Raw genomic sequence first — 218,401 nt, 5'->3', positions numbered from 1 at the left:
CAGGCCTGCGCGGTGATCCAGGAGCTGGGCTTCGACCCGGCCAAGGTCAATCCCAACGGCTCGGGCATCTCGCTGGGTCATCCGGTGGGCGCCACGGGCGCGATCATCGCGGTGAAGGCGATCGCCGAGCTGCACCGCGTGCAGGGCCGCTATGCGCTGGTCACGATGTGCATCGGCGGCGGCCAGGGCATCGCCGCGGTGTTCGAGCGCGTCTGATCGCGGGGCGAGGAACAGAAGCCGGTGTGTGGCGGCATCCTCCACAAGGAGGAGGACCCGACGCCGGGCCGCCGCTAATCTTCTGCCTGCCTGGAGAGGAGGAGCGAGCGATTCGAGGAGAGGACTCCGGGTGTGTGCAGCGCGTCGGGCGGGGTGGTCTGCCCGACGCGACATGCCTCCTTCCAGACCGATCTCCCCGGCTTCCCGCTTCGCCGCACCGCGCACAATGCAGCCCGTGCAGCGCCATCCCCCCATCCTCGTCGACGAATCCGAGATCGATTTCAGCGCGATCCGAGCCCAGGGCGCGGGCGGGCAGAACGTCAACAAGGTCTCGAGCGCGGTCCATCTGCGCTACGACATCCGCGCGAGCTCGCTGCCCGAGGACCTGAAGGAGCGGCTGCTCGCGCTGCGCGACAGCCGAATCACGCAGGAGGGCGTGCTGGTGCTCAAGGCCCAGCAGCACCGCAGCCAGGAGATGAACCGCGCCGATGCCGTCGCGCGCCTGCAGGCGCTGGTCGACAGCGTGGCGACGGTGCCGCGCGTGCGGCGCGCCACCAAGCCCACCTACGGTTCGAAGCAGCGCCGGCTCGAGGGCAAGAGCCAGCGCTCGCAGGTCAAGAGCCTGCGCGGGCCGGTCCGGGGGACTGAAAGGGGCGGGAAAGCCGCTTAAGTCCCGCTTAAACCTGCGGTCACGCGGCGCTTGCACAATCCTGTCGATGAGTTTTCCGACGAAGCCTTTCGCTCCGGCGCGTGCCGCCGCCCTCGCGCTGGCCCTGGCCGCGGGCCTGCTGGCCGGCTGCGGACCCGAGCGAGCGGCCCCGGCCACCGCGGCGGCCGGCGTGGCGCCCGAGCTCAAGTGGGAGGAACTGATCCCCAAGAGCTGGGACCCGACCCAGCGCTACCGCAACATCAGCCTCGAATCGCTGCGCGACAACGACCCGCGCGCGATCCAGATGCTCGACGAGATGCGCGCGGTCTGGGACAACGCGCCGGTGAACGTGGCGCTCGACGGTGTCGACGGCCGCCTGACCGGCTTCGTGGTGCCGCTGGACGCCTCGCCCGACGGCATCCGCGAGTTCCTGCTGGTGCCGTACTTCGGCGCCTGCATCCACACGCCGCCGCCGCCGGCCAACCAGATCGTGCGCGTGATCGCCCACGAGACGGTGAAGGGCCTGCACGCGATGGACACGGTGCATGTGCGCGGCACCCTGCGCGCGGCGCGCTATGCCTCGGCCGACATGGGCGTGAGCGGCTACGAGATCCGCTCGGCGGCGGTCGAGCCCTTCGTCGCCAAGGCACAGTAGCCTGCGCCACGCGGCTCAGTCCGCGAGCCGCTCGGCCAGGAAATCCAGGAACGAGGTGATGCGCGCCGACAGCTGCGTGTTGCGGTAGTAGACCGCGTTGACCGGCTGGCGCACGTCGACCGTGTCCTTCGCCAGCACCTGCACCAGCGCGCCGCTCGCGCGGTCGGCCGCGGTCATGAAGTCCGACAGGCACACCATGCCCACGCCGGCCAGCGCGAGCTGGCGCAGGGTCTCGCCGCTCGAGGCCGCGAGACTGGGCGCGATCTGCCATTCGTCGCCGTGCGGGCCGCGCAGCGGCCAGCGGTTGAGCGATTCGGGCTGGGTGAAGCCCAGCAGCGTGTGCGTCGCGAGCTCCTCCACCTTGCGCGGCCGGCCATGGGCCTCGAGGTAGGCCGGGCTCGCGAGCACGCGCAGCCGGTGCGTGCCCAGCGGCCGCGCATGCAGCGTGGAGTCGCGCAGCGGGCCGATGCGGATCGCGATGTCGGTGCGGCGCTCGAGCAGGTCGATCGGCAGGTCGTCGGTGTCGAGCTCGAGCTCGATCTGCGGAAAGCGGCGGCGGAACTCGGCCACCAGCGGCACCACCGCATGCAGCATGTAGGGCGAGGCGGCATTCACGCGCAGCCGGCCCGCGGGCTGCCCGCGGCGCGCGGCCATCTGCTCCTCGGCCTCGTCGATGGCGTCGAGGATGCCGCGGGTGCGCTGCAGGAAGGCCGCGCCTTCCTCGGTCAGCTCGAGACGCCGGGTGGTGCGGCGCAGCAGCGTGGTGTCGAGCTTCTGCTCGAGCCGGCTCAGCGCGCGGCTCACGCCCGAGACCGTCTGCGAAAGCTGCTCGGCCGCGGCCGTGATCGAGCCGGTGTCGACCACGGTGCGGAAGGCCAGCAGTTCCTCGATCGTGGTCTTCATGGGCGCTCGCTCAGTGCGCGGCCTGGACCTCGGCCTCGGCCGGCAGCGGCACCTCGATGCGCGGCACCAGCGCGGCCAGCGCCTCGCCGTCGGTGCGGTAGCTGAACAGCATCGGCCCGGGCGCCAGCAGGCCGGCGCGCTCCAGCACCTGCATCGCGGGCAGCTTGAGGCCGCTCAGGTGCAGCCGCACGCCGCGCGACTCGAGCATGCGGCGGATCGAGCCGAACACCTCGGCGCCCGTGATGTCGATGCGGTTGATCGGCTGGGCGAACAGGCACACGTCGGTGAGGTCGGGCCGGTCGGCCAGCGCCACCGTGAGCGCGCGCTCGAGCGTGGAGGCCGAGGCGAAGTCGAGCTCGGCGTCCATGCGCAGCGCATGCAGGTGCGGCGCGAGCGGCGGCAGCTTCCACAAGTGGCGGTCGCGCAGGCTGCCGTCGGGATGCAGGCCGACCTCGATGATGCGCGGATGCAGGTGGCGGTACATGTAGTTCGCGAGGCTCGCGAGCAGGCCGCCGAGCACGCCCCAGTAGATGCTGGGCGCGGTCGCGATGGTGAGCACGAAGGTGCCGATGGCGATGCCGGCCTCGAGCCGCGAGATGCGCCACAGCGCCTTGAAGCTCGAGGGCTTGACCAGCCCGAGGATGGCCGTCACCACCACCGAGGCCAGCACCGCCTGCGGCACGTGGTAGAGCAGCGGCATCAGCCACAGCAGCGCGCCGGCCACCACCACCACGCTGAACAGCGTGGCCCAGCCGGTCTGCGCGCCGGCATAGAGCGTGATCGCCGAGCGCGAGAACGAGGAGCTGGTGGGAAAGGCGCCCGTGAAGCCCGAGGCCAGCTTGGCCAGGCCCTGGCCGATCAGGTCCTGGTTCTCGTTCCACAGCGTGCCGGCGCGCGCGTTGTCGACCTTGGCGCTGGAGGCGGTCTCGAGGAAGCTCACCAGCGTGATCATCAGCGCCGGCAGCACCAGCGCGCCGAAGGTGTGGGCCGGCAGCAGGCCGGGCCAGTAGAAATCGGGCAGGCCCGAGGGCAGGCTGCCGACCACCGCGCCGCCGCGCAGCGCATAGCTGATGCCCCAGCTCAGCGCGGCCGCGCCGCCCACCAGCGCCATGGTGGTGGGAAAGCGCGGCACGAAGCGCTTGCCCAGCCACAGCACGGCGATGCCGCCGAGGCCGAAGGCGATGGCCGTGAGGTCGGGCAGGGGGCCGTCGCCGCTGAGCACCTGCGGGATGGTGCGGCCGGTGAAGCCCAGCAGCGCCGGCAGCTGAGAGATCGCGATCAGCACCGCCGCGCCCTGCGTGAAGCCGATCAGCACCGGCGAGTTCACCAGCCGCAGCATCCAGCCGAAGCCGCCCGCGCCCAGCACGATCTGGATCGCGCCCGACATCAGCGTGAGCCACACCGCCATCGCCACCCATTCGGGGCTGCCGGCCACCGCCAGCGGCGCGAGCGAGGCGCCCACGAGCAGGCTGGTGAGCGCGGTCGGCCCGACCGACAGCCGCTGCGAGGAGCTGAACATCACGGCGATCAGCGCCGGGAACAGCGCCGCGTAGACGCCGGTGACCAGCGGCATGCCCGCGAGCGCGGCATAGGCCACGCCTTGCGGGATGACCATCAGCGCGACCGTGATGCCGGCCAGCGCCTCGCCGCGCAGCAGCGCGGCGGAGGGGCGCGGCCAGCCCAGGCAGGGAATCCAGCGCGCCAGGCGCTGGCGCAGGGAGGGAGAGGAAGCGGAAGGAGCGGGTGGCGGCGTCATGGAAGGCGGTCTGTCGCGCACGCGGGGCGTGGGCGGACGCGGCAGGGGAACGAAGGGAGGGGAAATGCCGCGACCGCCCGATGTTAGTGCGCCGCCACGCCGCGGGCAGCGCGGTTTACCCCGGGCGCGGCGCCCGGCTCGCCCTCACAGCAGCCTGGTGGCGTTCTTCAGAACGTAGTCGCAGCCCTTTTCCTTGACCTTCGAGCTCAGCAGCTTGAAGTTGAGCGTCTGGCCGTCGCCGCCCTTGAGCAGGCCCTTGGCGCCGCTCGCGAAGCCGCTCTGCTGCTGCTTCTGGCCGGTGATCTTGGCCATCAGCTTGTCCTTGACCGAGGCCGCGTCGCCGCCGCCCAGGTAGTTGTTCTTGATGCAGTACTGCAGCACGCCGGCGGCGTTGCCCATGGTGTTGTTGCCGATCGCGGGCATGGCGAAGCCGAGGTTCTCGGCCAGACCGCCGGCGCCGCCGCTGCTGTTGCCGGCGCTGCTCGCCGCGCCGCCGCCCATCTGGTTCTTGAGCTGGTCGAGCAGCTTCGATTCGGCGTTGGCCGAGGCGCCGGCCGCGAGCAGGGCGAGCGCGATCAGGGTGGAACGGAACTTCTTCATGGCGACCTCCTTGGTGCGAATGGATATGCGGGCACAGCATACGCCGCCCCGGTGGCGCGAGGAGGTCGCCTCGGACCGGCTCAGCGCGTGCGCGCCGGGCGCTTGGGCAGCAGCGGCTCGCTCACGCCGGCCACGCCGACCAGCCCGAGCACCGTCACGAGCGAGTTCTGCGCGCCCTTCCAGCCGTCGGTCACGTCGATCCATTCGCTGAGCGCGTGGAAGCCGCCGGTCTTGCCGCCGCCGCCGATGATGATCGCCGGGATGCCCAGCGCCATCGGCACGTTGGCGTCGGTGCTGGCGCCGGTCAAGAGCGTCTTGTGGCCGAAAGCCGCGTTGGCGCGCGTGGCGGCCTCGACGATCACCGAATCGGGCGGCGTGCGGCCACCCGGCCGGTCGCCGATCAGTTTGGTGCTCACGCTCAGCGTGTTGACGTTCCAGCGCTTGTTCTCCTCGGCCACTGCTTCGTCGAGGGTGGCGAGGATCTTCTTCTCGGCCTCGAGCAGCGAGCCCATGTCGTCCGAGCGGATGTCGATCGCCATGCGGGCATCGGGCGCGATGGTGTTGACCGAGGTGCCGCCGCCGACCGTGCCTACCGTGAAGGTGGTCTTGGGGAAGCTCGGCGTGCGTACCTCGGCGATCTTGGCGATGGCGCGGCCCATGCCGTGGATCGCGCTCGGCACCTGGCCGAAGGCGCCGTAGCTGTGGCCGCCCGGGCCCTTGAAGCTGACCTCGTAGCGGTGGCTGCCGGTGCCGAGGATCAGCACCGTGCCGTCGGCCGCCGGCTCGAGGCCGACCATGCCGTCGATGTCGAGGTGGTCGCGGAAGATCGCCTTCATGCCGCGCAGGTTGCCGAGTTCCTCCTCGCCGACATTGCCGACGAACAGCAGGTCGCCCTGCGTCTGCACCTTGTTGTCGTTGAGCACCTTGAGCCAGGACAGCAGCACCGACAGGCCGCGCGTGTCGTCGGAGATGCCCGGGGCGTAGAGCTTGCCGTCGCGTTCCTTGACCTTCACGTCGGTGCCGGCCGGGAACACGGTGTCTAGATGCGCCGAGACCAGCAGCTTCGGGCCGTGGCCCGTGCCCTTGCGCAGGCCGACCACGTTGCCTTCGGCGTCGATCTTCGCGTCCGCCAGGCCCAGCGCCTTCATGCGTGCGAGGAAGGCCTCGGCGCGCTTCTGTTCCTTGAAGGGCGGCGCCTCGATCTCGGTCAGCAGCTTCAGGTCCTCGACCGAGCGCTCGTGGTCGGCCTTCACCGCCTCGAGCAGCTTCTGGACCGCGGGCGCTGCCATCAGCTGCGTGTAGGCCTTGTCGACCTCGGGCCGCACCTGCGGCGGGTTGGCGATGGCGCTGCCCTGGGCGAGGGCCGCGCCGGCGGCGCAGAGCAGGGCGAGGGCGATGGGGGCGAGGCGAAACGAGGAGCGGGGCATGCGGGAGATCCGGGCGGTGGAGGTCTGGGTTGAAAGAAAAACCGTCGCGCCATGGATTCGCCGCGACGGGCCGCCGGCGATTCTTATCGGGGGATGAGCATCGCGCTCGGGTTTAATCTTCGTTGCTGTCAGTTTTTCTAACGATGACGATGAAACGCCACATCCCGAGCACGCGCGCGCTGCTGGTCTTCGACGCGGTCGCGCGCCACCACGGCGTGAGCCGCGCCGCCGAGGAGCTGTGCCTCACGCACAGCGCCGTGAGCCAGCAGCTGCGGCTGCTCGAGACCCAGATCGGCGTGCGGCTGGTGCAGCGTTCGGCGCGCGGCACCACGCTGACCGAGGCCGGCCGCCGCTACCACGGCCAGATCGCGGGCGACCTGCTGCGGCTGCAGGACCACACGCTCGAGGCCATGGCCCGGCGCACCGACGGCCTGCGGCTGATCGTGGGCGCGGTGCCGGTGCTGGCCGAGGGCTGGCTGCTGCCGCGGCTGCCGGGCTTCACCGCGCGCCAGCCGGGCTGCAGCCTGCACCTGCAGGTGTTCCCGACGCTGCTCTACATGGAGGACATGCCCTTCGACGTCGGCGTGCAGTACGACGACGCCGTGTGGCCGGGCGCCGAGGCGCGGCCGCTGATGCCCGAGGCCTGCGTGGCGGTCTGCGCGCCCGGCGCGGCCGGCCGGGACCGGATGGCGCGCGGCGATTTCCGCGACGCGCGCCTGCTTCATCTGCGCACGCGGCTCGGCGCCTGGGAGGAGTGGTTCGCGCAGGCGCCGGTTGCGACGCAGGCGCCCGACAACCTCGTCGCCGGCCATCGCTTCGACCTGTTCTCCATGCTGCTCGAGGCGGTGCGCGCCGACCTCGGCGTGGGCCTGGTGCCGCGCTATTTCGTGGAGCGTGCGCTGCGTTCGGGCGAACTGGCGCTGGCCTGCGCGCACGAGGCGCCCTCGCGCCGCGGCTACAGCGTGTTCGTGCCGCCGAACCGGGCGGCCGATCCGCTGGTGACGGCCTTCGTCGAATGGATCTGCGAGCTGCCCACCGCCTGAGTGGGGCAGGGCCTCAGGCGCGGCGGAACAGCAGCACGGAGTTGGTGCCGCCGAAGGCGAAGGAATTGCTGATCGCCGCCTCGAGCGCGGGCGCCTCGGCGTCGCCGGGCGCCACCAGGTTCAGCGCGCAGTCGGGATCGATTTGGCCGCCGTTCACGTTGGGCGGCAGCCGGCGTTCGCGCAGCGCGAGGATGGTGATGACCGCCTCGAGCGCGCCGGCGCCGCCGAGCAGGTGGCCGTGCAGCGCTTTGGTCGAGCTGGTGCGCAGGCCGTCGAGATCGTCGCCCCAGACCGCGGCCAGCGCATTGCGTTCCACCACGTCGCCGATGCGGGTGGCGGTGCCGTGCGCGTTGCAGTAGCCCACGTCGCGCGGCGCCAGATCCGCCTGGCGCAGGGCCGAGCGCAATGCGCGCGCCTGGCCGGGCGCGTCGGGCTTGGTGAGATGGGTGGCGTCGCTGCTCAGGCCCCAGCCGGCGACCAGCGCATGGATGCGCGCGCCGCGCCGGCGCGCGCGCTCGGCCGACTCGAGCACCACGAAGGCCGCGCCCTCGCCGAGCGCGAAGCCGCTGCGGTCGGCCGCGAAGGGCCTGACCGCCTGCGCCGCCTCGCCGCTCTGGAAGCCGGCCAGCGTCATCATGGCCTGCCAGGCCAGCACCACGCCGGGCACGATCAGCGCTTCGCTGCCGCCCGCGATGGCGAGATCGACCTCGCCGCGCTGGATCGCCTTGGCGGCCTCGGCGATCGCCACCGACGACGAGGCGCAGGCCACCGAGTAGGTGAGCACCGGGCCCTGCACGCCCTGGCGCATCGACACGTGGGCCGCCGGCGCATTGGGCATGAAGGCCGGAATGGTCAGCGGCGACACGCGACCGTTGCCGCGGTAGGCGGCCTCGAGCGCGGCCGCGCCGCCCATGCCGCAGCCGCCATAGACGCCCACGCGCTCGGCGTCGAGGCCGCTGTCGGCGAGGGCGGGAATGCCGGCATCGCGCATCGCGAGGTCGGCGGCAGCCACCGCAAGCTGGCTCACGCGGTCGACGCCCGCGAGCTGCAGCTTGGTGAACCAGCGGCTCTCGTCGAAGGCGACGGTGGCGGCGGCGGCCGGCTTGGGGAGTTCGGGGAACACCGGCGCGATGGCCGAGCGGCCCTGCAGCAGGGCCTCGAACAGGGTGTCGGGATGGTCGCCGTGCGGGGCGACGACGCCCAGCCCGGTGACGGCGACCTCCGAGGGCGTGTTCACGCTGGCTTGGCGGCGCGGACCTTGTCGACCAGCACGGCCAGTTCGGCCAGCGTGTCGATGTTGGCGTCCTCGTCGGGCATGGTGATGCCGAAGTGGTCTTCGATGGCGAACAGGAATTCGGCCAGCGCCAGCGAATCGAGCCCGCCTTTCTCCCGCATGGAGGCATGGGGGTCGAGCGTCGACGGTTCGATGCCGTACTTCTCTTGGATCAGGTCCTGCAATTCCTTCAGCGAACTCATCGTGCGATGCCTGTGGTCTCTCTTGCCAGCCGCTGATCGATTGCAATCGATCCCTTCCTCGCTCGGCGTATGTCTAGGGTCGGTGAGCGCCAATGATATCCGCTCCCACCGCAGGGACATGCCGGCCGTAAGGGGGAGTCAGCGTGCTCGATAACCCGGACGCCAGCGCAGCGAGGGCAGCGCGAAGGCCAGTCCGAGCAACGCGCCGGCCAGCGCGTCGAGCGCCACGTGCTGCTTGACCGCCAGCGTCGACCACGCGATGGCCGCGAACCAGAGCCAGTTCAAGAGCCGCGGCCACAGCGGCGTGCGGGCTTCGCGCAGCACGTGCTCGAGCCGCACCGCGGTGAAGATCGCCACCGCCACGTGCATCGAGGGGCAGGCATTGCCGGCGGCGTCCACGCCTTGCAGCATCTCGAAGCCCGCATAGCCCGAAACGTCGATGGCCAGAGGAGGTATCTGCGTCGGCCACAGGTAGAACAGGCCCAGCCCCGTGAGGCACAGCCCGCCGACCCAGAAGCCGTAGACCAGCAGCTCGCGGAAGTTCGGCTGCAGCCCGGGCGCCACGCCCACGTAGAGCCACAGCGACAGGTAGGCGCCCAGGAAGTGGGGCTGGAACGGGATCAGCGCGTCGAGCGCAGTCAGCGGCATCACCGTGACCGGGAAGGCCGGGTTGCGCAGCAGGTGGAAGTAGCCGATGAAGAACAGCCAGGTGAAGACCGTGGTGCCGACCGCCTTCAGCAGGAACAGGCAGCGCACGCGGCGCCCGATCTCGGCGCCCCAGGTGGGCGTGGCCGGCGCGGCGGGCAGGGGCAGGGGGAGCGGTCGGTTCATGGCGGGGTGGCGGCCGATCTTGCCAGAGCCCCGTGACCGCCCCCGAAAAGCACCTCAGGCGTGGGCGGACGAGGGACCGCGCTTGCGGTGCTGGAACGAGGTCGGCGAGCGCCCGGTGGCGGCCTTGAACATGGCACAGAAGGCGCTGTCGGTGGCGTAGCCGCTGGCGGCCGCCACCTGGCTCACGGCCATGCCGCGCGCCAGCAGCGGCAGCGCGTGCGCCATCACCGCCTGCTGACGCCACTGCTGCCAGCTCATGCCGAGCTGGTCGCGGAACATGCGCGCCACCGTGCGCTCGCTCGCGCCGATGCTGGCGGCGCGCTCGGCCAGGGTGGCGCGGTCGGCCGGGTTGCGCAGCAGCGCCTCGCAGAGCTGGCGCAGCCGCTTGTCGGCGGGCAGCGGCACGTCGATGCGGATCTGCGTGGCGCGCTCGAGTTCGTCGACCAGGAGCGGCGCGATCATGCGTTCGCGCTGCGGCGCATGCGCGTCGGTGGGCGGCAGGCCGTCGGGCGTGGTGTCCAGCGCCAGCATCAGCGCGCGCAGCAGCGGGCTGATCTCGAGCACCTCGCATTTCTCCCAGGCCGGGCCCAGCCAGGCATGCAGGTAGATGGTGCGCAGCTCCGCGTCCTCGATCAGCATGATGCTGTGCGGCATGTCGGCCGGCACCCAGACCGCGCGCGAGGGCGGCACGATGTAGCTGCCGTCCTGGGTGTTGAGGCGGATCACGCCGCGGGTGGAGAAGGTCAGCTGCGGCCACGGATGCTGGTGCAGCTCGACGAAGGTGTCGGCGCTCAGGAAGTGCTCCTTGGCGCGCAGCGGCCGCACCGCGTCGGGCGCGTACAGGTGCGGCGTGAGCGAGGCCACGCTGGTGACCGGCGCGGGCACCGGGGCCGCGCGCGGCTTGTCGGGGCGCGGAACGCCGTCCGCGGGAGTGGGGAGCTCGCTTGGCATAGTTTCGACAAATGTTGTCGCGGTATCGCCATTCTGCCGCCGAGCCCGGACATAGCATCGGGGCTTGCCCCGGTTTTTTGTAGCAATCCATGTCTTCCTCCGCCTCGACCCCTCCCAACGCCACCTCCCCGACCACCCTGCGCAGCGACGCCCAACTGATCGGCCTGGTCGGGCTGGCGCATGCGATCAGCCACTTCAGCCAGCTGATCCTGGCGCCGCTGTTCCCGTGGCTCAAGGACGCTTTCGGCGTGAGCTACACCGAGCTGGGCGCGGTGCTGACGGTGTTCTTCGTGGTCTCGTGCATCGTGCAGGCGGCCTCGGGCTTCATCGTCGACAAGCTGGGCCCGCGGCCGGTGCTGTTCGTGGGCCTGGGCGCGCTGGGGCTGGCGGCCTTCGGCTACGCGGCGGCGCAGAGCTACTGGATGCTGCTGCTGTGCGCCGTGGTCGGCGGCATCGGCAACGGCGTGTTCCACCCGGTCGACTACACGCTGTTCAACCGCAAGGTCGCGCCCACGCGCCTGGGCCATGCCTACAGCGTGCACGGCATCACCGGCAGCCTGGGCTGGGCGCTGGCGCCGGCCTTCGTGGTGCCGATCGCCATCGCCACCTCGTGGCGCGTGGCGCTGGCCTCGGCCGGCGCGCTCGCGATCGTGGTGCTGCTGGTGCTGTGGGCCTACCGCCGCGTGCTCGACCTCGACGTGAAGGCGGTGCACAAGGCCACCGGCCAGGGCGAGGCCGCGGTGGGCGGGCAGTTCGACTTCCTGCGCATCCCGGCGGTGTGGATGTGCTTCGGTTTCTTCTTCTTCTATGCGGCCGTGATCAGCGTGGTCCAGACCTTCGCGCCGGTCGCGGCCGGCCACCTGCACGCGGTGCCGGTCGGTATCGTGGCGGTGTGCCTCACGGTCTACATGGTGGCGAGCTCGGCCGGCATGGTGGCGGGCGGCTTCCTGGCCTCCGATCCCTCGCGCTGCGAGCGCATCGTGGGCCTGGGCTTCGGCATCGCCGCCGCGCTGGCGCTGGTGCTGGCCTTCGCCGACTTCCCGCCGCTGGTGGTGCCGGTGCTGTTCGGCGCCATGGGTTTCGTCTCGGGCGTGGCCGGTCCCTCGCGCGACCTGCTGGTCAAGCGCTCGACGCCGCCCAATGCCACCGGCCGCGTCTACGGCGTGGTCTACGCCGGCCTCGACATCGGGCAGGCCGTGGCGCCGCTGATCTTCGGCCGCCTCATGGACCATGGCCAGTACGTGGCCGTGATCGTGGGCCTGGCGCTCGTGCAGGGCGTGCTGATCGCGAGCGCCTTCAACGTGACGCGCGTGCGCCGCACGGCACTGGTGCCGGCCTCGGCCTGATCCCTGCAGCGCCGCGCGGCCGCCGATATCATCGGCCGCCATGCAGGCCCTGTATCTCTATGTGATCGTCGGCGCGGTGCTGGCGGGATTCGTGCAGGGCCTGTCCGGCTTTGCGTTCAGCATGGTGTCGATGTCGGTCTGGGCCTGGACGCTCGACCCGCAGCTCGCGGCCATCCTCGCGCTGTTCGGCGGCATGACCGGGCAGCTGATCACCGCCTTCAGCGTACGCCGCCGCTTCGACCGCCAGCTGCTCTGGCCCTTCGTCGCCGGCGGCCTCGCGGGCATTCCCTTCGGCGTCTGGCTGCTGCCGCACCTGGACGTCGAGCTGTTCAAGGTCTGCCTCGGCGCGGTGCTGGTGCTGTGGTGCCCCGCGATGCTGATGTCACAGCGGCTGCCGCGCGTGCGCTTCGGCGGCCGGGTGGCCGACGGCGTGGCCGGTGCCATCGGCGGCGCGATGGCCGGCATCGGCGGCTTCTCGGGCGTGGTGCCCACGCTGTGGTGCACCCTGCGCGGCTTCGAGCGCGACACCCAGCGCGCGGTGATCCAGAACTTCAACCTCACGATGCTGGTGGTGGCCTTCTCGCTGCACGTGGCGCGCGGCGGCGTCGCCATATCGACCATCCCGCTGCTGGGCCTGGTCGCGGTGGCCGTGTTCGTGCCGGTGCGGCTCGGCGCGCGGCTGTACATCGGCATCAGCGAGGCCACCTTCCGCAAGATCGTGCTGGGCCTGCTGACGGCCTCGGGCGTGGCGATGCTGGCCTCGGCGCTGCCGGTGCTGCTGCGGCGCTGAAGAAGAGAGAGGAAAAGTCGCGGAACCTTCGCGCGAGGCCCGCCTCCAAAACGGCCCGGGGCCTTTCGCGGCCCTTCGTTTTTTCCGGAGCGTCCCCCCGAAATGCGCCTTTGAGCCTTCCTTGATCGCCGCGATGCATGACCACCGTGCATCGCCTTGCCAACGATTCATCGGAGGGCCGGCATGGCTCATCGCACGCACGCACCGCGCCCGGGTTCAGGGCCGGACGCTTCCTTTTCTCTTTCTTCCACCGCCGGCTTCGAGCTGCGCCACGCCAGCCTCGCGCTGCCGGGCGGGCATCTGTTGTTCGACGATCTCTGCGCGACCTTCCAGCCCGGGCGCATCGGGCTGGTCGGGCGCAATGGCGCCGGCAAGTCGATGCTGCTCGACCTGCTCGCGGGCCGGCGCGAACCCACGGCAGGCGCGATCGTGCGGCCCTCGCGCCGCGTGCACGTGGCGCAGAACGCCGGCGCCGCGCCGGATGCGGACCTGGCCGCGCTCGCGGGCCTCGCGCGTCCCTTCGCCGCGCTCGCGCGCATCGAGGCCGGTCATGCCACGCCCGCCGATTTCGATGACGCCGAAGGCTGCTGGGACCTGCCCGCGCGCTTCGCGGCCGCGCTCGCCGACGCGGGCCTGCCCTGCGCCATCGACCGCCGCGCCGACAGCCTGAGCGGCGGCGAGCGCACCCGCGTCGCGCTGGCCGGCGCCTTCCTCTCGGGCGCCGATGCGCTGCTGCTCGACGAGCCCAGCAACCATCTCGATGCCGATGCACGGCGCTGGCTGCGCGAGCGGCTCGCGGCCTGGCGCGGCGTGGTGGTGGTCGCGAGCCACGACCGCGAACTGCTCGAGGGCATGGACCGCATCGTCGAGATCACGCCGGCCGGCGACCTGCGCGGCTGCAGCGGCGGCTGGCAGGCCTACAGCGACTGGCGCGAGCGCGAGGTCGATGCCGCGCAGGCCCGGCTTGCGCACGCGCGCCACGAGCGCGACGCCGCCTTGCGCGAACTGCGCCGGCAGCACGACGCGCAGCAGCGGCGCAGCGCACGCGGCGCGGCCTGGGCGCGCGATGCCAATCTAGGCGGGCTCTACCTGGGCCGCCTCAAGGGCAATGCCGAGGCCCACGCGGGACGCGAGCACGAGCGGCAGCGCGAGAGTCGCGCGGCGCTCGATGCCGCCGTGCGCGAGGCAGCGGCCGGCGTGGCGCCTGCGTCCGCGGTCGCACTCGCGCTGCCGGGCTCGGTGGTTCCCGCCGGGCGCCGCGTCCTGTGGCTCGAGGGCGCGGTGCCCGCACGGCCGGCCGGCGCGAAACCGCTGGACCTGTGCCTGCATGGCCCCGTGCGCATCGGCATCGGCGGCCCCAATGGCTGCGGCAAGACCAGCCTGCTGCGCATGCTCGCGGGACAGCAGGCGCCGATCGCCGGGCGTTGCGAAGCACCGCTGCGCTCGGCATGGCTCGATCAGGACGGCGGCGCCGCGATGCCGCTCGATAGGTCATTGCTGCGGCAGCTCGATGCGCTGTATTCGCCGCTGCCAGAAGGCGAGTTGCGCACCCGGCTCGCGCTGCTGGGGCTCGGTGCGGCCGAAGTGCTGCGGCCGCTCGCGCAACTGAGCGGCGGCGAACGGCTCAAGGCCGCGCTGGCCTGCGCGCTGTGGAGCGGCGAGCCGGCCGAGATGCTGCTGCTCGACGAGCCCACGAACCACCTCGACATCGCCTCGGTGCTCGCGCTCGAGCAGGCGCTGCAAAGCTTCCCGGGCGTGCTCGTCGTGGCCTCGCACGATGCGCGCTTTCTCGACGCGCTCGCGCTGACCCATCGGCTGGCGTCCCGCGACAACGGCTGGACACTGCGCGAATCGGACAGCCCTTAGGCGGCAGGCAGGATCTCGCGCACCCGCTCCCAGGGCCGGCACATCAGCGTGCCGCGCGGCGACACCACGATCGGGCGCTGCAGCAGGATCGGATGCTCGACGATGAAGCCGAGGATCTGGTCGTCGCTCCACTTCGGGTCTTCGAGCTTCAGCGCGGCGTACGGTTCTTCCTTGGTGCGCAGCAGCTCGCGCGCCTTCAGGCCCATCGCGTCGGCGAGCTCGCGCAGCTTCTTCTTCGACGGCGGCGTCTTCAGGTATTCGACGATCTCGGGCTCCACGCCGCTTTCGCGGATCAACGACAGCACGTTGCGCGAGGTGCTGCAGTTGGGCTTGTGGTAGATCGTCATCGGGTAGTCGGTGGTGGCTTCTTTGCGGGTCATGACGCGATTATCGGAAGCCGCGGCCCGACGCGCGTCACTCGCCGCGTTCCCAGCCCGGCGTGAACGGAAAGCGCTCGGCCCAGAACGCGGCCAGCCGCGGCTCGGCGTCGACGCGCTTCACCACCTCGGCCATGCGCGGCGCCTCGCGGTAGAAGCGCTCGCGGCAGGGCGTCCAGCGCGACATCACGGCCACGTAGAGGTCGAGCATGCCGATGCGCTCGCCGAGCAGGTAGGGCGAGGGCGCGGCGATCTGCGTGTCCATCAGGCGCCAGCAATGGGCCACGCGCTCGGCTGAGCGCTCGAGCATCGCGGGCTGCGCCGCCTTGTCGGGCACCAGGCGCGCGGGATCGTCGCGCACCCAGAACATCGAATAGATGGCGGCCGGCAGATAGACCATCCAGCGCAGGTACTGCGCGCGCAGCGCATCGCCGGGCGCGGGGCAGAGGCCGGCCTCGGGATGGCGGTCGCCGAGCCAGAGCAGGATCGCCGCGCTCTCGGTCATCAGCTCGCCCGAAGGCAGCACCAGCGCCGGCACCTGGCGCATCGGGTTGAGGCCGGCGATGCGGTCGCGCTCGGCATCGCCTTCCCAGGTCGCGATGTCGACCGTGTCGACCTGCTCGCCGAGGCCGATCAGCGTGAGCGCCGCATGCACGGGCGTCGCGCCCGAGCCGGGCGCGCCGTAGAGCGTGTAGCGACCGGGCGCGGCGGAAGGTGGGGTGGTGGGGGATGACGGGGAAGCCATCCACCCAGACTAGCGCGCCCGCGTTCAGGCCGCCAGCAGCGTTTCGACCTCTTGCAGACCTTTCAGCGTCTTGACGCAGGCCTCGGCCACCTCGGTGCCCTTGACCGCGAAATGGCGGTGGAAGTACTTGCGGTGCTCCACGTGCTCGTGGAAGTGATGCGGCGTGAGCACGGCCGAGAAGATCGGCACATTGGTCTCGAGCTGCAGCGACATCAGCGTGCTGACCACCGTGCTGGCCACGAACTCGTGGCGGTAGATGCCGCCGTCCACCACCAGCGCGCAGGCCACGATGCCGGCGTAGCGGCCCGACAGCGCGAGCCGCTTGGCATGCAGCGGGATCTCGAAGGCACCGGGCACGTCGAAGACGTCGATGCGATCGCGCGGCACGCCCAGGCGCTCCATCTCCTCGAGGAAGGCGTCGCGTGCCTGGTGGACGATGTCGGAATGCCACTGCGCCTCGACGAAGGCGATGCGCTGGCCGCGCGGTGCGTCCGTCGCGGCGATGGCGGAAAGGGGAAGGTCGTTGATCTGACTCATGGTGTGCCTCTTCGAAAGCAGGTTTCCTGAATCAGGGCGCACGAAACCACGGAGCAGACCGCACGCTCCATGGCAGAAGCGCGCGGGCCGGCCCGCATTTCGCGCTCTCTTTCATCCGGACTGTGACCGTCGGCCCCGGGATCGCACCGGGTCTGCTGACCCCGCGGCTCGTTGCAAGCCACGGGCGCTCGCGGGCTCATGCAGTACCTTCCTTCGAAGAACACCGCCATCACCGCCGGTGGGGAATTGCACCCCGCCCTGAGAACGCTTGCCCCGGCTCGCACCGGGGCGAGGGCGATTCTAGGCAGGCGCCGCGCCCGGCCCTGTCGCGCACGGGCCAAGACCCCAGGCCGCCGGGGGTGGCCCGCGGCCGGCTCAGCGCGCCGCGAGGAACTCGGCCATGCGCCCGAGCTCGTCGTCGAGCGCCGCGCGGAAGGCCGCGCCGTGCGGCTTGCGGCCCTCGACGTAGCCGAAGGCGGGCTGGGGCCGTCCCTCGGGCGCGCTCACGTTGGCCCAGCCGATCACGCGGTCGTGCCACAGCAGCGGCAACGCGTAGTAGCCGAACTGGCGCTGCGGCGCGGGCGTGTAGGCCTCGAACTTGTAGGTCCAGCCCCAGAGCAGCTCGAAGCGGCGGCGGTCCCACACCACGGGGTCGAAGGGCGCGAGCAGGCGCACCGCGTCGTCGGGCGCATGGCGGCGCGAGGCCGGGTTCTCGTCGGCCGGCCAGTACCAGGTGGTGCCGTCGATGCGCAGGCTCGCGAGCTCCTCGCGCGCGAGGCGCAGCGCGGCCTGCGTCTGGGCCGCCAGGTGCGGCGCGCCGTAGCCGAGCAGCCGCACCAGGTAGGTCAGGCTGCCGGCCGGCAGCGGCGCGTACTTGCGCACGATCAGTTCGATCAGCGCGGCCGCGCGGCGCGCGCGGCCGGCCGGGCTCTCGTCGGCCGGCGCATGCTCGACCGCCTCGTAGATGCGCGTGCCGCTGTCGCGCCGCACGACGCGCAGCAGACCGCGGTAGTGCATGCCGTCGAGCAGGTGCGTCGACGCGTTGCCCGAGCCGCCCCAGTAGTTGCGCATGCGGCCGTGCGCGAAGTGCTGCTCGACCTCGCGCGGATGCACGCGCCCGCGCTCGCGCACGAAGGCCAGCACCTCAGCCGCCTTGCGCCGCGTCTCGGCGTCCCAGGGCTTGGCGGCCTCGCGCGGATGCATCAGCGCCAGGTGCTCGCGCGGCAGGAAGCCGTAGTTGACCAGGCAGTCTTCCTCGATCGCGAGCCGCGTGTAGCGCCGCTCGAGGTCGCCCGCGCGGTAGTCGTTGACGCGGTGGCGCAGCGTCAGGTCCTGGGCGCGCGCCGGGGCGCGGATCGGATCGGCCTGCACGAAGCCGAGCTTCCTGATCGCGCCGGGGAGCGTGGTGGGCTTGAACAGGGTGCGCGCCACGGCGTAGCGGCGCAGGTCGTCGAGGCTGGGGGCGGGCATGGGCGCATTGCAGCACAGGCCGCCATGGCCTGCTTGCCCCCGCGCCGGGGTCAGACCGCGCTGCGATGCCGCTCGATGCAGACGTCGAGCGTCTCGGCCCCCGGCCGCTGCCACCAGTCGAGGTTCGAGAAGATCTCGACCTCGCTGAAGCCCGCGAAGCCGGCTTCTTCGACCCAGCCGCGGATCTTCTTGAGCTCGACCACGCCGTCGCCCATCATCCCGCGGTCGGACAGCAGGTCGCGCGTGGGCGTGAGCCAGTCGCAGACGTGGTAGGCCAGCAGGCGCTCGCGGCCCGCGCGCGCGATCTGCTGCTGCAGCTTCGGGTCCCACCACACGTGGTAGATGTCGAGCGCCACGCCGAGCATGCCGCTCCTGCCGGCATCGAGCTCGTCGCAGAGGTCGAGCGCGTGCTCCAGCGTGTTGATGCAGGCGCGGTCGGCCGCCTGCATGGGGTGCAGGGGCTCGATGGCCAGCGGCATGCCGACCTCGCGCGCGTACTCGAGCGAGGCCGCGATGCCGTCGCGCACTTCGCCACGTGCGCGGGCGATGTCACGGTAGGCCGCCTTGCCGTCGAGCGCGCCGGGCAGCGCGCCGACCACCAGCACGAGGCAGGGCGCATCGAGCGTCTTCGCCTCGTCGATGGCGCGGCGGTTGTCGTCGAGCGCGGCCTTCAGGCCCGCGGCATCGGGTGCCGGGAAGAAGCCGCCGCGGCAGTAGCCCGAGAGGCCGATGCCGTGCGCCTTCAACTGCCGCGCGATCTTGTCGATGCCGACGGCCGCGACCTGGTCGCGCCAGGGGCTGATGGCGCGGATGCCGCGCTCGGCGCACTGGTCGACGATGCGGTCGAGCGGCACTTCGGCGCCCGACTGCTTGCGCACCGTGGCGGTGTTGATCGAGAGCCAGTCGTGGTTCTGCGAGAAGTCGCGCATGGACGGGCTCACTCCACGCCGTGCAGCGACAGCAGCGTCTTCATGCGCCGCACCGCGAGCTCGGGCTGCTCGAACAGGTGGGCCGCGTCGGCCAGCCGGAACAGCTCGGCGAAGTGCTGCAGCGAGCGCGTGCTCTGCTGGCCGCCGACCATGGTGAAGTGCTTCTGGTGGCCGTTGAGCCAGGCCATGAACACCACGCCGGTCTTGTAGAAGCGCGTGGGCGCGGCAAAGATGTGGCGCGACAGCGGCACGGTGGGGCCGAGGATCTCGTGGAAGCGCTCGACGCGGCCCGCGGCCAGTTCGCCGAGGGCGGCGCTGGCGGCCGGCGCGATGGCGTCGAAGATGCCCAGCAGCGCATCGCTCTTGCCGTGCGTGGGGTGGCTGCCGTGGCCGTCGCCCGCGATCAGCTCGGCGTAGTTGAAGTCGTCGCCGGTGTACATGCGCACGCCCTGGCCGTCGGGGCCGCCGGTGGCCGGCAGGCGGCGGCGCATCGCGATCTCCTTGTCCTTGTCGAGCAGCGAGATCTTGATGCCGTCGACCTTGTCGGGATGGGCCGCGATCACGCCGAGCGCGGTTTCCATCGCGGCATCGACGTCGGTCGTGCCCCAGTAGCCGGCCAGCGCGGGGTCGAACATCTCGCCGAGCCAGTGCAGCACCACGGGCTGCTTCGCCTGGCTCAGGATGCGGTCGTACACGCGCTCGTAGTCGGCCGGGCCCTTCGCCACGCGCACCAGCGCGCGGCTGCACATCACGATCAGCTTGCCGCCGAGCTTCTCGATGGCGGCCATCTGTTCCTCGTAGCCGCGGATCACGTCGTCCACGCTCTTCACCGCATCGAGGTCGAGGTGGTCGGTGCCGCAGCCCGAGGCCACGAGTGCGCCGGGAATGTCGCTGGCGGCATCGATCGAGCGGCGGATCAGCTCGAGCGAAGTCGGCCAGTCCAGGCCCATGCCGCGCTGCGCGGTGTCCATGGCCTCGGCCACGCCCAGCCCGAGCGCGTAGAGGTGGCGCCGGTAGGCGAGGGTGGCGTCCCAGTCGACCGCGCATTGCAGCCAGGGATCGATGGCGGCCAGCGGGTCGGCCACGACGTGCGCGGCCGAGTAGGCGATGCGGTCGAAGCGCACGCCCGCGGGCGGCTTCGGCGGCGTGCTGCCGCGCAGCGCGTAGTCGGCGAGCGCGCCGCCGGCGGTGGGGAGCTTGAGCGAGAGGGCCATGCGGTCGAGTCTCCGGGTCTCAGACCTTCAGCGCGGGCACGTCGACCCAGCGGCGGTCCTGCCACGATTCGAGCGCGGCCTCGACCAGCTGCACGCCCTTGGCGCCTTCGGGCAGGGTCCACTTGTAGGGCGCGTCCTCCACCACGTGGCGGATGAAGTGCTCCCACTGGATCTTGAAGCCGTTGTCGTAGACCTGCGAGTCCGGGATCTCCTGCCACTGGTCGAAGAAGTTCATGGTCTGCTTCTCGTCGGGGTTCCACACCGGGCGCGGCGTGGCCACGCGCGACTGGGCGCGGCAGCTCGACAGGCCGGCCACGGCCGAGCCGTCGGTGCCGTCGACGTGGAAGGTCACGAGGTCGTCGCGGCGCACGCGCGTGACCCAGCTCATGTTGATCTGCGCGATCACCGGCTCGCCGTTGTGGCCGGTGAGTTCGCAGGTGGCGTAGGCGGCGTCGTCGGCCGTGGCTTCGTAGGGCTGGCCGGCCTCGTCCCAGCGCTTCGGGATGTGGGTGGTGCCCAGGCAGCTCACCGACTTCACCTCGCCGAACAGGTTGTCGAGCACATAGCGCCAGTGGCACATCATGTCGAGGATCATCCCGCCGCCGTCTTCCTTGCGGTAGTTCCAGCTCGGGCGCTGGATCGGCTGCAGGTCGCCCTCGAACACCCAGTAGCCGAACTCCAGGCGCACGCTGAGCATGCGGCCGAAGAAGCCGGCGCGGCGCAGCATGTCGAGCTTGCGCAGGCCGGGCAGGAACAGCTTGTCCTGCACCGCGCCGTGCTTGAGGCCGTGCTTCTCCTTGGCCTCCTCGGCCAGGCGCGCGATCTCCACCGCCTCGTTGAGGTTGGTGGCGATGGGCTTCTCGCAGTAGACGTGCTTGCCGGCGCGGATCGCCTTGGCCAGCAGAGTGGGGCGCATCTGCGTGGTGCCGGCGTCGAAGAAGACGGTGTCGTCCTTGTTCTCGAGCGCCTTGTCGAGGTCGGTGCCCCAGCGCTGGATGCCGTGGGCCTTGGCCAGCGCTTCGATCTTCTCGGCGTTGCGGCCGATCAGGATCGGGTCGGGCATCACCTTGTCGCCGTTCGACAGCGTCACGCCGCCCTGGGCGCGAATGGCGCAGATCGAGCGGATCAGGTGCTGGTTCATGCCCATGCGGCCTGTGACGCCGTGCATGATGATTCCTAGACGTTGGGTGGGCATGTTCTTTCCTTGAGTGAGAGAGGGGACGGAGAAGCGCTGCTTCAGTAGACGGAACGCATGGCGTCCCACGAGATGCCCGCGCCGGGCTGGCCGGTGGCGAAGCCGGGCGCGGAAGCGAGCGAGGACAGGGCGAGCTGTCCGCCGCGGATCGCGAGGCGCACCGCGCCATCGCTGGATTCGTAGAGGTCGGGGTGGGCGCGCAGCAGCGCCTGCTGCTCGGCCACGGGCACGGCCGCGAGGCCGTTGACGTAGTGGTGGCCGTTGCGCTCGACGTGCGAGAGGCCGAGCCAGCTCACCAGCGCCAGGTCCTGCTGCACGCCGAGGCCGGCCTGCATGGTCAGGTCCTCGCCCGAGAGGAAGTGGCGCGTGCCGTCGTCGGCCGCGTTCCAGCGCGCGCAGCGCGCCGCGTTGACGACCGACTTGTAGAAGCCCTTGCAGCTCTTGCTCGACACGCCGGTGTAGCCGAGTTCGCGCGCCCGCACGAAGGCATCGAGCGTGGCGTCGGATTCGTCGATGAGCAGCGGGATGCGCCGGCCGAGCGCGCGCACGTCGCGCTCGAGCGCGGCGTCGCGCCGGATCGGCTGCTCGACGAACACCGTCTTCTTCGCGAGCGCCCACAGCGCGGGCGTGGACAGCAGGCGGTCGAGGAAGGCGCCGAAGGCATCGGCGTCGGCGTACTGCTCGTTGCCGTCGAGCGTGACCAGCTGCGCATGGCCGTCGATGGCGCGCGCGATGCGCTCGAGCCGGTCGATGTCGCGCGCGGTGTCGCCGCAGAGCTTGAGCTTGAAATGCGTGAGGCCGTAGCGGCGCACGGCGGCCACGAGCGTGGTGGGCAGGCCGTCGTCGGGTGCGTCGGGCAGGGCATCGCCGTCGTCGATCGCGTCGGCCAGGCCCACGGTGTGGCGCGCGGCGATGCGGTCCGAGGGGCGCTGCCGAGCGAGGAAGCCGGGCATGTCGAAGCCGGCGAGGTCGTCGGCCAGGCCGCTGCCCGCGATGTCGATGCCGCCGAGGTTGGCGCTCATCGCGGCGGCGAAGCCGGTGCCGGCGTGCAGGCACAGCGCATCGAAGATCGCGCGGTCGACCAGGGCCGGCCCATAGCCCGCCACCAGCGGCTGCAGACCCTTGGCGCGGGCGCGCGCCATCAGCGCGGCGTAGTTGGCGGCGAAATGGGTCCACGCGGTCTGGGCATCGGCCTCGCCGGTGTAGGCCTCGCGCGCGTCGCGCAGCGCGAAGCGCAACTGCTCGAAGTTCTGTTCGTTGGTGAGCGCCGGGTTCTTGTCGAACCACTTGGGCACCATCATCTCGGCCGCGCAGCCGCTGGCCGTGCGGCCGTCCTCGAAGCGGATGCGCGCGCGCACGTAGACCTGCGGGCAGGCGGTGACGGTGGCGGCGCCGAAGCGGAACGGCAGCCGCAGCGCGACGTCGCGCTCGGCGAAGCGGATCTCCTCGACGTGGAAACGGGGCGCGTCCATGGCTTGGCTCTCAGTGGTCCAGGATGCCCTGCGAGAAGAAATGCGCGCGCACCAGCTTCGTGTAGTGGCCGAACTCGCTCGAGGCCATCATGTCGAGCGTGCGGGCGCGCGGCAGCTCGATGTCGTAGACGGCCGCGATCGAGCCGGGGCGCTCGCTCATCACGATCACGCGGTCCGACAGGAAGATGGCCTCGGGGATGCTGTGGGTGATCAGCATCACGGTCTTCTTCGAGGCCATCCAGATGCGCTGCAGTTCGAGGTTCATCTTCTCGCGCGTCATCGCGTCGAGCGCGCCGAAGGGCTCGTCCATCAGCAGCACCGACGGGTCGTGCAGCAGCGCGCGGCAGATCGAGGCGCGCTGCTGCATGCCGCCCGAGAGCTGCCAGGGGTACTTCTTCTCGAAACCCGTGAGGCCAGCCATCTGCATCAGCTCGCGCGCCTTGGTGCGTGCGGCCTCGAGCGGCAGGTGGCGCATCTCGGCCTGCAGCAGGATGTTGTCCTCCACGCTGCGCCAGGGCAGCAGCACCGCGCTCTGGAACACGATGCCCACGTCCTTCTGCGGCCCCTGGATCGGCTTGCCCGCCAGCGTGAGGCTGCCGCCGCTGATCGGCAGCAGGCCCGCCACCATCTTGAGCAGGGTGCTCTTGCCGCAGCCCGAGGGGCCGACGACCGAGACGAACTCGCCCTCGCGGATCGCGAAGTCGAGCGGCTTCAGCGATTCGACCGGGCCGTCCTTGCTCTGGTAGGTTTTCGAGACGCCGCGCGCTTCGATCAGGTTGACTTGGGACATGGGTGCGTGAGGGAGGTCGGGATGCGGGCGCGCGGGCGAAGGGAGATCAGTTCGGCAGGAAATCGAGCGTCACGTAGTCCTCGGGCTTGCCGCGCGTCGAGGCGTCCATGCCGCCGTACTGCACCAGCAGGTCCAGCGAGTCGTTGACGTTCTTCATCGCCACGCGGAAGGGGCGCTGGTTCGCCGTGTCCTTGGTGTGATAGAGCGCCACGCTCTGCTTCATGCCCACGATCAGCGTGTCGCGCACGCCGGCCTTGGGGTTGGCCTTGAGCATCGCGTCGACCGCGGCTTCGGGGCTCTTCTCGGCGGCTTCGGCGGCCTTGGTCGAGGCGCGCATGAAGCGCTTCACCAGGTCGGGGTTCTCGGTCAGCAGGTTCTTGTTGGCGATGATCCCCGAGCTGATCTGATTCACGCCCGAGTCGGCGAAGCGGATCGGCGACACCGGCTTGCCGGTGGCGTCCTGCAGCTTGATGGCCTGGTCCATCACGTAGCCCAGCAGCATGTCGGCCTGGCCGTTGATCACCGCATTGAGCTTGGTCTGGCCGTCGCCCGAGACGATCTTCACCTGGTCGGCCTTGATGTCGTTGACCTTGAGGAACAGCGGCCACATCTGCGACATCGAGTCGCCCGGCGTCACGGCCACGGTCTTGCCGATGATGTCCTTCGGCGTCTTGATGTTCTTCTCGCTGAAGCCCATGACCGACATCGGGCTGACCTGGAACAGCACGCCGGTGGACTTCAGCGGTGCGCCCTTGGCGGCGGCCTTGATCATGGTCGTGACGTCGATGTAGCCGAAGGTCGCCGACTTGGCGGCCACCGCCTGCGCGGTGACGGCGGAGCCGCGGCCTTCCTGGATGTCGAGGTCGATGCCTTCCTCGGCGTAGAAGCCCTTTTCCTTGCCGAGGAAGAAGGGCGCGTGCTCGCTGTAGAGGTACCAGTTGAGCATCAGCGTGACCTTGTCCTTGGGCTTGTCGCCCTGCGCATGCGCGGGGGCGATGGCGAAGGTGGCGAGCGCGGCGGCGGCGAGCAGCGAGGGAAGCAGTTTCTTCATGTCTTGTCTCCGGGAGAGTTGTTGGCTTGGGGCGAAGGAACCAGGAAGGGGGAACTCAGTTGGCGTGGCGCTGCGAGGCGTGCCAGGGAATCATCACGCGCTCGACCAGGTCGACCGCCACGAACAGGACCACGCCGATGCTCGAGAGCACGACCAGCGCGGCGAACATCAGCGGCAGGTCGAAGTTGCCGTTGGCCACCTGCAGCACGTAGCCGATGCCCGAGTTGGAGCCGACGAACTCGCCGACCACCGCGCCGACCACGGCCAGCGTGACCGAGACCTTGAGGCCGCTGAAGATTTGCGGCAGCGCCTGCGGCAGGCTGATCTTGAAAAAGGTCTGCAGACGGCTCGCGCCCATCGAGCGCGCGAGGTCGAGCATGTCGGGCTCGACCGACTTGAAGCCCATCACGGTGGAGACCACCACCGGGAAGAAGCCCAGCAGGAAGGCCGAGATCACCTTGGGGAAGATGCCGAAGCCGAACCACACCACGAACAGCGGCGCGATCGCGACCTTGGGAATGCTCTGCGAGAACACCAGCAGCGGATAGACGTAGGACTCGACCAGCCGCGAGTAGGCGATGACCATCGCGATCGGAATGCCGATCACGATCGTGAGGCCGAAGCCGCCGAGCGTGGCGAGCGTGGTCTTCCAGCTCTCGGCCAGCAGGCGCGGCCATTCGTTGACCAGCTGCTTGACCACCTCCCAGGGCGGCGGGATCAGGTAGGCCGGGATCTTGAACAGGCGGATCGCGAGGTCCCACAGCACCAGCAGCAGCAGGATCAGCAGGAAGGGGCGCAGCGCCGGGGAGAGCAGGAGTTTGCGGATCATGGAGAGCGCGCCGGTGGCGGCGCGGGGCGTTCGGTCGGAAGTCGGTGGGCTGCGGGAGAGACGGGTGCTGGCGGAAGAGGCGTTACTGCTGGACCGCGAGGCCGGCGGCCTTCACGAGCTCGGCGTTGCTCGCGATCTCCTGCTTGATGTAGGCATCGAACTGCGCGGGCTTGAGCGTCCAGGCATCGGCGCCGAGCTTGAGGAAGCGCTCCTTCACCTCGGGCGTGGCGAGGGCCTTCGCCACCTCGTCGTGCAGGCGGTCGACCACGGCGCGCGGCGTCTTCGCGGGCGCCATCATCCCGATCCAGAAGTTGAATTCGGAGCCGGGCACGCCGGCCTCGGCGGTGGTGGGCACGTCGGGCAGGGCGGCCGCGCGCTTGGGCGAACCCACGGCGAGCGCCAGCAGCTGGCCTTCCTTGATCTGGCCGATGACCGGCGCGATCGGCGAGAAGTAGTAGTCGACGCGGCCCGAGAGCACCTCGGTGACGGCCTCTCCCGATCCCTTGAACGGGATGTTGGTCGCGTCGATCTTGGCGGCCATCTTGAACTTCTCGGCGTTCAGGTGCGTGGCGCTGCCCTGGCCGGCCGAGGCGAAGTTCATGCTGCCGGGCTTGGCGCGTGCGGCAGCCAGCAGCTGGGGCAGCGTCTTGATGTTCTTCGAGGGCGCGATCACCAGCGCGTTGGGCAGCGAGGAGATCGGCGTGACGCCCGCGAAGTCGTTCACCGTGTCGAAGGGCAGCTTGGCGAAGGTGGAGGGGCTGACCGTGTGCGACGACGAATGGATCATCACCGTGTAGCCGTCGGCCGCCGCGGTGGCCACCGCCTGCTGGCCGATGGTGCCGCTGGCGCCGCCGCGGTTCTCGATCACCAGCGGCTGGCCCATGCTCGCGCCCATCTTGTCGGCGATGGCGCGCGCAATGATGTCGGTGGTGCTGCCGGCGGCGAAGGGCACGATCACGCGGATCGGCTTGCTGGGGTAGGCGACTTCGGCGCCGGCGAGGGCGGGGAGCAGGGCGCCCAGGCCGACGATCGCGGCCAGCGTGGCGGTGCGTGCGAGTTGCTTCATGGGTCTTTGTCTCCGCGCGGCGGGGCCGCTGGTGTCGTTGCGAGCTCAATTCACCAATAAGTGAATTACCGATTCTAGGAACGCGGGCGCGGCAGCGTCAACGGGTGGACCCTGGTGGATACCCGTAGATCTGGAAAGCGATGGGGGCCGTCTCGCGCGGCGATGGCGCGCGGCCCTGCCGCCGAGACGGGGGGGGCGGCAGGAAGCGGCGGAAGTGCGGGTCAGTGCAGCACGTAGCCGAGCACGAGGTCGGTCATGTGCGAGAGGCGCTGCGCCATCGCCTTGGGCGCGCGCAGGTCACGGCCGAAGATGGCCGAGAGCGTGTGGTTGTTCGAGAGGTAGAAGTAGCACAGCGAGGCGATCGAGATGTAGAGCTGCACCGGATCGACGCCCGCGCGGAACAGGTTGTCGCGCCGGCCGCGCTCGAGCACCGTGTCGAGCAGCTGCACCAGCGGCGAGTTCATCTCCTGGATGCGTTCCGAGCGCTTGAGGTGCGAGGCCTGGTGCAGGTTCTCGCTGTTGAGCAGGGTGATGAACTCGGGATGCTCGAGGTAGTAGTGCCAGGTGAAGGACACCAGCTGGCGGATCGCCTCGACCGGATCGATCTCGTCGAGGTGCAGCCGCTGCTCGGCTTCGCGGATGTCGGCGTAGGTGCGCTCGAGCACCGCGAGGAACAGGTCGTCCTTGCTGCCGAAGTAGTAGTAGATGAGCCGCTTGTTGAGGCCCGCGCGCTCGGCGATGCTGTCCATGCGCGCACCCGCGAGGCCGCGCGCCGAGAACTCGTCGCGCGCCGAGGCGAGGATCGCGAGTTGCGAACGGTCGGCATCGCGCGAGCGGGGTTCCAGCGTGTCGGGGGCGGTGGCCTTCATGGCGCGAATTTAACCATTTGGGGAATTAAAACAAGGGAGGCGGGGCGGGCGCACATAATCGCCGCGGACAAAGTGTTGGAGTTCTACTGCTCATGAGTACATCACAACCCGCAGGCCACCTGATCGTCGAGTGCCTGCTCGAACAGGGCATGGAGATCGCGTTCGGCGTGCCCGGCGAGAGCTTCCTCGCGGTGCTCGACGGCTTCCATGCCTACGGCGATCGCGCGCGCTTCATCGTCAACCGGCAGGAGGGCGGCGCGGCCTTCATGGCCGAGGCGCACGGCAAGCTCACGGGCCGCCCCGGCATCTGCTTCGTGACGCGCGGCCCGGGTGCTACCAATGCCTCCATCGGCGTGCACAACGCCTTCCAGGATTCCACGCCGATGGTGCTGTTCGTCGGCGACGTGGGCAGCGACTTCCGCGACCGCGAGGCCTTCCAGGAGGTCGACTACGGCAGCTTCTTCGGACCCAGCACCAAGGGCTTCGCCAAGCGCGTGGAGCGCATCGACGATGCCAACCGCATCCCCGAGTACATCGCGCGCGCCTTCTCGACCGCGATGAACGGCCGCCCCGGCCCGGTGGTGCTGGTGCTGCCCGAGGACATGCTGCGCAGCGAGACCGCGGCGCGGCCGCTGCCGCGGGTGGAGGCGGTCGAGCCCTGGAGCGACCCGGGCGCGCTGCGCACCCTGCGCGAACTGCTGCTGAAGTCGCGCCAGCCGCTGGTGATCGCGGGCGGCGGCGGCTGGACCGCGCAGGCCGCGCAGGCGCTGCAGCGCTTCGCCGAGAACTGGCGCCTGCCGGTGGCCAATGCCTTCCGGTTCCAGGACACCTTCGACAACCACCATCCGCTCTATGCGGGCGACATCGGCATCGCGATCAATCCGAAGCTGGCACAGCGCGTGAAGGACGCCGACCTGATCCTCGCCATGGGCCCGCGCCTGGGCGAGATGACGACCGGGGGCTATACGCTGCTCGAAGCGCCGAAGGCGAAGCAGACGCTGGTCCACATCCATGCGAGCGCCGAGGAGCTCAACCGCGTCTACCAGGCCGACCTCGCGATCAACGCCGGCATGAGCGCCGCGGCGCGCAGCCTCGAGGTGCTGAGCGCGCCGCCCACGCTGCCCTGGGAGGACTGGGCGCTGCAGGCGCATGCCGACTACCAGGCCTGGCTCGAGCCGCAGCCGCTGGCCGGCATGCCCGCGGAAACGCCGCGCGGCGCGGTCGACATGGCGGCGGTGGTGGCGACGCTGCAGAAGCATCTGCCGGCCGATGCCACGATCACCAACGGCGCGGGCAACTTCGCGAGCTGGGTGCACCGCTACTTCCGCTACCACGGCCTCGCCAAGGGCCACAAGACGCAGCTGGCGCCCACCAGCGGCGCCATGGGCTATGGCGTGCCGGCCGGCATCGCCACCAGCCTCGCGACCGGCCGGGTGGCCTTCACGATCGCGGGCGACGGCGATTTCCTGATGACGGGCCAGGAGCTGGCCACGGCCGCGCAGCATGGCGGCAAGAGCATCGTCGTGCTGCTGAACAACGGCATGTTCGGCACCATCCGCATGCACCAGGAGCGCGAGTACCCCGAGCGCACCAGCGGCACCGCGCTGCGCAATCCCGACTTCTGCGGGCTGGCGCGCGCCTACGGCTACGCGGCCGAGCGCGTGACCGAGACCGCGCAGTTCGAGGCCGCGCTGCTGCGCGCGCTGGCGGCCGATACGGGCACGCTGATCGAGATTCCGCTCGACCCCGAGGTCATCACCACGCGCGGCACGCTGTCGTCGATCAGGCGCGCGGCGCAGCAGCAGGCGCGGGGCTGAGCGCGGCGCGATGCCTCGCGACCTCCGTGCGCAGGGCTGCGGAGCGCAGTTCGAACACCTCGAACAGGCCGAGCGCCTCGAGCGCGGGGATCAGCGCGACGAGGTCCTCGCGCGCGGCCTGGCGCTGCGCCTCGCCGGCCTGGGTGTCCTCGAGCACGCGCACGTTGGCGAGGAAGGCACCGACCGAGCCCTTGCGCACGGGCTGGCCGTTGAGGACGGCGAAATTCTGGTCATCGGGCAGGACATCCTGGGCTTTCATGGCGGCTCCTTGAAGAAGAGAGGGAAGGGTGGATCGAAGGCTTCGATGCTAGGCAGGCGCCGCGTTGCGGGCTTGCGGCGCGGTGCCAATCGGTATCGCCGTCGGGCCATGCCGCATCCGGAGCGGCGCGATGGCTGAGCCCGCATTGCGGCTCGACCTCAACGCCTACGAGGCGCCGCGCAGCACGGGCGCGCATGCGCACGAGGAAGGCCAGCTGTTCGCGCTGCGCGCCGGCCTGCAGCTGATCGAGACCAGCGCGGGGCGCTGGGTGCTGCCGCCCGGATGGATCGGCTGGATCGCGCCGCGCTGCGCGCACGCGGCGCAAAGCCACGGCGCGACGGCCGGGTGGAGCCTCTATCTCGATCCGGCGCTGACGACGGCCTTGCCCGCGCAGCCGCATGTGTTCGCGTCGACGCCGCTGATCCGCGAGCTGGTGGGGCGGCTGGTGTCGCTCGGCGAAGAGGGGGAGACGGCGCGCCGCCTGCGGCTGGTGGCGGTGCTGGTCGACGAACTGGCGGCGGGCGCGCGGACCTCGCTGCATCTCGCATTGCCGCAGGAGCGGCGCCTGCTCGCGCTGGCCACCGCGCTGGCCGACGATCCCGCGCGCGACGACACGCTCGAGCAATGGGCCGATCGCATCGGCATGGCGCGCCGCACGCTCACGCGCCGCTTCGCCGCCGAGACTGGCCTGAGCTTCGCGCAGTGGCGCCAGCAGGCGCGGCTGCTCAAGGCGGTGCAGTTGCTGGGCCTGGGCGAGCCCGTGACGGCGGTGGCGCTGACGGTGGGCTACAGCTCGGTGAGTGCCTTCATCGAGACCTTCCGGCGCCATTTCGGCTGCACGCCCTCGCGCTTCTTCGCGCAGGGTGCCGAGGCATCGCGCTGAGGCGATCGAAAAAGCACGGACGAAAAAAAGCCGGCTGTCGCCGGCTTTCCTGATCGACCCGGAGGTCGCTCGGATGGTGCGCTTACTTGACGTGCTTGCCGATCAGCGCGGCCAGTTCGAACATCGACACCTGGGCCTTGCCGAAGATTTCCTTCAGCTTGGCGTCGGCGTTGATGTTGCGCTTGTTGGCCTTGTCTTGCAGGTTGTTCTTCTTGATGTAGTCCCACAGCTTGCTCACGACGGCGGTGCGCGGCAGCGGCGTCGAACCGACCACGGCAGCCAGTGCGGGGCTGGGGGTCAGGGCCTTCATGAAGGCGGCGTTCGGGGTGCGCTTCTTGGCGGGAGCCTTTGCAGCAGCCTTCTTCGCGGGAGCAGCCTTCTTGGCGGGAGCGGCCTTCTTTGCCGGTGCAGCCTTCTTCGCGGGAGCAGCAGCCTTCTTCGCCGGTGCTGCGGCCTTCTTCGCGGGAGCAGCCTTCTTCGCGGGAGCAGCGGCCTTCTTAGCCGGAGCTTTCTTGGCCGGAGCCTTCTTTGCAGTTGCCATGGTTGATTTCCTTTTTTGGTTGAACGTCACCAATGAAAAACAGGGTCTCCACTGGCATCGCGGATGCTAAATGAGAAAAAACGCGTTTCCAAGGGAAAAAGCGGTTTTTTCATTGGAGGCTGTTGTTTTTTCAGAGGGGAGAGCGCCCGTTTTGCCTGCGGCGCGCGGGCCAGGTCGCCAGGAAGACGCCTGCGAGAGCGAGCGCGAACGCGAACAGCTGCACCAGGGAGAGGCTTTCCCCGAGCACGAGCACGCCCACGAGGGCCGCGCTCACGGGCAGCATCACGGCGAAAACACCGGCCTGCGCGGCGGGGATGTGGCGCAGTCCGGTCATCCAGAGCCACACGGTCCAGATGCTCGCTGCGAGGGCGTAGGCCACGAGCAGCAGCCAGAGGCCGAGGCGCACCGCGGCGAAGTCGAACTGCAGCGCGAACCAGATGCCCAGCGGCGTGCTGAGCACGAAGCCCCAGAGGTTGATCAGCGAGGAGATCCGCTTGGGGCCGAGCCGACCGGTGAGCGACTTGCCGATCACCGCATAGGCGGCCTCGCAGAGCACCGCGCAGAACACCAGCAGGTTGCCGAGCCACGGCATCGACGAGGACGCGCCCGTGCCCGGGTGCGCGCTCGCATGCGCCGGCGCGAGCGCGAGCAGCCCGATGCCGATCGCCGCGCAGAGGATCGCGAGGCCGATGCGCAGCGTGATGCGCTCGCGCAGGAACAGCCAGCTCGCGACCGCGACCGCGGCAGGGATCGACGCCATGATCACGCCCGCCGAGACCGCGCTCGTGAGGCTCACGCCGAACAGCATGCAGATCGAAAACAGGAAGTTGCCGAGGAAGGACTCGAGGAACACCAGCCAGCGCGTGCGCGCCGTCATCGGCGGTTCGTCGGGCGCGCGGCGCAGCCAGTGCGGCATGGCGAGCGCGGCGATGCCGAAGCGCAGCCAGGCCAGCAGCAGCACCGGGAAGGCCGCGACCAGCGGCTTGGAGAGGGCGACGTAGCAGCCCACGAGCGACATGCTCAGCGCGAGGCAGCCGTAGGCCATGAGCCGGCCTGGGGCGGGTGCGGCGGGGTTCAATAGACTGGGGTGATTTGGGGAAAGGAGGCATCGATGATGCCGCAATCGACGTCCGTGCCGGGCGAGCGCCACGTCTTCGTCTACGGCACCTTGCGCGCGGGCGGGCGCAACGACATCGCGCGCTTCGCACCGCCGCCGCGACGCGTGGCCGATGCCGAGGTCGCGGGCACGCTCTACGACCTCGGTGCCTATCCGGGCATGGCGCTTGGCGGCGAAGGGCGCGTGACGGGCGAGGTCTACGCGATCGATGCGCAGGTGGAGGCCGCGCTCGACCGTCTCGAGGAAGTGGCCGACGACGACTCGGGCGAGTACGTCAAGCGCTGGTTGCGCGTGCAGTCCTTCGGTGGCCGCACGTTCGATTGCCTGGTCTACGAGATCCATCCGTCCCGCATCGAGGGTTGCGCGGTGATCGCGGGCGGCGACTGGATCGCGCATTCGCGGCGTTGACGGCGCGCGTTCCGGCTCGCGTTTTTCACAGACGAAAGAGTGATTGCGTATCGTGAAAATCGCCACTGCTGCACCGCAGTATTTTTTCTCGATATGAGAAAGTTGTTTTCTCATTGAGAAATATCTCCGTAAGTTATTGATTTTGTTGATGCAAAAATATGTCTTCTATAAGACATAAGAGTGGATGGCGCGATTACAGTAAGCCCATGGCCGCAGCGCCGAAACGCTCGAAACCAACCCTTCAATCAACTCACGGAGTGACCATGCCCCAGACCCTCACCGAACAACTCAGCCGCGAACAGCAGATTGCCGCCCTCGAGAAAGAATGGGCCACGGATCCCCGCTGGAAGGGTGTGCAGCGCGGCTACAGCGCCGCCGACGTGGTGCGCCTGCGCGGCTCGTTCCCGATCGACTACACGCTCGCCAAGCGCGGCGCCGAGAAGCTCTGGGACAAGATCAACGGCGGCTCGAAGAAGGGCTACGTGAACGCCTTCGGCGCGATCTCCGCCGGCCAGGCCATGCAGCAGGCCAAGGCCGGCCTCGAAGCCGTGTACCTGTCGGGCTGGCAAGTGGCCGCCGACGGTAACAGCTCGGAAACCATGTACCCCGACCAGTCGCTCTACGCGTACGACTCGGTGCCCACCATGGTCCGCCGCATCAACAATACCTTCCGCCGCGCCGATGAAATCCAGTGGGGCCGTGGCGTGAACCCGGGCGACAAGGAGTTCATCGACTACTTCCTGCCGATCGTGGCCGACGCGGAAGCCGGTTTCGGCGGCGTGCTCAACGCCTTCGAACTGATGAAGAACATGATCGCCGCGGGCGCCGCCGGCGTGCACTTCGAAGACCAGCTCGCCGCCGTCAAGAAGTGCGGCCACATGGGCGGCAAGGTGCTGGTGCCGACGCGCGAAGCCTGCGAGAAGCTGATCGCCGCGCGCTTCGCCGCCGACGTGCTGGGCGTGCCCACCATCGTGCTGGCCCGCACCGACGCCGAAGCCGCGAACCTGATCACCTCCGACCACGACGCCAACGACAGGCCCTTCCTGACCGGCGAGCGCACCTCGGAAGGCTTCTACCGCGTGAAGAACGGCCTTGAGCAGGCCATCAGCCGCGGCGTCGCCTACGCGCCCTATGCCGACCTGGTGTGGTGCGAAACCGGCGTGCCCGACATCGGCTTCGCCCGCGAGTTCGCGCAGGCCGTGCATGCCGCCTGCCCGGGCAAGCTGCTGTCGTACAACTGCTCGCCGTCGTTCAACTGGAAGAAGAACCTCGACGACAAGCAGATCGCCACCTTCCAGGAAGACCTCTCGGACCTGGGCTACAAGTACCAGTTCATCACGCTGGCCGGCATCCACGTCAACTGGTACAACACCTTCAAGTTCGCGCACGCCTATGCACGCGGCGAGGGCATGAAGCACTACGTGAACATGGTGCAGGAGCCGGAATTCGCGGCGCGCGAGCAGGGCTACACCTTCGTGTCGCACCAGCAGGAAGTCGGCGCGGGCTACTTCGACGACGTGACCACCGTGATCCAGGGCGGCCAGTCGAGCGTGAAGGCACTGACCGGCTCGACGGAAGAAGAGCAGTTCCACTGAGCAACTGACTCGACATTCGCTGTCACCTTGAAGCCCGGCCGCGCGCCGGGCTTTTTTTCGTGCGTGCCGATGCCCGCTCGCCCAGGCGGACTTCGTGCGCCGCGGCACGGCCGGCGCGCCGAGCGGCTAGAATCGTAGGCTCCACTGTCAGTCAACAAGGGCGAGAAAGGCACTTTGGTTATGACACCGCGAACTACCCCGCAAGCCATCTGCGGTGTTTTCTTCTTCGAAGGAAGCGCCCGCTAAACCGCGCGCGCTGGTTCGAGCCAGCTTCCCTGCCACAGCAAAGCGCGGTCATCCACCGCGCTTTTTTGTTTTTCGCCCGAGGTTTTTCATGATCCACATCACGCTTCCCGACAACTCGCAGCGCGAGTATCCCGGCCCGGTCTCGGTGGCCGACGTCGCCAAGTCCATCGGCCCCGGCCTCGCCAAGATGACGGTGGCCGGCAAGGTTGACGGTCGCCTGGTCGATGCCAGCGACGTCATCGACCACGATGCCAAGCTCCAGATCATCACGCCCAAGGACGACGAGGGCCTGGAGATCATCCGCCACTCGACGGCCCACCTGGTCGGCCACGCGGTCAAGCAGCTCTACCCGACGGCCCGGATGGTGATCGGCCCGGTGATCGAGGAGGGCTTCTACTACGACATCGCGTTCGAGCGTCCCTTCACGCCCGAGGACATGGCTGCGATCGAGGCGCGCATGCGCGAGCTGATTGCGCAGGACTACGACGTGATCAAGAAGATGACGCCGCGCGCCGAGGTGATCGAGGTCTTCAAGGCGCGCGGCGAGGATTACAAGCTGCGTCTGGTCGAGGACATGCCCGACGAGCAGGCCATGGGCCTGTACTACCACCAGGAATATGTCGACATGTGCCGTGGCCCGCACGTGCCGAACACGCGTTTCCTCAAGGTCTTCAAGCTCACGAAGCTGGCCGGCGCCTACTGGCGCGGCGATGCCAAGAACGAGCAGCTGCAGCGCATCTACGGCACGGCCTGGGCCGACAAGAAGCAGCTCGACCAGTACATCCAGCGCATCGAGGAGGCCGAGAAGCGCGACCACCGCCGCCTCGGCAAGGAACTCGACCTGTTCCACATCGACGAAGTGGCGCCGGGCGTGGTGTTCTGGCATCCCAAGGGCTGGGCGGTCTGGCAGCAGGTCGAGCAGTACATGCGCGGCATCTACCGCGACACGGGCTACTGGGAAGTGAAGGGCCCGCAGATCCTCGACAAGAGCCTGTGGGAGAAGACGGGCCACTGGCAGAACTACCGCGACAACATGTTCACGACGGAGTCGGAGAAGCGCGAGTACGCGCTCAAGCCGATGAACTGCCCGGGCCACGTGCTGATCTTCAAGAGCGACCTGCGCAGCTACCGCGACCTGCCGCTGCGCTACGGCGAGTTCGGCCAGTGCCACCGCAACGAGCCCAGCGGCGCGCTGCACGGCATCATGCGCGTGCGTGGCTTCACGCAGGACGACGGCCACATCTTCTGCACGGAGGACCAGATCCTCGACGAATGCATCGCCTACACGGCGCAGTTGCAGAAGGTGTACGCGGACTTCGGCTTCACGGACATTCTCTACAAGGTCGCGACGCGGCCCGAGAGCCGCGTGGGCTCGGACGAGCTCTGGGACAAGGCCGAGCATGCGGTGATGGAATCGCTGCGCCGCTCGGGCGTGGAGTTCGTGATCGCGCCCGGCGACGGCGCCTTCTACGGCCCGAAGATCGAGTACACGCTGCGCGATGCGATCGGCCGCCAGTGGCAGTGCGGCACGATGCAGGTCGACTTCAACACGGCCGAGCGCCTGGGCGGCGAGTACGTCACGGAGTCGAGCGGCCGCGCGCACCCCGTGATGCTGCACCGCGCGATCGTCGGCAGCCTCGAGCGATTCATCGGCATGCTGATCGAACACCATGCCGGCGCGATGCCCGCCTGGCTCGCGCCGGTGCAGGTGGCGGTGCTCAATATCAGCGAAGGACAGGCCGACTACGCTGCGCAAGTTGCGAAAACGCTGCAAAATCAAGGGCTTAGGGTCCAGCTCGACCTGCACAACGAGAAGATTACGTATAAAATACGCAAGCATTCGTTGCAAAAGCTCCCTTACATCGTTGTCGTGGGCGACAAGGAAAAGGAAGCCGGCGCCGTCGCAGTGCGCGCCCGGGGCAACCAAGACCTCGGTGCAATGTCCCTCGAATCGTTCGCGCAACGGCTCGTCCAGGATGTTGCTGACAAGCGTTGATTTGTCGTCGAAACACCCCACATGTTTCTGCCAAATGTACCGCTTGCCCGCGAGGACTGAGCGGCTTTCGCTACTTTTTTTGTAGCAAAACTTAGAGGATACCAACCATCGCTACTGCATTTCGCGACCGCCGCCACCGCGAGGAACGCCAACATCGCCTGAACCGGGAAATCATGGCCCCGGAAGTCCGCCTGATCGGCCCGGATAACGAGCAATTGGGTGTTGTGAGTCTTGCGGAGGCCCTGCGCCTCGCCGGTGAGCAGGACGTGGATCTGGTGGAGGTCGTCGCGGCGGCCAATCCACCGGTGTGCCGCCTGATCGAGTACGGCAAGTTCAAGTACCACGAGCAGAAGAAGGCGGCCGAGGCGAAGTCCAAGCAGAAGGTCATCGAGGTCAAGGAAATCAAGTTCCGGCCCGGTACCGACGATGGCGACTACAACATCAAGATGCGCAACATCCGGCGCTTTCTTGAGGATGGCGACAAGTGCAAGATCACGCTGCGCTTCCGGGGCCGTGAGATCACGCACCAGGAACTCGGTCTGGCCTTGCTGCAGCGCATCCGCGACGAGCTCGGCGACACGATCCTTGTCGAGCAGTTTCCGAAGCTCGAGGGCCGGCAGATGATCATGATGATCGCGCCGGGCCGCAAGAAGCCCGGTGGGGCTCCGGCGAAGCCGGCGACGGAAAACGCGGCGGCACCGGCTCCGGCCGGCGCCTGAGCGAAGAAAAACCCGGTCGAACCCGGTGGCGCGAGCCGCCGACTTGATCGGGGATGAGAATCTGAAGGGATTTCGCCGATCGCCGGCGCGTGCCGAAAGGCCAGCGCGGGCGGTGGCGGGATGAAGAAGTGTCTCGGGGCCAACAAGTCCATGGAGTTCATCCAAGGCGCCTCACGAGCACAAATTAAAGGAGCATTCACATGCCCAAAATGAAGACCAAGAGCAGCGCGAAGAAACGTTTCCGCGTTCGTCCCGGTGGCACCGTCAAGCGCGGTCAAGCCTTCAAGCGTCACATCCTGACCAAGAAGACCACCAAGAACAAGCGTCACCTGCGTGGTGCGGTGTCGGTGCACGAAACCAACATGGTTTCGATGGCCGCGATGCTGCCCGGCATGGGCATTTGATCAACTGACGAACAAGGAGTAATCACATGCCTCGCGTCAAACGTGGTGTAACGGCTCGCGCCCGCCACAAGAAAGTTCTCGCACTCGCCAAGGGTTTCCGCGGTCGCCGCGGCAATGTCTTCCGCATCGCCAAACAGGCGGTGATGAAGGCAGGCCAATACGCCTACCGTGACCGCCGCACCAAGAAGCGCGTGTTCCGTCAACTGTGGATCGCGCGTATCAACGCCGCCTCGCGTGAACTGGGCCTGACCTACAGCCAGTTCGCCAACGGCATCCGCAAGGCCGGGATCGAGATCGACCGCAAGATGCTTGCGGACATCGCCGTGCACGACAAGGCCGCTTTTGCGGGCATCGTGGAGCAGGTCAAGGCCAAGCTGGCTGCTTGATTCTGCACAGCGGGAAACCGTCCCCGGACAGTTTCCTGCGCCCACGGCACAAGGGCTGGCGCTTGAAAGAGCACCAGCCCTTTTTTATTTTTCCCCCGAAGAAAATCTGTTGTTGCTATGAACGAGTTGGACTCCCTGGTCGACACCGCACGTGCCGCCTTCGCGCAGGCGAAGACCCCCGCTGAGCTCGAGAACGCCAAGGCCCAGTTCCTGGGCAAGTCGGGCCGCATCACCGAGCTAATGAAGGGCATGGCCGCGCTGAGCGTCGACGAGAAGAAGTCGCGCGGTGCCGCCATCAACGTGGCCAAGCAGGCGATCGAGTCCGCCCTCAACGAACGCCGCCAGCAACTGGCCGACGAGGAGCTCTCGCAGCAGCTGCGTGCCGAGGCGCTCGACGTGAGCCTGCCCGGCCGCCGCCGCATCCCGGGCGGCCTGCACCCCGTGAGCCGCACCCTCGAGCGGATCGAGGAGATCTTCTCGAGCATGGGCTTCGACGTGGCCGACGGCCCCGAGATCGAGAGCGACTGGCACAGCTTCACCTCGCTCAACAACCCGCCGAACCATCCGGCGCGTTCGATGCAGGACACCTTCTACGTCGACCTGAACGGCGAGGACGGCATCCCCTACAACCTGCGCCCGCACACCAGCCCGATGCAGGTGCGCTACGCCCACCAGCACATCAAGAAGCACGCGGCCGAGTTCGCGGCCGCGGCCGCCGATACCACCGGCACGGTCAAGGCGCCCGAGATCCGCGTGATCGCGCCGGGTCGCACCTACCGTGTCGACAGCGACGCCACCCACTCGCCGATGTTCCACCAGTGCGAAGGCCTGTGGCTCGGCGAGAACGTGAGCTTCAAGGACCTCAAGGTCGTCTTCACCGACTTCTGCCGCACCTTCTTCGAGCGCGACGACCTCGTGCTGCGTTTCCGGCCGAGCTTCTTCCCGTTCACCGAGCCCAGCGCCGAGATCGACATCCAGTTCCAGAGCGGCCCGCTGGCCGGCCGCTGGCTCGAGGTGTCGGGCTCGGGCCAGGTGCATCCGAACGTGGTGCGCAACATGGGCCTCGACCCCGAGCGCTACATCGGCTTCGCCTTCGGCATGGGCCCCGACCGCCTCACGATGCTGCGCTACGGCGTGAACGACCTTCGCCTGTTCTTCGACGGCGACCTGCGCTTCCTCTCGCAATTCCAGTGACCCGCTGACGCGCGAGACGAAACGAGACCTTCCACACCAGAAAAACAGATCGAGATCGAAGAGATGCAATTCCCGGAATCCTGGCTGCGCGAGTTCTGCAACCCGCCCATCGACAGCGCCGAACTGGCCGAGACCCTCACCATGGGCGGCTTCGAGGTCGAGGAGCGCCGGCCGGCGGCGCCGCCCTTCACGCGCATCGTGGTGGGCGAGATCAAGGAAGCCGTCCAGCACCCGAATGCCGACCGCCTGCGTGTCTGCCAGGTCGACGCGGGGCAGGGCGCCTTGCTCAACATCGTGTGCGGCGCGCCCAACGCGCGCGTCGGCATCAAGGTGCCGTGCGCGCTGGTGGGCGCCGAACTGCCGCCCGGCGAGGACGGCAAGCCCTTCCTCATCAAGCTCGGCAAGTTGCGCGGCGTCGAGAGCCAGGGCATGCTGTGCTCGGCGCGCGAGCTGCAGCTGAGCGAAGACCACGGCGGCCTGCTCGAACTCGCGGCCGACGCGCCCATCGGCGTCGACGTGCGTGAAGTGCTCAAGCTCGACGACACGCTGCTCACGCTCAAGCTCACGCCCAATCTCGCGCACGGCCTCAGCGTGTACGGCGTGGCGCGCGAACTCGCCGCGCTGACGGGCGCGCCGCTCAAGCCGCGCACCGTGGCGCCGGTCGAGGTGGCCTTCGGCGACAAGCTGCCGGTGAAGGTCGAGGCGCCCGAGCTCTGCGGCCGTTTCTCGGGCCGCATCGTGCGCGGCGTCGACACCAAGGTCAGCACCCCGGCATGGATGGTCGAGCGCCTCGCGCGCTGCGGCCAGCGCAGCGTCACGCCGCTGGTCGACATCTCGAACTACGTGATGTTCGAGTACGGCCAGCCCAGCCACATTTTCGACCTCGACAAGATCCACGGCGGCCTCCACGTGCGCTGGGGCAAGGCCGGCGAACAGCTCAAGCTGCTCAATGGCACCACGATCACGGTCGACGACAAGGTGGGCGTGATCGCCGACGACCGCGAGGTCGAATCGCTCGCGGGCATCATGGGCGGCGACGCCACCGCGGTCTCGGACGACACGCGCAACATCTACGTCGAGGCCGCGTTCTGGTGGCCCGAGGCGGTGCAGGGCCGTTCGCGCCGCTTCAACTTCTCGACCGACGCCGGCCATCGCTACGAGCGCGGCGTCGACCCGAGCCGCACCGTCGAGATCATCGAGCGCATCACGCAGCTGATCGTCGAGATCTGCGGTGGCCAGGCCGGCGCCATGGACGACCAGATCCTGCGTGTGCCCGAGGCGATGCCCGTGACGCTGCGCGTGGCGCGCGCAGCGCGCGTGATCGGCATGCCGCTGACGCAGGCCCAGTGCGCCGATGCGCTGCGCCGGCTGGGCTTCGCGCTGACCGAAGGCGACGGCACGCTGACCATCGTGCCGCCGCCGCACCGCTTCGATCTGCTGATCGAGGAAGACCTGATCGAGGAGGTCGCGCGCCTGATCGGCTTCAACAACCTGCCGACCACCGCGCCGCTCGCGCCGATCACCGCGCGCGTGCGCCCCGAGGCACAGCGCAGCCGTTTCGCGGTGCGCCGCGGCCTGGCCGCGCTGGGCTACCAGGAAACCATCAACTTCAGCTTCGTCGAAGCCGACTGGGAGAAGGAGCTCGCGGGCAACGACAACCCGGTCAAGCTCCTGAACCCGATCGCGAGTCAGATGAGCGTGATGCGTTCGTCGCTGCTCGGTTCGCTGCTGCAGGTGCTCAAGTTCAACCTCGACCGCAAGGCGCCGCGCGTGCGCGTGTTCGAGGTGGGCCGCGTGTTCCTGCGCGACGACAGCGTGGTCACCACCGACAGCACGGTGCGCGGCGTGCATCAGCCGATGCGCGTGGCCGGCCTCGCCTGGGGCGATGCCGACGAGGCGCGCTGGGACGGCAAGTCGCAGCGCGTCGACTTCTACGACGTGAAGGGCGACGTCGAGGCGCTGCTCGCGCCGCTGGTGCCGCGTTTCGAAGCCGCCGAGCATCCGGCGCTGCATCCGGGCCGCTCGGCGCGCGTGATCGTCGAGGGCAAGGCCGTCGGCTTCGTTGGCGAGCTGCATCCGCGCTGGCGCCAGAAATGGGACTTCGCGCAGCCCGCCGTGCTGTTCGAGCTCGACCTCGATGCCGTCACCGCGCGTCCCGTGCCGGTGGCGCAAGCCGTGCCCAAGCACCAGGCGGTCGAACGCGACATCGCGGTGGTGGTGGCGGAAGCCGTCACGCACGATGCGCTGATCGACGCCATCCGTTCGACCGGTGCCGCGCAAGGCCTGCTGCGCGACGCGGTGCTGTTCGACATCTACCGTCCGCAGCCCGCGCGCGACGGCACGGTGGCCGCGGCCGGCGGCCTGCAACCCGGCGAGAAGAGCATGGCGGTGCGCCTGCGCTTCCAGGACGACAACGCCACCCTGACCGACGAGCAGGTCGAGCCGGCCGTGCGCGCCATCGTCGATCAACTGGCCGCGAAGGTGGGCGGACGCCTGAGAGGATGACCCGAATGAATGCCGTCGAATTCACGCTCGAAGCACTCGAGACGCCCGCGCTCACCAAGGCGCATCTGGCCGACCTGCTGTTCGAGCAGATCGGCCTGAACAAGCGCGAGTCCAAGGACATGGTCGAGGCTTTCTTCGACCTGGTGGCCAACAGCCTGATCGAAGGCACGGACGTGAAGATCTCGGGCTTCGGCAACTTCCAGATCCGCGTGAAGGCGCCGCGCCCCGGCCGCAACCCGCGTACCGGCGAAGCCATTCCGATCGGCGAGCGCCGCGTTGCGACCTTCCATGCGAGCGCGAAGCTCAAGGAACAGATTCACGGAAACATCGATCCGAACGCCTCCCCCGAGGTCGAGTGGAGCCTGGGTTCCGAATAGGGCTTGTTCGCGCGCGCTCCCGTGGAGTAACCTCTGAGGTTTGCCGCGCGCAGACTTGATTTCAATGGAGAACATGGCCGACAAGGCGCTCCCGCCCATCCCCGTCAAACGCTACTTCACCATCGGTGAGGTCGGCGAACTCTGTGGGGTGAAACCGCATGTGCTGCGCTACTGGGAGCAGGAGTTCACGCAGTTGCGCCCGATGAAGCGGCGCGGCAACCGGCGCTACTACCAGCACCACGAGGTGCTGATGATCCGCCGCATCCGCGACCTGCTGTACGACCAGGGCTTCACGATCAGCGGCGCACGCAACAAGCTGCAGGAACTGGTGCAGCACGAACGCGACCGCCGCAAGGCCGGCGAGGTTCCGCTCGAAGGCATGGAGGCCGTCGAGATCGATCACGAGGAGTTCGAGGCCGCGCTGCACGACGAGGAAGCAGTGCCGAACGCGGCCCGCAGTGTCGACCTGTCGCAGTTGTTGCAGCTTCGCCGCGAGCTTTTTGAAATTCGTGAGTTGCTGACCGTCGGACGCTGAAAAGAGAAGGCTATAATCGAGAGCTTCGGTGTGTGGCGCAGCCTGGTAGCGCACTTGCATGGGGTGCAAGGGGTCGAAGGTTCGAATCCTTTCACACCGACCAACAATCATCGCGAGATGGAACAACGGGTCAGGGCCACAAGCTCTGACCCGTTTTTTTTTTGTCTGCGCCCGAGGTGTGCGTGGCGTCGCGCCGGAATCAGGCCTGCGATGAATCCGGTGCGCTCAGCTCGCCGTTCCACGAATTGAACAGGTAGCCGCCCGTTGCATCCTGCAGCGTTGCCTGGACCTCGATCAGCGTGTTGATCTCGTCCAGCGTTTCGTCGAGGTCCTCGATGTCGATCTCGAAGCGTGCATCGCATTCGCGCATGGCCGTGGCGTGCATGGTGTCCTTGGCGATGTCGATGGCTTCCGCGCTCACATGCGGCGCGGCGGACAGCCTGATCCGAAGGGCGGGCCCGTCCTCCTCCCACTGGACGACGAGTGCATCGCCATCGGCCGCGACATCCAGGCCTTGAGCGATCAGCAGGCGCGATGCGGCGTCCAGATCGGGGCTGTCGGCATTCAATGCAAAGAAGACCATGGAGACATCGTCGGCCATGCGTGAGATTCCTCGTGTGCTGGGTCGGTGGCCATTGTGCCGGGCCGACCGGTCCCGTCCCCTTTTAGGCTAGGCTGTCGCCCGAACCTCGAAGAAGGCCTCGTCGGTATCGCCCAGATCCCGGAAGCCCGCGGTCCTGGCCGTGTCGTAGGCCTTGGCCCAGCGGCGCGCGAGCGCGATGTCGGCCTTCGAGAGTTCGTTCTCGCTCGATTCGCTCGCGTTCTGGAAGGCGCGCAGCGCCGGCAGCACGTCGCTGCCCAGTTGCCGCTCGAGTTCGCGTTGGAAACGCCGCTGCGCCAGGCGGATGGCTTCGTCGCTGGCGTGCGCATAGTCGGCCAGGAGCACCTCGTAGGCGGCGGGAGGCTCGGTCTCCCGTTCCGGGGAAGACAGCGCGGGCCCGGCTTTCTGCCGCACTGGCGGTGCTTCTTCGAAGGGCTCTGGAAGGGCGCCATCGACGATGGCCGGTTGATGGAACAGCTCAACTTGGGTCATGGGAAGAATGGGCGTGGAAATACTGTTTGAATATACAGTTATTTTTCGAACAACAGGTGACACTTCGACCCCTGCCGCCCGCGGCAGGCCCGCTGCCCGCGATCGCCGCCAGCCCTTTACCGGCCGTCACAACTCCGCCGCGTCATGACATGTTCCTGAGACCTTGTCGCGAGAATAATCCCGCACTCAAGAAAAAAATGGACATCCGATGCCGATGCAGCACATCGAAATCCTCAAGAAAGGCGGCTTCGTTGCACGCCGCCACATCCAGGACCGAGAGAACGGCGAATGGCCCGCATGGGTGACCTTCGAGAAGGAAGGCGAGGCTTCGCGGCGCATCCGCCACGGGATCGGCACCTTCAGGTCCGAGGAAGAATTGCTATCGAACTGCGTCGCTTTCGCTCATCGCATGATCGACGAGGGAAAGACGGGTTTTCGCGCTTGAATCGCGGGGCCTCGACGCGGGGCCCTCGTGTCTTCGGGCGAGGCGCACGCTCGGCGCGCCGCGCCTGACGCCCCGGCGCTTGCCAGGCCTCTCAGAGGCTGCCGAACCCGGTCTGGCCGATGACGATGTGTTCGCGTTCGACCCGGGGCTTCGGCTGTCGTCGCGGCCTTTCCGCCCGCAGGATGGCCAGCATGGCCATCAGGGCGGCGCCCGCGGCAATGCCGGCAAGGAAGACGAAAGCGATAAAGAAAGGGTCGGATGCTCGCATGCGGTCCTAACGTAGTTTTGTGCCCCACGGTTTACAGGGGGTTACACCTACGTGTTGTACCGCAAGCCAGCAGGGATCGGAAGAGCAGTGCTCCGACCCGTGACGGGCTTGCTACAGCGCCCGTGCCCGCTTGGCGCCGCCTCTGCGTGGCGACTTCCTGTTGCCCAGGCTGGCCAAGGCCCGTTCCACGGCCCGTTGCGGCAGAAGCTGCGACTTGCCGCAGTTCCTGCAACGGTAGGGTTTCAACCACGGGAAGAAGCGCATCCAGGCCTGCTGCGGGCTGCGGTCCAGATGCTCGATGCTGCAAGGGCAGGGCGAAAACGGGTTGGCCATGAAACTCCCGGCGAGGGCTCGGTGTCGTGCGGTCCCTGGCGGGCTCTCCGGCCATCGTTCGAGAATTGTTGCAGTGCATTGTTAAACCTCTCTTAGGGGGACGCCGGCATCTCAGGCCTGCTTCTCGCGCTTCCAGCGCGTCGGCGCCAGGCTCTGCCAGGCCCATTCCAGCGGGCCGAGCCTGTAGCGGCGCAGCCACCAGCAGCTCGCGGCCGCTTGCAGTGCCAGGATCGCCATGCAGGCCACGGCGAGGCCCGCCACGCCGAACTTCGGGCACAGGCCCGGGCCGACGCCGTAGAACAGGCTCAGGCCCGCCAGCGCCTGCACGAGGCCGTTGCTCCACGCCATGCGCCCGAGCGGCGCCAGCTTGCGCAACCGGCCCCGCCAGGCGGCGCGCTGGAACAGCAGCACGAAGGCCGCCACGCAGAAAAGCAACTGGGCCAGCACCGCCATCGCACGCAGCGGGCCGGGCGCGGATTGGCCTGCCGGATCGCTCAGCGCGAGCAGCAAGCCCGTCGCGAGGCTCGCCAGCAGCAGCCGGCGCCAGAAGCGCCGATGGGCCACCGACTGCCTCAGCACCTGCGCACGGCCCAGCGCCATGCCGGCCAGCAGTCCGCCGAGCACGAAGAGCGGCCACCAGGCGGCGACGCCCGGGAACTCGATCGGCGCGAAGCCACGCCAGCCCACGAGCGGCATGCCGAACAGCGCGAAGCCGCGCAAGGCATCGACGAGTTCGCGCCGGCGCGGTCGTGCGTCGTCCGCGATGGCGACAGGGCGTGCGAGGAGCCGTGCAGGCGACAGGGAAAGAGGCGGCGTGGCGAGTCCGAGGGTCATCGATGTACGGCAGCGTCTGCGAAGCGATGGAGGGAACCCGGCGTGATGCGGAAGGCGGGCCAGGTGCGGGACGCGGCCACCGCGGGCGAGATGCGCGTCGGCCACCGATGCTAGGGATGCGCATTGCCTCAACATTACGAGCGCCGCATGCGGCGGCCGGCTCGTGGTAGAAACCGCCGCCCGCATCGCCTTCCGGTGCGCCCACTCCCGTGCCCCACCGCTCCGTTTCGCCAGTCATGCCCTCCGCAGCCGGCCGTGCATGGCCGGCGCTCGTCCGCTGGCTCACGCTGGCCTGCGCGCTGCTGCTGGCCGGCTGCGCGGGCCTGCCGAGCGACGTCGTTCGCCGGTCGTCGACGACGATCCCGAACGGCGCCGACACCACGCTCGGCCGCCTCGTGGCCGCGACCGCACCGCGCGGCGAAGACGAGCCGCTCAGCGGCTTCCGCCTGCTGCCGATGGCGCAGTTCTCGCTGCATGCGCGCATCGAACTGATCCGCCGCGCCGAGCGTTCGATCGACGTGCAGTACTACCTGGTGCAGAACGACGAGACCGGCCGCTACCTGCTGCGCCACCTGCGCGACGCGGCCGAACGCGGCGTGCGCGTGCGGCTGCTGGTCGACGATCTCTACACGGCCGGCGCCGATCCGCTGTTCCGGGGCCTGGCCGCGTATCCGAACGTCGAAGTGCGGATGTTCAACCCGTTCCCCGCCGGGCGCGAACGCTTCGGCACGCGCTGGACCGCCTCGCTGCTCGACTTCAACCGCGTGCACCGCCGCATGCACAACAAGCTGTTCGTGGTCGACGACACGATGGCGGTCATGGGCGGGCGCAACATCGCCAACGAGTACTTCCTGCGCGACGGCGGCTCGAACTTCATCGACATCGACACGCTGGTGGCCGGGCCCGTGGTCCACAAGCTCTCGTCGCTGTTCGACAGCTACTGGAACAGCCCCTACGTCTACCCGATCGAGTCGCTGGTATCGGCCGACGGCGCCTCGCCGCAATCGCTGCGCTCGCGCTTCGACGAACTCACGAGCGGGCCGGGCACGCCCGAGCCCGAGCAGCCCGGCGCCACCGACCTGCTGGGTCACCATCCGCTGGCCGCCGACCTCGACGCGGGCCAGCTGCAACTGGCCTGGGCGCGCGCCGAGGCCTATGCGGACGCGCCCGCCAAGGCGCTGGCGCCCGAGGAAAGCCGCGGCGCGCCGGCCGATGTCTCGCCCGACAGCGTGCAGTTCAACCTGCAACGCCATCTGCGCGGCGCGCGCACCGAGATCATGCAGACCACGCCCTACCTGATCCCGGGCCGCGGCGGCATGGAGACCATCCGGCATGTGCGCGGCAACGGCGTGGGCTACATCATGGTCACCAACTCGCTGGCGGCCACCGACGAGTCGCTGGTGCACATCGGCTATCGCCGCTACCGCGCCGAGATGCTGCGCCTGGGCGTGGCGCTCTACGAGCTCAGCCCCAAGCGGGTCGAGCAGAGCCGGCGCTTCGGCATGTACGAGACCTCGAGCGGCCGGCTGCACGGCAAGTCGGCGGTGATCGACGGGCGCACGGTCTTCATCGGCTCGATGAACTTCGACCCGCGTTCGGTGCTGCACAACACCGAGATCGGGCTCTTCATCTTCAGCCCGCAGATCGCGCAGCAGCTCAACAGCCTGATCGGCTTCATCCGGCTCGACGGCGCCTACCAGCTGCAGCTCGGGCCGCGCGGTGGCATCGAATGGGTGAGCCCGGCCGCGGGCGATGGTGCCGACACCATCCTGCACACCGAGCCCGAGACGAATTTCTGGGCCCGCTGGCGGCTCGAGCTGCTCGCGCCGCTGGTGCCCGAGAGCCTGCTGTGAGGCCCGCTTACTGCTGCAGCCGGCCGCTCAGGTAGGGCTCGGGATCGACGGCCACGCCGTTCTTGCGGATCTCGAAGCGCAGCTTCACGCGGTTGGCATCGCCGCCCGATCCCATCTCGGCGATCTTCTCGCCCTGGCGCACCACCGCGCCTTCCTTGACGAGGATGGTGCTCGCGTGGGCATAGGCGGTGAGGAAGGTCTCGTTGTGCTTGATGATGACCATGTTGCCGTAGGCGGCCAGTTCGTTGCCCACGTACACCACGCGGCCGTCGGCCGAGGCCACGATCGGGTCGCCGAGGTTGCCGGCGATGTCCACGCCCTTGTTGCGCACGCCGTCGAAGCGGCCGATGGTGGTGCCGGCGGCGGGCCGGATGAACAAGGCCTGGCGCTGCGGCGGCGGGGTCGCGGTGCGGCCGGGCTGTTGCATCGGCGGCAGCGGCGTGGTCGTGCAGGCGGCGATGCCGGCGGCGAGCAGCGCCGCGGCGCCGATTCGGAAAACAAAAGTCTGAAGGTGCATGGCGCTCGGTTGGAACGGGGACGTTCTGAAGGGTTCCCTCGGATCTCGGGGCCGTGCGGCCCGGCCGGTCGATGCTAGCAAAGTCCCCGGCGCGTTCCCTGCGGGCCGGCTGGGACTTGGCGCGCGGGCGGCCGCGCGCCATCGGGCGATCACTTCAGCGGGATCGGCGTGCCGCGGTCGATCGGCACCGCGGTGACGCTGTTCTTCGGCGAGCCGTCGATCAGCAGGTCGGAGTAGGTGAGGTAGACCAGCGTGTTGCGCCGCGCGTCGACCATGCGCACCACGCGCAGCCGCTTGAACAGCACCGACAGCCGCTCGCTGTAGACCTCCTCGCGCTTGGGCAGCGGCTGCGTCACGTTCACCGGGCCGACCTGGCGGCAGGCGATCGAGGCCTCGGCCTTGTCCTCGGCCACGCCGAAGGCGCCCGCGATGCCGCCGGTCTTGGCGCGCGAGACATAGCAGGTCACGCCGCTGACCTTGGGGTCGTCGTAGGCCTCGATCACGATCTTGTGGTCGGGGCCGATCAGCTTGAAGGCGGTGTCGACCTCGCCCACGGTCTCGGCGCGCGCCGCGGTGGCGGCCAGCAGGGCGGCGGCGAACGCGAGCGCCGCGCCGCGTCGAAGGGAGATGGCGTGCTTCATCGGGTCAGACGATGTCGATCGTGTGGACGCGGTCGAAGCTGCCGCGGCGCCGGTCCTCGAAGTAGTGCTGCAGCGCCTCGCGCACCGTGCGGAAGGCGATCTCGTCCCAGGGAATCTCCTCCTCGGCGAAGAGCTTCGCCTCGATGGTCTCGTGGCCCGGATCGAAGCGGTCGTCGAGCAGGCGCGCGCGGTAGAACAGGTGCACCTGTCCCACGCGCGGCACGCTCATCACCGCGAACAGGCCCTCGATCTCGAAATTGGCACCGGCTTCCTCGTCGGTCTCGCGCGCCGCGCCCTGGGCCGTGGTCTCCTCGAGCTCCATGAAGCCCGCCGGCAGCGTCCACTTGCCCCAGCGCGGCTCGATGTTGCGCTTGCACAGCAGCACCTTGTCGCCGAGCACGGGGATGGTCCCCACCACGTTGAGCGGGTTCTCGTAGTGGATCGTGTTGCAGGCCGGGCAGACGGCGCGTTCCTTGGTGTCGCCGTCGTCCGGCACGCGGTAGACCACCGCGGTGCCGCAGTTCTTGCAATGCTTGATGGGGATGCGCAGCAGCATGGGGCGGGCGTGCTCGCGGCCTCAGACGATCTTGACGGTCAGCACGGGCAGGCCGGCGACCTCGCCCACCAGCGTGTCGCCCGCGACCACCGCCGCCACGCCTTCGGGCGTGCCGCTGTAGATCAGGTCGCCGGGCTGCAGCTCCCAGGCGGCCGACAGGTGCTCGATGGTCTCGGCCACGTTCCAGATCAGCTTGCTCACGTTGCTGCGCTGGCGATCGCTGCCGTTCACCTGCAGCGAGATCTCGGCCTTCTCGGCGTCGCCGGCCTGCGCCGCCGGCACGATCGGGCCGATCGGCGCGCTCTGCTCGAAGCCCTTGCCGATGTCCCAGGGGCGGCCCTGCTTCTTCATCTCGTTCTGCAGGTCGCGGCGGGTCATGTCCAGGCCCACGGCGTAGCCGAAGATGTGCTTGTGCGCGTCGGCGGCCGAGATGTTCTTGCCGCCGGTGCCGATCGCCACCACGAGCTCGATCTCGTGATGCAGGTTCTTGGTCAGCGTGGGGTAGTCCACGGTGCCGGTCTGGCCGGCCTCGACCACCACGGCGGCGTCGGCCGGCTTCATGAAGAAGAACGGCGGTTCGCGGCCGGTGAAGCCCATTTCCTTGGCGTGATCCTCGTAGTTGCGGCCCACGCAGTAGATGCGGTGCACCGGGAAGCGGGCGGTCTGTCCGACGACGGGAACGGAAACGGTCGCGGGCGGGGCGAAGACGAACTCGGAGGCCATGGAAAACGATCCTTTGGGGGCGAAGCGGGAGAGGGGGAAGCCGGCAGTGTGCCAGAGGCGCCGCCCGGGCGCCGGGCGCCGGGGCCGGCCATCGGGGTATGCGAGGGGGCCGTCATGCCAGGGCGCAGAATACGGCCCGTTCCCGTCCCGCCATCGCTTCGCTCCTCCCCATGCCCCTTCGATTCGGAAAAGCCGGCAAGGCCCAGGCCTGCAACGAGCTCGGCAACACGCGCCAGGACGACGGCGACGAGGAGGGCGCGCTGCGGGCCTATGCCGAGGCCAGCACACACCGTCCCGACTGGGCCGTGCCCTGGTACAACGCCGGCCTGATCCACAAGTACCGCGGCGACTGGGCCGCCTCGCTCGAGGCCAATGCGCGCGCCGTACAGTGCGACCCGGGCAACGAGGGCGCGGTCTGGAACCTCGGCATCGCCGCCACCGCGCTCGGCGACTGGGCCACGGCGCGGCGCGCCTGGCGCCTCTACGGCATTCCGCTGGCCGAGGGCGAGGGCCCGGTCGACCATTTCGCCGGCCTGACGCCGATCCGCGTGCATGGCGACGAGGCCAGCGAGGTGCTGTGGGCCGACCGCATCGATCCCGCGCGCGCCATCCTGCGCAACGTTCCCTTGCCGGGCTCGGGCCACCGCTACGGCGACCTCGTGCTGCACGACGGCGCGCCCAACGGCTACCGGCTGCACCAGGGGCGCGAGGTGGCGGTGTTCGACGCGCTCGCGCTGATCGCGCCTTCCGATTACGCCACCTTCGAACTCTGGATCGAGGGCGTGTCGCAGGAAGAGATCGACCGCCTGATCGCGCGCTTCCATGCAGCGGGAGACGGCGCCGAGAACTGGAGCCTGGGCATCCGCATGCTGTGCGCGGCCTGCTCCGAGGGCCGGCCCTATGGCGAGGGCGAAGGCCACGACCACCCGGCCGACCAGACCGTGGGCCCGCGCGGGCCCTGGCGCCTGGGCCTGGCCGCGCGCGGGGAGGCTGCCGCCCGCGCCCCGCTCGACGCCTGGCAGCGGGAACATCCCGCGGCCACCCTGCGCGAGCTGCGCTGCGTGCTTGCCGCAGCGCCGCGCTCCTGAACCGCATCGACGCTATCCTCGAAGCCATGACCATGAAGCTGCACAACTACTTCCGCTCCTCCGCCTCGTTCCGCGTTCGCATCGCGCTCAACCTCAAGGGGCTCGACTACGAATACATCCCCGTGCACATCGCGCGCGGCGAGCACCGCACCGGCCCGTACTCGGCGATCTCGGCCGACATGCTGGTGCCGCTGCTCGAGGACGACGGCGAGCGCTTCTCGCAGTCGATGGCGATCATCGAGTACCTCGACGAGGTGCATCCCGAGCCGGCGCTGCTGCCCAGCGACCCCGCGGGCCGCGCCCATGTGCGCGCGCTGGCGCAGTCGATCGCCTGCGAGATCCATCCGCTGAACAACCTGCGCGTGCTCAAGTACCTGGTGAAGGACCTGAAGCTCGACGAGGAGGCCAAGAACGCCTGGTACCGCCACTGGGTGCGCGAGGGCATGCTGGCCTTCGAGCGCCAGCTCGCGCAGCAGCCCGCCAGCACCTTCTGCTGGGGCGACAAGCCCACCCTGGCCGACTGCTGCCTGGTGCCGCAGATCTTCAACGGCCGCCGCTTCGACTGCGACTTCAGCGGCCTGCCGCGCACCATGGCGGCCTTCGACGCCTGCATGCAGCTCGACGCCTTCCAGCGCGCGCAGCCCTCGCAGTCGCCCGACGCGGAGGCCTGATGGCGCTGCCCTGGCTGGTGCCCGACTGGCCGGCGCCGGCCCATGTGCGCGCGGTCTGCACCACGCGCGAGGGCGGCGTCTCGCAGGGGCCTCAAGGGCGTTACGCCAGCTTGAACCTCGGCGACCACGTCGGCGACGACCCGGCCCATGTCGCGGCCAACCGCGCGCGGCTGCGCGAGGCGATCGGCGCGCGGCCGGTGTTCCTGCAGCAGGTGCACGGCACGGGGCTGGTGTCGCTCGACGCGCCGGACGTGGCCGACGGCACCGCGGCCGATGCCTGCACCGCCACCGAGCCGGGCACGGCCTGCACGATCATGGTCGCCGACTGCCTGCCGGTGCTGTTCTGCGACACCGCGGGCCACCGCGTGGCGGCCGCGCACGCGGGCTGGCGCGGGCTCGCGGGCGGGGTGCTGGAGCAGGCCTTCCGGTCCTTCGAGGACGAGGCACGGACCGGTGGCGACGTCATCGCGTGGCTCGGCCCCTGCATCGGCCCCTCGGCCTTCGAGGTCGGCGCCGAGGTCAAGGTCGCCTTCGAGGCCCATGCGCCCGAGGCCGCCGGCTGCTTCCGGCCCGGCGCCGCGCCGGGCAAGTGGCTGGCCGACCTGCCCGCGCTCGCGCGCCAGCGGCTGCGCGCGCTCGGCATCGAGCGGATCCACGGCAACGACGGCGGCGATGCTTGGTGCACCGTGCGCAATGCCTCAGGGTTCTTTTCGCACCGGCGCGACGGGGTCAGCGGGCGCTTCGCCGCGCTGGTCTGGAAGGTCTGAATGCCCGGCCTTCGCCGCCAGTTCCTCGGCGGCCGCGCGCCGCGCCGCCTCCTGCGCGGCCAGTTCCTTTTCCTTCAGCGCCCGGCGCCGCGCGGGCGTGCTCATCAGGTAAACCACCAGTGTCACGGGGGCGAGCCCGTACAGTAGAAAGGTGATGATGGCGCCGAGCACGGTGCCGGTGGTGTTGGTGGCCTCGGCCACCGCCATCATCAGCACCACGTAGAGCCAGCCGATCACGACGAGATGAATGAACATTGGAAAAGGAGAGCGGGGCGAACGAAAGAGGAAGTAAAGCGTGTTTCCACACCGGCCGTGCGATGACGGCCACCGGGGTCCGGACCGCGCCGGCGCGGCGTTGTGAGCGTCTTGCGAATGCAGCATACTCAAACGACGCAAAGCCATCCGGATCGATTTCAGGCGAGGAGCAGGAGACACCATGACGAAAGCAACGGGGGCCGACGCGTTCGAACCCTTTCAACAGGCGCTCACCCAGGGGTGGCGCAAGGCGCTGGAGTCCTTCCAGCAGTCGGCCGGGCAGGGCGCCTGGACCGGCAATGGCAAGCCCCTGTGGCAGATGCCGCAAATGCCCGAAATGCCCGGCATGCCTTCCCTGGGCACCATGCCGGAATTGCCCAAGCTCTCGATCGATCCCGCGGCGCTGCGGGCCATCCAGCAGCAGTACATCGCCGAGGCCACCGCGCTCTGGGGCCAGGGCTTCGGCGCCAAGCCCGAGGGCGACCGGCGCTTCGCCGGCGAGGCCTGGAGCGGCAACCCGCTGTCGGCCTTCTCGGCCGCGATCTACCTGCTCAACGGCCGCACCCTGCTGAAGATGGCCGAGGCCATCGATGCCGACGAGAAGACCAAGGCACGGCTGCGCTTCGCGGTCGAGCAGTGGATGGCGGCCTCGTCGCCGAGCAACTCGCTGGCCTTCAATGCCGAGGCGCAGAAGAAGGCCATCGAGACCCAGGGCGAGAGCATCGCCAAGGGCATCCAGAACCTGCTGCACGACGTGCGCCAGGGCCACCTGAGCATGACCGACGAGAGCGCCTTCGAAGTGGGGCGCAACGTCGCCACCACCGAGGGCGCGGTGGTGTTCGAGAACGCGCTCTTCCAGTTGCTCGAGTACAAGCCGCTGACCGCCAAGGTCTACGAGCGCCCGTTCCTGCTGGTGCCGCCGTGCATCAACAAGTTCTACATCCTCGACCTGCAGCCCGAGAACTCGCTGATCCGCTATGCCAACGAGCAGGGCCACCGCGTGTTCGTGGTGAGCTGGCGCAATCCCGACGAGTCGCTCGCGCAGGCCACCTGGGACGACTACATCGAGCAGGCCGCGATCGAGGCCATCCACCGCGTGCAGGAGATCAGCGGCAGCCCGCAGATCAACACGCTGGGCTTCTGCGTCGGCGGCACCATCCTGTCGACCGCGCTCGCGGTGCTGGCCGCTCGCGGCGAGAAGCCGGCCGCCTCGGTCACGCTGCTGACCACCTTCCTCGACTTCAGCGACACCGGCATCCTCGACATCTTCGTCGACGAGCCCATGGTGCAGTACCGCGAGATGCAGCTCGGCAAGGGCGGCCTGCTGCCCGGCGGCGACCTGGCCTCCACCTTCAGCTTCCTGCGTCCCAACGACCTGGTCTGGAACTACGTGGTGGGCAACTACCTCAAGGGCGAGACCCCGCCGCCCTTCGACCTGCTCTACTGGAACAGCGACGCCACCAACCTGCCGGGCCCGTTCTACGCCTGGTACCTGCGCAACACCTATCACGAGAACAAGCTGGCCGAGCCCGACGCGCTCACGGTCTGCGGCGAGAAGATCGACCTGCGCCGCATCGACATCCCGGCCTACATCTACGGCTCGCGCGAGGACCACATCGTGCCGATCGGCGGCGCCTACGCCTCGACCCAGATCCTGCCGGGCAAGAAGCGTTTCGTGATGGGCGCCTCGGGCCACATCGCGGGCGTGATCAACCCGCCGGCCAAGAATAAGCGCAGCCACTGGATCCGCGCCGACGGCAAGCTGCCGAAGACGCAGGCCGAATGGCTGGCCGGCGCGCAGGAGCATCCGGGCAGCTGGTGGACCGACTGGTCCCAGTGGCTCAAGGGCCACGCGGGCAAGCAGATCCCCGCGCCCAAGACCTACGGCAAGGGCAAGGCCTACCAGGCCATCGAGCCCGCCCCGGGTCGCTACGTCAAGGCCCGCGCCTGACACCCGCATTACCGAATTTCAAATCACCTCAACGGAGAACCTCATGGAAGACATCGTCATCGTTTCGGCCGCGCGCACCGCCGTCGGCAAGTTCGGCGGCTCGCTCGCCGGCATCGCGGCCACCGAACTGGGCGCCATCGTCATCAAGGAAGTGATCGCGCGTGCCAACCTCACGCCCGAGCAGGTCGGCGAAGCCATCATGGGCCAGGTGCTCGCGGCCGGTGCCGGCCAGAATCCCGCGCGCCAGGCGTGGCTCAAGAGCGGCGGCGCCAAGGAGACGCCCGCGCTCACGATCAACGCCGTCTGCGGCTCGGGCCTGAAGGCCGTGATGCTCGCGGCCCAGGCCGTGGCCACGGGTGACAGCGACATCGTCGTGGCCGGCGGCCAGGAGAGCATGAGCCTCGCGCCGCACGTGCTGCCGAACTCGCGCAGCGGCCAGCGCATGGGCGACTGGAAGCTGGTCGACACCATGATCGTCGACGGCCTGTGGGACGTCTACAACCAGTACCACATGGGCATCACGGCCGAGAACGTGGCCAAGAAGTACGGCATCGACCGCGCCGCGCAGGACGAACTGGCGCTCGCCAGCCAGACCAAGGCCGCCGCCGCGCAGGACGCCGGCAAGTTCAAGGACGAGATCGTCCCCGTCACCATCCCGCAGAAGAAGGGCGACCCGGTCGTCTTCGACAAGGACGAGTTCATCAACCGCAAGACCAGCGCCGAAGGCCTGGCCGGCCTGCGCCCCGCCTTCGACAAGGCCGGCGGCGTGACCGCGGGCAATGCCTCGGGCCTGAACGATGGCGCCGCCGCCGTGCTCGTGATGACCGCCAAGAAGGCGGCCGCCCTCGGCCTCAAGCCGCTGGGCCGCATCGCCAGCTACGCCACCGCCGGCCTCGACCCCGCGATCATGGGCATGGGCCCGGTGCCCGCCTCGACCAAGGCGCTGCAGCGCGCCGGCTGGAAGGCCGCCGACCTCGACCTGCTCGAGATCAACGAAGCCTTCGCCGCGCAGGCCTGCGCCGTGAACAAGGAAATGGGCTGGGACATCAACAAGGTCAACGTCAACGGCGGCGCCATCGCCATCGGCCATCCGATCGGCGCGTCGGGCTGCCGCATCCTGGTGACGCTGCTGCACGAGATGCAGCGCCAGAACGCCAAGAAGGGCATCGCCTCGCTGTGCATCGGCGGCGGCATGGGCGTCGCGCTCACCATCGAGCGTTGATCCCCCGGCAGCCGTCGTCGTCGCTCAGAGCGACATCGACGGCCGCTGCGCCATCGCCGCGCGCCAGCGCACCAGCTCGGGGTGTTGTTCCCCGGGCTTCACGCGCACGATGCGCGCGAAATCCACCGCCACCACGGCGGTGATGTCGGCCAGGCTGAAGCGGTCGGTCGCGATGAACTCGCGGCCGGCCAGCCGGTCGTTCAGCGTCTCGAAGAAATGCTGCACCCGCGCCAGCCCGCGCTGCGCGAGCTCGGGGATCTGCGCGTAGTTCACCGGGCCCGGCAGCGCGCGGTCGGCCATGGCCGGCGAGCCGTTGCGCAGGGTCTCGGCGATCGCCAGCAGGCCCTCGAATTCCACGCGCCAGTGCCAGCTCGCGATCTCGGCCTTCTCGGCCGGCGTGCGGCCCATCAGGGGCGGCTCGGGATGGCGCGCCTCGGCCCAGGCCGCGATGGCGGCGTTGTCGGTCAGCAGGCCGTCTTCGGCGGTGCGCAGCGCGGGCACCGTGCACTGCGGATTGATCGCGCGGTAGGCCGCGCCCATTTGCTCACCACGAACCAGGTCGACCTGCACCGTCTCGTGGGCAATGCCCTTTTCGGCCAGCAGGATGCGCGCGCGGCGCGGACTCGGCGCTGTGGCGCAGTCATAGAGAATGATCATCGTCTGTCCAACTCCTGGAACTCATTGCATGAATGGCACGACCGCCTACACGCCGCCCACCGTCTGGTCCTGGAACAAGGAAAGCGGCGGCCGCTTCGCGAACATCAATCGCCCGATCGCGGGTGCCACCCATGAGAAGGACCTGCCGGTGGGGCGGCATCCGCTGCAACTCTATTCGCTCGCGACGCCCAATGGCGTGAAAGTGACGGTGATGCTCGAGGAACTGCTGGCGCTGGGCCACGCGGGCGCCGAGTACGACGCCTGGCTGATCCGCATCAGCGAGGGCGACCAGTTCGGCAGCGGCTTCGTGGCCGTCAATCCCAACTCCAAGATCCCCGCGCTGCTGGACCGCAGTGGCGCCACGCCGATCCGCGTGTTCGAGTCGGGCGCGATCCTGCAATACCTGGCCGAGAAGTTCGGCAATGCCTTCCTGCCGACCGAGCGCGCGGCGCGCGCCGAATGCCTGTCGTGGCTGTTCTGGCAGATGGGCAGCGCGCCCTACCTGGGCGGCGGCTTCGGCCATTTCTATGCCTACGCGCCGACCAAGATCGAGTACGCGATCGACCGCTTCGCGATGGAGGTCAAGCGCCAGCTCGACGTGCTCGACCGCCGGCTGGCCGAGAGCCGCTACCTGGCCGGCGACGACTACACCATCGCCGACATCGCGGTCTGGCCCTGGTACGGCGCGCTCGCCAAGGGGCAGCTCTACGAATCGGGCGAGTTCCTGCAGGTGAGCGAATACAGGAACGTGCTGCGCTGGAACGACGAGATCGCGCAGCGCCCCGCGGCGCAGCGCGGCCGCATGGTCAACCGCGCCTGGGGCCAGCCCGGGAGCCAGCTGCACGAGCGCCACGACGCGGCCGACTTCCAGACCCGCACGCAGGACAAGCTCCAGGCGCAGGGCTGAGGCGGCCGATCTTGTTCACCGCCCGTTTTTTGAGCAAAGTGTGGAATCCCTTTATAAAACAACGACTTAAATTTGTTTTACAAGGCTCCACATGAGTTGCCCCCAAAGTTATGCACAGAAAGTGGGGATGAAGGGGCGGAACTCAGGATTCGCGCGCAAGTAGGCGCAGTCCCACGGAAAAATCCGCTCAGCCACCGGCTGCGTCGATGGCATCGGCCGCGTAGTGGCGGCACAGCGTGTCGACCAGCGCCTGCGCATACACCGGCAGCGCCGCGCGTTCGCGCACCAGCAGATAGCGCTCGCGCACGCACCAGGCGTCGCTGAGCTCGATCAGCGCGAGCTTCATGCCCTCCTGGTTGCGGCGCGCGGCCGACTCGGGCACGACGCCGATGCCCACGCCGCTGCCGATCATCCGGCACATGGCGTCGAAGCTGCCGAGCTGGATGCGCAGCTTCTGGCGCTTGCCGATGCGGTCCGTGACCTGTCCGAGGAAGGCCTGCAGCGTGCTGCCCTGCTGCATGCCGATGGCGTCCTCGTCGAGCGTCTCGGCGAAGGCGATGGTGCGCAGCTGCGCGAAGCGGTGCTGGCGCGAGGTCACGAGCACCAGCCGGTCGGTGCTGAAGTGGATCGATTCCAGGCCCAGGGTGTCGACGCTGCCCGCGACGATGCCGATGTCGGCGCGCCCGTCGCGCACGCCGCGCGGGATCTGAGCGTTCGGTTTTTCCTGAAGGTCGACGTTGATGCGCGGATTGGCGGCGAGGAAGGCCGGCAGGATCTCGGGCAGGAAGTCGGTCACGGCCGTGGTGTTGGCGAACACGCGCAGGTGGCCGCGCAGGCCGCCGCCGTACTCGAGCAGGTCGCTGCGCAACTGGTCGGTCTGGTTCAGCAGCAGCCGCGCATGGTGCAGGAAGGCCTCGCCCGGCGGCAGCAGGCGTACGCCGCGCGCCTCGCGCTGCAGCAGCTGCAGGCCGGCCTGGTTCTCGAGCGCCTTGATGCGCGCGCTCGCCGCGGCCAGCGACAGGTGCTGCCGGTCGGCCGCGCGCGTGAGGCTGCCGAGCTCGGCCGTGGCCACGAACAGGCGCAGGTCGGTGAGGTCGAAGAGCATGGCCCGATGGTAGCCGTCGACCGCGAGGCTTCGGTGAAACCGAAGGCTGGGTTCCGAAATCGGAGATTGCGCCGAGGCGGCGGCGCGGCGCACCATGCCGCCATGGCCGGGGAGCACCGCGGCCTTCACATCACATCGGAGACAGGCATGGGTTCTCGCGCAACGGCGCTTTCTTCTTCTCTTTTCTCGTGGTTCGCCGCGGCGTCGATCGCCGTGCTGGCGGCCGGCGCCTCGGCGCAGCCGGCGGCCAGCACCTATCCCACGCGGCCCGTCGCCCTGATCGTGCCGCAGGCCGCGGGCGGCACCAACGACATCGTCGGCCGGCTGGTCGGCCAGAAGCTCGGCGAACTGCTCGGCGTCGGCGTGGTGATCGACAACCGCCCCGGCGCGGGCGGCAACATCGGCACGCAGCTCGCGGCCAAGGCGCCGAAGGACGGCCAGACCCTGCTGATGACCATCAGCAGCAGCCAGGCGATCAACCCCGCGCTCTACCGCAACCCCGGCTTCGATCCCGAGAAGGACTTCAAGCCCGTGGGCCTGATCGGCGCCGTGCCCAACGTGCTGCTGGTCAACCCCGGCTTCCCCGCCAAGACCCTGCCCGAACTGCTGGCGCTCGCGCGGCAGAAGGGCGCGCACTACCAGTACGCCTCGGCCGGCAACGGCACGCTCAACCACCTGCTCGGCGAGATGCTCAACAGCATGGCCGGCATCTCGCTCGAGCACGTGCCCTACAAGGGCGTGGCGCCGGCCATCAACGACGTGCTCGGCGGCCAATTGCCGATCGTGTTCGCGAGCCTGCCCTCGGCGCTGCCGCACATCAAGGCCGGCAAGCTGCGCGCGCTGGCCGTCAGCGGCGCGAAGCGCTCGCCGGCGCTGCCCGACGTGCCCGCCATCGCCGAGGCGGTGCCGGGCTACGACGGCACCCTGTGGATCGGCCTGTTCGCGCCCGCCGGCGTGCCGGGCGAGGTGCTCACTAAGCTGCAGGACACCATGCACAAGGCGCTGGCCGCGAAGGACCTGCGCGAGAAGCTCGAGCAGCAGGGCGTGGAGGTCGCGCCGCCGACCTCGCCCGAGCAGTTCTCGGCGCTGCTGCACGACGACCTCGGCAAGTGGGCGCGCATCGTCAAGCAATCGGGCGCCTCGGTCGATTGACCCGGATTCAGGAGAACGGATGACCCCACACGACACCCCCGCCATCGACGCCGCCGCGCTCGCCGGCCTGCGGGCCTGGCAGGGCCGCAGCGAAAGCCTGCACGACCAGATCGTCGCGAGCCCGGTGCGCGCGCTGTCGGCCACGCTCGACCGCGACGATCCCGCGCCGGCCGCCGGCACGCCGCTGCCCGCGCTGTGGCACTGGCTCTATTTCCTGCCGCACCACCGGCAGTCCGAGATCGGCCCCGATGGCCATGCGAAGCGCGGCGGCTTCCTGCCGCCGGTGCCGCTGCCGCGCCGCATGTGGGCCGGCGGCCGGCTGCGCTGGGAGGCCGGCAATCCGCTGGTGGTGGGCGACGAGGTGGAGCGGCGCTCGACCATCGTCTCGGTCGAGCACAAGACCGGCCGCAGCGGCGAACTGGTGTTCGTGCTGGTGCGCCATGAGGTGCACAACGCGCGCGGCCTCGCGCTGACCGAGGAACACGACATCGTCTACCGCGCCGCGCCGCAACCCGGCGAGGCCGCGCCGGCGCCCAAGGCCGCGCCGAAGGACGCCGCCTTCAGCCGCGACATCGTGCCCGACGACGTGCTGCTGTTCCGCTACTCGGCGCTCACCTTCAACGGCCACCGCATCCACTACGACCGGCGCTACGTCACCGAGGTCGAGGGCTATCCGGGCCTGATCGTGCACGGTCCGCTGATCGCGACCCTGCTGGTCGACCTGCTGCGCCGGCACACGGGCGACGCACCGCTCGCGCGCTTCGAGTTCCGCGCCGTGCGGCCCACCTTCGACATCGCGCCGTTCCGCGTGCATGGCAAGCCCGGCGCCGATGGCGGGAGCTTCGCGCTCTGGGGCAAGGACGCCGAGGGCTGGCTCACGATGCAGGCCACCGCGGTGCTGGCCTGAGGACTCTCTTCTTCCAGGAAATCACGCAATGACAAGACCCCTCGACGGGATCACGGTGGTGTCGCTCGAACATGCGATCGCGGCGCCTTTCTGCACCCGCCAGCTCGCCGACCTCGGCGCGCGCGTCATCAAGGTGGAGCGCCCGGGCGTGGGCGACTTCGCGCGTGCCTACGACCAGCGCGTGGCCGGCGAGGCCTCGCACTTCGTCTGGGTCAACCGCTCGAAGGAAAGCATCTCGCTCGACCTCAAGCAGCCCGCCGCGCTCGAGGTGCTGCAGGAACTGGTGGCCGGCGCCGACGTGCTGGTGCAGAACCTCGCGCCGGGTGCCGCGGCGCGCATGGGGCTGGGCGCGCAGGCGCTGCAGGCCAAGTACCCGCGGCTGGTCGTCTGCGACATCTCGGGCTATGGCGAGGACGGCCCGTACCGCGACAAGAAGGCCTACGACCTGCTGATCCAGAGCGAGGCCGGCTTCCTCTCGGTCACCGGCACGCCCGAGGAGCCCTGCAAGTCGGGCAACTCGATCGCCGACATCGCCGCGGGCATGTATGCCTACACCGGCATCCTGGCCGCGCTGCTCCAGCGCGGCAAGACCGGCAAGGGCTCGCACATCGACGTCTCGATGCTCGAGTCGCTGGCCGAGTGGATGGGCTTTCCGATGTACTACGCCTACCAGGGCGCGACGCCGCCGCCGCGCAGCGCCGCCTCGCACGCCACCATCTATCCCTATGGCCCGTTCCCCGCGGGCGACGGCGGCACGGTGATGCTGGGGCTGCAGAACGAGCGCGAGTGGAAGCTGTTCTGCGAGAAGGTGCTGCTGCAGCCCGCGCTCGCCACCGACGCGCGCTTCGACAGCAATGCGCGGCGCAACGAACACCGCGAGGAACTGCGCGCCATCATCGTCGGCCTGTTCGGCGCGCTGAGCACCGCCCAGGTGCTCGAGCGCCTCGACGCCGCCCAGATCGCCAATGCGCGCATGAACGACATGACCGGGCTCTGGGCGCATCCGCAGTTGCAGGCGCGCGAGCGCTGGCGCCAGGTGGACTCGCCGGCCGGGCCCATTCCCGCGCTGCTGCCGGCCGGGCGCCAGAGCGCCTTCGACTACCGCATGGATGCCATCCCCGCCGTGGGCGAGCACACCGACGCGATCCTGCGCGCGCTGGGCCGCAGCGAGGAACAGATCGCGGTGCTGCGCGAGGCCAAGGCGGTATGAGCGCCCAGGCCCTGGGGCTCGCGCGCACCTTCCTGTTCGTGCCGGCCGACCGGCCCGAGCGCCATGCGCGCGCGCTGGCCAGCGGTGCCGGCGCGGTGATCGTCGACCTCGAGGACGCGGTCGCGCCCGAGCGCAAGGCCGCCGCGCGCGAGGCCTTGCCCGGGGGCTTCGCCGCGCTGCCCGCGGCCGACCGCGCGCGCCTGCTGCTGCGCATCAACGCGCCGGGCACGCCCTGGCATGCCGACGACCTCGCGCTGGTCGCGCGGCTCGCGGCGGCGCGCGCCATCGCGGGCGTGGTGCTGCCCAAGACCGAGAGCGCCGACCAGCTGGCGCGGCTGGCCGAGGCCGCCGGCCCCGAAGCCGTGCTGGTGCCGCTGATCGAATCGGCCGCGGGCCTCGCGGCCCTCGATGCGATCGCCGCCGCGCCCCAGGTGCTGCGGCTCGCCTTCGGGCACCTCGATTTCCAGGCCGACCTCGGCATGGCCTGCGACGCGCAGGAGGCCGAGCTGGTGCCGGTGCGGCTCGCGCTGGTGCTGGCCTCGCGCCGCGCCAACCTGGCCGCGCCCATCGACGGCATCGCGACGGACTGGCGCGACGCCGAGCGGTTCGCGGCCGAGGCGGCGCGCGCGCGGCGCGGCGGCTTCGGCGCCAAGCTCTGCATCCATCCCGCGCAGGTCGCCCCGGTGCATGCGGCGCTCGGGCCCGGCGCCGAGGAACTGGCGTGGGCGCGGCGCGTGGTCGAGGCCGTGGCGCTCGCCGGCGGCGGCGTCGTGAACCTCGACGGCCGCATGGTCGACGCGCCGGTGGTCAGGCTCGCGCAGCGCCTGCTCGCGCTCGATGCGCAGGCGCCGCCGGGCTGAACCTTCCCAGGACATTCATTCGTTCATCAACCCAAGGCAAGAAGAAGGAGACAAGAGACATGAATGCATCGAACCCCGCGCGCCAGCGCCGCCCCCTGCGCCTCGCCGCGGCCGCCGCCCTGGCCATCGGCCTCGCGGCCGCGCCCTGGAGCGCCTCGGCCCAGGGCGCCTGGCCCGACAAGCCGATCGTGATGGTGGTGCCGTACTCGGCCGGCGGCCCGACCGACGTGGTGGCGCGCATGCTCGCGGTGCCCATGGGCAAGTCGCTGGGCCAGACGGTGGTGGTCGAGAACACCGTGGGCGCGGGCGGCACCATCGCGCCCACGCGCGTGGCCAAGGCCGCGCCCAACGGCAACACCATCCTGATCCACCACATGGGCATGGCGACCGCGCCCGCGCTCTACAAGAAGCTCAACTACGACCCGCTCAAGGACTTCGAGTACATCGGCCAGGTGATGGACGTGCCGATGACCCTGCTGTCGCGCAAGGACTTCCCGGCGAACAACTTCCAGGAGCTGCTGACCTACGTGAAGGCCAACCGCGACAAGGTCTCGCTCGCCAATGCCGGCGTCGGTGCGGTCTCGCAGCTGTGCGGCATGCTGTTCGCGCACCAGATCGGCGTGCAGCTCACGACCGTGCCCTACAAGGGCGCCGGCCCCGCGCTCAACGACCTGATGGGCGGGCAGGTCGACCTGCTGTGCGACCAGACCACGCAGACCGCGCCGGTGATCAAGGACGGCACGCGCGTGAAGGTGTTCGGCGTGACCACGCCCAAGCGGCTGTCGAGCATGCCCAACCTGCCCACGCTCGACGAGCAGGGCCTCAAGGGCTTCGACGTGAAGGTCTGGCACGGTATCTACGCGCCCAAGGGCACGCCGCCGGCGGTGCTCGAGAAGCTCAACGTCGCCTTGCGCGCCGCCCTGCAGGACGACATGGTGAAGCAGCGGCTGGCCGAGCTGAGCTCGGAGATCGTGCCGCTCGACAAGCAGACGCCCGAGGGGATGCGCACCCATCTGGTGGCCGAGATCGACAAGTGGGGCAAGGTGATCAAGGCGGCCGGCGTGCAGGCCGACTAAGGCATGAGGTAGTCAGTCCGCGCGCAGCACCTGCTCGAACAGCGCGAGCAGGTGGCGCGCGAACAGGTCCATGTTCGCGGGCCGGTCGTTGCCGCCGGTCTCGATGGTGCGGCTTTGGGACACCGCGTCCGGCCCGCCGACCACCGCGAGGCAGACCCGCCCCGGCGGATCGCCATAGGGGCTGCCCGAGGGACCGGCCGCGCCGCTCTCGGCGATGCCCCAGCCCGAGTGGTGGTTGTCGCGCACGCGCTGCGCCACCAGCAAGGCATAGGGCTCGGTCTCGCCGCGCAGGCCGGTCATGTCCTCGGCCGTGAGCCCGAGCAGCGCGCGGCCCGCACGCCGCGAATAGACCACGGCGCCGCCACGGAAGTAGGCCGAGGCACCGGGGATCGCGAGCAGCGCGGCCGACACCAGTCCGCCGGCCGAGGACTCGACCACCGCCACCGTCTGGCCGCGCTCGCGCAGCAGCGCGCCGACGCGCTCGGCGATCGCGCCGAGCGGCTCAGGGTTTGCCGCCTTGGGACTTACGCTGACACTCGCAGTCATACTTTGGAACTCCTTCGAAACGAAGCGAACGCAAGAGCGTATTCGCCCCGCATGGAGAATGATGGAACGCCGCTGCGCGAATACATCGTGACACCCGAGAAACACCCCAGGTCAGTGTTTTTCCCGAGACGGGGGGTGGTCCGAAACTCGCTAGAGTGAAGGCGGCCGTTCAAGGCTTTCGACAAGTACACACAAGGAATTTCTCATGAGCAAGAAAGTTGCATATGTCACTGGAGGCATGGGTGGCATCGGAACAGCCATCTGCCAGCGTCTCTACAAGGACGGTTTCCGCGTCGTCGCCGGTTGCGGTCCCACCCGCGACTATTCGAAGTGGCTGGCCGAACAGAAAGCCCTGGGTTTCGAGTTCCACGCCTCGGTCGGCAACGTCGGCGACTGGCAGTCCACGGTCGAGGCCTTCTCGGCCGCGAAGGCAGCCCACGGCGCCATCGACGTGCTGGTCAACAACGCCGGCATCACGCGCGACCGCATGTTCCTCAAGATGACGCCCGAGGACTGGAGCGCGGTCATCGAGACCAACCTCAACAGCATGTTCAACGTCACCAAGCAGGTGGTGGGCGACATGGTCGAAAAGGGCTGGGGCCGCATCATCAACATCAGCTCGGTCAACGGCGCCAAGGGCCAGGCGGGCCAGACCAACTACTCGGCGGCCAAGGCCGGCATGCACGGCTTCACGATGGCGCTGGCCCAGGAGCTCGCGGGCAAGGGCGTGACGGTCAACACCGTGAGCCCCGGCTACATCGGCACCGACATGGTCAAGGCCATCCGCCAGGAAGTGCTCGACAAGATCGTCGCCACGATCCCGGTCAAGCGCCTGGGCGAGCCGAGCGAGATCGCGTCCATCATCGCGTGGCTGGCCACCGACGAGGGCGGCTACTCGACCGGTGCCGACTTCTCGGTCAACGGCGGCCTGCACATGCACTGAGCCGCGGCTGCGCTCGGAAAGGAAACCCGCTTCGGCGGGTTTTTTCATGTCCGGCCCGAACGGACAAGCCCCGGGAAATGCAACCGTCTTGCATACGTGTAATGAACGATCCCCCCACGTTCCTGCAAAATCGGCCGATGCCCCACAGCGTCTCACTCATCAACACCATCGCCGCCGGCCTCGGCCTGGCCCTGGTGCTCGGCTTCCTCGCCGCGCGCCTGCGCCTGCCGGCTCTCGTCGGCTACCTGCTGGCCGGCGTCATCATCGGTCCCTTCACGCCCGGCTTCGTGGCCGATGCCGGCATCGCCGCGCAACTGGCCGAGATCGGCGTGATGCTGCTGATGTTCGGCGTGGGGCTGCATTTCTCGCTCGACGACCTGCTGGCCGTGCGCAAGATCGCGCTGCCTGGCGCGCTGCTGCAGATCAGCGTGGCCACGCTGCTCGGCGGCGCGCTCGCGCTGTGGTGGGGCTGGAACCTCGGCGCCGCGCTGGTGTTCGGCCTGGCGCTCTCGGTCGCCAGCACGGTCGTGCTGCTGCGCGCGCTCGAGAGCCTGGGCATCCTCGACTCCTTCACCGGCCGCATCGCCGTCGGCTGGCTGGTGGTGGAAGACCTCGCCATGGTGCTGGTGCTCGTGCTGCTGCCCCCGCTCGCCGAGACCCTCGGCGGCCGCGCCGCCGGCACCGACGCCTCGCCGCTGTGGCAGACCCTGGGTCTCACCCTGCTGCAGGTCGGCGGCTTCGTCGCCCTCATGCTGATCGTCGGGCGCCGCGTCTTCCCCTGGATCCTCTGGCAGGTCGCGCGCACCGGCTCGCGCGAGCTCTTCACCCTGTGCGTGGTGGCCGCCGCCGTCAGCATCGCCTTCGCCTCGGCGGCGCTGTTCGGCGTCTCCTTCGCGCTCGGCGCCTTCTTCGCCGGCATGGTCATGCGCGAGTCGCAGTTCAGCCACCGCGCCGCCCAGGAATCGCTGCCGCTGCGCGACGCCTTCGCCGTGCTGTTCTTCGTCTCGGTCGGCATGCTGTTCGATCCCTCCGTGCTGCTCGAGCGCCCGCTGCAGGTGCTGGCCGTCGTGCTGGTCATCGTGCTGGGCAAGTCGCTCGCCGCCTGCGGCCTCGTGCTGGTGCTGCGCTATCCGCTGGCCACGGCACTCACCGTCAGCGCCAGCCTGGCGCAGATCGGCGAGTTCTCGTTCATCCTGGTCGGCCTGGGGGTCTCGCTCGGCCTCATGCCCACCGAGGGGCAGAGCCTGATCCTGGCCGGCGCCCTGATCTCCATCGCCACCAACCCGCTGTGGTTCAGCCTGATCGCGCCGCTGCAGAAATGGCTGCATGCCCATTCCTCGTTCGCGCGCCGCCTCGAGGCGCGCGACGACCCGCTGGCCGAGCTGCCGATGAGCACCGAGGCGCGCTACCTCTCGCGCCAGGTGGTGCTGGTCGGCTACGGCCGGGTCGGGCGCCGCATCGCGGCCGAGCTCAAGGCGCACGACATCCCCTACGTCGTGGCCGAACAGAACCGCGAGCTGGTCGAGAAGCTGCGCGAGGAGGGCGGTGCCGCCGTCTATGGCGACGCGGCCGATCCCGCCGTGCTGATCCAGGCCCACATCGCGCGTGCCCGCGTGCTGGTGGTGGCCACGCCGGCCGCGCTCAACGTGCGGCAGATGATCGAGACCGCGCGCACCCTCAATCCCACGATCGAGACGGTGATCCGCAGCCACAACGAGGCGGAAGCGGAGCTGCTCACGCGCGAGGTCTCGGCCAATGTCTTCCTCGGCGAGCACGAGCTGGCCCAGGCGATGGCGCGCGACGCGGTGCGCCGCGCCGTGGCGCCGCCCGCGGCGCATGGCGCCAACGGCGCGCCCACCGTGCCGGGCGCGCCGGCCTGAGCGCTTTTTCTAGAGGTCCTCGATCACCAGCATGCGATAGCGCTGGGCGATCGAGTACGGCACCGTGCGCACCACGTCCATCAGGCGTTCGGCGTCTTCCTGTTCCTCGGTGCGTACCAGCAGCGCCGTGTGGCCCTCGCGCGCGAGCTTGGTGTAGGCGCGCACGGTCGCGCCATCGGTGCCGGCCGAGGGCAGGGGGTTGTCGGCCTCCTTCACGGTCGGGGTGATCTCGGCCAGCACGGTGGCGGGCGGCAGCAGGTAGACGTCGTCGCCGCTCACGCCCTGTTCGATGAGCTGGCGGCCGATCCGGTCGGCGTCCTCCGCGCTCGGGAACATCACCATCGAGTAGCCGGTGGGATAGAACGCGCCGCCGATGCTCGATGTCATCCGCGATTCCAGGCTGAACTGCTTCATGGGGGCCTCCTGTGTGTCTTGGCTGGCTGCTGATCCGCTTCGAAACTAGGCCGCGCACCGGCGCTCGCATGTAGGAGAAGCCCGGGAGCTGGGAACGGTGGGCGCCAACGCCCGTCGCAGGAAGCCCACAGGGTTTTCGCCGGCGGTGAACGTGATCGAGTACACGCGCGTTGTGACAGGGCGTGTCCACGATCCCGGCGGCGCGCCCCCATCATCGCCAACGCCCACCTTCCAGAGCTTCGCGTGAACACCATCCCCGCCACCCTGTCGCCGTCGCCCCGCAACCTCGCGCTGACCGTCCACGAACTGGAGCCCGGCGAGTTCTACTGGGTGCTGATGGAGGCGGTCGACGATGCCGCGGGCGAGGGCGCGGTGCATTCCTACCTGCCGCTCGAGGCGGCCATCGAGCCGCACACCAGCTATTCGAACGCGCTGGTGGCCGGCGTCAGCGTGCTGCGCCGGCTGTTCGGCACCGAAGGCCCCGGCCGGGCGCAGGACACCCGCACGCCCGACGAGCCCGCGCGCACCCGCTCCCTATAATTCTCGCCGTTCGGTGCGGCCATTCTTCCGAGGAAGGAAGGACGCACCGGCACCACGGTTCGAAGGTGCCCCGCCAGCCATGCATGCCATGGCCAAGGGGTTAAACGGGAAGCAGGTGCGACGCGTCGGTTCACGGATCGACGCCTCCATTCCTGCGCTGCCCCCGCAACGGTCAGCGGATCTGGACGTCCTCACTCCATGCCCCCAGGGCATCGGCAGCCACTGCGCCCCCAAGGCGTGGGAAGGCGAGGGCTTCCGCAACGGCGCTGCAGTATCGACTGCGCGCCGCTGCGCTCCGCGAGCCCGGATACCGGCCTTCGTCACCGCCTCGGACGCTGCGGGAGTGCGTGTCCGGGCCGCCGGCCGGCGAAGCGCTCGCTTTACCCGCCGCCGGTCCCGGCCATCGATCGACCTCCCGCCGCGTCCACGTTCGGTCAGAGAGCCTGCGGGGACGCGGGCCGGAGGAGAAGTCACATGGATCACGCATCGCTGCCAGGCGATCGCAGGGGTGCGGCCGGCCGCCGCCCGCACCGCCACCGGGGTCGCCCGGCCACCCGCCGCCTCGGCGGCGTTTCCGCCGCCATCGGCCTCGCCTTCAGTGCCGGCAGCGGCTTCGCGCAGCAGGCCGCCACCAGCCTGCCGCCGGTGCAGGTCGAGGCCGGCGCCCAGGGCGCGCTGTCGCTCGCCGAGCCCACGCAGACCGGCAGCCGCCTCGGCCTCACGCCGCTCGAGACGCCCGCCAGCATCGAGGTGCTGACCGGCGAGACCATCCGCGCGCGCGGCGACGTCTCCGTCATCGAGGCCGCCACCCGCGCCACCGGCATCACCGGCGCGCCCTCGCCGGGCAACGGCAGCACCTCGATGGCCGCGCGCGGCTTCTCGGGCCATGGCTCGGTGATGCAGCTGTTCGACGGCACGCGGCTGTTCGCGGGCGCGGGCACCGTCACCTTCCCGTTCGACACCTGGTCGGTCGACCGCATCGAGGTGCTGCGCGGCGCGGCCTCGGTCATGTATGGCGAAGGCGCGATCGGCGGCGCGATCAACGTGGTGCCCAAGAAGCCCACGCGCGGACCGATCCACAACGAGGCGCTGCTGAGCTACGGCTCCGACGCCACGCGCCAGGCCGCCTTCGGCAGCGGCGGCGCGATCAACGACAAGCTTTCGTACCGCTTCGACATCAGCCACCGCGCCACCAACGGCTTCATGGCGCGCGGCGAGGGCGAGAGCCTGGCCGTCGGTGGTGCGCTGCGGCTGGACGTCTCGCCCGAGCTGCAGTTCACCCTGTCGCACGACGAGGGCCGCCAGTCGCCGCAACGCTACCAGGGCGTGCCGCTGATCGACGGGCGCCTCGACGGCCGGACCCTGCGCCAGAACTACAACGTCGACGACGCCGAGCTCAAGTACGACGACAAGTGGACCCGCCTCGACGCGCTCTGGACGCCCAGCGATGCCGTCACCGTGCACAACCAGCTCTACCGGCTCGCGAGCCAGCGCCACTGGCGCAACAGCGAGACCTACACCTTCAATGCCGCCACGCGCCGCGTGACGCGCGGCGACTACCTCGAGATCGGCCACGACCAGGAGCAGGTCGGCAACCGCACCGACGCCACCTTCCGGCACGAACTGTTCGGCATGAAGAACCAGGTGCTGGTGGGCTTCGACGTGAACCGCATCGACTTCCTGAACTCGAGCGACTCGCCCTACGGCGGCCGCTCGGTGGTCGACCCCTTCGTCTTCCTGCCCGGCTACTACCAGTCGCCGTCGCCCTACCTGCCGCGCTACCGGACCCGCACCAGCACCTATGCCGTGTTCGCCGAGGACAAGCTGGCCTTCGACGAGCGCTGGTCGCTGGTCACCAGCCTGCGCTGGGACCATGCCAAGGTGGCGCGCACCGACCTGTCCAACGCGGCCAACAGCCTCACGAAGACCTTCGAGTACGCCACCGGCCGCATCGGCGCGGTGTATGCGCCCGATGCCTCGCAGTCCTTCTATGCGCAGCTGGCGCACGCGGCCGATCCGCTGACCTCGCTGATCAGCACCTCGACCACGCAGGCGCCGTTCGACATCAGCACCGGCAACCAGGTCGAGGTCGGCTACAAGCGCCAGCTGGCCGACAACCGCGGCGCCTGGACCGTGGCCGCCTACCGCATCGAGAAGAAGAAGCTGCTGTCGCGCGACCAGAACAATCCCACCGTCTCGCAGCAGGTCGGCAAGCAGTCGTCCGAGGGCATCGAGGCCACGCTCGACCTCGCGCTGACCCCGACGCTGCGGCTCGAGGCCAATGCGGCCAAGCTGCGCGCGCGCTACGACGACTTCAACGAGGTCGTGAGCGGCCGGCTGGTCTCGCGCGCCGGCAACACGCCGTTCGGCGTGCCCGAGGAAGCGGCCAACCTGTTCCTGCACTGGCATTTCCTGCCGCAGTGGGAGGCCGAGTTCGGCCTGCGCTACGTCGGCTCGCGCCAGGTCGACGCGGCCAACTCGCGCAAGATCGGCTCCTACACCGTGGCCGACGCCTCGGTGAGCTGGCAGGCCAACAAGTCGCTCAAGCTCGCGCTGCGCGGCTACAACCTCGGCGACCGCCGCTATCCGCTGTCGTTCTCGAACAGCGGCAACCAGTGGCTGTTGGGCCGTCCGCGCTCCTTCGAGCTGTCGGCGCTGGTGAACTTCTGAGATGACGCACGCCGCGCGCCGCGCCCGCGCCGATCGCACTGCCTGGCAGCGTGCGTGCCCGCTCGTGCGCCACTGGCTCTACTGGACCCACCGCTGGCTCGGCATCGGCGGCTGCCTGCTGTTCGTCATGTGGTTCGTCTCGGGCGTGGTGATGATGTACGTGGGCTATCCCACGCTCACCGAGGGCGAGCGGCTCGCGGGCCTGCGCGCGCTCGACGTCGGCCAGGCCCGGGTCTCGCCCGTGGCCGCGCTCGAGGCCCTGCCCGAAGCAGCGCGCCAGCAGCCGCCGCGCCGCGTCGCGCTCGAGATGCAGGGCGGCGCGCAGCCGCAGCCGGTGTGGCGCATCGTCGATGCGCGCGGCGGCCGCCATGCGGTGTCGGCGCGCGACGGCCGGCTGCTGGCCGGCACCGACGCCGCGCAGGCCGAGGCCGTGGCGCGCGACTTCTCGGGCCAGCCCGGCGCGCGCTGGGCCGAGACGCTCGAGCGCGACCAGTGGACCGTGCCGCAGGGCCTGAATCCGTTGCGCCCGCTGCACCGCATCGAACTCAACGACGCGGCCGGCACCGAGCTCTACGTGTCGGCGCGCACCGGCGAGGTGGTGCGCGACACCACGCGCTCCGAGCGCTTCTGGAACTGGCTCGGCTCGGTGCCGCACTGGATCTACTTCACGCCGCTGCGCGCCGATCCGCCGCTGTGGCACGACGTGGTGGTGTGGCTCTCGGCCGCCTGCATCGTCTCGGCCGTGACCGGCATCGCGATCGGCATCCTGCGCGTCCGGCTGCGCCGGCGCTTTCGCAACGGGTCCGTCACGCCCTACACCGGCTGGATGGCCTGGCACCACATCGCGGGCCTGGTCGGCGGCTTCTTCGTGCTGACCTGGATCGTGAGCGGCTGGCTTTCGATGAACCCGAACCGCTGGTTCGAGCGCAACCCGGTCGACGCGGCCGCGATGGCGCGCTACACCGGCGGCGAGATATCGACCTTTCCGTGGCCGCCCGCCATGCCGCCGGCGGGCGAGGGCGCAGCGGCGCCGCGCGAGGCACTGCTGCAATGGTTCGACGGCCGGCCTCTGCTGCAGCTGCGCGATCCGCAGGCACGCGTGCGCGTGCTCGATGCCGCGAGCGGTGCGCCGGCTTCGATCGCGCGCGAGGACATCGTGCGCGCGGCCGCCCGGCTGCGCCCCGGCGCCACGGTGAGCCAGGCCGTGCTGCAGACCGCCTACGACTTCCACTGGTACGGCCACCACCGCGAGCGCGTGCTGCCGGTCTGGCGCCTCGAGTTCGACGACCCCGCGCGCACCCGGCTCTACATCGACCCGGCCAACGGCCAGCTGGCCGGCAGCAGCGACCGCAATGCGCGGCTGCGGCGCTGGCTCTTCAATGCCGCCCACAGCCTCGACTTCCCCTGGCTGATCCAGTACCGGCCGGCCTGGGACCTGGTGATGTGGCTGCTGTCGATCGTCGGCGCCGTGGCCTCGGCCAGCGGCGTGGTGATCGGCTGGCGCCGGCTCCGGCCGCGCTCGTGTTCTCCCACCGTGGCGCTCGCGCGTCCATGATCCAATCCACTTTCGCACTGCGGTGCCCTCCAGGAGCTGTTCCATGCACATCGAACCCGGTCTCGTCGACACGACCAAGATCTTTCTCAGCTATGCCACCGGCGCCGCGGCGCTCGCCTGCACGGGCAAGGTCGCTTTCGACACCCTGCTGAAGGACGGCCTGGTCGCCTTGGCATTGCGCTCGGCGATCGCCGTGGCGCTGGTGTTCTGTTTCTTCGAGGTGCTGCCGCACCACCCGGTGGGTGTATCGGAAGTGCACCTGATCCTCGGCACCACCTTGCTGCTGGTGTTCGGGCTCGCGCCCGCGGCCATCGGCCTGGCGGGCGGGCTGCTGGTGCAGGGCCTGTTCTTCGAGCCGCAGGACCTGCCGCAGTACGGCATGAACGTCACGACCCTGCTGGTGCCGCTGTTCGCCACCGCGGTGCTCGCGCGTCGCATCATTCCCGAGAAGCTGGCCTATGTGGACATCGGCTACCGCGAGGCCTTCAAGCTGTCGGTCGCCTACCAGGGCGGCATCGTGGTGTGGGTCGGCTTCTGGGCGCTCTACGGCCGCGGCACCGGGCTCGCGAACCTCGGCGAGATCGCCAGCTTCGGCGCCGCCTACATGACGGTGGTGCTGGTCGAGCCGCTGGTCGACCTCGGCGTGCTCGCCGGTGCCAAGGCCTGGCGCCGGCTGCAGGGCTCGGCCTTCGTCGAACGTCGCCTCTACACCGGCGCCTGAAAGAACCCTCGGAACCCTCCATGACCACCAGCAACGCAAAAATCCCCGTCACCATCGTCACGGGCTTCCTCGGCAGCGGCAAGACCACCTTGATGCGCCACATCCTCGGCAATGCCGAGGGCCGCCGCATCGCGGTGATCGTCAACGAGTTCGGCGAGCTCGGCATCGATGGCGAGATCCTGCGCGGTTGCGGCATCGGCTGCGACGACGAGGGCAACGAGCGCGAGGGCGCGCTCTACGAACTCGCCAACGGCTGCGTCTGCTGCACCGTGCAGGAGGAATTCCTGCCCGTGATGCTGCAGCTCGCCGAGCGCCGCGACCAGCTCGATGCCGTGCTGATCGAGACCTCGGGCCTGGCGCTGCCCAAGCCGCTGGTGCAGGCCTTCCAGTGGCCCGACATCGCCAACGTCTTCACCGTCGATTCGGTCGTGACCGTGGTCGACGGCCCGGCCGCCGCGGCGGGCCAGTTCGCCGAGAACCCGGTGGCGGTCGACGCGCAGCGCCGCGCCGATCCCAACCTCGACCACGAGTCGCCGCTGCACGAGCTGTTCGAGGACCAGCTCTCGGCCGCCGACCTGGTGGTGCTCAACAAGGCCGACCTGCTCGACGAGGCCGCGCGCGCGCGCGTCGAGGCGCTGGTGCGCGAGGAGCTGCCGCCCGAGGTCAAGATCGTGACGGCCACCGAGGGCAAGCTGCCGCTCGCGCTGCTGCTGGGCCAGGGCCGCGCCGCCGAAACCACCATCCACCTGCGCGAGAGCCACCACGACCACGAGGAAGACCACGACCACGACGAGTTCGACTCGCTGGTGATCGACCTGCCCGCGATGGACCGCGAGCGGCTGCTGGCCGCGCTGGCCGCGCTGGTCGAGCGCCACACCATCTACCGCGTCAAGGGCTTCGTCGCCGTGCCGGGCAAGCCGATGCGGCTGCTGGTGCAGGGCGTGGGCCGGCGCTTCGACCACCACTTCGACCGCCGCTGGCGCGACGGCGAGGCGCCGCGCACGCAGCTGGTCTTCATCGGCGAGGACCTCGAGGAAGCCGCGCTGCGCGAGGTGCTCGAGGGCGCGGCGCTGCCGGCCTGAGCGCGCTCGCTTCGTGCACCTGCTGAGCACCCAGCCCGGACGCTTCGTCGAGGACGACCCGGGCGTCGTCACCCGGCTCGACCAGACGCCGGGCGAGATCGTGGTGCTCAGCTCGGCCGACACCACGCTGGCCCTGCTGTCGGCCGCGCGCGGCGCGCTCGCGGCCAGCGATCCCGGCTATCCCTCGCTGCGGCTGGCCAACCTCATGTACCTGCGCCAGCCGGCCTCGTTCGACCTCTATGCCGACGAGGTGCTGCGGCATGCGCGCGTGGTGGTGGTCGACCACCTGGGCGCGGCCTCGGCCTGGCCCTACGGCCTGCAGCAGCTCGAGCAGCTCGCGCGCCGGCACGGCCAGCAGCTCGCGATCTTCTCGGGCGACCTGCAGGAGGACGAGGACCTGCTCGCGCGCAGCACCGCGCCGCGCGCCGTCTGCCACCGGCTGTGGCAGTACCTGCGCGCGGGCGGCCCGGCCAATGCGCTGCAGTTCCTGCGCGCGGTGGCCTTCCATGGCCTGCGCCATGGCGACGAGCCGCTGCCGCCGCGCAGCCTGCCGCAGGTGGCGCTGCACGTGCCGGGGCTGCCCGCCACCTCGGCCGTGCCCGGCATCGACGACCTGCGCGCGCGCTGGCGGCCCGGCGCGCCGGTGGTGGCGCTGGTGTTCTACCGCTCGCACCTGCTGTCGGGCAACACGGCCGCCTTCGACGCGCTGGCCGAGGCGCTGTCGGCCGAGGGACTGAACCCGCTGCCGCTGGCGCTCGATTCGTTCAAGGACCCGCTGTGCCTGTCGGCGCTGCGCGAACTCTGCGCCACGCACGCGGTGCAGCTGGTGCTCAACACCACCGCCTTCGCGGCACTGGGGCACGACGGCGGCGAGGGCGGCGAACTCGCGCTGGCCGGCGACGCGCCCGTGCTGCAGGTGATCGTGAGCGGCGGCAACCGCGAGGACTGGCTGGCCGACAGCCAGGGCCTGCGGCCGCGCGACATCGCGATGCAGGTCGCGCTGCCCGAGATGGACGGCCGCATCGTGACGCGCGCCGTGAGCTTCAAGGGCCTGCTGCATCGCTGCGAGCTGACGCAGACCGAGGTGGTCGGCTACCGCGCCGAGCCCGACCGCGTCGCCTTCGTGGCCGAGCTCGCGCGCCGCTGGTGCCGCCTGCGCAGCCTGCCGGCGGCCGACAAGCGGCTCGCGCTGGTGCTCGCCAACTACCCGGGCAGCGAAGGTCGCATCGGCAGCGGCGTGGGGCTCGACACGCCGGCCTCGGTGATCGCGATCCTCGGAACGCTGCGCGCCGAAGGCTATGCGCTCGGCGATCCGAAGGCGTTGCCGGCCGATGGCGACAGCCTGATGCAGACCCTGCAGCAGGGCATCGCCAACGACCCGCGCGAATGGCCCGCGCGGCCCGCCTGGCAGAGCTACGCGCTGGCCGACTACCGCGCGCGGCTGGCCGCGCTGCCCGAAGGCATGGCCGCGGCCATCGACGAACGCTGGGGCCCGCCCGAGCAGGATCCGATGCTGCGCCAGGGCCGCTTCATGATCGCGGGCCTGCGGCTGGGCCGGGTCTTCGTCGGCATCCAGCCCGCGCGCGCGCTGAACCTCTCGGGCTCGCAGGACTATGCGAGCTACCACGACGCCGAGGCCGTGCCGCCGCACGGCTACCTGGCCTTCTATTTCTGGCTGCGCGACGTGTTCGGCATCGACGCGGTGGTGCACGTCGGCAAGCACGGCAACCTCGAATGGCTGCCGGGCAAGAGCATCGCGCTGACGCAGGCCTGCTGGCCCGACGCGGTGCTCGGGCCGCTGCCCAACGTCTATCCCTTCATCGTCAACGACCCGGGCGAGGGCGCGCAGGCCAAGCGCCGCACCCAGGCCGTGATCGTCGACCACCTGATGCCGCCGCTCACGCGCGCCGAGAACCACGGCCCGATGCAGGACCTCGAGCGCCAGGTCGACGAGTACTACGACGCGCTGCTGGTCGATGCACGCCGCGCGCGCGTGCTGCGCGCCCAGATCCTCGCGGCCGTGCGCGCCCAGCACCTGGTCGACGAGCTCGATGCGGCGGGCGCCGAGGACGATGCCGTGCTCGCGCGCGTCGATGCCTACCTCTGCGAGCTCAAGGAGACCCAGATCCGCGACGGCCTGCACGTGTTCGGCGCCTCGCCCGAGGGCCGGCTGCGGCGCGACACGCTGCTGGCACTGGCGCGCTATCCGGCGGGCGACGGCAGCGGTGCGGACGCGGGGTTGCTGGGTGCGCTGTCGCACGACCTGCTGCCCGGCGAGCACTTCGATCCGCTGGACATCGAGCCCGCGAAACCCTGGCAGGGCGCGCGGCCCGCGCTGCTGCAGGCGGTGAGCGACGACCCCTGGCGCCACCAGGGCGACACGCGCGAGCGGCTCGAGCTGCTGGCGACGCGGCTCGTCGAAGCGGGCGAATGCCCGGCCGGCATGCCGCGCGCCGCCGCCGTGCTGGGGCGCATCGCCGAGCAGCTCGCGCCCGCGCTCGATGCCTGCGGCGCGCAGGAGCTGCTGCAGCTGTCGCGCGCGCTGCGGGGCCGCTTCGTGCCGCCCGGGCCCAGCGGCTCGCCCTCGCGTGGCCGGCCCGACGTGCTGCCGACCGGGCGCAACTTCTACGCGGTCGACACGCGCGCCATTCCCACCCCCACCGCCTGGATGCTGGGCCTCAAGTCGGCCGCCCAGCTGGTCGAGCGCCACCTGCAGGAGCATGGCGACTATCCCGCGGGCATCGGCCTGTCGGTCTGGGGCACGGCCACCATGCGCACCGGCGGCGACGACCTCGCGCAGGCCTTCGCGCTGATCGGCGTGCGGCCGAAGTGGGCCGCGGGCAGCCAGCGCGTGGTCGACTTCGAGGTGCTGCCCACGGTCGGCCTCGGGCGGCCGCGCATCGACGTCACGCTGCGCATCTCGGGCTTCTTCCGCGATGCCTTCCCGGCCGCGGTGCAGATGTTCGACGCGGCCGTGCAGGCCGTGGCCGCGCAGGAGGACGAGGATGCCGAGCGCAACCCGATCCGCGCGCGCATCCTGCGCGAGGCCGCGGCGCTCGAGGCCGGGGGCCTGCCGGCCGAGGTCGCGCGCACCCAGGCCGGCTGGCGCGTGTTCGGTTCGGCGCCCGGCCACTACGGCTCGGGCCTGCAGCCGCTGTTCGACAGCGGCGACTGGCAGAGCGACGACGACCTCGCCGGCGCCTATGTCGGCGGCAGCGCCCATGCCTACGGTCAGGACAGCGACGGCGTGCCCGCCACCCAGGCGCTGGTGCGGCGCTTGCGCGCGACCGACGTGGTGCTGCAGAACCAGGACAGCCGCGAGCACGACCTGCTCGACTCCAACGACTACTACCAGTTCCAGGGCGGCATGGCCGCCGCCGTGCGCCACCTGAGCGGCAGCCAGCCGGCCATGTACCACGGCGACCATGGCAATCCGCAGGCGCCGCGCGTGCGCACGCTCAAGGAGGAGATCGGCCGCGTGGTGCGCGCGCGCGTGGTCAATCCCAAGTGGATCGCGGGCGCGCGCCGCCACGGCTACAAGGGCGCCTTCGAGATGGCGGCCACGGTCGACTACCTGTTCGGCTTCGACGCCACCGCGCGCGTGGTCGGCGACCACCAGTACGCGATGGTGGCCGACGCCTACGTGCTCGATCCCGACAACCGCGATTTCGTCGACACGCACAATCCGCGCGCGCTGCACGACATGCTGAGCCGCTTGCTCGAGGCCATGCAGCGCGGCCTGTGGCAGTCGCCCGGCGACTACCGAGAACGCATCGAGAACCTGCTGCTCGCGCACGAGCAGCGGATGGAAGGACATACGCGATGACCGCCCACCCGAATGCCGAGGCCGCGCCGCTGCCGGCGTCGTTTCCCTTTTCCGCCATCGCCGGCCAGCCGCGGCTGCGCGAGGCGCTGCTGCTCGCCGCGGCCGATCCCGCGCTCGGCGGCGTGCTGATCGAGGGCCCGCGCGGCACCGCCAAGACCACGGCCGCGCGCGCGCTGGCCGAGCTGCTGCCCGGCGCGCCCTTCGTCACTCTGCCGCTGGGCGCCAGCCTCGAGCACCTGGTCGGCACGCTCGACCTCGGCCAGGCGCTGGCCGGCCATGCGCTGAAGTTCGCGCCGGGCCTGCTCGCGCGCGCCCATGGCGGCGTGCTCTATGTCGACGAGATCAACCTGCTGCCCGATGCGCTGATCGATTCGCTGCTCGACGCGGCCGCCAGCGGCGTCAACGCGGTCGAGCGCGACGGCATCTCGCACCGCCATGCCGCGCGCTTCGTGCTCGTGGGCACCATGAACCCGGAGGAGGGGAGCCTGCGCCCGCAACTGCTCGACCGCTTCGGCCTGTGCGTGCAGCTGCGCAACCTCGAGGACCCGGCCGAGCGCCAGGCCGTGGTGCGCGCGCGGCTGGCCTTCGACAGCGATCCCGAGGGCTTTCGCGCGCGGCATGCGGCGGCCGAGGCCGAGCTCGCCGCGTCGCTGCGGCGCTCGCGCGCGACGCTGGCCGATGCCAGCGCGCTGCCGTATGGCGATGCGGTGCACGAGGCCGTGGGCGCGCTGTGCATCGCCGCGCAGGTCGATGGCCTGCGCGCCGACCTCGTGATGCTGCGCGCGGCGCGCGCGCTGGCCGCGCTCGAAGGGGCCGAGGCCATCAGCGAGGAGCATGTGCGGCGCGTGGCCGAGGCCGTGCTGCTGCACCGGCGCAAGCCGGGCGTGGAGGCGACGCCGCCCGCGCAGGCGCCGAGCGCGCCACCGCCATCGGCCGCCGAGGGCGAGAGCGCCATCGACGACGGCGCCGATACCGGCGACGGCGACTGGGGCGCGCTGCCTGCCGAGCCCGTCGGCGTCGCCCGCGTCAAGCCGCTGCGACCGCTGATCCCGGCCGCCTCGCTCGCAAAAAAAGCCTGAGCCTCCGGGACACCGCACCCGCTGGCGCGCGCCAGGGTGACCGGAGGCAGGCGTCATCGGGACCGGGCCGCGAGGCCTGGCACGGCATCGCCGCCACCGACGCGGCGCTCGACTGGCCGCGCACGCTCGTCGCGCGCGGTGCCGGTCCGCTGCGCCGCGAGCACCTGCGCCGCCGCCCGCGCGAGACGCGCGAGGGCGCGCTGCACTGCTTCCTGCTCGATGCCTCGGCCTCGATGCGCAACGACGGCGGCCTCGCGCGCGCCAAGGGCCTGCTGCTCGCGCTCATGGACGAGGCCTACCGCCGCCGCGACCATGTCGCGCTGCTGTGCTTCGCGGGCTCGGTGGTCGAGCTGCGGCTGCCGCCGCGCCGCGCCAGTGCCTGGAACGACGACTGGATCGCGCCCATCGGCGCCGGCGGCGGCACGCCATTGGCGCTGGGCGTGCGGCGCGCCGACGAGCTGCTCGAGCGCCATGCCGATCGCCGGCGCTGGCTCTGGCTGCTGACCGATGGCCGCAGCGCCGAATCGCCCGCGCGGCCCGGGTCGGCCGACGTGGCCTGCGTGGTCGGCTTCGAGACCGCGCGCGTGCCGCTGCATCGCGCGCAGTCGCTGGCCGCGGCGTGGGACGCGCGCTACCTCGACGCGGCCGCGTTTGACCCGCGGCAGGCCTAGCGGCTAGGATGCCGGCCATGTCCACCCGTCCTTCGCTCCACCTCGCCGGCACCTGCTGTCGCGCTCTGCCATGGGGAGATGGCGGCTAGAGCGACTTCACGCGAACCCGCATGCCCATGGCCACCCGTTGCAAGACTGGTGGCCTTTTTGTTTTTTGCAACGACCTCGAGAGTCCACACGCATGTCCCTCGTCCTCCACGACACCTGGTCGCGCTCCCTGCGCCCCTTCGTTCCGCTGCGCCCCGGCCCGGTGGGGCTCTACTGCTGCGGTCCCACCGTCTACGACCATGCCCACATCGGCAACCTGCGCACCTACGTGTTCGAGGACCTGCTGCGCCGCGTGCTGGAGTTCGGCGGCCACGAGGTACGGCACGTGGTCAACATCACCGACGTCGGCCACCTGGTCTCGGACGCCGACGAGGGCGAGGACAAGATGGAAAAGGGCAGCCGGCGCGCGGGCGAATCGGCCTGGGCCATCGCCGAGCGCTTCACCGCGGCCTTTCGCGCCGACTGGCGCGCGCTGAACCTGCGCGAGCCCGCCGAATGGCCGCGCGCCACCGACCACATCCCCGAGCAGCTCGCCTTCATCGCCGAGCTCGAGCGCAAGGGTTTCACCTACCGCACCGCCGACGGCATCTACTTCGACACCTCGAAGCAGGACGACTACGGCCACCTCGCGCGGCTGGACAAGGCCGGCCTGCGCGCGGGCCAGCGCGTGGCGATGGGCGACAAGCGCGAGGCCACCGACTTCGCGCTCTGGAAGTTCAGCCCGCCCGGCGCCCAGCGGCAGATGGAATGGGACAGCCCCTGGGGCCGCGGCTTCCCGGGCTGGCACATCGAGTGCTCGGCCATGTCGGCCCGCTACCTCGGCCCCTGGTTCGACATCCACTGCGGCGGCGAGGACCACATCGGCGTGCACCACAGCAACGAGATCGCGCAGACCCAGGCCTGCCACGGCACGCGGCTCGCCAACTTCTGGCTGCACGGCCATTTCCTCACGCTCGACGACGACCTGAAGATGTCGAAGTCCGACGGCGACTTCGTGCGGCTGCAGACCCTGGTCGACCGCGGCATCGATCCGCTGGCCTACCGCTACCTGTGCCTGGGTGCGCACTACCGCAGCAGCCTGCGCTTCAACGAGGCCGCGATCGCGGGCGCGCAGTCGGCGCTGGACCGCCTGCGCCGTGCCTATGCGGGCTGGCCGGAGGGCGGCGCGGCCGACGCGAGCTTCGTCGCGCGCTTTCGCGCCGAGGTCGAGCAGGACCTGAACCTGCCGCGCGGCCTGGCCGTGCTGTGGGAGCTGGTGCGCAGCGACCTGCCGGCGCCGACGCGGCGCGCCACGGCCGATGTGTTCGAGGCGGTGCTGGGGTTGGGGCTGGCCGAATGGCGCGAGGAGGGCGACGCGGTGCCCGAGGCGATCGCGGCCCTGGCGCAGGAGCGGCTGGAGGCCCGCTCCGCCGGCGACTGGGCCCGGGCCGACCGGCTGCGCGAGGACTTGCGCGCGCAGGGCTGGCAGGTCGAGGACGGCGCGGCCGGGCCCCGGCTCAGCCGTGGACGCTGGTGACAGCAGGCCGGCGGCCGCGGACCGACAATCGCTCCCCATGAACGCCACGCCGCCCAAGCCACGCCCGATCCGCACCGCCGCCTCGCTGATCCTGCTGCGCGACGGGCTCGGCGGCCTCGAGGTGCTGATGCTGCGCCGGGCCGACAAGCCCGACGACCAGAACAGCGGTGCCAGCGTGTTCCCGGGCGGCGTGGTCGACGCGCACGACCGCGAGCTGCACACGCGCTGCGTGGGGCTCGACGACGCGGCCGCGAGCGCGCGGCTCGCGCTGCCCGCGGGCGGCCTCGACTACTACGCCGCCGCGGTGCGCGAATGCTTCGAGGAGGCCGGCGTGCTGTTCGCGAGCGACGCCGACGGCGCGCTGGTCGCGCTCGATCGCATCGATCCGGAGCGGCTGGCCGCGATGCGCGCCGCCGTGGCCGACAGCACCGAGGCGCTGCTCGCGCTGTGCGACGCCCAGGGTTGGCGCCTCGCGGTCGACCAGTTTGCTTATTTCAGCCACTGGCTCACGCCGCCCGGCATGCCGCGGCGCTTCGACACGCGCTTCTTCGTCGCGGCCATGCCCGCGGGGCAGGAGGTGCAGGTCGACGGCTTCGAGATCGTCGAGCACCGCTGGCTGCCGCCGGCCGAGGCCGCGAGTCCGGCACTCGGGCTCAAGCTGATGAACGTGACGCGGCGCGTGCTGCTGGAGCTCGCGGGCTTCGCCTCGGTGGCCGATTGCCTCGCGCAGGCGCGCGCTCGTGCGCGCGTGCGTCTCAACATGCCGCGGCTGGCCGACGGTCCCGAGGGCCGGCGGCCGGTGAACGTGGACGAGGCGCCCTACGACGAGGTGGCGCTGGTCGATCCCGACGGGCAGGGCGGCGGGCGCTATGCGCACGAGGCGGGGCTGTCGATGCGGCTGTCGGCGCGCGTGTGGCGCGTGACGGGCGCCGATGGAACGCACAGCCATTTCGTGGGGGGCGACGAAGGCTGGGCGCTGATCGATCCGGTGCCGGGCGAGGCGCTACGCGCCGCGGCGCCGGGGCCGGTGCGCTGGGTGCTGGCCACGCGCGGCGAGGCATCGGCCACCGGCTGGCCCGAGGCACGTGCGGTCGCGCCGAAGACCGGGGAATCGCTGGACCTCGGCGGCGCGACGCTGCGGGTGCTGGACGGCGACGAGGCCGCAGCACGGCGCTTCCTGCTGGTCGAGGAGCGCATGCTGTTCTCGGGCAACGCGCAGGGCGCGGCCGTGGCGTGGCCCGACGATGCGGCGGTCGAATGGATCGCGCCTGCGCGCGGCTTCGTCGTGCGCCACGCGCCCGACTGAGCGCGGCCCGCCGTCCTCAGGAGCGTGGATCGCCGAGCCGCACCAGGCAGTCGACGATCGCATCGGCCGCCTCGTCCAGCCGCGGACCGGGCCGCATCATCAGGTCGAAGCGCGCCGCCGCGAAGCTGCAGACGCGGCCGCGCTTGATCGCGTTCATCGCCGACCAGCCGGGCCGCGCGGCCATTGCCGACAGCTCGCCGAGCGCCGACACCATCAGCACGTCGGGGTCGGCGCGCACCACGAACTCGGGGCTCATCTTCGGGAACGGCCCCAGCGTGCCGGGCACCGCGTTCGCGAGGCCCAGGCGCGCGAGCGTCTCGCCGATGAAGGAGCTCTCGCTCGCGGCCGCCATGCCGCCATGCACCTCGAAGTAGACGCGCCGGCCCTGCCAGCCAGCGGGCACGCGTGCGCGTGCCGCGTCGAGGCCGGCATCGAGCCGGCGCCAGTAGGCCTCGCCCTTGCCGGGCTGGCCGGTGGCGCGCGCCACGGTCTCCATCACGCGGCGCATGTCGGCATGGGTCTTGGCATCGAGCGCCAGCACGCGGATGCCGAGCCGCTCGAGCGGTTCGGCGGCACGGCTGCGCGGGCGCAGCAGCACCAGGTCGGGCTTGAGCGCGACGATGCGCTCGATGTTCGCGTCGTCGATGCCGCCCACCTGCGGCAGCCGCTGCACCGCCACCGGCCAGTTGGCATGGCGGTCGATGCCCACCAGCCGGTCGCAGGCATCGAGCGCGCAGACGGTCTCGGTCAGCGAGGGCATCAGCGAGACGATGCGCCGCGCGGGCGCCGGCAGCTCGAGCACGCTGCCGCGGTCGTCGTCGAGCCGCACGCCCGCATGGACCAGCGCCGGTCCGCCGAGCGCGAAGGCCGCGGCCAGCGAGAGCGCCGAGGCGAAGTGGCGCGCGGGACGCGGGGAGGGCGCGAGGTCGGGGGACTGGAACATCGGGGCGGAAGGAAGGCGGGACTGCGCCGATTGTCGCCGCCGGGCTCAGGGCTCGCCCCGGTTCGCCAGCCGCTCGCGCCGGCGCGCCTCCTCGGCGCGCGCATCGTTTACTGCGCGCAGCACCTCGCCGAGGTCGACCGGCCCGGCGTCGCGCGGCGGCGCGCCGCTCAACGGGGTTTCGGGCCGCAGCAGGCCACGCTCATAGAGATGCCAGATCTCCTCGCCATGGCGCGTCTCGTGCAGCTCGGGCGCGAAGCGGCCGAAGAACTCGCGCAGGTTCGCCACGTCGCGCAGCAGCATGCGCTGCGCATGGTTGTTGCCCGCGGCATCGACGGCCTGCGGCAGGTCGATGATCACCGGGCCGCCGGCGCCGAGCAGCACGTTGAACTCCGAGAGGTCGCCGTGCACGATGCCCGCGCACAGCATGCGCATCACCTCGCGCACCAGCGTGGCGTGATGGCGCCGCGCGTCCTCGGGCGTGAACTCGACATCGTTGAGCCGCGGCGCGGCCGCGCCCTCGGCATCGGTCACGAGCTCCATCAGCAGCACGCCTTCCCAGAAGCCGAAGGGCTCGGGCACGCGCACGCCCGCGTCGGCCAGCCGGTAGAGCGCATCGACCTCGGCGCTCTGCCAGTGGCTCTCGGTCATGCGGCGGCCGAAGCGCGTGCCCTTGGCGATGGCGCGGCGCTCGCGCGAGTTGCGGATCTTGCGGTTCTCGGTGTAGTCCACCGCTTGTCGGAAGGCCCGTTTGTCGGCCTCCTTGTAGACCTTGGCGCAACGGGCTTCGTCGCCGCTGTGCACGACGTAGACCATCGCCTCCTTGCCGCTCATGAGCTGGCGGCTGACGCTGTCGATCAGGCCTTCGTCGACCAGGGGTTGGAGTCGGGGCGGGATCTTCACTGCGCGGCCTCCTTCTTCGTGAAGGAAGCGAGCGCGGCGAAGCGCAGGGTGAAAGAGAAAACGAAACGATGCCGCGCGTGCGCGGCTGCTGTATCGAGCATGGGTGTGGGCACCTTGATTCGGAAACGAAAGACCGGGCGCCGCACGCGATGGCGCGCGCGGCGGGCTTGGCGAATCTCGGGCGGGGCGGCGTCGCGTGCAGCGCGGGGGCTGCGACGCTCAGCGAGGCGAAGGCATCAGCGGCGTGCGCGCAATGCGGTCGAGCGGCCGGGCACCGAGACGGTGGTGGGGGCAAGGACTGGCTTGTTCATTGCGTACCTCCTGTGGTGCGTGGTTGTCGAGGGTTGCGAATGTAGTCGCATGCGCGGCAACTGTGAAGCAGGTTGTTGGCACGAGGCCGGCGCTGTGTTCGGCGCGCGACAGCGCCACCTATCGCACATGGCTTCAGGATTCGACAAGGAATGCGTGGCGCGGACGCCCGAAACCATCGTCTTCGCAGCATGCAATTGCTAAACTGGTTGCCACAAGAAGATGCATGAGAACGCACCCTCGCGTGCCGCTTCTCTCGATCCGATCCGCACCGCTTTCGAGATCTTTTCAAATGACGCCTGAACAACGACTGGACCTGTGGCTTGCCGAGGAACGCGAGGTAGTCGAATTGCTTAATTCGGGTCCCGGTGTCGGCGTGGCACGGCCCGCGCAGCTCGTCGGCAAGAGCGGCCTCGAAGTCATGCACGCGATGATGAACGGGCAGCTTCCCTATGCGGAGTTCGCCAAGCACCTGAGCTTCTATGCCATCGCGGCACGCCCGGGCTCGGCCGTGTTCCAGGGCACGCCGCAACGCGAATACCTCAATCCCATGGGCACCATCCATGGCGGCTGGATGACTTCGATCCTCGATTCGGCGCTGGGCTGCGCGGTGCTCGCATCGCTGCCGCCGGGGCAGGTCTACACCACCGCCAGCCTCGAGACCCGCTACGTGAAGGGCCTCACGCTCGACGTGCGGCGCGTGCGCGCCGAGGCCACCGTCACGCGCATCGAAGGCCGCATGGCGCTGGCCGAAGCCAGCCTGGTGGGGCCGGACGGTACGCTGTATGCCAAGGCCACCACCGAGTGCCGGCTGTTCGACATGCGCGCGCCGGCGCCCGCCGCCGTGTCGAGGCCGTCGACATCGGCCACGTCCTCGAAGCCAATCGCCCTTCGGGGCTATTCGCTTTTGGGGCCGGCCTTTTCAGGCCAGCATCTTGCGCAGCACCGCCGAGAGTCCCGAGCCGGCGATCAGCGCGATGAAGAAGCGCATCCAGCCGGCCTTGCGCTGGTAGATGTTGGCGACCCAGATCGCGCCCGTCACGAGGCCGATCAGCCAGGCATCGCGCAGCGACAGCAGGAAGCCCAGCACGTAGGTGCCCTGTATCGCGATGCTGACCCACAGGCCCAGCAGCGACAGCGCGCCGCGCGGCTTCGCGGGTTGCGCGGCCGCGGCGGGTTCGGCCGGGCGCGTGTCGTTGCGTGGCGGTGCCTGTTCGACTCGCCGTGCCTCGTCCTGCGCGCGCTGGCGTTCGCGCTCGGCCTCGCGCTTCGCCTTCTTCTCGGCCGCGATCTGCTCGGGCGTCTTCTCGAGCACCGGCTCGGGCGCGCGCGCGGGCTGCCACCACGTGGGCAGGGGCGCGAGGCCGGCGGCCGACTGCTGGCGGAAGTGGCCCGCGGGCAGCGGCGCGCGGGCCGGCGCCGGCGCGACGGCGGGCGCCGACGCATGCTTCGCGGCCAATGCCTTCACGCGCCGCAGGTAGGGCTCGGCGCGCGCGGGATCGGCCATCGCGATGAAGTTCGCATAGCCGCGCAGCGCGGCGACCACGTCGTGCTGGCCGTTCCAGTGCAGCCCCTGCGGACCGTGGCGCTCGGCCTGGTGCAGCACGGCGCGAAAGCGCCGCAGGGTGTCGCGGTCGGTCGAGAGCTTGTCGTTGACCACGATGCCGGTCACGTGCTGCTGCTGGTGGCGGCGCATCACCTGCTGTTTCTCGGGATGCACCATGAGGCCCTCGCTGGCCACGATCTGCTTGGCGCGCCACAGCAGCTTGCCGACATCGCTGCCATGCTCGGCATCGGCCGAGAAGCTCAGGTCGTCGGCATAGCGCGTGTAGCGAAAGCCCAGCTTGGCGGCGCAGGCGGCCAGCCGCGCGTCGAGCCGGCGGCACAGCAGGTTGGTGAGCATCGGGCTGGTGGGCGCGCCCTGCGGCAGCACGCGCTCGCCGCGCGCGACGAAGTAGCGCTCGCCGTCGAGCTCGACCTCGTCGGTCGGCGCCTCGGTCGCGAGCAGCGCGAACAGGGTCGCGACCTGCGGCGAGTAGCCGAGCTGGCGGAACACGCCGCGCACGCGGCGCAGGCCGATCGAGGGAAAGAAGTCCTGGAGGTCGAGGTTGACCACCACCGCCTGCCCCACGTGCGGCGCGGCATTGCTGAGGATCGAGCGGCCCGGCAGGAAGCCGTGCACCGCTTCGTGCACCGGCACCTTGGCCAGCACGTTGTCGAGCATCCAGTACTGCGCGCGCTTGAGCCGCGGCATCGGCGCCGAGATCCGGCGTTCGCCGCCGGTCTTCTTGGGCACGGTGAAGCGCTGGTAGTGGCTCACGCGCGCGACTTCGCGGTGCCAGGCCAAAAAGCGCAGTTCCCCGAGTTCCAGGCCCATGGCGCGCGCGAGGTCGGTGGCGTCGTGCAGCGCCGGCAGCGCATGGCGCGCGAGCGACTGTTCGTCGCTGCGTGCCTCGTTGAGCCCGCCCGAGACGCCTTCGCCCAGGTACAGCAGCTCGCGCTGGCGCCGGCCGTGCCAGTCGAGCGCGCGCGCATGGCGCTGCTGCGCGAGCCGCTGGCGCGTTTCCTCGCGGCGTTCGCGCGCCCGCGCCATGCGTTCCTTGCGCATGGCCTTGAGCGCGGTCTCGCGGTCCTCGATGCCACGCAGCTCGATGCCGAGTTCGCTCAGCGCTGTCTGCAGCTCGCCCTCGCGGCGGATCAGTTGCGCCTCGACCGTGGGCTGCGCCGTGTCGCGCGGCCAGAAGCCCAGGCGCTGCATCTCCTCGAGCACGACCTCCTGCTTGGAGCTCGCGCGGATGCGCGCATAGAGCTGCTCGCGCGTGAGCGCCGAATCGGGTACGGAGGAGGGAGGGGTGGGTCATGGGCGGTGTGCGCCGCATGGACCGATGCACTGGAAGAAAAAAGATGCGAACGGGACGGGAATCTCGTCGAAGAGCCTGAGGACTGGACAGCTCCACTCGACGCCGTACGCGCATGGTGGCGCGATGAGCTTCGAAGAAGCCGCACCGTCATCGCGCCACCATGCGCGTACGGCACAGTGAAGAGATGTCCAGTGAAGCCTGGGAAGTGCTGAGATCGAGGATGGCGATGCGCCATCCGGATTGCAAGAGCCTTCCCGCCCCGCTCGCAAAACCAGTGTATCAGCCGATGCTTGCAGTCCTTTCTTCCGAGTCGGTCGCGGGCGTCGGTGCGCCCGCGGTGGTGCCAAGGGCCAGCGCGGCCGAGGCCGTGGCAAGGCGCAGCGCGAGCATGTGTTCGCACGGCCCCTTCGTCATGCGCAGGCGGATGAAGTGGTCGCACTGGCATTCGCCGGTGGCCACGCGCTGGTCGGCATCGAGCTGCAGCCGCACCTGGTACTGGCGCGAGGACTTGGTGCCGCACAGGCCGCTGAGCAGCAGACCGCCGTCGGCACGAGCCTCGACCTTCGCGTCCTTCAGGCGCCCGGCCTGCACCAGTTCGGCCGCGGCCGCTTCCTCGGGGCTGGCATGGCGCAGCCGCTCCATCGGCAGCGGCTCGCGGCTCAGTTCGCGCAGGCGCCACACGCTGTGCGCGATGTCGTACACCACGCGCCCGGCCTGCACATAGCCGCCGAGCGCCGACTCGACCGTGAGCGGCGAGAGCCCGGTGGCCGCGGCCAGCTCGGCGGTGGTGGCGCGCCAGCGTTCGCCCAGCGCCGCGAACACGCGCAGCAGGCTGTCCTGGTCAACGTCGTGGCGCGGCTGCAGCAGCTCGAAGTGGCCGTTGCGCGACCAGTCGTTGGCGGTCCAGCCCGACAGGCCCAGCGTGAACTCCATGTCGGGCAGCCGCGCGACCCAGAAGCTCGGCATGCCGGTGCCCAGCAGGTGCACCGTGAAGCCCTGCGCCACCGGCACCAGCCGTTCGAGCTGCAGCAGCCGGCGCCGGCCCCAGACGCGGATGTCGATGTCGGCGGGCGCATCGTGCGAGGAACGCGGGCACACCAGTTCGTGGCCCCAGGGCTCGAACAGGATGCGCACCGGCTGCCCGGGCCGCAGGATGAAGCGCAGCGAGCGCGGGCCCGCGCGTTCCTTGCGCCGCCGCAGCACCAGGCAGATGTTGTGCACGTCCATCGGGTGCAGCTGCAGCCGGTGCGCGGGCAGCAGCATCGCGCTGCTGACCTGCAGGAAGCCGCGCACCCAGCTGTCGGGCACCTCGATCTTCGGTTCGTGGAAGGCCGGGTCGTTGCCGCTCTGCACCTGGAAGCCGCCGGGATCGATCGCCAGCCGCGTGGCCTTGTAGTCGCGGATCTTCTGGAACTCGTCGTAGAGCGACTCGGAGTAGTCGACGTTGGTGGTGCCGAAGGCATGGTCGCTCACGCGGTCGAAGACCTCGTGGCCGCAGGAGAACATGCCGTAGCTCGACTCGTCCTGGCTGAAGCACTCGAAGAACACGCGGTCGGGATGCACCGTGATCACCGGGTCGAGCACGAACCAGGCTTCGCGGTTGACCTTGTAGAGGTGGTCGAAGTAGCGCTCCTGCGCCTTGTAGAAGGGCTGAAGCATGGCCGACTTGCGCTGGCGCAGCACGTCGAGCTCCTCGCGCAGCGGCGCCATGCGGGCCTTGAGCTCGTCGCTGCGCGCCATGTACTGCGCGAGCAGCTCGCCTTCCTGGCTCGCGAGCCATTCGAGGTAGGCGCTCTTGTCGCGCGGCTGGAAGCGCAGGTCGCCCACCACCACGTCGTGCAGCGCCGACATGCCTTCGCGAAACGGCAGGTGGCGGTTGACCTCGCCGATGAAGTGCACGGGCGCGCGCAGGGTGTCGGGCGCGAACTGCAGCGCGGTGCTGGTGGGCGTCTGCTGCGCGCCCGAGTGGCCGAAATAGCGGTACTGGAACTTCATGCGGCGGGACCTCCGGCGACGGCGGCCCGGCGCGGCGCGACGGCGCGCACGGGCGCGGCCTGCAGCGGGTTCTCGAGCGCCGGATAGCGTTGCTGGATGCTGCGCAGGCCGGCCACGTAGCGGGCGCGCTCGGTGATGGCGCCGCTCACGGCCTGGCGCGCGAACACGCGCGCGACGATGCGCGCGGCCTCTTCGGACTGTTCGGCCTGCGCCGCGAGGAACTCGCTCACGCGCGCCTTCGCGAGCCGGCCGCGGTTGGCCTGCGAAAGCACGGTGAGGAAGTAGGGCTCGAGCCGCGCCAGCACCTCGGGCTTGCCGCCCGCGGCGGCCGCCAGCCAGTTGGTCACGAACAGCTGCATGCCGCTCGAGGGATGCTGGCTCAGCTGCAGCATGTAGGTGGTGACGTCGGTGAGTTCGAAATGCGCCGTCAGCAGTTCGCGGCCCAGGCGCTGAGCGCCGGGATCCTTGTGGTCGCACAAGCGCACCAGCAGCGCGGGCGTCCATTGCGGCGACTGGCCCTGCGCCGCGAACCACTGGCGCGCCCAGGCGAGCGCGTCGTCCCAGCGGCTGTCGAAGATGCGCAGCGCGTCGTCGAGCTGCGCGAGCGTGCGCTCGGGTTGTGCGGCGAGCTGCTCGCAGGCCCATTGCCGCGCGGCGGCGGCATCGACCAGCCCCAGGCTCGCGGTCTGCAGCACGTCGAAGGCTTCGGCCGGCTGCTGCGGCAGCAGCCAGGCGCCCAGCCGTTGCGCGCCCTTGCTGCGCGCCTCGAGCAGCCGCACGGTGGTGGCGCTGTCGCCCGCGCGCGTGTGCGCGGCCAGCGGCCCGCACAGCCACTGCAGCAGCGAATCGAACACGCCCTCGGCCGCCTCGGTGCGGAACAGCTCGTCGCGCAGCATCGGCATCAACGCCGCGCCGAAGTCCGGGTGATCGGGCAGCAGCTGCGCGAGCTTGGGCGCGACCGCGCTGCGCACGCGCGGCATCGGGCTGGCGCAGAACACGGCGAACAGCGCGGGCTGCGCGAGCAGCGTGTCGTCGGGCAGCGCGGTGAACAGGCGCACGCCGGCACCGCGCAGCCGTTCGTCGTCCGACTGCAGCAATCGCGTCAGCACCTCGATCGGCAGGCCCTGCACGGACGCCGGATGCAGCAGCAGCCACTCGGCCGCGAGCGCGACCATGTCGGGGCTCGCGTGGTCGAACAAGGCCAGCAGTTCGGCCAGCGGCGCTTTCGAGCCGGCTTCGCGCAGCGGGTTCTGCAGCGCCCATTGCAGGTTCTCGCAGATGGCTGCGAGTTCGGGCGCCTGCGCATCGCAGCGCGCGAGCCAGTCGAGCAGCGCGGTGCACAGCGCGTCGAAGCTGTCCGCGGCCTCGGGCTGGCCGGCCGCGGCCTGCAGCAGCAGGCGCGAGGCACGGCGCACCTCGGCGTCGGCCGAGACCAGCAGGCGCAGCAGCAGTTCGACGTCGCGGCTGTAGCGCGCCGGGTCCTCGGCGATCAGGTCGAGGGCATGGCGGCGTGCTTCGTCGAGTGGCGAATCGATCAGCGGCACGAGCCAGGGGCCGGCGGGCTCACCGGCCTCGATGCGCTCGCGCACCAGCGCCAGGGCGAAACGCGCCGTGTCGCTCCAGGTGCTCGCGAGCAGCTCGCGCAGCTGGGCGCCATCGAGTGCCTGGCAGAAGCTGCGGTTGTCCTGCAGCGCGCGCGCCGCGAAGGCATGCACGCCGGCACAGCGCGACTGCTGCATCAGCTGCAGCAGCGCCTCGGGATGGCGGTCCCAGCGCTCGGGCCAGGCCTCGCCGCGTTGCGCGCGGCGCTCGGCCGGTGGCGTCTCGCGGCGCCAGTAGAGGCCGCCGGCCAGCGCGGTCCATTCGGGATCGTGGCGGTGCAGCAGCTGCATCACGACCAGCCAGCGGCTGTAGGGGCCGCTGTGCCAGACGCGCGTCTCGCGGTTCCAGCCCGCATCCTCATGGCGCGCCGCGACGGCCGCCTGCGCATCGTCGGCCGCGAGCAGCACGCCCATCGCGAGCCGCAGCCAGTCGCGCTCGTCGGCCGCGCCGCGCAGCGAGAGCCGGCGCAGGGTGCGCCAGGTGCGGCGGCGCAGGTAGTCGTGCGTGCGCTGGCTCAGCGCGAGCCGGCTGTCGGGGCGCACGATCTCCTTCGCGATGTCGACGTAGCGGCCGCCGAGCATCGCCCATTGGCTGGTGCCGCGAAAACCCGCGCGCTGCGTTTCGATGCGCTGGTTCAGCAGGCCCAGCAGGCGGTAGTCGCCCGCGAACTCGGCGCCCTTGTAGAGCCGGCGCCAGGCGCGGAAGCTGCCCGCGGCCAGCGAGAGCTGCTGCGCCACGTCGTGCAGCGCGCTGCGCGCCAGCCCGGCGGGCTGGTTCTCGTCGAGGCCTTCGAGCAGCGCCAGTTCGAACAGCTGCTGTGTCCAGTCGGTGTGCGCGAGGCTTTGCCAGTGCGCGGGGTCGGCGAGCCGTTCGCGCAGCAGCGCGGCGCCATCGGCCACCGGCATCACCTGCGCCTCGGTCCAGGCGCGGCGCAGCGAGCCGGGCCAGTCGTCGACGACGCGCTCGGCCTCCGCGCCACGCCGTTCCGCGGGCCACAGCGCGAGCGCGGCCCAGCGCGCGATGCGCGTCACCTTCGGGTCGGTCGCGCGGCGCGAGAGTTCGACCATCGCCTCGAAGGCGCCCGCGTCGCCGCAGCGGCCGATGGCCCAGGCGATGCAGTAGTCGAGCATCGCGTCGCCGGTCTCGATCAGTTCGACCAGGCGCGGCACCGCCTGAGCGAGCCGGCGTTCGCCGAGGCGCCACACGGTGCGGCCGCGGCGCAGCGGCGGCAGCAGGCGCCAGGCATCGGGCGCGATGCGGTTCAGAAGAAGAGTGTCGGCCGCAGAAGAGGAGACGGTGGCTGGTGTCGCGGGTGCCGATGCAACGAGCGGCGCGCCTTCGAGCGCGAGGCCACGCGCGAGTTGCGCGGCGAGCGCATCGCCGAACACCGCCATCGCCTTGTCGAGCGCGAGCGGCGCGGGCGTCAGCACGGTCTCGCGCCACTGCAGTCCGTCGCGGCTGCTGCTCAGGTGCACCACCTGCCCGGCATCGGCGGGCAACTCGAACAGTTCGATGGTGACGTGTTCCGTGACCGTCGATGTCCCCGGTCTCGTTCGTGTGAGTTTCTCGGATCGAATGCGCTTCACGCGGAGGCCTCCCTGCCTTCGGTTGAATGCCCTCGATCGCGCGGTGTGGCCGATCGGGGCATCCGCCTATCTTAGGCCCTGTGCCCGCATGCTTCGATGACGCGCGAATGAGCGCCGGCTCACCACGCCATCTGCCGCCAAGGGCTGTGCTCGTGCGAGAGCAGGTGGGCGGTGGCGCGCTGGAAGGTGTCGGTGTCCTCGGCGATGCGGTCGAGGTCGTGGGTGGCGAGCCAGAACGCGCGTCCGACCACGAAGCTGTCGCCGAAGTCGCGCCACGACTGGTAGGAGGGCTGTGCCATGCGCGCCGCGCTCGCGATCGCGTTCCACGACTCCTCGGCGCGCAGCAGTTGCGCGTCCTGGATCAGCCGGTGCAGCTGCACCAGCCGGCCCATGTCCCAGGCCATGATGCTCGCGGGCAGCGGCCGCGGCAGCTTGTCGAACAGGCCTTCCTCGGCCGCTTCGTACCAACTTTCGTAGTAATCGCGCGTGCTCTCGAGATCGAGGCCGCGCGCCACCGCCTCGCCGCGCAGCGCCGCGAGATTGGCCTGCGCCACCGCGGCCGCGTCGCTTCGGCTGCCGCGATGCAGGCGCTCGACCCGCGGGTTCACCACCGCGTAGTGGGCGCGGTGGCCCTGCGAGAGCAGCGACTCCGTGACCTCGCGCGCGCTGCTGGCGTTGGTGACGCCCCAGGCCGAGGCCAGCAGCGCCACGGCGGTGGCGCGGTCGGATTCGGTGGTGAGCGCGTTGATCGGCAGATAGGACTCGGCCGCGTACACCGCGCCGAGCGCGAGGCCGCGATGCTGCGCGGGCGTCAGCGGCGTGCCGTTCTCGAGCCGATTGAAACTGAATGAAAAAAGCTTGCGGACCTTGTCCAGGAATCCCATGGCGCCGCCCCCTTGTGTTCGCCTGTGCGGGCGTAGGCTAGGTGCGCCGGGCGCGCTTCGCCAGTGCCTAAAGTCATTCGGCGTCGTGGCGCGTGCTGTGTAGCATCGCAGCGTCGTGCAATGCCACGGCGCCGTTCGTTCCATCGCATCCGCCGCCATGTCCAGCACCGAACCTCTCGCGCAATCCAGCTTCCTCTACTTCACGGGCCAGGGCTCCGACAAGGTCTACCAGGTCCACCTGCGGCCGAAGGACGAGGGCTGGGTGGTCGACTACGGCAACGGCCGGCGCGGCGGCACGCTGGCCACCGGCACCAAGACCAGCAGCCCGGTCGGCTACGAGGCCGCGCTCAAGATCTACCAGAAGGTGGTGAAGGAGAAGACCGGCAAGGGCTACACCACCGATGCCTCGGGCGCGCTCTACACCGCTTCCGAGTTCGCGGGCCGCATGAGTGGCGAGCTGCCGCAGCTGCCGACCCTCATCGCCGAGACGCAGCTCACGCGCTACCTCGACGACCCCGGCTGGGGCCTGCAGGAAAAGGCCGATGGCGAGAACCGCATGCTGGTGATCGAGGAGGACGCGGTGCGCGGCACCAACCGTCGCGGCCTGTTCGTCGACATCCCGCAGGCCTGGGTCGCGACCGCCGCGCTGCCGGCCGGCCGCGCGGTGATCGCGGGCGAGCACGTGGGCGACGGCTTCCTGGCCTTCGACCTGCTCGAGGCGGCCGGCGAGGACCTGCGCGCGCAGGCCTTCGTCGAACGCTTCCGGCGGCTCGAGGCCTTCGCGATCGCATTGCCATGGATGGCCGTGCTGCCGCTCGAGACCGAGGCCTCGGCCAAGCACCGGCGCGCGGCCGAGCTGCGTGCCGCGCATGGCGAGGGCTTCGTGCTCAAGGCGCTGGCCGCGCCCTTCGCCGCGGGGCGCAGCAACGCAAGCCTCAAGTTCAAGTTCCAGCAGAGCGCGACCTGCGAGGTGCTGCGCGTCAATGCGCAGCGCTCGGTGGCCGTGGGCCTGCGCGACGAGGCCGGCGTGCTGGTCGATCTCGGCAACGTGACCGTGCCGCCGAACGAGGCGCTGCCCGCGCCCGGCACGCTGGTCGAGGTGCGCTATCTCTATCGCTATGCGGGCGGCAGCTTCGAGCAGCCGGTGTATCGCGGGCAGCGGCCCGACATGGCGGCCGAAGATGCACTGCTGTCGCAGGTCACGCGCATCAAGGACCGCAGTGCGGTCGCGGAAGAAGAGCGCGACGATGGGAGCGACGTCGCGTGAGGGGCCTGCACCGCATCGCCTGCGGCCTGGCCATGATCGTCGCGCTCGCGGGCTGCGAGCGGCCGGAGCCGCCGCCACCGCTGAGCAAGGAGGCGCAGATCACGCGCGATGCGCCGCCCGAACTGATGTTCCGCGGCACCTTCGCCGGGCGGCCGATCCACCTGGTCGTGAACGACTGCGAGGTCTACAGCGTGCGCAGCCTCGAGGGCGGCGAGGTCGAATGGACCTCGGTGCTCAAGCCCGAGTTCTATCCCTTCTTCAGCGTCTGCCAGCGCCAGTCGCTGCAGGTCGAGGGCAGCGTGATGACGGCCCGACTGGGCCGCATGGCGGTCGGTGCCGGCGGTTGCTGCGCCACCGGCGGCACCTACCGCTCCACCGACGGCATCGCCTGGAAGCGGACCGGGTACTGACACCCGGCAGCCGCGACGCGGCTCAGGCCACGACGATGCGGCCGGGATCCGCCGAGCGCAGGATCTCGGCGCGGTCGCCGATGGGCGGATAGATCCACTCGGTGTTGATCTGGTGCTTGAGCGCTTTCGCCTCGGCACCTTCCATCTTCACTTCGCGCGACCAACCCTCGGTGTACACGGCGCCCCAGGGACCGAGGTCCAGGCAGGTCACGTACTTGGGCTGCGAATAGGCGATCTTGGGCAGCCCCAGCAGGTCGGCCGCGACGTTGTGGCCGGCCGAGCGTCCGAGCGCCATCGCGTGCTGGCACGACATCATCGCGACATTGCCATCGTCGTCGGTGGCGGCGCGCGCGGCATCGCCCGTGACGAAGACGTTCGGAACGCCCGGTACCTGCAGGTTGCGGTCGACGAGGATCCGGCCCGCGGCATCGCGCTCGGCGGGGATCTGCTGCGTCAATGCGGTCGCGCGCATGCCGGCGGTCCAGATCACCGTCGCTGCCTCGATGCGTTCGCCGCCCGAGGTGGTGATTCCTTCGGCGTCGATGCTCTCGACCTCCACGCCCAGCCGCCAGCTGACGCCCTGCGACTTCAGCGCCTTCTCGATCACCGGCCGCGGACCCGGTCCGAGGTCGGGACCGATCGCATCGGCGCGCTCGACGACGATCACGCGCGGTTCGATGTCGCCGCCCATGATCTCGCGCAGCCGCGCGGGCATCTCGGCCGCGGTCTCGATGCCGGTGAAGCCGCCGCCGACCACCACGATGGTGTTGCGCGCGAGCGAGGAGGGCTGCTCCGCGAGCTTGCGCAGGTGCGCGTCGAGCGCCACGGCGTCCTCGTACTGGTCGACGCTCAGCGCGTGCGCATGCAGGCCGGGCACCGGCGGGCGGAAGAGCTTGCTGCCCGCGGCGAGCACCAGCCGGTCGTAGGCGAGCGTCTGGCGCGCGCCCGCGGCGTCGACCACGTCGACCTCCTGCGCATCGGTGCGGATGTGGTCCACGCGTGCCGCGAGGAAGCGCACGCCGACGGTATCGAACACGGACTGCAGCGGCGCCTTCATCGCCTCCTGCGGCACTTCGTAGAGGCGAGGGCGCACATGCAGCGTGGGCTCGGGCGCGACCAGCAGGATCTCCACGCCGTCGTTCGCATGGCCTGCCATGTCGAGTGCGCGCGCGGCGCTCAAGGCGCTCCACATGCCGGCAAAGCCGGCGCCTACAACCAGGATTCGTTGGGTCATTTTGGATGTTTCGGTTCTTCGAGGTTCAGGTCCCGCGGCGCGTCGCGAAGGGTGCGGCGCGCGCGGGGTCTTCAAGACGATCCGGTGTGGATCGCTTAACTACGACTATACTGGTCGTAGTAAAAATTTCAATCGCCGATTTCATGAACCGACCCCTCGCCATGCTGGGCGCGTACACGAACATCCTTCGATGCGAGTCCGCGATCGCGGCGGGCGACGAGACGTGGCGCTCGGTCGCCGCGCTGATGCTGCCGTGCTATCGCAACGCGCTGAAGGTGTTGGCCCAGGGCCTGAGCGCCGATGAGCAGCGGGCGTTCGAGCGGCTGGTGGTCGACGTTCATGCCGACGGCGAATCCATGCGGGTCGCCGCCAACGACCCTCGTTAGACGCACGGCATCCGCCCGTGCACATCCGCAACGCCAACCCAAGGAAGACCTTCCATGAAAACCGCATCGCTCGCACTCGCGCTCCTCGCCTTCATCACCGGGGGCTCCGCTGTCGCGGCACCGCCGGAGCCGCAACGCGAAGTCATCGTTCCGGCCTTCGCCCATGCGATCGCCAACGTGCCCGGCAAGACGCTCACGGCGCTGGTCGTCAGTTACGCCCCCGGCGCGAAGACGCCCGCGCATCGCCACGGCCAGGCCTTCGTCGTGGGCTATGTGCTGGAAGGCGCGATCCGCAGCAAGCTCGACAACGGCCAGGAGGTCGTCTATCGCGCGGGCGAGAGCTGGACCGAGCAGCCCGGTGCTCATCACGCGGTGAGCGACAACGCGAGCGCCACCGAACCCGCGAAGCTGCTCGCGATCTTCGTGGCCGATTCGAAGGAGAAGAACCTGGTCACGCTCGACAAGAAGTGAGCGCCGCCGCGCGTCGCGCAGCGCGAGAGGTGGCTCAGTTACGATCCGCCCCTCCATTCCCACGGGAGCCAGCTTGAGCCACATCAGTGCCGGTGTCGAATACGGACTGCATTGCCTTCTTTATTTGTCGGGGCCTCCCACCGGAGTCACCGAAGCCAGCGTGCGCGACCTCGCCGAGCTCCAGGGCCTGTCGGTGGAGTTCGTGGCCAAGCTCTTCACCAAGCTGCGCAAGGCCGGCCTGACCGAGGCGACCGAGGGAAAGAACGGCGGCTTTCGCCTGGCCAAGCCCGCCGACCGGATCAGCGTGCTCGAGGTGGTGGAAGCCATCGACGGACCGAAGGCGCTGTTCGAGTGCCGCGAGATCCGCGGCCGCTGCGCGGTCTTCGACGGCGAGGCGCCGCGCTGGGCGATGGACGGCGTCTGCTCGATCCACGCCGTGATGCTCGAGGCCGAGGAACGGATGCGGCAGGTGCTCTCCTCCCAGACGCTGGCCGACCTGGCCCGACGTGTCGGCGCCAAGGCGCCGGACAGCCATTCGGGCAAGGTCGTGCATTGGATCGAGACGCGCAAGGCGCAGGGTTGATGCATATCCGCTGAGGCCCGGGAGGATCCGGCGACCGGGCCGAGGCCCCCGCGAAAACGCGCTCCCCGCGCGCCGCACCGTGCCGCACAATGCGGGCCGACACGCCCCCAAGATCTAGGAGACACCCCGTGGGAGAACTTCTCTCGCTCCTGCGCTTCAGCGCCGGCTCGGGCCATATCTGGCTGGACGAGCAGCGCATGCTGCTCCTGCACGCGCGCGCCTTCGCCGAGCTGCGCAAGGAACTGCTCGACTCGCTCGGCATCGAGCGTGCGCGCGGCCTGCTGGTGCGCATGGGCTTCGCGTCGGGACTGCGCGACGGCGAGGTGGCGGTGCGCGAGCGCCGCGCCGGCATGCGCGCCGAAGACGCCTTCATGCTCGGCCCGCGCCTGCATTCCATCGAGGGCATCGTCTCGGTGCAGAAGACGCAGCTCGAGTTCGACATCGCGACCAGGCAGTTCTACGGCGAGTTCCTCTGGGAGAACTCGTGGGAGTGCGAGGCCCACGTGGCCGACTTCGGCTATGGCGAGGACCCGCAGTGCTGGTCGCAGATCGGCTATGCCTCGGGCTACACCACGGCCTTCATGGGGCGCATGGTGGTGTTCAAGGAGGTCGAGTGCACGAGCATGGGCGACAGCCGCTGCCGCATCGTCGGCCAGCCGGCCGAGGACTGGCACGACGACCACTACCTCGACTACTTCCGCCAGCACCACGTGGCCGAGAACCTGATCGAGTTCAACCTCGGGCTGCAACACATCCGCCGGCTGCAGCCGCGGCGCGAATACGACCAGAAGCTGGTGGGCGTGTCGCCGGGCTTCCGCGCCGCCTTCGAGCTGATGCGCAGCGCGGTCGACAGCGCGATCACGGTGCTGCTGCTCGGCGAGACCGGCGTGGGCAAGGAGGTGTTCGCGCGCTGGCTGCACGACAACGGCCCGCGCGCGCGCCAGCCCTTCATCGCGGTGAACTGCGCCGCGATCCCGGCCGATCTGATGGAGGCCGAGCTGTTTGGCGTGGAGAAGGGCGCCTACACCGGCGCCCACCATGCGCGCGCCGGCCGCTTCGAGCGCGCGCATGGCGGCACGCTGTTCCTCGACGAGGTCGGCGACCTGCCGCTGGCCGCGCAGGTCAAGCTGCTGCGCGTGCTGCAGACCGGCGAGGTCGAGCGCCTGGGCGCCGAGCAGCCGATCAAGGTCGACGTGCGCATCGTCGCCGCCACCAACGTCAACCTGCAGCAGGCGATGCAGGCCGGGCGCTTCCGCACCGACCTGTTCTATCGGCTCAACACCTTCCCGATCTCGATCCCGCCGCTGCGCGAGCGTACGGCCGACATCCCGGCGCTGGTCGCGCGCTTCGTCGAGAAATACAGCGCGCTCTACGGCAAGAAGCTGCGCGGCCTGACCGACAAGGCCGCGCGCGACGTGCAGAAGCACGCCTGGCCCGGCAACATCCGCGAGCTCGAGAACGTGATCGAGCGCGCCGTGCTGCTGGCACCCGACCATGGCGACATCGAGGCCAGCCACCTGTGGATGTCGCCGCCCGGCACGCCCGATGGCAGCGGGCTCGATGCCAAGGGCCAGGTCGGCGCGCCGGCCGAGGCCGCGGGCGAGGGCAGCGAGCTCGACGCGCTGTGCCAGCGCGTGCTCGAGCAGAACATCGACATCGCCTCGCTCGAACGACGCCTGATGCAGACCGCGATGCAGCGCGCCAAGGGCAATCTCTCGCAGGCCGCGCGCCTGTTGGGCATCACGCGGCCGCAGCTGGCCTACCGCCTCAAGAAGGAAGGCCTGCCGGCCTCCTGAGCCGATCGCGGCGTTTTCACCATTTGATCAAGCTGCACCGCAGCAAATGATCAAACGAGCATCCGGGACTACCCGGTGCTCGCGGCCCGCCGGCATCACGGGCCTTTGCAAATCAATCACTTAGCCGCGCTGGCACGCCCGTTGCCCTTACAGGCATGGGCGGCGCCGTTGTCGTCCACCAAGTGATGGATTGAACAAGTGATGCCTTCGATGCCTGCGAGCCACCCCAGCGACAGCGCGGCCCGGATGACCGGCCAGCCCTGTTTCGTGCGCGTGACCGGTACCCGCGACGCCCGCTTCGTCGAGTTCGAGTTCGCCATCGGCGACCCCGAGCTCGCGGTCGAGCTGGTGCTGCTGTTCGACCAGTTCCGCGAGTTCTGCACCCGCCACGAGGTGCGCCACCTGACGACCGAGGAGGGCGCGCGCCTGGACTTCGAGCGCATGAAGTGGCGCTTCGGCGCGCCCGGCATCGAGCACTGACACGCCCACCCACCGTTTTTTCCAAAGAGACAACCCAAGGAGACCCCACCGTGCAAGTCGACATCAAGACCTCGGACATCCGGCCGATCCGCCAGACCTTCTCGCACGTGGCGCGGCGGCTCGGCGACAAGCCGGCCTCGCGCTACCAGGAAGCCACGTTGGACATGCAGCCCACGGCCAACTTCCACTACCGGCCGTTGTGGGATCCGCAGCACGAGCTCTACGACAAGCGCCGCACCGCGATCGTCATGGCCGACTGGTATGCGTTCAAGGATCCGCGTCATTTCTATTACGGCGTCTACACGATGACGCGTGCGCGCCAGCAGGAGGGCGCCGACCGGCAGTTCGAGTTCGCCGACAAGCGCCAGCTGCTGGCGCAGGCCGATGCCGGCGTGCGCGAGTCGCTGCAGCAGGTGCTGGTGCCGCTGCGCCACTACGAGTGGGGCGCGAACATGAACCACAGCTACTGCTGCGGCTACGGCTACGGCACGGCGATCACGCAGCCCTTCGTCTTCGCGGCCATGGACCGGCTCGGCATTGCGCAATACCTCTCGCGCATCGGCCTGCAGCTCGACGGCAACTCGGGCCAGGCGCTCGACGCCGGCAAGGAGGCCTGGATGTCGCATCCGGCCTGGCAGGGCGTGCGCCGCACGATGGAGAACCTGTTCGTCACCAGGGACTGGTTCGAGCTGTTCGTGGCGCAGAACCTGGTGTTCGACGGCCTGCTGTACCCGCTGGTCTACCGCCACTACGTGAACGCGCAAGGCGCGGCCACCGGCCATGCGCTGGCGATGCTGACCGAGTTCATGAACGAGTGGTTCGAAGAGAACGCGCGCTGGGTCGATGCCACGCTGAAGACCGCGGCCGACGAGTCGCCGGCCAATGCCCGGAAGCTCGCGGCCTGGTACGCCGACTGGCGCGCGCAGATCGCCGAGGCGCTCGCGCCGCTGGCCGCGCTGGCGCTCGGCGCCCAGGGCGCACCCGCGCTGCAGGAACTCGCCACGGCGCTCGACGCCCGCTTCGCACGCTCGGTGCGCACCGCCTGAATCACCACCGCAAGGAGACCCATCCCCATGACCACCGCCACCGCAGAACTCTCCCGCACGCCGGTCTTCATCGCGCTGCAGATCAGCGAGAGCGCCCGCGCCATCGTCGAGGCCATCGTGGCCGACAACCCCGAGGCCAGCGTCAGCGAGTACCCCGCCATGGTCAAGATCGACGCGCCCGGCCGGCTCACGCTGCGCCGCGCCACGGTCGAGTCGCTGCTCGGCCGCCGCTGGGACCTGCAGGAGCTGCACCTGAGCCTGATCTCGCTGTCGGGAAGCATCGAGGAAACCGACGACGAGTTCACGCTGCATTGGGGCGCCTGAGCGCGCACCCCGAAAACCACCGCACCCACAACGACAACGCACAGGACGACAACGCCATGACGACCCCCAACAGCAGCACCGGCAAGCGCCTCGGCCTCAAGGAACGCTACGCCATGATGACTCGCGGCCTCGGCTGGGAGACCAGCTACCAGTCGATGGACGACGTGTTCCCCTTCGACCGGTTCGAGGGCATCAAGATCCACGACTGGGACCAGTGGGAGGACCCGTTCCGCCTCACGATGGACGCCTACTGGAAGTTCCAGGGCGAGAAGGAGAAGAAGCTCTACGCGATCATCGACGCGTTCCAGCAGAACAACGGCCAGTTCAACATCAGCGACCCGCGCTACCTGAACACGCTGAAGCTGTTCCTCACGGGTGTGTCGCCGCTCGAGTACGCGGCGCACCGCGGCTACGCGATGGCCGGGCGGTCGTTCCGCGGCGTGGGCGCGCGCGTGGCCTGCCAGATGCAGTCGATCGACGAGCTGCGCCATGCGCAGACGCAGTTCCACACCATCAGCCACTTCAACAAGTACTTCAACGGCCTGCACGATCCGCAGCACATGCACGACCGCGTGTGGTACCTGTCGGTGCCCAAGAGCTACTTCGAGGACGCGATGAGCGCGGGGCCCTTCGAGTTCGTGACCGCGATCTCGTTCTCGTTCGAGTACGTGCTGACCAACCTGCTGTTCATGCCCTTCATGAGCGGCGCGGCCTACAACGGCGACATGGCCACCGTGACCTTCGGCTTCTCGGCCCAGAGCGACGAGTCGCGCCACATGACGCTGGGCCTGGAGGTGGTGAAGTTCATCCTCGAGCAGGACCCGGGCAACGTGCCGATCGTGCAGAAGTGGGTCGACAAGTGGTTCTGGCGCGGCTACCGGCTGCTGACGCTGGTGTCGATGATGATGGACTACATGCTGCCCAAGCGGGTGATGAGCTGGTCCGAGGCCTGGGAGATGTATTTCGAGAAGAACGGCGGTGCGCTGTTCCAGGACCTTTCGCGCTACGGCATCCGCATGCCCAAGTACCACGAGGTGGCGAGCAAGGAGAAGGGCCGCCTCTCGCACGAGGCCTGGGCCATCTTCAACAACTACGGCCACGCGGCCAACATCAACGTGTGGGCACCGCGCCCCGACGAGATGGAGTGGCTGTCGGCCAAGTACCCCGACACCTTCGATGCGCTGTACCGCCCGCGCTTCGAATGGCTGGCCGCGCAGGAGCAGCAGGGCAAGCGCTGGTTCAACAACACGCTGCCGATGCTGTGCCAGACCTGCCAGATCCCGATGGCCTTCACCGAGCCCGACGACCCGACCAAGATCTGCTATCGCGAGAGCAGCTACCACGGCATGAAGTACCACTTCTGCTCCGACGGCTGCAAGGACGTGTTCGACGGCGAGCCCGAGAAGTACGTGCAGGCCTGGCTGCCGGTGCACCAGATCTACCAGGGCAACTGCTTCCCCGAGGGCACCGACCCGACGGTCGAGGGCTTCAACCCGCTCGCGGCGGTGCTCGACTACTACCACATCAACGTGGGCTCGGACAACGGCGAGTTCAACGGCTCGCCGGACCAGGCGAACTGGGATCGGTGGACGGGACAGGACACCTCGACAGAGCGCCGCGCCCCGCCCGAGCAAGAGGCGATCGTCGCTTGAGCCACAACGCGAAGCCGTCACTCATCCAGGAGAAAAAACATGTCCGTCATTGCACTCGCCCCGGGCTACACCGGCACCGTCGCCGATGCCGAGGAGCGCTTCCACGGCAACCGCCTGCTCTACATCGGCTGGGAAGACCACCTGCTGTTCTGTTCGCCCGTGTGCCTGCCGCTGCCCCCGGCCATGCCCTTCGGCGCGCTGCTGTCGGAGGTGCTGCCCGGCGTCTACGGCAGCCATCCCGATTTCGAAAGGATCGACTGGGCCACGGCCGAGTGGTTCGACTCGGGCAAGCCCTTCGTGCCCGACGCCGCGAAGTCGCTGGCCGACAACGGGCTGGTCCACAAGTCGGCGATCCGCTTCCGCACGCCGGGCCTGCGCGGCATCGAGGGTTCGTGCAGCTGAGGCTGCCCACCGAGCAAGGAGCGATGCCATGAGCTTCCAGATCATGATCGAGCCGCTGGGCCAGGGCGTGGCGGCGCGCGACGGCCAGACGGTGCTCGATGCCTGCCTGCGCGCGGGCGTGTGGCTGCCGCACGCCTGCGGCCACGGAGTGTGCGGCACCTGCAAGGTGCAGGTGCTCGAGGGCGAATGCGACCACGGCGATGCCTCGAACTTCGCGCTGATGGATTTCGAGCGCGACGAGGGCAAGATCCTGGCGTGCTGCGCGATGGCGCAGGCCGACCTGGTGATCGAGGCCGAGATCGACGAGGACCCCGACGCGCGCTTCCTGCCGCTCGAGGACTTCGATGCCGAGGTGGTGGAGGCGCGCATGCTGACGCCGACGATCCGCGGGCTGTGGCTGCGCACGGAACGCGCGACCTCGTTCCAGGCCGGGCAGTACGTGATGCTGCAGGTGCCGGGCGTGGAAGGGGCGCGCGCCTTCTCGATCGCGAATGCACCGGGCGAGGACCTGATCGAGCTGCACATCCGCCGCGTGCCCGGCGGCCGCGCCACGGGCTGGCTGCACGACGAGTTGCAGCCGGGCCAGCGGCTGCGCTTCACGGCCCCCAACGGCCGCTTCTTCGTGCGCAAGTCGGCGCGGCTGCCGATGATCTTCGTGGCCGGAGGCTCGGGGCTGTCGAGCCCGAAGTCGATGGTGCTCGACCTGCTGGCCGAGGGCTGCACCTTGCCGATCACGCTGATCCAGGGTGCGCGCAATGCCGAGGAGCTGTACTACCGCGAGCTGTTCGAGCAGCTGGCCGATGCGCATCCGAACTTCACCTATGTGCCGGTGTTGTCGGACCTGCCCGAAGGCTCGGACTGGGCCGGTGCGCGGGGCTATGCGCACGAAGCGCTGAAGGCGCATTTCGCGAACGACTTCCGGGGGCACAAGGCCTACCTGTGCGGTCCGCCGCCGATGACCGAGGCCTGTATCGCAACGCTGATGCAGGGGCGGCTGTTCGAGCGCGATATCTATACCGAGAAGTTCTTTACGGCGGCGGATGCGGCTTCTGCCGCGCCTCGCAGTCCCTTGTTCAAGGCGCTCTAGCGATGACTCGTCTTTTTTTGGATGCATCGGGGCGGGCGCACGCCGACGGGGTACTCCCCTCCGCGAATGTCCCCCGCCTTCGGCTCCTCCTTTATTTCGCTGCGGGGAGTACCCCATCGACGTGCGCCTGGACGCAACGGTTGTCGAACCGCCCGCACCACCGCTGCGCCCACGTGCACAGGGCAGTGGGTGCTTCCCGCAGCGAAATCAAGGAGGAGCCCGAAGGGCGGGGGACATTCGCGGAGGGAAGTACCCGCTGTCCTGTGCACGCGCCCCCGATCAACCAAGAAAAAAACATGCCCTTCTCAATAGCCATCGCCAACACCAGTGAGCAATACGACTGCCAACCCGACCAGACCCTGCTCGGCGGCATGGAAAAGCTGGGTCGCAAAGGCATTCCCGTCGGCTGCCGAGGCGGCGGCTGCGGCGTCTGCAAGGTCCGCATCGAATCGGGCCATGTGCGCCACGACCGCATGAGCCGCTGCCACGTCAGTGCCGCGGAAGAAGCCCAGGGCTACGTGCTCGCCTGCAGGGCCTATCCGCAAAGCGACCTCGCACTGCGCGCCGTCGACAAGCTGGCCCGCTGCATCGAAAGGCATGCGGCAACGGCTTCCAGAAATTCCAGTTCCCCCACCTGAAATCTTTTCAACCACCAAGGAGACTCTCATGGCAATCACCGGCGTCATCCGTCCCGGACACGTGCAACTGCGCGTGCTCGACATCGAGGCCGCGCTCAAGCACTACCGCGACGTGCTAGGCCTGATCGAAACCGCGCGCGACCCGCAGGGCCGCATCTACCTCAAGGCCTGGGACGAGCACGATCACCACAGCGTGGTGCTGCGCGAGGCCGACGAGGCCGGCATGGACTTCATGGGCTTTCGCGTCGATTCGCCCGCCACGCTCGAGAAGCTCGCGGCCGACGTCAAGGCCAGCGGCCTCGCGACCGATCTGCAGTGGATCGAGGCCGGCGAGCATCTGCGCACCGGCCGGCGCTTCCGCTTCACCGTGCCCACCGGCCATTCGATCGAACTGTTCGCCGAGAAGGAAAAGGTCGGCAACGGCATGTCCTACGAGAACCCCGAGGTCTATCCCGACGACCTCAAGGGCATGGCGCCCTCGCGTTTCGACCATTGCCTGCTGTACGGCGACGACCTCGACGGCACCATGAAGCTGTTCATCGACGTGCTGGGCTTCCAGCTCGCCGAGAGCGTGGTGGCCGGTCCCGAGCGCATGTACATCGCGGCCTTCCTGACCTGTTCGACCAAGCCGCACGACATCGCCTTCATCCGCCATGCCGAGAAGAACAAGTTCCACCATGCGTCGTTCCTGCTCGACAACTGGGGCGAGGTGCTGAAGGCGGCCGACATCATCTCGAAGAAGCGCGTGTCGCTCGACATCGGTCCCACGCGCCACGGCATCACGCGCGGCGAGACCATCTACTTCTTCGACCCGAGCGGCAACCGCAACGAGGTGTTCTCGGGCGGCTACATCTACTACCCGGACAAGCCGCCGCTGGTGTGGACCGACGACGAGCTCGGGCGCGCGATCTTCTATCACGACCGCAAGCTCAACGAGAACTTCCTGAGCGTGCTGACCTGAGGAGCGCTCGATGAAGCAGTTCATGAACTTCATCGGCGGCGAGTTCGTCGCCGGCGCGAAGACCTTCGAGAACCGGGCGCCGGTCGACAACCGCCTGATCGGCCTGGTGCACGAGGCCGGCGCGGCCGAGGTCGATGCCGCCGTGCGCGCGGCCCGCGCCGCGCTCGACGGCGAATGGGGCCGCATGAGCGTCGCGCGCCGCGTCGAGCTGCTGCATGCGGTGGCCGACGAGATCAACCGGCGCTTCGACGACTTCCTCGCCGCCGAGATGGCCGACACCGGCAAGCCGCATGCGCTGGCCTCGCATGTCGACATCCCGCGCGGCGCGGCCAACTTCAAGGTGTTCGCCGACATCGTGAAGAACGTGCCCACCGAGAGCTTCGAGATGGCCACACCCGACGGCGGCCAGGCGCTCAACTACGCCGTGCGCTCGCCGCTGGGCGTGATCGGTGTCGTCTGCCCCTGGAACCTGCCGCTGCTCCTGATGACCTGGAAGGTCGGCCCCGCGCTGGCCTGCGGCAACACCGTCGTCGTCAAGCCGTCGGAGGAAACGCCCGCCACCGCCACCCTGCTCGGTGAGGTGATGAATGCCGTCGGCATTCCGGCGGGCGTCTACAACGTCGTGCACGGCTTCGGGCCCGACTCGGCCGGCGAGTTCCTGACCCGGCATCCGGGCGTGAACGGCATCACCTTCACGGGCGAGACCCGCACCGGCGAGGCCATCATGGCCGCGGCCGCCAAGGGCGTGCGGCCCGTGTCCTTCGAGCTCGGCGGCAAGAACGCCGGCATCGTGTTCGCCGATGCCGACTTCGACAAGGCCGTGGCCGGCATCACGCGCTCGGCCTTCGAGAACTGCGGCCAGGTCTGCCTGGGCACCGAGCGGGTCTATGTGCAGCGGCCGATCTTCGACAGGTTCGTCGCGGCGCTCAAGATCAAGGCCGAGGCGTTGAAGCCAGGTCCTTCGGAAGAACCCGGCGTCGGCCTCGGCCCGCTGATCTCGCGCGAGCACCAGCGCAAGGTGCTCTCGTACTACGAGAAGGCCGTGCAGGCGGGTGCCACTGTCGTCACGGGCGGCGGCGTGCCGGCCATGAAGGGGGCGTTGGCCGAAGGCAACTGGGTGCAGCCCACCATCTGGACCGGCCTGCCCGAGACGGCCGCCGTGATCCGCGAGGAGATCTTCGGCCCCTGCTGCCACATCGCGCCCTTCGACACCGAGGAGGAAGCGATCGCGCTCGCCAACGCCACCGACTACGGCCTCGCCACCACCGTGTGGACCGAGAACCTCGGCCGCGCGCACCGCGTCGCCAAGCGCGTCGAAGTCGGCATCTGCTGGGTCAACAGCTGGTTCCTGCGCGACCTGCGCACCGCCTTCGGCGGCGCCAAGGCCTCGGGCATCGGCCGCGAGGGCGGCGTGCATTCGCTGGAGTTCTACACCGAGCTCCGCAACGTCTGCATCAAGCTCTGAGGACACGGCAGTGACCAATCCCGAGATCGCCCACAGCGTGCGCACCGGCGGCTTCGCCACCAACGTGCACGACCTGGGGCAGGGCGCGCCCGTGCTGCTGATCCACGGCTCGGGCCCGGGCGTCAGCGCCTGGGCCAACTGGCGGCTCGTGCTGCCGGTGCTGGCCGCGAGCCGGCGCACGATCGCGCCCGACATGGCCGGCTTCGGCTTCACCGAGCGCGTGCCGGGCGCGGCCTACGACATGGACGGCTGGGTGCGCCAGGCGCTCGACCTGCTCGATGCGCTCGACATCGAACGCACCGACCTGATCGGCAACTCCTTCGGCGGCGCGCTCGCGCTGGCGCTGGCCATCCGCGCGCCGCAGCGCGTGCGCCGGCTGGTGCTGATGGGCAGCGTGGGCGTGCCCTTCGCGATCACGCCGGGCCTCGATGCCGTCTGGGGCTACACACCCTCGTTCGAGAACATGCGCCGCATCATGGACGTGTTCGCCTTCGACCGCACGCTGGTCAGCGATGAGCTCGCGCAGCTGCGCTACGAGGCCAGCATCCGGCCCGGCTTCCAGGAGTCGTTCGGCGCCATGTTCCCGGCGCCGCGCCAGCGCTGGGTCGATGCGCTGGCCAGTCCCGAGGCCGACATCCGCGCGCTGCCGCATCGCACGTTGCTGATCCACGGCCGAGAGGACCGCGTGATCCCGCTCGCCACCTCGCTGACGCTGTCCGAGTGGATCGCCGACAGCCAGCTGCATGTGTTCGGCCGCTGCGGCCACTGGACCCAGATCGAGCATGCCGCGCGCTTCGCGCGGCTGGTCGGCGACTTCCTGGCCGAGGCCGACTGATTTCTTCCATCCCAACGCAAAGAGAGACCATGGACCCCACACTGATCCAGCAGCTCGGCGACGAGCTCTACGAGGCGCTGCGCGCGCGCGGCGTCGTCGATCCGCTCACCAGCCGCCACGAGGGCATCACCGTGGCCGATGCCTACGGCGTGCAGCAGCGCATGATCGCGCGCCGCCTCGAGGCCGGCGAGCGCATCGTCGGCAAGAAGATCGGCGTGACCTCGCGCGCCGTGATGAACATGCTCGGCGTGTTCCAGCCCGACTTCGGCTACCTGCTCGACGGCATGATCGTCGGCGAGGGCGAGTCGATCGACAGCGCCACGCTGATCCAGCCCAAGGCCGAGGGCGAGATCGCCTTCATCCTCAAGCGCGACCTGATGGGCCCGGGTATCGGCAATGCCGACGTGCTGGCCGCCACCGAATGCGTGATGCCCTGCTTCGAGATCGTCGACTCGCGCATCCGCGACTGGAAGATCAGGATCGCCGACACCGTGGCCGACAACGCCTCCTGCGGCGTGTTCGTGCTCGGCGACAGCGCGGTCGATCCGCGCCGCGTCGACCTCTCGACCTGCGGCATGGTGCTCGAGAAGAACGGCGAGATCATCGCCACCGGCGCGGGCGCCGCCGCGCTCGGCTCGCCGGTCAACGCGGTCGCGTGGCTGGCCAACACCCTCGGCGCGCTCGGCATCGGCCTCAAGGCCGGCGAGGTGATCCTCTCGGGCGCGCTCGCCGCCATGTTCCCGGCCCAGGCCGGCGACAACTTCCGCGTCTCCATCGGCGGCCTCGGCGGCTGCTCGGTGCGCTTCCATTGACGGAGAAAAACCCATGACGAAAAAGATCAAGTGCGCGCTGATCGGCCCGGGCAACATCGGCACCGACCTGCTCGCGAAGCTGCAGCGCAGCCCGGTGCTCGAGCCCGTGTGGATGGTGGGCATCGACCCCGAGTCCGACGGCCTGAAGCGCGCCCGCGAGATGGGCCTGAAGACCACGGCCGAGGGCGTGGATGGCCTGCTGCCGCACGTGAAGGCCGACGGCGTGCGCATCGCCTTCGATGCCACCAGCGCCTACGTGCATGCCGAGAACAGCGCGAAGCTCAATGCGCTCGGCGTGCTGATGATCGACCTCACGCCCGCGGCCATCGGCCCGTTCTGCGTGCCGCCGGTGAATCTGCAGGCGCTGATGGCCGAGGCCGGCGAGCGGCCCGCCAACGTCAACATGGTCACCTGCGGCGGCCAGGCCACCATCCCGATGGTGGCGGCCGTGTCGCGCGTGCAGCCCGTGGCCTACGGCGAGATCGTGGCCACCGTGTCGAGCCGCTCGGTCGGCCCGGGCACGCGCAAGAACATCGACGAGTTCACCCGCACCACGGCCGGCGCGGTCGAGCGCGTGGGCGGCGCCGCGAAGGGCAAGGCGATCATCATCGTCAACCCCGCCGAGCCGCCGCTGATCATGCGCGACACGGTGCACTGCCTGACCGAGGACACGCCCGACGAGGCGCGCATCACGGCCTCGGTGCACGCCATGATCGCCGAGGTGCGGCGCTACGTGCCGGGCTACAAGCTGGTCAACGGGCCGGTGTTCGACGGCAAGCGCGTGTCGATCTACCTCGAGGTCGAGGGCCTGGGCGACTACCTGCCCAAGTACGCCGGCAATCTCGACATCATGACCGCCGCCGCGGCGCGCACGGCGGAGATGTTCGCCGAGGCGATGCTCGCCGGCGCCCCGCAACCCGAAGCCGTCGCGGCATAGGAGCACCCACCCCATGAACACCACCACCCTCAAGGGCCGCCGCGTCACCGTGCACGACATGACCCTGCGCGACGGCATGCATCCCAAGCGCCACCTGATGACGCTCGAACAGATGAAGCACATCGCCACCGGCCTCGACGAGGCGGGCGTGCCGCTGATCGAGGTCACGCATGGCGACGGCCTGGGCGGCAGCTCGGTCAACTACGGCTTTCCGGCCCATTCCGACGAGCAGTACCTCGGCACCGTGATCCCGTTGATGAAGCGCGCCAAGGTCTCGGCGTTGCTGATCCCGGGCATCGGCACCGTCGACCACCTGCGCATGGCGCACGACCTGGGCGTGCACACGGTGCGCGTGGCCACGCACTGCACCGAAGCCGATGTGTCGGAGCAGCACATCGCGATGGCGCGCAAGCTCGACCTCGACACGGTCGGCTTCCTCATGATGGCCCACATGGCCTCGCCAGAACTGCTGGTGCGCCAGGCGCTGCTGATGGAAGGCTATGGCGCCAACTGCATCTACGTGACCGACTCGGCCGGCCATATGCTGCCCGAGGACGTGAAGGTGCGGCTGGGCGCGGTGCGCGCGGCACTGAAGCCCGACACCGAGCTGGGCTTCCACGGCCACCACAACCTCGCGATGGGCATCGCGAACTCGATCGCCGCGGTGGAGGCGGGCGCGAACCGCATCGACGCCGCCGCCGCGGGGCTGGGCGCGGGCGCGGGCAACACGCCGATGGAGGTGTTCGTCGCGGTCTGCGACCGCATGGGCATCGAGACCGGCGTCGACGTGTTCGGCATCCAGGACGTGGCAGAGGACCGCGTGGTGCCGATCATGGACCACGCGATCCGCGTCGACCGCGACTCGCTCACGCTGGGTTACGCGGGCGTGTACTCGAGCTTCCTGCTGTTCGCCAAGCGCGCCGAGAAGAAGTACGGCGTGCCGGCGCGCGAGATCCTGGTCGAGCTGGGCCGGCGCGGCATGGTCGGCGGGCAGGAGGACATGATCGAGGACACGGCGATCACGCTGGCGCGCTCGCGCCAGGAGGTGGCGGCATGAAGCTCGATGCGAAGACCATCGCCGCGCTCGCCGAGCACCTCGAGACCTGCGAGCTCGAGGCGCGCGACACGCCCAAGATCACCGACGAATACCCGCAGATGGACTGGGACGACGCCTATGCGATCCAGGACGAGATCCGCCGCCGCAAGACCGCGCGCGGCCTGCGCATCGTCGGCCTCAAGGCCGGCCTGACCTCGCACGCCAAGATGAAGCAGATGGGCGTGACCACGCCGGTCTTCGGCTTCATGGCCGAGAACTACGCCGTGCCCGAGGGCGGCGAGTGCAGGGTGAGCGAGCTGATCCATCCGAAGGTCGAGCCCGAGATCGCCTTCGTGACGAAGCGCGCGCTCAGCGGCCCGGGCTGCCACATCGGCGCGGTGCTCGCGGCCACCGACTTCGTGCTGCCGGGCATCGAGGTGATCGACAGCCGCTACCGCGACTTCAAGTTCGACCTCAAGAGCGTGGTGGCCGACAACACTTCGGCCTCGCGCTTCGTGGTCGGCGGCCGGGCCGTGCCCGCGAGCGAGGTCGACCTGCGCACCACGGGCATCGTGCTCGAGAAGAACGGCCAGTCCGTGGCCTTCGGCGCCGGCGCGGCGGTGCTCGGCCATCCGGCCGCGGCCATCGCGATGCTGGCCAACCACCTGGGCGCGCGCGGCGAGGAGATTCCCGCCGGCACGCTGATCCTCTCGGGCGGCATCACCGAGGCGGTGGCCGTGCAGGCGGGCGACGCGGTCACGCTCAAGGTGCAGGGCATGGGCAGCGTCGGGCTGCGCTTCGTCTGAACATGGAAGGAGCAAGACCATGCCGTTTGCACAGATCTACCTGATCGAAGGCCGCACCGAGGACCAGAAGCGCGCGCTGATCGAGAAGGTCACGGCCGCCATCGTCGAGGCCGTCAACGCGCCGAAGGAGAATGTGCGCGTGTGGCTGCACGACGTGCCGAAGGAGAACTGGGGGATTGCCGGGGTGTCGGCGAAGGACCTGGGGCGCTAGCAGCCTCGCCATTGCCGGCGAGCGCACGGCGCAGCGCCGGCGCCTCGGCCTCGATGTGGGCCCAGAGCCGGCTCGCGACCGGCCCCGGCGAGCGGTCGCGCCGGCGCGCCGCCACCAGCTCCTCGACGCTGCCGGGCAGGTGGCGGCCCGCGATCGAGCGCAGCCGGCCGTCGCGCAGCTCCTCCTCGATCAGGAAACGCGGCATGTGGCCCCAGCCCAGGCCCAGCAGGATCACTTCCTTCTTCATGAGCTGGTCGGCCACGGTGCACTGGCGCGCGCCCTCGATCAGGAAGTGGTCCTGGGGCGGCGTGTGGCGCGCCGTGTCGCGCATCACGCACTGGGTGTAGGCGCGCATGCGCTCGGGCCCCGGCGCGCGCGGCAGCGGCTCGGCCAGCAGCGCCGGTGCTACCACCGGCACGAAGGGCACCTTGCACAGGTCGATCCATTCGAGCCGCGGATCGCGCTTGTCGATGCCGTGCAGGATCAGGTCGGCCTCGCCGTCGAACAGCCGCTCGGCCGGACCGGCCACCGCCTCGAAATAGAGCGCGAGCCGCGTGCCCGGGCACTGCGCGAAGAAGCGCGCCAGCATCGCCAGCACCTGCGGCCGCGGGCACAGGTCGCCGATCACCACGCGCAGTTCGCTTTCCTCGCCCACCGCGAGCTGGCGCGCATGGCCACGCAGGCCCTCGAGCTCGCGCAGCAGCGACTGCGCACGCGCATGGAAGGAGCGGCCGGCCTCGGTGGGCTGTACGCGGTAGCCGCCACGGTCGAGCAGCACCAGGCCGAGCTGCCGCTCGAGCTTGGCCACGGCCGCGAACACCGCCGGATGCGAGCGATGCAACTGCGTGGCGGCGGCCTGGAAGCCGCCCGCGCGCACCACCGCGTCGAAGCATTGGAGGTCGTGCAGGGTGAATTCGCTCATGTTCGATTTGCTGACAAGGATTGATCGAACTTTGTAATTTCTTTCGCCAAGCGGCGCAACTACGATTTGTGCCACGGTGATCGCCGTTGCAGGGGCCCGAGGCTCCGAAGCCATGCCAAGGAAAGCACGCCATGAGCCACTTCACCCACACCACCACCGCCGGCGACGGCGCCCGCATCGCCTACCGCTTCGATGGCGATGCCGGCAAGCCCGTGCTGCTGCTGTCGAACTCCATCGGCACCACGCTCTCGATGTGGGACGGCGAGGTCGAGGCGCTGGGCCGGCATTTCCACGTGCTGCGCTACGACACGCGCGGCCATGGCGGCTCGGGCGTCACGCCGGGCGCCTATTCGATGGACCGGCTCGGCCGCGACGCGATCGAACTGCTCGACGCGCTGAAGATCGAGCGCGCGCATTTCCTCGGCCTCTCGCTCGGCGGCTTCATCGGCCAGTGGTTGGGCGTGCACGCGCCCGAACGCATCGACCGGCTGGTGCTGGCCAACACCTCCTCGTGGCTCGGCCCGGCCCGTGTGTTCGACGAGCGCATCGTCGGCGTGCTGGCCGCCCCCGACATGAAGGAGACGGCCGAGGGCTTCCTGCGCAACTGGTTCCCCGAGCGGCTGCTGACCGAGAACGGCCCCGTGGTGCAGGCCTTCCGCCAGGTGCTGCTCGAGATCGACCCGCAGGGCCTGGCCGGCGCGCTCGCCGCCGTGCGCGACGCCGACCTGCGCCGGCCCATCGCGCTGATCGAGCGGCCCACGCTGGTGATCGCGGGCGAGTTCGACCCGGTCACGGCCGCGAGCCATGGCGAACTGATCGCGGCCACCGTGCCGGGCGCGCGGCTCTTGACCTTGCCCGCGGTGCACCTGTCGAACGTGGAGTTTCCGAAGGAGTTCGTGGGCGCGGTGGTCGATTTCCTCGAGGGCCGCTGAAGAGGACAGGCGGGGCGCGGGCGATCGATTGTTTCCTTCCCGTGAACGCCGCGGTTCCATTTGCCTAGGGTTTTTACCTAGATTCAAGGCGCACAATTCGTCTCACGGACCAGCCGCCGACTCCAAGACAAGCAGAAGGCAGCGACTGATCTGGGTGAACAGGCACTGACGAGGTGGCCGCCCCCGAAGGGACGGCGCCCCACCAAGACCGGTTCGAATCATCCAAAGTCAAGTCACAAGAATTGAAGGAATACTCAAAATGAACGCCTCGAAGCTCCTCTCCGCCGTTGCCCTCTCCCTGCTCGCCGCTGCCGGTGCAGCCCACGCAGAAACCTATGAGGGCGTGCATCCTCTGACCTCGGCCGCCAGCCGCGCCGAAGTCGCCGGCCAGGCCGTCATCGCCGCTCGCAGCGCCGACCCCTATGCCGAAGGCGCCAACGCCGGCCCGGCCCAAGTGATCGTGTCGCAGACCAGCCGTGCTGCCGTGCGTGCCGAAGCGGTCGCCGCGGCACACAGCGACAACCCCTACGCCGATGGCGCTTCGTCGGGCGTGGCGCCGCTGGTCGCCAGCACCGTGGACCGCAACGCGGTTCGCGCACAAGCCCGCGCCGCTGCTCGCGGCGACTCGCTGCCGCTGTAATCGGCACCCGGAACTCGGTCGCATCGTGCGGGTCGGCCCCGCGATGAGGCCAGCGGTTCAGCCAAAGAAGAAGCCGGCCCTTGCGAAAGCAGGGGCCGGCTTCTTCTTTGGCTCTGCGCCATCGCGCCGATCGACGGCGAAGGAGGTCCGACCGTCAGCCCGCCCGCTCCTCGACCCCATCCACCCGATCCACATAGAACGCCACATGGTCCTTGATCCCCGCCACCGCGTCATACGGCGACTCGTAGGTCCACACCGCATTGACCGAGCGCTCCCCGCCGGCCGGGATGCTGAAGTAGTTGCACTCGCCCTTGTACGGGCAGTAGGTCGTGTGCGTGCTGCGCTCGAGCAGCGACATGTCGACGTCGGCGCGCGGGATGTATTGAACCGCCGGGTACGAGGCCTCGCGCAAGGTGAGGGCGGCGCGGGTGTCGGCGATGGTGCGGCCGCCGAGCGTCACGACCACGCGCGCGGGGTTGGGCGCGACGGTGATCGGATGGTCGGGGCCGGGGATCTTGATGCTTCGGGGGCTGTTCATGGGGCGGGCTCCTGAGGATGGCCGGCCATCTTGCCGCCGGGCGGGTGGGGCCGCGCCGCCCGCGCGAATCCACCTGTCCGCGCCAAGGTCAAGGCGCGGGCCGCGAGCGCGCGCCGCTCAGGCTGCTGTTGCTGTTGCTGTTGCTGTTGCTGTTGCTGTCGCCGCGTTCGCGTAGCGCGCCGCCGGCACGCTGCGCGACAGGTTCGGGCCGAGCGCCTGGCGCGCGGCGTCGAAGCGCTTCCAGTCTTCCACGTCGGGCAGCGAGGGGATGGTGATCAGCTCGCCCGCGTCGAAGCCGGCCAGGGCGCTGTCGACCAGGTCCTCGGCCGACATCACGATCTCCTGCGGCAGGTGCTCGACCGGCACGCCCGCGATGCCCCAGAAATCGGTGCGCGTCGCGCCCGGCAGCACGGCCTGCACCTTCACGCCCTTGGCGCCGAGCTCGTGGTGCAGCGACTGGCTCAGGTTGACCACATAGGCCTTGCTGCCGCTGTAGCTGCCGTTGAGCAGCTCGGGCGAGAGCGCGACGATCGAGGCGATGTTGATCAGCGCGCCGCCGCCGCGCGCGACGAAGCCGGGGGCCACCGCACGCGTGAGGCGCGTGAGCGCGACCACGTTGAGCTGGATCATGGTGTCGATCTGGTCGGGGTCGGAATCGAGCAGGGTCGCGGTGGCGCCGAGGCCGGCGTTGTTGAGCAGCAGGGTGATGCGTTCGTCGCTGCGCAGCCGCTCCTCGACCCGGCGCAGGTCGGCGGTGGCCGTGAGGTCGGCCGCGAGCACCTCGACGCGGCGGCCGGTCTCCCTGACGAGCCGTTCGGCCAGGGCTTCGAGGCGCTCCTTGTTGCGCGCCACCAGCACGAGGTCGTAGCCGCGGCGCGCGAGGCGCTCGGCGTAGACGGCGCCGATGCCGGTGGAAGCGCCGGTGATCAGCGCGGTGCCCTTGCCGGGGGCGGAGATGGCGATGTCTTGCGAGCTCATGGGAAAGGTCCTTGGATGTCGAAGGGGATGAGGAAAGGTGGTTTGACAGCCAGGAGTTTGGGTCGGACACTGATGTCTCAAATGACATGTTTCCCTCCTTTAAAGACATCATGACCCAGCGCATCGGCCTCGTCGTCTTTCCCGGTTTCCAGATCCTCGACCTGGTGGCCCTCTCGGTCTTCGAGCTCGCGAACGCCGAGGCGGGGCGCACGGTCTACGAGCTCGAGGTGCTGTCGGAGCACGGCGGCCCGGTGGCCAGCACGGCCGGCGTCACGGTCGATTCGCGCGCCTTCGACCGGCGCCGCTTCGACACGCTGCTGGTCGCGGGCTCGACCACGGTGCCGCCGAGTTCGGGCGGCCTGCTCGATTTCCTGCGCCGCGCGCTGCCGCGCACGCGGCGCCTGGGCAGCATCTGCACTGGCGCCTTCGTGCTGGCCGAGGCCGGCCTGCTCGACGGTCGCCGCGCCACCACGCACTGGCACTTCGCGCGCGAACTGCAGCGCGGCTTTCCGGCGATCAAGGTGGAGGAGGACGGCATCTTCATCCAGGACGGCCCGGTCTGGACCTCCGCCGGCATGACCGCCTGCATCGACCTCGCGCTCGCGCTGGTCGAGGGCGACCTGGGCCTCGAGCTGTCGCGCTCGGTGGCGCGCAAGCTGGTGATCTACCACCGGCGCGCGGGCGGGCAGTCGCAGTTCTCGGCGCTGCTCGAGCTCGAGCCGCGCACCGACCGCATCCAGCAGGCGCTCGACTATGCGAAGAAGAACCTGCACAAGAACCTCTCGGTCGACCAGCTCGCCGAGGTGGCGCACCTGAGCCCGCGCCAGTTCAGCCGCGCCTTCCTGGCCGAAACCGGCCAGTCGCCGGCGCGCGCAATCGAGAAGCTGCGCGTGGAGACCGCGCGCATCCTGATCGAGGAGGGCGGCCAGTCGGTCGACCGCATCGCGGCGCAGACCGGCTTCTCCGATCCCGAGCGCATGCGGCGCGCCTTCCACCGCGCTTTCGGCCAGCCGCCGCAGAGCCTGCGCCGCGCGGCGGCGCGCACGCACGTACCCGCGATGTAGATCGCGGCATCCGGATCGCCGCGGCGCGCGTACCTGTTGCCATGACCGCCGTTCGGATCGCCAATTTCGTCGTGTTCCAGCTCGCCTGGTTCGCGGCCGTGCTCGGCGCGGCGCATGGCCATCCGCTGTGGGGCACGGCGTGCATCGCGGCGGCGATCGCCTGGCACCTGTGGGTGTCGGCCCGGCCCGCGCAGGAGGCCCGGCTGGTGGCCATCGTCTGCGCGCTGGGCGTGGTGATCGAGACCGGCCATGCGCTCGGCGGGCTGGTGCGCTATCCCTCGGGGCAGCCGGTCGCGCAGCTCGCGCCGTACTGGATGGTCGCGCTATGGGGCCTGTTCGCGATCGCGCTCAACGTCACCCTGCGCTGGCTGCGCCGGCGCTACCTGCTCGCGGCCGTGCTGGGCGCGGTCTGCGGGCCGGCGTCGTTCGTCGCGGGCGTGAAGCTGGGCGCGGCCCAGTTCGTCGACCGGGTGCCGGCGCTCGCGGTGCTGGCCCTCGTCTGGGCCGTGGCGATGCCGCTGCTGGTGTGGCTCGCGCAGCGCTTCGATGGCGTGGGCGACCCGCCGCGCTAGAAGTCGCGCGCGAGTTCGTCGGCTCGTGCCCTGGCGCGCGCGAGGTTCGCGGCCACCGCCTCGGGCGGTGCCAGCGTCGGTGCCACGGCCAGTTCCACCACGTCGACGATGCCGAGGAACTCGAGCCAGGTGCGCATGTACGGCTTCTGGAAATCGCGCGCATGCGCGGGCAGGCCCACCGGGTAGTCGCTCGCGCTCGAATAGACCAGCGCCGCGCGCTTGCCGTGCAGCAGGCCGGTGTAGCCCTCCTGCGCCGACCAGCGCCAGTTCTCGCCCGGCAGGGTCACGACGTCGATGTAGTGCTTCAGCCGGTAGGGCAGGCCGAAGTTCCACATCGGCAGGCTGAACACGTACTTGTCGGCCGCGTCGAACTCCTGCGCGAGGCGCACGGCGCGCTGCCAGTGCCGCCGCTGCTCGTCGGTGGCGGCTTGCGCGCGCAGCACCGCGAACTTGGCGTCGATCATGGCGGCGTCGAAGGGCGGCAGGTCGAGCGCCCAGATGTCGAGGGTGCGGATCTCGGCCGTGGGGTCGCGCTCGCGCAGCCGCTGCAGGAAATGCTGCGCGGTGTCGATCGAGCGCGAACGCGTGCCCGAGGGCGAGGCCTGGATGTGGAGGATCGTCGAGCCCATGCCGCTCAGCCCTCCAGCGTGCGCAGGCCGACGGTGCCCGCCACCACCAGCGCGATGCAGGCCATGCGCGGACCCGACAGCGTCTCGCCGAAGGCGAGCACGCCCATCAGCACCACGCCGACCGAGCCGATGCCGGTCCACACCGCATAGGCCAGGCCCAACGGCAGATAGCGCAGCGACCTGGCGAGCAGGAAGATGCTCAGCAGCGCGCTCGCCACGCCGACGACCGAGGGCCAGAGCCGGGTCCAGTCCTCCGAGCGCTTGAGCGCCGCGGCCATCGCGATCTCGACCACGCCGGCCGCCAGCAGTAACAACCATCCCATGATCCGTTCCTCCGTTGTGTGCAGGGTTGATGTGGAAACGGATAATTCCGGCCCAGGCACCGAGCCACAAGTACGCACCTTCTGGTAACCATGGGAATCGCCATGCCCGCATCGAAGAATTCCGCCGCCGTGGCAGAGGCCGCGCCCGCCGACGTCTGGAGCGCCGGCTGCCCCTCGCGCCGCGTGCTCGAGCTCGTCGCCAACAAGTGGGCGCTGCTGATCATTCCGCTGCTGCGCGACGAGCCGCTGCGCAACAACGAACTGCTGCGCCGGGTCGGCGGCATCTCGCAGAAGATGCTCACGCAGACCCTGCGCGATCTCGAGATCAATGGCCTGGTGCTGCGCGAGGACCACCAGACCGTGCCGCCGCACGTCGAGTACCGGCTGAGCCCGCTCGGTCTGTCGCTGAGCCGCACGCTGATCGCGGTCGACCGCTGGGCCGAGGCCAACCATGCGGAGATCGACCGCGCGCGGCAGGCCGCGATCGCCGCGCTCTGAAGTCGCTGTTCAGTCGAGCGTGATGCCCACGCGCTTGATCACGCCGCCCCATTTCTCCGATTCGCTGCGCATCAGCCGCGCGAAGTCCTCGGGCGTGCCGGGCAGCACGTCGCCGCCCGCGCCGGCCAGGCGCTGCGCCACGTCGGGCGCGGCCAGCACCTTCTGCAGCGAGGCATTGAGCCGCTGCACCACAGGCTGCGGCGTGCCCTTGGGCGCGAGGATGCCGAACCAGCCGATGGCCTCGAAGCCCGGGTAGCCCGACTCGGCCACGGTCGGCAGCTCGGGCGCGATCGGCGAGCGAGTGGCGCTCGTGACCGCCAGCGCATGCAATCGGCCGGCCTTCACCAGCGGCATCGAGGTCACCATGGTGTCGAAGGCGAAGCTGACCTGGCCGCCCATGAGGTCGGTGAGCATCGGGCCCGCGCCCTGGTAGGGAATGTTCGAGACCTCGATGCCGGCCTGCGCCTTGAAGGCTTCCACCGCCAGGTGCGTGGTGCTCGCGCGCACGCCCGAGCCGTAATTGATCTTGCCGGGCGCGGCCTTGGCGGCGGCCACCAGCTCCTTCATGTTCTTCGCCGCGAAGCGCGGATTGGCCACCACCATCAGCGGCGTGCGCGCGGCCGTGCCCACGGGCACCAGGTCGTTGAACACGTCGAAGCGCATGTCCTTGTAGAGGAAGTGGTTCACCACCACCGCGGTGCTGCCCATCAGCAGCGTGTAGCCGTCGGCCGTGCTCTTGGCCACGTAGTCGGCCGCGATGTTCTGCGAGGCGCCGGGCCGGTTCTCGACCAGCACCGGCTGGCGCAGGTCCTGCGCGAGCTTCTCGCCGACGATGCGCGCCGCGAGGTCGGCCGGCCCGCCGGGCGGGAAGCCCACCACCAGATGGATCGGCTTCGAGGGATAGGCACCTTGCGCGATGGCGTGCAGGGGCGCGGCCAGCGCGAGACCGGCGGCGAGCAGCAGCGCGCGGCGCGGCGAGGAAGGGCGATGGCGGAAAGTCATGGCATGTCTCCAGCAAGAGGGCGTGCGGATGCGCCCTCGGGTTCGTGTTCAGGGGATGTGGCTTGGATGCGCGGCACTCGGCGAGGGCCAGTGCGCGCGCAGGAAGGGCAGCAGCTCGGCGAGCACCGCCTCGGGCGCTTCTTCCATCATCAGGTGGCCGCAGTCGATCTCGCCGCCGCTCACGGGCGTGCCTTCGGCGGCCGCGTCGCGCCAGATGTGGACCGGCGTGCGTTCGGCCGGGAAGCGCCCGCGCTCCCATAGCACATGCACCGGGCAGCGCACGCGCTCGCCGGTTGCACGGCCGTGTTCGTCGTGTTCGAGGTCGATCGACGCGGCGGCGCGGTAGTCCTCGATCATCGCGTGGCGCACGCTCTCGCGCGAGAAGGCGCGCAGGTACTCGGCATGGGCCTCGGGCGTCACCGCGTCGAAGCGCCGCACCATGTTGCGCAGCGTCCAGTCGAGGAAGAAGGTCGGGTCGGCCGCGAGCAGGCGCTCGGGCAGGTCGAAGGGCTGGGCCAGCATGAACCAGTGCCAGCTCTTGAGGCCGAAGTCCTTGTTCGCGCGCGCCCACATCTCGACGGTGGGAATCACGGTGATCGAGCCGAAGGCCGCGACGCGTTCCGGATGATCGAGGCACAGCCGGTGCGCCACGCGCGCGCCGCGGTCGTGGCCGATCACCGCGAAGCGCTCGAAGCCCAGCGCGCGCATCAGCGCCGCCTGGTCGGCCGCCACCGCGCGCTTGCTGTGCGCCGCGTGCAGCGGATCGCCGGGCGGGCCGAGGCTGTCGCCGTAGCCGCGCAGGTCGGCCGCCACCACCGTGTAGTGGCGCGCGAGCGCCGGCGCCATGCGGTGCCAGGCCGCATGCGTCTGCGGGTAGCCGTGGAGCAGCAGCAGGGGCGGGCCCGAGCCGCCGATCTCGGCGAAGATCCGCGCCTCGCCCACGTCGACGAGGCGCGGCTCGAAGCCGTCGATGAAGGCGCGCGTCATGCCGCCACCTCCAGCCGCTCGGGCGCCATCGCGAGGATCGCGGGCTCGAAGAAGTCGGCCATCAGCCCGAGCTGCCGCTCCATCATGTGGCGGCCCTCGTGCGCGATGCAGCCGCGCTCGCGTGCCAGTTGCAACAGCGGCGTGACGGCCGGCGCCATGATGACCTCGGCCACCCAGAGGCCGGTGCGCAGCGCGCTGGCGGGCACGGGCAGTGGATCGTCCGCGCGCATGCCGACCGGCGTGGCGTTCACCAGCAGTTCGGCCTCGCCGGGCTCGCGGCCGTTCCAGGTGCTGGCCTCGACGCCATGCAATTGCAACTGCCGTGCGAGTGCTTCGGCTTTCGCCGCGTCGATGTCGCACACGCGCACCGAGCGCGCGCCGGCATCGGCGAGTGCGAAGGCAATGGCCGAGGCCGCGCCGCCCGCGCCCGCGATGCAGGCCGCGCGTCCGCGCGGATCGAAGCCAGCGGCGCGCAGTCCCGCCACGAAGCCGCTGCCATCGAGCAGCTCGCCCTGCCAGCCGCCCTGCGCGGTGCGGCGCACCACGTTGGCGGCGTTGGCACGCTCGGCACCGGGCAGCAGGCCATCGCCGAGCAGGTCCGCCACGCGCTGCTTGTGCGGCACGGTGACGATGAAGCCCGCGAGGTTGCGCAGCGTGAGCAGCGCGGGCAGCAAGGTGGCCACGTCGTCGGCGCGCACATGCATCGGCACCAGCACGGCATTGAGGCCCGCCTGCTGCAGCCGTGCCGTGAGCGGCGCGGGCGCCTTCACCTGCGCGACCGGATCGCCGAGGATGCCGAGCACCGCGGTGCGGCCGTCGAGCTGCAGCACGGGTTGAAGAGAGACCTTCGTGTCAGTGGAGGGCATGGGCGTGTTCCTGCTGCGGTCGTGCGACGGCATCGAGCCAGCGCCTGGCCGTGGTGTACGCCAGTTCGGCGCGCCTTGCCATGCCGAGGTGATGGCGGCGCACGGTCGAGGGTGCCTCGATCGACAGCATGGCATCGGCCGCCACCGCATCGAGCACATCCGCCAGCGGCAGCGCGCCTTCGCCCGGCAGCAGGCGGTGCGGGCGTGCCTCCTCGCCGGGCGACAGGGCCGGATGGCGCCGCGCGGGCGCATCGCTGAACTGCGCCCAGCCGCGCGCGATTCCCGGCGTGCGCGCGATGCGATCGGCCGCCGCGCCGCTGCGAAAGAAATGCAGCGTATCGACCAGCACATGCACGTTCGATCGCCCGGTCTCGCGCACCAGCCGCAGCGCGGCATCGAGCGTGGGCACGGCCGTGTAGACCATGAACTCGAGCCCGAGCGAGATGCCATGCGCGCCCGCGATCTCGCCGAGCGCCGCGAGGTGGGCGGCGGCCCGCGCGTGATCGTCGTCGTCGCCATTCACCACCAGCCAGCGCGCCCCCAGCGACGCCGCCACCGCCAGCATCGGCTCGAAGCGCAGCGCCTCGAAGCCGGCCGACAGCCGCACCACCTCGACGTCGTGCACCGCCACGTCCAGCGCGCTCATCAGCGCGCGCGTCTCGGCCAGCATCGGCGAGCCCTCGTGCATCGGGTGCGGCGCCTCGCCCGGCCGCGCCGGATGCAGGCGCAGGCCGACCGAGCGGAAGCCCGCCTCGCCGGCCGCGCGCACCAGCTCGGGCGGCGTGGCGTCGAGCAGGCTCAGGTGCGCGAGCGACAGCGTGCGGCCCACTACAGCGTCCCCTCGAGCACGGCGCCGTCGGCGATCAGGGTGCGGCGCAGTCGCGCGCGGTCCACGTCGCGCACATCGCCGCTCCAGCCGTCGTCGAGCGCGCACAGCGCCGCCGCGGTGCCGGCGGCCTGGCCCATCGCCATGCAGGTGCCCATCACGCGCACCGAGCTCTGCGCCTCGCGCGTGCTCGAGATGCAGCGCCCCGCCACCAGCAGCCGGCGCTGGCCGCGCGGCACCAGGCACTCGTAGGGGATGTCGTAGGAGCCGCCCTCGGCGATGGTCTCGTGCCGGTGGCCGTCGACCGCGAGGATGTCGAGCTCGTGGCCGCCCTTGGCGATGCCGTCGGCGCGCTTGCGGCCCTGCATGATGTCGGCCTCGTCGAGCACGTGCTCGCCGAGGATGCGCCGCGTCTCGCGCACGCCGATCTTCGGCGCCACCGCGGCCAGCGCCGCCTGCTCGAAGCCCGGCACGCGCCGGCGCAGGAAGGCCAGCCCCTGCGACACCTGCGTCATCAGCTGCGGCAGCGCCTCGCTCAGCGAGGCCGCGCGCGTGCCGTCCACGCCCGCGAGCTGGGTCGAGTTGATGCTGACCTCCTTGCGCGCGGTCGAGGTCGGCACGATCGCGAGCACCGAGGTCGGGTACATCTCGCCGGCATCGATCGCCTCCTTGAGCAGGCCCTGCGTGCCGCGCAGCAGCACCTTGGGCTGGCCCTGAGCGTACAGCGCCTCGGCGCACTGGCGCGCATCCATGCCCAGGCCCGGGTAGTCGCCGAGGCCGAAGTGCGCCGGGTTGTCGCGCACGAAGCGCAGCAGCGGTTCGGTCTCGACGCCGCATACGCGGTAGACCAGGCTCGGCGGCTGCAGCGCGCCGCTGCCGGGCGCGCCTTTCTCGCTCGGTGCGCCCGCGGCCACCGCCACATCGCCGTCGCCCGAGCAGTCGATCACCACGCGCGCCGCGTACCAGGCCTCGCCGCCCTTGTGCATCAGCCGCACGCGGGTTTCATCGCCACCGGTCTCGATGCCGCAGAAGAAGGCCTGCACGCGCAGGTGCACGCCGGCCTCGGCCACGGCCTGCATCACGGCGATCTTCATGAGCTCGGTGTCGAAGCACACCAGGTGCAGCGCGCGGTAGTCGAACACCGGGCCGATGTAGCCGCCCAGCGGCTTGAGCCGGTCGAGCAGCTCGGTGACCACGCCGCCCACGATCCAGTCGCCACGCGTCGAGAGGCAGCCGAGCATCGAGATGCCGCTGATCAGCTCGCCGCCGATCATCGGCGCCGATTCGACCAGCAGGGTGCGCGCGCCGCCGCGCGCGGCCGAGATCGCGGCCGCCACGCCGGCGCTGCCGCCGCCGATCACGATCACGTCGAAGCGGTTCTCGCCGGGGATGTCTTGTCTTTGCGTCATGCCTTCTTTCATTGCTTGGGAGCCGGCAGCGCCGGGAAGATCGTTTCCATGCCCATTGCGATCGCGAGCAGCGCGCGGTCGCTGTTCCACAGGCCGTCGATGGCCAGGCCGATCGGCAGGCCTTCGTCGGACAGCGCGATCGGCACCGTCACGCCCGGCAGCACGGCCGTGCTGGTGGGGCCGGTGTTCGCGATGTAGGCGGCCAGCGTGCTGGTGGTGCGGCCATTGATCGTCACGCTCATCTCGGTGCCGCGGATCGGCAGCGCCGGCGCCAGCGTCACGGGGTAGAGCAGGGCGTCGAGCCGGTTGCTCTCGAACGCGCCGCGCAGCAGCGCCTGCAGCTTCGGCCGCTCGACCTTGAGCGCGGTCTCGTAGGCCTCGCGCGTCGGCGCGCTGGCCGACACGATGCGGTTGCGAAAACCCGCCGCCACGTCGGGGCTCGCGATGTCGGCCACCAGCCGGTCGAGGCTCACGCCGGTCTTGTACTTCGCGAGAAAGGCGGCGATGCCCACGCGCGCCTCGTAGTCGGTGACCGGCGCGACCCTGGCCGCGACCTCGCGCAGCTGCGGGATCTCGATCTCGACGATCTGCGCGCCCGCGCCCTTGAGCTTGTCGAGCGCGGCATCGAAGGCGCGGCGCGTGGCCTCGTCCGCGTTGTCGTAGAAGGCCGCGCGCGCTACGCCCAGGCGCAGGCCCGCGGGCGGCCTGGGCTGCACCTCGCCGCGGCTGCCCGAAAGGATCTCGTCGAGCAGTGCCAGGTCGGCCACGCTGCGCGCCAGCGGGCCGATGGTGTCGCGCGCGGTCGAGACCGGCAGCACGCCTTCGCCCGAATAGCGCCCCGCGGTCGGCCGCAGCCCCACGATGCCGTTGAGCGCGGCCGGGATGCGCACCGAGCCGCCGGTGTCGGTGCCGAGCGCGGCCGGCACGATGCGCGCGCCCACGGCCGCGCCCGAGCCGCCGCTGGAGCCGCCCGCGAAGCGGCTCGGGTCGTAGGCATTGCCCACCGCGCCATAGGCGAAGTTGTTGCCGGTGGCGCCGAAGGCCAGTTCGTGCAGGTTGAGCTTGCCGATCACGATCGCGCCCTCGGCGCGCAGCCGCGCCACGGCCGGCGCGTCCTGCGCCGCCACATAGCCCTGCAGCGCGCGCGTGCCGCCGGTGAAGGGCAGGCCCTTGACGAGGATGTTGTCCTTGATCGCGATCGGCACGCCATGCAGCCGCCCGAGCTTGCGGCCGTGCGCCACGGCGCGGTCGGCCTCGGCGCAGGCGCGGCGCGCGCCGATGCGGTCGATGGTGATGAAGGCATGCAGGTCCTGGTGCAAGTCGGCCGCGCGCAACGAGCGCTCGACCAGTTCGCAGCTGGTGGTGGTGTGCTCGCGGATCGCGGTGGCGGCCTCGAGCAGCGTGGGCATGGGCGCGGGCTGCGCGTGCGCGACGCCGGCCAGCGCCAGGCATGCGATCGCGGCGGCGGGTTGGAGGATGAGCTTCATGGGAGCAAGAGGAGGTGGGATGAATCAGGCATGCGCATCGAGCAGCCGCGCGATCGTGTCGGCGTGGTCGACCATCGCGTCGTGGCCGCCCTGCACCTCGACGAAGGTCCAGGCCGGGTCGTTGCGCAGCCGTGCCTTGTGCGCGTCGAACACCGGCATGGCGGGCGCCGAGGCCGCGATGTAGAGCCGCTTGCGCGCGGCCGCGCCGGGCGCGGCGCGCAGCGAGATCGGCTGCAGGTAGGTGCCGTTCGGGTGGTCGGTCAGGCGCGCGTCGACCCAGGCGATGTCGGCCGGATTGCCGAGACCGAAGGCCTTGGCCGGCAGCTTGGGCCAGCGCGGATTGCCCGCGCGGTGCGCGGCCTGCAGCTCGGCCTTGCCGGTGGCGTCGAGGTAGTCGAGCATGCGTTCGCCGTCGTGCGGTGCGAAGGCATCGAGGTACACCACCGTGTCGATGCGGCGCTCGGCGGCGAGCCGGTCGAGCGCGCCCGTGATCGGGTAGCCGCCATAGCTGTGGCCCACCAGCACCACCTGGCGCAGGTCCTGGCTGCGGATGAAGCCGGTCACGTCGGCGATGTGGGTCTCGAGGTCGATCGCGGTCGAGATCTCGCCGATGCGTTCGCCGACGCCCGCGAGCGTGAGCACGCGCACCTCGTGGCCCCGGGCGCGCAGCAGCGGGGTCAGCCGCTCCCACGACCAGGCGCCATGCCAGGCACCGTGCACCAGCACGAAGGTCTTGCCCGAGGGGCGCGGTGCCGGCGCGGCGCTGCTGCAGCCGGGCAGGGCGGTCGCGGCCGCCGAGGCGACCGTGGCTGCCGCCGCGGCACCGAGCGCGCCGCCGCTTTCGAGGAATCGTCTGCGTTCCATTGGGTTGTCTCCAGGTTCGAAGGTCATGAAAAAAGGGATTCAGCGCAGCGGCGACCAGTCGGCCGGCCGCAGCACCAGTCCGGTGTGCGTGCGTTCGTGCTGCCGCGCGGCGCGGGCCCAGTCGGCCCAGCCGGGCACCGAGTCGGGCCGCGCCTGCAAGGCGGAGAGCGCGGCGAAGTCGTCGAAGGCCCACAGCACCAGCGCCTCGCTGCCGTTGCGCAGCGCGGTCTCGTAGGCGCCGAACAGGCGCGGCGCGCCCGGGCCCTCGATGCGCGCGGCGGCCTCGCCGAGCCGCGCGAGGTAGTCGGGTGCGCCGCCGGCCTCGAGGCCGATGGTCTGCTGCAGCACGACCGGCGCGCGCACGCCCCCGGCCAGCAGCCGCGCGCGGTCGATGCTGTAGTCGGCCGCCAGCAGCACGCGGTCGAAGCCGCCCGTGCGCTCGCCGTAGAAGCGCTCGAGCGGTTCGTGGAACAGGTCGGGCGTGGCGTCGAAGTGGCGCCCGAAGCCCTCCCAGCCGCCCTGCATCTCCCAGAAGGTCACGATCTCGGGCCAGCGGCCCGTGAGGAACACCGGCACCCAGGCCGCCATGCAGCCGTTGCTGGCCGAACCGCGCGCATTGCCCTCGGTGCGCACCAGGCGGCCCAGGGTCTCGAGATAGCGGGTGTGGGCGCCGGGCTGGCGCACGGGGTCGAGGATCTCGTGGAAATAGAGACGCTGCATAAGACGGCGAGGTGTTTCGATGCTTGAACGCGAGGTGGTCTGGAATCGGTGTTTGTTCATGTATATGAACTGTTCCAGAATATAAACACGCAAACCGCGACTGTCAAACACCCGGCGCGTCGATCGGTGGGACGCGGGCCGCGCGCTTCCTAGAATCGGCGCACCTCACAGCACAGGCACCCATGGACGCAGCAGACAGCAAGCCCCCCGAATCGGCCGCCGTGAAGTCGGCGGACCGGGTGCTCGACATCCTCCAGCTCCTCGCGCGCCAGGGCGGGGCGCTGACCCATCACGAGATCGGCATCGCGCTCGGCATCCCCAAGAGCAGCCTCACGCACCTGCTGCGCAACCTGGTGGCGCGCGAGTTCCTCGGCTTCGACGGCGCGCAGAGCACCTATGCGCTGGGCCCGGCCGTGTTCGAGCTGGTGCGCGGCAGCGGCCTGCGCGAACGGCTGATGGCGCAGGCGCGGCCCATCGTCGACTGGCTCGCGCGCACCGCGGGCGAGGCCACCTCGTTCTCGGTGCTGCGCGGCGACGAGGTCGAGCGCGCCTGCGTGGCCGAGTCGCGCGCGCCGCTGTCCTACCGCATGGCGGTGGGCGACAGCTTCCCGCTCTACTCGACCTCGGCCGGCAAGGCGATCCTCGCGGCCATGCCCGCGGCGCGGCGCCAGGCCTATCTCAAGAACGTGCGGCTGCAGGCCCAGACGCCCGCCACCGCCACCACGCTCGCGGTGCTCAAGCGCCAGCTCGAGGAGGTCGGCGAAAGCGGCATCGCCTATTCGCGCGGCGAGCACACGCCGGGCGTGGTGGGCATCGCCATCGCCATCGATTCGGGCGACCCGGCCGCGCCCGCGGCCTTCAACATCGTGGTGCCCGATGTGCGCTACACACCGGAGTTCGATGCGCGCTGCGTCGAGCTGCTGGGGCAGGCGCGCGAGCGCTTCCACGCGGCGTCGCCCGCGCGCTGACGCACGTCGAGATGGTCATGACCCGTCTTCTCCACCGCATCGCCGCGCTGCTGTGCGCCTGCACCCTGTCGCTGGGTACGCAGGCGCAGGACTGGCCCGTGAAGCCCGTGCGCATCGTCGTGCCCGCGCCCGCGGGCAGCTCGCTCGACCTGATCGCGCGCACCCTGGCCGACCGCCTGCGCACCGCGTGGAAGCAGCCGGTGGTGGTCGAGACCAAGGCCGGCGCCGGCGGGCTGATCGGCATGGACGCGGTGGCGAAGGCGCCGCCCGACGGCCATGTGCTGGGCATCGGCTTCAACGGCCCGATCGCCTTCGGCCCCTACATGTACGCGCGCATGCCGTACGCACCGGCGCGCGACCTGCTGCCGATCGTGCTGACCACCTCTCAGCCCAACGTGCTCGCGGTGCAGGCGAGCAACCCGGCGAACACGCTGCCCGAGTTCATCGCCTGGGTGAAGGGGCAGCGCGACCGCTTCAGCTATGCCTCGGTGGGCGCGGGCAGTTCCTCGCACCTCACGATGGAGCTGCTGCGCAGCGTCACGCACATCGAGGCGGTGCACGTGCCCTACGCGGGCTCGCCGCCGGCCGGGCTCTCGCTGGCCTCGGGCGACACGCAGGCGCTGTTCACCGTGGCGCCCGCGCTGCTGCCGCTGATCCAGGGCCAGCGCGTGAAACTGATCGCGATCACCAGCGCGCAGCGCTTCGAGCTCATGAAGGAGCTGCCGACGGTCGCCGAATCGGGCTACCCGGGCTTCGAGTCGCTGGCCTGGAACGGCCTGTTCGCGCCCGCCGGCACGCCGGGCGAGGTGGTGCGCCGCATCAATGCCGACGTCAACGCCGTGCTGCGCGATCCCGCCGTGCGCACGCTGCTCGCCAACCAGGGGCTGGCCGTGGGCGGCGGCTCGCCCGAGGAATTCAGGGCCTTCATCGACAGCGAAGGCCGCAAGTGGGGCGCGATCATCGCCAAGGTCGGCATCCGGCTCGACCAATGATGGCGGCCCCCGATCCGTTTCCCCACCGCATCACGAACAACGAACAAGAGGAGTACCCCATGGCCGAGTTTCCGCAAGACATCTACACCGAACCCGAGCCCGATCCGCACACGCTCGCCAACCTCGGCCCGCTGACCGGCCTGGCCGGCATCTGGATGGGCACCATGGGCCACGACGTGAGCCCGAAGGAGGACGGCCCCGAGGCCGAGGCCTTCATCGAGCATGCCGAGTTCCAGCCGATCGACGCGCAGACCAACGGCCCGCAGATCTTCTACGGCCTGCGCTACCACCTGCGCATCGTGAAGCCCGACGACGTCGAGACCTTCCACGACCAGGTCGGCTACTGGCTCTGGGAGCCGGCCACCGGCGCGCTGGTGCAGACCCTGTCGATCCCGCGCGGCCTCACGGCCATGGCCACCGGCCAGGCCGCGCCCGATGCGCGCAGCTTCCGCCTCGAGGCCGTGCGCGGCGGCGACACCAACGGCATCGTTGCCAACCCCTTCCTCGAGCATGCGTTCAAGACCCTGCGCTACACCATCGACGTGACGCTGCACGACGACGGCAGCTGGTCGTACGAGCAGACCACGCTGCTCGACGTGCGCGGCAAGCCCGAGCCCTTTGCGCACACCGACCGCAACACGCTGCGCAAGATCGGCGAGCCGACGCCGAACCCGACTGCGCAGGCGGCGCTGGCCGAGGCCGCGGGATCGGTGGCTTCGGCGGTCGCTGCTGCCGAAGCAGGGGACACGGTGATTCCGATCCCGCCCGCCGACGACAGCGTGAAGCCCGCGGTGCCGGGCGTGCCCGACGCGCTGGCCTAAGCCGTCGGCATCCGCTCGAAGGCCTGCAGCGCGGGATCGAGCGCATCCCATGCCAGCCCGCGCACGCGGTAGGTGAGCACCTGCGGCGCGAAGCGTTCGGGCTCGTCGAGACTGCCCGCATGCACCGCGATCAGCTCGGGCATGCCCGAGAAGCGCACGAACAGAGGCGTGCCGCAGACCGGGCAGAAGGCATGGCTTTTCCGCTGGCCGCTGTCGGCCGCGATCTCCCATTCGCTGGCCGCGCCGGTGATCGCCATCTCGGCGCGCGCCGGAAAGGTCAGGTACGAACCGTGCCCGGTGCCGCTGCGCCGCCGGCAGTCGCTGCACTGGCAATGGTTCTGGAAGATCGGCGCATGCGGCGTGCTGTAGCGGATCGCGCCGCAGGCGCAACCGCCGGTGTAGGGCTGGGTCATGACGTTTCTCCGGGTGCGCGGCCTCAGGCCGCCTTGGGCTTCGCGAAGACGTCGATGCCCTCGCCGGTCTCGAGCAGCGACTTGAGGCTCGACAGCACGATCGGCCAGCCCTGCTGGATGCCCTTGGCCATGCTGCTGCCGGCCGTGAGTTCGTCGTGCGTGACGGTAAGCCGCACCATGTCCTCGTACGGCACGATGTCGAAGGTCACGCGGCTGTAGGCCTCGGGGTCGGCCGCCTGCGAGGCGCCGGCCCAGGTGATGACCAGCCGCGTCGGCGGCGCGATCTCGACCACCTGGCCCACCAGCTCGACCGGGCGCTCGTCGCTGGCGCGCACGTGCTGCCACGGCGAGCCGGGCTTCCAGTCGGAGACGTTCTCGTGGCCCCAGTAGCGCCGCGCGATCTCGGGCCGGGTGATGGCCTCGAACACCTTCGCGGGCGTCGAGCGGATGTAGGTCACGTAGACATAGCTGATCTTCTCTGGCTTCATCGTCACTCTCCTTCGAGTTCCTTCTTGAGGTCGTGCAGCAGCGTGAGCCGCTGATGTTCGAACTTGCGCACCCAACGCTCGTAGACCTCGTGCAGCGGCACCGGGTTGATGAAGTGCAGCTTCTCGCGGCCGCGCCAGACCGTGGTCACCAGGTTGGCCGCCTCGAGCAGCCCGAGGTGCTGCGTGACCGATTGCCGCGCCATGTCCAGGTGCTCGCAGAGTTCGCCGAGCGTCTGCCCGTTGTGGTCGTGCAGCAGATCGAGCAGCTTCCTGCGGGTCGGGTCGCCCAGTGCCTTGAAAACCTTGTCAGCGTCCATGCGTCGTTGTTCGTGCGTGAGCGGATGATATGCAGGCAAATACCTGCATGTCAAGCCGGCCCGTGCCGCGACGGATGGCCGAGGGGTTGCTTCAGGAGAGCGCCGCTTCCACGTCCGCGTGGAACTTCGCCGAGCAGCACTCGGTCGCGCCGAGGTACAGCGAGGCCTGTGCGCCGCTCGCGAGCGTGGACTGCACCGACACGCCGAGCGCGAAGTCCTCGGCCAGCGCGCCCCAGTACGAGTCGAGGTTGCGGCGCCAGTGCCCTTGCGCCTTCTCGTTCGCGGGCGGCTCGGGGATCAGCATGGTCGCGATCACGCGCGAGCGCTCGGGGGCCTCGGGCAGCACGGTGAAGGCGTTCGCATGGTCGCCCTCGTGCAGGATGAAGGTGGCCGGAAAGAAGTAGTAGATGACGTTCGAATGCGGCCCGAGCTGCCACTGGTCCTCGGGCAACTCGCGCAGCCGCTCGATGCCGCGCTTGGGCAGGAAGAGGCGCTGGTGCGCGCCCTCGTGGTCGGCGATCAGCAAGTTGTCGTGGAACAGGCCCGCGATGCTGTCGCGGTGCGCGTACTGGAAGTGGTAGGTCTCGAGGTTGGCCTCGAACGGGATCTTCCAATTGGCGGCGTTCGCGAACTCGCGCTGGTCGAACGGCACCCAGCGGTCGTAGCCCCAGTGGCGCAGGTCGGCGCCGAAGCGGCCGAGCCAGCCTTCCATGTCGATACGCGCATCGTCCTCGCCATCGGCCACGCGCGGAATCGCCCAGACGAAACCCAGCGCCTCGGCCACCGGCACGCGCGCGAGCTGGCAGTCGGCAGCCGGCGCATGCGGAAAATCGGCCTCGCCGGGCCGTCCGCGCAGGCTGCCGTCGAGCCCGTAGGTCCAGCTGTGGTACGGGCACACGAACACGCGCTGGTTCGACGCGCCGGCCGGCCGCAGCCGCGCGCCGCGATGGCGGCAGGCATTGACGAAGCCGCGCAGCTCGCCCTCGCGCGTGCGCACCAGCAACAGCGGCATGCCGGCCGCGTCGATGGCCAGCGTGTCGCCGGGCCGCGCGCGCGCGGCCGCGGGGCCCAGCGCCAGCGGATGGCGGCGGAAGATGCGCTCGACCTCGCGCGCATGGCGCTCGGGGTCGAGGTAGCGCGACACCGGACTCAGCGAGGGTTCGCCGCGCTCGGTGCCGCCGCTGGCGATCAATGCCAGCGCGCGCCGGATCAGCGCCTTCTGTTCGTCATGCTGCATGCGCCTGTGCCATCGATGCGGCCTCCACGGGTGGGGGCTTCATTGTGGCCAGCGGTGGGCAGTTCGGCTTGTCTCAACTGGTCGAGGCCTCGTCGAATCCCTCGAAGCGCGCGAAGTCCTCGACCGTTCGCCGCGGCATCGCCATCCGGTTGACCTCGGCCGACGGCTCGCCCCAGCCCATCGACATGCCGCAGGCCGTGACCTCCTCGGGTGGCATGCCCAGCCGCGCCGCGATCAACGCATGGAAGGGCGCGAACGACACCTGCGGGCAGGTGTCGATGCCGCGCGCCTTGGCCGCGATCATCACGTTCTGCACGAACAGGCCGAGATCGAGCCAGCTGTGGCGCGCGAGCCGCGCATCGATGCCGAAGATCAGCCCGACCGGCGCGCCGAAGAAGCCGTAGTTGCGCCGCGTCTGCCGCGCGCGGGCCGCGGCGTCCGCGCGGTCGATGCCCAGCGCGCCGTAATAGCACGCCGCGAAGGCCGACTGGTGCTCGCAGAAGGGGCCGGGCAGCGGATCGGGAAAGTGCGAAGGCGCCTCGAAATCGCCCGCCACGAAGGCCGCGTCGAGCGCATCGCCGAGCGCCTTCAGCGGCGCGCCGGCGAGCACGTGCACGCGCCAGGGCTGGGTGTTCGAATTGCTCGGCGCCGTGGCCGCCACCTGCAGGATCTCGCGCACCAGCGCCTGCGGCAGCGGCCGCGGCGCATAGGCGCGCACCGAGCGGCGCGCGCGCAGCACCGCGTCGACATGGCGTGCGCTGTCGGTGGGAGCGTCGGCCCGCTGCATCGCTCAGTCCCGCGGGGCCGGGTGGTAGGCGATGCGCCCCGCCGGCAGGAAGAACAGCGCGATCACCGCGCCGCCGCGCGCCTCGGGATAGTGATGGCTGCCCGGCGCGGGCGCGGTCCAGCCGGCTTCGCACCAGCCGTTGGGCCCGTTGAGCGCGGCGCCTTCGTCGAGCGGCACCACCATGTTGAACTCGCCATAGGGATGGGCGTGGTACTGGCCGCGGTAGGCGTGGCCCGGGTTGCCCTGCGTGTTGCCGGTGCTGTCCATGTAGACGGCCGTGATGCTGAAGCCCAGCGTGCGCTCCGAGGGCTCGGCGATGCGGCTGCGGCGGTAGATGGGCCCGTCGAGCTCGACGTTGGCGGCCCAGCCGTCGCGCACGCCTTGCCTCACCAGCCGCGCGAGCGACTGGTAGAGCGCGCTGTCGGGGCCATGGGTGCGGTTGAGCCACTGCTCGACCTCGGTGCCCGTGGTCATGTCCTTGATCTCCTCGAGGAAGGGAAGGCTTCGCTCGATCAGTTCCTCGCGGTCGGTGTGTGTCGTGCTCATGTCTTTGCTCGTGGGGGTTGGAGGGTTCATTCGTCCGAGCGGAAGCCCGAGGCCCGCACCACGGGCCCCCAGGCTTCGCGCTCGCGCCGGATCTGGCGCGCGTAGTCGTCGGGTGCCTGCGTGTGCACCTCGAGGCCGACCTGGTCGAAGGCAGCGCGCAGGCCGGGGTCCTTGCTGGCCACGACCATCGCCTCGTGCAGCGCGCGCACGCCGGCCTCGGGCGTGCCTGGCGGCGCGAACACGCCGTAGTTCTCGGCGCCGCGGATCTGCGCGAAGCCCTGCTCGGCGAAGGTGGGCACGGCCGGCATGAAGCGCGAGCGCTGCTCGCCGCTCACGGCGAGGATGCGAAGCTTGCCCGACTGCAGATAGGGCAGGAAGTCGGCCACGAAGCCGAGGTAGGCCGGGATCTGGCCGCCCAGCAGGTCCTGCATCGCCGGTGCCGAGCCGCGGTAGCCCACGTGCTGCAGCTTCAGTCCGCCGGCTTCCGACAGCTGCCAGCCGAGGAAGTGCGCCACCGACCCCGCGGCCGGCGAGGCGTAGCTGGCGCCCGTGGGCGTGGCGCGCACCCACGCCACGTAGTCCTGCAGTGTCTTCACCGAGGCCGGCACCGCTGCGCTCACCGCCAGCGCGCAGGTCGCGATCACCAGCGGCGAGACCGGCACGAAGTCGGTGGCCGGGTCGTAGGCCAGCTTGCTGTAGACATGCGGGTAGATCGTGAGCGCCGAGGCCTGCGTGCACAGCAGCACGCTCGCGTCGGGCTTCTCGCGCTTGAGCTGGCCGCTCGCGATGCGCCCGGCCGCGCCCGCGCGGTTGTCGACGAGGTAGTACCGGCCCTGCTTGCGCCAGGCCTCGGCGAGTTGCCGCGCCGTGGTGTCGAGCGTGCCGCCGGCCGGGTAGCCGACCAGCAGCTTGCCCGGGCTGCCCTGCGACTGCGCGAAGGCGCGCGGCAGCCAGCCGGCGGCCGGAAGAGCGAGCGCGGCCTGCGTGAAGCGGCGGCGTGTGAGTGCGTTCATGGCGGGCCTCGTGGTGTGAAGTGGCCGAATGATCGGCCGGCCCCGAATTGAATGGAACTGGCGCTTTTGCAAGCGCAGAATGCACGGCATTCAACTCACGAAGAAGCGCGCCATGAGCATCGGACGCATGGACCTCAACCTGCTGAAGGTCTTCGACGCGGTCTTCGAGGATCGCAACCTGATGCTGGCCGGCCGCCGGCTCAATCTCAGCCAGTCGGCCGTGAGCCATGCGCTCACGCGGCTGCGCGAACTGGTGGGCGACGAGCTGTTCGTGCGCACCGGCAAGGGCATGCAGCCCACCGGCCGCGCGAGCGCGATGGCGCCCGCGCTGCGCGACGCGCTGCGCCGCATCGAGGCCACGCTCGGCGTCGAGCCTTTCGATCCCGCGCTGTCGTCGCGCCGCTTCACGATCGCGGCCAACGACCACATCACTGCGGTCATCGTCGCCGGCCTCACGCGCGCGCTGCAGCAGGCCGCGCCCGGTGTCGACCTGGTGATCCGCCCCTCGACCCGGCTCGACCTCGCCGAGCAGATCGACCTGGGCCGCATCGACCTTGCCATCGGCACCTTCTCGCAGGTGCCGGCGCGGCTCAATGCGCGCACGCTGCTGTCGCAGGGCGAGGTGATCCTGATGCGCAAGGGCCATCCGGCGGCCAGGCGCAAGCTCGCGGTGCGCGACCTCGCGAAGTACGCGCTGGTCACCACCTCGCTCGGCGGGCAGGAGGAGGGCGCCGTCGACGGCTTCATCCTCGAGCGCGGCCTCGCGCGCCAGTCCGAGATGTTCGACCGCTCCGCGCTCGCCGAGGCCCTGGCCGCGATCGGCCAGGTGCCGCGCCTGCGCGTGACCGTGCCGCATTCGCTGGCCATTCCCGCCCTGCTGCGCGAGAGCGACATGCTGTCGATCGTGCCGGCCTCGCTCGGCGCCTATCTCGCGCGCGCCGGCGAACTGCTGCAGCGCCAGCCGCCGTACCGCGCCGCCACCGTGGTCACGCGCGCGGTCTGGCACGGGCGCAACGACCACGACGCCGCGCATGCCTGGCTGCGCGAGATGGTGGCCGCGTCGGCCAGGGCGGCCGGCGGCGAGGGCTGATCAGAAGTCGTCGAGCTTGAGCTTGCCCAGCCGCGCCACGATCAGGTCGTGCAGCGTCTGCGCCGCCACCGACAGGCTCCCCTCGCTGCGCTGCACCAGGTAGACCGTGCGCGTGAGCGCGGGCAGCGGCAGCGGCCGCGTCACCAGCGTCTCGCGCCGGAAGTGGAACAGCGTGAGCGCCGGCACCACGCTGATGCCGAGCCCGGCCTCGACCAGCCCCATCACCGTGGCCAGGTGCTCGACCTCGAACACCGCGTTGAGCCGCAGCGGATGCAGCGCCACGTCGAGCGCCTGCCGCACGCTGCTGTTGCGCGCCATCTGGATGAAGGGCCAGGGCGCGAGCTTCTTCGCCGTGAGCCGGGTTTCGCGCGCGAGCGGATGGTCGGTGCGGCACACCAGGTGGAAGCGGTCGGCGCACAGCCGCTGGCCGCGCAGGTCGCTGTAGGCCGCCTCGCCCGCGCCCGAGGCCGCGAGCGCGAAGTCGGCCTGGCCGCTGCGCACCAGCGCGATGCAGGCGTCGGACAGCGCATCGTCGAGGTCGACGCGGATGCCGGGCCAGGCCTGCATGAACTCGGCGAACACGCTCGGCAGCCAGCCTGCCGCCAGCGAGGGCAGGGCGGCCACGCGCACCCGGCCCTTGCGGCGCTCCACGTGGTCGGCCAGGTCGGCCATGGCGCCGCCCATGTCGTCGAGCAGCCGGCGCGCCGAGCCCTCGAACAGCCGGCCCTCGGGCGTGAGCTGCACGCTGCGCGTGTCGCGGTCGAACAGCCGCGTGCCCACCGCGTCCTCGAGCGTTCGGATCAGCGCGCTGAAGGCCGGCTGCGACAGGTGGCTGGCCTGCGCCGCGCGCGTGAAGCTGCGCAGCTCGGCCAGCGCGAGGAAGGCGCGCAGCTGGCGGGTCGAGAGATCGGGTGTCTTGCGCGCGGCGGTGCTGCTGGTGCTCATCGCTTGTTTCCGGGGCTCGGTCGTTGTTATTCGAAATACAGATCAATCGATCCGAACTTTCGATTTTACGGATCGGGGGCGGGTGCCTACAGTCGCCGGCCATGGATTCCCCCGCATCGCCGCCCCTCCTGATCGGATGCGCCGCCGGTTTCTCCGGCGACCGCACCGACGCCGCCGGACCGGTGGTCGACACCCTGATCGCGCGCCTGCGCCACGGCCCCGCCGGGCAGCGCGCCTTCCTGATCTTCGAGACGCTGGCCGAGCGCACGCTCGCGCTGGCCCAGCTGCGCCGCCGTGCCGACCCCGAGGCCGGCTACGAACCGCTGCTCGACGCCATGCTGCGCCCGGTGCTCGCGCGCTGCCTCGACAACGGCATCCGCATCGTCAGCAACTTCGGCGCCGCCAACCCGCGCGCCGCCGCGCGTCACATCGCGCGCATGGCCCGCGAGCTCGGCGCGCCGGTGCCGCGCATCGCGGTGGTGGAGGGCGACGACCTCTCGGGCCCGGCCCACCGCGCGCTGCTGCGCGAGGCGCTCGGCGTCGCGATGGACGGGCTGCGGGTGGTCAGCGCCAACGCCTACATCGGCGCCGAGCCGATCGCCGCCGCGCTCGACGCGGGTGCGCAGGTGGTGGTGTGCGGCCGCGTGGCCGATCCCTCGCTGACTGTCGGCCCCGTGCTGTCGCACTTCGGCTGGCGCGCCGACGACTGGCACCGGCTCGGCCGCGCGACCATGGCGGGGCACCTGCTCGAATGCGGCGCGCAGGTCTGCGGCGGCTATTTCGCCGACCCCGGCTACAAGGACGTGCCGGGCCTCGCGGCCGTGGGCTTTCCCATTGCCGAGATCGATGCCGACGGCCACTGCACCATCGGCAAGGCCGACGGCACCGGCGGCCTCGTGAGCGAGGCCACGGTGAAGGAACAGCTGCTCTACGAGGTGCACGACCCCGCCGCGTACCTCACGCCCGACGTGGTGGCCGACATCGCCGAGGCCGAGGTGCATGCGCTGCCCGGGCCCGATCGCGTGGCGCTCTCGGGCGTGCGCGGCCATGCGCGGCCCGCGCACTACAAGGTCAACGTCTGCCACGAGGGCGGCTGGCTCGCCGAGGGCGAGATCTCCTATGCCGGTCCGCGTGCCGAGGCACGGGCGCGGCTCGCGGCGCAGGTGCTGCGCGAACGGCTCGAGGGGCTCGCGCTGCGCGTGGACCTGATCGGCGCGCTGAGCATCTTCGGCGACGACGCCGGCCAGGCGCTCGCGGCCACGCCCGACAGCGGATTGCGCGACGTGCGGCTGCGCGTGGCCGCCACCCATGCCGAGCGCGCGCAGGCCGAGCGGCTGGCGCGCGAGGTCACGGCGCTCTACACCTGCGGGCCCGCGGGCGGCGGCGGCGTGCGCACCGCGCTCACGCCGCGGCTCAACACCATCTCGTGCCTGCTGCCGCGCGAGGCGGTGCCGGTGCGCTTCGAGCTGCTCGACGAAGGAGAAAGCGCATGAGCACCGAACACCCGTACCTCGACGTCCCCCTCTACCGCGCCGCCCACGGCCGCACCGGCGACAAGGGCGATCGCTCGAACATCAGCGTCATCGCCTGGCATCCCGCGCTCTATCCCGTGCTCGCCGAGCAGCTCACGCCCGAGCGCGTGGCCGAGCAGTTCCGCCATCGCGCGCCTTCGCAGGTGCAGCGCTTCCTGCTGCCGAAGCTGCACGCCATGAACTTCGTGCTCGACGCCGTGCTCGACGGCGGCGTCAACGATGCGCTCAACCTCGACACCCACGGCAAGGCGCTCTCGTTCCTGCTGCTCGACATGCCCGTGCGCGTGCCGAGCGAGCTTGCGCGCCACCTGGCCGGCCCCTGAGCGCCGAAGCAACCCTTCACCGAATTTCCAACCATCGACCCCGGAGACAACAAGACCATGAACCGACGTTCCCTCACCCTGCTCGGCGCCGCGCTGGCCCTGGCCCCGCTGCTGGGCCAGGCGCAGTCCTTCCCCGAGAAGCCGATCACCTTCGTCGTGCCCTTCGCGGCCGGCACCGCCACCGACCAGATCGCGCGCGCCCTCGGCAACGTCATCACGGCGGAGACCAAGCAGGCCGTCGTCATCGACAACCGCGCCGGCGCCAGCGGCTTCATCGCCTCGCAGTTCGTTGCCAAGGCGCCGGCCGACGGCTACACCGTGCTCATCACCACCAACACCACGCACGCGGCCAACGAGCATCTCTACAAGAAGCTGCCCTACGACCCGGTGAAGGACTTCGCGCCGCTCGCCGGCCTGGGCAAGGGCGGCCAGATCATGGTGGTGAACCCGGCCTCGAACGTGAAGAGCGTGGCCGACTTCATCGCGCTCGCGAAGAAGGAGCCGGGCAAGCTGAGCTTCGGCAGCGGCAGTTCGTCGAGCCGCATGGCCGGCGAGCTGCTGCAGCAGATGGCCGACATCAAGCTGCTGCACGTGCCCTACAAGAGCAACACCCTGGCCGTGACCGACCTGCTCGGCGGCCAGATCGACATGATGATCACCGACACCGCCACCGGCCTGCCGCAGGTCAAGGGCGGCAAGCTGCGCGCGCTCGGCATGTCGAGCGCCAGTCGCTCGCCGCTCGCGCCCGACGTGCCCACCATCGCCGAGGCCGGCGTCAAGGGTTACGAGATGGGTTACTGGTTCGCCGCCTACGCGCCCGCGAAGACCCCGCCGGCCGTGGTCAAGCGCCTCAACGAACTGCTGGTGAAGGCCGCGAAGAGCGACAGCGCGAAGACCGCCTTCTACGAGCCGAGCGGCACCGAAGTCTTCACCACCTCGCCCGAGGAACTCGCGAAGTTCCAGGCCGGCGAATCGCAGAAGTGGGGCCGCATCGTGAAGGCGGCCGGCATCGAGGCGGAATAAGCCCGGGCCTCCGGGCCGGGTCGGGACCGATCCGCGCCCGCTTTCTACCGGAGGCATGCGGCCGCATGGAAGGCGGCCGCGGCTCCGCGCATTCATAGAACGACAAGGAGACAGACATGACTTGGATTCCCGTATCGCGACGCGGGCGGATCGCGCACGCCACCACGCGGCTGGCCGCCGCTGCCATCGGCGCCTGCGCGCTCGCCGCCTGTGGCGGTGGGGGTGGCGGTACTTCGCTGCCGCTGCTGCCGCCGTCCGCACCGGCACCGGCTCCCGCGCCGGCCACCCCGCCAGCACCACCCCCGGCCGCCGCCGCGCCGCTGGCCTGCGAGCTCGCGAGCTTCGCCACGCTCAAGCTCGACCGTGCCTCGGTCGATGCCGTGCAGGCCGTGCCCGCCGGCGACTTCACACCGCCGGGCTCGCGCACCGCGCTCACCGGCATGCCCGACTTCTGCCGCATCCAGGGCACCACGAACTCGGTGGCCGATTCCTCGGTGCACTTCGAGTTGTGGGTGCCGACGGCCGCCGGCTGGAACGGCAAGCTGGTCGTGACCGGCAACGGCGGCTATTCGCCGAGCCTCAACTACGGCGACATGCGCAACGCGCTGCTGCGCGGCTTCGCCACCATGGGCGGCGACACCGGCCACAGCGGCGAGGACATGCTGTTCGTCATCGGCCATCCGCAGAAGATCGTCGACTGGGGGACCAGCTCGGTGCACGACATCACCATGGCCGGCAAGGCCGTACTCGCGGCGCTGCAGGCCAAGGCCGCCACGCGCAGCTACTACTACGGCTGCTCCACCGGCGGCCACCAGGGCTATGCCGAGGTGCAGCGCTACCCCGGCGACTTCGACGGCGTCATCGCCGGCGCGCCCGGCGGCAACCGCACCTCGCTCAACGCCGAGTTCCTCAACCGCTTCCTGGCCAACCACGCGCCCGGCGACAACACCACGCCGATCCTCACCAGCGCCAAGATCCGCCTCGTGACGCAGAAGGCCGTGGCCGCCTGCGATGCGATCGACGGCGTCACCGACGGCGTGATCGCCGATCCGCGCGAGTGCACCGGCGCCAGGTTCGACGTCGCGAGCCTGCTGTGCACCGCGGGCGACGGCCCCGACTGCCTGACCGCGCCGCAGGTGGCGGCCGTGCAGCGCATCTACGCGGGCGCCGTGAACCCGCGCACCAAGGCCACCATCTACCCGGGCCCGGCCGTCGGCTCCGAATCGGGCTGGGCCAGCTACTGGGGCACCACCGAACCCACGCGCGCCGACTTCTGGCGCTACTGGGTGTTCGACAACCCCGGCTGGGACTGGTGGAGCTTCGACTTCGACCGCCACATGACCTATGCGCTGGCCAAGGTCGGCCCGGCGGTCGACCAGGTCAACCCCGACATCTCGGCCTTCAAGGCGCGCGGCGGCAAGCTCATCGCCTACCAGGGCTGGAGCGATCCGGTGGTGAGCCCGCACGACACCATCGCCTACTACGAGAAGGTCAACACGCTGCAGGGCTCGCGCGCCGAGACCGACGGCTTCTTCCGCCTCTTCATGGCGCCCGGCATGGGCCACTGCTCGGGCGGCACCGGTACCACCAGCTTCGGCAACCAGGGCGGGCCCGTGCCCGACCCGAGCGCGCGCAACGATCTGCTGGCCGCGCTCGACGACTGGGTCGAGAAGGGCAAGGCGCCCGACGTCATCGTCGCCAGCCGCATCGCGGGGGGCGCCGTCACGCAGACGCGGCCGCTGTGCCCGCATCCGAAGCGCGCCGTCTACAAGGGCACGGGCAGCACCGACGCGGCCGAGAACTTCGCCTGCCAGTGACCCCGCGCGAGGCGCGCGGCCGCGCCGCCGCCTCGCGAACCCTGCCGCCGCGGAGATCGGCACCGCGTCAACCGGTCATCAACAACCACACCTGGAGACAGACATGAATCGATGGAGCCTCGCGGCTGCCAGCGCGGTCACGGCCGCGCTTTTCCTGACCGCCTGCGGCGGCAGCGGTGGAGGCGGCGGCGGCCTGCTGCTGCCCCCGCCCGCCAGCAACCCGCCCGCGCCACCGCCGTCCGCGGCCAGCGCGCCCAAATACACGCTCTCGATCGCCAGGACCGAGGACGTGCCCGGCAGCTTCGGCAGCGCCGGCGCCTACGAGAAGATCACCGGCACCTTCACCGGCGAGGTCGACCCGAAGGACACGCACAACGCCATCATCCAGGACCTCGCGCTCGCGCCGACCAATGCCAACGGCAAGGTCGAGTACAAGTCCGAGTTCGTGCTCTTCAAGCCCAAGGACATGAGCAAGGCCAGTGGCGTGCTGCGCTACGACGCGCCCAACCGCGGCAACATCGTCAACCTCGATCCCTACTTCGCATCGCGCGGCTACGTGTTCCTCACCGCCGCCTGGCAGGGCGACGTGCCCGCCGCGGCCGGCAAGGTCACGCTGACCGTGCCCGTGGCGAAAAACCCCGATGGCAGCACCATCACCGGCCCCTACCGCGCCGAGCTGCTGCCCACCGTGGCCACCGGCGATTCGCTGCCGCTGCCCGGCGGCCCGTTCAATGCCGCGATGCAGGCCTATGCCACCGCCAGCCTCGACAACACGAAGCCGGGCTACGTGCTCACGCGCCGCATCAACGAGGAAGACGCGCGCCAGCTCATCCCCGCCAGCGAATGGAAGTTCGCCAAGTGCGCAGCCGGCAACCCCTTCCCGGGCACGCCCGACGAGACCAGCGTGTGCCTCAAGGCCGGCTGGGACCCGGCCTATATGTACGAGCTGGTCTACGTCGCCAAGGACCCCAAGGTGATGGGCCTGGGCCTCGCGGCGCTGCGCGACATGATCGCCTTCTTCCACCACGAGGCCAGCGATGCCGCCGGCACCGCCAACCCCGTGGCCAGCGCCATTCGCAACACCATTGCATCGGGCGTGTCGCAGTGCGGCAACTTCATGAAGACCTTCGTGCACCTCGGCTTCAACGAGGACCGCGCGGGCCGCAAGGTGTTCGACGGCGTGTTCGCGCAGATCGCCGCGCGCCAGACCAACATCAACACCCGCTTCGCCATTCCGGGCGGCGGCGGTGGCGTGCGCAGCGACCACACCGCCTTCGGCCAGGCCGGCACGCGCGGCCTGTCGAAGGACTACGTCGACGACGTGGCCCAGCGCCGCGGCGGCATCCTGTCGCGCTGCGAAGCCACCGGCACCTGCCCCAAGCTCTTTATCGGCTTCAGCGGCACCGAGTTCTACGTGCTGCAGGGCTCGCCGCTGCTGACCGACGCCTGGGGCACCACCGACCTCGCGCAACCCGCCAATGCGCGCGTGTACTACTACGCCAGCAGCCATCACCTGCTGGGCCTGCCCTCGATGCCCGGCAGCGCGGCCGGCGCGCTCTACGCCACCAACGGCAATGCCGGCGTGATCCCCGTGGTGCGCGCGCTCTACCAGAACCTCGAGGACTGGGTCGTGAAGGGCACCAACCCGCCCGACAGCCAGGTGCCCAGGCTCGCCGACAGCACCCTGGTGCGGCCGCAGCAGGTGAAGTTCCCGGCCATTCCGGGCGTGGGCTACACCGGCCTGGTCAACACCTTCTCGCTGCTCGACTGGGGCCCGAGCTACCGTCCGCAGGACGAGAGCGGCATCCCCACCCAGGTGCCGCCGGCCTACCTGGGCCGCGACTACGCCATCCTCGTGCCGCAGGTCGATGCCGACGGCAACGACATCGCCGGCATCCGCAGCCTCGACGTGACCGTGCCCCTGGGCACCAACACCGGCTGGAACTACACCAGCAAGCCCGCCACCATCGACCAGGCCGGCCTGTTCGGCGCGTACTTCCCGTTCGCCAAGACCACCGCTGCGCGCACCGGCAGCGGCGATCCGCGCCTGTCGCTGCAGGAGCGCTACACCAACCAGGCGGGCTACGTGTCGGCCGTGACCGCCGCCGCCAACGACCTCGTGGCCCGGCGCTTCATGCTGCGCGTGGATGCCGACGCCGCGATCGCCGCCGCGGCCGCCACGCCGGTGCTGCCCTAAGCCTCGGCAATCGCCTGGGCTTCGGCCGGTACCTGGTGCACCCCGAAGCCCGAGCGGCCCGGCGCAATGTCGGGCCGCAAGGTGAGGGCCGGGATCTCGTAGTCGCCATGGTTCTGGCGGCGAAACGGGATCGGCGCCGTGCTGAACAGCGTGTCCATCCTCGCCCCCAGTTCCTGCTCGATGCGTGCGTAGGCCGCCGCATCGACCTTGCCCGTGCGGTGCACCACGTAGGGCGGCAGCACCTCGAAGCCCGGGTAGTAGAGGATCCCGTGATGGATCGGGAACAGCAGGTCGTCCATCGGCCCGTTGATGCCGCGCGGCGCGTAGTGCGAGGCCCAGCCGCCCGTGGTGGTGACCACCATCGCGCGTTTGCCCGTCATCGAGCCTTCGCCGAAGCGGTCGCCCCAGTGGCTGTCGGAATGCTCGCCCACTCCGTAGGCGAAGCCATAGGCATAGATGCGCTCGATCCAGCCCTTGAGGATCGCCGGCATCGAATACCACCAGAGCGGAAACTGCAGGATCACCGCGTCGGCCCACAGCAGCTTCTGCTGCTCGGCCTCGATGTCGGCCGCCTGCGTGCCGGTTTCGAAGGCGCGCAGCGAATCGAGCGCGGGGTCGAAGGGGGCGGCCGCGTCGCGCGCCGGAAAGTCCGCCGCTTCGAGCGTGGGCTTCCAGCGCATGGCATAGAGATCGGAGGTGCGCACCGAATGACCCTGCGCCTCGAGCCGATCGCGCATGAAGCGATGCAGCGAGCCGTTGAGCGAGGCAGGTTCGGGATGCGCGAGCACGAGGAGTACGTTCATGGATTCACCTGAGGTCGTGAGGAAAGAAGAGGAGCGATGACCGCAGCTTAGGCAGCGTGGCGATATATTGAAAATGAATAGTTCGAATTCCAGGAATTGCCATGAACAATTGGAGCCGACTCGATCTCAACCTGCTGCTCACCCTCGACACCCTGCTGGCCGAGCGCAACGTCACCCGCGCCGCCGAGCGCCTGAACCTGTCGCAGCCTTCGGTGAGCGTGCAGCTCGCCAAGCTGCGCGAGGTGTTCAACGACCCGCTGCTCGTGCCCGCCCAGCGCGGCATGCGGCCCACCGCGCGCGCCGACGAGTTGCGCGAGCCGTTGCGCGAAGCCCTCGAATCGCTGGGCCGCGCCGTCGCGCCCAGCAAGCCCTTCGATCCCGCCGAGGCCACCACCACCTGGCGCGTGGCCGCCGCCGACTATGCCGAGTCGGCCATCCTGCTACCCGCGCTCGCCGCCATCCGCGCCGCCGCGCCGCATACCCGGCTGGCCGTGGTCGAGGCCGTGCCGCTGCGCATGGCGCGGCAGCTGGAACAGGGCGAGGTCGACCTGTTCTTTCACACCAGCGTGGGCGCGCCGCCGGGCCTGCACCGACGCGTGCTGTTCCACGAACGCTATGTGCTCGCCGGCCGCGCCGGCCACCCGCGACTGAAGCGCCGGCCCACGCTCGCGCAGTTCTGCGCGCTCGAGCACGTCGTGGTGTCGCTCAGCGGCGGCGGCTTCAGCGGGCCCACCGACGAAGCGCTGGCCGAGAAGGGCCTCACGCGGCGCGTGGCGCTGTCGGTGCCGCACTTCCTTTTCATGATCTCGGTACTGCAGACCACCGACATGGTCGCGATGCTGCCCGAGCGGCTGGCGCGCGGGGCGACGGGGCTACGCGTGGTGGAGGCGCCGCTGGAGGTGCCGGGGTATGAGATGGCGATGCTTTGGCATGAGAGGAAGCATCGGGATGCGGGGCATCGGTGGGTGAGGGAGAGGGTGGTGGAGGGGGTGGGTGGGAGTCGGTCTTAGACTGTGAGCAGCCTGTCGCTCCAGTGGCGACGGACAGCTTTGATCAAGAGCCGACATATAAGGCGTTTTCGACATCCATTGCCGCTCCCGGTCGCCATCTTCAGCGCGTAACGCAGGAACGCCTTGCAGCCCTCTTCCTTGGCATCTTCACCCGGTTCGTCAACGGGGACGTTCACGCCCTGCTTCAAGTCATCCGGCCCCTCTACGAGGAACAGTACCGTCTCGACCGCTTCGAGCTGGGCGAAGAACAGCCGCTGCTCCCGGTCGGGCGAGCGCCACAGCTCCAGTAGTTCCCGCGTTAACCTGGTCGCCCTGGCGTAGTCGCGTGCGCGCCAGTCCTTCAGCTGCCGGCGAATGAGGTTCGCCAAGTCCAGCAGATATTCCTCGCCCTTCGAAGCATCGTCCAGCAGGGACTGCTCGCACTTCGCCTTGCGCCCGCGCGCCGCGCGCTCAGGGACTCGGAAGAAGTAGGAGGCCAAGCGTCGGCCTGACCGCTTTTCAGGCTGCTTCGCGACCTCGATGTGCCAGTGGTTGGCCGGCTCGTCGTAGGGTGAGTTGATGATGGGCGCTTCGACCGCGTTGATTTGGTTCATTGGCGAACCTCCACCAGCAGGGACATGCCGAAGTAGTCGGCGAGCAGGCGCCCTGCGTTCGCCAGCGTCGGCGCGACTTCATCCGGCAACTTCGATGGCAGGCCGCTGGTCACTTCATCGGTGCGCTTCCGAACCTTGAGGCGCCGGTCGGGCCAGTATTCGCGCAGTAGCTGCAATGCCGTCCTATAAATGCGGTCAGGCGCTTCAAGCGTCGCCGTCCTTCGACGTTCCCACTGGGCGCGACGAACGGCATCATCTGCAATCACCAGCTTCTTAGGTGACTCGGAAAACCGGAACGCCTGACTACCGTTCTCCCGATAGACGATGGTGTGCACGTCGTCATCCGTGATTGGCCCGGCACCCGCAACGTCTATCCACATCGAACGAGCCTCAACCGAGCCTGCCAAATAGTGGCCATTCATCGCCGTACGCGTCGCAAAAAGCGGCGCGCAGAAGTGGAATTCGAGCCCTGGCATTCCCGCTGCTGCTATGGATTCGATGAGGTTGTACTGGTCCGTATCCAGTCGGAACGCAAAGTAGGGTCCGCCTGCTACGGTCCAGAAGTTCGCGTTGGTAGGCCCTAACCTGTCGACGAACCGGGAGACCTTGTGCTGAAGGGCAACAGCATGAATTGCGCCGCCATGCGCGTTCACCTCAAACATCACGTCGTAGCCCAGCGACTTCTCTTCGTTTTGGGTCGGGATGCTCGGAGCACCAGCGAGGATGGCTCGATTTCTGTTGGCGTACTCGGCGTTGAAGGAGAACTCGAAGACGCGCTCCGAAAAGCCTGGTCGAAGGACAGACATCAGTTGCCCCCCACACCTGGTGCAACCTCAGCACCGACGGCCGCAATGCGCTCCATCAGCAGCACCGTCACATCTCCCCGCTCGGAAACCAGGCGCCACCCAGCACCGAAGCCTTCGGGCCTGAGGTCAAAGATGCGTGGACGGGTCAGCGCCTCGCAGACCACGCATACGCGAAACCCGGTACTGTGCTCCTTCAGCTTGGCGTATTCATTCGGGGTCAGCTCGAAGTAGATGGCAGTGCCCGCCGTGCCCTTGACCTCCAGCCGCAACGTCTGCCGCCCCTTGGTCGCCTCAAGATCCCAGCCCACACACTCGGTCTCGACAGTTCTCAGCGTGTAGCCGTCGGCCGCGTAGCGCGCCCATACGGCTTTCACTGCGGCCTCTTCCACCATCGCGTTCTGCGCATGGTCCGGCGCGCTCGCGCGGCCCTTCTTGCGCCCGCCCTTGCGCTCTGGCGCCTCATCGTCGAGCAGCTCAGCGCCAGGCGTGGCGTCGATGTACTTGGTCAGCTTGCGGATGAAGGCGGTCACGCCCGGCTGCTCGGTGTGGTGGCCGGGATACCAGACGTTCGATTGCCCCGGGAAGCCCTTGAAGCCTGCCGGTGCGTAGGGCACGTCAAACGTGCGCTCGTCCTCCGGCAGCAGCCGCACGTCGTCGGTATCGGCAATACACAGGAACCGGCGAACGGCCTCGTTCATGCCGGGGATGGAGCCACGCCGGACGCGGTACTGCCGATGGAACACCGTCGCATTGCGATACCAGCCCACCACAACCTGGCCCACGCCGGGCCGGCGGGCGATGAATACCACATCAACGCCCCCCAGTTCGTCTCCCTCGCGCCAAGCTTGCGAGTCGTCGATGAAGCGCAGGTTCAGGCCGGCAAAGTGCCGGCTCATTGCGTAGCCATAGCACCGCCCCCTGCTGGGCTTGAAGTTGAAGACCTCTCCCCCGACACCGTTCGCGGCGATGTAGGCGCCGCCGCCGGTGATGGTGTCCGGCCCGTCGTAACGCTCCATGTAGCCGACACGGAGAACCAGAAGCCGCGAGGTCATGCCTTCACCTCCAGCACGCGCATCAGCTCATTACCGCGCTCGTCGATAACCTTCACGGCCACGCGCTGCTTCGGCCCCACCGTGAACGGCTCGCTGACCGTACCGGCCAGGTGTGCCCACACGGAGGGGTCGAACTCGGCCTTCAAGGACTTCTGCAGGTTGTCCGATGCTGCGGTCTTGGGGAAGGTGCCGTAGAAGCTCAGGCCGTCGTAGTCGGTGTCCAGCATCCAGGCCGGCATGTTCTGCCCCTCGATGGCCTCTTGCTCCATCGTCGCCGGGTCGAAGATGTCCAGCCCCAACAGCTTGACCTCATACAGCGCAGCACCGTCATCGTTCTTCTTGCCGACCTTGCGCAGCACGGCGTCAGGCAGGGCAGTAACGGAAAAGATTTCGCTGGCTCGGCTCGTCTCCAGCAGGTCCTCTGCCGCCTTTAACGACTGCACCTGCACCCCGCCTCCGGCCCAGACCTGGGGCGCTGCGAAGACCACTGCTTCGCCCTCGGTAGCGCAGCGCCGCACCAAGCCAATCAGCCACTTGGCCAAGTCGTGGTCACGGTTCTCGTCCCAATTCAGCGACGGGTCCAAACTGCTGTCGAAGCGGTAGGTCCACGGCGGCTTCTTTGTCGTGAAATGGTCCTGAACGCCAACGTCGGGGCGCTGTGTAGCCTCATGTTTATGCTGGTAGTTTGTCGTGTGTTGGCTCTTCGACATCTGGTTCTCTTGTGCTTTTACGAGGTGCGCCGTTTGCGCCAGTCAGCGTTTTGCTTCGGAAGCTGCCTCGGGACTTGCTTGCATCGACGGCAATGAAATTCCTTGCTGCTCGCAGTGCTGCAGGACCAGCACTTCAAGCATGTTCGACAGCGTCCGATGCTCCCTGTCCGCGGCCAGGCGCAGGAGTTCCTTGACATCCGGCGCCATCCGGAGATTGACCGCCTCGGTTTTTCTCGCGTTCGTCATGTGGGCTCCTCTGTCTTTGCAATGTCTTTACAACGACTGTAAACCCTGGAAAACTCGCTGTAAACGAACTTCGGCGAGGTCATCAGGTGCTGACCCCGCCACGAGGGCGAGGAGACGGCATGAGCAGTACAAGATGGTGGAAGTGTGACCTGCAGGTTGCCACTCCGGCATGGAACTTCCGATTTCCCGAGGGCCCTGGGTATCGGCTTGACGAACCGGAGGAGCGTCAACGGTTCCTCGACGACTACATGGCCGCCACACGGGCCGCCGGCATCGACGTCATCGCTCTTGCCGACCACAACACTGGAAGCTGGATTGATGATGCGAAGGCAGCAGGGGCTCGGCACAGTGTTGTCGTTTTCCCTGGGTGCGAAATCACCACGCACACCGGCGCCGATGGAGTACACCTCATCATTCTTGGAGACCTGAAAAAGACGAGCCAGGACTTTGATCGACTCATCTTCGGGGCGCTCGGTTTCAATCACGAGCACCCGCCCTTCATTGAGCAAGGCAACCAACGTCAACCAGGAAGTTCATCAAAAACCCTGACTCAAATCCTCGATGGCCTTCCAGATGGGTATCTCGCCATCGCTCCACATGCGTTGAACGACAATGGCATCGCATCCGGAAACACAGTTCAGGGCGACTTGAGGTGGAGAGCTATCCATCACGAGCGACTCGTCGCTTTGGACCCAGGCGACTGCTCCAACATTGCTGGAAATAACTTCAACGCGAAGTTTCGCCGGCGCGAGTTGGATTCGTTTCCGCGTTTGCGTGAGTTGGCGTTTGTCTCCACTTCAGATGCCTATGCTTTCGACCAGATTGGAAGCCGCTACACGTGGTTACGCATGGGGTCAGTGGGCATTGAAGCGCTGCGGCAGGCGTTTCTCGACCATGAGTCACGAGTTCTTTGCGACTGGGCGCCGGCGCTCGCCTCGTTTCCTGAGCGCAATCCGAATAATGTGCGCCACGCCTGGATTTCGGGGGTCACGCTGGATGGCACGCTGACAAATTCCGCAGCCGCGATTTCGGTTCCTCTTCACCCAAACCTCAATGTCATCATCGGTGGCCGTGGGAGCGGTAAGTCTTCCGTGGTGGCGGCGCTGCGTCAGTTGTACTCAAGCACTGATTCGCTACCTAAAAGGTTGAAGGACGAAGCCGACTCGTTTGTCGACACCGTTTTCGGTGCGGCGCAACTCAAAGGGACCCATCGAGTTCAAGAGTCTCAGGAAGAGCAGCAGTCAACTTGGAGTAAAGCGACCGGCAGCCTGACGACAGTCGGAACAGTAGAGGGCCGGACCAGCTTTCCGATCACCGTCATCAGTCAGAAGGAACTCTTTGAACGTGCAGCCGGCGACAAGCACGACCCGTACCTGTCGTCCAGGAGCCTCTTAGCTCTCGTTGACACGAGCATCGGCTACAGCAGCACCGACTTGAAGAGTGTCGATGCTTTTGGCCGCCGTGTTGATGACGCTCGGACTGAATGGTCGACTGCGGTTCGCTCTATGGTCCTGATGCAGAGTGACTTGGCCCAGTTGCCGAGCCTGAAGCAGCAGGCCGCCACCCTTCAGGGGCAGGTCGACGCATTTTCATCTCCAGAGGTGAAGCTTCGATTGGCGCGAATCGAGAGTCGCCGCAAAGAAGAGGAGCTACTGGACACCTGCAAGAGCCGGGTTCGCGATGCAGTCTCCGAGGCTCGACAGCTAGTTGCAAGGCTTGGTCAGTTGGCCCCTGCAGACCTTCATGCGACCGAGCCATTCGTGGATGAGTTTGCTGCTCTCGTTGCTCGAGTCAACGAGATTTCTGGCCAGTTCGCCTCTGCACTAGAGCAGGCTGCTGGCGTGACTGACCAAGTCCTCGAGGCATTCGACAAGGGGCTCGAACACAGTGCCTGGCGCAAAGATGCCGTAGAAGCAAAGCGTGACTTTGATGCATACAGGCAAGAGCTCGATGCCAAGGGACTGTCGACGTCCGAGTTCAGCCGATTGCAGGAAGAGCTTGGTCGGGTCAAAGACAAGATTCGACGTCTTGAGGAGAAGGAGCCTCAACTGACCTCGGTGGTTGAACGTGCCGATGCCGCTTGGCAGAGCGTCCTGGGGCTGCTCGATGGTCGCCGAGCAGCACGGAGCGCGCTTCTTGCCGACGTGCAGCAGCGAAGTGGAAGACTTCGATTTGCATCAAGGCCACTTGGTGATACCGCCCCATGGGTCGAGGCCTTTCGGTCCATCGCCGGGCTCCGTGCCGATGCATTCCTAGAGGACGTCCCCATACTGGCATCTTGGCTGTGGTCTGGGGCGGCCGAGGGCTTGAATGAGCGTTGGAGTGGTTGGCGCACCGCGTTATCCACAGGAGATGTCGTCGCAGTGCAACGGGCCGCGCGGTTGAGGGCAACTTTCAGCGACAGGCTTGCCGGACTGGAAGAGACCGTCCGATTGCGGCTTGCCACGTTGGTGCCCGACGACGTAGTGATGATGGAGTTTCTGCGCGAGAACGGGAATCCGGCTCGCGAGGAAGATTGGCAATCCATTACCCAGGGTTCTCCGGGGCAACGGACAGCGGCGATGCTCGCGTTCGTCCTGCACCATGGTCGAGAGCCACTGGTCCTTGACCAGCCCGAAGACGACCTCGACTCCGAGTGGATTTCGAAGCTGGTGGTCAAGGAGCTTCGCCAGAGTCGTTGGCATCGACAACTCATCGTCGTCTCGCATAACGCGAACATTCCAGTCCTCGGCGACGCGGAACAAGTAGTAGTCCTGGAGAACAAGGGAGGCCTGCTGGCAGTACGGCGCACTGAGGTCCAAGGACCTGACAACGCCATGCACATAGTGCTGCATGTGGGGCCGGTGGAGAACACGCATGTTCGGAACGATGTACAGGCCATCATGGAGGGTGGCGTCGCAGCCTTCGTGCGTCGGGAGCAGAAGTACAACAACGAGACTCGTGGCTTGAAGAACTTTGTTTAGTCGAACTTTTTTGCAGCGCAAGTCGATGAACTGCAAGAGCTTTCCGGACTGTTGGCGGATTGAACGAGGCTAGAGGCAGCACCCGCGGCGTGGAGCGTGGAATACCAACTCTCGGGTTCAGCAACCCTCGCTGATCGCAGCGCACCAACGTCTGCTTTTGTTTACATAGCTTGAAGTCGCCAGGGCGCGACTAGCGGCGGCTTTCGCTGCAAAGGCGAATTTCAAGCTTGGGGAAGGATGCGAGCAGCGACTAAGCGACGGATACGTTTTTTTCAAGATATCTCATCGTTTTGTGCGATTTCCCCCCCACATTCCTTCAAGCAGCTCATCGGTGTGCCGACTGTTGATGCAACTCGCTTGCCTCACGCGCCAGCTCATAGGCCAGCCAGATCACGTTGTTGAGATGCGTACCCCCTGCATCCTCACACCATCGAGTTCCGCCTCCATGGCTGCACCAAAGCAGCGAGGTCAGTTGCTCCAGCTTGTTCTCCAAAAGATCCTCGGGCCCCGGCCCCGTGTATGTGGGCGCTGCCGCATTGCGCGATATCGGCGCGCGACGCCGGGCCATAATCCGTCTAGCCATTTGGTGTGCTCTTTCTAAAGGGTTGCACGTCATGTGGTTAGACGGCCAGGGTGTGTCAGCACCTTGGCCGTCGCCTTTTGTGCCCCACGTTCGCCGCGATGCCCGATGCATCGACGGCCCGCCGCGAGGCCAAGCGGTTGATTCATTCATCCGTCCGTTCAGGGTGCCGTGTGTGCTGCCTTCCTTGCCCGCATTGCGGGTCGTTGGGGGAGAGGGGCATCTACTGTAGAGACTTACAGCGCGGAAAAGGTGGCCGAATGCAAACTCGGTGCGAAGTTCTGAAGGTGGCCTCGTACTCGACAAATGGAGTGAGCGTCTCACCGGTGATATGAGTCAAAGAGGGAATCGTGGCGGAAGCGTCGCGGGCTATCACCAGCTTCGAGAAACTGTCATCCCGATTGCGCTCGGGTTAGGGACGCCGTTGCACTCGAAGCCATGCAATGAGCCTCCATGCCGCGATTGCCCCCGACACGACGAGAAGGGGCAGGGAGATGAAAGTCACCATGGCCAGCATGCCGCCATACCCGGCAAAGGGCTCGTTGCATTGAAAACCACCGAAGCCGAAGGCGCAGTAGTTCGTAGAGATCGTGCTGGATATGGCGAGAACGATGGCCAGGATCACTGTCAACGTAACGCTTGTCGTAGGGAATGGCTTGGTCTTCATCGGGATGTGGTGCAAGCGATCTTCCGTCGTTGAATCAAGTCTGCTACTTTGGCATGTCTTCGTACCCACTCAATCGGCAGGTTCGTCAGCCGCCTTCTTTCTGCGCTTGGCGCGGCCCGATGTGCTGACGAGAATCGTGGACATGGTACGCGCGCTGTTAGGTACTCGACCCACTGCCCACACCGAACATGAAAACCCGCAAGCTCATCGAAACCGACCTGCCAGCGCTGCTCGATCTCTACGAGCACCTTCACGAGACCGACGACCCGCGACCCGCCCAGCTCGTCGTCGATGCGATCTGGCAGGAGATCCTGGCAAGTCATCACTTCCACTACTTCGGTGGATTCGAGGGCGTCGAGCTGGTCTCCAGCTGCAATCTGACCTTGATTCCCAACCTCACGCGCGGCTGCAGGCCCTACGGCGTGATCGAGAACGTGGTGACGCATGCGGCGTACCGCGGCAGAGGTTACGCAAAAGCTCTGTTGGCACAGGCGCTCGAAACGGCCTGGTCCGCGGGCTGCTACAAGGTGATGCTGATGACCGGTCGCAAGGATGAGGCGACGTTGAAATTCTACGAATCGGCCGGTTTCGATCGGCATGGAAAGCAGGCCTTCATCGCGAAGCCTCCTCCGGTTTCGGGGTAGTCCTTTCGCGCAAGGTACTGGTGGCCGTCCCCTGGCCTGCGACCTCGCCTAGGTCAGATTCAATCCGCCATCGGACAGCAGCACTTCGCCAGTGAGGTAGTCCGAGGCAACCAGCATCGCAACAGCGTGCGCGATGTCGTCCGGGTTTGCGGCGCGGCGCATTGGTGCACGCTCGCGCCACAGTTCCTGTGCGGCAGTCCAGTCGGCGGTGAGCGGCGTGTCGACCAGACCTGGCGCGACGGCGTTGACGCGAATGTCCGGCCCCAAGGACAGTGCGAGCAGACGGGTCATGTGATTGAGCGCGGCCTTGCTGACTGCATAGGGAATGGATGCGCCTTTGGGGCGGACGCCCGCGTGTGAGCTGATGTTGACGACGCAGCCCGCTCGACGGCGCAGGGCGGCTTCGCGCAAGGCTGATTCGGCCAACGTGATGAGATGGAACGGAGCCACGACGTTGACTTCGTGGAGTTCGTGCCACACAGCGGAAGTGGCGGCGGCGAGGTCCGCGTGCGGAATGACTTTGCTGATGCCGGCGTTGTTGACCAGCACGTCGAGTTGGCCCCAGGCGGCGATCGCTTCGCCGACGAGCCGCACCCTGTCTGCTTCCAGGGCAAGGTCGGCTTGAACGTAGACGGCTTGCTTCATCTCGGCAGCCATTGCGTGACCTGTCTCCGCGGAACTTCGAGAGTGAAGGACCACGGCGTAGCCCGCGTGATTCAGCTTGCGCGCGATGGCGGCACCGATGCCGGAAGTGGACCCTGTGACCAGCGCGACACGGAGCGTGGAATCGGTTGTCGGATGGACGTTCATCTGGAAAACCTCAGTCTGGTTGCGATCGAATGCACCGCTGCCGACGCTCCGAACGAGCAATGAACACGGCGATGCCCAATGAAAGCAGCGACGTCGTCGACATTGCCGCGAGCAGGGCGGTGCGTGGATGAGACTCGTCGACGAACAGCCCGGCCGCGAAGGCGATGGCACCGGCGCCGATGGCCGTCATGGCCGACGCCAGGCCCAGCGCGGTGCCGGCGAAGCCCGCGTGGATCGACAGCACACGGCTGTTGGCCGTGGGCATTGTCAATCCGTTGCCGAGTCCCACGCACACGCAGGGGCCGAAGAACGCGAGCGGATGTGCAAACCCCAGCACTGCCAACGCCACGCCCACCAGCAAGCCTGCGCAGGTCAGCAGTCGCCCGGCAACGATGAACTGGATCGGCTGCCACCGTTGCCCGCAGCGCGCGAGCGTGAAGCTGCCGACGATGAAACCCGCGGGAACCAGTCCCATGTAGGCGCCGACCATCGCCGCGGAGGTGCCATAGGCCTGCATGGCCACGGCGGGTGCGCCGCCGATGAAGACATAGAGCGTGCCGATGGAAGCGGCCATGCAGAGTCCATAGGCCCAAAGCTGCGCGGAGCGAAGCAACTGGCCATAGCCGCCGAGCTGCTTCGACATCGCCGTGGAGCGATGGTGGTGGGTCTCCGGCAGGTAGCGCAGCGCCAGGCAGAGCGCCGCGATGCCCATGAACGCGAAAGCAGCGAAGTTCGCGCGCCAGCCGAGCCAGCTGTCGATCACGCCACCCGCGGAAGGGCCGAGCATCGGGGCGATCGCCCAGGCGGACGAGACATAGCCGATCTGGCTCACCATCCGTTCGCCCGCCGTGTCGCGGATCGCAGCCAGCGACATGGCATATCCGGCAATGGCGCTGCCCTGGAGCAGCCTGCAGGCCAGGAACACCTCGATGCTGCGCGCGAAGAAGCATCCGATGGAGCCGATCACGAAGACGAGCAACGCGACCAGCAGCGCGGGCCGGCGCCCGAACCTGTCGGACAGTGCGCCGGCGATCAGGTGCGTCAACGCGGTGATGACGGCGTAGCCGGCCACGGCGACATTGACCGTCGCGAACTCGGCGTCGAACTCCTTCGCGATGCTCGGCAGGGAAGGAACGAACATGTTCAGCGGCAGAACGCCGAGCGCCGACAGGGCGATCAGCAGCCAGAGGGGCGGGGCGTTTCGATGGTGAGGGGGCACGGGGCGACTCCTTTGCGCGCATTCCTCTTGCGGGATGCGGTGACCTGACAACAAGAGCCATCCATCGAGGATGGGTACGTGGTGGCTCTCGTCGGGTCAACAGGAGCTGGGGTTCATCGGGCCTTTGGGGCCGATGATGGTGCGTGCGATTTGCTACGCGGCGAGTTTGTGGGCTCGGCGGGGGGACTTTACACCAGAGCGACGACGCAGGTTTTCGCCGTCATAACGCGATTCGTTCCCAACGTCTCTTGTACGCCCAGTCGTAGTTTCCGAAAGCGTAGGAAAGAAATGCATCGACCGCTTCATCGGGGCCGACAACCTCCACGCAGCGGTAGTGCGCAGCGGAAGTCACGAGTTGATGCTCGAGATGAAAACCTTGTGCATCGGCGTAGACCTGCATGTAGGTGCCTCCACGCAAGTCCAGGATGGCGAAGGGATCTGCCTTTCCACGCAATTCGGGGATGGCCTGGCGAATGTCGTCTTCAGTGGCGATGCCCGCGAGTTCAAAGGCCGGGCAGGAGAACGTCGCATTCACATACTCGGCTCCTATGTCGAACAAGATGTAGGAGTCCGGTGTGGCCGCTTCATCGATGAGCGGAACGATCAGAAAGCAATCGTCTCCGGCAACTGGTATGTGGACAAGGACATGGCCACTCGACTTGTTGCGCCATGCAATGACGGCGGCGGGGTTGATCGCGATCCATGCGCCCAGAGCGAGTGAGTCCCAGACTTCACGTGCCAGATTCAGGGCGGAGGCTTTCGTTGCATCCGAGATGTCGGTGCTGACCAAGCCACCTTCCAGGAGGTCGAGATACTCGGAGAGCTGAAGGAGCTTGAGGTTTCGCTGCGAGGATTTTTTGAAGAAGAACATCGCATGGGTCGCCGTAGACGAATGCTCGATGATGGTGGCGCCTACCCGAGCTGCTCGGCCAGCCCCACGATGATGCCCTCGGGCCCGCGGATGTAGGCGAGCCGGTACGACTCCCCATATTGCATCTGACCGATGATCTCGGCGCCATGGGCCTGTATGCGCGCGACGACATCGTCGAGGCCATCGACGGCGAACATGACGCGGCGAAGACCCAGGGCGTTCACCGGCGTCTCCACGGGCCCGAACCTCACGGCCTCGGGCGTGTGGAACTTGTCGAGCTCGATGCCTTGCCCATCGGGCGTGCGCAGCATCGCGATGGTGGATTTCACGTTGCCGAGCCCGACGAGCTTGCCGACGTCGGGCCCTTCCACCGTGGTCTGGCCCTCGAGCGCGAGGCCCAGTTCGATGAAGAACGCCTTCACGGCTTCGAGATCGTCGACGACGATCAGGACGTTGTCCATTCGCTTGATGGTCATGGCTGGGGTTCCTTTGTCAGGCGTGCGCCTGTCTGGCGCGGTTCAGTTCGCTCAGGTAGGAGCCGGGCTTCTGCTCGATCTCGCTTTCGGGCCCCAGCACCGCGATGACGGTTCCCTTGATGTAGACCCGAAGCTCCGCCGGCACGGCGAAGAACTTCACCAGGTCCGGCCGGTCGATGGCCAGCTGATAGAGCGAGGTCTTCGTGAAGCGCGACGGATCTTGAGAACCTTCCTTGTCGTCGAGATCGGTGAACCACCAGCCCGAGTCGTTCGCGTCGTCAGGCTCCGCGCGCGTGAGCAGGATGCGCGACGCCGACTTGTAATCCACGTGCACCACGACGCTGTTCTGCAAGGAAGGAAACTCCGGCGCGACCTCCGCGACGAGGCTCTCGACGACATCCTTCTGGTTGCGCAGTTGCATCAGGGTGCTGTCCACCGAATCGATGAAGCGCACGGGGATCTGCTGCATGTCCGGCTCCGTGATCCGCAGCAAGCCGTCGTCGGTGTCCTCGATCATCGTGTACATCCAGCCGACCTGGAGGCTCTGGCCGCCGCTGAACTTCTCTCCCTCCGCCACGCGGCTCTCGAGGAAGTGGAGGAACCAGGCGATGTCCGCCTCGGGAATGGCCTTGTTGCTCACGCGAATGCGGAACTCGGGGTGGCCGAAGCGTTGGCAGCCCTGGGTAGTGTGGACGGCTTCGGCTTGGGTTTCGGCGGGCTTGCTCTTGCCGAGCGATGAGAAGAGGGAGCGCAGGGACATGGGAATTTTGTTCGGAGCGAATGGTGCCGGCGCGAGCGCGGCAGGCCAACGAATGAATCTCATGGTTTCCCGAGCATGGCGGCTCGGGACGCGTTCTGCATCCTAGCCGAGCTCATGGCGCGTTCGTCCTTTCGAATCTTCTTATTACCAACGACGTCGTCGTCTTTCAGGAGCATCGAGCGCTAGACTGCTGCTCCCTTTTTGCAGGAGACGACAGCATGTCCCGATTGCTCGTGCGCAGCTTCGGCGTTTCGCTCGATGGTTTCGCCGCCGGCCCCGACCAGAGCTTGCAGAACCCGCTGGGCGTTCGCGGTCCCGAACTCATGGACTGGTTCTTTCCCACGCAGGTCTGGCAGCAGATGCAGAAGGGGAGCGAGGCCAAGGGCGAAACCGGTGTCGACAACGAGATCGCCGAGCAGGGCTTCGCTTCGATGGGCGCCTGGATCCTCGGGCGCAACATGTTCGGTCCGGTGCGTGGCCCCTGGCCCGATGAAAGCTGGAAGGGTTGGTGGGGCGACGAGCCGCCGTACCACGTGCCGGTCTTCGTGCTGACCCACCATGCGCGCGCGCCGCTGACGATGCAAGGCGGCACCACCTTCCACTTCGTGACCGGTGGCATCCACGAGGCACTGGCACTGGCGCGCGATGCCGCGGGCGGGCGTGACGTGCGCGTGGGTGGTGGCGTGGCGACGGTGCGCGAGTACTTGAAGGCCGGGCTGCTCGACGAACTGCACCTGGCCGTGCGGCCGGTGCTGCTGGGCAAGGGCGAGGCGTTGTTCGAGGGACTGGACTTGCCCGCGCTGGGCTATCGCTGCGAGCGGCAGGTGGCGGGGGAGCGGGCTACACACATGTTCTTGCGCAAGTCGGCTTGAGGCTGGCTGTCGGCGGGACGGGGCGACTGGGAGGACGGGCTACTTGCCGTCCGCCGCGCCGAGACGGGGCCGCAGCTCCCTGACCCTCGCATCGAGATTGGCCGGCGTGACCTGCCAGCGCCGAGGATCCTCGTACTCGAAATCCGCGCGAACCCGCCGCGTCTGCCGGTTGAATTGAAAGAGCATCTTGATGATGCCCTTGTCGCCTTTCTTGCCCTTCAGCAGCAGCCAGTCGCGATAGGCCTTCACCTCGCGCTCGATCGGGTCCTCGAGAAAGGCGGCCGCATGGGCCTGGCCCCGGGCGTCGTAGACATAGCCGTAGCTGCCATTGACGTCGCCATCCGCATCGATCGAGAAGATCGCGGAGACCTCGACCCAGTCGACCCCTTGCGGTTCGCCGCTGTTCACGATCTCGCGCGCGATGGCGCCCATCAGTTCCATGTTCTGCGAGACGGGCTGGGCGGGTGTCGGTGCGACCATGCCGAATGCGGTGATCGCCGCGGTCAGGAATTTGGCGAAGGGGAATTTCATTGCGTCGATGTTCGCTGGATGGCGCGATCAGGCGCTGTGGGGAGGCCTTGTCTCGTACTGAGGCAACGCATCGGTGATCTCGAACCACGGCGCCTTCGACCCCACGTACACATGGCACAGCGGCCGCACGCCCGGGTCGCCATCGAGCACGCCGAGCGCGACACCGTACACGGCCGGCTTCGCATCGAGCTTGCTGATGAGGCTCGAACCGCACACCGAGCAGAACCCGCGGTGGTCGCCTGGCGACGATTCGTAGAACCGCACCAGCGCTTCACCCCGGAGCCAGCGGAAGTCCTTCGCCAGGATCTTGCCGCGCGCGCGGAAGGCGGTGCCGTGGGCCTTCTGGCACATCGAGCAGTGGCAGTACAGCGGGTCCTTGATCGTGCCGTCGATCTCGAACGCTACGCCTTGGCAGAGGCAGCTTCCTCTCAGCATCGGTCACTTCCTTTGAACGCGTGTTTGGAGGTGGCGGTCAGTATAGGGAGGGTGAACTACCCGGGCGCGTGCCGATGGCGCTCGGTTGAGATCTCACAGACTCCGAGCTCACTTCGGCAGTTCAGGACTGGGGCCTGACTCTGACCACGGGTTGGCGCGCGGCTCTCTTGGTCAGCGGCGTTGTCATGTACTTTCTGGCGATTCGGAGGCTGGGCGTGTTTTTCTCGCCCCTGAAGCTCCGCTTGGATTTGGCCTATCTCGGCATTGGCATCACCTCCTGCCTGGCCGCTCTCTTCTACGATGGCCCCTCGATGCCCGCGCTGCGCGAGGCCTTTCAGCAAGTTTTTCTCGCCACGCTCGGGCTGCCTCTGATTGCCTGGCTGCGACGAGGCGAGACTCGCATCGAGCTGCCTCGGTCTCACGCAGGATGGCTCGTGGGGGCGGCTGTCGTTCTTCCTCTTTTCATCTGTACCCTTGGTGTTGGGTTCGATGATCGTTACTTCTAGATTCGCCGGCTAGACTTCAGCGCCTGGCCAAGAGTGCACTGAACAGGCAGGGAACACAGGCGTCGGAGCCGTCCAATCTATGAGCTTGAATTTTCGAAACAGCGATGAGTTGCTCGACTTCGTAGAGAACTGGGTGGGATTCAGTGGCCCAGGGTACGACTACGATGCCAGGGGACTGCTCTTCCTCTTGCAGGCCTGCTTGAAGAACATGCATCGATTCTTCATCGACGGTGACTTCGAGGATCTCGAGGGCATCTTCACTGAAGAAGACAAACAAGTCCTGACTCGACTCTTGAACGCGATGCAGCAGTCGGGCAATTTTTAGAAAGCGAGAGATGATCGCGGAACTCGGTGATCAGTCTTTGGAGCGCCACCGTCATGACAGCTGAAGCCTACATCGTGGTTGGCGTATTCAAGAACGAAACCGCCGTTGCCATGTCGCTGTATCTCGAGATGGTCCCCGAAGAGGTGATCCTCGATCCGGGAGATGAGGTCGAGCTTCTTGCTCGTCCCAGCGAGCATCTGCTGCCCCTCGACGTGGCACCCGTGGAGGGCGGTCTTCATATACATGCGCACAACGACTGGGACCCGGACTGGCATGTCAGGTTCAGGGGCCAACTCATCAAGGCCGGCCATCCGACGCGGCTCTCCGACTACCGCTGATGCTGGTGGTTGCCAGGCGAACGACCGGTTGGGCGGCATTTCGGTACGCCGGGTGCGGCGTTCCCCGTAGCGGTTTCGAGGCGAAATCCTAGCGGGAGCATGGCGCCCGCCTACAAGCTCCTACGGCGCGCCCAAATTAGAACGGCTGAAGACAACAGAACCTTCAGCCATGACCCTCGAACAAACCATCGACAAGTTCAAGCAGGTCGACGCCGCCCGCGCCGACTACCCCGGCGAGCACCTGATCGTGCTCGGCGCCGGCGTGTTGCTGCTGCTGGCCGCCGGCCGCAGCCGCTCCTTCCTCACGCGCATCGTCGCCGGGGCGGCGGGCGGTGCGCTGATCGGCCGCGCCGCGAGCGGCACCGGCGGCATCGCGAAGCTGGCGGGTGCATTGCAGTCCGGAGGCCTGGCATGGCCGCGCCGTTGATGGAATCGCTGCGCGCCGTCCGCGCGCCCAGGTACTGGGCCCTGGGGCTGGGCGTCGCCGTGCTCGCGGTGTTCCTGTTCTACCTCGCGCTCAGCAGCCTCGTGCACGAGAGCGCCGGGCGCGCGCCGCGCTTGCCGCCATCGATCATGCCGGAGCACGTGAAGGCGCCCAGGTCCACCATCGACAGCACCCAGCCGGCCGAATCGGCCCGCGCACCGGTCGCGCCATCGATCGCCAAGCTGGACACCACGATGGCCAGCGCCGCAGCGACCACGAACAAGACGGTCCCGGCCTTCATCGAGGTCCAGAAGTGCGTGATGCCCGAGGGCGATGCGATCTACTCCGATGCGCCATGCCCGCAAGATGCCGAGGCCAGCACGCTGCGCCTGCCGAGCCATCCGAACGCTGCCGCACGTCTCTGAGTCGCAGCACCGATGGGGCTCAGGTCGCGGCGGGCACGCTTTCGCGCTCTATCGGCAACCACAGTGTGAACCGCGTCCCCGCGCTCCCCGACTGCCACCCGACCGATCCGCCGATGGCCTTCGCGCGCTGCTGCTGATTGCGCAATCCGCGCCCGCCGCGCTGCAGCGCCTCGGCCACGTCGAAGCCCGGCCCGTCGTCCTCGATCGTCACGCACACGAGGTCGTCGGTGGCCGCGGTGCTCACGCGCAGGGTGGTGGCGCGCGTGTGGCGCATCACGTTGGCGATGCACTCCTGCATGATGCGCAGGATGTGCAGCGCGCTGCCCGGGTCGAGCCAGGGCAGGGACGGCACGGGCTGCACCTCCCAGCGCAGCGCGATGCCGGCGCCCTCGATGCGCGGCGCGAGGCGGAATCGCAAGGTCGCGAGCAGCAGCAGCAGGTCGGGGTCGACGATCTCCATCGAGTCGATGGCGAGCTTGAGGTCGTCCATGCAGCCCTTGAGCATGTCGGCGATCTCGGCCTCGCTCATGCTGCCTTGCTCCACCGAGCGGATGGCGCCGATCAGCGAGGAACCGAGGCCATCGTGCATGTCCTGCATGAGGCGGCGGCGCTCGGCGTTGAGCATCTGTTCGTTCTCCACCACGCGCAGCCGCTCGTAGCTCTGCTTGAGCTCGTCCTCGCGCTCGCGCAGCCGGTGCGCCAGGCCCTTGTTGAGCCGCGCGACCTCGGCGAAGGCGCCGGTGTAGCGCAGGAACATGATGTACGAGAAGACGAAGAACAGGCCGATGATGGCGTAGGGCGAGGTGTAGACGCTCTCGGGGCCCAGGAGGTTGTTCTGCAGCAGGGCGTCGTAGCAGGTGAACGGGACGGCGATCATGGTCCAGGCCGCGACCAGCCGGCCTTCGGGCAGTTGCACGCGGTAGGCCTTGCGCAGGTTCACCGAGAAGATCAGCACGGCCACGGGCAGCACGACGAGGTTGAGCAGCGGGGTGAACAGGTACAGGCTGACGATCGAGCGCGAGACGTGCGGCACGGTGGCGAGGTTGCAGGCCAGCACGAGGCCTACCGTCAGCCGCGTGAGCCAGGGCGAGGGCTGGCCGTGCAGGCGCTCGAGGAACAGGTGGATGAGCAGGATCAGCCACAGCAGGCTGGCCACGGTCATCCACTCGAACCAGTCGTCCGACATCGGGATGTAGCTGCCGCCCACGTAGTAGTGGAGCATGCGCAGGAAGGCCGCCGCCGAGATGGCGAAGAACAGCAGGTAGAGCGGCTCGCGGCGCTTGCCCAGCCACACGGCGAAGGCGAAGGCACCGACCGCGAGGAAGGCGGCGCTGCCCATGAACGGCAGCTGCACCTGCAGCATCTGGCGCGCCTGGTAGCGCCAGGACAGGTCGTCCTCGTGGCCCACCCACACGGTCGAGAGGCCGCTGCCGCTGTTGCGCAGCCGGTCGACGCGGATCAGCACCGAGGCCGGCGTGGGTGCCTGCGCCGCGAGGTTGAGCGGCAGCAGCAGCGGATGGTTGTAGCCGTTGTGGATCGGGCTGCCGTGCGATTGGTAGATGAGCACGCCGTCGCCATACACGGCGATGTGGCCCAGCGTCTTCCAGCGCGGCAGGTAGAGCAGCCGCGGCTGGGTCGAGGGCGGCAGCGCGCCGAGGTCGAGGCGGTACCAGTCGGTGACGGTGCGCACGCCACTGGAAGCGGTGGGCACGAGTTCGCGCTCGGCGGTGTAGGGCAGGCCGACCGGCTTCCAGCCGCCGCGCGGCAGTTCGGCGTCGACCGACAGCAGCGGCGGGGCCGTGAAGCCGGTGCCGTTGACCGACTGCAGCTCGGCCTCGGTGATGTGGATCGGGTGGTCGCCCGGCAGCACGGGCGCCGCGGCGGGGGCACGCGCGCAGCACAGCAGCAACAGCACGATCAGCGGCAGCGCGCGCCAGAAGGCCGCGATCCCCCGACCGGCTTGCTCGCCGTCGTTGTTGCCCTGTCTCATCGAACGCTTGCGCCCTGGAACTCGCTGTCGGCTCGCGGCGTGCGCCGGACGGACGCCGGCCTTTGCAGCGAGCGGCGCGCCCGCGGGCCGCCGGTTTCTCCCCGATCGAACGGCCGCGCGCACTGGCAGCCCGTTCGTTGTCCCGTCTTCGCGGGTCGACGGCAATTATCGGCGCGCCATCGCCCCCGCAGCCCTTGCCCCACATAGAACGCGGGCCAAAGGTGTGCGCGCGCCACATTGGAATCCGGGTGCAGCCTGCCGAGACTAGCGGATGGCCATCGGTCCTCGGGCCGGCGGCCATCACCACTGGAAAAAACAGGAGACTTCATGACGATTCGCCATCTGCGCGCCGGTGCCGCCTGCGCCGTTCTCGCCCTGCTGCAACTCACGGCCTGCGGCGGCGGTGGAGGCGGCAGTGCCGGCTTCGTGGCCTTGCCCCCGCCCACGACGAGCAACCCGCCGCCCGATACGCCACCACCCGCGCAGTCCCCGGTGCTGCGCACCACGGCCTACGGACCCGTGCAGGGCAACGACGACTCCGCGACCAACGGCACCTACAGCTGGAAGGGCGTGCCCTTCGCCAAGCCGCCGGTCGGCGCGCTGCGCTGGAAGGCGCCGGTCGACCCCGAACCGTGGACCGCGACGAAGACCACGCAGAAGCTCGGCAACGCCTGCGCGCAGACCGGCCGGCTCTACGGCCCGGGCCAGAACAACCGCTACGACGAGACCATCGGCAGCTCGATCGGCAAGACCACGGGTTCCGAGGACTGCCTCTACCTCAACATCTGGACGCCCTCGACCGCGGCCGCGACCGACAAGCTGCCCGTCATCGTGTTCGTCTATGGCGGCAGCAACATCACGGGCTACACCGGCGACCCGGTCTACGATGGCGCGGCGCTCGCGAAGGCGGCCAATGCGGTGGTGGTGTCGATCAACTACCGGCTCGGCATCCTCGGCTTCCTGGCCTCGCCGCAGCTCAAGGCCGGCGTGGACGCGAACGACGACTCGGGCAACTACGCGATCCTCGACCTGATCAAGGGCATGAAGTTCGTCAACGCGAACATCGCACGCTTCGGCGGCGACCCGGGCAACGTCACGCTGATGGGCCAGTCGGCCGGCGCTGTCAACATCTACGCGCTGATGGTCTCGCCGCTGGTGGTCAACACCAAGCCCGCGCTGTTCCAGCGCCTGGTGCCGCTGAGCGGCGGTGTCGCCACCGCGACCACGGTGCCGAACCAGAACAACGCGCTGCTGGCGGCGCTGCTGGTGGCCGACGGCACGGTGAAGGACACGGCCGCGGCCACCGCCTACATCGCGTCGCAGAGCAATGCCGACCTCGCGGCCTACCTGCGCTCGAAGAGCGCCGACACGCTGCTGCAGACCGTGCTCAACAAGCTGGTGCCGCTGGGGCTGTCGGCCTCGAATCCGCTCAACGACGGCGTGGTGGTGCCGACCAACCCGATCGCGGCGATCAACGCGGGCGAGTTCCTCAAGGTGCCGGTGCTGGCCGGCTACACGCGCGACGAGACCAAGCTGTTCCCGCAGAACCTCGCGACCTCGCCCGCCTTCGGCGGCATCAGCGGCCGGCTGCTCGACGACCCGACGGTGTTCTCGATGGCCTACAACTACGACCCGAACGCGGCCCCGACGACCTCGCTCGAGCAGTGGATCCCGGGCCAGTACCTGCCGGTGACGACGCCGGTGACCGGCTTCAACGCGCGCACCGACCTCTACAACCAGTACTTCTTCATCGCGCTGCGCAAGCAGATCTTTCCGGTGCTCGCGGCGCAGAAGGTGCCGCTGTGGTGGTACCAGTTCAACTGGGACAAGTCGCCGGCGCCGTTCAACGACATCTTCGGCGCGGCCCACACCTTCGACCTGCCGTTCGTGTTCGGCAACTTCGGGCCGTCGCTCTATTCGAAGTTCGCCAATTCGAAGGCCAACGAGCCGGGGCGGCTGCAGCTGTCGGACGCGATGATGAAGAGCCTGGCGGCGTTCGCGCGCGGCGGCGATCCGAACAACGCGGCGCTGGGCGTGAACTGGCCGCAGTACCCGGCGATGCTGAACTTCGATGCCTCGCTGACGGCGAAGGCGATCACGGTGCAGCAGTAGACGCGCCCAACCCGACCCGTTCGGGCTGAGTTCGTCGAAGCCTCGCGCAAGGCTTCGACAGGCTCAGCCCGAACGGCTTTTACTCGGCCTCACAGGATCGGCATGCTCGCTTCCTTCAGCACCCGCAGCACGAAGTGCGACTTGCTGTGCCGGATGCCGGGGATCTTGTAGAGCTTCTCGCGCAGCAGCCGTTCGTAGTCGCGCGTGTCGCGCACCGCGATGCGGATGTAGTAGTCGTAGTCGCCCGAGACCAGGTAGGCCTCCTGGATCTCGGGGATGGTGGCCAGGGTGCGACCGAAGTCGTAGAGCGTCTCGTCGGTGTGGCTCTCGAGCGTGACCTGCACGATCACCGAGTCCTGGTAGCCGAGCTTGGCCGGATCGATGTCGACCGTGTAGCGCTTGATCACGCCCTGCGCCTCGAGCTTCTTGATGCGCGTCCAGCAGCTGGTGGGCGAGAGGCCGACCTCGGCGCTGATGTCCTGCAGGGTCTTGCGCGAATCGAGCAGCAGCACCCGGAGGATCGCCATGTCGATCTTGTCGAAAAGTCCTTCGTCGTCTTGCGAAGATTTGCGATTGATTTTCATGTTTAAGGCGTGAATATCCAAAAATCAGAAGCAAATTCTGCCTCAAACACGGAAGAATTGACGGCATGAGACTGCTCGACCTCCCCAACGACCTCGCCCTGACGCTGGATGCCGAAAATTCTTCGGACATCGGCGCGGCCACCGACCTGCCCCTCGATGCCGCGCTCGCCATCGACACCGCGCCGCGCGTGCGCAACGGCGCCGAGGCGCTGCTCGACACGCTGGTGGCCTGCGGTGTCGACACCATCTTCGGCTACCCCGGCGGCGCCGCGCTGCCGCTGTACGACGCGCTGCACGGCGAGCCGCGGCTGCGCCATGTGCTGGTGCGCCACGAGCAGGCGGCCGTGCACGCGGCCGAGGGCTATGCGCGCACCACCGGCCGCGTGGGCGTGGTGCTGGTCACCTCGGGGCCGGGCGTGGGCAACACCATCTCGGGCCTGCTCGACGCGATCAGCGATTCGGTGCCGCTCTTGTGCATCAGCGGCCAGGTGTCGACCGCGGTGATCGGCACGCAGGCCTTCCAGGAAAGCGATGCGCTCGGCATGTCGCGCCCGGTGACCAAGTGGAACCACCAGGTGCGCAGGCCCGACGAGGTGCCGACGATGGTGCGGCGCGCGCTCGAGGTCGCTACCTCGGGCCGCCCCGGCCCGGTGCTGCTCGACGTGCCGAAGGACGTGCAGCTCGCGCTGCCGGGGCAGGGCGCGCCGGTGCCCGAGCCGCGGCCGCTGCGCACGCACCGCTCGCCGGTGCCGCCGCGCGCCTGCATGCAGCGCGCGGCCGACCTGATCTCGACCGCGCGCCGGCCGGTGCTCTATGGCGGCGGCGGCCTCATCAACGCCGGCCCCGCGGCCTGCGAGGCCTTCACGCAGCTGGTGCGGCGGCTGCATGCGCCGTGCACGCTCACGCTGATGGGGCTGGGCGCGTTCCCGGCCTCCGACCCGGCCTTCCTCGGCATGCTCGGCATGCACGGCACGCTCGAGGCCAACCTCGCGATGCACGAGGCCGACCTCGTGGTCTGCGTGGGCGCGCGCTTCGACGACCGCGTGACCGGCAAGCTCGACCGCTTCTGCCCGCATGCGCGCAAGATCCACATCGACATCGACCCGAGCAGCATCAACAAGGTGGTGCAGGTCGACGTGCCGATGGTGGGCGACTGCGCCGCCGTGCTCGAGGCGCTGCTCGCGCTCTTGCCCGAGCGTTTCGAGGCCGCGCGGCTCGCGCCCTGGTGGCAGCGCATCGAAGGCTGGCGCGCCGAGGACTGCCTGGGCTTCGCGCCGCGCGCCGACGCGATCCTGCCGCAGCGGCTCATGGCCTCGCTGCAGCAGGCGATCGCTGACACGGGGCGCGACACCATCGTCTCGACCGACGTGGGCCAGCACCAGATGTGGGCCGCGCAGTACCTGCGCTTCGACCGGCCGCGCCGCTGGCTCACCTCGGGCGGCGCCGGCACCATGGGCTACGGCCTGCCGGCGGCGATCGGCGCGCAGGTGGCGCACCCCGAGGCGCTGGCCGTGTGCGTGAGCGGCGACGCCTCGGTGCTGATGAACATCCAGGAGCTCTCGACCGCGGTGCAGCACCGCGCGGCGGTCAAGCTGGTGCTGTGCAACAACGGCTACATGGGCATGGTGCGCCAGTGGCAGGAGCTCAACCACGGCAACCGCCTGAGCCACAGCTGGAACGAGGCGCTGCCCGATTTCGTGGCGCTGGCCAAGGCCTTCGGCTGGGGCGCGCGGCGCGTGAGCGACCCGGCCGAGCTGCCCGCGGCGCTGGCCGAATGCCTGGCGAGCGAGGGGCCGTTCTTCCTCGACGTGCAGGTGGCGGCGCAGGAGAACTGCTTTCCGATGATGCCGGCCGGCGCGGCGCACAACGAGGTGATGCTGGCCAAGGACCGCTGGTACCAGCCGAAGGAGGCCTGAACCCACGATCCTCCGCGCTGCGCTATCTTCCCCAGCGCGCGCCGCTTACCCGCGGCGCGTGTTCCGCCCGCAGGCCGCTTACCGGTGGCCGAACGGGCATCTCCCGCGACTCTTACCGGAGCCTTCTCTCATGTCCCACGATCTCGCCAGCGTCTCGCTGGACGACAAGTACACATCCACGTCCGGCCGCGTCTACCTGAGCGGCATCCAGGCGCTGGTACGCCTCATGCTCGTGCAGCGATGGCGCGACAAGGCCAACGGCCTCGATACCGCGGGCTTCGTCTCCGGCTACCGCGGCTCGCCGCTCGGCGGACTCGACGAGGCGCTGTGGAAGGCGCAGCCGCGCCTCGATGCCAACCACGTCAAGTTTCTGCCCGGCGTGAACGAGGAACTGGCGGCCACCGCCGTCTGGGGCACGCAGCAGGTGCACCTGACCGGCGAGAGCGCGGTCGATGGCGTGTTCGCCATGTGGTACGGCAAGGCGCCCGGCGTGGACCGCTGCGGCGACGTCTTCAAGCACATGAGCCACGCGGGCACCTCGCCCCATGGCGGCGTGCTGCTGGTGGCGGGCGACGACCACGGCGCCTATTCGTCGACCCTGCCGAACCAGAGCGACCACCTGTTCGCGGCCTCGATGATCCCGATGCTCTATCCGCAGAGCGTGGAGGAGTACATCGAGCTGGGCCTGCACGGCTTCGCGATGTCGCGCTTCGCGGGGCTGCCCGTGGGCTTCAAGGCGCTGGCCGACACGGTGGAGTCGTCGGGCTCGATCCCGGCCGACGCGCAGAACGTGCGCACCCTGCTGCCCGAGGACTTCGTGCCGCCCGCGGGCGGCATGCATGCGCGGCTGTCGACCGACACGCTGGGCGTGCAGGCGCGCAAGCAGGAGGCGCTGATGCAGGACGCGAAGATCTACGCGGCCATCGCCTATGCGCGCGCCAACCGGCTCAACCGCGTGACCATCGACGCGCCCTCGGCGCGGCTGGGCATCGTGGCCTCGGGCAAGTCGTACCGCGATGCGCTCGAGGCGCTCGAGGAGCTGGGCATCGACGCGGCCGAGGCGGCGCGCATCGGCATCCGCGTGTTCAAGGTGGCGATGCCCTGGCCGCTGGAACCCGACTCGATCCGCGAGTTCGCCGACGGGCTCGACGAGATCCTGGTGATCGAGGAGAAGCGCCAGATCGTGGAGTACCAGCTCAAGGAGCATCTCTACAACTGGCGCGAGGACGTGCGCCCGCGCGTGATCGGCAAGTTCGACGAGCGCGGCGAATGGGGTGCGCATCCGCGCGGCCAGTGGCTGCTGCCGGCCACGGCCGATTTCTCGGTGGCGCAGATCGCGCGCGTGATCGCCGCGCGGGTGGCGCGCTTCCACACCAGCGACATGATCCGTACGCGGCTGGCGATCCTCGACGCCAAGGACGTGGTGCTCGGCAAGGCCGTGGCCACGCCGGCGCGGCCGGCCTGGTACTGCTCGGGCTGCCCGCACAACACCTCGACCAAGGTGCCCGAGGGCAGCCTGGCGCTGGCCGGCATCGGCTGCCACGTGATGGCGACCGCGATCTATCCCGAGCACAACCGCACGACCACCCACATGGGCGGCGAGGGCGCGCCCTGGCTCGGCCAGGCCTGGTTCTCGAAGCGCCACCACGTGTTCGCCAACCTCGGCGACGGCACCTACTACCACTCGGGCTCGATGGCGATCCGCGCCGCCGTGGCCGCGGGCGTGAACATCACCTACAAGATCCTCTACAACGACGCGGTGGCGATGACCGGCGGCCAGCCGGTCGACGGGCCCGTGAGCGTGCCGCGCATCGCACACCAGGTGGCGGCCGAGGGCGTGCGCCGCATCGCGCTGGTGGCCGAGGACCCGACGCGCTGGCGCGACCGCTCGCCGCTGCCGGCCGATGGCGGCGGCTTCGTCCTCACCATCCACCACCGCGACGAGATGGACGCGGTGCAGCGCACGCTGCGCGACTACGAAGGCGTGTCGGTGCTGATCTACGACCAGGTCTGCGCGGCCGAGAAGCGGCGGCGCCGCAAGAAGGGCGAGTTCCCGCAGGCCTCGCACCGCGTGTTCATCAACGAGGCCGTGTGCGAGGGCTGCGGCGACTGCGGCGAACAGTCGAACTGCACCTCGCTGCTGCCGCAGCCCACGCCCCATGGCCTCAAGCGCCGCGTCGACCAGAGCGCGTGCAATGCCGACTACTCGTGCGTCAAGGGCTTCTGCCCGAGCTTCGTGAGCGTGGAAGGCGTGAAGCCGCGGCGCATCATGCCGGTGGCCGCGCGCGGCGCCGAGGCCGACGCGGCGCTGTCCGAGCCGCCCGTGCATGCGATCGAGGGCATGCACAACATCCTCATCACCGGCATTGGCGGCACCGGCGTCATCACCATCGGCGCGCTGATCGGCATGGCCGCGCATCTCGAGGGCCAGGCCGCGAGCGTGCTCGACATGACGGGCATGTCGCAGAAGAACGGCTCGGTGACCTCGCACGTGCGGCTGGCGCGCGACGCGGCGCAGCTCAAGGCGCAGCGCATTCCCACCGGCGAGGCCGACCTGGTGCTGGGCTGCGACATGCTGACCGCGGGCGCGCCCGACGCCATCGCCAAGATGCGCCCGGGCCGCAGCTATGCGCTGGTGAACACCTTCGAGCAGCCCACCGGCCATTTCGCGCAGGACCCCGACTGGACCTTCCCGGCCGGCCAGGTGCGCGCGCTGATCGAGGAGTCGGTGGCCGGCAAGGCCGACTTCATCGACGCCACGGGTCTCGCGACCCGGCTCATGGGCGATGCCATCGCGGCCAACCTGTTCCTCTTGGGCTTCGCGTTCCAGAAGGGCTATGTGCCATTGAGTTCGGCCGCGCTGCTGCGCGCGATCGAGATCAACGGCGTGGCCGTGAAGGCCAACCAGCAGGCCTTCCACTGGGGCCGGCGCGCCGCGCTCGACCTCGCGGCCGTGGCGCGCGAGGCCTCGCCCGCGCAGCCGGTGGCGCTGCAGCTGCCGCAGGGGCTCGACGCCTTGCTCGCGGACCGTACCGCTTTCCTCACGGCCTACCAGGACGCGGCCTATGCGCGGCGCTTCTCTGACTTCGTGGCGCGGGTGCGCGGGGTGGAGCAGGCGCGCGGCCGCGGCGACCGCTTCACACGCGCGGTGGCGGCCAACCTGTTCAAGCTGATGGCCTACAAGGACGAGTACGAGGTCGCGCGCCTGTACACCGACGGCGCCTTCATGAAGAAGCTGCAGCAGGAATTCGAGGGCACGCCCAGGCTGCGCTTCCACCTCGCGCCGCCGATCCTGGGCCAGCGCGATGCGCAGGGCCGGCCGGTCAAGCGCGCCTTCGGGCCGTGGATGCTGCAGGGCTTCCGCGTGCTGGCCGCGCTGCGCCGGCTGCGCGGCACGGCCTTCGATCCCTTCGGCCGCACCGAGGAACGCCGGACGGAGCGCCGCCTGATCGAGGAGTACCGCGCGGGCATCGAGGACATCCTCGCGCACTGGGACGAGGTCGATGCCGAGACGGCGCTGGCGCTCGCGAAGCTGCCCGAGCAGATCCGCGGCTACGGCCATGTGAAGGAGGCGAGCATCGCCGCCGCGCAGGTGCGTCGCGATGCGCTGCGCGCGCGGCTCGTGGCGCCGCGCGCCGAGGCGGGCGCGGTGGCGCGCGAGGCGGTGCCGGCCTGAGGGGGGAGGGCGAGGGCGATTCCGGAATCACCTGTTTTGGACAAGGTGATCCGGAATCGATAGACTCGCCCGCCATGGCCCGACCCAAAGCCTTCGACCGCAACGCCGCCCTGCAGGGCGCGATCGCCGTGTTCTGCGACCACGGCTACGACGGCACCTCGACCGAGATGCTGCTCGCCGCCATGGGCATCAGCCGCCAGAGCATGTACGACACCTTCGGCGACAAGCGCAGGCTCTACCTCGAGGCGCTGCAGCAGTACGCCGTGGGCCATGTGTCGCAGCACATCCGCGCGCTGCATGGCGCCGCCTCGCCGCGCGCGGGGCTCGAGGCCATGCTCGACGGCATGGCGACCCATTTCGGCGCGCACGGACAGCCGGGCTGCATGGGCATCGGCGCCGTCTGCGAGTTCGGCCGCGGGGATGCCGAGGTGAGCCTGCTGACCGACACCGCGGGCCGCATGCTGCAGTCGGCCATCGAGGGCCGCATCGGCGAGGCCCAGGCCGCGGGCGAGATCGATGCCGCGCTCGCACCGCGCGCGGCCGCGCAGTTCCTGATGGCCACGCTGTCGGGGCTCAAGATCTCGGGGCGCGGCGGCGCCTCGGCCGAGGACCTGCGCGACGTCGCGCGGATGGCCATGCGAAGTCTGCGTTGAGTTCGTGCGCGCACCCGGACTCGGGTGCGCTTTTTTTTTCTCTATTCTGGATCGATCGATCCGTTAAAAAGGAAGTCGACATGACGAAATCCCTCTCCGGCAAGGCCGCCCTCGTGACCGGCGGATCGCGCGGCATCGGCGCGGCCATCGTGCGGCGGCTCGCGAACGACGGCGCGGCCGTGGCCTTCACCTATGCGTCGTCGGACGCGGCGGCGCGAGCGCTCGTGGCCGAGATCGAAGGGCAGGGCGGCCGCGCGCTCGCGCTGCGCGCCGACAGTGCCGATGCACAGGCCGTGCGGCAGGCGGTCGACGCCGCGGCCGAGGCCTTCGGCGGGCTGCATCTGCTGGTGAACAACGCCGGCATCCTCGTCGGCGGCCTGGTCGAGGACTACGCGCTCGCCGACTTCGACCGCATGTTCGCGGTCAACGTGCGCTCGGCCTTCGTGGCGGTGCAGGCGGCGCTCAAGCACATGGAGCGTGGCGCGCGCATCGTCATCACGGGCAGCGTGGTGGCCGATCGCGTGGGCTTCGCGGGTTCGTCGGTCTATGCGATGACCAAGGGCGCGGTGGCCTCGATGGCGCGCGGCCTCGCGCGCGACCTCGGGCCGCGTGGCATCACGGTGAACGTGGTGCAGCCCGGGCCGACCGATACCGACATGGCGCCGAAGTCGGCCTACGGCGAGCGGCTGGAGCCGCTGATGGCGCTGGGACGCATGGGGCACGACAGCGAGATCGCGGGCATGGTGGCCTACCTCGCGGGGCCCGACGCCAGCTTCGTCACCGGCGCGGCGCTGACGGTGGACGGCGGCTACCTGGCCTGATCAGGCCGGCGGGCGGGTCGCGCGGTAGCCGCCCGGCGTGGCGCCGAAGCGGTCGCGGAAGGCGCGGCTGAAATGGCTGGGGTCGTTGAAGCCGTTGCGGAACGCGATCTCGGTCACGCTGAGCTGCACGAGCCGCTCGTTGGCCAGTTCCTCGGCCGCGCGCTCGAGGCGGCGTTCGCGCAGGTAGGTGCCGTACTGCGTCTGCTGCGTGGCGAACAGGCGGTGCACCAGCCGCTTGGAGATGCACAGCTCGCGCGCGATCGCCTCGACCGAGAGCTCGGGGTCGCAGAGGTTGGCCTCGACATAGGCCGCGAGCCGCTGCCAGCGGTCGCGTTCGTGGCGTTTGGCCGCGCCCGCATCGCCGGCCTGCGGCGCGCCGGCCACCGCTTCGCAGTAGATGGCCGCGAGCAGCGAGACGAAGGATTGCTCCGAGAAATAGGCCAGCGCCGGATGCGGCTGCGCCTGCACCGCGAACAGGCGGTCGAGCTGCTGGCGCGCCGATTCGGCCAGCGTGGAGTCGGCCTGGGCCAGCGAAGGTTCGAAGTTGTCGCGCAGGTCGGCATAGATGCCGAAGAAGCGCCCGGCCGGCAGCCGCAGCTGCACCAGCCGGCCCGATTCGTCGAGCGCGCAGGTGGAGGGCAGCCGCGTGGTGCGGAACACGATGTCGCCCTTGCGGAAGGGCAGCCGGCGGCCGGCCTGCTCGATCGTGCCCTGGCCGTCGACCGCGATCATCGCGAGCACCTCGCCCGCGCCGTCGTGGCCGGACTGACCCGCCGCATGGCGCACCTGCATCGGCGTGGAATCGAAGCTGACCGCGATGCCGCCGCCCACGAGCCGGCAGGCCTCGAGGTTCATGCGTGGATGGCTGTGCTGCACGCTGAGTTCGCCGGGATAGACCAGCGCGTCGAGCGTGGTCGAGTAGCCGCGCAGGTCGCCCGGGTAGAAGGGGCGCAGGTGCGGCGCGAAGCTCAGGTGCGGGGTCGGGTCGTGGTGCATGGTGGGGTGGAAGCCGGGCCGCGTGCATGGTTCGTGCCAAGGGCGGTCCGCGCCCGCAGTCTGGAGGGGGCGCCGTGGCCGCACATCGAGACTTTCCACTAGCGGGCGGGATGCGGCCCCATCGCGTTGGCGCGCTGGATCAATGCGCGTGCGCGCAGGCGCAAGGCCGGGCGCGGCATCGCTTCCTACATTGGCGGCCATCGACCACCGATGAAGGAAAACCGCGTGAACCCCACCGTCACAGACGCCCCCTCCGCCGACGCGCCCCTGAAGCTCGACGGCCTCACCGTCGGCCACTGGAGCGATGCCGAGAAGCTCGCGCTGAGCTGCCGCATCCTCGCGAAGGAGGGCCATTCCGAAACCCTGGCCGGTCAGATCACGGTGCGCCAGGCCGACGGCAGCTTCCTCACCACGCCGCTGGCGCATGCGTTCGGCGAGATCCGCGCGGGCTCGGTGATGCGCATCGACGATTCGCTGCGCGTGCTCGAGGGCCGCGGCGTGCCCAACCCGGCCGTGCGCTTCCACCTCTGGGTGTACCGGCGCCGGCCCGACGTCCACTGCGTGATCCATACCCATCCGCCCTATGTGTCGGCGCTGTCGATGACCGGCGAGCCGCTGCAGGTCGCGCACATGGATGCAACGCCCTTCTTCGACGACTGCGCCTTCCTCGCCGAATGGCCGGGTCTGCCGATCGCCGACGTGGAGGGCGAGATCATCTCGGCCGCGCTCGGCGCCAAGCGCTGCGTGCTGCTGGCCAACCATGGCTTCCTGGCCGCCACCTCGAGCGTGGAGGAGTCGCTTTACCTCTCGGTGCTGATCGAGCGCGCCGCGCGCAACCAGCTGATCGCGCAGAGCGCCTACGGGCGGCTCAAGCTGGTCGATCCGGCGCTGGCACGCGAATCGCACGACTTCCTGCTGCAGCCCAGCATCGTGAAAGCCAGCTTCGCGATGTTCGCGCGGCAGGTCGAGGAGCACCAGGCATGAACACCATCGCCACCCCGGTGGGCGCCGCGCCCGCGGCCGCCAAGCCGCAGAGCGTCTGGAAGGTCGGCGCCGCCACCATGGCCGGCACCGCCATCGAGGGCTTCGACTTCCTGGCCTACGGCACGGCGGCCGCGCTGGTCTTCAACAAGCTGTTCTTTCCGAACTTCGATCCGGTGACCGGCACGCTCGCGGCCTTCGGCACCTTCGCGAGCGGCATGCTCGCGCGGCCGATCGGCGGCATCGTGTTCGGCCACTACGGCGACCGGCTGGGTCGCAAGGCCATGCTGACGCTGAGCCTCTTGATGATGGGCATCTGCACGGTGCTGATCGGCGTGCTGCCGACCTACGAGTCGATCGGGCTCTGGGCCGCGGTGCTGCTGGTGCTGCTGCGCATCGGCCAGGGCTTATCCTTCGGCGGCGAGCTCGGCGGGGCGATGCTGATGGCGGTGGAGCATGCGCCGCCGCGCTGGCGCTCGCTGGTGGGCAGCATGCCGCAGATGGGCGCGCCGATCGGCGTGCTGCTGTCGTCGGGTGCCTTCGCGCTGGTCACGCAGCTGCCCGAGGACGCCTTCCTGCACTGGGGCTGGCGGCTGCCGTTCCTGGCCAGCGCGCTCTTGATCGTGGTGGGCATCTTCATCCGCACGCGCATCGACGAGTCGCCCGAGTTCGAGGCCGTGAAGGCGCACCGCAAGACCGCCGCGCTGCCCGCGCGCGAAGTGGTGCTGGCGCACTGGCGGCCGCTGCTCCTGACCATCGGCGGCAAGCTGGCCGAGGTCACGCTGATCTACACCATCCTGGTGTTCTCGATCTCCTATGCGGTCACGCGGCTGGGCTTCTCGCGCGGCGATGCGCTGCATGCGCTGGTGCTGGGTTCGTCGCTGATGGTGCTGACCATCCCGCTGTTCGGCTGGCTGGCCGACCGTGTCGGCGCGCGCCGGCTCTACGTGTTCGGCGGCGCGCTGCTGGCCTTGATGGCGCTGCCGCTGTTCCAGGCCATCGGCAGCGGCTCGCTCACGGCCTACACGGTGGCGATGGTGGTGGCGCTCGCGCTCAACTACCCGCTGATGTTCGCGCCGCAGTCGAACCTCTACGCGGCGCAGTTCCCGGCCGAGCTGCGCTACTCGGGCATCTCGATCGGCATCCAGATGGCGGCCGCGCTCGGCGGCGGGCTGGCGCCGATCATCGCGGCGACGCTGGTGGCGAAGTTCGGCAGCATCGTGCCGGTGGGGGCGTATGTGGCGGTGCTGGGGGCGGTGGCGGCGCTGTCGGCGTGGAAGATGCGGCCGGCGGCGAACGAGGGGTGACTCCTTTCCCAACTCCTTCCCCCTTTGGGGGAAGGTCGGGATGGGGGCACCGGGCGGCCGATGTTCGCGGGGCGATGGATGCGCCCGGTGCCCCCACCCCGGCCCTCCCCCAGCGGGGGAGGGTGAAAGTCAGGAGTGGCCGTCCACGCGCATCTGGAACAGGAAGTACGGCGGGATGCAGGCCCCGCGGCCCTCGGGCTGGCCTTCGGCCTGCGCGCAGATGTAGTCGTCGCGGCAGGGCGCGGTGGCCGAGCAGCTGCGCAGGTTGCCGGGGCGCGTGTGCTTCGCGAGGCATTCGCCGAACGGGCGCTTCGCCGCCAGGCACTGGTTGAAGTCGCTGAGGATCGCGATGCCACCGCACGTGCCATTCGGGTCCTTCGGATCGCAGGGGCCCGAGCACATGCCGCCGGGGAAGCCGACCGAGGTCTTCTCGCAGACCGAGGCGGCACCTTCGCAGGCGGTGCGCGGCAGCTTCTCGGCGCGGTCGAGCCAGGGGTTGGCCGAGGCCGTGATGCGCGTGGGTTCGCAGCGCGCGCCGACGATCGCCGGCTCGGGTCGTGTGTTCGCATCGAGCGGCTCGGCGAGCGGCCGGAAGGGATCGGGCTTCGGCGTGGTCAACGCTGCCTGCAGGTAGCGCGCACGGCGCGCGAGTTCGTCCTGCAGATGCGGCGAGTGCGGCACCGCGAGCGCATTGCCGGGCGTGAAGCTGCGCGAGGCGCCGCGGCGATCGAGGCCCAGCAGGTGGAAGCCCGCGACCGCGCGGCTCTGGTGGCAGCCCATGCAACTGAGGTCGTCGAGCCGGCGCAGCAGGGCCCGCGGTGACTGCAGCGTGCGGCTGCCGGGCACGGCCTGCCATTCGCTCTCGGCGAAGAGCTGCGCGAACGGGCGGTTGGCGAGGCGCTCGAGGCCACGCGGCGCGACCGAGATGGCCTCGGTGGCGAGGAAGCGCTCGGGGATCCTGAGCGTGGCTTCGTCGAGCGCGCGCAGGTTCTCGGGCTGGCGAAGCCATTGCTTCAGTTCCTGGCGCAGCGGCGCGCTGGCCTTGAGCTTCGCGACATCGGGCGTGTTCTCGAGCGGGCCCACGTCGTAGCGCTTCGCGGCCGCGTTCCAGCGGAAGGCACGCAGCATGTATTCGGCATGGCCGCCGAGATCGGGCCGCACGGCCGAGGGCCAGCGCACGCTCTGCAGGTTCACCGTGAGTTGCGAGATGCGCGCGGGCGCGAGCCGTTGCGGCGAGAGCGGGCCGTCGGCCGACACCAGCCAGCGGCCCAGCGCCTCGTCGGCCATCGCGGCCTGCGGCGGCTGCCAGCGCTTCGCGGCCGCGGCGCAGCCGCCGTCGGCATCGGGCGCGTCGCCGCGCAGCTCGACGTTGACGGTCATCGGCAGCCGCGACTGCATCGCGCTCGTGCGGTAGGCGAGGCGGTACACGAGCCGGGTCTCGCCGCAGGCACCGTCCTGGAATGGGCGCCGGTCCATGCGGTTGGCCACGCCCACCAGTTCGAAGAAGGCATCGGGGCTCGCGAGCCAGCGCGCGTCGAACAGGCGGTGCGGGTACTTCGCGATGCCGACGCCGGCCTGCTTGTCGCGGCGCTGGATGGCTGCGAGGCTGGCGCCGAGGGGCTCGGCGATGGAGCGCCAAGCCTTCGAACGCATCAGCACCTCGTTGCTCTCGATGCCGTCGGCGCCCGGTGTTTCGGCCAGCCAGTGCGCGAAGCCCGCGCCGGACTTCTCGGCCGCCTGCAGCGCGGCGGGTTCGGTGACGAGCAACAGCGGCTCGGTCGCGTGGGCGGTGGCGAAGAGGCAGGCCAGCGCGAGGCCGGCGAACAGGCGGAGAAGAAGCGGCACGCGGACCATTGTGCCGCGACGGTTCACGCGCTCGTGGCGGTCTCCAGCCGCTCGCGCATCATCCGCGCCACGGCCACGCCCTGCGGCTCGCCGAGCCGTTCGAGCGCGGCGATCACGCCGCGCCGGTCCTCCTCCGAGCGGTCCTGGTTGAGCTTGAACTTGCCCTCGAGCGATTGCACGGGAATCTCCACCGCCGCGATCATGTCGAGCCGCGGCGCGACGAAGTCGAAGGGCATGGCGTCGAAGTCCCAGCTGCCCGCGCATTCGGCGCGCAGCGGCGTGTCGTAGACCGCGACGGTGCGGCGCAGCACGGCGTGGATCGCCATGCGCTCCTCGATCACGCGCGGCGTGCCGCGCGCATGGATCGCGCTGTAGTTCCAGGTCGGGAAGGTGCTCTGTTTGACGTACCAGCTCGGCGTGACGAAGGCATGCGGGCCCTGGAAGATCACCAGCGCCTCGCGGCCCGCGCGCAGGTCCTCGAGCTGCGGGTTCTTCCTCGCGAGATGGGTGGTGAGCAGGCCGGCCTCGCCGTCTCGCGCATCGAGCAGGAAGGGCAGGTGGGTGGCACTGGCGCCGGCCGGGCCGACCGTGACCAGCGTGGCGAAGCTCCAGGCGCGCATGCCTTCGTGCAGCGTCGCGAGCTCGGCCTCGGCATAGGGCTTGGGCGTGTACATGCGATGGCTCAGCGCGTGGCGAGGTCGCGCAGCCAGCGCACCGAATCGTCGAAGGCGCGGCCGGCCACGTCGGCGACCGAGACCGCCTCGAGGAAGCCGTGGATGGTGCCGGGGTAGAGCCTCTCGCTGACCGCCACGCCGGCCTCGCGCAGCCGCGCGGCCATCAGCCGGTTGTCGTCGTACAGCGGATCGCATTCGGTGACCACCATGCAGGCCGGCGGCAGGCCCTCGAGCCGGGCCGAGAGGCTGTGCAGGCGCGGGTCGGCGAAGTCGGCCGGCCCGCGCGCATAGAGGCCATAGAACCACAGCATCATGTGCAGCGACAGGCCGTACTCGCCCGCGCCGTAGCGCACCACCGAGTCGCGGTAGAGCTCGGTGCTGTAGGCACCGTAGTTCAGCAGCATGCCCAGCGGCAGCGCATCGCCCTCGTCGCGCAGCACCAGGCAGGCGCCGACCGAGAGGTTGGCGCCGGCCGAGTCGCCGCCGATGAAGAGCTGCGCGGGATCGATGTCGAGCGTGCCCGCATGGGCGGCCAGCCAGCGCATCACGTCCACGCATTCGTCGTGCGGCTGCGGAAAGCGCGCTTCGGGCGCGCGCGTGTAGTCGATGCCGATCACAGCGATGCCGGCGCGGCCCGCGTACTCGCGCATCACGCGGTCGTGGGTGTCGAGGCTGAACAGCACGAAGCCGCCACCGTGGATGTAGACCAGTGCACCCTGCAGCGCGCGATGCGCGGGGTAGTGCACGCGGATGCGCACCTCGCCGTGGCGCGTGGGCACGCGGTGGTCGACGCTGCGCGCCATCTCGGGCCCGCCCCGCGTCCACGGCGCGCGCACCTTCTCGGCATTGGCGCGGCCCTCGGCGATGGGAATGGTGTGGCGCTTCGGATAGCGCGCGCCCTCGGCGCCCATGAGGCGCATGAACTCGACGATCTGCGGATCGAGCGGCGGCGGGGCGCTGGGATGCTGCCAGCTGTAGGGCGAGGGGGAGGTCACGCGAAGGCTTTCTCGGGAACGGGTTGGATGTCGATGGCGGGCTCGGCCAGCTCGTGCAGCGGCCGCGGCGTGGCCGCCAGCAGTGCCTGGGTGTAGGCATGGCGCGGCCGGTCGAACACCGCGTCGCGCGCGCCTTGCTCCACGATGCGGCCGCGCTCCATCACGATCACGCGGTCGGCGATCTGCTCGACGGCCGCGAGATCGTGGCTGATGAACAGGCAGGCGAAGCCATGGTGCTGCTGCAGGCTCTGGAACAGCCGCAGCACCTGGGCCTGGATCGTCATGTCGAGCGCGGACACGGGCTCGTCGGCCACCACGAAGGCGGGCCGGCGCACCAGCGCGCGCGCGATCGCCACGCGCTGGCGCTGGCCGCCCGAGAGCTCGTGTGGGTAGCGCGCGCCCAGGCCGTCGAGGCCGACCTCGTCGAGCGTCTCGGCCACGCGCCGCAGGCGCGCCGCGGCATCGAGCTCGGGCAGGTGGCGCAGCGGCTCGGCCACGATCTCCTGCACGCGCATGCGCGGGTCGAGCGAGGAGAAGGGGTCCTGGAACACGAGCTGGCAGGCCAGCCGGAAGCGGTGCAGCGCGGCGCGGCCGGCGGTGCGCACGTCCTCGCCGTGGAACAGGATCTGCCCGGCGTTCGAGGGCGCGAGCCGCAGGATGGCGCGGCCCAGCGTGGTCTTGCCCGAGCCGCTGCCGCCCACCAGCGCGACCATCTCGCCCGGGTGGATGTCGAGGTCGAGCGCGTCGATGACGGGCACCGGCGGCTGGCGCTTGAAGAAGCCCAGGCGCGCGCCGGGATAGCTCACGCCGAGGCCGCGCACCTGCAGCAGCGGCTGGCGCGTTTCGGTGGCTGTCGGCTTGGCGGCCTGGCGGCGCGGCAGCGCGTCGACCAGCTTGCGCGTGTAGGCCTGCTTCGGCGCGACCAGGATCGACGGCACCTCGCCGGTCTCGACCAGCCGGCCCTTCTCGAGCACGATCGCGCGCTGCGCATAGCGGCCCACCAGGCCGAGGTTGTGCGTGATCAGCAGCACGGCCGTGCCGTTGTCGCGCGCGAGCTCGACCATCAGGTCGAGCACCTCGCGCTGGCTCAGGGTGTCGAGCGCGGTGGTGGGCTCGTCGGCGATCAAGAGGCGCGGCTTCAGCAGCATCACGCTCGCGAGCATGATGCGCTGGCGCATGCCGCCCGAGAACTCGTGCGGATAGGCCTGCATGCAGCGCTCGGGGTCGGCGATCTGCACGCGGCGCAGCATCTCGAGGCTGCGCGCGCGGATCTCGGCGGCCGACAGCCGGTGGTGCATGCGCAGGCCCTCGGCCATCTGCTCGCCGATGCGGTGCACCGGGTTGAGCGAGACCATCGGCTCCTGGAACACCATGCCGATGCCCGGGCCGCGGATCGGCCGCATGGCCTGCGCGTCGTGCCGGCTCAGGTCCTGGCCGTCGAACACGATGCGCCCGCCGGTCTGCGCGATGCCGGGCGGCAGCAACTGCAGGATGGCGCGCGCGGCCATGGTCTTGCCGCTGCCCGATTCGCCGACCACGGCGAGGAATTCGCCGGGCCGGACCTCGAACGAAAGGTCGTGCACCAGCGGCTGGGTGCCGTGGCGCAGCGCGATCCTCAGGTGCTCGACCGAAAGAACGGGAGAGGGGTTGGAAGGCGCGCTCATGACTTCTCCGTCCGCGGATCGAGCCGGTCGCGCAGCGATTCGCCCAGCAGGTTGATGCCCAGCAGCGTGAGCGCGATGCACAGGCCCGGCACCACGCACAGCCAGACGGCCGAGACCATGTAGGGCCGCGCGCTCGAGAGCATGTTGCCCCAGGTGGGTGCCGGCGGCGGCACGCCCAGGCCCAGGAAGCTCAGCGCGCTCTCCGACAGCAGCACCCAGCCGAACATGCTGGTGGCCAGCACGGCGACCGGCGCCACGCAGTTCGGCAGGATGTGGCGCCACATGGTGTAGATCTCGCCGTTGCCGATCATGCGCGAGGCCTCGACGTATTCGCGCTCGCGCAGCGACAGCACGGTGCCGCGCACCACGCGCACCACCGAGGGCGCGTAGGCCAGGCTCAGCGCGAGCACGATGCCCCACTGGTTGGCGCCCACGATCACCATCACGGCCAGCGCCAGCAAGAGGCCCGGGAAGGCCAACAGCGTGTCGTTGAAGGCCATCAGCACGCGGTCGGTCCAGCCGCGCACGAAGCCCGCGACCACGCCCACCACCAGCCCGATGGCGGTGGCCAGCGCGACCGTGAGCAGCGCCACCAGGCAGCTGGTGGAGGCGGCGCGCATCGCGCGGCTGGCCACGTCGCGGCCGAACTCGTCGGTGCCGAGCCAGTGCGCCATCGAGGGCGCCTGCAGCTTGGACTTGAGGTCGATGCCGACCGGGTTGTAGGGCGTCCAGACGGCCGCCACCACGGCCAGCACCAGCAGCGTGGCGATCAGCACGCCGCCCACCAGGGTATGGGTCTTGATCTTCATCACTGCACCGACACCCGCGGATCGAACAGGGGATAGCACATGTCCACGACCAGGTTGATGACCACGTAGATGCAGGCGGTGAACAGCAGGCAGCCCTGCAGCACCGGATAGTCGCGCGCGAAGATCGAATCGATCATCAGGCGGCCGAGGCCGGGCAGGGTGAACACCGTCTCGAGCACCGCGATGCCGCTGAGCAGGTGGCCGAGGATCAGCCCGATCATGGTCAGCGTGGGATTGAAGGCGTTGGGCAGCACGTGGCGGCGCAGCACCTGCGACTCGGGCACGCCCTTGGCGCGCGCATGCGTCACGTATTCGAGCCGCAGGATCTCGATGGTGCTGGCGCGCGACATGCGCGTGAGCACGCCGGTCTCGACCAGCACCAGCGTGACGATCGGCAGGATCACGTAGAGCACGCCCTGCGAGAAGCTCTCGGACAGCGGCACGTAGCCCACCACCGGCAGCCAGTGCAGGTACTGGCCGAAGAACATCAGCAGCAGCAGGCCGAGCCAGAAGCTCGGCACCGAGAGCATCAGCGTGGCCGCGCCGATGATGGCGAGGTCGGCGGGGCGGTCCTTGCGCCAGGCGGCGACCAGGCCCGCGGGCACGGCGATCAGCGAGGCCAGCGCCACCGCGACCAGCACGATGACGGCGCTGACCTGGAAGCGCTCCCAGATCAGCGGCAGCACCGGCAGGCCGTTGGTGGTCGAGACGCCGAGGTCGCCGCCCAGCGCCTGGCGCAGCCAGACCAGGTACTGCAGCGGCAGCGGCTGGTCCAGGCCCATCTGGTGGCGCATCGATTCGAGCTGGGCCGGGTCGGCCCCTTCGCCGAGCATCAGCAGCACCGGGTCGCCCGGGATCAGCCGCATCAGCGCGAAGACTGCGATGGAGACCAGCAGCAGCGTCGGGATCGTCATCGCGATCCGGCGCAGGAGGTAGGCGGGCATGAAGGCGCGGCCTCCGCTCAGCCGCCGGCGGCGGCCAGCCGCACGTTCCAGAAGCGCGGCTTGGCCGGCGCCCAGCCCTTGAAGCCGACCACGTTCCTGCGCATGGCGGTGGCATCGCTGGCGTTGAACAGCACGATCATCGGCACGTCCTGCAGCATCTGCTTGTGCATCTCGTCGAACAGCGCCTGGCGGCGCGCCTTGTCGCGCGAGACCATGGCCTCGGCCAGACGGGTCTGGGCATAGGCGCTGTCCCAGACCTTGCGCGGCTGCGCGGCCTTGTCGCCCGACACCATCTCGTAGTTGAGCGCGGGATCGATGCGCGCCGAGTAGACGAAGGCCATGCTCTGGTACTGGCCCTTGGTGTAGCGGTCGAGCTGGGTGGCCCAGTCGAGCACCTCGAGCTCGATGTTGATGCCGGCCTCGGTGGCCATGGCCTGCACCAGCACGGCGGCCGAGTAGAGCGCCTCGTAGCGCTTGTTGGCGATCATGCGGATCGGCTGGCCGCGGTAGCCGGCCTCGGCCAGCAGCTTCTTCGCGGCGGCGATGTCGCGCTTGAAGCCGCCGGCCTGCGCCGCGTCGTAGTAGGGGCTGGTCGAGGGCACGACCGAGTTGTTGACGGCCGACAGGCCCTCGGTGACCGAGCGCGCGATCTCGGGCGTGTCGAGCGCCAGCGCCAGCGCGCGGCGGATGCGCACGTCCTTGAGCACGGGGTCGTTGGTCTGCAGCAGCAGCGCGACCATGGTCATCACGGGCGTGGTGTCCACGCGCACGTCGGCGCGGCCGCGCATCTCGATCACGTCCGACGGGCTGGGGCTGATGAAGGCGTCGATGCCGCCGCTGTAGAGCGCGGCCTTGGCCGCGGCCGAGTCGGGGATGACGACGAAACGCAGGTTCTCGACCTCGGCCTTCTTGCCACCCGTGAGGCCGTCGCGCGGCTCGGCGCGCGCGCTGTAGCCGTCGAAGCGGGTGAGCTCCACGTACTGGCCGCGCTTCCATTCCTTGAGCTTGTAGGGGCCGGTGCCCACCGGCTCCTTCCACTGGCCGTCGGCGCCGACCGAGCTGCGGTGCAGGATGGCCGCGCCGCCGCAGTCGGGTCGCGCCATCATGGTGAGGAACAGCGCGCTCGCGCGGTCGAGCTTGAACACCACCGTCTTCGGGTTCGGCGCCTCCACCGAGAGCACCTTGGTCATGCCCTTGCCGTCGAACTCGCTGAGGCAGCGCCAGCCGCTTCCGGGCTTGAGGTAGCGCTGCCAGCTCCAGACCACGTCGTCGGCGGTGAGCGTGGCGCCGTTCTGGAACTTCACGCCGTCGCGCAGCGTGAAGGTGTAGCTCAGGCCGTCGGCCGAGGTGTCGACCTTGCTCGCGAGCATGGGGCCCACCGAGGTGTCCTCGCGCAGTGCGACCAGGCCCTCGCCGATGTGCAGCAGCACGTTGTCGGTGTTGTCGTCGCGGTTGCCGCCGGGATCGGTGCTGCGGATGTCCGAGTTGATCTGGATGCGCAGCGTCTGGCCGGCGCCGGGCGCGCCCTGGGCGAAGGCGGTGCCGGCGGTGAGGCCGAGCGCCAGCAGGGCGGCGGCGCGCGAGACGGAAGGCGGGCGGGCGGGGGGCACGGGTGGGTTCATGGAAAACACTCCTGTCGGGGGCTGGGCCGGTCGGGATCGGATCGGGAGGAACTCAGAGGGAATAGTCGGTGAAGCGGTGGGCCTTGAAGGGCGCGGGCGCGATGCGCATCTTTCGTGCCGCCGGGTCCATCACGATGGTCGCCACGGTGGCCGAGGAGGCGCCGCCCGGGCCCGCGCTCGGGCTGCGGCAGACCGCGCGCGGCGCGCCGAAGCGGTCCTGCAGCGCGTCGAGCACGTCCTGCTCGGTGAGGTCGCCGGCGCGCTTTCGCAGGGCCTCGGTCACGCGGCGGTCGCGGTAGAGCGAGTCGGGCGTGGTCTCGAGGCTGCGGTCGACCACGCGCGCCAGCGCGGCCGGCGTCTTGAAATGGTTGGCATGCACCAGCACGCCGTCCTCGGGCTGCTGCCAGAACACCTGCTCGGGGCAGGTCTCCAGGCTCACGGCCTCGCCCTCGGCATGGGTGAGGATCATGTTGTTGGAGATCGAGCGCGCGCTGCGGCAGACCACGCCGAGCGCATTGGCGTAGAGCTCGGACTGCAGGATGCCGCGGCGGATCAGCGCCAGCGGCACGCCCTGCTGGCGGCCGTCGCTGTCGGCCTTGATGAAGTTGCCGGTGACCGCGATGCCCGCGCTGTTGAGCCCGGCGCGCGCCAGCGTGCCCGCCTCGGCGAAGGTCAGGATGGCCGGGCCCTTGGCCGGCTGGATGCGCAGCACCACGCCGAGCTCGAGGCTCTCGACGCGCCAGTCCCAGTTCTGCGCGTGGATCAGCTTGCCGTCGCGCGCGGCCGAGGGCATGACCACCACGCCGGTGCAGCCGTCGGGCGGCTCGGTGGCCTCGAGCTGCTGGAAGGCGTAGAGCATCTCGCTGCGCGCGTTGAGCGCCACGATGTCCTCGGCCGGCACGCCCGCGCCCTCGGCCACGCCCTCGATCTCGCGCAGCATGCCGGCGTCGAAGGCCTCGACCAGCGGCATGAAGCGGCGCGCCAGCGCGCGCGTGCGTTCCCAGTTCAGGCCCACGCGCTCGAAGGCGGCGCGGTAGGTGCGCAGGCTCAGGTCGATGCGGTCGCCGGCCGCGCGGCCGTACTGGCGGCCGCACTGGGCGGCGTCGCCCTCGATGTCGTAGAGGGGGAAGGATTCGATGTCCATGGGGTGCGGTCCTCGGGAATTCAGGCGGGCGTGTCGGTGGGCTGGGCGGTCTGGGCAATGGCCTGGCGCAGGCTGTCGACGATCTGGTCGACGTGGCGGCGCTCGAGCGTGAACGGCGGCGACAGCGCGATCGTGTCGCCGACCGAGCGCACCAGCACGCCGGCGTCGAGGCAGTGCTGCGCCACGGCCTGGGCGTGCGTGCCCGCGCCCGCGGCCCAGGGCTGCAGCTCGATGCCGGCCAGCAGGCCGACGTTGCGCACGTCGATCACGCCGGGCAGGCCGCGCAGCGCGTGCAGGCCTTCCTCGAAATAGGGCGACAGCGCCGCGGCCTGCGCGATCAGGCCGTCGTGCACATAGGCGTCGAGCGTGGCCATGGCGGCCGCGCAGGCCAGCGGATGGCCCGAGTAGGTGTAGCCGTGCGAGAGCTCGACCGCGCTCACGCTGCCCTGCATGAAGGCGTCGTGCACCGCGTCGCGCATCAGCACCGCGCCCATCGGCACCGCGCCATTGGTCAGGCCCTTGGCGGTGGTGATGAGGTCGGGCTTCACGCCGAACAGGTCGGCCGCGAAGTTGGTGCCCAGGCGGCCGAAGCCGGTGATGACCTCGTCGAAGATCAGCAGCACGCCGTGCCGGTCGCAGATCTCGCGCAGGCGCTTCAGGTAGCCGCGCGGCGGCGGCAGCACGCCGGTGGAGCCGGCCACCGGCTCGACGATGACGGCGGCCACGGTCGATGCGTCGTGCAGCGAGATCAGCGCCTCGAGCGCGTCGGCCTTGTCGAGGCCGTGCGGCGGCTCGCCGCGCGAGAAGGCATTGCGCGCCAGATCGTGCGTGTGCGGCAGGTGGTCGACGCCGTTGAGCAGCGGCCCGAAGGTGCTGCGCTGGCGGCCGATGCCGCCGACCGAGATGCCGCCGAAGCCCACGCCGTGGTAGGCGCGCTCGCGGCCGATCAGCCGGTAGCGGCCGGCCTCGCCGCGCGCGCGGTGGTAGGCCACCGCGATCTTCAGCGCGGTGTCGACCGACTCGGAGCCCGAGTTGGTGAAGAACACGTGGTTCATGCCCCCGGGCGCCATCCCGGCGAGCCGCTCGGCCAGCGTGAAGGCGGCCGGGTGGCCGATCTGGAAGTTCGAGGCGTAGTCGAGCACGTCGATTTGCGCCTTCAGCGCGGCGCTGATGCGTGGGTTGCGGTGGCCGGCGTTCACGCACCACAGGCCGGCGATGGCGTCGAGCACGCGGCGGCCGTCCGCGAGGTCGTAGTAGAGGCCTTCGCTGCCGACGATCAGGCGCGGCGATTGCTTGAACTTGCGGTTGGGGGTGAAGGGCATCCAGAACGCGTCGAGGGACGCGGGCAGGGCGGGCGACGCCGCGGCGGCGTCGGGGTTCGAAAGGGTGTCGGCTGCGGCCACGAGGGTTTTCTCCGTTGGGACGCGACCCGGCGCTCGGGTCGTCGTGGGCCGATCTTGGAGCGTGGATTGTATTTTTGTCGCAAGATGTACATGGTTTTTTGCGGTCAAAAATACAAAGTCGGCGCGATGATCGGCGCCACTCGCGATTCCTCCCCGGAGAACCTTGGATGGCCGAAGCACAGATGGACACGCCCCCGGCGCCCCCTGCGTCGCAGATCGCGCCGCTCGCGCAGCGCGTGAGCCGCTACATCCTCGACCAGGCCCTGGCCGGCGGCTACGAGAACGGCCGGCACATGACCGAGGCCGACCTCGCGAGCCGGCTCGGCATCTCGCGCACGCCGGTGCGCGCCGCGCTGCGCTTCCTGCACGAGCGTGCCTTGCTGGCCCACGTGCCCAACCGCGGCTACACGCTGGTGGCCGACCGCGAGGCGCTGGGCCGCGCGCGGCGCGAGATGCCCGAGGACGAGGAGAAGACCCTCTACTACCGATTGCTGCGCGACCGCCTCGCGGGCAAGCTGCCCACGCGCGTCAACGAGCTCGAGCTGGCGCAGGCCTACGACGCGCCGCGCCCCTTGCTGCGCACCGTGCTGACCACGCTGCTGCAGGACGGCGTGCTGCGCGGGCGCCATTACCAGCGCTGGGAGTTCACCGAGACCCTCGACTCGGTCGAGAGCGAGCGCGAGAGCTACCGCTTTCGACTGATCGTCGAATGCGCCGCGCTGCGCGAGCCGGGCTTTCGCATCGACCACGAGCGGCTGCTGGCCTGCCGCGAACGTCAGCAGAGCCTGCTGGCCCAGGCCGCGCGCTACAACTGGATGGACTTCTTCGAGGCCAACGCGCAGTTCCACGAGCTGCTGGCCAGCTTCTCGGGCAACCGCTTCGTGCTCGACACCGTGCAGCAGCAGAACCGGCTGCGCCGCATGTCGGACCTCTCGGACTATCCGCTCGTGAACGTCGACCTGCTGCACAAGTCCTGCCGCGAGCACCTCGAGATCCTCGACGCGGTCGAGGACGGCGACCTGGCCCGCGCCGCCGAAGGCATGCGGCTGCACCTGAGCCGCGCCAGCGAGCTGCTGGAGCGGCGGGTGATGGGCGTGCTCGGCGACTGACTGAATCCGCAACCCAACCTTCTCTTCTTTCTTCTCTTCATGACGCAAGACAACACAGCGCTGGCCGCCGGCTGGCGCGACGGATTCCCCACGGCCGGCGCGCCCGTCACGAGGCCGCGCGAATGCTCGGTGTTCCAGCCGTCGCACAACCGCTGGGCCTTCTCGCACCTGCGCGAACTGCAGCCCACGCGCGGGGTGGGGCGCGGCAACGCGCCGGTGGCCGAGCTGCCGCGCGCGATGCGGCCCGAGATCGATGCGTTGCCCTTCGCGCGCTTCGGCGATGGCGCGCCCACGACCTGGCTCGCGGCGCTCGAGGCCATCCATGCCGACGGCGCCGTGGTGCTGCACCGCGGGCGCGTCGTCTACGAGCGCTACTTCGGCGCGCTCGATGCGCACGGCGAGCACATGGCGATGTCGGTCACCAAGTCGGTGGTGGGCACGCTCGGCGCCATGCTCGCGGCCGACGGCACGCTCGACGAGAACGCCTTCGTCACGCACTACATCCCCGAACTGGCCGACAGCGCCTTCGGCAGCGCGACCGTGCGCCAGGTGATGGACATGACCACGGCCATCGACTATTCGGAGGAGTACGCCGACCCCGATGCCGGCGTGTGGAAGCACGCGCGCGCCGGCGAGCTGCTGCCGCGTCCGGCGGGCTACGCGGGCGCCGAGGGCTACCGACAGTTCCTGCAGAGCGTGGGTGCCGCGCGCGACGGCACCGTGCACGGCCAGGCCTTCGCGTATCGCACCGTCAACACCGACGTGCTGGGCTGGCTGATCGCACGCGCGGCGGGGCAATCGGTGGCCGGCCTGCTGGGCGAACTGATCTGGTCGCGCCTGGGTGCCGAGCAGGACGCCAGCTTCGCGCTCGACGGCCAGGGCGCCGAGTTCGCGGGCGGCGGCTTGTGCACCGGCCTGCGCGACCTCGCGCGCTTCGGCGAGGCGATGCGGCTGGGCGGCCACTTCAACGGCGCGCAGATCGTGCCCGAGGCCGTGGTCGCCGACATCCGCCGCGGCGCCGACCCGGCGCGCTTCGCGCTCGCGGGCTACACCCGGCTGGCCGGCTGGAGCTACCGCAACATGTGGTGGGTGGCGCACGACGCGCACGGCAGCTTCACCGCGCAGGGCATCCATGGCCAGGCGCTGCACATCGATCCGGTGGCCGAGATGGTGGTGGCGCGCTTCGCCTCGCATCCGCTGGCGGCCAACGCCCACCTGCCGACCTCGATGCCGGCCTTTCGCGCGCTGGCCGCGCACCTCATGGGCGAGGGCTGATCAGCCGGCGATCAGCGCGGCATCGACCACCCGCACGCGGTGGTCGATGTAGTAGCCGCCGAACTCGGTGTAGCGCAGCACCAGCTGCGCGCAGGCGCTGCAGCGGTAGACGTCGCAGCGGTTGTACGGGAAGTGCGCGACCGAGATCGGCGCCTCGGGCGAGTCGTAGCGCGTGCCGGCCGGGTGGAATTCCTCGAACGTGGGTTCGTAGGCCTCGAGGTCGCGCAGCGTGCCGACCTGTTCCATCAGCGCCTTGGGCCAGCGTTCCTCGGTGATGCTTTCCCAGGCCCTGGCGTCCTGCAGGCGGCAGGCGCAGGTGGGACGCGTGGGCGTGGCGGCTTTGGCGAGCCGGCGGAGGGCGGGGGTGTCGAGCAGGGTCATGCGCGGGGCAAGTCTAGTGCGCGCGACATGTCCGAGCGGCGCACGGGCTCAAGGCGGATCGTCGAGCAGCACCGCCCCCGGTCCCGTGGCGCCCAGCCGGTCGCCGGGATTGCGCAGCGGGCAGTCGGTCATCGACAGGCAGCCGCAGCCGATGCATTCGCCGAGGTCGTCGCGCAGCCGGGTCAGCACGCGGATGCGCGCGTCGAGTTCGTCGCGCCAGTGAGCGGACAGCGCCTTCCACTGCGCGGCATTGAGGATGCGCCCCTCGGGCAGCCGCGACAGCGAATCGCGGATGGTCTCGAGCGGAATGCCCGTGCGCTGCGCCACGCGGATCACGGCGATGTGGCGCAGCACCTCGCGCGGATAGCGGCGCTGGTTGCCCTCGCTGCGCCAGCCCTTGATCAGCCCCTTCGATTCGTAGAAGTGCACCGTCGAGACGGCGACGCCGCTGCGCCGGGCGACCTCGCCGACGGTCAGGACCTTGGCGGGCTCGGCGGGATGGTTCTCTGGCATGGGGAGGAAAGGCTCGGAGTCGGATCGGCGTCTTATAGGCGGTATAGACGATATAGGCGATGGGGCGCTCAGCCGCCGAGTTGCCGCCGCAGGTGGCTCGCGATCGCCGCCGCGAGCAGCCCGCCGATGATGGAGACGTGCTCGAGCGCGAAGTACAGCGACAGCGTGGCGCGCGGCTCGGGCAGCGACCAGAAGCGATGCACGATCGCGATCGTGAGCAGCAGGAACACCGAGAGCGCGCCGGCGCCCAGCCACACGGCGCGGTCGACCAGCAGCAGCAGCGAGCCGGCCAGCAGCACGAAGATGGTGGCGACATTGAAGGCCCAGGCCGGCTCGAGGCCCGCCGCGCGCATCTCGCCCACCCCGCCCGCGAAGTTCAGCGCCTTGGCGAGACCCGACGCGGCAAAGACCACGGCAAGAAGTATCCGGGCGGCCAGCCACAGCAGTTGGCTTTCCAACGCGGCATCGATCCACGACCTCATCAACACAGCTCCTGATTTCGGCGGGATATTCGTTGCCGCCATGGGTTCATCGGTGAAGCCCACGCGGGTATTCGGGTGAGCGCGGCGGACTGTAAAACCTCAACCAAGCTTGAGGTCAAGCGCTGTCGCCATGCAGCGGAATGGCCGGGTGCGCTACGCTCGCGCCCTGCGCGCTTGCAACCGAGAGAAGCGGCGGCGCCCAAAGAAATCGAATGACACCGAACGAGAACCCAGAAAACGCCGGGCCCGGGCCCGATCCAGTGCGAGGCCCTGAAGCGGCCCAGGCGCTCGAGGCGATGCGCCTATCGGTCGCGCCAATGATGGACTGGACCGACCGCCATTGCAGGTATCTGCACCGCCTGCTGAGCCGCCACGCGCTGCTCTACACGGAGATGGTGACGACCGGCGCCCTGGTGCATGGCGACGTGCCGCGGCACCTGCGCTTCAACGCCGAGGAGCATCCGCTGGCGCTGCAGCTCGGCGGCAGCGAGCCGGCCGATCTGGCGCATTGCGCGAAGCTCGGCGAGCAATGGGGCTACGACGAGATCAACCTCAACTGCGGCTGCCCGAGCGAGCGCGTGCAGCGCGGCGCCTTCGGTGCCTGCCTGATGAACGAGCCGCAGCTGGTGGCCGACTGCGTGAAGGCGATGGTCGACGCGAGCAGCGTGCCGGTGACGGTGAAGCACCGCATCGGCATCGACAAGATCGAGAGCTACGAGTTCGTGCGCGACTTCGTGGGCCAGGTCAGCGAGGCCGGTTGCAAGACCTTCATCGTGCATGCGCGCAATGCCTGGCTCAAGGGCCTGAGCCCGAAGCAGAACCGCGAGATTCCGCCGCTGCGCTACGCGCTGGTGCACCGGCTCAAGCACGACTTTCCGGCGCTGAAGTTCTCGATCAACGGCGGCATCACGCTCAATGCGCAGGTGCACGAGCACCTGCGGCTGCTCGACGGGGTGATGGTGGGGCGCGAGGCGTACCACAACCCCTGGTGGCTGGCCGAATGGGACGCGGATTTCTTCGGCGCGGCGCCCTCGGAGCGCACGCGCGAGGAGGTCGAGACCCTGATGTGCGACTACATGGTGCGCGAGGCGGCCGAGCACGGCACGCCGTGGTCGAACATCGCGCGCCACATGCTGGGCCTGCGCAACGGGCTGCCGGGCGCGCGCCGCTGGCGCCAGGTGTGGAGCGACCACCGCATGAAGGGCAAGTCGCCGCACGAGGTGATGGCGATCGCGCACGAGCCGGTGGCGCAGGCGGCCTGAGCCGCGCTCCTTCCCGCTTCTTTTCAGGCCGCCATCAGCGTGGCCTCGGGCACGTCCTCGATGGTGGTACGGCGCAGTTCGCGGCGCTCGGCGATGTCGTAGCGCCGGCCGCGGTGCAGGGTGCTGCGGTTGTCCCACATCACGAGGTCGTGCACCTGCCATTCGTGGCGGTAGACGAACTCACGCTGGGTCGCGTGCTCGAGCAGGTCCGACAGCCGCATGCGGGCCTCGGCCACGGGCCAGCCGACGATCTCGCGCGCATGCACGCCCACGAACAGCAGCTTGCGCCCCGAGCCCGGGTGCGTCTGCACCAGCGGCCAGGCGGCCGGCGGGATGGTCTTCTTCTGCTCGTCGGTGTAGGCCTCGTCGCCCAGCAGGATGCGCGTGTGCAGCGCGTAGTGCTCGGCGCTCAGGCCCTCGAGCTCGGCCTTGTCGCGCTCGGGCAGGGCGTCGTAGGCGGCGCGCAGGTCGGTGAACTCGGTGTTGCCGCCCCAGCTCGGCAGCACCAGCGCATGCAGCATCGAATAGGCGGCGCGCGGGTTCTGGAACGAGCTGTCGCTGTGCCAGAGCTGGTTGGCGAAGTTCGAGAGGTTCTTCGGCGAATCGCGACGCGCGACGTTGCCTTGCGCGTCGACGTTCGAGATGTCGATCAGGCGCTCGTCCTCGAGCCGTTCGGGGCGCTTGAACACCTTCTTGAGGCCGAGGTCCAGCGGCCCGAAGGCCTTGGCGAAGTCGATCTGCTGCTGGCCCGTGAGCGGCTGGCCGCGCCACACCAGCACGGCATAGCGGTTCATCGCGGCGTTGATCTGCTTGACCTCGTCGCTCGAGAGCGGCCGGGCGATGTCGATGCCGCGCGCTTCGGCGGCGAAATGCGGATGCAGGGGGGTGAGTGCTAGGGGCATGGGAAGGGTGTCCGGATGAAAGAGGGGCTCACTCGGGCTGGATGCCCGCGTCGGCGATGACGCGCGCCCAGCGCTTCATCTCCGACTGCACGAAGGCGTCGAACTGCGCGGGCGTGGAGGCGACCACCTCCATGCCCTGTTCCTCGACGCGCTTGCGCATCTCGGGGTCGAGCAGCACGCGGCGCGTGTCCGACTGGATCTTCTCGATGACGGCCGGCGGCGTGCCGTGCGGCGCGATGAAGCCCAGCAGTGCATTGACGTGGAAGCCGGGCAGGGTCTGCGCGACGGTCGGATAGCTGAAGCCGGGCACCGGCTTGTCGCCGAGGGTGGCGATCAGCTTCATGCGGCCGGCCTTCACGAAGGGCAGCACCGAGAGGAAGGGGTCGACCACGAGGTCGATGCGACCGCCCATGAGTTCGGTGTGCGCGGGCGAGCTGCCCTTGAAGGGCGCGTGCAGCATGTCGAAGCCCGCCTCGCGCTTGAGCAGCTCGGCCCCCAGGTGGGTGGTGCTGCCGGCGCCGGGCGTGCCATAGGTCAGCTTGCCCGGATTCTTCTTCGCATAGGCGATCAGCTCGGCCAGCGTGTTGAAGGGCGCGTCGGGCCGGGCCACGATGGCCAGCTGCAGGTTGGCGATCTGCGTGATGCCCGCGATGTCCTTGAGCGTGTCGTAGGGCAGCGTCTTGCGCAGCGAGGGATTCACCGCGAACGAGGAATTCACCATGCCGATGGTCAGCCCATCGGGCGGGGCCTTGGCGACGAAGTCGGCACCGATGGCGGTGCCGGCGCCGGGCTTGTAGTCGACGATGACCGGCTGGCCCCAGCCCTCCTGCAGCTTCATGGCGATGAGGCGGCCGACGGTGTCGGTCGGCCCGCCGGGGGCGAACGGCACGATGAGCTTCACCGGTCCCTTGGGGAATGCGGCCGGCGCGGCGGCCCGCGCGAAACCCGGAAGGCCGGCGCCGGCCAGCAGGCCGAGGCCGGTGCCAAGGAGCTCGCGGCGGCGCGGCGACGGCGGGGAGAAATGGGGGTTTTGTCTCGTCATCTCATTATTTTGAAACTGTGTTCCGAAATAATGATCTCCCAAAGTTCTCGCGTCAACCCGTTTTTGCTGAAAAATGGCAACAAAGATCAATCAGGGAAGCAAAGGTTTCTAAAAATGAATGACGCGATTGGCGGCAGGGAAGAGGTGAGCGCGCTCGCCAGGGGACTGGCCCTGCTGAAGGTGATCGGGATGGCTGCGGCGCCGATGGGCAATCGCGAACTGGCGGATGCGACGGGCATTCCCAAGGCGACGGTGTCGCGGCTCACGGCCACCCTGGTCGGGGCGGGCTACCTGCGGCAGTCGCAGGACAGCGAGCGTTTCAGCCTCGGGCCGGCGCTGCTCGACATGAGCAGCCGTTACCTGCGGCACTTCGACCTGCGCACGGTGGCGCGCCCGCATCTCGCGGCGCTGTCGGACTTCGCGGGCGCGAGCGTGCACATGGGCGTGCGCGACGAGCTCGACATGCTGATCATCGATTCGCTGCGCCCGCGCTCGGTGATGATCAGCTCGCGCATCGAGGTCGGCTCGCGCATGACGATCGCCACCTCGGCCGCCGGACGGGCCTACCTGGCCTCGCTCGCGGCGCCCGAGCAGGAGGCGCTGCTGGCGCAGATCCGGCAGGAAAGCGGCGAGAACTGGCCGCGCATCGAGCCGGGGCTGATCGCCAGCATCGAGGAGTACGCGCGCGTGGGCTACTGCGGCTCGTTCGGCGAATGGCATCCGCACATCCACGCGCTGGGCTTCGCGCTGCGCGGTCCGCGCGGCGAGCGCTACGCGGTGAGCTGCGGCGGCCCGGCCTACCTGCTGCCCAAGGACACCATGCTCGCGCGCGTGGCGCCGCGGCTGCTCGAGACGGCGCAGCGCATCGCGGCCGAGGCGGGCACGGTCGATCTCGATTAGTGAAGAGAAGCGGGCCGCCGCGCGGCCCCGTGGCGAACGCTAGGCCGCCGCTTCGAGCCCGTTGCTGAAGTGCTCGCGCATGCGCGCCATGGCGGCCTCGCCGTCGCGCGCCTCGATCGCGGCCATCACCGAGCGGTGCTCGGCCAGCGATTCCCCGATCCGCCCGGCCTTGAGCAGCGAGTTGTGGCGGTTGAGCTTCATCACCTTGCGCAGGTCGGCCACCATCTGGTCGCGCCACTTGTTGTTGGCGATGGCCAAGAGGCGCATGTGGAAGCGCTCGTTGACCGCGAAGAAATGCTCGCGGTCTTCGGGCGCGGCCGCGGCCTCGAGTTCGGCATGCAGCGCGCGCAGCTCGGCGAGCTGGGCCTCGGTGGCGCGCTCGGCCACCACGCCGGCGGCATCGCTCTCGAGCAATGACAGCAGGTGGTAGACGTCGGCCAGGTCCTGCTCCGACACCTCGGTCACATAGGCGCCACGGCGCACCTTCATCGTCACCAGGCCCTCGGCGGCCAGCACCTTCAGCGCCTCGCGCAGCGGCGTGCGGCTGATGCCGTACTCCTCGGCGAGCTTGAGTTCGTCGATCCAGCTTCCCGGTTCGAGCTCGCGGCGGAAGATCCGCTGGCGCAGCAGCTCGGCCACCTCTTCATAGAGGGCGCGCGGGGTGAGGGTGACGGCGGACATGGGCGGGACTGTACTTCAAAAATCGCGTTTGAATTAATAATTATGGATCGGTTAGACTCGCGGCCGGCCTGCAAATCCCTGCGCGCCACCAGCGATTCCAGCGAATCCTTTCCTCCAGCAGCACACCCCTGCACGACACACTGCGAAGCGGCGCCTCCATGAGCAGCAAACCCGAACCCTCCTTCAAGCCCGCCACTCTCGAGGCCTGGGCCAAGGCCGCCGCAAAGTCGGCCCCCGGCGGCGACGTCGCCGCGCTGAACTGGATCACGCCCGACGGCATCAGCGTCAAGCCGCTGTACACCGCGGCCGACCTGCAGGGCCTGAAGTACACCGACACGCTGCCGGGCTTCGAGCCCTACCTGCGCGGCCCGCAGGCCACGATGTACGCGGTGCGTCCGTGGACCATCCGCCAGTACGCCGGTTTCTCGACCGCCGAGGAATCGAACGCCTTCTACCGCAAGGCGCTGGCTGCCGGCGGACAGGGCGTGAGCGTGGCCTTCGACCTCGCCACCCACCGCGGCTACGACAGCGACCATCCGCGCGTGACCGGCGACGTGGGCAAGGCCGGCGTGGCGATCGATTCGGTCGAGGACATGAAGATCCTGTTCGACCAGATCCCGCTCGACAAGGTCAGCGTGTCGATGACCATGAACGGCGCGGTGCTGCCGGTGCTCGCGGGCTACGTGGTCGCGGCGGAAGAACAGGGCGTGGCGCAGGACAGCTTAAGCGGAACCATCCAGAACGACATCCTCAAGGAGTTCATGGTCCGCAACACCTACATCTTCCCGCCCGCGCCGAGCATGCGGATCATCGGCGACATCATCGAGTACACGGCGCAGAACATGCCGAAGTTCAACTCGATCTCGATCAGCGGCTATCACATGCAGGAAGCCGGCGCCAACCAGGCGCTGGAGCTGGCCTTCACGCTGGCCGACGGCAAGGAGTACGTGAAGACCGCGCTGGCCAAGGGCCTCGATGTCGACGGCTTCGCCGGGCGCCTGAGCTTCTTCTGGGCCATCGGCATGAACTTCTACCTCGAGGTGGCCAAGATGCGCGCGGCGCGCCTGCTGTGGTGCCGGATCATGAAGGAGTTCGAACCGAAGAACCCCAAGAGCCTGATGCTGCGCACCCACTGCCAGACCTCGGGCTGGAGCCTGACCGAGCAGGACCCCTACAACAACGTGGTGCGCACCACCATCGAGGCGATGGCCGCGGTGTTCGGCGGCACGCAGAGCCTGCATACCAACGCGCTCGACGAAGCCATCGCGCTGCCGACCGAGTTCAGCGCCCGCATCGCGCGCAACACGCAGCTCATCATCCAGGAAGAGACGCACATCACGAACGTGATCGACCCCTGGGCCGGCAGCTACATGATGGAGAAGCTCACGCAGGACATGGCCGACGCGGCCTGGACCATCATCGAGGAGGTCGAGGCCATGGGCGGCATGACCAAGGCGGTGGACAGCGGCTGGGCCAAGCTCAAGATCGAGGCCGCGGCCGCCGAGAAGCAGGCGCGCATCGACTCCGGGAAGGACGTGATCGTCGGCGTCAACAAGTACAAGCTCAAGAACGAGGACGCGATCGAGAGCCTCTCGATCGACAACGTGAAGGTGCGCGACCAGCAGGTGGCGCGGCTGCAGAAGATCCGCGCCGCGCGCGACGGCGCCAAGGTGCAGGCCGCGCTCGACGCGCTCACCGAGGCGGCCGAGAACGGCAGCGGCAACCTGCTCGCGCTGAGCATCGACGCGGTGCGCCTGCGCGCCACCGTCGGCGAGATCTCCGACGCGCTCGAGAAGTCCTTCGGCCGCCACCGCGCCGACACCCAGAAGGTGACCGGCGTCTACGCCGCCGCCTATGACTCCGCCGAGGGCTGGGAGAACCTCAAGACCGAGATCAACGCCTTCGCCGAGGAGCAGGGCCGCCGTCCGCGCGTGATGATCTCCAAGCTGGGCCAGGACGGCCACGACCGCGGCGCCAAGGTGGTGGCCACGGCCTTCGCCGACCTGGGCTTCGACGTCGACATGGGGCCGCTGTTCCAGACGCCCGAGGAGTGCGCGCGCCAGGCGATCGAGAACGACGTGCATGCGGTGGGCGTGAGCACGCTCGCGGCCGGCCACAAGACGCTGGTGCCCGCGATCATCGCGGAGCTGCGCAAGCAGGGCGCGGACGACATCATCGTGTTCGTCGGCGGCGTGATCCCGCGCCAGGACTACGACTTCCTCTACGAGGCCGGCGTGAAGGGCATCTACGGACCGGGCACGCCGATCCCGGCGAGCGCGAAGGACGTGCTGGAGCAAATCCGCGCGGCGGTCGCGGCCTGACGAGAGCGGACGTGGGCGATCTTTCGTCGAGACCGTCTCTTGCTCGCTGCTCGCCAACAACCGTTCGGGCTGAGCTTGTCGAAGCCTTTCCCTGCACTCTGCTGACGTGAAACCCTTCTACGTTTATCTGCTGCGCTGTTCGGATGGCTCCTATTACGCGGGGCAGACCGACGATATCGAAGCCCGGATGAGGCAACACCTCGATGGCGGGATCGGCTATACGTCGATGCGCAAGCCTGTCGAGCTCGTGTGGCAGGGCGAATTCGAAACGCGTGAGGCGGCGATCGCGTTCGAACAGCAAATCAAGGGTTGGTCGCGTGCGAAGAAGGAAGCGCTGATCCGCGGCGATTGGGAGGCGATTCAGTCGCTGGCCAGGTCGAGATCCAATTCCAGACCCGAGGAAGGTGGGGAGTGGCTTCGACAGGCTCAGCCCGAACGGTTGGGGGAGCATTCGTCGCCCCCATCCGCTCGGCCTGAACGGGCGGGGGTGGACGATCGCTTCGCTGCCATCCTGAACGGTGTCCTCGCAGGCGACGGCCTCGTCCAGCGCCGCGCCATCGCCAAGGCCATCACGCTGCTCGAATCCACCCGCGCCGACCACCGCGCGCAGGCCGACGAGCTGCTCACCGCGCTGCTGCCGCGCACCGGCAACTCGTTCCGGCTCGGCATCTCGGGTGTGCCGGGCGTGGGCAAGTCGACCTTCATCGAGACCCTGGGCCTGCTGCTGATCGACAAGGGCCACCGCGTCGCGGTGCTCACCATCGACCCGTCGTCCACCGTCTCGGGCGGCTCCATCCTCGGCGACAAGACGCGCATGGAACGGCTCTCGGTGCACGAGCGCGCCTACATCCGTCCGAGCCCCTCGAGCGGCACGCTCGGCGGCGTGGCCGAGAAGACGCGCGAGGCGATGCTGGTGTGCGAGGCCGCGGGCTACGACGTGGTGATCGTCGAGACCGTGGGCGTGGGCCAGAGCGAGACCGCGGTATCGGGCATGACCGACATGTTCGTGCTGATGCAGCTGCCCAACGCCGGCGACGACCTGCAGGCGATCAAGAAGGGCGTGATGGAGATCGCCGACCTGGTCGTCATCAACAAGGCCGACATCGACAAGGACGCCGCCACGCGCGCACAGGCGCAGATCACCTCGGCGCTGCGGCTGTTCGGCCACCAGGGCAACCCCGACCACGCGGCCGCGGCGCACGACGCGCACAGCGGCGCGCAGGTGCGCTTCTGGCGGCCGGCGGTGCTGCAGCTCAGTGCGCTCGCGGGCACCGGCGTCGATGCCTTCTGGGCTGCCGTGCTCGAGTTCCGCGCGCTGCAGACCGCCAACGGCCGGCTCGCCACGCGCCGGGAGAAACAGGCCACCGCGTGGATGTGGGAGCGCATCGACGCGGGGCTCAAGCAGGCCTTCAGGCAGCACCCGCAGGTGCGCGAGCTGCTGCCGCGGCTCACGCGGCAGGTGGCGCAGGGCAGCCTGCCGGCGTCCACCGCGGCGCGCCAGCTGCTCGCCGCGGCGGCCGTCGCGGCGCCGGCACCATGACTTTCAACGAAATCCAGGACCACCGCTTCGAAAGCACACCATGCAAGAACTGATCGACGAACTCGAAAAGCGCCGCGCGCAGGCCCGCCTCGGTGGCGGCCAGAAGCGCATCGACGCGCAGCACGCCAAGGGCAAGCTCACGGCGCGCGAACGCCTCGAACTGCTGCTGGACGACGGCACCTTCGAGGAATGGGACATGTTCGTCGAGCACCGCTCGACCGACTTCGGCATGGCCGACAACAAGATCCCGGGCGACGGCGTGGTCACGGGCTACGGCATGATCAACGGCCGCTTGGTGTTCGTCTTCAGCCAGGACTTCACCGTCTTCGGCGGCGCGCTCAGCGAAGCGCATGCCGAGAAGATCTGCAAGGTGATGGACCAGGCGATGAAGGTCGGCGCCCCGGTGATCGGCCTCAACGACTCGGGCGGCGCGCGCATCCAGGAAGGCGTGGCCTCGCTCGGCGGCTATGCCGACGTGTTCCAGCGCAACGTGATGGCCTCGGGCGTGGTGCCGCAGATCAGCATGATCATGGGCCCGTGCGCGGGCGGCGCGGTGTACTCGCCCGCCATGACCGACTTCATCTTCATGGTGAAGGACTCGAGCTACATGTTCGTCACCGGCCCCGAGGTGGTGAAGACGGTGACGCACGAGAGCGTGACGGCCGAGGAACTGGGCGGCGCCGTGACCCACACCACGCGCAGCGGCGTGGCCGACATGGCGTTCGAGAACGACGTCGAGGCGCTGATGATGCTGCGCCGCCTCTACAACTACCTGCCGCTGAACAACCGCGAGAAGCCGCCGGTGCGCCTGGGCAACAACGGCCAGGGCGACCCGGCCGACCGGCCCGACTATTCGCTCGACACGCTGGTGCCCGAGAACGCGAACAAGCCCTACGACATGAAGGAGCTGATCTTCAAGGTGGTGGACGACGGCGACTTCTTCGAGCTGCAGCCCGACTACGCGAAGAACATCGTGATCGGCTTCGCGCGCATGGAAGGCCAGACCGTGGGCATCGTCGCCAACCAGCCGCTGGTGCTGGCGGGCTGCCTCGACATCAAGAGCAGCATCAAGGCCGCGCGCTTCGTGCGCTTCTGCGATGCCTTCAACATCCCGGTCGTGACCTTCGTCGACGTGCCCGGCTTCATGCCCGGCACCGGCCAGGAGTACGGCGGCATCATCAAGCACGGCGCCAAGCTGCTCTACGCCTATGCCGAGTGCACGGTGCCGAAGATCACCGTCATCACGCGCAAGGCCTACGGCGGCGCCTACGACGTGATGGCCTCCAAGCACCTGCGCGGCGACGTCAACCTGGCCTGGCCGCGCGCCGAGATCGCGGTGATGGGCGCCAAGGGCGCGGTCGAGATCATCTTCCGCGAGGACAAGAACGACCCGGCCAAGCTCGCGGCGCGCGAGGCCGAGTACAAGGCCCGCTTCGCCAATCCCTACGTGGCGGGCGCGCGCGGCTACATCGACGACGTGATCCTGCCGCACGAGACGCGCAAGCGCATCTGCCGCTCGCTGGTGATGCTGCGCGAGAAGAAGCTCGAGAACCCGTGGCGCAAGCACGGCAACATTCCGCTTTGAGCGGCACGGAGAAGAACATGTTCAAGAAGATCCTGATTGCCAATCGCGGCGAGATTGCCTGCCGTGTGATCCAGACCGCCAAGAAGATGGGCATCCTCACGGTCGCTGTCTATTCCGACGCCGACAAGGAAGCCCGCCACGTCGAGTTGGCCGACGAGGCCGTGCACATCGGTGCCGCGCCCAGCCGCGAGAGCTACCTGCTGGCCGACCGCATCATCGAGGCCTGCAAGAAGACCGGCGCCGAGGCCGTGCATCCAGGCTACGGCTTCCTGTCGGAGAACGAAAGCTTCGCCAAGAGGGTCGAGGAAGAGGGCATCGCCTTCATCGGCCCCAAGCACTATTCGATCGCGGCCATGGGCGACAAGATCGCCTCGAAGAAGCTCGCCAACGAGGCCAAGGTCAACACCATCCCGGGCTGGAACGACGCCATCGAGACCGCCGAGCGCGCGGTCGAGATCGCGAAGGACATCGGCTACCCGGTGATGATCAAGGCCTCGGCCGGCGGCGGCGGCAAGGGCCTGCGCGTGGCCTTCAACGACAAGGAGGCTTTCGAGGGCTTCACCTCCTGCCGCAACGAAGCACGCAACAGCTTCGGCGACGACCGTGTGTTCATCGAGAAGTTCGTCGAGGAGCCGCGGCACATCGAGATCCAGGTGCTCGGCGATTCGCACGGCCACGTGATCTACCTCAACGAGCGCGAATGCTCGATCCAGCGCCGGCACCAGAAGGTGATCGAGGAGGCGCCGTCGCCCTTCATCAGCGACGCCACGCGAAAGGCGATGGGCGAGCAGGCGGTGGCGCTGGCCAAGGCCGTGAACTACCAGAGCGCGGGCACGGTGGAGTTCGTGGTCGGCAAGGACCAGAGCTTCTACTTCCTCGAGATGAACACCCGGCTGCAGGTGGAGCATCCGGTGACCGAGTGCATCACCGGCCTCGACCTGGTGGAGCTGATGATCCGCGTGGCGGCCGGCGAGGCGCTGCCGCTGACGCAGGAGCAGGTCAAGCGCGATGGCTGGGCCATCGAGTGCCGCATCAACGCCGAGGACCCGTTCCGCAACTTCCTGCCCTCGACCGGCCGGCTGGTGAAGTTCCAGCCGCCGGCCGAGACCATGTTCGCGAGCGACACCGAGCACCTGCAGGGCGTGCGCGTGGACACCGGCGTGTACGAGGGCGGCGAGATCCCGATGTACTACGACTCGATGATCGCCAAGCTCATCGTGCACGGCAAGGACCGCAACCACGCGATCGCGCGCATGCGCGAGGCGCTCAACGGCTTCGTGATCCGCGGCATCAGCAGCAACATCCCGTTCCAGGCGGCGCTGCTCGCGCATCCGAAGTTCGTGGCCGGCGACTTCAACACCGGCTTCATCGCCGAGAACTACGGCAAGGGCTTCCATGCCGAGGACGTGCCGCACAGCGAGCCCGATTTCCTGGTCGCGCTGGCGGCCTACGTGCACCGCCGCTACCGCGCGCGTGCCTCGGGCATCAGCGGCCAGCTCGAAGGCCACGGCGTGAAGGTGGGCGAGCAATTCGTGGTGGTCGAACTCGGCGCGCAGGGCGAGCACGTGCACCACCCGGTGACCGTGAGCGACTTCCACGGCAAGACCGGCGCGAGCGCGGTCACGGTCAACGGCAAGACCTACAAGATCGACAGCAGCCTCGCGCTGGGCGCGGTGCGGGTGCAGGGCATCGTCAACGACAAGCCCTTCGTCGCGCAGGTGGAGCGCGGCGCCGGCAAGAATCCGCTGGCGCTGCGGGTGTCGAACGACGGCCGCCAGATCGAGGCCATGGTGCTGTCGCCGCTGGGCGCGCGCCTGCTCGCGCTGATGCCGCACAAGGCACCGCCAGACCTCAGCAAGTTCCTGATGTCGCCGATGCCGGGGCTGCTGGTCGAGGTGGCGGTGCAACCGGGCCAGCAGGTGCAGGCCGGCGAGAAGCTCGCGGTGATCGAGGCGATGAAGATGGAGAACGTGCTGTTCGCCGCGCAGGACGGCGTGGTCGGCAAGATCTCCGCGGCCAAGGGCGAGTCGCTCGCGGTCGACCAGATCATCCTGGAGTTCAACTGATGGGGGCCAGCGACCTGCAGGCGGTGGTGCTGCACCGGCCCGCGAAGCCGGCGCCGGCGCCCGAGGGCCGCTGGTCGGTCGAGGCAATCCAGGCGCTGCTCGACAAGCCGCTGATGGAACTGCTGTTCGAGGCCCAGACGGTGCACCGCCAGCACTTTCCCGCGGGCGACATCGAACTGGCCACGCTGCTGTCGGTGAAGACCGGCGGCTGCCCCGAGAACTGCGGCTACTGCCCGCAGTCGGCCGAGTTCGACACCGGCGTGAAGGCGCAGAAGCTGATGGAGGTCGACGAGGTGCTGCGCGCCGCGCAGGCGGCCAAGGACGCGGGCGCCACGCGCTTCTGCATGGGCGCGGCCTGGCGCGCGCCCAAGGACCGCGACGTCGAGAAGGTGGCGGTGCTGGTCGAGGCCGTGAAGGGCCTGGGCCTGCAGACCTGCGCCACGCTCGGCATGCTCGAGCCGCACCATGCACGGCAGCTCAAGGCCGCCGGCCTCGACTACTACAACCACAACCTCGACACCGCGCCCGAGTACTACACCGACATCGTCGACACCCGCAGCTACCAGGACCGGCTCGACACGCTGGCCCATGTGCGCAGCGCCGGCATCAGCGTGTGCTGCGGCGGCATCGTGGGCATGGGCGAGGCGCCGGTGCATCGCGCGGGGCTGATCGCGCAGCTGGCCAACCTCGATCCGTACCCCGAGTCGGTGCCGATCAACAGCCTGGTGCGCGTGCCCGGCACGCCGCTGGCCGACTCGGAACCGATCGATCCCTTCGACTTCGTGCGCATGATCGCGGTCGCGCGCATCACCATGCCGACCGCGCGCGTGCGCCTGTCGGCCGGCCGCCAGCAGATGGGCGAGGCGGTGCAGGCGCTGTGCTTCATGGCCGGCGCGAATTCGATCTTCTACGGCGACAAGCTGCTGGTCACGGGCAATCCCGACGTGGAGGCCGACGTGCAGCTGCTGCGCAAGCTGGGGCTGCGCTCGCACCGCGCCTCGACCGAAACGAACCCGGAGTCCTGCCAATGACGAGCGCCATCCAACGTCCCTTCCGCGTGCTGGGCATCCAGCAGATCGCGATCGGCGGTCCCGACAAGACCCGGCTGCAGAAGCTCTGGGTCGACATGCTGGGGCTCGAGGTCACGGGCACTTTCCGAAGCGAGCGCGAGAACGTCGACGAGGACATCTGCGCGATCGGTACCGGCCCGTTCAAGGTCGAGGTCGACCTGATGCAGCCGCTCGATCCCGAGAAGAAGCCCGCGGTGCATGCCACGCCGCTCAACCACGTGGGCCTGTGGATCGACGACCTGCCGACGGCCGTCGAATGGTTGACTTCGCAGGGCGTGCGCTTCGCGCCAGGCGGCATCCGCAAGGGCGCGGCGGGCTTCGACATCTGCTTCCTGCATCCGAAGGCGAACGACGAGTTCCCGATCGCGGGCGAGGGCGTGCTCATCGAGATGGTGCAGGCGCCGCCCGAGGTGGTGAAGGCCTTCGACGCGCTCGCCGGGCGCTGAGGCCGGGCGCTTCAGGCGTTTACGACCTTCCTTATCGGCGGCTTCACGTCCGAGCGGTGCGGCGGCAGCATCGGCTGGTGCTCGCGCGCCGGGTTCAGGATGATCGAGGTCGCGGTCTCGGTGAGGATGCAGAACTTGGTGACCACCGCGTCGAGGTGGCTCACGTCGATCACCGCGATCTCGAGGATCCAGCTGTCCTCGCCGGTCACGTTGTAGGCATTCACGCATTCGGGCGTGTCCTGCACCAGCTTCACGACGCGGTCGTAGTCGGCGCGGCCGACGCGGATCATCGCGCGGATGCCGTAGCCCAGCTTGCCCAGGTTGACGGTGGCGCGGTAGCCGCTGATCACGCCCGCGGCCTCGAGCTTCTTCACGCGCTCGGTCACCGCCGGCTGGCTCAGGTGCACGCGGCGACCGAGCTCGGCCATGGTGAGGCGCGCGTCCTTCTGCAGCTCGGCCAGGATGCGGGTGTCGTGGGCATCGAGCGTGGGGTTCAAGGTGGATTCCATCGAAGTCCTTCAAATCGACGGCCGCGAGCCGCCAGAACCGTGATTTGCGCATGGAAGCGCGGCGGCGGCCTTCATACCATGGAGCGGCTCAGTCCCACAACAACAGACACCCTCGACATGCTCTCGCTCGCCACTTCCACGCCGTCCGCGCGCGGCGGACTGCCGCCGATCATCTGGCTCTGCCTCGCCGCCACCTGGCTGGTCTGGGGCTCGACCTATCTCGCGATCAAGTACGCGCTGATCAGCTTCCCGCCCTTCCTGCAGATGGGTTCGCGCTTCCTGTTCGCGGGCCTGCTGCTCGCGGCCTGGATGCGCTGGCGCGGCGCGCCCTGGCCGAACCGGCTGCAGTGGCGCAACGCGCTGGTGGTCGGCACGCTGATGCTCGGCGGCGGCATGGGCGGCACCGCGCATGCCGAGGTCTCGGTGGGCTCGGGCCTGGTGGTGGCCTTCATCGCGGTGGTGCCGTTGATCATCGCGCTGCTCAACCTGATCTGGGGCATCGTGCCGACGAAGCTCGAGGCGATCGGCATCGCGCTGGGCCTGGTCGGCGTGCTGATGCTGACCCAGGGCAGCGGCTTCCAGGCCTCGCCGGCCGGGCTGGCCGCGATCAGCATCGCCTGCGTCTGCTGGTCGGCCGGCAGCGTGCTGAGCCAGCGCGCGCTGCCGCTCGCACCGGGCGCGATGGGCTTCGCGAGCGAGATGATCTGCGGCGGCGTGGTGCTGCTGGTGCTGGCCGCTGTCTCGGGCGAGAGCCTCGCGTGGCCGCCCGCGCCGCAGGCCACGGCGGCCTGGTTCTACCTGGTGGTGTTCGGCTCGCTGATCGCCTTCAACGCCTACATGCTGCTGCTGGCGCGCGCGCCGGCCGCGCTGGCGGCCAGCTACACCTTCGTCAATCCGGTGATCGCGATGCTGCTGGGCGTGTGGATCGCCGGCGAGACGGTCACGCGCTTCGAGTGGTACGCGGTGACGGTGATCCTGGCGGGCGTGCTGATGCTGCTGCTCAAGCGCTCGGCCAGAGGCTGAGCCCGTGGCTCAGGCGCCGGGTCGGCGCCATACCGCGAGCGTGGCCGCCAGCAGCCACATGCCCACGGCGCAGCCGCGGTTCAGCGCCTTGAGGCCGCGCTTCGAGAGCCAGCGCACGGCCTGCGTGCCGGCGCCGGCATAGGCCAGCATCACGCAGGTGTCGAGCAGCACGAAGATGCCGCCCAGCAGCAGGTACTGAGGGCCCTGCGGCCGCGCGATGTCGACGAACTGCGGCAGGAAGGCCGCGAAGAACAGCAGCGACTTGGGATTCGACAGCGCCACCGCGAGGCTGCGCAGCAGCGCGATGCGGCCATGCAGCCGGCTCTCGGGAGAGGACTTCGCGAGCGCGGCGCCGAGGTCGGTGGCGTCGCTGCGCCAGAGCTTGATGCCGAGCCACACGAGGTAGGCCACGCCGGCCACGCGGATCGCGTTGAACAGCCATTCCGAGGCGGCTAGCAGCGAGCCCAGGCCGAGCGCGACGACGGCGATCACGATGCTGCTGCCGAGCGAGGCGCCGACGATGCCCCAGCTCGCGCGGCGCATGCCGCCGTCGATGCCGTTCGACAGCGCGAGCAGCATGGTCGGGCCCGGGATCACCGCGAGCGCGAGGGAGGCGAGCACGAAGACGAGCAGGGTGTCGAGGTTCATGGCTTGGGCGTGGAGGGACGTTGGGCGGCGGCGCGGGCGCGCGCGAGCGCGGCCTCGACCACCGAGCGCTTGCGGGCCTCGGCGCTGGGCGCCGCGACCTCGGCTTCGGGGCGCTTCTTGCCCTGGCGCGCGTCGCTGGGCCGATGCTGGCCGTGCAGGGCATAGCGCGCGCGGGCATGGGCCGCCTGCGCGGGCGACCAGGCCTGCCAGCCGGTGCGGCCCGGCGTGGCGTCCTCGAGCGAGATGCAGTCGACCGGGCAGACCGGGATGCAGAGTTCGCAGCCCGTGCAGTGCGCGTCGATCACGGTGTGCATGCGCTTGTTGATGCCGAGGATGGCGTCGGTCGGGCAGGCATCGAGGCACAGCGTGCAGCCGATGCACCAGGCCTCGTCGATCACCGCCAGCCTGCGCGGGCCCTCGGTGCCGAAGGCCGGGTCGAGCGCCTGCACGGCGCGGCCGGTGAGCCGCGCGAGCCGCTCGACGCCTTCGGCGCCGCCGGGCGGGCACTGGTTGATCTCGGCCTCGGCGCTGGCCACGGCCTGCGCATAGCCCTCGCAGTCCGGGTAGCCGCAACGGGTGCACTGCGTCTGGGGCAGTGCGTCGTGGATGCGTGCGGCGAGTCCGTTCACGGGAGGGAAGGGGCGCTCAGCGCGCCGCGGCGGCTTTGCGCGCCACGGTCTTCTTCGGGGCGGGCGCGCGCTTCGCAGCGGCCGGTGCCGCCTTCTTGGCGGCCACGGCCTTCTTCGCGGGCGCCTTGGCGGTGGTGGTGGCGAGCTTGCGGCCGGGCTTGACCTGGTCCTCGGCCGGCAGGCTCTCGCGTTCACCGGCGCGACGTTGCGGCTGGTCGTTGGCGGCGATGAACTTCTGCATCTTGGGATAGACCAGTTCGCGCCAGCGGCGGCCGCTGAAGATGCCGTAGTGGCCGGCGCCCTTGACCTCGTAGTGCTCGCGCTTCGCATCGGCGATGCCGGTGCACAGCTCGTGCGCGGCCTCGGTCTGGCCCGAGCCCGAGATGTCGTCGAGCTCGCCCTCGACCGTGAGCAGCGCGGTGGCGCGGATGTCCTGCGGCCGCACGCGCTCGACCTCGCCGGTCGGGCTCTTCACGTCCCAGGTGCCGTTGACCAGGTCGAATTCCTGGAACACGGTGCGGATCGTCTCGAGGTAGTAATCGGCGTCCATGTCGAGCACGGCGTTGTACTCGTCGTAGAACTTGCGGTGCGCCTCGGCGCTCGCGTCGTCGCCCTTGATCAGGTCCTTGAAGTAGTCGTAGTGGCTGCTCGCGTGGCGGTCGGGGTTCATCGCGACGAAGCCCGTGTGCTGCAGGAAGCCCGGGTAGACGCGCCGGCCCGCGCCCGGGAAGCCCTGGGGCACGCGGTAGATCACGTTGTTCTCGAACCACTCGAAGCTCTTGTTCATCGCGAGGTTGTTGACCGCCGTGGGCGACTTGCGCGCGTCGATCGGGCCGCCCATCATCGTCATGGTGAGCGGCAGCGCCTCGCCGCGGCTGGCCATCAGCGACACGGCGGCCAGCACCGGCACCGTGGGCTGGCACACGCTGACCACGTGGCAGTTGCCGTACTCGGCCTGCAGGCGGCGGATGAACTCCTGCACGTAGTTGATGTAGTCGTCGAGGTGGAACTCGCCGTCCGACAGCGGCACCAGGCGCGCGTTCTTCCAGTCGGTGATGTAGACCTTGTGGTCCTGCAAAAGGGTGCGCACGGTGTCGCGCAGCAGGGTGGCGTAGTGGCCCGACAGCGGCGCCACCACCAGCACCACGGGCTGGCTCTTGAGCGTCTTGAGGATGTGCGGCTCGTCGGTGAAGCGCTTGAAGCGCCGCAGCTGGCAGAACGGCTTTTCCAGCTCGATCACTTCCTGGATCACGACGTCGTCGCCGTCGACCTTGACCGACTTGATGTTGAACTCGGGCTTCTCGTAGTCCTTGCCGAGACGGTAGAGCAGGTCGTAGCTCGCCGCCATGCGCTGAGCTCCGGGCAGCTGGCTCCAGACGGCGCCGGGGCTGTAGAGCTTGGAGGCGGCCTGGGCGAAGTCCGCGAACGGTTCCATGAGGGAACGCTGGGCTTCGTAGAGTTGGTAGAGCATCGCTGTGTCGAGTTGGAATGTTGCGGTGCAATATATCAGCGCATTTCGACACGCGCAGGGGGCCTAACCCTAGGCCCGGGAAGGCCCTCGGAGATGGCCGCGGGCTTGCGTGAACAAGTTGTGTCGCGGAGGTGACTCGAGCGAGCGAGTCACCCCGCGACGCGGACCGTCAGACGACCTTGGCGATCGACGCGCAGACGTGGTCGATGTTCTTGCTGTTGAGCGCGGCCACGCACATGCGGCCGGTGTCGGTGCCGTAGACGCCGAACTCGTTGCGCAGGCGCACCATCTGGTCCTTGGTCAGGCCCGAGTAGCTGAACATGCCGATCTGGGTGGTGATGAAGCTCATGTCTTCCTTCACGCCTGCGGCCTTGAGGCCGTCGACCAGCTTCTGGCGCATGGCCTTGATGCGCACGCGCATCTCGCCCAGTTCCTTCTCCCACAGGGCGCGCAGCTCGGGGTTGCCGAGCACCGCGGCCACCACGGCGCCGCCGTGCGTGGGCGGGTTGCTGTAGTTGGTGCGGATGGCGATCTTCAGCTGCGACAGCACGCGCGCGGCTTCTTCCTTGTTCTCGCACAGCACCGAGAGGGCGCCCACGCGCTCGCCGTAGAGGCTGAAGCTCTTGGAGAACGAGGTCGAGACGAAGAAGGTCAGGCCGGCCGCGACGAACTTGGCGACGGCCGCGCCGTCTTCCTGCAGGCCGTAGCCGAAGCCCTGGTAGGCCATGTCGAGGAAGGGCACCAGGCCCTTGGCCTTGACGGCGGCGACGACCTGGTCCCACTGCGCGGGCGTGATGTCGTAGCCGGTGGGGTTGTGGCAGCAGGCGTGCAGCACGACCACGGTGCCGGCCGGGGCGGCATTGAGCGCGGCCAGCATGCCGTCGAAGTCGATGCCGCGCTTGGCGGCGTCGTAGTAGGGGTAGCTTTCGACCTCGAAACCTGCGTTGGTGAACAGCGCGCGGTGGTTTTCCCAGCTCGGGTCGCTGATCAGCACCTTGGCGGCGGGGTTGAGCTTCTTGAGGAAGTCGGCGCCGACCTTGAGGCCGCCGGTGCCGCCGATGGCCTGGATCGTGGCCACGCGGCCCGAGGTGACGGGTTCGCTGTCGGCGCCGAAGACCAGCACCTTCACGGCGTTGTCGTACGCGGCGATGCCGTCGATGGGCAGATAACCGCGCGCCGTGGGCGCTTTCATCATGTTCTGCTCGGCCGCCTGCACGCACTGCAGCAGGGGCAGCTTGCCGTTGTCGTCGTAGTAGACGCCGACGCCGAGATTGACCTTGTTGGGGTTGGTGTCGGCGGCAAATTGCTCGTTGAGGCCGAGGATCGGATCGCGCGGTGCCATCTCGACCGCGGTGAACATAGACATGGAAAGGTCCTTTGGGATGAAAGCTTCGCTGGCAACCGCTCGAGGCTTTAAGCTTTGCGGTTGCCTTGAATTTTACCGGCGCCACGCCACCTGACGGGTACAGCCATGCCAGAGACCAACGAAGCCATAGCAGACTCGAACAACGCCGACCCCGTGGGGCCCGCTCCGAAGGGCGAATTCATCAGCTTCCCGGGCTCGCCTTTCGAGCTCTATCAGCCCTATCCGCCGGCGGGCGACCAGCCGAACGCCATCGAGAAGCTGGTCGAGGGCGTGGGCGACGGCGAGGTGTTCCAGACCCTGCTGGGCGTGACCGGCTCGGGCAAGACCTTCACCATGGCCAACGTGATCGCCCGCACCGGGCGCCCGGCCATCGTGTTCGCGCCCAACAAGACCCTGGCGGCGCAGCTCTACAGCGAATTCCGCGAGTTCTTCCCGAAGAACGCCGTCGAGTACTTCGTCAGCTACTACGACTACTACCAGCCCGAGGCCTACGTGCCGCAGCGCGACCTGTTCATCGAGAAGGACTCCTCGATCAACGAGCACATCGAGCAGATGCGGCTGTCGGCCACCAAGAGCGTGCTGGAGCGGCGCGACACCGTGATCGTGGCCACCGTGAGCGCGATCTACGGCATCGGCACGCCCGAGGACTACATGGAGATGCGGCTGATCGCGCGCGTGGGCGACAAGGTCGGCCAGCGCGACCTGATCGCCCAGCTGATCCGCATGCAGTACACGCGCAACGAGCAGGACTTCGCGCGCGGCACCTTCCGCGTGCGCGGCGACACCATCGACGTGTTTCCGGCCGAGCACAGCGAACTCGCGATCCGCTTCGAGCTGTTCGACGACGAGATCGAGTCGCTGCAGCTGTTCGACCCGCTGACCGGGCGCATCCGCCAGAAGGTGCCGCGCTTCACCGTCTACCCCTCGAGCCACTACGTGACGCCGCGCGACAAGGTGCTGGCCGCCGTGGAGACCATCAAGATCGAACTCGACGGGCGGCTCAAGGAACTGGTGGCCGCGGGCAAGCTGGTGGAGGCCCAGCGCCTCGAGCAGCGCACCCGCTTCGACCTCGAGATGCTGGCCGAGATCGGCCACTGCAAGGGCATCGAGAACTACACGCGCCACCTCTCGGGCGCGGCGCCTGGCGACCCGCCGCCCACGCTGACCGATTACCTGCCGAAGGACGCGCTGATGTTCCTCGACGAGAGCCACCAGATGATCGGCCAGCTCGGCGGCATGTACAACGGCGACCGGGCGCGCAAGACCACGCTGGTGGAGTACGGCTTCCGGCTGCCGAGCGCGCTCGACAACCGGCCGCTGAAGCTCGAGGAATTCGAGAAGCGCATGCGCCAGTGCATCTTCGTGTCGGCCACGCCGGCCGACTACGAGAAGCAGCACACCGGGCAGGTGGTCGAGCAACTGGTGCGGCCCACGGGCCTGATCGATCCCGAGGTGGAGGTGCGGCCGGCCACGCACCAGGTCGACGACGTGCTGCAGGAGATCCACGTGCGCGTCGAGAAGAACGAGCGCGTGCTGATCACCACGCTGACCAAGCGCATGGCCGAGCAGCTCACCGACTACCTGGGCGACAACGGCGTGAAGGTGCGCTACCTGCACAGCGACGTCGACACGGTCGAGCGGGTGGAGATCCTGCGCGACCTGCGCCTGGGCACCTTCGACGTGCTGGTGGGCATCAACCTGCTGCGCGAGGGGCTGGACATTCCCGAGGTCTCGCTGGTGGCGATCCTCGATGCCGACAAGGAAGGCTTCCTGCGCGCCGAGCGCTCGCTGATCCAGACCATCGGCCGGGCGGCGCGCAACCTGAACGGCAAGGCCATCCTGTACGCCGACCGGATGACCGACTCGATGAAGCGCGCCATCGGCGAGACCGAACGCCGGCGCGCGCGCCAGATCGCCCACAACGAGGCCCACGGCATCACGCCGCGCAGCATCGTGAAGCAGGTGCGCGACCTGATCGACGGCGTCTACAGCGAGAAGACCGGCAAGGAGATGGCCAAGCTGGACCTCGAGCGCGCCAAGGTCGAGGACATGAGCGAGAAGGACATCGCACGCGAGATCAAGCGGCTCGAGAAGCAGATGCTCGAGCACGCGCGCAACCTCGAGTTCGAGAAGGCGGCGCGGGTGCGCGACCAGCTGGCGCTGCTGCGCGAGCAGGCCTTCGGGGCCGCGGGCGGCGACAACATCGCGATGGCGCCGGCCAAGTAGGCCGAAGGTTTTCGGTAGCGGCGCCCCCGAACGCCCGGAATCGGGTTTACCCGAGCAAAGTCCGGGGCCTTCTGATATACTTGAGCGAAACACTCAACAAAAAAGAAACTTCGCGATGAAGGACCGACTCACAACCACTGGCTCACCAGTGTCAAGAGTCGGGCAGGGCGGAGACGAGATCACCGTGGCTCCCGGGCAACGGTGTCATTTCAACGGTAAGCGCTAAAAAGGAGCTTGCGATGCGTCTCACTACCAAAGGCCGTTTTGCGGTCACAGCCATGATCGATCTGGCTCTGCGTCAGAACACCGGTCCGGTCACGCTGGCCGCGATCAGCCAGCGGCAGCAGATTTCGCTGTCGTACCTCGAGCAACTCTTCGGCAAGCTGCGCCGTCACGAACTCGTCGAGTCCACCCGGGGTCCGGGCGGTGGCTACAGCCTGGGCCGCAAGGCCGCCGACATCACCGTGGCCGACATCATCGTGTCGGTCGACGAACCGATCGACGCCACCCAGTGCGGCGGCAAGGAAAACTGCCTCGGCGAACAAGGCCGCTGCATGACCCACGAACTCTGGGCCTCGCTGAACCAGCGCATGGTCGAGTTCCTCGATTCGGTCACCCTGCAGAAGCTGGTCGACGACCAGATCGCCAAGGGCGTGCAGATCGAGAACAAGCCGGTCGTCAAGCGCGCCATCTCCGCGCAGCCGGTGGTCAAGCCGATCCGCGTCAACGCGCCGAATTCGGTGTTTGCCCTGGGCAACGTCTTCGCCAAGTCCTGAGGACCCGCGACGCAGACGCTTCGAGACGAGTCAGACGCGGCGCCCGGTGGGCGCCGCCAGCGAACGAACAGCGACCAAGAACAACCCCCCACGCCAGCACGAGCCAGCCATGGACGTAACTCCTCATTTCCCGATCTATCTCGATTACGGCGCGACCACGCCGGTCGACCCGCGCGTGGTCGACGCCATGATCCCCTGGTTGCGCGAGCACTTCGGCAACCCGGCGTCGCGCAGCCACGCCTGGGGCTGGGAAGCGGAAGAAGCGGTCGAGAAGGCGCGCGGCTACGTGGCCGAGCTGATCGGCGCCGACCCGCGCGAGATCGTCTGGACCTCGGGCGCCACCGAGTCGAACAACCTCGCGCTCAAGGGCGCGGCACAGTTCTACAAGGGCAAGGGCAAGCACCTGATCACGGTGAAGACCGAGCACAAGGCCGTGCTCGACACCATGCGCGAACTCGAGCGCCAGGGTTTCGAGGTCACCTACCTCGACGTGCAGGAAGACGGTCTGCTCGACCTCGAGAAGTTCAAGGCCGCGATCCGCCCCGACACCATCCTCGCGAGCGTGATGTTCGTGAACAACGAGATCGGCGTGGTGCAGGACGTGGTGGCGCTGGGCAACATCTGCCGCGAGAAGGGCGTGATCTTCCACGTCGACGCCGCGCAGGCCACCGGCAAGGTCGAGATCGACATCGCGAAGCTGCCGATCGACCTGATGAGCCTGGCGTCGCACAAGACCTACGGTCCCAAGGGCATCGGCGCGCTGTACGTGCGCCGCAAGCCGCGCGTGCGGCTCGAGGCCCAGATGCACGGTGGCGGCCACGAGCGCGGCATGCGTTCGGGCACGCTGCCCACGCACCAGATCGTGGGCATGGGCGAGGCCTTCCGCATCGCCAAGGCCGAGATGAAGGAAGACATCGCCAAGGCCGCGCGGCTGCAGAAGCGCCTGCTCGACGGCCTGAAGGACGTGGAACAGGTCTTCATCAACGGCGACCTCGAGCACCGCGTGCCGCACAACCTGAACATGAGCTTCAACTACGTCGAGGGCGAGTCGCTGATCATGGGCATCAAGGGCCTGGCGGTGTCGTCGGGTTCGGCCTGCACCTCGGCCAGCCTCGAGCCCAGCTACGTGTTGCGCGCCCTGGGCCGCAGCGACGAACTGGCCCACAGCAGCCTGCGCATGACCATCGGCCGCTTCACGACCGAGGAAGAGATCGACTACGCCATCTCGACCATCAAGCACAACGTGGCCAAGCTGCGCGAATTGAGCCCCCTGTGGGAAATGTTCCAGGACGGCGTCGACATCAGCACGATCCAGTGGTCGGCGCACTGAGCCCGAAGCTCCACGATTGAACAAAGTTTGAGAGGTACACCATGGCATATTCTTCCAAGGTCATCGACCACTACGAAAACCCGCGCAACGTCGGCTCCTTCGAAAAGGGCGACGACTCGGTCGGCACCGGCATGGTCGGCGCGCCGGCCTGCGGCGACGTGATGAAGCTGCAGATCAAGGTCAACCCCGAAACCGGCGTGATCGAAGACGCGCGCTTCAAGACCTATGGTTGCGGCTCGGCGATCGCTTCGTCGTCGCTCGTGACCGAATGGGTCAAGGGCAAGACGCTCGACGAAGCCGCCGCGCTCAAGAACGCGCAGATCGCCGAGGAACTGGCGCTGCCGCCGGTGAAGATCCACTGCTCGATCCTCGCCGAGGACGCGATCAAGGCGGCCGTGAGCGACTACAAGGCCAAGCACGGCGCGAAGAGCGCCGAAGCCGCGGCAGCGCACTGAGATGGCCGTCACGCTGACAGAAGCCGCCGCGCGCCATGTGAATCGCTACCTCGGCAAGCGAGGCAAGGGCGTGGGCGTGCGGCTGGGCGTGAAGACCACCGGTTGCTCGGGCCTGGCCTACAAGCTCGAGTACGTGGACGAACTGACGCCCGAGGACGTGGTGTTCGAGGACCACGGCGTGAAGGTGCTGGTGGATCCGAAGAGCCTGGCCTACATCGACGGCACGCAGCTGGACTTCGTGCGCGAGGGCCTCAACGAAGGCTTCAAGTTCAACAACCCGAACGAGCGCGACCGCTGCGGTTGCGGGGAAAGCTTCCGCATCTGATGCGCAGTCGCTGACCGCGACAACAGCCGCCACCATGTCATGTGCTGGCGGTTTTTTATTGCCATGAACCTGAACGACACCGACTTCGAGCTGTTCGCCGTCCCCGCGACTTTCGCGCAGGACCGCGCGGCGCTGGACGCGCGCTGGAAGGAACTGCAGCGCGAAGCCCATCCCGATCGCTTTGCGGCGCAGGGCGCGGCCGCGCAGCGCGTGGCCATGCAATGGTCGGTGCGCATCAACGAGGCCTACCAGCGGCTCAAGGACCCGGTGCGGCGCGCGAGCTACCTCTGCGAGCTGCACGGTGCCCCGGTCAATGCCGAGAACAACACGGCGATGCCGCCCGACTTCCTCATGCAGCAGATGGAATGGCGCGAGGCGCTCGACGAGGTCGAGGACATCGCCGCGCTCGAGCGCCTGCAGGCCGAGGTCGACGCGGGCCGCGCCCGCGCGCTCTCGTCGCTCGACTGGCTGATCGACGAGAAGGGCGACTACCCCGCCGCCGCGCAGCAGGTGAGAGCCCTCATGTTCATTGAGCGCTTCGGCCACGACGTCGAAGCCAAATCGGATCAGTTGGGACAATAAAGCCCTATGGCTCTTCTTCAGATTTCCGAACCCGGCCAGGCCCCCGATCCGCACCAGCGCCGCATCGCCGTCGGCATCGACCTCGGCACCACGCATTCGCTGGTGGCCTCGGTGCGCAACGGCGTGGCCGAATGCCTGCCCGACGACCAGGGCCGCGTGCTGCTGCCCTCGGTGGTGCGCTACCTCGACAAGGAGCGCCGCCAGATCGGTTTCGACGCGGTCGCCGCGCGCGCGCAGGACCCCTCGAACACCATCACCTCGGTCAAGCGGCTCATGGGCCGCGGGCTGGCCGACGTGACCCACCGCGAAGCGATGTCCTATGCCATCGGCGGTGGCGACGGCGGCATGGTGCAGGTGCACACCGCGGCGGGCGACAAGTCGCCGGTCGAGATCAGCGCCGAGATCCTCGCGACGCTGCGCTACCGCGCCGAGGACACCTTCGACGACGAGCTCTACGGCGCGGTCATCACCGTGCCCGCCTACTTCGACGAGGGCCAGCGCCAGGCCACGAAGGACGCGGCGCAACTGGCCGGCCTCAACGTGCTGCGGCTGATCAGCGAGCCCACCGCGGCCGCCATCGCCTACGGCCTCGACAACGCGAGCGAGGGCGTCTATGCGGTCTACGACCTCGGCGGCGGCACCTTCGACATTTCCATCCTGCGGCTCACGCAGGGCGTGTTCGAGGTCATCGCGACCGGCGGCGACTCGGCGCTCGGCGGCGACGACTACGACCATGCGCTGGCCGATTTCGTGCTGGCGCAAAGCGGTGTCCAGACCGCGAGCGAGACCGACAAGGCCGCCGTGCTGGTGGCGGCGCGTGCCGCCAAGGAAGCGCTGACCGATGCCGACACCGTGACCTTCGCCGCCGACGTGGGCGGCCAGCCGCTTCGCTTCGCGCTCCAGCGCGCGCAGTTCGACGCGGCCACCAAGGTGCTCACCGACCGCACCCTGGCCGCCGTGCGCAAGGCGCTGCGCGATGCCAGGCTCAAGGCCGACGACCTGCAGGGCATCGTGCTGGTGGGCGGGTCGACGCGCATGCCGCAGGTTCGCGAGGCGGTTGCCCAATTCTTCGGCCGCGAGCCGCTGGTCAATCTCAATCCCGACGAGGTCGTCGCGCTCGGCGCCGCGATCCAGGCGAACCAGCTGGCCGGCAACAACGGCGCGGGCGAACTGCTGCTGCTCGACGTGATTCCGCTGTCGCTGGGCCTCGAGACCATGGGCGGGCTGGTCGAGCGCATCGTGCCGCGCAACCAGACCATCCCGACCGCGATGGCGCAGGACTTCACCACCTACCAGGACGGCCAGACCGCGCTGGCGTTGCACGTGGTGCAGGGCGAGCGCGACCTGGTGGCCGATTGCCGCAGCCTCGCGCGCTTCACCTTGCGCGGCATCCCGCCGATGGCCGCGGGCGCCGCGCGCATCCGCGTGACCTTCACGGTCGATGCCGACGGCCTGCTGAGCGTGAGCGCCAAGGAACAGGCCAGCGGCGTGGAAGCCAGCGTCACCGTCAAGCCTTCCTATGGGCTGTCGGACGACCAGATCGCGACCATGCTGCAGGAGAGTTTCTCGACGGCACAGCAGGACATGCAGGCGCGCGCGCTGGTCGAGGCCCGCGTCGATGCCGAGCGCATGCTGCTCGCGACGAAGAGCGCGCTCGATGCCGACGGCGACCTGCT

213 protein-coding genes, 1 tRNA gene, 5 pseudogenes and 2 riboswitches (2 of these 221 running past the window's edge) are annotated in these 218,401 nt (G+C 69.4%); of the genes and pseudogenes, 116 read left to right on the top strand and 103 right to left on the bottom strand.

What is annotated here, in order from left to right:
- The 3 genes from ACEN9J_RS09675 to ACEN9J_RS09665 form a co-directional block, all read left to right on the top strand.
- Positions 1–216: the 3' end of an acetyl-CoA C-acyltransferase family protein gene (locus ACEN9J_RS09675; protein WP_413763938.1), read on the top strand. The gene continues 969 nt to the left of window position 1, outside the view; the window shows 216 of its 1,185 coding nt (coding positions 970–1,185); its start codon lies off the left edge, out of view; it ends in the stop codon at positions 214–216.
- A 235-nt stretch (positions 217–451) separates the two neighbouring features.
- Positions 452–886 carry an alternative ribosome rescue aminoacyl-tRNA hydrolase ArfB gene (gene arfB / locus ACEN9J_RS09670; RefSeq protein ID WP_413763937.1) on the top strand — a complete coding sequence of 145 codons (435 nt, stop codon included), beginning with the start codon at positions 452–454 and terminating at the stop codon, positions 884–886.
- 46 nt (positions 887–932) lie between these two features.
- Positions 933–1,520: a DUF3299 domain-containing protein gene (locus ACEN9J_RS09665; RefSeq protein ID WP_057595839.1), complete on the top strand. Its 588-nt coding sequence runs from the start codon at positions 933–935 to the stop codon at positions 1,518–1,520.
- Between the two features lie 15 nt (positions 1,521–1,535).
- Here the strand turns inward: ACEN9J_RS09665 and ACEN9J_RS09660 are convergent, their stop codons facing one another.
- From ACEN9J_RS09660 to ACEN9J_RS09645, 4 genes are all read right to left on the bottom strand, one after another.
- Positions 1,536–2,423, bottom strand: a complete 888-nt coding sequence (locus ACEN9J_RS09660) for a LysR substrate-binding domain-containing protein (RefSeq protein ID WP_413763936.1) — start codon at positions 2,421–2,423, stop codon at positions 1,536–1,538.
- Positions 2,424–2,433: 10 nt separating this feature from the next.
- Entirely contained in the window at positions 2,434–4,179 is a 1,746-nt protein-coding gene (locus ACEN9J_RS09655; protein WP_057595837.1) for a SulP family inorganic anion transporter, read from the bottom strand.
- Between the two features lie 144 nt (positions 4,180–4,323).
- On the bottom strand, positions 4,324–4,779 hold the full coding sequence (locus tag ACEN9J_RS09650; RefSeq protein ID WP_413763935.1) for a DUF2501 domain-containing protein: 456 nt from the start codon (positions 4,777–4,779) through the stop codon (positions 4,324–4,326).
- An 80-nt stretch (positions 4,780–4,859) separates the two neighbouring features.
- Positions 4,860–6,206, bottom strand: coding sequence for a M20/M25/M40 family metallo-hydrolase (locus ACEN9J_RS09645; RefSeq protein ID WP_413763934.1), 1,347 nt, complete (start codon positions 6,204–6,206; stop codon positions 4,860–4,862).
- 149 nt (positions 6,207–6,355) lie between these two features.
- On the opposite strand from ACEN9J_RS09645, the gene ACEN9J_RS09640 reads away from it, so the two are divergent.
- Positions 6,356–7,249 (top strand): LysR substrate-binding domain-containing protein, encoded by an 894-nt coding sequence (locus ACEN9J_RS09640; protein ID WP_413763933.1) that lies wholly within the window; start codon positions 6,356–6,358, stop codon positions 7,247–7,249.
- A gap of 13 nt (positions 7,250–7,262) precedes the next feature.
- On the opposite strand, the gene ACEN9J_RS09635 is transcribed toward ACEN9J_RS09640, so the two are convergent.
- The 4 genes from ACEN9J_RS09635 to ACEN9J_RS09620 all read right to left on the bottom strand — a co-directional run bounded on the left by ACEN9J_RS09635 (position 7,263) and on the right by ACEN9J_RS09620 (position 10,507).
- Positions 7,263–8,486, bottom strand: coding sequence for a beta-ketoacyl-[acyl-carrier-protein] synthase family protein (locus ACEN9J_RS09635; RefSeq protein ID WP_413763932.1), 1,224 nt, complete (start codon positions 8,484–8,486; stop codon positions 7,263–7,265).
- Positions 8,483–8,725 (bottom strand): acyl carrier protein, encoded by a 243-nt coding sequence (locus ACEN9J_RS09630; RefSeq protein ID WP_057597863.1) that lies wholly within the window; start codon positions 8,723–8,725, stop codon positions 8,483–8,485. Before ACEN9J_RS09630 ends, ACEN9J_RS09635 begins: the two co-directional genes overlap by 4 nt.
- A gap of 138 nt (positions 8,726–8,863) precedes the next feature.
- Positions 8,864–9,556 carry a phosphatase PAP2 family protein gene (locus tag ACEN9J_RS09625; protein WP_057598302.1) on the bottom strand — a complete coding sequence of 231 codons (693 nt, stop codon included), beginning with the start codon at positions 9,554–9,556 and terminating at the stop codon, positions 8,864–8,866.
- A 54-nt stretch (positions 9,557–9,610) separates the two neighbouring features.
- Positions 9,611–10,507 (bottom strand): AraC family transcriptional regulator, encoded by an 897-nt coding sequence (locus tag ACEN9J_RS09620; protein WP_057596140.1) that lies wholly within the window; start codon positions 10,505–10,507, stop codon positions 9,611–9,613.
- Positions 10,508–10,596: 89 nt separating this feature from the next.
- On the opposite strand from ACEN9J_RS09620, the gene ACEN9J_RS09615 reads away from it, so the two are divergent.
- The 3 genes from ACEN9J_RS09615 to ACEN9J_RS09605 all read left to right on the top strand — a co-directional run bounded on the left by ACEN9J_RS09615 (position 10,597) and on the right by ACEN9J_RS09605 (position 14,509).
- Positions 10,597–11,853 (top strand): MFS transporter, encoded by a 1,257-nt coding sequence (locus ACEN9J_RS09615; protein ID WP_261215800.1) that lies wholly within the window; start codon positions 10,597–10,599, stop codon positions 11,851–11,853.
- 40 nt (positions 11,854–11,893) lie between these two features.
- On the top strand, positions 11,894–12,643 hold the full coding sequence (locus ACEN9J_RS09610; RefSeq protein ID WP_057596137.1) for a sulfite exporter TauE/SafE family protein: 750 nt from the start codon (positions 11,894–11,896) through the stop codon (positions 12,641–12,643).
- 183 nt (positions 12,644–12,826) lie between these two features.
- Positions 12,827–14,509 carry an ATP-binding cassette domain-containing protein gene (locus ACEN9J_RS09605; protein ID WP_413763931.1) on the top strand — a complete coding sequence of 561 codons (1,683 nt, stop codon included), beginning with the start codon at positions 12,827–12,829 and terminating at the stop codon, positions 14,507–14,509.
- Here ACEN9J_RS09605 and arsC read toward each other — a convergent pair.
- The 13 genes from arsC to ACEN9J_RS09540 all read right to left on the bottom strand — a co-directional run bounded on the left by arsC (position 14,506) and on the right by ACEN9J_RS09540 (position 27,053).
- Complete coding sequence (gene arsC / locus ACEN9J_RS09600; protein ID WP_413763930.1) at positions 14,506–14,889, bottom strand: arsenate reductase (glutaredoxin); 384 nt, start codon at positions 14,887–14,889, stop codon at positions 14,506–14,508. The genes ACEN9J_RS09605 and arsC overlap by 4 nt on opposite strands.
- Positions 14,890–14,923: 34 nt before the next feature.
- On the bottom strand, positions 14,924–15,631 hold the full coding sequence (locus ACEN9J_RS09595; protein ID WP_413763929.1) for a glutathione S-transferase family protein: 708 nt from the start codon (positions 15,629–15,631) through the stop codon (positions 14,924–14,926).
- A 24-nt stretch (positions 15,632–15,655) separates the two neighbouring features.
- Positions 15,656–16,168 (bottom strand): 6,7-dimethyl-8-ribityllumazine synthase, encoded by a 513-nt coding sequence (locus ACEN9J_RS09590; RefSeq protein ID WP_057596132.1) that lies wholly within the window; start codon positions 16,166–16,168, stop codon positions 15,656–15,658.
- A 99-nt stretch (positions 16,169–16,267) separates the two neighbouring features.
- A riboswitch (FMN riboswitch) is annotated at positions 16,268–16,438 on the bottom strand.
- A gap of 105 nt (positions 16,439–16,543) precedes the next feature.
- Complete coding sequence (locus ACEN9J_RS09585; RefSeq protein ID WP_413763928.1) at positions 16,544–17,638, bottom strand: DNA glycosylase AlkZ-like family protein; 1,095 nt, start codon at positions 17,636–17,638, stop codon at positions 16,544–16,546.
- 50 nt (positions 17,639–17,688) lie between these two features.
- Positions 17,689–18,567, bottom strand: a complete 879-nt coding sequence (locus tag ACEN9J_RS09580) for a sugar phosphate isomerase/epimerase family protein (RefSeq protein ID WP_413763927.1) — start codon at positions 18,565–18,567, stop codon at positions 17,689–17,691.
- A gap of 8 nt (positions 18,568–18,575) precedes the next feature.
- A complete protein-coding gene (locus tag ACEN9J_RS09575) occupies positions 18,576–19,781 on the bottom strand; it encodes a dihydrodipicolinate synthase family protein (RefSeq protein WP_057596127.1) in 1,206 nt (401 codons plus the stop codon).
- A gap of 19 nt (positions 19,782–19,800) precedes the next feature.
- Complete coding sequence (locus tag ACEN9J_RS09570) at positions 19,801–20,976, bottom strand: Gfo/Idh/MocA family protein (RefSeq protein ID WP_057596126.1); 1,176 nt, start codon at positions 20,974–20,976, stop codon at positions 19,801–19,803.
- Between the two features lie 41 nt (positions 20,977–21,017).
- Positions 21,018–22,448: an enolase C-terminal domain-like protein gene (locus ACEN9J_RS09565; RefSeq protein WP_413763926.1), complete on the bottom strand. Its 1,431-nt coding sequence runs from the start codon at positions 22,446–22,448 to the stop codon at positions 21,018–21,020.
- A gap of 10 nt (positions 22,449–22,458) precedes the next feature.
- On the bottom strand, positions 22,459–23,238 hold the full coding sequence (locus tag ACEN9J_RS09560; RefSeq protein ID WP_261215819.1) for an ABC transporter ATP-binding protein: 780 nt from the start codon (positions 23,236–23,238) through the stop codon (positions 22,459–22,461).
- Between the two features lie 46 nt (positions 23,239–23,284).
- On the bottom strand, positions 23,285–24,289 hold the full coding sequence (locus tag ACEN9J_RS09555) for an ABC transporter substrate-binding protein (RefSeq protein ID WP_057596121.1): 1,005 nt from the start codon (positions 24,287–24,289) through the stop codon (positions 23,285–23,287).
- Between the two features lie 55 nt (positions 24,290–24,344).
- Positions 24,345–25,118, bottom strand: a complete 774-nt coding sequence (locus ACEN9J_RS09550; protein WP_057596119.1) for an ABC transporter permease — start codon at positions 25,116–25,118, stop codon at positions 24,345–24,347.
- A gap of 82 nt (positions 25,119–25,200) precedes the next feature.
- A complete protein-coding gene (locus tag ACEN9J_RS09545) occupies positions 25,201–26,184 on the bottom strand; it encodes a tripartite tricarboxylate transporter substrate binding protein (RefSeq protein ID WP_057596118.1) in 984 nt (327 codons plus the stop codon).
- A gap of 221 nt (positions 26,185–26,405) precedes the next feature.
- Positions 26,406–27,053 carry a TetR/AcrR family transcriptional regulator gene (locus ACEN9J_RS09540; RefSeq protein WP_281077614.1) on the bottom strand — a complete coding sequence of 216 codons (648 nt, stop codon included), beginning with the start codon at positions 27,051–27,053 and terminating at the stop codon, positions 26,406–26,408.
- Positions 27,054–27,145: 92 nt separating this feature from the next.
- Here ACEN9J_RS09540 and ACEN9J_RS09535 point away from each other — a divergent pair, with 92 nt between their 5' ends.
- Entirely contained in the window at positions 27,146–28,870 is a 1,725-nt protein-coding gene (locus ACEN9J_RS09535; RefSeq protein ID WP_413763925.1) for a thiamine pyrophosphate-binding protein, read from the top strand.
- Here ACEN9J_RS09535 and ACEN9J_RS09530 read toward each other — a convergent pair.
- Positions 28,836–29,129 carry a hypothetical protein gene (locus ACEN9J_RS09530; protein ID WP_261215825.1) on the bottom strand — a complete coding sequence of 98 codons (294 nt, stop codon included), beginning with the start codon at positions 29,127–29,129 and terminating at the stop codon, positions 28,836–28,838. The two genes, ACEN9J_RS09535 and ACEN9J_RS09530, sit on opposite strands and share 35 nt — an antisense overlap.
- A 130-nt stretch (positions 29,130–29,259) precedes the next feature.
- Here ACEN9J_RS09530 and ACEN9J_RS09525 point away from each other — a divergent pair, with 130 nt between their 5' ends.
- Entirely contained in the window at positions 29,260–30,012 is a 753-nt protein-coding gene (locus ACEN9J_RS09525) for an AraC family transcriptional regulator (protein WP_413763924.1), read from the top strand.
- Between the two features lie 82 nt (positions 30,013–30,094).
- Here the strand turns inward: ACEN9J_RS09525 and ACEN9J_RS09520 are convergent, their stop codons facing one another.
- Together ACEN9J_RS09520 and ACEN9J_RS09515 are read right to left on the bottom strand one after the other, a co-directional pair.
- Positions 30,095–30,553: an SWIB/MDM2 domain-containing protein gene (locus ACEN9J_RS09520; RefSeq protein WP_057598690.1), complete on the bottom strand. Its 459-nt coding sequence runs from the start codon at positions 30,551–30,553 to the stop codon at positions 30,095–30,097.
- A gap of 130 nt (positions 30,554–30,683) precedes the next feature.
- Positions 30,684–31,598 carry a DMT family transporter gene (locus tag ACEN9J_RS09515; protein WP_413763923.1) on the bottom strand — a complete coding sequence of 305 codons (915 nt, stop codon included), beginning with the start codon at positions 31,596–31,598 and terminating at the stop codon, positions 30,684–30,686.
- 69 nt (positions 31,599–31,667) lie between these two features.
- Between ACEN9J_RS09515 and ACEN9J_RS09510 the strand changes: the two genes are divergently transcribed.
- The 11 genes from ACEN9J_RS09510 to ACEN9J_RS09460 all read left to right on the top strand — a co-directional run bounded on the left by ACEN9J_RS09510 (position 31,668) and on the right by ACEN9J_RS09460 (position 42,138).
- On the top strand, positions 31,668–32,078 hold the full coding sequence (locus tag ACEN9J_RS09510; RefSeq protein ID WP_413763922.1) for a gamma-glutamylcyclotransferase: 411 nt from the start codon (positions 31,668–31,670) through the stop codon (positions 32,076–32,078).
- 263 nt (positions 32,079–32,341) lie between these two features.
- The gene (aceA, locus tag ACEN9J_RS09505; RefSeq protein ID WP_413763921.1) at positions 32,342–33,673 is read left to right on the top strand and encodes an isocitrate lyase; all 1,332 of its coding nucleotides are present in this window, start codon (positions 32,342–32,344) and stop codon (positions 33,671–33,673) included.
- A 334-nt stretch (positions 33,674–34,007) separates the two neighbouring features.
- The gene (thrS, locus tag ACEN9J_RS09500) at positions 34,008–35,915 is read left to right on the top strand and encodes a threonine--tRNA ligase (RefSeq protein WP_413763920.1); all 1,908 of its coding nucleotides are present in this window, start codon (positions 34,008–34,010) and stop codon (positions 35,913–35,915) included.
- Positions 35,916–36,013: 98 nt separating this feature from the next.
- On the top strand, positions 36,014–36,634 hold the full coding sequence (infC, locus tag ACEN9J_RS09495) for a translation initiation factor IF-3 (protein WP_082322072.1): 621 nt from the start codon (positions 36,014–36,016) through the stop codon (positions 36,632–36,634).
- Positions 36,635–36,834: 200 nt separating this feature from the next.
- Entirely contained in the window at positions 36,835–37,038 is a 204-nt protein-coding gene (gene rpmI / locus ACEN9J_RS09490; protein ID WP_057596107.1) for a 50S ribosomal protein L35, read from the top strand.
- Positions 37,039–37,064: 26 nt separating this feature from the next.
- Positions 37,065–37,424 carry a 50S ribosomal protein L20 gene (gene rplT / locus ACEN9J_RS09485; protein WP_012747009.1) on the top strand — a complete coding sequence of 120 codons (360 nt, stop codon included), beginning with the start codon at positions 37,065–37,067 and terminating at the stop codon, positions 37,422–37,424.
- Between the two features lie 117 nt (positions 37,425–37,541).
- Positions 37,542–38,618 carry a phenylalanine--tRNA ligase subunit alpha gene (pheS, locus tag ACEN9J_RS09480; RefSeq protein ID WP_413763919.1) on the top strand — a complete coding sequence of 359 codons (1,077 nt, stop codon included), beginning with the start codon at positions 37,542–37,544 and terminating at the stop codon, positions 38,616–38,618.
- Positions 38,619–38,681: 63 nt separating this feature from the next.
- The gene (gene pheT, locus ACEN9J_RS09475) at positions 38,682–41,123 is read left to right on the top strand and encodes a phenylalanine--tRNA ligase subunit beta (protein WP_413763918.1); all 2,442 of its coding nucleotides are present in this window, start codon (positions 38,682–38,684) and stop codon (positions 41,121–41,123) included.
- 5 nt (positions 41,124–41,128) lie between these two features.
- Complete coding sequence (locus ACEN9J_RS09470; RefSeq protein ID WP_057596652.1) at positions 41,129–41,500, top strand: integration host factor subunit alpha; 372 nt, start codon at positions 41,129–41,131, stop codon at positions 41,498–41,500.
- Positions 41,501–41,573: 73 nt separating this feature from the next.
- On the top strand, positions 41,574–42,035 hold the full coding sequence (locus ACEN9J_RS09465) for a MerR family transcriptional regulator (RefSeq protein WP_409976585.1): 462 nt from the start codon (positions 41,574–41,576) through the stop codon (positions 42,033–42,035).
- A gap of 26 nt (positions 42,036–42,061) precedes the next feature.
- Positions 42,062–42,138, top strand: a tRNA-Pro gene (locus tag ACEN9J_RS09460).
- Between the two features lie 96 nt (positions 42,139–42,234).
- On the opposite strand, the gene ACEN9J_RS09455 is transcribed toward ACEN9J_RS09460, so the two are convergent.
- Entirely contained in the window at positions 42,235–42,636 is a 402-nt protein-coding gene (locus ACEN9J_RS09455) for a hypothetical protein (protein WP_413763917.1), read from the bottom strand.
- A gap of 69 nt (positions 42,637–42,705) precedes the next feature.
- Positions 42,706–43,128 carry a hypothetical protein gene (locus ACEN9J_RS09450; protein WP_296731717.1) on the bottom strand — a complete coding sequence of 141 codons (423 nt, stop codon included), beginning with the start codon at positions 43,126–43,128 and terminating at the stop codon, positions 42,706–42,708.
- A gap of 214 nt (positions 43,129–43,342) precedes the next feature.
- Here ACEN9J_RS09450 and ACEN9J_RS09445 point away from each other — a divergent pair, with 214 nt between their 5' ends.
- Positions 43,343–43,573, top strand: a complete 231-nt coding sequence (locus ACEN9J_RS09445) for a hypothetical protein (protein WP_296731713.1) — start codon at positions 43,343–43,345, stop codon at positions 43,571–43,573.
- Positions 43,574–43,664: 91 nt separating this feature from the next.
- On the opposite strand, the gene ACEN9J_RS09440 is transcribed toward ACEN9J_RS09445, so the two are convergent.
- Together ACEN9J_RS09440 and ACEN9J_RS09435 are read right to left on the bottom strand one after the other, a co-directional pair.
- Positions 43,665–43,841: a hypothetical protein gene (locus tag ACEN9J_RS09440; protein WP_296731710.1), complete on the bottom strand. Its 177-nt coding sequence runs from the start codon at positions 43,839–43,841 to the stop codon at positions 43,665–43,667.
- 444 nt (positions 43,842–44,285) lie between these two features.
- On the bottom strand, positions 44,286–45,008 hold the full coding sequence (locus tag ACEN9J_RS09435; protein WP_413763916.1) for a DUF418 domain-containing protein: 723 nt from the start codon (positions 45,006–45,008) through the stop codon (positions 44,286–44,288).
- Positions 45,009–45,244: 236 nt separating this feature from the next.
- Here ACEN9J_RS09435 and ACEN9J_RS09430 point away from each other — a divergent pair, with 236 nt between their 5' ends.
- Complete coding sequence (locus ACEN9J_RS09430; RefSeq protein WP_057596648.1) at positions 45,245–46,861, top strand: phospholipase D family protein; 1,617 nt, start codon at positions 45,245–45,247, stop codon at positions 46,859–46,861.
- A gap of 7 nt (positions 46,862–46,868) precedes the next feature.
- Here the strand turns inward: ACEN9J_RS09430 and ACEN9J_RS09425 are convergent, their stop codons facing one another.
- The 4 genes from ACEN9J_RS09425 to ACEN9J_RS09410 form a co-directional block, all read right to left on the bottom strand.
- Positions 46,869–47,378: a murein hydrolase activator EnvC family protein gene (locus ACEN9J_RS09425; protein WP_057596647.1), complete on the bottom strand. Its 510-nt coding sequence runs from the start codon at positions 47,376–47,378 to the stop codon at positions 46,869–46,871.
- A gap of 149 nt (positions 47,379–47,527) precedes the next feature.
- The gene (locus tag ACEN9J_RS09420; RefSeq protein WP_413763915.1) at positions 47,528–48,019 is read right to left on the bottom strand and encodes a CreA family protein; all 492 of its coding nucleotides are present in this window, start codon (positions 48,017–48,019) and stop codon (positions 47,528–47,530) included.
- Positions 48,020–48,023: 4 nt separating this feature from the next.
- Positions 48,024–48,575: an NUDIX hydrolase gene (locus tag ACEN9J_RS09415; protein ID WP_093342880.1), complete on the bottom strand. Its 552-nt coding sequence runs from the start codon at positions 48,573–48,575 to the stop codon at positions 48,024–48,026.
- A 21-nt stretch (positions 48,576–48,596) separates the two neighbouring features.
- Positions 48,597–49,298 carry a fumarylacetoacetate hydrolase family protein gene (locus tag ACEN9J_RS09410; RefSeq protein ID WP_413763914.1) on the bottom strand — a complete coding sequence of 234 codons (702 nt, stop codon included), beginning with the start codon at positions 49,296–49,298 and terminating at the stop codon, positions 48,597–48,599.
- Positions 49,299–49,468: 170 nt separating this feature from the next.
- Between ACEN9J_RS09410 and ACEN9J_RS09405 the strand changes: the two genes are divergently transcribed.
- From ACEN9J_RS09405 to pgeF, 3 genes are read left to right on the top strand one after another with little or no spacing between them, the layout of a single operon-like run.
- Positions 49,469–50,386 (top strand): tetratricopeptide repeat protein, encoded by a 918-nt coding sequence (locus ACEN9J_RS09405; RefSeq protein ID WP_413763913.1) that lies wholly within the window; start codon positions 49,469–49,471, stop codon positions 50,384–50,386.
- Between the two features lie 32 nt (positions 50,387–50,418).
- Complete coding sequence (gene maiA, locus ACEN9J_RS09400) at positions 50,419–51,057, top strand: maleylacetoacetate isomerase (protein WP_057596657.1); 639 nt, start codon at positions 50,419–50,421, stop codon at positions 51,055–51,057.
- A complete protein-coding gene (gene pgeF / locus ACEN9J_RS09395; RefSeq protein WP_413763912.1) occupies positions 51,057–51,824 on the top strand; it encodes a peptidoglycan editing factor PgeF in 768 nt (255 codons plus the stop codon). Before maiA ends, pgeF begins: the two co-directional genes overlap by 1 nt.
- Here the strand turns inward: pgeF and ACEN9J_RS09390 are convergent.
- Entirely contained in the window at positions 51,756–52,079 is a 324-nt protein-coding gene (locus ACEN9J_RS09390; protein ID WP_057596641.1) for a hypothetical protein, read from the bottom strand. The genes pgeF and ACEN9J_RS09390 overlap by 69 nt on opposite strands.
- Positions 52,080–52,260: 181 nt before the next feature.
- Here ACEN9J_RS09390 and phaC point away from each other — a divergent pair, with 181 nt between their 5' ends.
- Positions 52,261–54,030, top strand: a complete 1,770-nt coding sequence (phaC, locus tag ACEN9J_RS09385) for a class I poly(R)-hydroxyalkanoic acid synthase (RefSeq protein WP_413763911.1) — start codon at positions 52,261–52,263, stop codon at positions 54,028–54,030.
- Between the two features lie 43 nt (positions 54,031–54,073).
- Positions 54,074–55,252, top strand: a complete 1,179-nt coding sequence (locus tag ACEN9J_RS09380; protein WP_413763910.1) for an acetyl-CoA C-acetyltransferase — start codon at positions 54,074–54,076, stop codon at positions 55,250–55,252.
- Between the two features lie 24 nt (positions 55,253–55,276).
- Here ACEN9J_RS09380 and ACEN9J_RS09375 read toward each other — a convergent pair whose 3' ends face one another.
- Positions 55,277–55,909: a glutathione S-transferase family protein gene (locus ACEN9J_RS09375; protein ID WP_413763909.1), complete on the bottom strand. Its 633-nt coding sequence runs from the start codon at positions 55,907–55,909 to the stop codon at positions 55,277–55,279.
- A 28-nt stretch (positions 55,910–55,937) separates the two neighbouring features.
- Here ACEN9J_RS09375 and yghU point away from each other — a divergent pair, with 28 nt between their 5' ends.
- Positions 55,938–56,816, top strand: a complete 879-nt coding sequence (gene yghU / locus ACEN9J_RS09370) for a glutathione-dependent disulfide-bond oxidoreductase (RefSeq protein WP_057596637.1) — start codon at positions 55,938–55,940, stop codon at positions 56,814–56,816.
- Between the two features lie 187 nt (positions 56,817–57,003).
- Here the strand turns inward: yghU and ACEN9J_RS09365 are convergent, their stop codons facing one another.
- Entirely contained in the window at positions 57,004–57,921 is a 918-nt protein-coding gene (locus ACEN9J_RS09365; RefSeq protein WP_413763908.1) for a LysR family transcriptional regulator, read from the bottom strand.
- A gap of 147 nt (positions 57,922–58,068) precedes the next feature.
- Between ACEN9J_RS09365 and ACEN9J_RS09360 the strand changes: the two genes are divergently transcribed.
- From ACEN9J_RS09360 to ACEN9J_RS09340, 5 genes are read left to right on the top strand one after another with little or no spacing between them, the layout of a single operon-like run.
- On the top strand, positions 58,069–59,073 hold the full coding sequence (locus ACEN9J_RS09360; RefSeq protein WP_413763907.1) for a tripartite tricarboxylate transporter substrate binding protein: 1,005 nt from the start codon (positions 58,069–58,071) through the stop codon (positions 59,071–59,073).
- A 19-nt stretch (positions 59,074–59,092) separates the two neighbouring features.
- Positions 59,093–59,980 carry a MaoC family dehydratase N-terminal domain-containing protein gene (locus tag ACEN9J_RS09355; RefSeq protein ID WP_413763906.1) on the top strand — a complete coding sequence of 296 codons (888 nt, stop codon included), beginning with the start codon at positions 59,093–59,095 and terminating at the stop codon, positions 59,978–59,980.
- A gap of 28 nt (positions 59,981–60,008) precedes the next feature.
- Positions 60,009–61,190: a CaiB/BaiF CoA transferase family protein gene (locus tag ACEN9J_RS09350; RefSeq protein ID WP_413763905.1), complete on the top strand. Its 1,182-nt coding sequence runs from the start codon at positions 60,009–60,011 to the stop codon at positions 61,188–61,190.
- Positions 61,187–62,050 (top strand): HpcH/HpaI aldolase/citrate lyase family protein, encoded by an 864-nt coding sequence (locus ACEN9J_RS09345; RefSeq protein WP_413763904.1) that lies wholly within the window; start codon positions 61,187–61,189, stop codon positions 62,048–62,050. Before ACEN9J_RS09350 ends, ACEN9J_RS09345 begins: the two co-directional genes overlap by 4 nt.
- A gap of 59 nt (positions 62,051–62,109) precedes the next feature.
- Positions 62,110–63,126: a tripartite tricarboxylate transporter substrate-binding protein gene (locus tag ACEN9J_RS09340; RefSeq protein ID WP_413763903.1), complete on the top strand. Its 1,017-nt coding sequence runs from the start codon at positions 62,110–62,112 to the stop codon at positions 63,124–63,126.
- A gap of 12 nt (positions 63,127–63,138) precedes the next feature.
- On the opposite strand, the gene ACEN9J_RS09335 is transcribed toward ACEN9J_RS09340, so the two are convergent.
- On the bottom strand, positions 63,139–63,672 hold the full coding sequence (locus tag ACEN9J_RS09335; RefSeq protein WP_413763902.1) for a CinA family protein: 534 nt from the start codon (positions 63,670–63,672) through the stop codon (positions 63,139–63,141).
- A 205-nt stretch (positions 63,673–63,877) separates the two neighbouring features.
- Between ACEN9J_RS09335 and phbB the strand changes: the two genes are divergently transcribed.
- Both phbB and ybaL read left to right on the top strand, forming a co-directional pair.
- The gene (gene phbB, locus ACEN9J_RS09330; protein WP_057597567.1) at positions 63,878–64,615 is read left to right on the top strand and encodes an acetoacetyl-CoA reductase; all 738 of its coding nucleotides are present in this window, start codon (positions 63,878–63,880) and stop codon (positions 64,613–64,615) included.
- A gap of 137 nt (positions 64,616–64,752) precedes the next feature.
- A complete protein-coding gene (gene ybaL, locus ACEN9J_RS09325) occupies positions 64,753–66,495 on the top strand; it encodes a YbaL family putative K(+) efflux transporter (protein ID WP_057597566.1) in 1,743 nt (580 codons plus the stop codon).
- A gap of 9 nt (positions 66,496–66,504) precedes the next feature.
- On the opposite strand, the gene ACEN9J_RS09320 is transcribed toward ybaL, so the two are convergent.
- A complete protein-coding gene (locus ACEN9J_RS09320; protein WP_261215894.1) occupies positions 66,505–66,909 on the bottom strand; it encodes a hypothetical protein in 405 nt (134 codons plus the stop codon).
- 243 nt (positions 66,910–67,152) lie between these two features.
- On the opposite strand from ACEN9J_RS09320, the gene ACEN9J_RS09315 reads away from it, so the two are divergent.
- The 10 genes from ACEN9J_RS09315 (at position 67,153) to ACEN9J_RS09270 (ending at position 81,923) form a co-directional block, all read left to right on the top strand.
- Positions 67,153–67,449 carry a hypothetical protein gene (locus tag ACEN9J_RS09315; protein WP_413763901.1) on the top strand — a complete coding sequence of 99 codons (297 nt, stop codon included), beginning with the start codon at positions 67,153–67,155 and terminating at the stop codon, positions 67,447–67,449.
- A gap of 46 nt (positions 67,450–67,495) precedes the next feature.
- Positions 67,496–67,783: riboswitch (cobalamin riboswitch) on the top strand.
- Between the two features lie 140 nt (positions 67,784–67,923).
- On the top strand, positions 67,924–70,119 hold the full coding sequence (locus tag ACEN9J_RS09310) for a TonB-dependent receptor (RefSeq protein WP_413763900.1): 2,196 nt from the start codon (positions 67,924–67,926) through the stop codon (positions 70,117–70,119).
- A gap of 1 nt (position 70,120) precedes the next feature.
- Positions 70,121–71,674, top strand: coding sequence for a PepSY domain-containing protein (locus ACEN9J_RS09305; protein ID WP_413763899.1), 1,554 nt, complete (start codon positions 70,121–70,123; stop codon positions 71,672–71,674).
- 43 nt (positions 71,675–71,717) lie between these two features.
- Positions 71,718–72,395, top strand: coding sequence for an energy-coupling factor ABC transporter permease (locus ACEN9J_RS09300; protein ID WP_057597284.1), 678 nt, complete (start codon positions 71,718–71,720; stop codon positions 72,393–72,395).
- A gap of 20 nt (positions 72,396–72,415) precedes the next feature.
- On the top strand, positions 72,416–73,477 hold the full coding sequence (gene cobW / locus ACEN9J_RS09295) for a cobalamin biosynthesis protein CobW (protein ID WP_057597285.1): 1,062 nt from the start codon (positions 72,416–72,418) through the stop codon (positions 73,475–73,477).
- A gap of 13 nt (positions 73,478–73,490) precedes the next feature.
- The gene (gene cobN, locus ACEN9J_RS09290; protein WP_413763898.1) at positions 73,491–77,303 is read left to right on the top strand and encodes a cobaltochelatase subunit CobN; all 3,813 of its coding nucleotides are present in this window, start codon (positions 73,491–73,493) and stop codon (positions 77,301–77,303) included.
- Positions 77,300–78,382 carry an ATP-binding protein gene (locus ACEN9J_RS09285; RefSeq protein WP_413763897.1) on the top strand — a complete coding sequence of 361 codons (1,083 nt, stop codon included), beginning with the start codon at positions 77,300–77,302 and terminating at the stop codon, positions 78,380–78,382. Before cobN ends, ACEN9J_RS09285 begins: the two co-directional genes overlap by 4 nt.
- 233 nt (positions 78,383–78,615) lie before the next feature.
- Complete coding sequence (locus tag ACEN9J_RS09280) at positions 78,616–79,053, top strand: vWA domain-containing protein (RefSeq protein WP_413763896.1); 438 nt, start codon at positions 78,616–78,618, stop codon at positions 79,051–79,053.
- A gap of 181 nt (positions 79,054–79,234) precedes the next feature.
- The gene (gene cysS, locus ACEN9J_RS09275; RefSeq protein WP_413763895.1) at positions 79,235–80,617 is read left to right on the top strand and encodes a cysteine--tRNA ligase; all 1,383 of its coding nucleotides are present in this window, start codon (positions 79,235–79,237) and stop codon (positions 80,615–80,617) included.
- A gap of 37 nt (positions 80,618–80,654) precedes the next feature.
- Positions 80,655–81,923: an NUDIX domain-containing protein gene (locus ACEN9J_RS09270; protein ID WP_413763894.1), complete on the top strand. Its 1,269-nt coding sequence runs from the start codon at positions 80,655–80,657 to the stop codon at positions 81,921–81,923.
- 16 nt (positions 81,924–81,939) lie between these two features.
- On the opposite strand, the gene ACEN9J_RS09265 is transcribed toward ACEN9J_RS09270, so the two are convergent.
- Together ACEN9J_RS09265 and ACEN9J_RS09260 are read right to left on the bottom strand one after the other, a co-directional pair.
- Positions 81,940–82,866 carry an ABC transporter substrate-binding protein gene (locus tag ACEN9J_RS09265; RefSeq protein WP_413763893.1) on the bottom strand — a complete coding sequence of 309 codons (927 nt, stop codon included), beginning with the start codon at positions 82,864–82,866 and terminating at the stop codon, positions 81,940–81,942.
- A gap of 45 nt (positions 82,867–82,911) precedes the next feature.
- On the bottom strand, positions 82,912–83,766 hold the full coding sequence (locus tag ACEN9J_RS09260) for a PA4780 family RIO1-like protein kinase (protein ID WP_413763892.1): 855 nt from the start codon (positions 83,764–83,766) through the stop codon (positions 82,912–82,914).
- A 253-nt stretch (positions 83,767–84,019) separates the two neighbouring features.
- Here ACEN9J_RS09260 and ACEN9J_RS09255 point away from each other — a divergent pair.
- Positions 84,020–84,823 (top strand): annotated as a pseudogene (locus tag ACEN9J_RS09255) (PaaI family thioesterase); the annotation flags it as partial.
- On the opposite strand, the gene ACEN9J_RS09250 reads toward ACEN9J_RS09255, so the two are convergent.
- From ACEN9J_RS09250 to ACEN9J_RS09230, 5 genes are all read right to left on the bottom strand, one after another.
- Positions 84,742–84,945, bottom strand: a complete 204-nt coding sequence (locus ACEN9J_RS09250) for a hypothetical protein (RefSeq protein ID WP_413763891.1) — start codon at positions 84,943–84,945, stop codon at positions 84,742–84,744. The pseudogene ACEN9J_RS09255 and the gene ACEN9J_RS09250 overlap by 82 nt on opposite strands.
- A gap of 52 nt (positions 84,946–84,997) precedes the next feature.
- Positions 84,998–86,845, bottom strand: a complete 1,848-nt coding sequence (locus ACEN9J_RS09245) for a reverse transcriptase family protein (protein ID WP_413763890.1) — start codon at positions 86,843–86,845, stop codon at positions 84,998–85,000.
- Positions 86,846–87,215: 370 nt separating this feature from the next.
- Complete coding sequence (locus ACEN9J_RS09240; RefSeq protein WP_413763889.1) at positions 87,216–88,931, bottom strand: SWIM zinc finger family protein; 1,716 nt, start codon at positions 88,929–88,931, stop codon at positions 87,216–87,218.
- Positions 88,928–92,032 (bottom strand): hypothetical protein, encoded by a 3,105-nt coding sequence (locus ACEN9J_RS09235; protein ID WP_413763888.1) that lies wholly within the window; start codon positions 92,030–92,032, stop codon positions 88,928–88,930. Before ACEN9J_RS09235 ends, ACEN9J_RS09240 begins: the two co-directional genes overlap by 4 nt.
- Before the next feature lie 206 nt (positions 92,033–92,238).
- Positions 92,239–93,003, bottom strand: coding sequence for a DUF1266 domain-containing protein (locus ACEN9J_RS09230; RefSeq protein ID WP_413763887.1), 765 nt, complete (start codon positions 93,001–93,003; stop codon positions 92,239–92,241).
- Between the two features lie 157 nt (positions 93,004–93,160).
- Between ACEN9J_RS09230 and ACEN9J_RS09225 the strand changes: the two genes are divergently transcribed.
- On the top strand, positions 93,161–94,270 hold the full coding sequence (locus tag ACEN9J_RS09225) for a hypothetical protein (protein WP_057597152.1): 1,110 nt from the start codon (positions 93,161–93,163) through the stop codon (positions 94,268–94,270).
- Positions 94,267–94,680: a hypothetical protein gene (locus ACEN9J_RS09220; protein ID WP_409976586.1), complete on the top strand. Its 414-nt coding sequence runs from the start codon at positions 94,267–94,269 to the stop codon at positions 94,678–94,680. The genes ACEN9J_RS09225 and ACEN9J_RS09220 overlap by 4 nt, the downstream gene beginning before the upstream one ends.
- Positions 94,681–94,702: 22 nt before the next feature.
- Here ACEN9J_RS09220 and ACEN9J_RS09215 read toward each other — a convergent pair whose 3' ends face one another.
- Positions 94,703–95,914: an NAD(P)/FAD-dependent oxidoreductase gene (locus ACEN9J_RS09215; protein WP_413763886.1), complete on the bottom strand. Its 1,212-nt coding sequence runs from the start codon at positions 95,912–95,914 to the stop codon at positions 94,703–94,705.
- A 143-nt stretch (positions 95,915–96,057) separates the two neighbouring features.
- On the opposite strand from ACEN9J_RS09215, the gene ACEN9J_RS09210 reads away from it, so the two are divergent.
- The 19 genes from ACEN9J_RS09210 (at position 96,058) to ACEN9J_RS09120 (ending at position 111,842) form a co-directional block, all read left to right on the top strand.
- Positions 96,058–96,300: a hypothetical protein gene (locus ACEN9J_RS09210; RefSeq protein ID WP_413763885.1), complete on the top strand. Its 243-nt coding sequence runs from the start codon at positions 96,058–96,060 to the stop codon at positions 96,298–96,300.
- A 54-nt stretch (positions 96,301–96,354) separates the two neighbouring features.
- Complete coding sequence (locus tag ACEN9J_RS09205; protein ID WP_413763884.1) at positions 96,355–96,771, top strand: cupin domain-containing protein; 417 nt, start codon at positions 96,355–96,357, stop codon at positions 96,769–96,771.
- A 73-nt stretch (positions 96,772–96,844) separates the two neighbouring features.
- Positions 96,845–97,354, top strand: coding sequence for an RrF2 family transcriptional regulator (locus tag ACEN9J_RS09200; RefSeq protein ID WP_413763883.1), 510 nt, complete (start codon positions 96,845–96,847; stop codon positions 97,352–97,354).
- Positions 97,355–97,443: 89 nt separating this feature from the next.
- Entirely contained in the window at positions 97,444–99,150 is a 1,707-nt protein-coding gene (locus ACEN9J_RS09195) for a sigma 54-interacting transcriptional regulator (protein WP_413763882.1), read from the top strand.
- Positions 99,151–99,351: 201 nt separating this feature from the next.
- Complete coding sequence (locus ACEN9J_RS09190) at positions 99,352–99,630, top strand: phenol hydroxylase subunit (RefSeq protein WP_203205410.1); 279 nt, start codon at positions 99,352–99,354, stop codon at positions 99,628–99,630.
- Positions 99,631–99,680: 50 nt separating this feature from the next.
- Complete coding sequence (locus ACEN9J_RS09185; protein ID WP_413763881.1) at positions 99,681–100,676, top strand: aromatic/alkene monooxygenase hydroxylase subunit beta; 996 nt, start codon at positions 99,681–99,683, stop codon at positions 100,674–100,676.
- Between the two features lie 27 nt (positions 100,677–100,703).
- The gene (locus ACEN9J_RS09180) at positions 100,704–101,000 is read left to right on the top strand and encodes an MmoB/DmpM family protein (protein ID WP_057597160.1); all 297 of its coding nucleotides are present in this window, start codon (positions 100,704–100,706) and stop codon (positions 100,998–101,000) included.
- A gap of 56 nt (positions 101,001–101,056) precedes the next feature.
- Complete coding sequence (locus ACEN9J_RS09175; RefSeq protein ID WP_057597164.1) at positions 101,057–102,652, top strand: aromatic/alkene/methane monooxygenase hydroxylase/oxygenase subunit alpha; 1,596 nt, start codon at positions 101,057–101,059, stop codon at positions 102,650–102,652.
- Between the two features lie 39 nt (positions 102,653–102,691).
- A complete protein-coding gene (locus ACEN9J_RS09170; RefSeq protein WP_413763880.1) occupies positions 102,692–103,054 on the top strand; it encodes a phenol hydroxylase subunit P4 in 363 nt (120 codons plus the stop codon).
- 28 nt (positions 103,055–103,082) lie between these two features.
- Positions 103,083–104,141 (top strand): NADH:ubiquinone reductase (Na(+)-transporting) subunit F, encoded by a 1,059-nt coding sequence (locus ACEN9J_RS09165; RefSeq protein ID WP_413763879.1) that lies wholly within the window; start codon positions 103,083–103,085, stop codon positions 104,139–104,141.
- Between the two features lie 296 nt (positions 104,142–104,437).
- Positions 104,438–104,779 carry a 2Fe-2S iron-sulfur cluster binding domain-containing protein gene (locus tag ACEN9J_RS09160; RefSeq protein ID WP_082322077.1) on the top strand — a complete coding sequence of 114 codons (342 nt, stop codon included), beginning with the start codon at positions 104,438–104,440 and terminating at the stop codon, positions 104,777–104,779.
- Between the two features lie 28 nt (positions 104,780–104,807).
- Positions 104,808–105,740: a catechol 2,3-dioxygenase gene (locus tag ACEN9J_RS09155; RefSeq protein WP_057597595.1), complete on the top strand. Its 933-nt coding sequence runs from the start codon at positions 104,808–104,810 to the stop codon at positions 105,738–105,740.
- Positions 105,741–105,750: 10 nt separating this feature from the next.
- Positions 105,751–107,205, top strand: coding sequence for a 2-hydroxymuconic semialdehyde dehydrogenase (locus tag ACEN9J_RS09150; RefSeq protein WP_413763878.1), 1,455 nt, complete (start codon positions 105,751–105,753; stop codon positions 107,203–107,205).
- 10 nt (positions 107,206–107,215) lie between these two features.
- Positions 107,216–108,040, top strand: coding sequence for an alpha/beta fold hydrolase (locus ACEN9J_RS09145; RefSeq protein ID WP_413763877.1), 825 nt, complete (start codon positions 107,216–107,218; stop codon positions 108,038–108,040).
- A 29-nt stretch (positions 108,041–108,069) separates the two neighbouring features.
- Positions 108,070–108,852: a 2-oxopent-4-enoate hydratase gene (dmpE, locus tag ACEN9J_RS09140; protein ID WP_203205419.1), complete on the top strand. Its 783-nt coding sequence runs from the start codon at positions 108,070–108,072 to the stop codon at positions 108,850–108,852.
- Positions 108,853–108,865: 13 nt separating this feature from the next.
- The gene (locus ACEN9J_RS09135; protein WP_413763876.1) at positions 108,866–109,789 is read left to right on the top strand and encodes an acetaldehyde dehydrogenase (acetylating); all 924 of its coding nucleotides are present in this window, start codon (positions 108,866–108,868) and stop codon (positions 109,787–109,789) included.
- Positions 109,790–109,802: 13 nt separating this feature from the next.
- Positions 109,803–110,846 carry a 4-hydroxy-2-oxovalerate aldolase gene (gene dmpG / locus ACEN9J_RS09130; RefSeq protein ID WP_413763875.1) on the top strand — a complete coding sequence of 348 codons (1,044 nt, stop codon included), beginning with the start codon at positions 109,803–109,805 and terminating at the stop codon, positions 110,844–110,846.
- Positions 110,843–111,631, top strand: a complete 789-nt coding sequence (gene dmpH / locus ACEN9J_RS09125) for a 2-oxo-3-hexenedioate decarboxylase (protein ID WP_413763874.1) — start codon at positions 110,843–110,845, stop codon at positions 111,629–111,631. Before dmpG ends, dmpH begins: the two co-directional genes overlap by 4 nt.
- 19 nt (positions 111,632–111,650) lie before the next feature.
- A complete protein-coding gene (locus tag ACEN9J_RS09120; protein WP_057597602.1) occupies positions 111,651–111,842 on the top strand; it encodes a 2-hydroxymuconate tautomerase in 192 nt (63 codons plus the stop codon).
- Between the two features lie 19 nt (positions 111,843–111,861).
- Here the strand turns inward: ACEN9J_RS09120 and ACEN9J_RS09115 are convergent.
- Positions 111,862–112,764, bottom strand: a pseudogene (locus ACEN9J_RS09115) (LysR family transcriptional regulator); the annotation flags it as partial.
- Between the two features lie 131 nt (positions 112,765–112,895).
- Between ACEN9J_RS09115 and ACEN9J_RS09110 the strand changes: the two are divergent.
- Positions 112,896–113,696, top strand: a complete 801-nt coding sequence (locus tag ACEN9J_RS09110) for an alpha/beta fold hydrolase (protein ID WP_261211025.1) — start codon at positions 112,896–112,898, stop codon at positions 113,694–113,696.
- 259 nt (positions 113,697–113,955) lie between these two features.
- Entirely contained in the window at positions 113,956–114,336 is a 381-nt protein-coding gene (locus ACEN9J_RS09105) for a helicase SNF2 (RefSeq protein ID WP_413763873.1), read from the top strand.
- Positions 114,337–114,490: 154 nt separating this feature from the next.
- Here the strand turns inward: ACEN9J_RS09105 and ACEN9J_RS09100 are convergent, their stop codons facing one another.
- Positions 114,491–114,874, bottom strand: coding sequence for a DUF427 domain-containing protein (locus tag ACEN9J_RS09100; protein ID WP_208513494.1), 384 nt, complete (start codon positions 114,872–114,874; stop codon positions 114,491–114,493).
- Positions 114,875–114,991: 117 nt separating this feature from the next.
- Positions 114,992–115,852, bottom strand: coding sequence for an SDR family NAD(P)-dependent oxidoreductase (locus tag ACEN9J_RS09095; protein WP_413763872.1), 861 nt, complete (start codon positions 115,850–115,852; stop codon positions 114,992–114,994).
- Positions 115,853–115,962: 110 nt separating this feature from the next.
- Between ACEN9J_RS09095 and ACEN9J_RS09090 the strand changes: the two genes are divergently transcribed.
- Complete coding sequence (locus ACEN9J_RS09090) at positions 115,963–116,916, top strand: GlxA family transcriptional regulator (RefSeq protein WP_057596311.1); 954 nt, start codon at positions 115,963–115,965, stop codon at positions 116,914–116,916.
- Positions 116,917–116,957: 41 nt separating this feature from the next.
- A complete protein-coding gene (locus ACEN9J_RS09085) occupies positions 116,958–117,488 on the top strand; it encodes a DUF2878 domain-containing protein (protein WP_413763871.1) in 531 nt (176 codons plus the stop codon).
- Here the strand turns inward: ACEN9J_RS09085 and ACEN9J_RS09080 are convergent.
- Together ACEN9J_RS09080 and ACEN9J_RS09075 are read right to left on the bottom strand one after the other, a co-directional pair.
- Positions 117,485–118,117, bottom strand: a complete 633-nt coding sequence (locus ACEN9J_RS09080; protein ID WP_413763870.1) for an FMN-dependent NADH-azoreductase — start codon at positions 118,115–118,117, stop codon at positions 117,485–117,487. The two genes, ACEN9J_RS09085 and ACEN9J_RS09080, sit on opposite strands and share 4 nt — an antisense overlap.
- Before the next feature lie 5 nt (positions 118,118–118,122).
- Positions 118,123–118,440 carry a DMT family transporter gene (locus tag ACEN9J_RS09075; RefSeq protein WP_413763869.1) on the bottom strand — a complete coding sequence of 106 codons (318 nt, stop codon included), beginning with the start codon at positions 118,438–118,440 and terminating at the stop codon, positions 118,123–118,125.
- A 102-nt stretch (positions 118,441–118,542) separates the two neighbouring features.
- On the opposite strand from ACEN9J_RS09075, the gene ACEN9J_RS09070 reads away from it, so the two are divergent.
- Positions 118,543–118,938 carry a winged helix-turn-helix transcriptional regulator gene (locus ACEN9J_RS09070; protein WP_413763868.1) on the top strand — a complete coding sequence of 132 codons (396 nt, stop codon included), beginning with the start codon at positions 118,543–118,545 and terminating at the stop codon, positions 118,936–118,938.
- Between the two features lie 9 nt (positions 118,939–118,947).
- On the opposite strand, the gene ACEN9J_RS09065 is transcribed toward ACEN9J_RS09070, so the two are convergent.
- From ACEN9J_RS09065 to ACEN9J_RS09030, 8 genes are read right to left on the bottom strand one after another with little or no spacing between them, the layout of a single operon-like run.
- Entirely contained in the window at positions 118,948–119,940 is a 993-nt protein-coding gene (locus ACEN9J_RS09065; protein WP_296729269.1) for a tripartite tricarboxylate transporter substrate binding protein, read from the bottom strand.
- Positions 119,941–119,988: 48 nt separating this feature from the next.
- Positions 119,989–120,927 (bottom strand): alpha/beta fold hydrolase, encoded by a 939-nt coding sequence (locus tag ACEN9J_RS09060; RefSeq protein WP_413763867.1) that lies wholly within the window; start codon positions 120,925–120,927, stop codon positions 119,989–119,991.
- Positions 120,924–121,793, bottom strand: a complete 870-nt coding sequence (locus ACEN9J_RS09055) for a shikimate dehydrogenase family protein (protein WP_413763866.1) — start codon at positions 121,791–121,793, stop codon at positions 120,924–120,926. Before ACEN9J_RS09055 ends, ACEN9J_RS09060 begins: the two co-directional genes overlap by 4 nt.
- A complete protein-coding gene (locus ACEN9J_RS09050) occupies positions 121,780–122,622 on the bottom strand; it encodes a sugar phosphate isomerase/epimerase family protein (RefSeq protein ID WP_413763865.1) in 843 nt (280 codons plus the stop codon). Before ACEN9J_RS09050 ends, ACEN9J_RS09055 begins: the two co-directional genes overlap by 14 nt.
- Complete coding sequence (locus ACEN9J_RS09045) at positions 122,622–124,028, bottom strand: FAD-dependent oxidoreductase (protein WP_413763864.1); 1,407 nt, start codon at positions 124,026–124,028, stop codon at positions 122,622–122,624. The genes ACEN9J_RS09050 and ACEN9J_RS09045 overlap by 1 nt, the downstream gene beginning before the upstream one ends.
- A gap of 8 nt (positions 124,029–124,036) precedes the next feature.
- Positions 124,037–125,515 (bottom strand): indoleacetamide hydrolase, encoded by a 1,479-nt coding sequence (gene iaaH / locus ACEN9J_RS09040; RefSeq protein WP_413763863.1) that lies wholly within the window; start codon positions 125,513–125,515, stop codon positions 124,037–124,039.
- A 24-nt stretch (positions 125,516–125,539) separates the two neighbouring features.
- Positions 125,540–126,379 carry an alpha/beta hydrolase gene (locus ACEN9J_RS09035; RefSeq protein ID WP_296729283.1) on the bottom strand — a complete coding sequence of 280 codons (840 nt, stop codon included), beginning with the start codon at positions 126,377–126,379 and terminating at the stop codon, positions 125,540–125,542.
- 39 nt (positions 126,380–126,418) lie between these two features.
- Positions 126,419–127,099, bottom strand: coding sequence for an NIPSNAP family protein (locus ACEN9J_RS09030; RefSeq protein WP_261211011.1), 681 nt, complete (start codon positions 127,097–127,099; stop codon positions 126,419–126,421).
- Positions 127,100–127,281: 182 nt separating this feature from the next.
- On the opposite strand from ACEN9J_RS09030, the gene ACEN9J_RS09025 reads away from it, so the two are divergent.
- The 3 genes and pseudogenes from ACEN9J_RS09025 to ACEN9J_RS09015 form a co-directional block, all read left to right on the top strand.
- Positions 127,282–128,067: an IclR family transcriptional regulator gene (locus tag ACEN9J_RS09025; protein ID WP_057596327.1), complete on the top strand. Its 786-nt coding sequence runs from the start codon at positions 127,282–127,284 to the stop codon at positions 128,065–128,067.
- A gap of 17 nt (positions 128,068–128,084) precedes the next feature.
- Positions 128,085–129,059: a Bug family tripartite tricarboxylate transporter substrate binding protein gene (locus tag ACEN9J_RS09020; protein ID WP_261211010.1), complete on the top strand. Its 975-nt coding sequence runs from the start codon at positions 128,085–128,087 to the stop codon at positions 129,057–129,059.
- Positions 129,060–129,118: 59 nt separating this feature from the next.
- A pseudogene (locus ACEN9J_RS09015) lies at positions 129,119–129,751 on the top strand (FABP family protein); the annotation flags it as partial.
- Positions 129,752–129,876: 125 nt separating this feature from the next.
- Here ACEN9J_RS09015 and ACEN9J_RS09010 read toward each other — a convergent pair.
- From ACEN9J_RS09010 to ACEN9J_RS08980, 7 genes are all read right to left on the bottom strand, one after another.
- Entirely contained in the window at positions 129,877–130,293 is a 417-nt protein-coding gene (locus ACEN9J_RS09010; RefSeq protein WP_413763862.1) for a GFA family protein, read from the bottom strand.
- Between the two features lie 23 nt (positions 130,294–130,316).
- On the bottom strand, positions 130,317–130,781 hold the full coding sequence (locus ACEN9J_RS09005) for an SRPBCC family protein (protein WP_413763861.1): 465 nt from the start codon (positions 130,779–130,781) through the stop codon (positions 130,317–130,319).
- Positions 130,782–130,783: 2 nt separating this feature from the next.
- The gene (locus tag ACEN9J_RS09000) at positions 130,784–131,098 is read right to left on the bottom strand and encodes an ArsR/SmtB family transcription factor (RefSeq protein WP_093342757.1); all 315 of its coding nucleotides are present in this window, start codon (positions 131,096–131,098) and stop codon (positions 130,784–130,786) included.
- A 91-nt stretch (positions 131,099–131,189) separates the two neighbouring features.
- The gene (locus ACEN9J_RS08995) at positions 131,190–132,335 is read right to left on the bottom strand and encodes an aromatic ring-hydroxylating oxygenase subunit alpha (RefSeq protein WP_413763860.1); all 1,146 of its coding nucleotides are present in this window, start codon (positions 132,333–132,335) and stop codon (positions 131,190–131,192) included.
- Positions 132,336–132,408: 73 nt separating this feature from the next.
- Entirely contained in the window at positions 132,409–133,122 is a 714-nt protein-coding gene (locus ACEN9J_RS08990) for a nitroreductase (protein ID WP_261211004.1), read from the bottom strand.
- 3 nt (positions 133,123–133,125) lie between these two features.
- Complete coding sequence (locus ACEN9J_RS08985) at positions 133,126–133,668, bottom strand: DUF4863 family protein (protein ID WP_413763859.1); 543 nt, start codon at positions 133,666–133,668, stop codon at positions 133,126–133,128.
- 26 nt (positions 133,669–133,694) lie between these two features.
- A complete protein-coding gene (locus tag ACEN9J_RS08980; protein ID WP_209540800.1) occupies positions 133,695–134,681 on the bottom strand; it encodes a tripartite tricarboxylate transporter substrate-binding protein in 987 nt (328 codons plus the stop codon).
- A gap of 112 nt (positions 134,682–134,793) precedes the next feature.
- Between ACEN9J_RS08980 and ACEN9J_RS08975 the strand changes: the two genes are divergently transcribed.
- Positions 134,794–135,771, top strand: a complete 978-nt coding sequence (locus ACEN9J_RS08975; protein WP_413763858.1) for a LysR substrate-binding domain-containing protein — start codon at positions 134,794–134,796, stop codon at positions 135,769–135,771.
- Here ACEN9J_RS08975 and ACEN9J_RS08970 read toward each other — a convergent pair whose 3' ends face one another.
- A complete protein-coding gene (locus tag ACEN9J_RS08970; RefSeq protein ID WP_296775384.1) occupies positions 135,772–136,716 on the bottom strand; it encodes a LysR family transcriptional regulator in 945 nt (314 codons plus the stop codon).
- Positions 136,717–136,817: 101 nt separating this feature from the next.
- Between ACEN9J_RS08970 and ACEN9J_RS08965 the strand changes: the two genes are divergently transcribed.
- From ACEN9J_RS08965 to ACEN9J_RS08945, 5 genes are all read left to right on the top strand, one after another.
- The gene (locus tag ACEN9J_RS08965) at positions 136,818–138,209 is read left to right on the top strand and encodes an acyclic terpene utilization AtuA family protein (RefSeq protein ID WP_413763857.1); all 1,392 of its coding nucleotides are present in this window, start codon (positions 136,818–136,820) and stop codon (positions 138,207–138,209) included.
- Positions 138,206–138,571: a hypothetical protein gene (locus ACEN9J_RS08960; RefSeq protein ID WP_057596337.1), complete on the top strand. Its 366-nt coding sequence runs from the start codon at positions 138,206–138,208 to the stop codon at positions 138,569–138,571. Before ACEN9J_RS08965 ends, ACEN9J_RS08960 begins: the two co-directional genes overlap by 4 nt.
- A gap of 57 nt (positions 138,572–138,628) precedes the next feature.
- The gene (locus tag ACEN9J_RS08955) at positions 138,629–139,594 is read left to right on the top strand and encodes a Bug family tripartite tricarboxylate transporter substrate binding protein (protein ID WP_057596338.1); all 966 of its coding nucleotides are present in this window, start codon (positions 138,629–138,631) and stop codon (positions 139,592–139,594) included.
- Between the two features lie 116 nt (positions 139,595–139,710).
- On the top strand, positions 139,711–141,411 hold the full coding sequence (locus tag ACEN9J_RS08950; protein WP_413763856.1) for a tannase/feruloyl esterase family alpha/beta hydrolase: 1,701 nt from the start codon (positions 139,711–139,713) through the stop codon (positions 141,409–141,411).
- 103 nt (positions 141,412–141,514) lie between these two features.
- Positions 141,515–143,608 carry an alpha/beta hydrolase domain-containing protein gene (locus tag ACEN9J_RS08945; protein WP_413763855.1) on the top strand — a complete coding sequence of 698 codons (2,094 nt, stop codon included), beginning with the start codon at positions 141,515–141,517 and terminating at the stop codon, positions 143,606–143,608.
- Here ACEN9J_RS08945 and ACEN9J_RS08940 read toward each other — a convergent pair.
- Complete coding sequence (locus ACEN9J_RS08940) at positions 143,605–144,411, bottom strand: NAD(P)H-dependent oxidoreductase (protein WP_413763854.1); 807 nt, start codon at positions 144,409–144,411, stop codon at positions 143,605–143,607. The two genes, ACEN9J_RS08945 and ACEN9J_RS08940, sit on opposite strands and share 4 nt — an antisense overlap.
- 101 nt (positions 144,412–144,512) lie before the next feature.
- Between ACEN9J_RS08940 and ACEN9J_RS08935 the strand changes: the two genes are divergently transcribed.
- Positions 144,513–145,421, top strand: a complete 909-nt coding sequence (locus ACEN9J_RS08935) for a LysR family transcriptional regulator (RefSeq protein ID WP_413763853.1) — start codon at positions 144,513–144,515, stop codon at positions 145,419–145,421.
- 80 nt (positions 145,422–145,501) lie between these two features.
- Here the strand turns inward: ACEN9J_RS08935 and ACEN9J_RS08930 are convergent.
- The 5 genes and pseudogenes from ACEN9J_RS08930 to ACEN9J_RS08910 all read right to left on the bottom strand — a co-directional run.
- A pseudogene (locus ACEN9J_RS08930) lies at positions 145,502–146,014 on the bottom strand (hydrolase); the annotation flags it as partial.
- Positions 146,011–146,820, bottom strand: a complete 810-nt coding sequence (locus tag ACEN9J_RS08925) for a hypothetical protein (protein ID WP_413763852.1) — start codon at positions 146,818–146,820, stop codon at positions 146,011–146,013. The gene ACEN9J_RS08925 and the pseudogene ACEN9J_RS08930, both read right to left, overlap by 4 nt.
- On the bottom strand, positions 146,820–147,872 hold the full coding sequence (locus ACEN9J_RS08920; protein ID WP_413763851.1) for a protein NO VEIN domain-containing protein: 1,053 nt from the start codon (positions 147,870–147,872) through the stop codon (positions 146,820–146,822). The genes ACEN9J_RS08925 and ACEN9J_RS08920 overlap by 1 nt, the downstream gene beginning before the upstream one ends.
- Entirely contained in the window at positions 147,869–148,582 is a 714-nt protein-coding gene (locus ACEN9J_RS08915; protein WP_413763850.1) for a hypothetical protein, read from the bottom strand. Before ACEN9J_RS08915 ends, ACEN9J_RS08920 begins: the two co-directional genes overlap by 4 nt.
- A 42-nt stretch (positions 148,583–148,624) precedes the next feature.
- Positions 148,625–148,828 (bottom strand): hypothetical protein, encoded by a 204-nt coding sequence (locus tag ACEN9J_RS08910; protein WP_413763849.1) that lies wholly within the window; start codon positions 148,826–148,828, stop codon positions 148,625–148,627.
- Positions 148,829–148,947: 119 nt separating this feature from the next.
- Here ACEN9J_RS08910 and ACEN9J_RS08905 point away from each other — a divergent pair, with 119 nt between their 5' ends.
- On the top strand, positions 148,948–151,791 hold the full coding sequence (locus ACEN9J_RS08905; RefSeq protein ID WP_413763848.1) for a TrlF family AAA-like ATPase: 2,844 nt from the start codon (positions 148,948–148,950) through the stop codon (positions 151,789–151,791).
- 992 nt (positions 151,792–152,783) lie between these two features.
- Here ACEN9J_RS08905 and ACEN9J_RS08900 read toward each other — a convergent pair.
- Complete coding sequence (locus ACEN9J_RS08900; protein WP_413763847.1) at positions 152,784–153,038, bottom strand: hypothetical protein; 255 nt, start codon at positions 153,036–153,038, stop codon at positions 152,784–152,786.
- 188 nt (positions 153,039–153,226) lie between these two features.
- On the opposite strand from ACEN9J_RS08900, the gene ACEN9J_RS08895 reads away from it, so the two are divergent.
- A complete protein-coding gene (locus ACEN9J_RS08895; protein WP_413763846.1) occupies positions 153,227–153,682 on the top strand; it encodes a GNAT family N-acetyltransferase in 456 nt (151 codons plus the stop codon).
- A 48-nt stretch (positions 153,683–153,730) separates the two neighbouring features.
- On the opposite strand, the gene ACEN9J_RS08890 is transcribed toward ACEN9J_RS08895, so the two are convergent.
- The 5 genes from ACEN9J_RS08890 to ACEN9J_RS08870 all read right to left on the bottom strand — a co-directional run bounded on the left by ACEN9J_RS08890 (position 153,731) and on the right by ACEN9J_RS08870 (position 157,818).
- The gene (locus ACEN9J_RS08890) at positions 153,731–154,492 is read right to left on the bottom strand and encodes an SDR family NAD(P)-dependent oxidoreductase (protein WP_413763845.1); all 762 of its coding nucleotides are present in this window, start codon (positions 154,490–154,492) and stop codon (positions 153,731–153,733) included.
- 10 nt (positions 154,493–154,502) lie between these two features.
- Positions 154,503–155,711, bottom strand: coding sequence for a multidrug effflux MFS transporter (locus tag ACEN9J_RS08885; protein ID WP_413763844.1), 1,209 nt, complete (start codon positions 155,709–155,711; stop codon positions 154,503–154,505).
- A gap of 220 nt (positions 155,712–155,931) precedes the next feature.
- The gene (locus ACEN9J_RS08880; protein WP_413763843.1) at positions 155,932–156,582 is read right to left on the bottom strand and encodes a hypothetical protein; all 651 of its coding nucleotides are present in this window, start codon (positions 156,580–156,582) and stop codon (positions 155,932–155,934) included.
- A gap of 41 nt (positions 156,583–156,623) precedes the next feature.
- Entirely contained in the window at positions 156,624–157,058 is a 435-nt protein-coding gene (locus ACEN9J_RS08875) for a VOC family protein (RefSeq protein ID WP_413763842.1), read from the bottom strand.
- 16 nt (positions 157,059–157,074) lie between these two features.
- Entirely contained in the window at positions 157,075–157,818 is a 744-nt protein-coding gene (locus tag ACEN9J_RS08870) for a hypothetical protein (RefSeq protein WP_413763841.1), read from the bottom strand.
- Between the two features lie 218 nt (positions 157,819–158,036).
- Here ACEN9J_RS08870 and ACEN9J_RS08865 point away from each other — a divergent pair, with 218 nt between their 5' ends.
- Entirely contained in the window at positions 158,037–158,690 is a 654-nt protein-coding gene (locus ACEN9J_RS08865; RefSeq protein ID WP_057595403.1) for a dihydrofolate reductase family protein, read from the top strand.
- A gap of 39 nt (positions 158,691–158,729) precedes the next feature.
- On the opposite strand, the gene ACEN9J_RS08860 is transcribed toward ACEN9J_RS08865, so the two are convergent.
- On the bottom strand, positions 158,730–159,221 hold the full coding sequence (locus tag ACEN9J_RS08860; protein WP_216087397.1) for a hypothetical protein: 492 nt from the start codon (positions 159,219–159,221) through the stop codon (positions 158,730–158,732).
- Positions 159,222–159,248: 27 nt separating this feature from the next.
- Positions 159,249–159,656: a GFA family protein gene (locus ACEN9J_RS08855; protein ID WP_057595404.1), complete on the bottom strand. Its 408-nt coding sequence runs from the start codon at positions 159,654–159,656 to the stop codon at positions 159,249–159,251.
- 185 nt (positions 159,657–159,841) lie between these two features.
- On the opposite strand from ACEN9J_RS08855, the gene ACEN9J_RS08850 reads away from it, so the two are divergent.
- The 5 genes from ACEN9J_RS08850 to ACEN9J_RS08830 all read left to right on the top strand — a co-directional run bounded on the left by ACEN9J_RS08850 (position 159,842) and on the right by ACEN9J_RS08830 (position 161,674).
- A complete protein-coding gene (locus tag ACEN9J_RS08850) occupies positions 159,842–160,162 on the top strand; it encodes a hypothetical protein (protein WP_413763840.1) in 321 nt (106 codons plus the stop codon).
- 79 nt (positions 160,163–160,241) lie between these two features.
- Complete coding sequence (locus ACEN9J_RS08845; RefSeq protein WP_413763839.1) at positions 160,242–160,487, top strand: hypothetical protein; 246 nt, start codon at positions 160,242–160,244, stop codon at positions 160,485–160,487.
- Between the two features lie 53 nt (positions 160,488–160,540).
- The gene (locus tag ACEN9J_RS08840) at positions 160,541–160,825 is read left to right on the top strand and encodes a hypothetical protein (RefSeq protein WP_057607245.1); all 285 of its coding nucleotides are present in this window, start codon (positions 160,541–160,543) and stop codon (positions 160,823–160,825) included.
- Between the two features lie 169 nt (positions 160,826–160,994).
- Entirely contained in the window at positions 160,995–161,252 is a 258-nt protein-coding gene (locus tag ACEN9J_RS08835) for a hypothetical protein (protein WP_057595408.1), read from the top strand.
- Positions 161,237–161,674, top strand: coding sequence for a hypothetical protein (locus ACEN9J_RS08830; protein WP_057598634.1), 438 nt, complete (start codon positions 161,237–161,239; stop codon positions 161,672–161,674). Before ACEN9J_RS08835 ends, ACEN9J_RS08830 begins: the two co-directional genes overlap by 16 nt.
- Before the next feature lie 19 nt (positions 161,675–161,693).
- Here ACEN9J_RS08830 and ACEN9J_RS08825 read toward each other — a convergent pair whose 3' ends face one another.
- Positions 161,694–163,664 carry a sensor histidine kinase gene (locus ACEN9J_RS08825; protein ID WP_413763838.1) on the bottom strand — a complete coding sequence of 657 codons (1,971 nt, stop codon included), beginning with the start codon at positions 163,662–163,664 and terminating at the stop codon, positions 161,694–161,696.
- A gap of 327 nt (positions 163,665–163,991) precedes the next feature.
- On the opposite strand from ACEN9J_RS08825, the gene ACEN9J_RS08820 reads away from it, so the two are divergent.
- Positions 163,992–165,776: a carboxylesterase/lipase family protein gene (locus ACEN9J_RS08820; protein WP_413763837.1), complete on the top strand. Its 1,785-nt coding sequence runs from the start codon at positions 163,992–163,994 to the stop codon at positions 165,774–165,776.
- 89 nt (positions 165,777–165,865) lie between these two features.
- On the opposite strand, the gene ACEN9J_RS08815 is transcribed toward ACEN9J_RS08820, so the two are convergent.
- Positions 165,866–166,303, bottom strand: coding sequence for an Lrp/AsnC family transcriptional regulator (locus ACEN9J_RS08815; protein ID WP_057595424.1), 438 nt, complete (start codon positions 166,301–166,303; stop codon positions 165,866–165,868).
- 122 nt (positions 166,304–166,425) lie between these two features.
- Between ACEN9J_RS08815 and ilvB the strand changes: the two genes are divergently transcribed.
- From ilvB to ACEN9J_RS08795, 4 genes are all read left to right on the top strand, one after another.
- On the top strand, positions 166,426–168,276 hold the full coding sequence (gene ilvB / locus ACEN9J_RS08810) for a biosynthetic-type acetolactate synthase large subunit (RefSeq protein ID WP_413763836.1): 1,851 nt from the start codon (positions 166,426–166,428) through the stop codon (positions 168,274–168,276).
- Between the two features lie 130 nt (positions 168,277–168,406).
- Entirely contained in the window at positions 168,407–171,952 is a 3,546-nt protein-coding gene (locus ACEN9J_RS08805; RefSeq protein WP_413763835.1) for an indolepyruvate ferredoxin oxidoreductase family protein, read from the top strand.
- 74 nt (positions 171,953–172,026) lie between these two features.
- A complete protein-coding gene (locus ACEN9J_RS08800) occupies positions 172,027–172,605 on the top strand; it encodes a TetR/AcrR family transcriptional regulator (protein ID WP_057595414.1) in 579 nt (192 codons plus the stop codon).
- Positions 172,606–172,685: 80 nt separating this feature from the next.
- On the top strand, positions 172,686–173,426 hold the full coding sequence (locus ACEN9J_RS08795; RefSeq protein ID WP_261210965.1) for a 3-oxoacyl-ACP reductase family protein: 741 nt from the start codon (positions 172,686–172,688) through the stop codon (positions 173,424–173,426).
- Here the strand turns inward: ACEN9J_RS08795 and ACEN9J_RS08790 are convergent, their stop codons facing one another.
- Positions 173,427–174,422 (bottom strand): AraC family transcriptional regulator, encoded by a 996-nt coding sequence (locus tag ACEN9J_RS08790; RefSeq protein WP_057595416.1) that lies wholly within the window; start codon positions 174,420–174,422, stop codon positions 173,427–173,429.
- A 225-nt stretch (positions 174,423–174,647) separates the two neighbouring features.
- Here ACEN9J_RS08790 and ACEN9J_RS08785 point away from each other — a divergent pair, with 225 nt between their 5' ends.
- Positions 174,648–175,406 carry an aldolase gene (locus ACEN9J_RS08785; protein ID WP_413763834.1) on the top strand — a complete coding sequence of 253 codons (759 nt, stop codon included), beginning with the start codon at positions 174,648–174,650 and terminating at the stop codon, positions 175,404–175,406.
- Entirely contained in the window at positions 175,403–176,710 is a 1,308-nt protein-coding gene (locus ACEN9J_RS08780; RefSeq protein WP_413763833.1) for an MFS transporter, read from the top strand. Before ACEN9J_RS08785 ends, ACEN9J_RS08780 begins: the two co-directional genes overlap by 4 nt.
- A 129-nt stretch (positions 176,711–176,839) precedes the next feature.
- On the opposite strand, the gene ACEN9J_RS08775 is transcribed toward ACEN9J_RS08780, so the two are convergent.
- From ACEN9J_RS08775 to ACEN9J_RS08735, 9 genes are read right to left on the bottom strand one after another with little or no spacing between them, the layout of a single operon-like run.
- Positions 176,840–178,564, bottom strand: a complete 1,725-nt coding sequence (locus tag ACEN9J_RS08775; RefSeq protein WP_413763832.1) for a hypothetical protein — start codon at positions 178,562–178,564, stop codon at positions 176,840–176,842.
- A gap of 14 nt (positions 178,565–178,578) precedes the next feature.
- The gene (locus ACEN9J_RS08770) at positions 178,579–179,229 is read right to left on the bottom strand and encodes an FMN-binding negative transcriptional regulator (protein ID WP_413763831.1); all 651 of its coding nucleotides are present in this window, start codon (positions 179,227–179,229) and stop codon (positions 178,579–178,581) included.
- Between the two features lie 8 nt (positions 179,230–179,237).
- A complete protein-coding gene (locus ACEN9J_RS08765; protein WP_413763830.1) occupies positions 179,238–180,224 on the bottom strand; it encodes an alpha/beta hydrolase fold domain-containing protein in 987 nt (328 codons plus the stop codon).
- Positions 180,221–181,888 (bottom strand): ABC transporter ATP-binding protein, encoded by a 1,668-nt coding sequence (locus ACEN9J_RS08760; RefSeq protein ID WP_413763829.1) that lies wholly within the window; start codon positions 181,886–181,888, stop codon positions 180,221–180,223. The genes ACEN9J_RS08765 and ACEN9J_RS08760 overlap by 4 nt, the downstream gene beginning before the upstream one ends.
- Complete coding sequence (locus tag ACEN9J_RS08755) at positions 181,885–182,697, bottom strand: ABC transporter permease (protein WP_057595421.1); 813 nt, start codon at positions 182,695–182,697, stop codon at positions 181,885–181,887. The genes ACEN9J_RS08760 and ACEN9J_RS08755 overlap by 4 nt, the downstream gene beginning before the upstream one ends.
- The gene (locus ACEN9J_RS08750) at positions 182,697–183,641 is read right to left on the bottom strand and encodes an ABC transporter permease (protein ID WP_057595422.1); all 945 of its coding nucleotides are present in this window, start codon (positions 183,639–183,641) and stop codon (positions 182,697–182,699) included. The genes ACEN9J_RS08755 and ACEN9J_RS08750 overlap by 1 nt, the downstream gene beginning before the upstream one ends.
- Positions 183,642–183,658: 17 nt before the next feature.
- Positions 183,659–185,263 (bottom strand): ABC transporter substrate-binding protein, encoded by a 1,605-nt coding sequence (locus ACEN9J_RS08745; RefSeq protein WP_413763828.1) that lies wholly within the window; start codon positions 185,261–185,263, stop codon positions 183,659–183,661.
- Between the two features lie 52 nt (positions 185,264–185,315).
- Positions 185,316–186,407 carry a C45 family autoproteolytic acyltransferase/hydolase gene (locus tag ACEN9J_RS08740; RefSeq protein WP_261210957.1) on the bottom strand — a complete coding sequence of 364 codons (1,092 nt, stop codon included), beginning with the start codon at positions 186,405–186,407 and terminating at the stop codon, positions 185,316–185,318.
- A gap of 20 nt (positions 186,408–186,427) precedes the next feature.
- Complete coding sequence (locus ACEN9J_RS08735) at positions 186,428–187,729, bottom strand: aspartate aminotransferase family protein (protein WP_413764556.1); 1,302 nt, start codon at positions 187,727–187,729, stop codon at positions 186,428–186,430.
- A gap of 248 nt (positions 187,730–187,977) precedes the next feature.
- Between ACEN9J_RS08735 and ACEN9J_RS08730 the strand changes: the two genes are divergently transcribed.
- Both ACEN9J_RS08730 and ACEN9J_RS08725 read left to right on the top strand, forming a co-directional pair.
- Positions 187,978–188,919 carry a GntR family transcriptional regulator gene (locus ACEN9J_RS08730; RefSeq protein ID WP_413763827.1) on the top strand — a complete coding sequence of 314 codons (942 nt, stop codon included), beginning with the start codon at positions 187,978–187,980 and terminating at the stop codon, positions 188,917–188,919.
- 39 nt (positions 188,920–188,958) lie between these two features.
- The gene (locus tag ACEN9J_RS08725; RefSeq protein ID WP_413763826.1) at positions 188,959–190,194 is read left to right on the top strand and encodes a serine hydrolase domain-containing protein; all 1,236 of its coding nucleotides are present in this window, start codon (positions 188,959–188,961) and stop codon (positions 190,192–190,194) included.
- On the opposite strand, the gene ACEN9J_RS08720 is transcribed toward ACEN9J_RS08725, so the two are convergent.
- The 3 genes from ACEN9J_RS08720 to ACEN9J_RS08710 all read right to left on the bottom strand — a co-directional run bounded on the left by ACEN9J_RS08720 (position 190,195) and on the right by ACEN9J_RS08710 (position 191,570).
- On the bottom strand, positions 190,195–190,575 hold the full coding sequence (locus ACEN9J_RS08720) for a hypothetical protein (RefSeq protein ID WP_413763825.1): 381 nt from the start codon (positions 190,573–190,575) through the stop codon (positions 190,195–190,197).
- 48 nt (positions 190,576–190,623) lie between these two features.
- Positions 190,624–191,088: a redox-sensitive transcriptional activator SoxR gene (soxR, locus tag ACEN9J_RS08715; protein ID WP_093342690.1), complete on the bottom strand. Its 465-nt coding sequence runs from the start codon at positions 191,086–191,088 to the stop codon at positions 190,624–190,626.
- A 68-nt stretch (positions 191,089–191,156) separates the two neighbouring features.
- Positions 191,157–191,570, bottom strand: a complete 414-nt coding sequence (locus tag ACEN9J_RS08710) for a DoxX family protein (protein WP_093343438.1) — start codon at positions 191,568–191,570, stop codon at positions 191,157–191,159.
- A 212-nt stretch (positions 191,571–191,782) separates the two neighbouring features.
- On the opposite strand from ACEN9J_RS08710, the gene dusA reads away from it, so the two are divergent.
- A complete protein-coding gene (gene dusA / locus ACEN9J_RS08705) occupies positions 191,783–192,832 on the top strand; it encodes a tRNA dihydrouridine(20/20a) synthase DusA (RefSeq protein WP_413763824.1) in 1,050 nt (349 codons plus the stop codon).
- 23 nt (positions 192,833–192,855) lie between these two features.
- Here the strand turns inward: dusA and ACEN9J_RS08700 are convergent, their stop codons facing one another.
- Both ACEN9J_RS08700 and ACEN9J_RS08695 read right to left on the bottom strand, forming a co-directional pair.
- Positions 192,856–193,734 (bottom strand): TauD/TfdA dioxygenase family protein, encoded by an 879-nt coding sequence (locus ACEN9J_RS08700; RefSeq protein ID WP_057593636.1) that lies wholly within the window; start codon positions 193,732–193,734, stop codon positions 192,856–192,858.
- A 28-nt stretch (positions 193,735–193,762) separates the two neighbouring features.
- On the bottom strand, positions 193,763–194,776 hold the full coding sequence (locus ACEN9J_RS08695; protein WP_413763823.1) for a tripartite tricarboxylate transporter substrate binding protein: 1,014 nt from the start codon (positions 194,774–194,776) through the stop codon (positions 193,763–193,765).
- Between the two features lie 114 nt (positions 194,777–194,890).
- Here ACEN9J_RS08695 and ACEN9J_RS08690 point away from each other — a divergent pair, with 114 nt between their 5' ends.
- Positions 194,891–195,676 (top strand): IclR family transcriptional regulator, encoded by a 786-nt coding sequence (locus ACEN9J_RS08690; protein WP_057593637.1) that lies wholly within the window; start codon positions 194,891–194,893, stop codon positions 195,674–195,676.
- Between the two features lie 39 nt (positions 195,677–195,715).
- Here ACEN9J_RS08690 and ACEN9J_RS08685 read toward each other — a convergent pair whose 3' ends face one another.
- The gene (locus ACEN9J_RS08685; RefSeq protein ID WP_057593638.1) at positions 195,716–196,357 is read right to left on the bottom strand and encodes a GntR family transcriptional regulator; all 642 of its coding nucleotides are present in this window, start codon (positions 196,355–196,357) and stop codon (positions 195,716–195,718) included.
- A 158-nt stretch (positions 196,358–196,515) separates the two neighbouring features.
- Here ACEN9J_RS08685 and scpA point away from each other — a divergent pair, with 158 nt between their 5' ends.
- The 7 genes and pseudogenes from scpA to ACEN9J_RS08650 all read left to right on the top strand — a co-directional run bounded on the left by scpA (position 196,516) and on the right by ACEN9J_RS08650 (position 205,385).
- Positions 196,516–198,678 (top strand): methylmalonyl-CoA mutase, encoded by a 2,163-nt coding sequence (gene scpA / locus ACEN9J_RS08680; protein WP_057593639.1) that lies wholly within the window; start codon positions 196,516–196,518, stop codon positions 198,676–198,678.
- Between the two features lie 106 nt (positions 198,679–198,784).
- A pseudogene (locus ACEN9J_RS08675) lies at positions 198,785–198,994 on the top strand (GIY-YIG nuclease family protein); the annotation flags it as partial.
- 171 nt (positions 198,995–199,165) lie between these two features.
- Positions 199,166–200,218 (top strand): methylmalonyl Co-A mutase-associated GTPase MeaB, encoded by a 1,053-nt coding sequence (gene meaB / locus ACEN9J_RS08670; protein WP_413764555.1) that lies wholly within the window; start codon positions 199,166–199,168, stop codon positions 200,216–200,218.
- A gap of 40 nt (positions 200,219–200,258) precedes the next feature.
- Positions 200,259–201,803 carry an acyl-CoA carboxylase subunit beta gene (locus tag ACEN9J_RS08665; protein WP_057593642.1) on the top strand — a complete coding sequence of 515 codons (1,545 nt, stop codon included), beginning with the start codon at positions 200,259–200,261 and terminating at the stop codon, positions 201,801–201,803.
- A gap of 17 nt (positions 201,804–201,820) precedes the next feature.
- The gene (locus tag ACEN9J_RS08660; RefSeq protein WP_057593643.1) at positions 201,821–203,869 is read left to right on the top strand and encodes an acetyl/propionyl/methylcrotonyl-CoA carboxylase subunit alpha; all 2,049 of its coding nucleotides are present in this window, start codon (positions 201,821–201,823) and stop codon (positions 203,867–203,869) included.
- Complete coding sequence (gene bioB, locus ACEN9J_RS08655) at positions 203,869–204,900, top strand: biotin synthase BioB (RefSeq protein ID WP_413763822.1); 1,032 nt, start codon at positions 203,869–203,871, stop codon at positions 204,898–204,900. Before ACEN9J_RS08660 ends, bioB begins: the two co-directional genes overlap by 1 nt.
- Positions 204,897–205,385, top strand: a complete 489-nt coding sequence (locus ACEN9J_RS08650; protein WP_057593644.1) for a VOC family protein — start codon at positions 204,897–204,899, stop codon at positions 205,383–205,385. The genes bioB and ACEN9J_RS08650 overlap by 4 nt, the downstream gene beginning before the upstream one ends.
- An 11-nt stretch (positions 205,386–205,396) precedes the next feature.
- Here the strand turns inward: ACEN9J_RS08650 and ACEN9J_RS08645 are convergent, their stop codons facing one another.
- Entirely contained in the window at positions 205,397–205,894 is a 498-nt protein-coding gene (locus ACEN9J_RS08645) for an Lrp/AsnC family transcriptional regulator (protein WP_057593645.1), read from the bottom strand.
- 117 nt (positions 205,895–206,011) lie between these two features.
- Here ACEN9J_RS08645 and yedA point away from each other — a divergent pair, with 117 nt between their 5' ends.
- Entirely contained in the window at positions 206,012–206,917 is a 906-nt protein-coding gene (gene yedA / locus ACEN9J_RS08640) for a drug/metabolite exporter YedA (protein WP_413763821.1), read from the top strand.
- Positions 206,918–206,926: 9 nt separating this feature from the next.
- Here yedA and ACEN9J_RS08635 read toward each other — a convergent pair whose 3' ends face one another.
- The 4 genes from ACEN9J_RS08635 to ACEN9J_RS08620 form a co-directional block, all read right to left on the bottom strand.
- A complete protein-coding gene (locus ACEN9J_RS08635; RefSeq protein ID WP_057593647.1) occupies positions 206,927–207,565 on the bottom strand; it encodes a LysE family translocator in 639 nt (212 codons plus the stop codon).
- Positions 207,562–208,194 (bottom strand): RnfABCDGE type electron transport complex subunit B, encoded by a 633-nt coding sequence (locus tag ACEN9J_RS08630; protein WP_413763820.1) that lies wholly within the window; start codon positions 208,192–208,194, stop codon positions 207,562–207,564. Before ACEN9J_RS08630 ends, ACEN9J_RS08635 begins: the two co-directional genes overlap by 4 nt.
- 16 nt (positions 208,195–208,210) lie before the next feature.
- Complete coding sequence (locus ACEN9J_RS08625) at positions 208,211–209,665, bottom strand: polyhydroxyalkanoate depolymerase (protein ID WP_413763819.1); 1,455 nt, start codon at positions 209,663–209,665, stop codon at positions 208,211–208,213.
- 169 nt (positions 209,666–209,834) lie between these two features.
- The gene (locus ACEN9J_RS08620) at positions 209,835–211,031 is read right to left on the bottom strand and encodes an amino acid aminotransferase (protein ID WP_057593650.1); all 1,197 of its coding nucleotides are present in this window, start codon (positions 211,029–211,031) and stop codon (positions 209,835–209,837) included.
- 105 nt (positions 211,032–211,136) lie between these two features.
- On the opposite strand from ACEN9J_RS08620, the gene uvrB reads away from it, so the two are divergent.
- From uvrB to hscA, 7 genes are all read left to right on the top strand, one after another.
- Entirely contained in the window at positions 211,137–213,257 is a 2,121-nt protein-coding gene (gene uvrB / locus ACEN9J_RS08615; RefSeq protein WP_413763818.1) for an excinuclease ABC subunit UvrB, read from the top strand.
- Positions 213,258–213,496: 239 nt separating this feature from the next.
- Positions 213,497–214,033 carry a Fe-S cluster assembly transcriptional regulator IscR gene (iscR, locus tag ACEN9J_RS08610; RefSeq protein ID WP_056580055.1) on the top strand — a complete coding sequence of 179 codons (537 nt, stop codon included), beginning with the start codon at positions 213,497–213,499 and terminating at the stop codon, positions 214,031–214,033.
- Positions 214,034–214,142: 109 nt separating this feature from the next.
- Positions 214,143–215,363 (top strand): IscS subfamily cysteine desulfurase, encoded by a 1,221-nt coding sequence (locus ACEN9J_RS08605; protein ID WP_057593652.1) that lies wholly within the window; start codon positions 214,143–214,145, stop codon positions 215,361–215,363.
- Positions 215,364–215,404: 41 nt separating this feature from the next.
- Positions 215,405–215,818 (top strand): Fe-S cluster assembly scaffold IscU, encoded by a 414-nt coding sequence (gene iscU, locus ACEN9J_RS08600; protein ID WP_057593653.1) that lies wholly within the window; start codon positions 215,405–215,407, stop codon positions 215,816–215,818.
- 1 nt (position 215,819) lies between these two features.
- Positions 215,820–216,143, top strand: a complete 324-nt coding sequence (gene iscA, locus ACEN9J_RS08595) for an iron-sulfur cluster assembly protein IscA (RefSeq protein WP_057593654.1) — start codon at positions 215,820–215,822, stop codon at positions 216,141–216,143.
- Positions 216,144–216,206: 63 nt separating this feature from the next.
- Positions 216,207–216,725 carry a Fe-S protein assembly co-chaperone HscB gene (gene hscB / locus ACEN9J_RS08590; protein WP_057593655.1) on the top strand — a complete coding sequence of 173 codons (519 nt, stop codon included), beginning with the start codon at positions 216,207–216,209 and terminating at the stop codon, positions 216,723–216,725.
- Positions 216,726–216,731: 6 nt separating this feature from the next.
- Positions 216,732–218,401 carry the 5' portion of a Fe-S protein assembly chaperone HscA gene (gene hscA / locus ACEN9J_RS08585; protein WP_413763817.1) on the top strand. 190 nt of this gene lie beyond the right edge of the window, so 1,670 of the gene's 1,860 nt are visible here — the first part of the coding sequence; it begins with the start codon at positions 216,732–216,734; the stop codon falls past the right edge of the window.

The sequence above is a fragment of the Variovorax sp. Varisp41 genome, assembly GCF_047325085.1.
Taxonomy (GTDB): Bacteria; Pseudomonadota; Gammaproteobacteria; order Burkholderiales; family Burkholderiaceae_C; genus Variovorax.
The sequence above is the reverse complement of the archived record's forward strand: the minus strand, read 5'-3'. Positions and strand labels throughout refer to the sequence as shown.

What these genes read in the sequence shown, in the direction of transcription:
- ACEN9J_RS09380 (WP_413763910.1), top strand. Translation starts at nt 54,074, where the DNA reads ATGGAAGACATCGTCATCGTTTCGGCCGCGCGCACCGCCGTCGGCAAG.
- ACEN9J_RS08945 (WP_413763855.1), top strand. Translation starts at nt 141,515, where the DNA reads ATGAATCGATGGAGCCTCGCGGCTGCCAGCGCGGTCACGGCCGCGCTT.
- ACEN9J_RS09120 (WP_057597602.1), top strand. Translation starts at nt 111,651, where the DNA reads ATGCCGTTTGCACAGATCTACCTGATCGAAGGCCGCACCGAGGACCAG.
- ACEN9J_RS09595 (WP_413763929.1), bottom strand. Translation starts at nt 15,631, where the DNA reads ATGGCTTCCCCGTCATCCCCCACCACCCCACCTTCCGCCGCGCCCGGT.
- ACEN9J_RS09445 (WP_296731713.1), top strand. Translation starts at nt 43,343, where the DNA reads ATGCAGCACATCGAAATCCTCAAGAAAGGCGGCTTCGTTGCACGCCGC.
- ACEN9J_RS08805 (WP_413763835.1), top strand. Translation starts at nt 168,407, where the DNA reads ATGTCCCACGATCTCGCCAGCGTCTCGCTGGACGACAAGTACACATCC.
- iscR (WP_056580055.1), top strand. Translation starts at nt 213,497, where the DNA reads ATGCGTCTCACTACCAAAGGCCGTTTTGCGGTCACAGCCATGATCGAT.
- ACEN9J_RS08780 (WP_413763833.1), top strand. Translation starts at nt 175,403, where the DNA reads ATGAACACCATCGCCACCCCGGTGGGCGCCGCGCCCGCGGCCGCCAAG.
- ACEN9J_RS08955 (WP_057596338.1), top strand. Translation starts at nt 138,629, where the DNA reads ATGAACCGACGTTCCCTCACCCTGCTCGGCGCCGCGCTGGCCCTGGCC.
- ACEN9J_RS09560 (WP_261215819.1), bottom strand. Translation starts at nt 23,238, where the DNA reads ATGTCCCAAGTCAACCTGATCGAAGCGCGCGGCGTCTCGAAAACCTAC.
- ACEN9J_RS08895 (WP_413763846.1), top strand. Translation starts at nt 153,227, where the DNA reads ATGAAAACCCGCAAGCTCATCGAAACCGACCTGCCAGCGCTGCTCGAT.
- iscU (WP_057593653.1), top strand. Translation starts at nt 215,405, where the DNA reads ATGGCATATTCTTCCAAGGTCATCGACCACTACGAAAACCCGCGCAAC.
- ACEN9J_RS09430 (WP_057596648.1), top strand. Translation starts at nt 45,245, where the DNA reads ATGCCCTCCGCAGCCGGCCGTGCATGGCCGGCGCTCGTCCGCTGGCTC.
- ACEN9J_RS08965 (WP_413763857.1), top strand. Translation starts at nt 136,818, where the DNA reads ATGGATTCCCCCGCATCGCCGCCCCTCCTGATCGGATGCGCCGCCGGT.
- ACEN9J_RS09350 (WP_413763905.1), top strand. Translation starts at nt 60,009, where the DNA reads ATGACAAGACCCCTCGACGGGATCACGGTGGTGTCGCTCGAACATGCG.
- ACEN9J_RS09410 (WP_413763914.1), bottom strand. Translation starts at nt 49,298, where the DNA reads ATGGCCTCCGAGTTCGTCTTCGCCCCGCCCGCGACCGTTTCCGTTCCC.
- ACEN9J_RS08690 (WP_057593637.1), top strand. Translation starts at nt 194,891, where the DNA reads ATGAATGACGCGATTGGCGGCAGGGAAGAGGTGAGCGCGCTCGCCAGG.
- ACEN9J_RS09610 (WP_057596137.1), top strand. Translation starts at nt 11,894, where the DNA reads ATGCAGGCCCTGTATCTCTATGTGATCGTCGGCGCGGTGCTGGCGGGA.
- ACEN9J_RS08835 (WP_057595408.1), top strand. Translation starts at nt 160,995, where the DNA reads ATGACCCTCGAACAAACCATCGACAAGTTCAAGCAGGTCGACGCCGCC.
- ACEN9J_RS09655 (WP_057595837.1), bottom strand. Translation starts at nt 4,179, where the DNA reads ATGACGCCGCCACCCGCTCCTTCCGCTTCCTCTCCCTCCCTGCGCCAG.
- arsC (WP_413763930.1), bottom strand. Translation starts at nt 14,889, where the DNA reads ATGACCCGCAAAGAAGCCACCACCGACTACCCGATGACGATCTACCAC.
- ACEN9J_RS09415 (WP_093342880.1), bottom strand. Translation starts at nt 48,575, where the DNA reads ATGCTGCTGCGCATCCCCATCAAGCATTGCAAGAACTGCGGCACCGCG.
- ACEN9J_RS09025 (WP_057596327.1), top strand. Translation starts at nt 127,282, where the DNA reads ATGGACGCAGCAGACAGCAAGCCCCCCGAATCGGCCGCCGTGAAGTCG.
- ACEN9J_RS08855 (WP_057595404.1), bottom strand. Translation starts at nt 159,656, where the DNA reads ATGCTGAGAGGAAGCTGCCTCTGCCAAGGCGTAGCGTTCGAGATCGAC.
- ACEN9J_RS08940 (WP_413763854.1), bottom strand. Translation starts at nt 144,411, where the DNA reads ATGAACGTACTCCTCGTGCTCGCGCATCCCGAACCTGCCTCGCTCAAC.
- ACEN9J_RS09160 (WP_082322077.1), top strand. Translation starts at nt 104,438, where the DNA reads ATGCCCTTCTCAATAGCCATCGCCAACACCAGTGAGCAATACGACTGC.
- ACEN9J_RS09605 (WP_413763931.1), top strand. Translation starts at nt 12,827, where the DNA reads ATGGCTCATCGCACGCACGCACCGCGCCCGGGTTCAGGGCCGGACGCT.
- ACEN9J_RS09195 (WP_413763882.1), top strand. Translation starts at nt 97,444, where the DNA reads ATGCGGGCCGACACGCCCCCAAGATCTAGGAGACACCCCGTGGGAGAA.
- ACEN9J_RS08740 (WP_261210957.1), bottom strand. Translation starts at nt 186,407, where the DNA reads ATGGACATCGAATCCTTCCCCCTCTACGACATCGAGGGCGACGCCGCC.
- ilvB (WP_413763836.1), top strand. Translation starts at nt 166,426, where the DNA reads ATGAGACTGCTCGACCTCCCCAACGACCTCGCCCTGACGCTGGATGCC.
- ACEN9J_RS08815 (WP_057595424.1), bottom strand. Translation starts at nt 166,303, where the DNA reads ATGGCGATCCTCCGGGTGCTGCTGCTCGATTCGCGCAAGACCCTGCAG.
- ACEN9J_RS08620 (WP_057593650.1), bottom strand. Translation starts at nt 211,031, where the DNA reads ATGTCTATGTTCACCGCGGTCGAGATGGCACCGCGCGATCCGATCCTC.
- ACEN9J_RS08745 (WP_413763828.1), bottom strand. Translation starts at nt 185,263, where the DNA reads ATGAACCCACCCGTGCCCCCCGCCCGCCCGCCTTCCGTCTCGCGCGCC.
- ACEN9J_RS08975 (WP_413763858.1), top strand. Translation starts at nt 134,794, where the DNA reads ATGAGCATCGGACGCATGGACCTCAACCTGCTGAAGGTCTTCGACGCG.
- ACEN9J_RS08605 (WP_057593652.1), top strand. Translation starts at nt 214,143, where the DNA reads ATGGACGTAACTCCTCATTTCCCGATCTATCTCGATTACGGCGCGACC.
- ACEN9J_RS09420 (WP_413763915.1), bottom strand. Translation starts at nt 48,019, where the DNA reads ATGAAGCACGCCATCTCCCTTCGACGCGGCGCGGCGCTCGCGTTCGCC.
- ACEN9J_RS09630 (WP_057597863.1), bottom strand. Translation starts at nt 8,725, where the DNA reads ATGAGTTCGCTGAAGGAATTGCAGGACCTGATCCAAGAGAAGTACGGC.
- ACEN9J_RS08875 (WP_413763842.1), bottom strand. Translation starts at nt 157,058, where the DNA reads ATGACCATCAAGCGAATGGACAACGTCCTGATCGTCGTCGACGATCTC.
- ACEN9J_RS09095 (WP_413763872.1), bottom strand. Translation starts at nt 115,852, where the DNA reads ATGAGCTCGCAAGACATCGCCATCTCCGCCCCCGGCAAGGGCACCGCG.
- ACEN9J_RS09525 (WP_413763924.1), top strand. Translation starts at nt 29,260, where the DNA reads ATGGCTGAGCCCGCATTGCGGCTCGACCTCAACGCCTACGAGGCGCCG.
- ACEN9J_RS09450 (WP_296731717.1), bottom strand. Translation starts at nt 43,128, where the DNA reads ATGACCCAAGTTGAGCTGTTCCATCAACCGGCCATCGTCGATGGCGCC.
- ACEN9J_RS09320 (WP_261215894.1), bottom strand. Translation starts at nt 66,909, where the DNA reads ATGAAGCAGTTCAGCCTGGAATCGCGGATGACATCGAGCATCGGCGGC.
- ACEN9J_RS09645 (WP_413763934.1), bottom strand. Translation starts at nt 6,206, where the DNA reads ATGCCCCGCTCCTCGTTTCGCCTCGCCCCCATCGCCCTCGCCCTGCTC.
- ACEN9J_RS08950 (WP_413763856.1), top strand. Translation starts at nt 139,711, where the DNA reads ATGACTTGGATTCCCGTATCGCGACGCGGGCGGATCGCGCACGCCACC.
- ACEN9J_RS09665 (WP_057595839.1), top strand. Translation starts at nt 933, where the DNA reads ATGAGTTTTCCGACGAAGCCTTTCGCTCCGGCGCGTGCCGCCGCCCTC.
- ACEN9J_RS09365 (WP_413763908.1), bottom strand. Translation starts at nt 57,921, where the DNA reads ATGCTCTTCGACCTCACCGACCTGCGCCTGTTCGTGGCCACGGCCGAG.
- ACEN9J_RS08660 (WP_057593643.1), top strand. Translation starts at nt 201,821, where the DNA reads ATGTTCAAGAAGATCCTGATTGCCAATCGCGGCGAGATTGCCTGCCGT.
- ACEN9J_RS08730 (WP_413763827.1), top strand. Translation starts at nt 187,978, where the DNA reads ATGGCCGAAGCACAGATGGACACGCCCCCGGCGCCCCCTGCGTCGCAG.
- ACEN9J_RS08720 (WP_413763825.1), bottom strand. Translation starts at nt 190,575, where the DNA reads ATGACCCTGCTCGACACCCCCGCCCTCCGCCGGCTCGCCAAAGCCGCC.
- ACEN9J_RS09020 (WP_261211010.1), top strand. Translation starts at nt 128,085, where the DNA reads ATGACCCGTCTTCTCCACCGCATCGCCGCGCTGCTGTGCGCCTGCACC.
- yghU (WP_057596637.1), top strand. Translation starts at nt 55,938, where the DNA reads ATGAATGGCACGACCGCCTACACGCCGCCCACCGTCTGGTCCTGGAAC.
- ACEN9J_RS09065 (WP_296729269.1), bottom strand. Translation starts at nt 119,940, where the DNA reads ATGACTTTCCGCCATCGCCCTTCCTCGCCGCGCCGCGCGCTGCTGCTC.
- ACEN9J_RS08635 (WP_057593647.1), bottom strand. Translation starts at nt 207,565, where the DNA reads ATGAACCTCGACACCCTGCTCGTCTTCGTGCTCGCCTCCCTCGCGCTC.
- ACEN9J_RS09175 (WP_057597164.1), top strand. Translation starts at nt 101,057, where the DNA reads ATGACGACCCCCAACAGCAGCACCGGCAAGCGCCTCGGCCTCAAGGAA.
- pheS (WP_413763919.1), top strand. Translation starts at nt 37,542, where the DNA reads ATGAACGAGTTGGACTCCCTGGTCGACACCGCACGTGCCGCCTTCGCG.
- ACEN9J_RS09640 (WP_413763933.1), top strand. Translation starts at nt 6,356, where the DNA reads ATGAAACGCCACATCCCGAGCACGCGCGCGCTGCTGGTCTTCGACGCG.
- ACEN9J_RS09535 (WP_413763925.1), top strand. Translation starts at nt 27,146, where the DNA reads ATGAGTACATCACAACCCGCAGGCCACCTGATCGTCGAGTGCCTGCTC.
- ACEN9J_RS09090 (WP_057596311.1), top strand. Translation starts at nt 115,963, where the DNA reads ATGACCCAGCGCATCGGCCTCGTCGTCTTTCCCGGTTTCCAGATCCTC.
- ACEN9J_RS08650 (WP_057593644.1), top strand. Translation starts at nt 204,897, where the DNA reads ATGACGAGCGCCATCCAACGTCCCTTCCGCGTGCTGGGCATCCAGCAG.
- phaC (WP_413763911.1), top strand. Translation starts at nt 52,261, where the DNA reads ATGACGAAAGCAACGGGGGCCGACGCGTTCGAACCCTTTCAACAGGCG.
- ACEN9J_RS09105 (WP_413763873.1), top strand. Translation starts at nt 113,956, where the DNA reads ATGAACGCCTCGAAGCTCCTCTCCGCCGTTGCCCTCTCCCTGCTCGCC.
- dmpE (WP_203205419.1), top strand. Translation starts at nt 108,070, where the DNA reads ATGGACCCCACACTGATCCAGCAGCTCGGCGACGAGCTCTACGAGGCG.
- ACEN9J_RS09155 (WP_057597595.1), top strand. Translation starts at nt 104,808, where the DNA reads ATGGCAATCACCGGCGTCATCCGTCCCGGACACGTGCAACTGCGCGTG.
- ACEN9J_RS09070 (WP_413763868.1), top strand. Translation starts at nt 118,543, where the DNA reads ATGCCCGCATCGAAGAATTCCGCCGCCGTGGCAGAGGCCGCGCCCGCC.
- ACEN9J_RS09110 (WP_261211025.1), top strand. Translation starts at nt 112,896, where the DNA reads ATGAGCCACTTCACCCACACCACCACCGCCGGCGACGGCGCCCGCATC.
- ACEN9J_RS09580 (WP_413763927.1), bottom strand. Translation starts at nt 18,567, where the DNA reads ATGCGCGACTTCTCGCAGAACCACGACTGGCTCTCGATCAACACCGCC.
- thrS (WP_413763920.1), top strand. Translation starts at nt 34,008, where the DNA reads ATGATCCACATCACGCTTCCCGACAACTCGCAGCGCGAGTATCCCGGC.
- ACEN9J_RS09510 (WP_413763922.1), top strand. Translation starts at nt 31,668, where the DNA reads ATGCCGCAATCGACGTCCGTGCCGGGCGAGCGCCACGTCTTCGTCTAC.
- ACEN9J_RS09515 (WP_413763923.1), bottom strand. Translation starts at nt 31,598, where the DNA reads ATGGCCTACGGCTGCCTCGCGCTGAGCATGTCGCTCGTGGGCTGCTAC.
- ACEN9J_RS08750 (WP_057595422.1), bottom strand. Translation starts at nt 183,641, where the DNA reads ATGCCCGCCTACCTCCTGCGCCGGATCGCGATGACGATCCCGACGCTG.
- ACEN9J_RS08845 (WP_413763839.1), top strand. Translation starts at nt 160,242, where the DNA reads ATGAGCTTGAATTTTCGAAACAGCGATGAGTTGCTCGACTTCGTAGAG.
- ACEN9J_RS08985 (WP_413763859.1), bottom strand. Translation starts at nt 133,668, where the DNA reads ATGAGCACGACACACACCGACCGCGAGGAACTGATCGAGCGAAGCCTT.
- ACEN9J_RS09615 (WP_261215800.1), top strand. Translation starts at nt 10,597, where the DNA reads ATGTCTTCCTCCGCCTCGACCCCTCCCAACGCCACCTCCCCGACCACC.
- ACEN9J_RS09520 (WP_057598690.1), bottom strand. Translation starts at nt 30,553, where the DNA reads ATGGCAACTGCAAAGAAGGCTCCGGCCAAGAAAGCTCCGGCTAAGAAG.
- ACEN9J_RS09005 (WP_413763861.1), bottom strand. Translation starts at nt 130,781, where the DNA reads ATGAAGCCAGAGAAGATCAGCTATGTCTACGTGACCTACATCCGCTCG.
- ACEN9J_RS08925 (WP_413763852.1), bottom strand. Translation starts at nt 146,820, where the DNA reads ATGTCTGTCCTTCGACCAGGCTTTTCGGAGCGCGTCTTCGAGTTCTCC.
- ACEN9J_RS09205 (WP_413763884.1), top strand. Translation starts at nt 96,355, where the DNA reads ATGAAAACCGCATCGCTCGCACTCGCGCTCCTCGCCTTCATCACCGGG.
- ACEN9J_RS08870 (WP_413763841.1), bottom strand. Translation starts at nt 157,818, where the DNA reads ATGTCCCTGCGCTCCCTCTTCTCATCGCTCGGCAAGAGCAAGCCCGCC.
- ACEN9J_RS09565 (WP_413763926.1), bottom strand. Translation starts at nt 22,448, where the DNA reads ATGGACGCGCCCCGTTTCCACGTCGAGGAGATCCGCTTCGCCGAGCGC.
- ACEN9J_RS09375 (WP_413763909.1), bottom strand. Translation starts at nt 55,909, where the DNA reads ATGATCATTCTCTATGACTGCGCCACAGCGCCGAGTCCGCGCCGCGCG.
- ACEN9J_RS09585 (WP_413763928.1), bottom strand. Translation starts at nt 17,638, where the DNA reads ATGCCCGCCCCCAGCCTCGACGACCTGCGCCGCTACGCCGTGGCGCGC.
- ACEN9J_RS08770 (WP_413763831.1), bottom strand. Translation starts at nt 179,229, where the DNA reads ATGTACACGCCCAAGCCCTATGCCGAGGCCGAGCTCGCGACGCTGCAC.
- ACEN9J_RS09210 (WP_413763885.1), top strand. Translation starts at nt 96,058, where the DNA reads ATGAACCGACCCCTCGCCATGCTGGGCGCGTACACGAACATCCTTCGA.
- ACEN9J_RS09055 (WP_413763866.1), bottom strand. Translation starts at nt 121,793, where the DNA reads ATGCCCTCCACTGACACGAAGGTCTCTCTTCAACCCGTGCTGCAGCTC.
- ybaL (WP_057597566.1), top strand. Translation starts at nt 64,753, where the DNA reads ATGCCCCACAGCGTCTCACTCATCAACACCATCGCCGCCGGCCTCGGC.
- uvrB (WP_413763818.1), top strand. Translation starts at nt 211,137, where the DNA reads ATGCCAGAGACCAACGAAGCCATAGCAGACTCGAACAACGCCGACCCC.
- ACEN9J_RS09425 (WP_057596647.1), bottom strand. Translation starts at nt 47,378, where the DNA reads ATGCACCTTCAGACTTTTGTTTTCCGAATCGGCGCCGCGGCGCTGCTC.
- ACEN9J_RS09010 (WP_413763862.1), bottom strand. Translation starts at nt 130,293, where the DNA reads ATGACCCAGCCCTACACCGGCGGTTGCGCCTGCGGCGCGATCCGCTAC.
- rpmI (WP_057596107.1), top strand. Translation starts at nt 36,835, where the DNA reads ATGCCCAAAATGAAGACCAAGAGCAGCGCGAAGAAACGTTTCCGCGTT.
- ACEN9J_RS08850 (WP_413763840.1), top strand. Translation starts at nt 159,842, where the DNA reads ATGTACTTTCTGGCGATTCGGAGGCTGGGCGTGTTTTTCTCGCCCCTG.
- maiA (WP_057596657.1), top strand. Translation starts at nt 50,419, where the DNA reads ATGAAGCTGCACAACTACTTCCGCTCCTCCGCCTCGTTCCGCGTTCGC.
- ACEN9J_RS09340 (WP_413763903.1), top strand. Translation starts at nt 62,110, where the DNA reads ATGAATGCATCGAACCCCGCGCGCCAGCGCCGCCCCCTGCGCCTCGCC.
- ACEN9J_RS09000 (WP_093342757.1), bottom strand. Translation starts at nt 131,098, where the DNA reads ATGGACGCTGACAAGGTTTTCAAGGCACTGGGCGACCCGACCCGCAGG.
- ACEN9J_RS08735 (WP_413764556.1), bottom strand. Translation starts at nt 187,729, where the DNA reads ATGCCCTTCACCCCCAACCGCAAGTTCAAGCAATCGCCGCGCCTGATC.
- ACEN9J_RS08905 (WP_413763848.1), top strand. Translation starts at nt 148,948, where the DNA reads ATGAGCAGTACAAGATGGTGGAAGTGTGACCTGCAGGTTGCCACTCCG.
- ACEN9J_RS09170 (WP_413763880.1), top strand. Translation starts at nt 102,692, where the DNA reads ATGTCCGTCATTGCACTCGCCCCGGGCTACACCGGCACCGTCGCCGAT.
- ACEN9J_RS09345 (WP_413763904.1), top strand. Translation starts at nt 61,187, where the DNA reads ATGAGCGCCCAGGCCCTGGGGCTCGCGCGCACCTTCCTGTTCGTGCCG.
- cysS (WP_413763895.1), top strand. Translation starts at nt 79,235, where the DNA reads ATGTCCCTCGTCCTCCACGACACCTGGTCGCGCTCCCTGCGCCCCTTC.
- ACEN9J_RS08775 (WP_413763832.1), bottom strand. Translation starts at nt 178,564, where the DNA reads ATGGTCCGCGTGCCGCTTCTTCTCCGCCTGTTCGCCGGCCTCGCGCTG.
- ACEN9J_RS09545 (WP_057596118.1), bottom strand. Translation starts at nt 26,184, where the DNA reads ATGAAGCAACTCGCACGCACCGCCACGCTGGCCGCGATCGTCGGCCTG.
- ACEN9J_RS09270 (WP_413763894.1), top strand. Translation starts at nt 80,655, where the DNA reads ATGAACGCCACGCCGCCCAAGCCACGCCCGATCCGCACCGCCGCCTCG.
- ACEN9J_RS09305 (WP_413763899.1), top strand. Translation starts at nt 70,121, where the DNA reads ATGACGCACGCCGCGCGCCGCGCCCGCGCCGATCGCACTGCCTGGCAG.
- ACEN9J_RS09530 (WP_261215825.1), bottom strand. Translation starts at nt 29,129, where the DNA reads ATGAAAGCCCAGGATGTCCTGCCCGATGACCAGAATTTCGCCGTCCTC.
- ACEN9J_RS09555 (WP_057596121.1), bottom strand. Translation starts at nt 24,289, where the DNA reads ATGAAGAAACTGCTTCCCTCGCTGCTCGCCGCCGCCGCGCTCGCCACC.
- ACEN9J_RS09075 (WP_413763869.1), bottom strand. Translation starts at nt 118,440, where the DNA reads ATGGGATGGTTGTTACTGCTGGCGGCCGGCGTGGTCGAGATCGCGATG.
- ACEN9J_RS08915 (WP_413763850.1), bottom strand. Translation starts at nt 148,582, where the DNA reads ATGTCGAAGAGCCAACACACGACAAACTACCAGCATAAACATGAGGCT.
- dusA (WP_413763824.1), top strand. Translation starts at nt 191,783, where the DNA reads ATGACACCGAACGAGAACCCAGAAAACGCCGGGCCCGGGCCCGATCCA.
- ACEN9J_RS09165 (WP_413763879.1), top strand. Translation starts at nt 103,083, where the DNA reads ATGAGCTTCCAGATCATGATCGAGCCGCTGGGCCAGGGCGTGGCGGCG.
- ACEN9J_RS09240 (WP_413763889.1), bottom strand. Translation starts at nt 88,931, where the DNA reads ATGAAGTTCCAGTACCGCTATTTCGGCCACTCGGGCGCGCAGCAGACG.
- ACEN9J_RS09570 (WP_057596126.1), bottom strand. Translation starts at nt 20,976, where the DNA reads ATGCCCACCCAACGTCTAGGAATCATCATGCACGGCGTCACAGGCCGC.
- ACEN9J_RS09100 (WP_208513494.1), bottom strand. Translation starts at nt 114,874, where the DNA reads ATGAACAGCCCCCGAAGCATCAAGATCCCCGGCCCCGACCATCCGATC.
- ACEN9J_RS09085 (WP_413763871.1), top strand. Translation starts at nt 116,958, where the DNA reads ATGACCGCCGTTCGGATCGCCAATTTCGTCGTGTTCCAGCTCGCCTGG.
- ACEN9J_RS09575 (WP_057596127.1), bottom strand. Translation starts at nt 19,781, where the DNA reads ATGGCCCTCTCGCTCAAGCTCCCCACCGCCGGCGGCGCGCTCGCCGAC.
- ACEN9J_RS08800 (WP_057595414.1), top strand. Translation starts at nt 172,027, where the DNA reads ATGGCCCGACCCAAAGCCTTCGACCGCAACGCCGCCCTGCAGGGCGCG.
- ACEN9J_RS09265 (WP_413763893.1), bottom strand. Translation starts at nt 82,866, where the DNA reads ATGTTCCAGTCCCCCGACCTCGCGCCCTCCCCGCGTCCCGCGCGCCAC.
- ACEN9J_RS08665 (WP_057593642.1), top strand. Translation starts at nt 200,259, where the DNA reads ATGCAAGAACTGATCGACGAACTCGAAAAGCGCCGCGCGCAGGCCCGC.
- ACEN9J_RS09455 (WP_413763917.1), bottom strand. Translation starts at nt 42,636, where the DNA reads ATGGCCGACGATGTCTCCATGGTCTTCTTTGCATTGAATGCCGACAGC.
- ACEN9J_RS09335 (WP_413763902.1), bottom strand. Translation starts at nt 63,672, where the DNA reads ATGACTGCGAGTGTCAGCGTAAGTCCCAAGGCGGCAAACCCTGAGCCG.
- ACEN9J_RS08830 (WP_057598634.1), top strand. Translation starts at nt 161,237, where the DNA reads ATGGCCGCGCCGTTGATGGAATCGCTGCGCGCCGTCCGCGCGCCCAGG.
- ACEN9J_RS08900 (WP_413763847.1), bottom strand. Translation starts at nt 153,038, where the DNA reads ATGAAGACCAAGCCATTCCCTACGACAAGCGTTACGTTGACAGTGATC.
- ACEN9J_RS09030 (WP_261211011.1), bottom strand. Translation starts at nt 127,099, where the DNA reads ATGCAGCGTCTCTATTTCCACGAGATCCTCGACCCCGTGCGCCAGCCC.
- ACEN9J_RS08970 (WP_296775384.1), bottom strand. Translation starts at nt 136,716, where the DNA reads ATGAGCACCAGCAGCACCGCCGCGCGCAAGACACCCGATCTCTCGACC.
- ACEN9J_RS09230 (WP_413763887.1), bottom strand. Translation starts at nt 93,003, where the DNA reads ATGGGATTCCTGGACAAGGTCCGCAAGCTTTTTTCATTCAGTTTCAAT.
- ACEN9J_RS09435 (WP_413763916.1), bottom strand. Translation starts at nt 45,008, where the DNA reads ATGACCCTCGGACTCGCCACGCCGCCTCTTTCCCTGTCGCCTGCACGG.
- ACEN9J_RS09190 (WP_203205410.1), top strand. Translation starts at nt 99,352, where the DNA reads ATGCCTTCGATGCCTGCGAGCCACCCCAGCGACAGCGCGGCCCGGATG.
- cobW (WP_057597285.1), top strand. Translation starts at nt 72,416, where the DNA reads ATGACCACCAGCAACGCAAAAATCCCCGTCACCATCGTCACGGGCTTC.
- ACEN9J_RS08645 (WP_057593645.1), bottom strand. Translation starts at nt 205,894, where the DNA reads ATGGAATCCACCTTGAACCCCACGCTCGATGCCCACGACACCCGCATC.
- ACEN9J_RS09060 (WP_413763867.1), bottom strand. Translation starts at nt 120,927, where the DNA reads ATGACGCGCGCCTTCATCGACGGCTTCGAGCCGCGCCTCGTCGACGTG.
- ACEN9J_RS08755 (WP_057595421.1), bottom strand. Translation starts at nt 182,697, where the DNA reads ATGAAGATCAAGACCCATACCCTGGTGGGCGGCGTGCTGATCGCCACG.
- phbB (WP_057597567.1), top strand. Translation starts at nt 63,878, where the DNA reads ATGAGCAAGAAAGTTGCATATGTCACTGGAGGCATGGGTGGCATCGGA.
- ACEN9J_RS09465 (WP_409976585.1), top strand. Translation starts at nt 41,574, where the DNA reads ATGGCCGACAAGGCGCTCCCGCCCATCCCCGTCAAACGCTACTTCACC.
- iaaH (WP_413763863.1), bottom strand. Translation starts at nt 125,515, where the DNA reads ATGAAGCTCATCCTCCAACCCGCCGCCGCGATCGCATGCCTGGCGCTG.
- hscB (WP_057593655.1), top strand. Translation starts at nt 216,207, where the DNA reads ATGAACCTGAACGACACCGACTTCGAGCTGTTCGCCGTCCCCGCGACT.
- ACEN9J_RS09620 (WP_057596140.1), bottom strand. Translation starts at nt 10,507, where the DNA reads ATGCCAAGCGAGCTCCCCACTCCCGCGGACGGCGTTCCGCGCCCCGAC.
- ACEN9J_RS09080 (WP_413763870.1), bottom strand. Translation starts at nt 118,117, where the DNA reads ATGGGCTCGACGATCCTCCACATCCAGGCCTCGCCCTCGGGCACGCGT.
- ACEN9J_RS08790 (WP_057595416.1), bottom strand. Translation starts at nt 174,422, where the DNA reads ATGCACCACGACCCGACCCCGCACCTGAGCTTCGCGCCGCACCTGCGC.
- ACEN9J_RS08760 (WP_413763829.1), bottom strand. Translation starts at nt 181,888, where the DNA reads ATGAGCGCGCCTTCCAACCCCTCTCCCGTTCTTTCGGTCGAGCACCTG.
- ACEN9J_RS09310 (WP_413763900.1), top strand. Translation starts at nt 67,924, where the DNA reads ATGGATCACGCATCGCTGCCAGGCGATCGCAGGGGTGCGGCCGGCCGC.
- ACEN9J_RS09225 (WP_057597152.1), top strand. Translation starts at nt 93,161, where the DNA reads ATGTCCAGCACCGAACCTCTCGCGCAATCCAGCTTCCTCTACTTCACG.
- ACEN9J_RS09285 (WP_413763897.1), top strand. Translation starts at nt 77,300, where the DNA reads ATGACCGCCCACCCGAATGCCGAGGCCGCGCCGCTGCCGGCGTCGTTT.
- dmpG (WP_413763875.1), top strand. Translation starts at nt 109,803, where the DNA reads ATGAACACCACCACCCTCAAGGGCCGCCGCGTCACCGTGCACGACATG.
- ACEN9J_RS09300 (WP_057597284.1), top strand. Translation starts at nt 71,718, where the DNA reads ATGCACATCGAACCCGGTCTCGTCGACACGACCAAGATCTTTCTCAGC.
- yedA (WP_413763821.1), top strand. Translation starts at nt 206,012, where the DNA reads ATGCTCTCGCTCGCCACTTCCACGCCGTCCGCGCGCGGCGGACTGCCG.
- dmpH (WP_413763874.1), top strand. Translation starts at nt 110,843, where the DNA reads ATGAAGCTCGATGCGAAGACCATCGCCGCGCTCGCCGAGCACCTCGAG.
- aceA (WP_413763921.1), top strand. Translation starts at nt 32,342, where the DNA reads ATGCCCCAGACCCTCACCGAACAACTCAGCCGCGAACAGCAGATTGCC.
- ACEN9J_RS08880 (WP_413763843.1), bottom strand. Translation starts at nt 156,582, where the DNA reads ATGTTCTTCTTCAAAAAATCCTCGCAGCGAAACCTCAAGCTCCTTCAG.
- ACEN9J_RS08960 (WP_057596337.1), top strand. Translation starts at nt 138,206, where the DNA reads ATGAGCACCGAACACCCGTACCTCGACGTCCCCCTCTACCGCGCCGCC.
- ACEN9J_RS09650 (WP_413763935.1), bottom strand. Translation starts at nt 4,779, where the DNA reads ATGAAGAAGTTCCGTTCCACCCTGATCGCGCTCGCCCTGCTCGCGGCC.
- ACEN9J_RS09625 (WP_057598302.1), bottom strand. Translation starts at nt 9,556, where the DNA reads ATGAACCGACCGCTCCCCCTGCCCCTGCCCGCCGCGCCGGCCACGCCC.
- ACEN9J_RS08825 (WP_413763838.1), bottom strand. Translation starts at nt 163,664, where the DNA reads ATGAGACAGGGCAACAACGACGGCGAGCAAGCCGGTCGGGGGATCGCG.
- ACEN9J_RS09660 (WP_413763936.1), bottom strand. Translation starts at nt 2,423, where the DNA reads ATGAAGACCACGATCGAGGAACTGCTGGCCTTCCGCACCGTGGTCGAC.
- ACEN9J_RS08980 (WP_209540800.1), bottom strand. Translation starts at nt 134,681, where the DNA reads ATGAACGCACTCACACGCCGCCGCTTCACGCAGGCCGCGCTCGCTCTT.
- ACEN9J_RS09280 (WP_413763896.1), top strand. Translation starts at nt 78,616, where the DNA reads ATGCGCAACGACGGCGGCCTCGCGCGCGCCAAGGGCCTGCTGCTCGCG.
- ACEN9J_RS08710 (WP_093343438.1), bottom strand. Translation starts at nt 191,570, where the DNA reads ATGAGGTCGTGGATCGATGCCGCGTTGGAAAGCCAACTGCTGTGGCTG.
- ACEN9J_RS08820 (WP_413763837.1), top strand. Translation starts at nt 163,992, where the DNA reads ATGACGATTCGCCATCTGCGCGCCGGTGCCGCCTGCGCCGTTCTCGCC.
- ACEN9J_RS09180 (WP_057597160.1), top strand. Translation starts at nt 100,704, where the DNA reads ATGACCACCGCCACCGCAGAACTCTCCCGCACGCCGGTCTTCATCGCG.
- ACEN9J_RS09360 (WP_413763907.1), top strand. Translation starts at nt 58,069, where the DNA reads ATGGGTTCTCGCGCAACGGCGCTTTCTTCTTCTCTTTTCTCGTGGTTC.
- bioB (WP_413763822.1), top strand. Translation starts at nt 203,869, where the DNA reads ATGGGGGCCAGCGACCTGCAGGCGGTGGTGCTGCACCGGCCCGCGAAG.
- ACEN9J_RS08865 (WP_057595403.1), top strand. Translation starts at nt 158,037, where the DNA reads ATGTCCCGATTGCTCGTGCGCAGCTTCGGCGTTTCGCTCGATGGTTTC.
- rplT (WP_012747009.1), top strand. Translation starts at nt 37,065, where the DNA reads ATGCCTCGCGTCAAACGTGGTGTAACGGCTCGCGCCCGCCACAAGAAA.
- ACEN9J_RS08990 (WP_261211004.1), bottom strand. Translation starts at nt 133,122, where the DNA reads ATGCAGCGGGCCGACGCTCCCACCGACAGCGCACGCCATGTCGACGCG.
- ACEN9J_RS09150 (WP_413763878.1), top strand. Translation starts at nt 105,751, where the DNA reads ATGAAGCAGTTCATGAACTTCATCGGCGGCGAGTTCGTCGCCGGCGCG.
- ACEN9J_RS09215 (WP_413763886.1), bottom strand. Translation starts at nt 95,914, where the DNA reads ATGACCCAACGAATCCTGGTTGTAGGCGCCGGCTTTGCCGGCATGTGG.
- ACEN9J_RS08995 (WP_413763860.1), bottom strand. Translation starts at nt 132,335, where the DNA reads ATGCAGCATGACGAACAGAAGGCGCTGATCCGGCGCGCGCTGGCATTG.
- ACEN9J_RS09035 (WP_296729283.1), bottom strand. Translation starts at nt 126,379, where the DNA reads ATGGAACGCAGACGATTCCTCGAAAGCGGCGGCGCGCTCGGTGCCGCG.
- ACEN9J_RS09045 (WP_413763864.1), bottom strand. Translation starts at nt 124,028, where the DNA reads ATGACGCAAAGACAAGACATCCCCGGCGAGAACCGCTTCGACGTGATC.
- scpA (WP_057593639.1), top strand. Translation starts at nt 196,516, where the DNA reads ATGAGCAGCAAACCCGAACCCTCCTTCAAGCCCGCCACTCTCGAGGCC.
- ACEN9J_RS08920 (WP_413763851.1), bottom strand. Translation starts at nt 147,872, where the DNA reads ATGACCTCGCGGCTTCTGGTTCTCCGTGTCGGCTACATGGAGCGTTAC.
- ACEN9J_RS08860 (WP_216087397.1), bottom strand. Translation starts at nt 159,221, where the DNA reads ATGAAATTCCCCTTCGCCAAATTCCTGACCGCGGCGATCACCGCATTC.
- ACEN9J_RS09540 (WP_281077614.1), bottom strand. Translation starts at nt 27,053, where the DNA reads ATGAAGGCCACCGCCCCCGACACGCTGGAACCCCGCTCGCGCGATGCC.
- soxR (WP_093342690.1), bottom strand. Translation starts at nt 191,088, where the DNA reads ATGCCAGAGAACCATCCCGCCGAGCCCGCCAAGGTCCTGACCGTCGGC.
- ACEN9J_RS08935 (WP_413763853.1), top strand. Translation starts at nt 144,513, where the DNA reads ATGAACAATTGGAGCCGACTCGATCTCAACCTGCTGCTCACCCTCGAC.
- ACEN9J_RS09590 (WP_057596132.1), bottom strand. Translation starts at nt 16,168, where the DNA reads ATGAGTCAGATCAACGACCTTCCCCTTTCCGCCATCGCCGCGACGGAC.
- ACEN9J_RS08795 (WP_261210965.1), top strand. Translation starts at nt 172,686, where the DNA reads ATGACGAAATCCCTCTCCGGCAAGGCCGCCCTCGTGACCGGCGGATCG.
- ACEN9J_RS09405 (WP_413763913.1), top strand. Translation starts at nt 49,469, where the DNA reads ATGCCCCTTCGATTCGGAAAAGCCGGCAAGGCCCAGGCCTGCAACGAG.
- ACEN9J_RS09390 (WP_057596641.1), bottom strand. Translation starts at nt 52,079, where the DNA reads ATGTTCATTCATCTCGTCGTGATCGGCTGGCTCTACGTGGTGCTGATG.
- ACEN9J_RS08840 (WP_057607245.1), top strand. Translation starts at nt 160,541, where the DNA reads ATGACAGCTGAAGCCTACATCGTGGTTGGCGTATTCAAGAACGAAACC.
- iscA (WP_057593654.1), top strand. Translation starts at nt 215,820, where the DNA reads ATGGCCGTCACGCTGACAGAAGCCGCCGCGCGCCATGTGAATCGCTAC.
- ACEN9J_RS08700 (WP_057593636.1), bottom strand. Translation starts at nt 193,734, where the DNA reads ATGCCCCTAGCACTCACCCCCCTGCATCCGCATTTCGCCGCCGAAGCG.
- ACEN9J_RS09470 (WP_057596652.1), top strand. Translation starts at nt 41,129, where the DNA reads ATGAATGCCGTCGAATTCACGCTCGAAGCACTCGAGACGCCCGCGCTC.
- ACEN9J_RS08725 (WP_413763826.1), top strand. Translation starts at nt 188,959, where the DNA reads ATGACGCAAGACAACACAGCGCTGGCCGCCGGCTGGCGCGACGGATTC.
- ACEN9J_RS08890 (WP_413763845.1), bottom strand. Translation starts at nt 154,492, where the DNA reads ATGAACGTCCATCCGACAACCGATTCCACGCTCCGTGTCGCGCTGGTC.
- pgeF (WP_413763912.1), top strand. Translation starts at nt 51,057, where the DNA reads ATGGCGCTGCCCTGGCTGGTGCCCGACTGGCCGGCGCCGGCCCATGTG.
- ACEN9J_RS09135 (WP_413763876.1), top strand. Translation starts at nt 108,866, where the DNA reads ATGACGAAAAAGATCAAGTGCGCGCTGATCGGCCCGGGCAACATCGGC.
- ACEN9J_RS08910 (WP_413763849.1), bottom strand. Translation starts at nt 148,828, where the DNA reads ATGACGAACGCGAGAAAAACCGAGGCGGTCAATCTCCGGATGGCGCCG.
- pheT (WP_413763918.1), top strand. Translation starts at nt 38,682, where the DNA reads ATGCAATTCCCGGAATCCTGGCTGCGCGAGTTCTGCAACCCGCCCATC.
- ACEN9J_RS09355 (WP_413763906.1), top strand. Translation starts at nt 59,093, where the DNA reads ATGACCCCACACGACACCCCCGCCATCGACGCCGCCGCGCTCGCCGGC.
- ACEN9J_RS09550 (WP_057596119.1), bottom strand. Translation starts at nt 25,118, where the DNA reads ATGATCCGCAAACTCCTGCTCTCCCCGGCGCTGCGCCCCTTCCTGCTG.
- ACEN9J_RS09440 (WP_296731710.1), bottom strand. Translation starts at nt 43,841, where the DNA reads ATGCGAGCATCCGACCCTTTCTTTATCGCTTTCGTCTTCCTTGCCGGC.
- ACEN9J_RS08685 (WP_057593638.1), bottom strand. Translation starts at nt 196,357, where the DNA reads ATGTCCGCCGTCACCCTCACCCCGCGCGCCCTCTATGAAGAGGTGGCC.
- ACEN9J_RS08695 (WP_413763823.1), bottom strand. Translation starts at nt 194,776, where the DNA reads ATGACGAGACAAAACCCCCATTTCTCCCCGCCGTCGCCGCGCCGCCGC.
- ACEN9J_RS08625 (WP_413763819.1), bottom strand. Translation starts at nt 209,665, where the DNA reads ATGCTCTACCAACTCTACGAAGCCCAGCGTTCCCTCATGGAACCGTTC.